203 protein-coding genes, 2 pseudogenes and 1 CRISPR repeat array (1 of these 206 running past the window's edge) are annotated in these 229358 nt (G+C 69.0%); of the genes and pseudogenes, 114 read left to right on the top strand and 91 right to left on the bottom strand.

Annotated features, from left to right (window positions below; translation table 11 throughout):
• Window positions 1-75, bottom strand: the 5' portion of a protein-coding gene (locus WI697_RS10915; protein ID WP_345958560.1) for a M20 aminoacylase family protein. Its footprint begins 1065 nt before the window's first position; 75 of the gene's 1140 nt are visible here — the first part of the coding sequence; the start codon lies at window positions 73-75; the stop codon falls past the left edge of the window.
• 297 nt (window positions 76-372) lie between these two features.
• On the opposite strand from WI697_RS10915, the gene WI697_RS10910 reads away from it, so the two are divergent.
• The 4 genes from WI697_RS10910 to WI697_RS10895 all read left to right on the top strand — a co-directional run bounded on the left by WI697_RS10910 (window position 373) and on the right by WI697_RS10895 (window position 6068).
• The gene (locus WI697_RS10910; protein ID WP_197465132.1) at window positions 373-540 is read left to right on the top strand and encodes a hypothetical protein; all 168 of its coding nucleotides are present in this window, start codon (window positions 373-375) and stop codon (window positions 538-540) included.
• A 91-nt stretch (window positions 541-631) separates the two neighbouring features.
• Window positions 632-2389, top strand: coding sequence for a thiamine pyrophosphate-binding protein (locus WI697_RS10905; RefSeq protein ID WP_345958467.1), 1758 nt, complete (start codon window positions 632-634; stop codon window positions 2387-2389).
• 38 nt (window positions 2390-2427) lie between these two features.
• The gene (locus tag WI697_RS10900) at window positions 2428-4503 is read left to right on the top strand and encodes an iron-containing redox enzyme family protein (RefSeq protein ID WP_345958466.1); all 2076 of its coding nucleotides are present in this window, start codon (window positions 2428-2430) and stop codon (window positions 4501-4503) included.
• Window positions 4500-6068 (top strand): hypothetical protein, encoded by a 1569-nt coding sequence (locus WI697_RS10895; RefSeq protein WP_345958465.1) that lies wholly within the window; start codon window positions 4500-4502, stop codon window positions 6066-6068. The genes WI697_RS10900 and WI697_RS10895 overlap by 4 nt, the downstream gene beginning before the upstream one ends.
• 6 nt (window positions 6069-6074) lie before the next feature.
• On the opposite strand, the gene WI697_RS10890 is transcribed toward WI697_RS10895, so the two are convergent.
• Entirely contained in the window at window positions 6075-6482 is a 408-nt protein-coding gene (locus WI697_RS10890; protein ID WP_298646539.1) for a RidA family protein, read from the bottom strand.
• 69 nt (window positions 6483-6551) lie between these two features.
• Here WI697_RS10890 and WI697_RS10885 point away from each other — a divergent pair, with 69 nt between their 5' ends.
• The gene (locus tag WI697_RS10885) at window positions 6552-7124 is read left to right on the top strand and encodes a TetR/AcrR family transcriptional regulator (protein WP_345958464.1); all 573 of its coding nucleotides are present in this window, start codon (window positions 6552-6554) and stop codon (window positions 7122-7124) included.
• A gap of 225 nt (window positions 7125-7349) precedes the next feature.
• On the opposite strand, the gene WI697_RS10880 is transcribed toward WI697_RS10885, so the two are convergent.
• On the bottom strand, window positions 7350-8624 hold the full coding sequence (locus WI697_RS10880; RefSeq protein ID WP_345958463.1) for a glycerate kinase type-2 family protein: 1275 nt from the start codon (window positions 8622-8624) through the stop codon (window positions 7350-7352).
• 199 nt (window positions 8625-8823) lie between these two features.
• On the opposite strand from WI697_RS10880, the gene WI697_RS10875 reads away from it, so the two are divergent.
• From WI697_RS10875 to WI697_RS10865, 3 genes are read left to right on the top strand one after another with little or no spacing between them, the layout of a single operon-like run.
• On the top strand, window positions 8824-9567 hold the full coding sequence (locus WI697_RS10875; RefSeq protein WP_062763661.1) for a creatininase family protein: 744 nt from the start codon (window positions 8824-8826) through the stop codon (window positions 9565-9567).
• Between the two features lie 12 nt (window positions 9568-9579).
• Entirely contained in the window at window positions 9580-10356 is a 777-nt protein-coding gene (locus WI697_RS10870) for an N-formylglutamate amidohydrolase (protein WP_345958462.1), read from the top strand.
• Between the two features lie 52 nt (window positions 10357-10408).
• Window positions 10409-10711 (top strand): DUF1244 domain-containing protein, encoded by a 303-nt coding sequence (locus WI697_RS10865; protein ID WP_062763663.1) that lies wholly within the window; start codon window positions 10409-10411, stop codon window positions 10709-10711.
• 77 nt (window positions 10712-10788) lie between these two features.
• Here WI697_RS10865 and WI697_RS10860 read toward each other — a convergent pair whose 3' ends face one another.
• Both WI697_RS10860 and WI697_RS10855 read right to left on the bottom strand, forming a co-directional pair.
• Entirely contained in the window at window positions 10789-12693 is a 1905-nt protein-coding gene (locus WI697_RS10860; protein ID WP_345958461.1) for an amidohydrolase, read from the bottom strand.
• A gap of 29 nt (window positions 12694-12722) precedes the next feature.
• On the bottom strand, window positions 12723-13013 hold the full coding sequence (locus tag WI697_RS10855; RefSeq protein ID WP_345958460.1) for a XapX domain-containing protein: 291 nt from the start codon (window positions 13011-13013) through the stop codon (window positions 12723-12725).
• A gap of 150 nt (window positions 13014-13163) precedes the next feature.
• Here WI697_RS10855 and WI697_RS10850 point away from each other — a divergent pair, with 150 nt between their 5' ends.
• From WI697_RS10850 to WI697_RS10840, 3 genes are all read left to right on the top strand, one after another.
• A complete protein-coding gene (locus WI697_RS10850) occupies window positions 13164-14060 on the top strand; it encodes an AraC family transcriptional regulator (RefSeq protein ID WP_345958459.1) in 897 nt (298 codons plus the stop codon).
• Between the two features lie 127 nt (window positions 14061-14187).
• The gene (locus WI697_RS10845) at window positions 14188-14439 is read left to right on the top strand and encodes a DUF2312 domain-containing protein (protein ID WP_014747925.1); all 252 of its coding nucleotides are present in this window, start codon (window positions 14188-14190) and stop codon (window positions 14437-14439) included.
• A 131-nt stretch (window positions 14440-14570) separates the two neighbouring features.
• Window positions 14571-14915 carry a cupin domain-containing protein gene (locus WI697_RS10840; protein ID WP_062763667.1) on the top strand — a complete coding sequence of 115 codons (345 nt, stop codon included), beginning with the start codon at window positions 14571-14573 and terminating at the stop codon, window positions 14913-14915.
• Here WI697_RS10840 and WI697_RS10835 read toward each other — a convergent pair.
• From WI697_RS10835 to WI697_RS10820, 4 genes are read right to left on the bottom strand one after another with little or no spacing between them, the layout of a single operon-like run.
• The gene (locus WI697_RS10835) at window positions 14905-15381 is read right to left on the bottom strand and encodes a DoxX family protein (protein WP_062763668.1); all 477 of its coding nucleotides are present in this window, start codon (window positions 15379-15381) and stop codon (window positions 14905-14907) included. The genes WI697_RS10840 and WI697_RS10835 overlap by 11 nt on opposite strands.
• Window positions 15382-15399: 18 nt before the next feature.
• A complete protein-coding gene (locus tag WI697_RS10830) occupies window positions 15400-16167 on the bottom strand; it encodes a DNA-binding domain-containing protein (RefSeq protein WP_345958458.1) in 768 nt (255 codons plus the stop codon).
• Window positions 16164-17024 carry a DUF692 domain-containing protein gene (locus tag WI697_RS10825; RefSeq protein WP_345958457.1) on the bottom strand — a complete coding sequence of 287 codons (861 nt, stop codon included), beginning with the start codon at window positions 17022-17024 and terminating at the stop codon, window positions 16164-16166. The genes WI697_RS10830 and WI697_RS10825 overlap by 4 nt, the downstream gene beginning before the upstream one ends.
• 46 nt (window positions 17025-17070) lie before the next feature.
• Window positions 17071-17358 carry a BufA1 family periplasmic bufferin-type metallophore gene (locus tag WI697_RS10820; RefSeq protein ID WP_041607600.1) on the bottom strand — a complete coding sequence of 96 codons (288 nt, stop codon included), beginning with the start codon at window positions 17356-17358 and terminating at the stop codon, window positions 17071-17073.
• Window positions 17359-17857: 499 nt separating this feature from the next.
• Between WI697_RS10820 and cqsA the strand changes: the two genes are divergently transcribed.
• Window positions 17858-19138 carry an alpha-hydroxyketone-type quorum-sensing autoinducer synthase gene (cqsA, locus tag WI697_RS10815; RefSeq protein WP_345958456.1) on the top strand — a complete coding sequence of 427 codons (1281 nt, stop codon included), beginning with the start codon at window positions 17858-17860 and terminating at the stop codon, window positions 19136-19138.
• Window positions 19139-19248: 110 nt separating this feature from the next.
• On the opposite strand, the gene WI697_RS10810 is transcribed toward cqsA, so the two are convergent.
• Window positions 19249-20229 (bottom strand): threonine dehydratase, encoded by a 981-nt coding sequence (locus WI697_RS10810; protein WP_345958455.1) that lies wholly within the window; start codon window positions 20227-20229, stop codon window positions 19249-19251.
• Between the two features lie 168 nt (window positions 20230-20397).
• Here WI697_RS10810 and WI697_RS10805 point away from each other — a divergent pair, with 168 nt between their 5' ends.
• From WI697_RS10805 to WI697_RS10770, 8 genes are all read left to right on the top strand, one after another.
• Entirely contained in the window at window positions 20398-21879 is a 1482-nt protein-coding gene (locus WI697_RS10805; RefSeq protein ID WP_345958454.1) for an aminotransferase-like domain-containing protein, read from the top strand.
• Window positions 21880-22060: 181 nt separating this feature from the next.
• Window positions 22061-23740 (top strand): L-lactate permease, encoded by a 1680-nt coding sequence (locus tag WI697_RS10800; RefSeq protein ID WP_345958559.1) that lies wholly within the window; start codon window positions 22061-22063, stop codon window positions 23738-23740.
• Window positions 23741-23813: 73 nt separating this feature from the next.
• Entirely contained in the window at window positions 23814-24152 is a 339-nt protein-coding gene (locus WI697_RS10795; protein WP_345958453.1) for an ArsR/SmtB family transcription factor, read from the top strand.
• Window positions 24153-24160: 8 nt separating this feature from the next.
• On the top strand, window positions 24161-25222 hold the full coding sequence (gene arsB / locus WI697_RS10790; protein ID WP_345958452.1) for an ACR3 family arsenite efflux transporter: 1062 nt from the start codon (window positions 24161-24163) through the stop codon (window positions 25220-25222).
• Window positions 25219-25983: an arsenical resistance protein ArsH gene (gene arsH / locus WI697_RS10785; RefSeq protein WP_345958451.1), complete on the top strand. Its 765-nt coding sequence runs from the start codon at window positions 25219-25221 to the stop codon at window positions 25981-25983. The genes arsB and arsH overlap by 4 nt, the downstream gene beginning before the upstream one ends.
• A gap of 115 nt (window positions 25984-26098) precedes the next feature.
• The gene (gene ggt / locus WI697_RS10780; RefSeq protein ID WP_345958450.1) at window positions 26099-27928 is read left to right on the top strand and encodes a gamma-glutamyltransferase; all 1830 of its coding nucleotides are present in this window, start codon (window positions 26099-26101) and stop codon (window positions 27926-27928) included.
• A 71-nt stretch (window positions 27929-27999) separates the two neighbouring features.
• Window positions 28000-28887, top strand: coding sequence for an alpha/beta fold hydrolase (locus WI697_RS10775; RefSeq protein ID WP_345958558.1), 888 nt, complete (start codon window positions 28000-28002; stop codon window positions 28885-28887).
• Entirely contained in the window at window positions 28887-29954 is a 1068-nt protein-coding gene (locus WI697_RS10770; RefSeq protein WP_345958449.1) for a helix-turn-helix domain-containing protein, read from the top strand. The genes WI697_RS10775 and WI697_RS10770 overlap by 1 nt, the downstream gene beginning before the upstream one ends.
• A 72-nt stretch (window positions 29955-30026) precedes the next feature.
• Here the strand turns inward: WI697_RS10770 and WI697_RS10765 are convergent, their stop codons facing one another.
• Together WI697_RS10765 and WI697_RS10760 are read right to left on the bottom strand one after the other, a co-directional pair.
• The gene (locus WI697_RS10765; protein WP_345958448.1) at window positions 30027-31175 is read right to left on the bottom strand and encodes a thiolase C-terminal domain-containing protein; all 1149 of its coding nucleotides are present in this window, start codon (window positions 31173-31175) and stop codon (window positions 30027-30029) included.
• Window positions 31172-31594, bottom strand: a complete 423-nt coding sequence (locus WI697_RS10760) for a Zn-ribbon domain-containing OB-fold protein (RefSeq protein ID WP_062768061.1) — start codon at window positions 31592-31594, stop codon at window positions 31172-31174. Before WI697_RS10760 ends, WI697_RS10765 begins: the two co-directional genes overlap by 4 nt.
• 344 nt (window positions 31595-31938) lie before the next feature.
• Between WI697_RS10760 and WI697_RS10755 the strand changes: the two genes are divergently transcribed.
• The 9 genes from WI697_RS10755 (at window position 31939) to WI697_RS10715 (ending at window position 44366) form a co-directional block, all read left to right on the top strand.
• Window positions 31939-32916 carry a beta-keto acid cleavage family enzyme gene (locus WI697_RS10755; RefSeq protein ID WP_062768058.1) on the top strand — a complete coding sequence of 326 codons (978 nt, stop codon included), beginning with the start codon at window positions 31939-31941 and terminating at the stop codon, window positions 32914-32916.
• 186 nt (window positions 32917-33102) lie between these two features.
• A complete protein-coding gene (locus tag WI697_RS10750) occupies window positions 33103-34728 on the top strand; it encodes an ABC transporter substrate-binding protein (protein ID WP_062768055.1) in 1626 nt (541 codons plus the stop codon).
• Between the two features lie 76 nt (window positions 34729-34804).
• Window positions 34805-35827, top strand: coding sequence for an ABC transporter permease (locus WI697_RS10745; RefSeq protein WP_062768052.1), 1023 nt, complete (start codon window positions 34805-34807; stop codon window positions 35825-35827).
• Window positions 35824-36672 (top strand): ABC transporter permease, encoded by an 849-nt coding sequence (locus WI697_RS10740; protein ID WP_062768049.1) that lies wholly within the window; start codon window positions 35824-35826, stop codon window positions 36670-36672. Before WI697_RS10745 ends, WI697_RS10740 begins: the two co-directional genes overlap by 4 nt.
• 17 nt (window positions 36673-36689) lie before the next feature.
• Window positions 36690-38390: an ABC transporter ATP-binding protein gene (locus tag WI697_RS10735; RefSeq protein ID WP_345958447.1), complete on the top strand. Its 1701-nt coding sequence runs from the start codon at window positions 36690-36692 to the stop codon at window positions 38388-38390.
• 68 nt (window positions 38391-38458) lie between these two features.
• Window positions 38459-39187 carry a GntR family transcriptional regulator gene (locus tag WI697_RS10730; RefSeq protein ID WP_062768046.1) on the top strand — a complete coding sequence of 243 codons (729 nt, stop codon included), beginning with the start codon at window positions 38459-38461 and terminating at the stop codon, window positions 39185-39187.
• 154 nt (window positions 39188-39341) lie between these two features.
• Complete coding sequence (locus tag WI697_RS10725) at window positions 39342-40697, top strand: aspartate aminotransferase family protein (RefSeq protein WP_345958446.1); 1356 nt, start codon at window positions 39342-39344, stop codon at window positions 40695-40697.
• A gap of 14 nt (window positions 40698-40711) precedes the next feature.
• Window positions 40712-42748 (top strand): hydantoinase/oxoprolinase family protein, encoded by a 2037-nt coding sequence (locus WI697_RS10720; protein WP_345958445.1) that lies wholly within the window; start codon window positions 40712-40714, stop codon window positions 42746-42748.
• Window positions 42749-42752: 4 nt separating this feature from the next.
• Complete coding sequence (locus tag WI697_RS10715; protein ID WP_062768037.1) at window positions 42753-44366, top strand: hydantoinase B/oxoprolinase family protein; 1614 nt, start codon at window positions 42753-42755, stop codon at window positions 44364-44366.
• 178 nt (window positions 44367-44544) lie between these two features.
• Here WI697_RS10715 and WI697_RS10710 read toward each other — a convergent pair whose 3' ends face one another.
• A complete protein-coding gene (locus WI697_RS10710) occupies window positions 44545-45417 on the bottom strand; it encodes a hypothetical protein (protein WP_345958444.1) in 873 nt (290 codons plus the stop codon).
• A 106-nt stretch (window positions 45418-45523) separates the two neighbouring features.
• Between WI697_RS10710 and WI697_RS10705 the strand changes: the two genes are divergently transcribed.
• From WI697_RS10705 to WI697_RS10690, 4 genes are all read left to right on the top strand, one after another.
• Window positions 45524-45742, top strand: a complete 219-nt coding sequence (locus WI697_RS10705; RefSeq protein WP_345958443.1) for a hypothetical protein — start codon at window positions 45524-45526, stop codon at window positions 45740-45742.
• Window positions 45743-45786: 44 nt separating this feature from the next.
• Window positions 45787-46053, top strand: coding sequence for a hypothetical protein (locus WI697_RS10700; RefSeq protein WP_345958442.1), 267 nt, complete (start codon window positions 45787-45789; stop codon window positions 46051-46053).
• Window positions 46054-46152: 99 nt separating this feature from the next.
• Window positions 46153-47445, top strand: coding sequence for an MFS transporter (locus tag WI697_RS10695; protein WP_345958441.1), 1293 nt, complete (start codon window positions 46153-46155; stop codon window positions 47443-47445).
• A 46-nt stretch (window positions 47446-47491) separates the two neighbouring features.
• Entirely contained in the window at window positions 47492-47689 is a 198-nt protein-coding gene (locus WI697_RS10690; protein WP_345958440.1) for a type II toxin-antitoxin system MqsA family antitoxin, read from the top strand.
• Here WI697_RS10690 and WI697_RS10685 read toward each other — a convergent pair.
• Complete coding sequence (locus tag WI697_RS10685; protein WP_345958439.1) at window positions 47670-49379, bottom strand: long-chain-fatty-acid--CoA ligase; 1710 nt, start codon at window positions 49377-49379, stop codon at window positions 47670-47672. The genes WI697_RS10690 and WI697_RS10685 overlap by 20 nt on opposite strands.
• 119 nt (window positions 49380-49498) lie before the next feature.
• Here WI697_RS10685 and WI697_RS10680 point away from each other — a divergent pair, with 119 nt between their 5' ends.
• Window positions 49499-50257: an SDR family oxidoreductase gene (locus WI697_RS10680; RefSeq protein WP_345958438.1), complete on the top strand. Its 759-nt coding sequence runs from the start codon at window positions 49499-49501 to the stop codon at window positions 50255-50257.
• A 21-nt stretch (window positions 50258-50278) separates the two neighbouring features.
• A complete protein-coding gene (locus tag WI697_RS10675) occupies window positions 50279-51004 on the top strand; it encodes a class I SAM-dependent methyltransferase (RefSeq protein WP_345958437.1) in 726 nt (241 codons plus the stop codon).
• Between the two features lie 10 nt (window positions 51005-51014).
• Here WI697_RS10675 and WI697_RS10670 read toward each other — a convergent pair whose 3' ends face one another.
• Complete coding sequence (locus WI697_RS10670; protein WP_345958436.1) at window positions 51015-51956, bottom strand: GlxA family transcriptional regulator; 942 nt, start codon at window positions 51954-51956, stop codon at window positions 51015-51017.
• Window positions 51957-52056: 100 nt separating this feature from the next.
• Between WI697_RS10670 and WI697_RS10665 the strand changes: the two genes are divergently transcribed.
• On the top strand, window positions 52057-52902 hold the full coding sequence (locus tag WI697_RS10665) for a dienelactone hydrolase family protein (protein ID WP_345958435.1): 846 nt from the start codon (window positions 52057-52059) through the stop codon (window positions 52900-52902).
• Between the two features lie 99 nt (window positions 52903-53001).
• A complete protein-coding gene (locus WI697_RS10660; RefSeq protein WP_345958434.1) occupies window positions 53002-54042 on the top strand; it encodes an alpha/beta hydrolase family protein in 1041 nt (346 codons plus the stop codon).
• Window positions 54043-54050: 8 nt separating this feature from the next.
• On the opposite strand, the gene WI697_RS10655 is transcribed toward WI697_RS10660, so the two are convergent.
• The 7 genes from WI697_RS10655 to WI697_RS10625 form a co-directional block, all read right to left on the bottom strand.
• Window positions 54051-56375, bottom strand: a complete 2325-nt coding sequence (locus WI697_RS10655) for a sensor histidine kinase (RefSeq protein ID WP_345958433.1) — start codon at window positions 56373-56375, stop codon at window positions 54051-54053.
• A gap of 170 nt (window positions 56376-56545) precedes the next feature.
• Window positions 56546-58006: a dihydropyrimidinase gene (gene hydA, locus WI697_RS10650; RefSeq protein WP_014747974.1), complete on the bottom strand. Its 1461-nt coding sequence runs from the start codon at window positions 58004-58006 to the stop codon at window positions 56546-56548.
• A 60-nt stretch (window positions 58007-58066) separates the two neighbouring features.
• A complete protein-coding gene (locus WI697_RS10645) occupies window positions 58067-59596 on the bottom strand; it encodes an NCS1 family nucleobase:cation symporter-1 (protein ID WP_062768008.1) in 1530 nt (509 codons plus the stop codon).
• A 183-nt stretch (window positions 59597-59779) separates the two neighbouring features.
• Window positions 59780-61084: an NAD-dependent dihydropyrimidine dehydrogenase subunit PreA gene (gene preA, locus WI697_RS10640; protein WP_062768005.1), complete on the bottom strand. Its 1305-nt coding sequence runs from the start codon at window positions 61082-61084 to the stop codon at window positions 59780-59782.
• A 27-nt stretch (window positions 61085-61111) separates the two neighbouring features.
• Entirely contained in the window at window positions 61112-62485 is a 1374-nt protein-coding gene (locus WI697_RS10635; RefSeq protein WP_345958432.1) for an NAD(P)-dependent oxidoreductase, read from the bottom strand.
• A 166-nt stretch (window positions 62486-62651) separates the two neighbouring features.
• Window positions 62652-63908: a Zn-dependent hydrolase gene (locus WI697_RS10630; RefSeq protein ID WP_345958431.1), complete on the bottom strand. Its 1257-nt coding sequence runs from the start codon at window positions 63906-63908 to the stop codon at window positions 62652-62654.
• Window positions 63909-64007: 99 nt separating this feature from the next.
• Complete coding sequence (locus WI697_RS10625) at window positions 64008-65507, bottom strand: CoA-acylating methylmalonate-semialdehyde dehydrogenase (RefSeq protein ID WP_014747979.1); 1500 nt, start codon at window positions 65505-65507, stop codon at window positions 64008-64010.
• Between the two features lie 726 nt (window positions 65508-66233).
• Between WI697_RS10625 and WI697_RS10620 the strand changes: the two genes are divergently transcribed.
• From WI697_RS10620 to WI697_RS10610, 3 genes are all read left to right on the top strand, one after another.
• Window positions 66234-66941 carry a TetR/AcrR family transcriptional regulator gene (locus WI697_RS10620; RefSeq protein WP_345958430.1) on the top strand — a complete coding sequence of 236 codons (708 nt, stop codon included), beginning with the start codon at window positions 66234-66236 and terminating at the stop codon, window positions 66939-66941.
• Window positions 66942-67101: 160 nt separating this feature from the next.
• The gene (locus tag WI697_RS10615) at window positions 67102-67359 is read left to right on the top strand and encodes a FitA-like ribbon-helix-helix domain-containing protein (protein WP_345958429.1); all 258 of its coding nucleotides are present in this window, start codon (window positions 67102-67104) and stop codon (window positions 67357-67359) included.
• A complete protein-coding gene (locus WI697_RS10610; protein ID WP_345958428.1) occupies window positions 67356-67775 on the top strand; it encodes a type II toxin-antitoxin system VapC family toxin in 420 nt (139 codons plus the stop codon). Before WI697_RS10615 ends, WI697_RS10610 begins: the two co-directional genes overlap by 4 nt.
• Window positions 67776-68219: 444 nt before the next feature.
• Here WI697_RS10610 and cas2 read toward each other — a convergent pair whose 3' ends face one another.
• The 7 genes from cas2 to WI697_RS10575 all read right to left on the bottom strand — a co-directional run bounded on the left by cas2 (window position 68220) and on the right by WI697_RS10575 (window position 76440).
• Window positions 68220-68510 carry a CRISPR-associated endonuclease Cas2 gene (cas2, locus tag WI697_RS10605; protein ID WP_345958427.1) on the bottom strand — a complete coding sequence of 97 codons (291 nt, stop codon included), beginning with the start codon at window positions 68508-68510 and terminating at the stop codon, window positions 68220-68222.
• Window positions 68511-68555: 45 nt separating this feature from the next.
• A complete protein-coding gene (gene cas1c / locus WI697_RS10600; protein ID WP_345958426.1) occupies window positions 68556-69632 on the bottom strand; it encodes a type I-C CRISPR-associated endonuclease Cas1c in 1077 nt (358 codons plus the stop codon).
• Entirely contained in the window at window positions 69629-70291 is a 663-nt protein-coding gene (cas4, locus tag WI697_RS10595; protein ID WP_345958425.1) for a CRISPR-associated protein Cas4, read from the bottom strand. The genes cas1c and cas4 overlap by 4 nt, the downstream gene beginning before the upstream one ends.
• Before the next feature lie 33 nt (window positions 70292-70324).
• A complete protein-coding gene (gene cas7c / locus WI697_RS10590) occupies window positions 70325-71197 on the bottom strand; it encodes a type I-C CRISPR-associated protein Cas7/Csd2 (protein ID WP_345958424.1) in 873 nt (290 codons plus the stop codon).
• A 57-nt stretch (window positions 71198-71254) separates the two neighbouring features.
• On the bottom strand, window positions 71255-73165 hold the full coding sequence (gene cas8c, locus WI697_RS10585) for a type I-C CRISPR-associated protein Cas8c/Csd1 (protein ID WP_345958423.1): 1911 nt from the start codon (window positions 73163-73165) through the stop codon (window positions 71255-71257).
• On the bottom strand, window positions 73162-73827 hold the full coding sequence (cas5c, locus tag WI697_RS10580; RefSeq protein WP_345958422.1) for a type I-C CRISPR-associated protein Cas5c: 666 nt from the start codon (window positions 73825-73827) through the stop codon (window positions 73162-73164). The genes cas8c and cas5c overlap by 4 nt, the downstream gene beginning before the upstream one ends.
• Window positions 73828-74028: 201 nt before the next feature.
• A complete protein-coding gene (locus tag WI697_RS10575; protein ID WP_345958421.1) occupies window positions 74029-76440 on the bottom strand; it encodes a CRISPR-associated endonuclease Cas3'' in 2412 nt (803 codons plus the stop codon).
• A 203-nt stretch (window positions 76441-76643) separates the two neighbouring features.
• Here WI697_RS10575 and WI697_RS10570 point away from each other — a divergent pair, with 203 nt between their 5' ends.
• Together WI697_RS10570 and WI697_RS10565 are read left to right on the top strand one after the other, a co-directional pair.
• Window positions 76644-77930 (top strand): FAD-binding domain-containing protein, encoded by a 1287-nt coding sequence (locus WI697_RS10570; protein ID WP_345958420.1) that lies wholly within the window; start codon window positions 76644-76646, stop codon window positions 77928-77930.
• Window positions 77927-78295: pseudogene (locus WI697_RS10565) on the top strand (thiol-disulfide oxidoreductase DCC family protein); the annotation flags it as partial. The gene WI697_RS10570 and the pseudogene WI697_RS10565, both read left to right, overlap by 4 nt.
• Before the next feature lie 31 nt (window positions 78296-78326).
• On the opposite strand, the gene WI697_RS10560 reads toward WI697_RS10565, so the two are convergent.
• The 3 genes from WI697_RS10560 to WI697_RS10550 all read right to left on the bottom strand — a co-directional run bounded on the left by WI697_RS10560 (window position 78327) and on the right by WI697_RS10550 (window position 80819).
• The gene (locus WI697_RS10560) at window positions 78327-78767 is read right to left on the bottom strand and encodes a DUF4149 domain-containing protein (RefSeq protein ID WP_014747989.1); all 441 of its coding nucleotides are present in this window, start codon (window positions 78765-78767) and stop codon (window positions 78327-78329) included.
• Window positions 78768-78888: 121 nt separating this feature from the next.
• Window positions 78889-79818: a pirin family protein gene (locus tag WI697_RS10555; RefSeq protein ID WP_345958419.1), complete on the bottom strand. Its 930-nt coding sequence runs from the start codon at window positions 79816-79818 to the stop codon at window positions 78889-78891.
• Window positions 79819-79934: 116 nt separating this feature from the next.
• Complete coding sequence (locus WI697_RS10550; protein WP_345958417.1) at window positions 79935-80819, bottom strand: AraC family transcriptional regulator; 885 nt, start codon at window positions 80817-80819, stop codon at window positions 79935-79937.
• A 64-nt stretch (window positions 80820-80883) separates the two neighbouring features.
• Here WI697_RS10550 and WI697_RS10545 point away from each other — a divergent pair, with 64 nt between their 5' ends.
• The gene (locus WI697_RS10545; protein WP_345958416.1) at window positions 80884-82059 is read left to right on the top strand and encodes a trans-sulfuration enzyme family protein; all 1176 of its coding nucleotides are present in this window, start codon (window positions 80884-80886) and stop codon (window positions 82057-82059) included.
• A 9-nt stretch (window positions 82060-82068) separates the two neighbouring features.
• On the opposite strand, the gene pdxR is transcribed toward WI697_RS10545, so the two are convergent.
• Window positions 82069-83481: a MocR-like pyridoxine biosynthesis transcription factor PdxR gene (gene pdxR, locus WI697_RS10540; RefSeq protein WP_345958415.1), complete on the bottom strand. Its 1413-nt coding sequence runs from the start codon at window positions 83479-83481 to the stop codon at window positions 82069-82071.
• A 77-nt stretch (window positions 83482-83558) separates the two neighbouring features.
• Here pdxR and WI697_RS10535 point away from each other — a divergent pair, with 77 nt between their 5' ends.
• Window positions 83559-84194, top strand: a complete 636-nt coding sequence (locus tag WI697_RS10535) for an FMN-binding negative transcriptional regulator (RefSeq protein WP_345958414.1) — start codon at window positions 83559-83561, stop codon at window positions 84192-84194.
• A gap of 176 nt (window positions 84195-84370) precedes the next feature.
• On the opposite strand, the gene WI697_RS10530 is transcribed toward WI697_RS10535, so the two are convergent.
• A complete protein-coding gene (locus WI697_RS10530) occupies window positions 84371-85351 on the bottom strand; it encodes an NAD(P)H-dependent flavin oxidoreductase (protein ID WP_062767950.1) in 981 nt (326 codons plus the stop codon).
• Between the two features lie 201 nt (window positions 85352-85552).
• Between WI697_RS10530 and WI697_RS10525 the strand changes: the two genes are divergently transcribed.
• A complete protein-coding gene (locus WI697_RS10525; protein WP_062767948.1) occupies window positions 85553-86110 on the top strand; it encodes a winged helix-turn-helix transcriptional regulator in 558 nt (185 codons plus the stop codon).
• A 68-nt stretch (window positions 86111-86178) separates the two neighbouring features.
• Here WI697_RS10525 and WI697_RS10520 read toward each other — a convergent pair whose 3' ends face one another.
• Window positions 86179-86712, bottom strand: coding sequence for an Mpo1 family 2-hydroxy fatty acid dioxygenase (locus WI697_RS10520; protein WP_322108084.1), 534 nt, complete (start codon window positions 86710-86712; stop codon window positions 86179-86181).
• A gap of 252 nt (window positions 86713-86964) precedes the next feature.
• Here WI697_RS10520 and WI697_RS10515 point away from each other — a divergent pair, with 252 nt between their 5' ends.
• Window positions 86965-87927, top strand: coding sequence for a D-2-hydroxyacid dehydrogenase (locus WI697_RS10515; RefSeq protein ID WP_345958413.1), 963 nt, complete (start codon window positions 86965-86967; stop codon window positions 87925-87927).
• A gap of 19 nt (window positions 87928-87946) precedes the next feature.
• On the opposite strand, the gene WI697_RS10510 is transcribed toward WI697_RS10515, so the two are convergent.
• Window positions 87947-89479, bottom strand: a complete 1533-nt coding sequence (locus WI697_RS10510) for a hypothetical protein (protein WP_345958412.1) — start codon at window positions 89477-89479, stop codon at window positions 87947-87949.
• A 486-nt stretch (window positions 89480-89965) separates the two neighbouring features.
• On the opposite strand from WI697_RS10510, the gene WI697_RS10505 reads away from it, so the two are divergent.
• The 18 genes from WI697_RS10505 (at window position 89966) to WI697_RS10420 (ending at window position 108812) form a co-directional block, all read left to right on the top strand.
• A complete protein-coding gene (locus WI697_RS10505) occupies window positions 89966-90976 on the top strand; it encodes an isopenicillin N synthase family dioxygenase (protein ID WP_345958411.1) in 1011 nt (336 codons plus the stop codon).
• 46 nt (window positions 90977-91022) lie between these two features.
• Window positions 91023-91412 carry a VOC family protein gene (locus WI697_RS10500; RefSeq protein WP_014748002.1) on the top strand — a complete coding sequence of 130 codons (390 nt, stop codon included), beginning with the start codon at window positions 91023-91025 and terminating at the stop codon, window positions 91410-91412.
• A gap of 74 nt (window positions 91413-91486) precedes the next feature.
• Window positions 91487-92581 (top strand): BMP family ABC transporter substrate-binding protein, encoded by a 1095-nt coding sequence (locus tag WI697_RS10495; protein ID WP_345958410.1) that lies wholly within the window; start codon window positions 91487-91489, stop codon window positions 92579-92581.
• Window positions 92582-92637: 56 nt separating this feature from the next.
• Window positions 92638-94179, top strand: a complete 1542-nt coding sequence (locus WI697_RS10490; protein WP_345958557.1) for an ABC transporter ATP-binding protein — start codon at window positions 92638-92640, stop codon at window positions 94177-94179.
• Window positions 94172-95302 (top strand): ABC transporter permease, encoded by a 1131-nt coding sequence (locus WI697_RS10485; protein WP_345958409.1) that lies wholly within the window; start codon window positions 94172-94174, stop codon window positions 95300-95302. The genes WI697_RS10490 and WI697_RS10485 overlap by 8 nt, the downstream gene beginning before the upstream one ends.
• The gene (locus WI697_RS10480; protein WP_345958408.1) at window positions 95299-96231 is read left to right on the top strand and encodes an ABC transporter permease; all 933 of its coding nucleotides are present in this window, start codon (window positions 95299-95301) and stop codon (window positions 96229-96231) included. Before WI697_RS10485 ends, WI697_RS10480 begins: the two co-directional genes overlap by 4 nt.
• 91 nt (window positions 96232-96322) lie before the next feature.
• Window positions 96323-97831 carry an AMP nucleosidase gene (locus WI697_RS10475; protein WP_345958407.1) on the top strand — a complete coding sequence of 503 codons (1509 nt, stop codon included), beginning with the start codon at window positions 96323-96325 and terminating at the stop codon, window positions 97829-97831.
• Between the two features lie 82 nt (window positions 97832-97913).
• Window positions 97914-98231 carry a hypothetical protein gene (locus WI697_RS10470; RefSeq protein WP_345958406.1) on the top strand — a complete coding sequence of 106 codons (318 nt, stop codon included), beginning with the start codon at window positions 97914-97916 and terminating at the stop codon, window positions 98229-98231.
• A 224-nt stretch (window positions 98232-98455) separates the two neighbouring features.
• Entirely contained in the window at window positions 98456-98710 is a 255-nt protein-coding gene (locus WI697_RS10465; protein ID WP_345958405.1) for a type II toxin-antitoxin system HicA family toxin, read from the top strand.
• The gene (locus WI697_RS10460) at window positions 98707-99057 is read left to right on the top strand and encodes a type II toxin-antitoxin system HicB family antitoxin (RefSeq protein WP_345958404.1); all 351 of its coding nucleotides are present in this window, start codon (window positions 98707-98709) and stop codon (window positions 99055-99057) included. The genes WI697_RS10465 and WI697_RS10460 overlap by 4 nt, the downstream gene beginning before the upstream one ends.
• A gap of 139 nt (window positions 99058-99196) precedes the next feature.
• Window positions 99197-100486 carry a bifunctional alpha/beta hydrolase/OsmC family protein gene (locus WI697_RS10455; RefSeq protein WP_345958403.1) on the top strand — a complete coding sequence of 430 codons (1290 nt, stop codon included), beginning with the start codon at window positions 99197-99199 and terminating at the stop codon, window positions 100484-100486.
• Entirely contained in the window at window positions 100483-101442 is a 960-nt protein-coding gene (locus tag WI697_RS10450) for an alpha/beta fold hydrolase (RefSeq protein WP_345958402.1), read from the top strand. The genes WI697_RS10455 and WI697_RS10450 overlap by 4 nt, the downstream gene beginning before the upstream one ends.
• Window positions 101443-101605: 163 nt before the next feature.
• A complete protein-coding gene (locus WI697_RS10445) occupies window positions 101606-102580 on the top strand; it encodes an aldo/keto reductase (protein WP_322108085.1) in 975 nt (324 codons plus the stop codon).
• Between the two features lie 27 nt (window positions 102581-102607).
• The gene (locus tag WI697_RS10440) at window positions 102608-103204 is read left to right on the top strand and encodes a TetR/AcrR family transcriptional regulator (RefSeq protein WP_345958401.1); all 597 of its coding nucleotides are present in this window, start codon (window positions 102608-102610) and stop codon (window positions 103202-103204) included.
• Between the two features lie 95 nt (window positions 103205-103299).
• Window positions 103300-104292 carry a helix-turn-helix transcriptional regulator gene (locus WI697_RS10435; protein ID WP_345958400.1) on the top strand — a complete coding sequence of 331 codons (993 nt, stop codon included), beginning with the start codon at window positions 103300-103302 and terminating at the stop codon, window positions 104290-104292.
• An 89-nt stretch (window positions 104293-104381) separates the two neighbouring features.
• A complete protein-coding gene (locus WI697_RS10430) occupies window positions 104382-105575 on the top strand; it encodes an MFS transporter (protein ID WP_345958399.1) in 1194 nt (397 codons plus the stop codon).
• A gap of 85 nt (window positions 105576-105660) precedes the next feature.
• A complete protein-coding gene (locus WI697_RS10425; protein WP_345958398.1) occupies window positions 105661-107781 on the top strand; it encodes a TonB-dependent receptor in 2121 nt (706 codons plus the stop codon).
• Window positions 107781-108812, top strand: a complete 1032-nt coding sequence (locus WI697_RS10420; RefSeq protein WP_345958556.1) for a class I SAM-dependent methyltransferase — start codon at window positions 107781-107783, stop codon at window positions 108810-108812. The genes WI697_RS10425 and WI697_RS10420 overlap by 1 nt, the downstream gene beginning before the upstream one ends.
• Here WI697_RS10420 and WI697_RS10415 read toward each other — a convergent pair.
• The 4 genes from WI697_RS10415 to WI697_RS10400 are packed head-to-tail and all read right to left on the bottom strand — an operon-like array spanning window position 108766 to window position 112818.
• The gene (locus WI697_RS10415) at window positions 108766-110694 is read right to left on the bottom strand and encodes an asparagine synthase-related protein (protein WP_345958397.1); all 1929 of its coding nucleotides are present in this window, start codon (window positions 110692-110694) and stop codon (window positions 108766-108768) included. The genes WI697_RS10420 and WI697_RS10415 overlap by 47 nt on opposite strands.
• A gap of 4 nt (window positions 110695-110698) precedes the next feature.
• Window positions 110699-110965, bottom strand: a complete 267-nt coding sequence (locus tag WI697_RS10410; protein ID WP_062767920.1) for a PqqD family peptide modification chaperone — start codon at window positions 110963-110965, stop codon at window positions 110699-110701.
• A 49-nt stretch (window positions 110966-111014) separates the two neighbouring features.
• On the bottom strand, window positions 111015-111866 hold the full coding sequence (locus WI697_RS10405) for a sulfotransferase domain-containing protein (protein ID WP_345958396.1): 852 nt from the start codon (window positions 111864-111866) through the stop codon (window positions 111015-111017).
• A 10-nt stretch (window positions 111867-111876) separates the two neighbouring features.
• Window positions 111877-112818 (bottom strand): hypothetical protein, encoded by a 942-nt coding sequence (locus WI697_RS10400; RefSeq protein ID WP_345958395.1) that lies wholly within the window; start codon window positions 112816-112818, stop codon window positions 111877-111879.
• A gap of 110 nt (window positions 112819-112928) precedes the next feature.
• Here WI697_RS10400 and WI697_RS10395 point away from each other — a divergent pair, with 110 nt between their 5' ends.
• Window positions 112929-113096, top strand: a complete 168-nt coding sequence (locus WI697_RS10395; protein ID WP_345958565.1) for a hypothetical protein — start codon at window positions 112929-112931, stop codon at window positions 113094-113096.
• A complete protein-coding gene (locus WI697_RS10390) occupies window positions 113017-114288 on the top strand; it encodes a sugar-transfer associated ATP-grasp domain-containing protein (protein ID WP_345958394.1) in 1272 nt (423 codons plus the stop codon). The genes WI697_RS10395 and WI697_RS10390 overlap by 80 nt, the downstream gene beginning before the upstream one ends.
• Before the next feature lie 15 nt (window positions 114289-114303).
• Here the strand turns inward: WI697_RS10390 and WI697_RS10385 are convergent, their stop codons facing one another.
• Window positions 114304-115197, bottom strand: coding sequence for a LysR substrate-binding domain-containing protein (locus WI697_RS10385; protein ID WP_345958393.1), 894 nt, complete (start codon window positions 115195-115197; stop codon window positions 114304-114306).
• 133 nt (window positions 115198-115330) lie between these two features.
• On the opposite strand from WI697_RS10385, the gene WI697_RS10380 reads away from it, so the two are divergent.
• Window positions 115331-116842, top strand: a complete 1512-nt coding sequence (locus tag WI697_RS10380) for an MFS transporter (RefSeq protein WP_345958392.1) — start codon at window positions 115331-115333, stop codon at window positions 116840-116842.
• Window positions 116843-116876: 34 nt separating this feature from the next.
• Here WI697_RS10380 and WI697_RS10375 read toward each other — a convergent pair whose 3' ends face one another.
• Window positions 116877-117545, bottom strand: a complete 669-nt coding sequence (locus WI697_RS10375) for an NAD(P)H-dependent oxidoreductase (protein ID WP_345958391.1) — start codon at window positions 117543-117545, stop codon at window positions 116877-116879.
• A gap of 98 nt (window positions 117546-117643) precedes the next feature.
• Between WI697_RS10375 and WI697_RS10370 the strand changes: the two genes are divergently transcribed.
• Entirely contained in the window at window positions 117644-118597 is a 954-nt protein-coding gene (locus WI697_RS10370) for a LysR family transcriptional regulator (RefSeq protein WP_345958390.1), read from the top strand.
• Here WI697_RS10370 and WI697_RS10365 read toward each other — a convergent pair.
• Window positions 118557-119393 (bottom strand): tellurite resistance TerB family protein, encoded by an 837-nt coding sequence (locus WI697_RS10365; protein ID WP_345958389.1) that lies wholly within the window; start codon window positions 119391-119393, stop codon window positions 118557-118559. The genes WI697_RS10370 and WI697_RS10365 overlap by 41 nt on opposite strands.
• Window positions 119394-119600: 207 nt before the next feature.
• Here WI697_RS10365 and msrA point away from each other — a divergent pair, with 207 nt between their 5' ends.
• Complete coding sequence (msrA, locus tag WI697_RS10360; protein ID WP_345958388.1) at window positions 119601-120239, top strand: peptide-methionine (S)-S-oxide reductase MsrA; 639 nt, start codon at window positions 119601-119603, stop codon at window positions 120237-120239.
• A gap of 9 nt (window positions 120240-120248) precedes the next feature.
• Here msrA and WI697_RS10355 read toward each other — a convergent pair whose 3' ends face one another.
• From WI697_RS10355 to WI697_RS10325, 7 genes are all read right to left on the bottom strand, one after another.
• Window positions 120249-121961 (bottom strand): Na/Pi cotransporter family protein, encoded by a 1713-nt coding sequence (locus WI697_RS10355; protein WP_345958387.1) that lies wholly within the window; start codon window positions 121959-121961, stop codon window positions 120249-120251.
• Window positions 121962-122016: 55 nt separating this feature from the next.
• Window positions 122017-122583, bottom strand: a complete 567-nt coding sequence (locus WI697_RS10350) for a hypothetical protein (protein ID WP_345958386.1) — start codon at window positions 122581-122583, stop codon at window positions 122017-122019.
• A gap of 143 nt (window positions 122584-122726) precedes the next feature.
• The gene (locus WI697_RS10345; protein WP_014748028.1) at window positions 122727-123911 is read right to left on the bottom strand and encodes an acetyl-CoA C-acyltransferase; all 1185 of its coding nucleotides are present in this window, start codon (window positions 123909-123911) and stop codon (window positions 122727-122729) included.
• Window positions 123912-124117: 206 nt separating this feature from the next.
• Window positions 124118-124840: an ABC transporter ATP-binding protein gene (locus WI697_RS10340; protein WP_014748029.1), complete on the bottom strand. Its 723-nt coding sequence runs from the start codon at window positions 124838-124840 to the stop codon at window positions 124118-124120.
• On the bottom strand, window positions 124837-125610 hold the full coding sequence (locus tag WI697_RS10335; RefSeq protein ID WP_345958385.1) for an ABC transporter ATP-binding protein: 774 nt from the start codon (window positions 125608-125610) through the stop codon (window positions 124837-124839). The genes WI697_RS10340 and WI697_RS10335 overlap by 4 nt, the downstream gene beginning before the upstream one ends.
• Entirely contained in the window at window positions 125607-127451 is a 1845-nt protein-coding gene (locus WI697_RS10330) for an ABC transporter permease (RefSeq protein ID WP_345958384.1), read from the bottom strand. Before WI697_RS10330 ends, WI697_RS10335 begins: the two co-directional genes overlap by 4 nt.
• Window positions 127452-127561: 110 nt before the next feature.
• Window positions 127562-128779: an ABC transporter substrate-binding protein gene (locus WI697_RS10325; protein ID WP_372096829.1), complete on the bottom strand. Its 1218-nt coding sequence runs from the start codon at window positions 128777-128779 to the stop codon at window positions 127562-127564.
• Between the two features lie 259 nt (window positions 128780-129038).
• Here WI697_RS10325 and WI697_RS10320 point away from each other — a divergent pair, with 259 nt between their 5' ends.
• From WI697_RS10320 to WI697_RS10310, 3 genes are all read left to right on the top strand, one after another.
• On the top strand, window positions 129039-129632 hold the full coding sequence (locus WI697_RS10320; protein WP_345958383.1) for a DedA family protein: 594 nt from the start codon (window positions 129039-129041) through the stop codon (window positions 129630-129632).
• A gap of 108 nt (window positions 129633-129740) precedes the next feature.
• Window positions 129741-130988: an exonuclease SbcCD subunit D gene (locus WI697_RS10315; protein ID WP_345958382.1), complete on the top strand. Its 1248-nt coding sequence runs from the start codon at window positions 129741-129743 to the stop codon at window positions 130986-130988.
• Window positions 130988-134773 carry an AAA family ATPase gene (locus tag WI697_RS10310; RefSeq protein WP_345958381.1) on the top strand — a complete coding sequence of 1262 codons (3786 nt, stop codon included), beginning with the start codon at window positions 130988-130990 and terminating at the stop codon, window positions 134771-134773. Before WI697_RS10315 ends, WI697_RS10310 begins: the two co-directional genes overlap by 1 nt.
• 74 nt (window positions 134774-134847) lie before the next feature.
• Here the strand turns inward: WI697_RS10310 and WI697_RS10305 are convergent, their stop codons facing one another.
• Window positions 134848-136218: an aminotransferase family protein gene (locus tag WI697_RS10305; protein WP_062761645.1), complete on the bottom strand. Its 1371-nt coding sequence runs from the start codon at window positions 136216-136218 to the stop codon at window positions 134848-134850.
• Window positions 136219-136439: 221 nt separating this feature from the next.
• Between WI697_RS10305 and WI697_RS10300 the strand changes: the two genes are divergently transcribed.
• The gene (locus tag WI697_RS10300; RefSeq protein WP_345958380.1) at window positions 136440-137903 is read left to right on the top strand and encodes an aminotransferase-like domain-containing protein; all 1464 of its coding nucleotides are present in this window, start codon (window positions 136440-136442) and stop codon (window positions 137901-137903) included.
• Window positions 137904-137944: 41 nt separating this feature from the next.
• Here the strand turns inward: WI697_RS10300 and WI697_RS10295 are convergent, their stop codons facing one another.
• Window positions 137945-139429 (bottom strand): aminotransferase-like domain-containing protein, encoded by a 1485-nt coding sequence (locus WI697_RS10295; RefSeq protein WP_345958379.1) that lies wholly within the window; start codon window positions 139427-139429, stop codon window positions 137945-137947.
• 126 nt (window positions 139430-139555) lie between these two features.
• Complete coding sequence (locus WI697_RS10290; protein ID WP_345958378.1) at window positions 139556-140935, bottom strand: aminotransferase family protein; 1380 nt, start codon at window positions 140933-140935, stop codon at window positions 139556-139558.
• Between the two features lie 254 nt (window positions 140936-141189).
• Between WI697_RS10290 and WI697_RS10285 the strand changes: the two genes are divergently transcribed.
• From WI697_RS10285 to WI697_RS10220, 14 genes are all read left to right on the top strand, one after another.
• Complete coding sequence (locus WI697_RS10285; RefSeq protein ID WP_345958377.1) at window positions 141190-142815, top strand: ABC transporter substrate-binding protein; 1626 nt, start codon at window positions 141190-141192, stop codon at window positions 142813-142815.
• A gap of 61 nt (window positions 142816-142876) precedes the next feature.
• Window positions 142877-143818 (top strand): ABC transporter permease, encoded by a 942-nt coding sequence (locus WI697_RS10280; protein WP_345958376.1) that lies wholly within the window; start codon window positions 142877-142879, stop codon window positions 143816-143818.
• Window positions 143818-144702, top strand: a complete 885-nt coding sequence (locus WI697_RS10275) for an ABC transporter permease (RefSeq protein WP_345958375.1) — start codon at window positions 143818-143820, stop codon at window positions 144700-144702. Before WI697_RS10280 ends, WI697_RS10275 begins: the two co-directional genes overlap by 1 nt.
• Window position 144703: 1 nt before the next feature.
• On the top strand, window positions 144704-146392 hold the full coding sequence (locus WI697_RS10270; protein WP_345958374.1) for an ABC transporter ATP-binding protein: 1689 nt from the start codon (window positions 144704-144706) through the stop codon (window positions 146390-146392).
• A gap of 36 nt (window positions 146393-146428) precedes the next feature.
• On the top strand, window positions 146429-147829 hold the full coding sequence (locus WI697_RS10265; protein ID WP_345958373.1) for an amidase family protein: 1401 nt from the start codon (window positions 146429-146431) through the stop codon (window positions 147827-147829).
• 229 nt (window positions 147830-148058) lie between these two features.
• Complete coding sequence (locus WI697_RS10260) at window positions 148059-149705, top strand: amidohydrolase (protein ID WP_345958372.1); 1647 nt, start codon at window positions 148059-148061, stop codon at window positions 149703-149705.
• Entirely contained in the window at window positions 149705-150619 is a 915-nt protein-coding gene (locus tag WI697_RS10255; protein WP_345958371.1) for a CobW family GTP-binding protein, read from the top strand. The genes WI697_RS10260 and WI697_RS10255 overlap by 1 nt, the downstream gene beginning before the upstream one ends.
• 43 nt (window positions 150620-150662) lie before the next feature.
• The gene (locus tag WI697_RS10250; RefSeq protein WP_345958370.1) at window positions 150663-152150 is read left to right on the top strand and encodes an aldehyde dehydrogenase family protein; all 1488 of its coding nucleotides are present in this window, start codon (window positions 150663-150665) and stop codon (window positions 152148-152150) included.
• 11 nt (window positions 152151-152161) lie between these two features.
• A complete protein-coding gene (locus WI697_RS10245; RefSeq protein ID WP_062763592.1) occupies window positions 152162-152899 on the top strand; it encodes a sulfite exporter TauE/SafE family protein in 738 nt (245 codons plus the stop codon).
• 121 nt (window positions 152900-153020) lie between these two features.
• Window positions 153021-154616 (top strand): ABC transporter substrate-binding protein, encoded by a 1596-nt coding sequence (locus WI697_RS10240; RefSeq protein WP_345958369.1) that lies wholly within the window; start codon window positions 153021-153023, stop codon window positions 154614-154616.
• Between the two features lie 105 nt (window positions 154617-154721).
• A complete protein-coding gene (locus WI697_RS10235; protein WP_345958368.1) occupies window positions 154722-155741 on the top strand; it encodes an ABC transporter permease in 1020 nt (339 codons plus the stop codon).
• Window positions 155738-156652: an ABC transporter permease gene (locus WI697_RS10230; RefSeq protein ID WP_345958367.1), complete on the top strand. Its 915-nt coding sequence runs from the start codon at window positions 155738-155740 to the stop codon at window positions 156650-156652. The genes WI697_RS10235 and WI697_RS10230 overlap by 4 nt, the downstream gene beginning before the upstream one ends.
• Window positions 156652-157662, top strand: coding sequence for an ABC transporter ATP-binding protein (locus tag WI697_RS10225; RefSeq protein ID WP_062763589.1), 1011 nt, complete (start codon window positions 156652-156654; stop codon window positions 157660-157662). The genes WI697_RS10230 and WI697_RS10225 overlap by 1 nt, the downstream gene beginning before the upstream one ends.
• The gene (locus tag WI697_RS10220; protein ID WP_345958366.1) at window positions 157659-158648 is read left to right on the top strand and encodes an ABC transporter ATP-binding protein; all 990 of its coding nucleotides are present in this window, start codon (window positions 157659-157661) and stop codon (window positions 158646-158648) included. Before WI697_RS10225 ends, WI697_RS10220 begins: the two co-directional genes overlap by 4 nt.
• 54 nt (window positions 158649-158702) lie before the next feature.
• Here the strand turns inward: WI697_RS10220 and WI697_RS10215 are convergent, their stop codons facing one another.
• Entirely contained in the window at window positions 158703-159719 is a 1017-nt protein-coding gene (locus tag WI697_RS10215; protein WP_345958365.1) for a 1-aminocyclopropane-1-carboxylate deaminase, read from the bottom strand.
• 197 nt (window positions 159720-159916) lie between these two features.
• Between WI697_RS10215 and WI697_RS10210 the strand changes: the two genes are divergently transcribed.
• On the top strand, window positions 159917-160387 hold the full coding sequence (locus WI697_RS10210; RefSeq protein ID WP_345958364.1) for an Lrp/AsnC family transcriptional regulator: 471 nt from the start codon (window positions 159917-159919) through the stop codon (window positions 160385-160387).
• 22 nt (window positions 160388-160409) lie between these two features.
• Here the strand turns inward: WI697_RS10210 and WI697_RS10205 are convergent, their stop codons facing one another.
• The 8 genes from WI697_RS10205 to WI697_RS10170 form a co-directional block, all read right to left on the bottom strand.
• The gene (locus tag WI697_RS10205) at window positions 160410-161828 is read right to left on the bottom strand and encodes an NAD(P)/FAD-dependent oxidoreductase (protein ID WP_345958363.1); all 1419 of its coding nucleotides are present in this window, start codon (window positions 161826-161828) and stop codon (window positions 160410-160412) included.
• Window positions 161829-162097: 269 nt separating this feature from the next.
• Complete coding sequence (locus tag WI697_RS10200; protein WP_062763582.1) at window positions 162098-162535, bottom strand: type II toxin-antitoxin system PemK/MazF family toxin; 438 nt, start codon at window positions 162533-162535, stop codon at window positions 162098-162100.
• A gap of 2 nt (window positions 162536-162537) precedes the next feature.
• Window positions 162538-162795: a type II toxin-antitoxin system Phd/YefM family antitoxin gene (locus WI697_RS10195; protein WP_062763581.1), complete on the bottom strand. Its 258-nt coding sequence runs from the start codon at window positions 162793-162795 to the stop codon at window positions 162538-162540.
• A 162-nt stretch (window positions 162796-162957) separates the two neighbouring features.
• Window positions 162958-164421, bottom strand: a complete 1464-nt coding sequence (locus WI697_RS10190) for a methyl-accepting chemotaxis protein (RefSeq protein WP_345958362.1) — start codon at window positions 164419-164421, stop codon at window positions 162958-162960.
• 242 nt (window positions 164422-164663) lie between these two features.
• Window positions 164664-165416 carry an amino acid ABC transporter ATP-binding protein gene (locus tag WI697_RS10185; RefSeq protein WP_062763579.1) on the bottom strand — a complete coding sequence of 251 codons (753 nt, stop codon included), beginning with the start codon at window positions 165414-165416 and terminating at the stop codon, window positions 164664-164666.
• The gene (locus tag WI697_RS10180) at window positions 165403-166053 is read right to left on the bottom strand and encodes an amino acid ABC transporter permease (RefSeq protein ID WP_062763578.1); all 651 of its coding nucleotides are present in this window, start codon (window positions 166051-166053) and stop codon (window positions 165403-165405) included. Before WI697_RS10180 ends, WI697_RS10185 begins: the two co-directional genes overlap by 14 nt.
• Entirely contained in the window at window positions 166046-166771 is a 726-nt protein-coding gene (locus tag WI697_RS10175; protein ID WP_062763577.1) for an amino acid ABC transporter permease, read from the bottom strand. Before WI697_RS10175 ends, WI697_RS10180 begins: the two co-directional genes overlap by 8 nt.
• A gap of 87 nt (window positions 166772-166858) precedes the next feature.
• On the bottom strand, window positions 166859-167677 hold the full coding sequence (locus WI697_RS10170; RefSeq protein WP_385998432.1) for a transporter substrate-binding domain-containing protein: 819 nt from the start codon (window positions 167675-167677) through the stop codon (window positions 166859-166861).
• A gap of 288 nt (window positions 167678-167965) precedes the next feature.
• Here WI697_RS10170 and WI697_RS10165 point away from each other — a divergent pair, with 288 nt between their 5' ends.
• The 3 genes from WI697_RS10165 to WI697_RS10155 all read left to right on the top strand — a co-directional run bounded on the left by WI697_RS10165 (window position 167966) and on the right by WI697_RS10155 (window position 170266).
• Complete coding sequence (locus tag WI697_RS10165) at window positions 167966-168649, top strand: FadR/GntR family transcriptional regulator (protein WP_345958360.1); 684 nt, start codon at window positions 167966-167968, stop codon at window positions 168647-168649.
• Window positions 168650-168716: 67 nt separating this feature from the next.
• The gene (gene alc / locus WI697_RS10160) at window positions 168717-169730 is read left to right on the top strand and encodes an allantoicase (RefSeq protein WP_345958359.1); all 1014 of its coding nucleotides are present in this window, start codon (window positions 168717-168719) and stop codon (window positions 169728-169730) included.
• An 8-nt stretch (window positions 169731-169738) separates the two neighbouring features.
• Window positions 169739-170266, top strand: a complete 528-nt coding sequence (locus WI697_RS10155) for an ureidoglycolate lyase (RefSeq protein WP_345958358.1) — start codon at window positions 169739-169741, stop codon at window positions 170264-170266.
• 4 nt (window positions 170267-170270) lie between these two features.
• Here the strand turns inward: WI697_RS10155 and WI697_RS10150 are convergent, their stop codons facing one another.
• The gene (locus tag WI697_RS10150) at window positions 170271-171671 is read right to left on the bottom strand and encodes an aminotransferase-like domain-containing protein (RefSeq protein ID WP_345958357.1); all 1401 of its coding nucleotides are present in this window, start codon (window positions 171669-171671) and stop codon (window positions 170271-170273) included.
• A gap of 190 nt (window positions 171672-171861) precedes the next feature.
• On the opposite strand from WI697_RS10150, the gene WI697_RS10145 reads away from it, so the two are divergent.
• The 5 genes from WI697_RS10145 (at window position 171862) to WI697_RS10125 (ending at window position 175514) form a co-directional block, all read left to right on the top strand.
• Complete coding sequence (locus WI697_RS10145) at window positions 171862-172008, top strand: hypothetical protein (protein WP_345958356.1); 147 nt, start codon at window positions 171862-171864, stop codon at window positions 172006-172008.
• A 123-nt stretch (window positions 172009-172131) separates the two neighbouring features.
• Window positions 172132-173421, top strand: a complete 1290-nt coding sequence (locus WI697_RS10140) for an MFS transporter (protein WP_345958355.1) — start codon at window positions 172132-172134, stop codon at window positions 173419-173421.
• Window positions 173354-173803, top strand: a complete 450-nt coding sequence (locus WI697_RS10135) for an RrF2 family transcriptional regulator (protein WP_345958354.1) — start codon at window positions 173354-173356, stop codon at window positions 173801-173803. Before WI697_RS10140 ends, WI697_RS10135 begins: the two co-directional genes overlap by 68 nt.
• Window positions 173803-174651: an HPr kinase gene (locus WI697_RS10130; RefSeq protein ID WP_345958353.1), complete on the top strand. Its 849-nt coding sequence runs from the start codon at window positions 173803-173805 to the stop codon at window positions 174649-174651. The genes WI697_RS10135 and WI697_RS10130 overlap by 1 nt, the downstream gene beginning before the upstream one ends.
• Window positions 174648-175514, top strand: coding sequence for a sulfotransferase domain-containing protein (locus tag WI697_RS10125; RefSeq protein ID WP_345958352.1), 867 nt, complete (start codon window positions 174648-174650; stop codon window positions 175512-175514). Before WI697_RS10130 ends, WI697_RS10125 begins: the two co-directional genes overlap by 4 nt.
• A 1425-nt stretch (window positions 175515-176939) precedes the next feature.
• On the opposite strand, the gene glcF is transcribed toward WI697_RS10125, so the two are convergent.
• From glcF to ykgO, 4 genes are all read right to left on the bottom strand, one after another.
• Window positions 176940-178271 carry a glycolate oxidase subunit GlcF gene (glcF, locus tag WI697_RS10120; protein ID WP_345958351.1) on the bottom strand — a complete coding sequence of 444 codons (1332 nt, stop codon included), beginning with the start codon at window positions 178269-178271 and terminating at the stop codon, window positions 176940-176942.
• A complete protein-coding gene (glcE, locus tag WI697_RS10115; RefSeq protein ID WP_345958350.1) occupies window positions 178268-179500 on the bottom strand; it encodes a glycolate oxidase subunit GlcE in 1233 nt (410 codons plus the stop codon). The genes glcF and glcE overlap by 4 nt, the downstream gene beginning before the upstream one ends.
• A gap of 4 nt (window positions 179501-179504) precedes the next feature.
• Window positions 179505-180992, bottom strand: coding sequence for an FAD-linked oxidase C-terminal domain-containing protein (locus tag WI697_RS10110; RefSeq protein WP_345958349.1), 1488 nt, complete (start codon window positions 180990-180992; stop codon window positions 179505-179507).
• Window positions 180993-181199: 207 nt separating this feature from the next.
• On the bottom strand, window positions 181200-181325 hold the full coding sequence (gene ykgO / locus WI697_RS10105) for a type B 50S ribosomal protein L36 (RefSeq protein ID WP_014748080.1): 126 nt from the start codon (window positions 181323-181325) through the stop codon (window positions 181200-181202).
• 229 nt (window positions 181326-181554) lie between these two features.
• On the opposite strand from ykgO, the gene WI697_RS10100 reads away from it, so the two are divergent.
• Window positions 181555-182151, top strand: a complete 597-nt coding sequence (locus WI697_RS10100; RefSeq protein WP_345958348.1) for a hypothetical protein — start codon at window positions 181555-181557, stop codon at window positions 182149-182151.
• Here WI697_RS10100 and WI697_RS10095 read toward each other — a convergent pair.
• Window positions 182148-183119 carry a class I SAM-dependent methyltransferase gene (locus WI697_RS10095; RefSeq protein ID WP_082828472.1) on the bottom strand — a complete coding sequence of 324 codons (972 nt, stop codon included), beginning with the start codon at window positions 183117-183119 and terminating at the stop codon, window positions 182148-182150. The genes WI697_RS10100 and WI697_RS10095 overlap by 4 nt on opposite strands.
• A 351-nt stretch (window positions 183120-183470) precedes the next feature.
• Between WI697_RS10095 and WI697_RS10090 the strand changes: the two genes are divergently transcribed.
• Together WI697_RS10090 and WI697_RS10085 are read left to right on the top strand one after the other, a co-directional pair.
• Window positions 183471-185390 carry a LodA/GoxA family CTQ-dependent oxidase gene (locus WI697_RS10090; protein WP_345958347.1) on the top strand — a complete coding sequence of 640 codons (1920 nt, stop codon included), beginning with the start codon at window positions 183471-183473 and terminating at the stop codon, window positions 185388-185390.
• On the top strand, window positions 185362-186555 hold the full coding sequence (locus tag WI697_RS10085) for an NAD(P)/FAD-dependent oxidoreductase (protein ID WP_345958346.1): 1194 nt from the start codon (window positions 185362-185364) through the stop codon (window positions 186553-186555). Before WI697_RS10090 ends, WI697_RS10085 begins: the two co-directional genes overlap by 29 nt.
• 18 nt (window positions 186556-186573) lie before the next feature.
• On the opposite strand, the gene WI697_RS10080 is transcribed toward WI697_RS10085, so the two are convergent.
• Window positions 186574-187173: a hypothetical protein gene (locus tag WI697_RS10080; RefSeq protein ID WP_345958345.1), complete on the bottom strand. Its 600-nt coding sequence runs from the start codon at window positions 187171-187173 to the stop codon at window positions 186574-186576.
• 143 nt (window positions 187174-187316) lie between these two features.
• On the opposite strand from WI697_RS10080, the gene WI697_RS10075 reads away from it, so the two are divergent.
• On the top strand, window positions 187317-187658 hold the full coding sequence (locus WI697_RS10075; RefSeq protein ID WP_345958344.1) for a helix-turn-helix domain-containing protein: 342 nt from the start codon (window positions 187317-187319) through the stop codon (window positions 187656-187658).
• A 165-nt stretch (window positions 187659-187823) separates the two neighbouring features.
• Here WI697_RS10075 and WI697_RS10070 read toward each other — a convergent pair whose 3' ends face one another.
• The 3 genes from WI697_RS10070 to WI697_RS10060 form a co-directional block, all read right to left on the bottom strand.
• Window positions 187824-187985 (bottom strand): PIN domain-containing protein, encoded by a 162-nt coding sequence (locus WI697_RS10070; RefSeq protein WP_345958343.1) that lies wholly within the window; start codon window positions 187983-187985, stop codon window positions 187824-187826.
• A gap of 336 nt (window positions 187986-188321) precedes the next feature.
• Entirely contained in the window at window positions 188322-189326 is a 1005-nt protein-coding gene (locus WI697_RS10065; RefSeq protein WP_345958342.1) for a fatty acid desaturase, read from the bottom strand.
• A 332-nt stretch (window positions 189327-189658) separates the two neighbouring features.
• A complete protein-coding gene (locus WI697_RS10060; protein ID WP_345958341.1) occupies window positions 189659-191206 on the bottom strand; it encodes an acyl-CoA carboxylase subunit beta in 1548 nt (515 codons plus the stop codon).
• A gap of 200 nt (window positions 191207-191406) precedes the next feature.
• On the opposite strand from WI697_RS10060, the gene WI697_RS10055 reads away from it, so the two are divergent.
• Entirely contained in the window at window positions 191407-193152 is a 1746-nt protein-coding gene (locus WI697_RS10055) for an AMP-binding protein (RefSeq protein WP_345958340.1), read from the top strand.
• A gap of 58 nt (window positions 193153-193210) precedes the next feature.
• Here WI697_RS10055 and WI697_RS10050 read toward each other — a convergent pair whose 3' ends face one another.
• Window positions 193211-194770 carry an aldehyde dehydrogenase family protein gene (locus tag WI697_RS10050; RefSeq protein ID WP_385998412.1) on the bottom strand — a complete coding sequence of 520 codons (1560 nt, stop codon included), beginning with the start codon at window positions 194768-194770 and terminating at the stop codon, window positions 193211-193213.
• A 16-nt stretch (window positions 194771-194786) separates the two neighbouring features.
• The gene (locus WI697_RS10045; protein WP_345958339.1) at window positions 194787-195815 is read right to left on the bottom strand and encodes an NAD(P)-dependent oxidoreductase; all 1029 of its coding nucleotides are present in this window, start codon (window positions 195813-195815) and stop codon (window positions 194787-194789) included.
• Between the two features lie 112 nt (window positions 195816-195927).
• Here WI697_RS10045 and WI697_RS10040 point away from each other — a divergent pair, with 112 nt between their 5' ends.
• Window positions 195928-196845: a LysR family transcriptional regulator gene (locus tag WI697_RS10040; protein WP_231889436.1), complete on the top strand. Its 918-nt coding sequence runs from the start codon at window positions 195928-195930 to the stop codon at window positions 196843-196845.
• A 558-nt stretch (window positions 196846-197403) separates the two neighbouring features.
• Window positions 197404-198393: a CRISPR direct-repeat array (repeat unit 31 nt; unit sequence GTCGCACCCTTGCGGGTGCGTGGATTGAAAC).
• Between the two features lie 40 nt (window positions 198394-198433).
• Here the strand turns inward: WI697_RS10040 and WI697_RS10035 are convergent.
• The 7 genes and pseudogenes from WI697_RS10035 to speB form a co-directional block, all read right to left on the bottom strand.
• Window positions 198434-198575 (bottom strand): annotated as a pseudogene (locus WI697_RS10035) (transposase); the annotation flags it as partial.
• Between the two features lie 83 nt (window positions 198576-198658).
• A complete protein-coding gene (locus WI697_RS10030) occupies window positions 198659-199180 on the bottom strand; it encodes a GNAT family N-acetyltransferase (protein WP_345958338.1) in 522 nt (173 codons plus the stop codon).
• Entirely contained in the window at window positions 199177-199464 is a 288-nt protein-coding gene (locus WI697_RS10025) for a type II toxin-antitoxin system TacA family antitoxin (RefSeq protein ID WP_345958337.1), read from the bottom strand. The genes WI697_RS10030 and WI697_RS10025 overlap by 4 nt, the downstream gene beginning before the upstream one ends.
• Before the next feature lie 129 nt (window positions 199465-199593).
• A complete protein-coding gene (locus tag WI697_RS10020; RefSeq protein ID WP_345958336.1) occupies window positions 199594-200370 on the bottom strand; it encodes an ABC transporter ATP-binding protein in 777 nt (258 codons plus the stop codon).
• A gap of 94 nt (window positions 200371-200464) precedes the next feature.
• Window positions 200465-201259: an ABC transporter permease gene (locus tag WI697_RS10015; RefSeq protein WP_014748097.1), complete on the bottom strand. Its 795-nt coding sequence runs from the start codon at window positions 201257-201259 to the stop codon at window positions 200465-200467.
• A gap of 23 nt (window positions 201260-201282) precedes the next feature.
• Window positions 201283-202260: an ABC transporter substrate-binding protein gene (locus WI697_RS10010; RefSeq protein WP_345958335.1), complete on the bottom strand. Its 978-nt coding sequence runs from the start codon at window positions 202258-202260 to the stop codon at window positions 201283-201285.
• Window positions 202261-202309: 49 nt separating this feature from the next.
• Window positions 202310-203308 carry an agmatinase gene (gene speB, locus WI697_RS10005; RefSeq protein WP_345958334.1) on the bottom strand — a complete coding sequence of 333 codons (999 nt, stop codon included), beginning with the start codon at window positions 203306-203308 and terminating at the stop codon, window positions 202310-202312.
• Between the two features lie 104 nt (window positions 203309-203412).
• Between speB and WI697_RS10000 the strand changes: the two genes are divergently transcribed.
• The 5 genes from WI697_RS10000 to WI697_RS09980 all read left to right on the top strand — a co-directional run bounded on the left by WI697_RS10000 (window position 203413) and on the right by WI697_RS09980 (window position 208594).
• Window positions 203413-204324, top strand: coding sequence for a LysR family transcriptional regulator (locus WI697_RS10000; RefSeq protein ID WP_062763794.1), 912 nt, complete (start codon window positions 203413-203415; stop codon window positions 204322-204324).
• 184 nt (window positions 204325-204508) lie between these two features.
• Window positions 204509-205339, top strand: coding sequence for a DUF3100 domain-containing protein (locus tag WI697_RS09995; RefSeq protein ID WP_062763795.1), 831 nt, complete (start codon window positions 204509-204511; stop codon window positions 205337-205339).
• A 5-nt stretch (window positions 205340-205344) separates the two neighbouring features.
• Window positions 205345-205848 (top strand): hypothetical protein, encoded by a 504-nt coding sequence (locus WI697_RS09990; RefSeq protein WP_296710880.1) that lies wholly within the window; start codon window positions 205345-205347, stop codon window positions 205846-205848.
• Between the two features lie 100 nt (window positions 205849-205948).
• Complete coding sequence (locus tag WI697_RS09985) at window positions 205949-207337, top strand: L-serine ammonia-lyase (RefSeq protein WP_345958333.1); 1389 nt, start codon at window positions 205949-205951, stop codon at window positions 207335-207337.
• Between the two features lie 57 nt (window positions 207338-207394).
• Window positions 207395-208594 carry a M20 aminoacylase family protein gene (locus WI697_RS09980; RefSeq protein ID WP_345958332.1) on the top strand — a complete coding sequence of 400 codons (1200 nt, stop codon included), beginning with the start codon at window positions 207395-207397 and terminating at the stop codon, window positions 208592-208594.
• Between the two features lie 21 nt (window positions 208595-208615).
• On the opposite strand, the gene WI697_RS09975 is transcribed toward WI697_RS09980, so the two are convergent.
• A complete protein-coding gene (locus WI697_RS09975; RefSeq protein WP_062761240.1) occupies window positions 208616-209500 on the bottom strand; it encodes a LysR substrate-binding domain-containing protein in 885 nt (294 codons plus the stop codon).
• A gap of 136 nt (window positions 209501-209636) precedes the next feature.
• Between WI697_RS09975 and WI697_RS09970 the strand changes: the two genes are divergently transcribed.
• Together WI697_RS09970 and WI697_RS09965 are read left to right on the top strand one after the other, a co-directional pair.
• Window positions 209637-210719 (top strand): isocitrate/isopropylmalate family dehydrogenase, encoded by a 1083-nt coding sequence (locus tag WI697_RS09970; protein ID WP_345958331.1) that lies wholly within the window; start codon window positions 209637-209639, stop codon window positions 210717-210719.
• A 69-nt stretch (window positions 210720-210788) separates the two neighbouring features.
• Window positions 210789-211436: a hypothetical protein gene (locus WI697_RS09965; RefSeq protein WP_062761236.1), complete on the top strand. Its 648-nt coding sequence runs from the start codon at window positions 210789-210791 to the stop codon at window positions 211434-211436.
• Window positions 211437-211441: 5 nt separating this feature from the next.
• Here the strand turns inward: WI697_RS09965 and WI697_RS09960 are convergent, their stop codons facing one another.
• The 5 genes from WI697_RS09960 to WI697_RS09940 all read right to left on the bottom strand — a co-directional run bounded on the left by WI697_RS09960 (window position 211442) and on the right by WI697_RS09940 (window position 221111).
• Window positions 211442-213118: a methyl-accepting chemotaxis protein gene (locus WI697_RS09960; RefSeq protein ID WP_345958330.1), complete on the bottom strand. Its 1677-nt coding sequence runs from the start codon at window positions 213116-213118 to the stop codon at window positions 211442-211444.
• Window positions 213119-213591: 473 nt separating this feature from the next.
• Window positions 213592-215268, bottom strand: a complete 1677-nt coding sequence (locus WI697_RS09955; protein WP_345958329.1) for a methyl-accepting chemotaxis protein — start codon at window positions 215266-215268, stop codon at window positions 213592-213594.
• Between the two features lie 245 nt (window positions 215269-215513).
• Complete coding sequence (locus WI697_RS09950) at window positions 215514-217199, bottom strand: methyl-accepting chemotaxis protein (RefSeq protein ID WP_345958328.1); 1686 nt, start codon at window positions 217197-217199, stop codon at window positions 215514-215516.
• Between the two features lie 284 nt (window positions 217200-217483).
• On the bottom strand, window positions 217484-219169 hold the full coding sequence (locus WI697_RS09945; RefSeq protein ID WP_345958327.1) for a methyl-accepting chemotaxis protein: 1686 nt from the start codon (window positions 219167-219169) through the stop codon (window positions 217484-217486).
• Between the two features lie 256 nt (window positions 219170-219425).
• Window positions 219426-221111, bottom strand: coding sequence for a methyl-accepting chemotaxis protein (locus tag WI697_RS09940; protein WP_345958326.1), 1686 nt, complete (start codon window positions 221109-221111; stop codon window positions 219426-219428).
• Window positions 221112-221336: 225 nt separating this feature from the next.
• Here WI697_RS09940 and WI697_RS09935 point away from each other — a divergent pair, with 225 nt between their 5' ends.
• Window positions 221337-222020: a cupin domain-containing protein gene (locus WI697_RS09935; protein WP_345958325.1), complete on the top strand. Its 684-nt coding sequence runs from the start codon at window positions 221337-221339 to the stop codon at window positions 222018-222020.
• A 29-nt stretch (window positions 222021-222049) separates the two neighbouring features.
• Window positions 222050-222586: a GNAT family N-acetyltransferase gene (locus WI697_RS09930; RefSeq protein ID WP_345958324.1), complete on the top strand. Its 537-nt coding sequence runs from the start codon at window positions 222050-222052 to the stop codon at window positions 222584-222586.
• Here the strand turns inward: WI697_RS09930 and WI697_RS09925 are convergent.
• Window positions 222579-223388: an amidohydrolase family protein gene (locus WI697_RS09925; protein ID WP_345958323.1), complete on the bottom strand. Its 810-nt coding sequence runs from the start codon at window positions 223386-223388 to the stop codon at window positions 222579-222581. The two genes, WI697_RS09930 and WI697_RS09925, sit on opposite strands and share 8 nt — an antisense overlap.
• An 84-nt stretch (window positions 223389-223472) precedes the next feature.
• On the opposite strand from WI697_RS09925, the gene WI697_RS09920 reads away from it, so the two are divergent.
• On the top strand, window positions 223473-224048 hold the full coding sequence (locus WI697_RS09920; protein WP_345958322.1) for a TetR/AcrR family transcriptional regulator: 576 nt from the start codon (window positions 223473-223475) through the stop codon (window positions 224046-224048).
• 3 nt (window positions 224049-224051) lie between these two features.
• Here the strand turns inward: WI697_RS09920 and WI697_RS09915 are convergent, their stop codons facing one another.
• Window positions 224052-224489, bottom strand: coding sequence for an Lrp/AsnC family transcriptional regulator (locus tag WI697_RS09915; RefSeq protein ID WP_014748113.1), 438 nt, complete (start codon window positions 224487-224489; stop codon window positions 224052-224054).
• Window positions 224490-224636: 147 nt separating this feature from the next.
• On the opposite strand from WI697_RS09915, the gene WI697_RS09910 reads away from it, so the two are divergent.
• Entirely contained in the window at window positions 224637-225704 is a 1068-nt protein-coding gene (locus WI697_RS09910; protein WP_062761920.1) for a saccharopine dehydrogenase family protein, read from the top strand.
• Here the strand turns inward: WI697_RS09910 and WI697_RS09905 are convergent.
• Complete coding sequence (locus WI697_RS09905; protein WP_345958321.1) at window positions 225695-226519, bottom strand: DMT family transporter; 825 nt, start codon at window positions 226517-226519, stop codon at window positions 225695-225697. The two genes, WI697_RS09910 and WI697_RS09905, sit on opposite strands and share 10 nt — an antisense overlap.
• Window positions 226520-226599: 80 nt before the next feature.
• Window positions 226600-228135, bottom strand: coding sequence for an HD domain-containing protein (locus WI697_RS09900; RefSeq protein ID WP_156503026.1), 1536 nt, complete (start codon window positions 228133-228135; stop codon window positions 226600-226602).
• 579 nt (window positions 228136-228714) lie between these two features.
• On the opposite strand from WI697_RS09900, the gene WI697_RS09895 reads away from it, so the two are divergent.
• Window positions 228715-229293: a hypothetical protein gene (locus WI697_RS09895; RefSeq protein ID WP_345958320.1), complete on the top strand. Its 579-nt coding sequence runs from the start codon at window positions 228715-228717 to the stop codon at window positions 229291-229293.
• Window positions 229294-229358 lie beyond the last annotated feature (65 nt).

Below are 229358 nucleotides of genomic sequence, written 5' to 3'. Positions count from 1 at the left end.
CACCAGCGCGGCGGTCCGCCGTTCTTCGAACGCCAGTTCCGGATGGCGATGCAGATCGTGGCGCAGCGCCACCATTTCATGCAGCCAGGCTGCGATCTGACGGCCTGGTCCATTCGGCTTCGACTGCGGCTGGGGGGCGGACATGAAGCAACCTCCGGTTCACCACGATTTGCCCGGGTCAGCATAGCAGGATGCAATGGTCTGGCTCCATGAAATCGCCTGACGGAACAACCGCCCTTTACCGGCCCCTTCGCAAATTTTACAACCTTATGTATATGATTTTCGGTCATTTAATTCTGATTAGTCGTGACTCTTTGTTAACCTCAGGTAGAATGTTCCTGTTTCTATAATCCCCGTATGGAGGGAGACGCCATGAGCGACAAAGTGGTGGACGTCAGGGATACGGTGGCGAAGCTCGGGCTGGACGCGAAGGAGCCCGACATCGCCCTTCGCACCGGGCTGACCGGCGGCAAGACCTTCCTGGTCCAGATCCGCCCGGCCACCCAGGAGAAGCCGGTGCTGATCGCCGTGCATCTCTGAGCCGGCGACATCTGAACGATCGGGCGCCGGTCCCGGGGGCTCCCGGGCCGGCGCCTTCCCCGCCGACGCCGACGCCGAAGGAAGCCCCCCGATGAGCCACGCCGCCCCCGATCCGGCTGCATCGCGGATCGACGCCGATCCGGCCCCCCTGCTCCATGGCGGCATCGTCGCCGCCGCCCAGCTGCGCGCGCTGGGCATCGGGCATCTCTTCACGCTGACCGGCGGGCATCTGTCGCCCTTGTTCGACGGCTGCGCCCGCACCGGCATCCGGCTGGTCGATTTCCGCCATGAACAGGCCGCCGCCCATGCCGCCGATGCCATGGCCCGGCTGACCCGCCAGGTTCAGGTATCGGCTGCAACCGCAGGCCCGGGCGTGGTCGGGGCCGCGGTCGCGGTCGCCAATGCATGGGCGGCCGGCAGCCCGCTGATGCTGCTGGCCGGCCGCAATCCGGGGGCTACGGAAGGCATGGGGGCGCTGCAGGAAGCCCCCCAGCTCGACATGCTGAAGCCCGTCACCCGCATGACCGCGACGCCGGGCGATCTGTGGCGCCTGCCCGAATTGCTGGCAGAGGCCGCCGCCACCGCCATGGTGCCGCGGCCGGCCCCCGTGGCACTGGATCTGCCCTTCGACCTGCTGATGGGTCGCGTGCCGGCGGATGCGCTCAGTTTCGCGCAGGGGCGCGGCCAGAGCCACGCCCCCGCCGCCGATCCGGACGCCGTGGCCAAGACCGCCGCCCTGCTCCGCGCCGCCCGCACCCCCCTGCTGCTGGCCGGATCGGGCGTCTATTGGGCGGGGGCGGAAGAGGCGCTCGACCGTTTCGTGCGCGAGACCGGCTGCCCGGTCTTCGCCAATGGTGCCGCCCGCGGCATCCTGCCGCCGGACCATCCGCAGATGCACAGCGCCGCCCGCGCCCGCGCCCTGCCCGCGGCCGATCTGATCATCGCGATCGGCATCGATTTCGACTTCCGCCTGAATTACGGCCGCGCACCGCTGATCGATCCCGATTGCGTGATCGTCCATGTCGATGCAGACCCCGCAAGGCTTGGCCGCAATCGCGGCGCGGTCATGGGCGTTACCGCCAGCCCGCGCCATTTCCTGACCGCCCTGGCCCAGACTTTCGAGGCCGATGGCCACCGGGTGCCGGCCGCCTGGCCCGAACAGCTTGCCGCCCGCGACGCCAGGGCGGCCCGCGCACGTCAAGACCGCCTGGACGGCGACGGCCCGATCGACCATGCCCGTTTCGCAGCCGAGGCCGCCCGGTTCGTCACCCCCGACACCGTCACCATCGGCGACGGCGGCGACGTGATCGCCGAAACCGCCGGCGCCATCCCGGTCGGCCGCCCGGGCCACTGGATGGATCCGGGCCCCTTCGGCTGCCTGGGCATCGGCCTGCCCTTCGCCATTGCCGCCCGCCTGGCCCGGCCCGCATGCCCGGTGCTGGCGGTGCAGGGCGACGGCGCCTTCGGCTTCAATGCCATGGAAATCGACAGCGCCGTGCGCGCGAAGACCGGCTTCGTGGTGCTGATCGGCAATGACGGCGCCTGGGGCGAGATGCGCAATTTCCACGACGACATCTTCGGCGACGCCAATCTCGACGGCCAGTTCTTAAGCCGCGCCACCCGCTACGACCGCCTGGCCGAAGCGCTGGGCGGCCATGGCGAGCGGGTGGAGCGCGCCTCGGGCATCGCCCCCGCCCTGGCCCGTGCCGCGCGCGCCGCCGAGGCGGGCGTGCCGGCCGTGGTCGAGGTGATGCTCGATCCGGCCGCCCGCCGCCCGGCCGGCGCCGTCTCGGGCAAGGCGATCGCCGCAGCCTTCGGCGGCGGCGATCCCGACGCCTTCAAGTCCTGAGCCTGGATGGATCCCGATCACGAGAGGCGCCGTTCCCCATGTCCGTCGACACCTTTCCCCCCCACCCCTCTGCACCCCGCCGCCCGCGCCTTGCCGCCCGCATCGTCGAGGCGGCGGACGGCATCGCTCTCGACCGCGGCGGCACGCGCTTCCATCTGGAGGCCGGGGGCGTGGATGCCCCGGCGCTGGGCCGGGTGCTGCGCCTGATCGACGGCGGTCGCGATGCCGAGGCGCTGGAGCGCGAGGCCGGGGGCGCCAACATGCCCCGGCTGATCCGCGACCTCGCCGCCTTCGACCTGGTCGACGAAGCGGCCCCGCCGGCCGCCCGGTCGGGCCGGGCCGCCCTGTTCGCGATCGAGGACCGGACCAACCGCCTGCTCTTCACCCGGCTGTATCGCAACCGGTTCTGGCGGGCGATGCTCGACGATCCCCATGCCGTGCCCGAGCGGGTCTTCCATGGCATGGCGATCGAGAACTACCACTTCCTGTTCCGCGAAAGCTGGTTCGACAGCCCGGTCCTGGCCTGGACCGGCAGCACGCCCGCGCGGGTGGCGATGAACCGCTTCTACGGCGAAGAGGTCGGCCATGACGAGCTGATCCTGAAGGCGCTGGAGGCCGTGGGGCTCGACCGCGAAATCCTGGCCCGCACCGTGCCGCTGCCCGAGACGATGGCGCTTGCCAATGCGCTGTCGCACTGGGCCCGGACCGACCCGATCCTGTTCTTCGCGACGCTCGGCGTGCTGGAAGGCCGGGACATCGACGTCGACAGCTTCGTGCGCGCGGCCGAGCGCCGCGGCATGGACGAGGCCTTCATCGGCCCGATCCGTGCCCATGCCGGCATCAACATGAACGGCGGCCACGGCCTGCTCACCCGCGAGATCTTCGATGCGCTCGACGGCATCGGCGAGGACGAGCTCGGCCGGGTGATCGACGGGCTCGACCTGTTCGTCGAGCTGTATGACGATTTCTACGGCGCGATCCTCGATCACTATGCCGTGCCGGGCGACCGGGTGCGGCGGGTGGAGGGCTTCGCCCCCGATACCGGGCTGCCGGCGATCGCGGGCAACGTCACCACCGATCCCTCGGCGCCCGAGACGGCGGTGCCGCGCCGGCCGAAACTCAGGGACGGTGTCGGCGTGGCGATCGAGCCCGCCTCCATCCGCCTGGATTACGGCGATCAGGGCTGTGCGATCGACATCCTGCCGGAAGGGCTGGACGAGGCGCGCCGGCTGATGGCCGCCCTCGCCGCGGGTGCCCCGCGGGCGCAGCTGGCGGCCGTGGCCCCCGGTTTCGGCGCCGCGGGTGTGGGCGAAATCCTGCAGGCGCTGGACGGGCTGGGCCTGCTGGAAGACGCCGATCCCGGCATCGCCCATGGCGTGTCGGGCGCCCAGGCGATGCGCGAGCTGCGCCGCTTCGTCGCCGCCGCCGAGGCGCGGATCTGCACCGGTGCCCTGGGCCGGGCCTTCGCCGAAGGCAGCGCCACACGCGCGCAGCTGATCGGCTATGCGATCGAGTATCATCAGGTGGTGCGGATGGGCCCGCGGGCGGTCGCCCCGGCACTCGGCCATGCCGGATCGCCGGCCCGGACCCGGCTGCTGGAAGGCTTCCTCGCCGAAGAGGTCGGCCACGACCGCACCCTTGCCGATGCCCTGGCTGCGGTCGGCATCGACGAGGACCTGCTCGACCGCCTGGTGCCGCTGCCCGAGACTTTCGCGCTCACCTCGACGCTGGCGGTGCTCGCCGCCCAGGATCCGGTTTCGTTCGAAGCCCTGCTCTTCCTGTTCGAACGGCCGGCGCAGCGGTTCCACGATCTGCTGGTCGATCGCGCCCGGGCGCTCGACATGCCAGAAGGCTTCTGGTCGCCGCTGGTCTGGCATGCCGGGCTGAACGACGAAGGTGCGCATGGCGACATCTCGTCCCGCCTGATGGGCTTGCGTGATTTCGTCGGCCGGGAGCAGACTCTGGTGACGCTGAAGGCGGCCGTCACCCTGCTCGAAGCCTTCGACCGGCTGGAGCGCCGCATCCTCAGCCATTACGGGCAGGGTGCCGACCCGATCCCGACCCTGCGCCTGCCGCTTTCGATGACCGCCACCCGCGGAGAGCCTGCCCGATGACCGCTTCCGCCTCCCCCGCGAGTATCCCCTTCTCCCCCTGGAGCCTCGGCGCCTATCGACGGCCGCGGCTGGCGGTGCTGCGGATCGATCCCCGCAGCCCCGACACCCTCGCCCTGGTCCATGACGGCGGCGTCACCGAACTCGACGTCACCGGCATCGGTGCGGCCGACCTCGCCGCCCGGCTCGACCGGCTGCGCGATGCGGCGGCGGGGGATTGGGCTGCGATACGCAGCGCCTCGGCGGCCCGCGCACAGCGGCGTGCGGCGGGCGCCGACCCGGACCCCGACGGGCTGGTCGATCTTCTGGACGGGCTCGACCGGCTGGGGCTGATCACCGAAACCGATGACGGCCACGATGTTCTGGTCGCCGATCATGCCCGGCTGGATGCAGCACTCGACCGCGCGGCGGGCTGGATCGCCGCCGGGCGGCGCGAGATCGGCGGGCTCGACCACACCGCCATGCTGGATCTTGCCCGCGGCCTGCTCGACCGCATCCGCGACGTGATCGCCGGCGGCGGCCAGGCGGGCCCCTTCGCCCCGCCGCCGGAGCTGCCGCAGGGCGCCGGATTCCATGCCGCCATCCTGCGGTTGCTGGTCGAGGCCTGGGCGGTGACCGCGCCGTTGAGCCTGGTCGCCACCGGGCGCCTGCTCGCCCGGCTGACCGGCACCGAGGCACGGTTCTCGGCCCCGCCCGGCTGTCTTTATGACATCACGGAAGCCGAACGCCATCTGGGGGTGGCGGCAACCACGCTGATCCTGGCGGGCCTGCCCGGGGCCGAACGCCGGGCGCTGCCGCCCGCCGGAACCCCGATCCCCGAAACCGGCATCGGCCTGATCCTCACCGCCGAGGCGATGACCCCGGCCCTGCTCTCCGCCATCGGCGACGACCGGATCGGGGCGCTGCTGGCCGGCCGGGATGCCGGTATCGCAACCGCGATCGCGCGCGGCGTCTATCTGGCGCAGTACCATGTTTCGGCGCGGATCACCGACATCTTCCTGCCGGCGATGCGCATGGCGCTGCGCCCGGGACTGCGCGGCCGCATGCGGCGTTATCATGTCGAGGAAAGCGGCCATGAAGCCCATGAGCTGGAGGCCTGCCGCCGCCTGGGGCTCGATGCCGACGCGGTGATCGACGGTCTGCCGCTGCCGCCCTTCACGGCCTATGTCGACCTGCTGGGCCTGATCGCCGATCGTGCACCCGCCGCCTTCCCGGCGGTGCTGATCGTGACCGAAGGCCTGCCCGGCCGGCCCAATCCGATGAACGGCCGGCTGGCCGCCGCCGGCATCACCGCCGCAGAGGATGCCGAGGTCCGCGCCCATGAGCAGATCAATATCGGCCTCGATCACACCACCATGCCCCGCCGGCTGGGTGCCGAAATCCCGCATCTGGGCCGCGACGATGCCCGCCGGGCGCTGGATCTTTATGCGCTGATGGTAGAGCTGAACGCCCGCGCGCTGGGCTGGCTCGCCGCCTTCCATGGCGACCCGGCCCGCCGCCCCGTCCCCGACTGGCTGCCGGTACCGGCGCGGGATCTGGCCGGCTGGGCCCGCGACGGCCTGATCTGACGCGGGTCAATCCGGCAGCCGGACGACCAGCTCCAGTTCGATCTGAAGCTCCGGCGCCGCCAGCGCGGCCACACCGATGCCGGTAACGGAAGGCTGCGCCGTGCCGAACAGCGCCCGGAAGCCCGGCATCATCTCGTCCAGCCGCTCAGGGGTCAGATCCACCACATAGACCCGGGCCATCACGACATCGGCCGGGCCGGCGCCAAGATCCGCGAGCGCGGCCCGGACATTTCCGGCCACCACTTCCATCTGCGCGGCAAGCCCCGTGGGCACGGCCGTGCCGTCGGCCCGCCAGGCCACCTGCCCCGACACCCAGGCCATGCGCCCCGGCTCCACCACCGAAATCTGGGAATAGCCGATGCCGCTGGTATCGGGCAGCGTCGACGGGTTCAAGCGGATGATCGGTTGTGTCATGCTTTCCTCCGGCATCATCTGGGATTTCCATGCTATTGCATAAGAAATCTCTACATTTGTAGAGGATCCATGTCAACCGACAAGCTCGCGCGTCGGCGCGCGATACTCGACGCCACCATCGGCCTGCTTGGAACCCGCGGGCTGGAGGGCGTGACTCACCGGGCCGTGGACGAGGCCGCCGGCCTCCCTCAGGGCTCCTGCTCGTATTATTTTCCGAAGAAGACGGCCCTGCTGATCGCGGCCGCAGAACATCTGGCGGCCCTGCTGGAAAAGGATTGCGACGACCTTCAGCTGGGCTTCGCCGACATCGCCGCCCGCGACGGCCTGGATTCGGCGGTCGCCTATGTCGCCCGGGAACTCGTCACCTATGCCGACACGGAACGCACCCTGTTCCTGGCCCGGATGGAACTGACCATGGCCGCCGCCCGCCGCCCGGAACTCGCGGATCTCGGCACGCAGCTGACATCGGCCGCCCGCCGCCCGATCGCCTTTTTTCTGACCCTGATCGCCGATGGCCGCCCCGATGTCCCGGTCGAAACCGCCGCCGGCCTGATCGACGGCATCACGCTGATGTACGCCACCGGCCAGGGCCCCAAACCCACCACCGATCAGGTGGCGGCGGTGTTCCGGTCGATCCTGTAGGCGATCTGTTCGGGTCGGACGTCACCCGGGCACTATTTAGGCAGGCCGTCCTCATCATAAAGCAGACGATCATGGTCTTCATAAGGCCGCCACACCTCCGCAGCCGTACGATCGGCGATGTCGAGCAACTCCTCGACACCCGCTCTCGTCCGTGCGGGCGGCGGGTGGGCGTCGTGGTGCTTCCGGGTCATGCCTCCCTCCACGTCAGGGCCATGAGGCCGCCGCTCAGCTTATCAGAATCGCCCTGAAATCATTCACATTCGTCCGCGTCGCCCCGGTCACGATCCGGGTGTCCAGCCGGGCGAACAGGGTGTGGGCGTCGTTGCGGGCCAGCATCTCCGCCGGGTCGAGGCCGAGCGCATGGCTGCGGGAGAGCGTGTCGGGGCCGATCACGGCGCCCGCCACCGGCTCGGCGCCGTCGATGCCGTCGGTATCGGCGGCCAGGGCGTGGATGCCGGGCGCGCCGCCCAGCGCCAGGGCGAGCGCCAGCAGGAATTCGACATTGCGGCCGCCGCGTCCGTCGCCGCGCACCGTGACGGTGGTCTCACCGCCCGAGAGCAGAACCGCGGGGCCCCTGACCGGCCGGCCGTGGGCGCGGGCCGAGAGCGCCATGCCGGCCATGACGCGGGCGACCTCGCGGGCCTCGCCCTCGATCCGGTCGCCCAGCACCAGGGGGGCGAGGCCAAGGCGGGCCGCCTCTGCCGCCGCGGCCTCGAGCGCCAGCATCGGGGTCGCGATCATGTGATAGCGGGCCCGATCGAAAACCGGATCACCGGGTTTCGGCGTCTCGTTGGCGGGGTCGGCGAGCGCCCGGGCGACGCTGTCAGGGGGCGTGATGCCCCAATCCGCCAGCACCCGCCCGGCATCGGCAAGCGTGGTGGGGTCGGGCACGGTCGGGCCCGAGGCGATGGTCGCCGGATCGTCGCCGGCCACATCGGAAATCGCCAGCGTCACCACCCGTGCCGGCGCCGCCGCGGCCGCCAGCCGGCCACCCTTGATCGCCGAAAGATGCCTGCGGACGGTGTTCATCGCCCCGATCGGTGCGCCCGAGGCCAGCAGCGCCCGGGTCACCGCCCGCTTGTCGTCGAGCGGCACCCCCGCCACCGGTGCCGCGGCAAGTGCCGAGCCGCCGCCCGAGATCAGGGCCAGCAGCAGATCGTCGGGGCCGAGGCCGCGCGCCAGATCGATCAACGCCGCGCTCGCCCGCCGCCCGGCCTCGTCCGGCACCGGATGGGCGGCTTCGACCACGCGGATATGCTGCGTCTCTAGCCCATGGCCATAGGGCACGATCACCAGTCCCTCGGGCCGCATCGGCCAGTCGGCGGTCAGTTCTTCCACCGCCGCCGCCATGGTCGCCCCGGCCTTGCCCGCGCCCAGCACCATCAGCCGCCCCTTGGGCGGCGCCGGCATATGCGGGGCAAGCAGCGCCGCCGAGGGGCGGCTGGCGGCCAGACCGGCGTCGAACAGGCGCCGGAGCAGGGTTTCGGGGGCGAGGGTCATGGGTGGCGGATCCATCAGGTCAGGGGAAGAGGCGGCGCGAAGATCGTGACCGGAGGTCGCATGGCTTGGCAAGTCCTGCAGGACGGGCCATTCTTGTGGCGCGCGCGCAGCCCTCCCCCTCCGGTGACTGGCCGGCCGCCCATCAAGGGTAGGGCCGGCCGTCGTCCAGAGATCCGATTCGTCGAGAGATCCGCATCCGATGATCCCGTCACGACAGCGCCTGCCCCATCTTTCCGCCACCGCGCCGCTGGCTGCGATCCTGCCGGTGGGGTCGTTCGAACAGCACGGCCCCCATCTGCCCATGACCACCGACACGCTGATCGCCGGTGCCGTCGCCGCCGCGATCCACGACGCCCTGCCGGCGGACATGGCCGCCGCCACGCTGGTGCTGCCGCCGCTGCCGGTCAGCTGTTCCCAGGAACATGCGGGCTTCCCCGGCGCCGTCTGGGTTGGTGCCCGCGCGCTTGGCGGTTTCGTGGAAGATCTGGCGGCAAGCCTGCGCCATCAGGGCATCGGCGTGTTCGCCATCGTCAACGCCCATGGCGGCAATTACGTGCTGGCCAATCTGGTCCAGGAACTGAACCTGACCGCCCATCCCCGCACCCTGCTGCTGCCCGGCCGCGACCATTGGGCAGAGGCCCTGCAGGCGGCCGGCATCACCCGCAGCCTGTCGGAAGACATGCATGCGGGCGAGATCGAGACCTCGATCCTGCTGGCCGCCGCCCCCGATGCCGTGGCACTGCCCCTGCCCGCCGCCGATGGCGCGCGAGAGCGGCCGCGGCTGACCGAGCTGGGCATGGCCGCCTATACCCGAAGCGGCGTGATCGGCGATCCCTCTGCCGCCACGGCAGAGAAGGGCCATGCCCTGCTCGCCGCCCTGGGGGCGACCGGCGCGACCGAAATCGTCCGCGCCGCGGTCATGGTCGCAGGCGACGACAGCTGAGGCCGGCCGGATTTGACCGCCCCCCTCACGCCCGCCCCCCTCACGCCCGACCCCTTCACGCCCGAGCTGATCCGCCCCGACGCCCGCGCCCGGGTGATCTTCCTCTGCGATCATGCCAGCAACCACATCCCGCCTGAATATCAGGGGCTTGGTCTGGATCCGGCCGTGCTCGGCCGGCATGTGGCCTGGGATATCGGGGCGGCCGAGGTGACCCGCCGCCTGGCCGGTGCCTTCGCGGCCCCTGCGGTGCTGACCACGGTCTCGCGGCTGGTGCTGGATGTGAACCGTTTCCTCGACGACCCGGCGTCGATGCCCGGCCGGTCCGACGGGATCGAGGTGCCGGGCAACCGGCGGGCCGGGCCGGCAGAGCATCGGGATCGGGCCGCGCGGATCTTCCATCCCTATCACACCGCCGTCGACCGCCGGATCACCGCCCTGGTCGCCGCCGGGCTGCACCCGGCGGTGGTCTCGGTCCATTCCTGCACCGACCGGATGGACGGCCAGCATCGCCCCTGGCATGTGGGTGTGCTCCATGCCCGCAACGACCGTCTGGCGACGCCGCTGCTCCGCCATCTGCGTGCCTCGCCCGGGCTGGTGGTGGGCGACAATCAGCCCTATTCGCTGAAAACCATGCGCGGCTACACCACCGACATCCATGCCGAACGGCGCGGCCTGCCCTATGTGGCGCTGGAGATCCGCCAGGATCTGATCACAACGACCGAGGGCGCTGCGGTCATGGCCGGGCTGATCGCCGCCGCCCTTTCTGCGGCGATCGCCGGGCTGGACTGATCGGCCTCCGCGCCCCACATTCCCCGTCTCCCGTCTGATGAGGACCAGCCAGATGACCGATACCCGCACCGAACTCGAAGCCGCCGTTTTCCGCCGTCTGGTCCAGCATCTGCGCGACCGGCCGGAGGTGCAGAACATCGATCTGATGAACCTGGCCGGCTTCTGCCGCAACTGCCTGTCGAACTGGTATGCCGATGCCGCGGCCGAAAAGGGCGAGCCGATCGACAAGGAAGCGGCGCGCGAACTGGTCTATGGCATGCCCTATGCCGAATGGAAGGCCCGCCACCAGACCGAGGCGACGCCCGAACAGCAGGCGGCCTTTGCGGCGAAACAGGCGGCGGCGCACAAGGGCTGACGCTGACGGGGGCTGACGCTGACGGGGGCTGACGCTGACGGGCTGGCGCTGACGCCGACCGCCGCACGCGGTCCGCGTCAGACCGCCCAGCAGCCGCAGCCGACGGCCCCCCAGAAACCGGCCAGATCGCCGTCCTGCACCGGCAGGGAAGCGGCGCGCGGCCGGGCATGGGCATGGCCGTGGATGCCGCAGGCGCTGGCACAGCAGCTGCCGGCCGCGGCGACCGAGCGGTCGATGCCCTCGGCCGCCATCGCCGCCTTGCGCTGCTTCACCTGATCCAGCGCATAGCGCCTGGTCGGCGCCCAGTCGGGGCTGACCGGCAGCGGCGGCGGCGCCAGCCGGTCGAAGGGGCCGGCGCCATGCACGATCCGGCCGCCGACGATGGTCAGCAGGCTTTCGATCCCGGCGATCGCCTCGTCGGCGACCGTCATCAGATCCTCGGACAGCACCGCCAGGTCGGCGAACTGCCCGGCCTGGATCCGGCCCTTCTTCCCCCCTTCGGTCGAGAACCAGGCCGAGCCTTCGGTCCACATGCCGAGCGCCTCCAGCCGCGAGGGCCGGGTCGAGGGCGGGTAGAGCTGCAGACCGCCCACCGTCCGCCCGCCGATCAGCCAGGCGAGCGCCGTCCAGGGGTTGTAGCTGGCCACCCGGGTCGCATCGGTGCCGCCGCCGACCGGCAGGCCCATATCCAGCATCCGGCGCACCGGCGGCGTGGCCTCAGCAGCGCGGGCGCCATAACGATCGACGAAGGCCTCGCCCTGAAAGGCCATGCGGTGCTGGACCGCGATCCCGCCGCCCAGCGCCGCGATCCGCTCCAGATTGCGCGCGGTCACCGTCTCGGCATGATCGAAGAACCAATGCAGCCCGTCGAAGGGGATCTCGCGGTTCACCCGCTCGAACACGTCGAGCGCGCGGCCGATGCTTTCGTCATAGGTGGCGTGCAGGCGGAAGGGCCAGCGATTGGCGACCAGCACCCGCACCACCTGCTCCAGCTGGCCCTCCATCTCGGGCGGCAGCTCCGGGCGCGGCATGAAGAAATCTTCGAAATCGGCGGCCGAGAACACCAGCATCTCGCCGGCACCGTTGTGGCGGAACCAGTCGCCGCCATCGCCCGGCGTCACCTGGGCGGCCCAGTTCACGAAATCCTCTGTCTCGGCACCCGGACGCTGGGTGAAGAGGTTGTAGGCGATGCGCACCGTCAGCTGGTCGTCCTCGGCCAGCCTGCGGATGATCGCATAATCGTCCGGATAGTTCTGAAAGCCGCCGCCGGCATCGATCACGCTGGTCACGCCCAGCCGGTTCAGCTCGCGCATGAACTGGCGGGTGGAGTTGATCTGATCCTCCGGCTCCAGCTTCGGCCCGCGGGCGAGCGTCGCGTACAGGATCGCCGCATTGGGTTTGGCCAGCAGCAGCCCCGTCGGCTCGCCATGGGCATCGCGCTGGATCTCGCCGCCCGGCGGTTCCGGCGTGTCGCGGGTATAGCCCACCGCACGGAGCGCCGCCCGGTTCAGCAGCGCCCGGTCGTAGAGATGCAGGATGAAGACCGGCGTGTCGGGGGCCGCCGCATTGATCTCGTCCAGCGTCGGCAGCCGCTTCTCGCGGAACTGGTACATGGTGAACGAGCCCACCACCCGCACCCATTGCGGGGGAGGCGTCACCCGCGCCTGCGCCTTCAGCAGGGCCAGCGCGTCGTGAACGCTCTCGATCCCCTCCCAGCGCAGCTCCATGTTGTAGTTCAGCCCGCCGCGGATCAGATGGGTGTGGCTGTCGTTGAGGCCCGGGATCACCCGCCGGCCGCCCAGATCGATCACCTGCGTCTCGGGGCCGGTCGACGCCGCCAGATCCCGGCGGCGCCCGACGGCGAGGATGCGGCCATCGGCGATCGCCACCGCATCCGCCTCGGGATTGGCGGGATCGAGCGTGGTGACCCGGCCGTTGACCAGCAGCAGGTCGGCTGTCGGTGATCCGCTGGATGCAGACATGGATGGCGATCCTTCGATTGGGCGGGGCATCAGGCGGGGCGGGAGGGATCGGATGCAGGATCATCGCGCCCCTCGGTCTTCGACGCCTGCCGGGGCAGATCACCGAAAATGTGCGGGGTGCATTCCTGGCGCATCCACGACAGGGTGATGCCCTCGCCGCCGAGCGCGCGCTTCGCGATCGGCACCACCTGCTCGCCGATCAGAATACCCAGAAGCCCGAGCAAAGCGATGACCGGCGGCGCGGGCGAGCGCACATTCAGCAGACCGTAGATCAGGCCGACCAGCAGGCCGGCACCAAGGGAGAGGACATAGATCTTCATGGCGCTGCGGCCTCCGGCCCGCAAGGTCTGTGGCAGTGCCGTCAAGCGCACCGCGATGAACGCCAGCTTCCCGCCATCGGCCTGATGCGTCTTTCACCGGATTGCTTTAATTCTTAGCCGCAGATTGCTGTCCGGCGAGGGAGGGCGGAGATGGGCGTCCACGCCTTCGATGAGGAACCTGCGCATCTGGCGCTCTATCGCCGGCTGGGCACCACGGTCGCGACCAGCCCTGTGGGGGTGGCCGAGCGCTGGAATGCCCCGGTCAGCCGCCAGGTCGCCCGTCTGGGCGAGGCGACCGACTTCCCCGGCGTCGATCATTATGTGCTGACCATCCAGATCGCCGGCCCCGTCGTCCGCCGGGTCGACCGGCCGGTTGCCGACGAAGCCGGGCGCGACGGCACCGTGTCATTGCAGGTTCCCGGCAGCGGCGGACGGTTTCGCGCCGAGGCGGCGGCCCCGGTCGACTACGCCCATCTCTATTTCCGCCAGTCATTGCTGGACGAGGTCGATGACGGCCATGGCGGCCGCCGGGGTGCCGGACGGCTGGCCGATTTCTTCGGCCGGCCGGATGGCGAGTTGCCGGGCCAGGTGACGGCCTATCTGACCCGCGCCTTCGACACGACCGATCCGCCCGGCCCGATCGAGATGGATTCGCGCGCCTATCTGATCGCCCTCGACCTGCTGCGCCGCCACAGGGCTGCGCCGGTCGCGGATCCGGAGCGGGCCGGTCTGCCGGGTGGGCGGCTCGCCCGGGTACACGGCCTGATCATGGACCGGCTGCACGAGCCGATCCGTCTGTCGGATCTGGCCGGCGCCGCCGGCCTCACCCCCTATCATTTCGCCCGCAGCTTCCGCGGCGAGACCGGAGAGACCCCGCTCGCCTATGTCATGCGGCTGCGGCTCGAACGGGCCCGCGACCTTCTGGCCCGCACCCGGCTGCCGATCGCCGAGATTGCCGCCGCCACCGGCTTCGCCAGCCAGGCCCATCTCACCACCCGCTTCCGCCGCGCCTTCGGCATCACCCCCGCCCGGTTCCGCGAAGGCTGAGCCCGCCGCCGCCGCATCGCCGCGATTGCGCCGGCCCGCGCCAGCCGCTATCTTGCCGCCCTTGCACGGGATCCCCGCGGCCGGGGGTTCCGATGGTCATCTGCCTTGAGAGACGGGGATACGATCCATGACCGAGGTCGGCGGCATCGCGGGCGACGTGCTGCGCTCGTATATCGAGCGGATCGAGCGGCTGGAGGAAGAGAAGGCCGGCATCGCCGCGAACATCCGCGAGATCTTCGCCGAAGCCAAGGGCAACGGCTTCGACACCAAGGTGATGCGCCAGGTGCTCAAGCTCCGCAAGATGGAGCCGCACGACGTGGCGGAGCAGGACGAACTGCTCGAACTCTACAAGCGCGCCCTGGGCATGCCGATCGGCTGAGCCCCCGGCGACGGAATTCGAACGGGCGCCGCCTCTTCATCGAGGCGGCGCCCGTTTTCGTTCCACAGGCGGCAGGCTATGCTCTCACCCCGGGGGGCGATACGGTCCCCGGATCAGAGGGAGACGACGCCATGGCCCTGCTCACCATGCTCGAGATCGACGGCATAGAGCCGGAACGCTCCACCCCCAACCCCGCCAATGTGCTGGAGGGCGCGCCGGTCTTCCGCACCTGGAGCGTGGAAGAGCGGCCCGACGGCCTCGCCGCCGGGCTCTGGGAGGCCACGCCCGGCAAATGGCGCTTCGTCAGCGATTGCTGGGAATACTGCCGCATCCGCTCGGGGCTTTCGATCATCACCGAGGATGGCGGCACCGCCCGCCGGGTCGGCCCCGGCGATGCCGTCATCCTTCACGAGGGCTTCACCGGCACCTGGGAAGTGGTGGAGACCACGCTCAAGGACTATGTGGTCAAGACCTGACCCGCGCCGGCAACAGACGGGTCGCGATCACCCGATCCAGCGCCAGCCGCCCCGGCCCCGCCAGGGCGATGACCAGACCGGCCAGGATCCAGGGGATCTGTTCGGCCGGCTGAGAGATGCCGTTCTCCAGCCCCTGGGGCGTCTGGCCCACCACCAGCAGGATGGTGGCGGCCATGACCGCGAGGCCGAGGCCGGCAAGCCGGCCGGCGAGCCCCACGGCCAGCAAGACCGGCAGGGTGAGTTCGGCCGTGGTGGTCAGCAGCGCCGCGATCCACGGATCGACACCCGGCAGCGGGTGGATGTCGCCGAACAGGAAGGTCTGGGTCGACCAGCGCTCCACCCTGAGCATGCCGGTGTGGAAAAACGGCCAGGCCAGCCAGAGCCGGAGCGCCGCCAGCAGACCGGCCGCGATCCAGCCGTCGCCGGCCCCGGGCAGGCGGTAATAGCCCTGCAGGATACGTCGCATGGGAAGATCCTTCGATGATCAGGCCGCAGGGCCGAGCGCGCCCGCGGATATCAGCCCGCCCAGCGCCGCCGGCAGGTCCAGATCGGGGCGGCGTTCCAGTGCCAGCGCGACCACGGCGGCAAGCGCCGGCACCTCGCCCCGGTCGTTCGGACAGAACAGCCCGGCCAGACCACCGGTCCCGGCGGGCATGAGGTGGTGAACCGGCAGGCCCGACGGGCCACGCACCATCAGCACGCAGTCCGGCCCGCGCTCGATCGCCTCGGCCAGATCCATGGCGGCATCCGGTTGATGGGCCGCCCAGATCGCCTGAACCGGCCAGGGCGCATCGACCACCCGGGCCGAAGGCCTGAGCATCAGGCGGGTCGGCGGGGCCGCACCGGGGTGAAAGACCGGGGTCTCGGGCGCGAACCAGACCGCCACCCGCGCCCATTCCAGCCGCGCCACCCAGGCAACCGCCGGCCAGAGATCGGCCTCTGCCGCCAGTTGGTCGGGGAAGTCCGCGCCCCAGGCCGACAGCTGCGGCACGGCCGGGGGGTGATCACGCAGATATGCGCGGGCGAAGATTGCGAATGCGGCGTCGCCGATCATCATCCGGGTGACCGGAAAGGCCGCGGCCAGCGCCTCGATCGCCGCACCCGCGGCATTGCGGCGATGCACCGCCAGCCGGCGCTGCAGGGCGGCGGCGGACCAGCGGGGATCGGCCCAGCCGGCAATGGCCGCCGGGTCGACCGGCGCCCGGCCGAGTGCCATCGCCGCCATCCGGTCCTGAAAATCGCCGAGGCTCATGGCCGCACCCGATCGATGGCAAGGTCAGCGCGCGCCGCCTCGGCGATCAGCACCGCCCAGGGCGGCAGATCGGTGTCGCGCTCCAGCAGAACCGGCACCGGACCGGTCGCCGCCAAAGCCTGATCGAGCAGATCCCAGACCGGATCGGCCACCGGGTGGCCGTGATCGTCGATCAGCAGCGCCGGGGCGGCAGGGTCGTCGGGATCCGGCTCCGCCGTATGGCCGGCGATGTGGATCTCGCCCACCGCCGCAAGCGGCATCGCCGCCAGCCAGGCACGCGCATCGCCCCCCAGATTATGGGCGCTGACCGCGATGTTGTTGACGTCGAGCAGCAGGCCGCAGCCGGTCTGCCGGACCAGGGCGGTCAGGAAGGCCGGCTCGTCCATCTCGCCGGCCAGCGGCAGGTAGGTGGACGGGTTCTCGATCAGCAGCGGCCGCTTCAGCGCGTCCTGAATGCGGCAGACATTGTCTGCCAGACTGCGCAAGGCCCCGGCCGTCATCGGCAGCGGCAGCAGGTCGTCGATCCAGCCGGCCGGTGTCCGGCACCAGGCGGCGTGTTCCGATACCAGCACCGGGTCCAGCCGGCAGGCCAGATCGACCAGCCGCGCCAGATGATCGGCATCGATACCGCCGGCGCTGCCGGGCGACAGACCGACGCCGTGGATCGAGACCGGCAGATCCGCCCGCAGCCGTTCAAGATCCCGCAGCCGCGGATGCGACCCGGCGCCCGGGCGGGCGGCCATGAAGGTCTCGGCATGGATCTCCACCCAGCCGGGCCGGGCGGCGGTTCCCGACAGAAGGCCGGGGAGGTGCGGCGGGCGCAGGCCGATCCCTGCAATCGCATTGGTGCCTGTCATATCACCGCACCTCCTGCCGGATGGATCATTCCGCCTTGTGGAACGCTCAGCTCTTCTTCGGGTTCATGCCCTTGAAGGGCTCCAGCATGCCGCCCATGCCGACGCAGCTGCCCTTGGCGACGGCCTTCCAGTCGGCGCCGTCGTAATCCGCCTTGGACATGCCGGCACAGGAATGGGTGCCCGCGGCATTGGCGCAGTCGTTCTGGCCGGCCTTCGAAATGCCATAGCACTTCTCGGTCTCGGCGGCCGTGGCCGGAACGGTGGCGAGCGTCACGGCGGCCAGCGACATGGCGGCGGCGATGGCGGCGGTGACGTTGTCGATACGCATGGTCATCGGATCCTGCTCCCTCTCGGTCGGGCGGCAATGCCGGTCCCCCCTGGAACCCGTCCGCATCCCTGCCGTCCTTGAGATGAGCATAGTCAGGATCCGGGGCCGGCCGCCAATCACCCTCCACCCCCTGGTCTTCACGATTTCGTGCGCCCCGCGTGACGCCCGCCGGGTCGACGTTCCGGGAGAATTTTCCGCAAGAAGACACGCCTTTAAGTTGTGTGAATAAATCAAAACACCGTAGAAGGGCACAGGACGATCGCACCCTTCATACGTGTGTCTTCTGCGGCCTGAAGATGAATGACACGTGATGAAATATCGTCGTTAAGTTTCAGTTCATGATTCGATCCCTCCCTCTCCCCATGTAGCTTAGAGCGAGCCCGCGTCCATGGACGCAGCTCCGGATTGCGAACATCGGGCAGAACGCGCCGATGACCGCCCGGTTGCGCGCGACACGCGCCCTCCACTGTCCGGATGCCCGGACCTGTCCCTCAGGAGAAGACACATGCTCACCAACGACATCGCCACCGTCCGCACCGCCGCCGTCGACAGCCTGCACCGCACCCTGTCGGGCCCCCAGCCCTTCGCGGCGGCGCAGCCCCGCAGCCAGGGCGGGCTCGCCCCCGAACTGCCGGGCCTGCAGCGCCGCATGGCGGAATGGAAGGCCGAGTACCCCGAACATCATGTCACGGTTGGCCGCGCGCCGCAGGCCGGATCCATCATGCTGGCCAATAACGATTATCTCTCGCTCGCCGATGACGGCCGGATCATCGGCGCGCTCCGCGCCGCCCTCGACGACGTGAAGACCGAGACCTTCATGTCGGGCGTGTTCGTGCAGTTCCTCGACGCGCAGGGCGCCTATGAGCGCGAGATGGCCCGGTTCCTGGGCTCGGAGGGCGTGGCCCTCTGCCAGTCGGGCTGGGCCGCCAATGACGGGCTGATCCAGGCGATCGCCGATGCCGACACCCCGGTCTATGTCGATCTCTACGGCCATGCCTCGCTCTGGCAGGGCATCCACAGCGCCGGCGCAAAGCCGCGGCCCTTCCGCCACAACAACATGACCCATCTGCGCAGCGTGATCGCCAAGAACGGCCCGGGCGTGATCCTGGTCGATTCGGTCTACAGCACCAGCGGCGATCTCTGCCCGCTCGACCAGCTCTGCGATCTGGCGGAAGAGACCGGCTGCATGCTGGTGGTGGATGAAAGCCACGGCGTCGGCGTGTTCGGGCCCCAGGGCTCGGGCCTGGTGACCGCCATGGGGCTGGAGCACCGGGTGCATTTCCGCACCTTCAGCCTGTCCAAGGCCATGGTCGGCCGCGGCGGCATCGTGGCCGGCACGAAGAAGACGCTGGAATACTTCCGCTACACCTCGCGGCCGGCGATCTTCAGCTCGACCGTGCTGCCGCATGAAATCGCCGGCTTCCGCGCCACGCTCGACGTGATCCGGGCCGACGAGCACCGGCGGTCGCGGCTCTTCGCCAACACCGCCTATCTGCGGGCGGGCCTGGCCGAGGTGGGCATCGATGTGGGCTCCAGCCCGGCGCCGATCATCTCGCTGATCGGCGGGGCCGAGGCGAAGACCGCGCAGCTGCGCGACCGGCTGGAAGATCACGGCATCTTCGGCGCTGTGTTCTGCGCCCCGGCAACGCCCAAGGGCCGGTCGCTGGTGCGGCTGACGGTCAATTCCGGTCTCACCCAGGCCGATCTGGACCGGGTGATCCGGGCGGCGGCGGATTGCCGGGATCTGCTGGTCAGCGACCTGCGCATCGATCGCGATGCCGCCTGATCCGCGGATCCCGACCCGGCGGGCGGCCCTTCGGGGCCGCCCCCGATCCGGCCGCCCCCCAATCCGGCCGCCCTCCATCCGTTGGTCGATCCTCTTCCGGTCAATGCCCGTCAGGCCGCTGCCGGTGCCGCGATCAGCCCGGCATAGAGGGCCGCATCGATATTGCCGCCCGACAGCACCACGCCGATCCGCCTGCAGCCGGCCAGCCGGCCGGCGGCGGCATCGGCCATGGCACCGGCCAGGGCGGCCGCCCCCGCCCCTTCGGCCAGGTTGTGGGTATCGGCGTGACAGGCCCGGACCGCCTCGGCAAGCCCGGCTTCAGACACGGTCACGAAGCGCGACACGCCGCGGCCGATCACCTCCAGCGCCCAGGGGTCGGGCGACCGGCAGGCGATGCCGTCGGCAAAGGTCGTGGCCTGTGCGGTCTCGATCCGCCGGCCGGCGGCGAAGGAGAGCGCATAGGCCGGTGCACCTTCGGCCACCACGCCCACGATTTCGGTTTCAAGCCCCAGCGCATCGCGGGCCCGCACCGCGCCGCAGATGCCCGAGCCCATGCCCACCGCCACATACAGCCGGTCCAGCGCCGGCGCGGCGGTCAGGAATTCCAGCGACTGGGTGGCGGTGCCGTCGGCGATGTCGGCAGAGATCGCCGGCACCATCACCGCCCGTCCGCCCGCGGCCTCGACCATCGCCGCGGCATGGTCGCGCGCCGCCTGATAGTCGGCGCCGCCCTCCACCACCTCGGCGCCCAGCGCGCGCATGGCGGCATTCTTCCCGGCGCTGTTGCCGCGCGGCACCACGATGGTCGCGGCGATGCCGTGGCGCCGGGCGGCGAAGGCGACCGCCTGGCCGTGATTGCCGCGGGTGGCGGCGATCAGATGCCGGACCTCGGGCCGCGCCCGCAGCAGGCGGGTGACGTGGACGATGCCGCCGCGCAGCTTGAAGGCGCCGATCGGGGTGTGGTTGTCGTGCTTCATCCAGGTCTCGACCCCCAGCCGCCGGGACAGCAGCGGCCAGGCGATCTGTGGCGTGGGCGCCATCGCCTCCCCCACGATCCGGCGGGCATCCTCCAATGCGGCATCGATCGTCATCCCGGCGTCTCCCTTGCGTGATCGTCCTAAGGACAATCTTTGAATTCACGTCGTCAGGTCAGATGGTTGTATCGTTCTGACGTCATCTTCAGGACACGCCTTCACCGGCCGCCGGTCAACGGCGCGATTGTCCTGAGGGCAAATTTCACGGCAAGGGGGCGTGCAATCATGGACGCGCTGCACGAGGGCTGGCGGCAGGCGGTGGAGGCCGCGCGCGGCGGCGCGGTCTATCGGGCACTCGCCGATGCGATCGCCGCCGATATCGCCGCCGGCCGCCTTGCCCCCGGGGCAGCCCTGCCGCCGCAGCGCCGCCTGGCCTGGGGGCTCGGCGTCGCCATCGCCACCGTCACCCGTGCCTATGACGAGCTGTCGGCCCGCGGGCTGGTGACGGCAGAGGTCGGCCGCGGCACCCGGGTCGGCCGGCGTCGCCGCGCCGATGACGGGGTGATCGCCCCGCGGGAGGCCACCCGCCCGCGGCGGCGGCGCGAGACATCCGCCGAGGCCGAGGACGAAACCGCGCTGATCGACCTTTCCCTGGCCCAGCCTGCCGATCCGGCAGCAGCGGCCGCCCTCTCCCGCACGCTTGCCGCCCTGGCGGCCGCCCCCCAGGCCGCGGAGCTGCTGGCCTATCAGCCCGCCCGCGGCGCCGCCCGCCACCGTGCGGCCGGGGCAGCCTGGCTCGGCCGGGCCGGCTGGTCACCCGATCCGGCGCGGGTGACGGTCACCGCCGGCGCCCAGCATGCGCTGGTGGTGGCCCTGGCCGCCATCGCCGCACCGGGAGAGGCGGTGGCGGTCGAAGGCCTCGCCAACCCGTCGATCCTGGCCGCGGCCCGCTTCCGCGGCATCCGCCTGAAGCCCCTGCCGATCGATGCCGAGGGCGCCGACCCCGCCGCACTGGACCGGCTGGCCGCCGAGGACGGCCGGCTTCGCGGCGCCATTCTCTCCCCCTCTCTGCACAACCCCACCGGCGCCAGCATGGGCCCCGCCCGCCGGGCCGATCTCGCCCGGGTCCTCGCCCGTCGCAGCCTGTTCCTGATCGAGGACGATGTTCACGCCCCCCTTGCCCCCCCGGCCGCCCTGCCGGCGCCGGTCGCGGCGCTCTGCCCCGATCAGGTGCTGCTGGTCGGCAGCCCGTCCAAGGTGCTGGGGCCGGGGCTCAGGGTCGGCTGGCTGGCGGCACCGGCCGCCCTCGACGACCGCATCGCCGCCGCTCTCTGGGCCTCGGCCTGGATGGCCCCGCCGCTCGGCGCCGAAATCGTCACCCGCTGGATCGACGACGGCACGGCCGAAACCCTCGCCGCCGCGGCGCGCACGGCCAATCTGCGCCGCCGCGCCCTGCTCGACCAGCGCCTGCCCGGGCTGGACCTGACGCTCGCCCCGGCCTGCGCCCATGCCTGGATCGGTCTCGGGCCCGACCGCAGCCATGATCGTGTCTGGGATCCGGACCGCTTCGCCGAAGCCGCCGAAGCGGCCGGTGTGCGCGTCGCTCCGGCCCGGGCCTTCACCGTGCCGCCGGTTCCCGTCCCCGCCGCCGCCCGCCTGTCGCTGGCCGCCGCCCCCGACGACGCCGTGTTCCTGAAGGCGCTGGACCGCCTGGCCCGGCTGCTCGACCCGCGGGCGGCACCGTCGTCGCTCCGCCCGATCGCGTAAAACACACCATAAATTAAAGGTTGCGAATCTCGTCTGTTAATCCTGTTATTGATTAGTCATACTTCTTGCACAGTACCCCGCCGGAAGCAACCACCGCCCGCCGCCACCAGGCCGGGCGCCACCGGGCCGGGCGCCCGTTCCAGGAGGTATGACCCCCGTGCCCACCGAAACCTCCGGGCTGATGGCCCTGCTGGCCTTCCTGCCGATCCTCGTCGCCGGCATCCTGCTGATCGGCCTGCGCTGGCCGGCGGCGCGTGCCATGCCGATCGTGTATCTGCTCACCGTCGCGATCGCCCTGGGCGTCTGGGGGATGAGCGGCAACCGCGTGCTCGCCTCCACCCTTCAGGGGCTGATCCAGACCGCCGGCCTGCTCTGGATCATCTTCGGCGCCATCCTGCTGCTCAACACGCTGAAACATTCGGGCGGCATCGCCGCGATCCGATCGGGCTTCACCGCGATCAGCCCTGACCGCCGGGTGCAGGTGATCCTGATCGCCTGGCTGTTCGGCTCGTTCATCGAAGGCGCCTCGGGCTTCGGCACGCCGGCCGCGGTCGCGGCCCCCCTGATGGTGGCGGTAGGCTTCCCGGCCGCGGCGGCCGTCGTCTTCGGCATGATGATCCAGTCGACCCCGGTCTCGTTCGGCGCCGTCGGCACGCCGCTGATCGTGGGCGTGCAAACCGGGCTCGACCGGGCGGCGCTGTCGGCGACGCTCACCGCCCAGGGGTCGTCCTGGGGCGCGTTTTTCGGCCTGATCACCTCGGAAGTGGCCATCATCCATGCGATCTGCGGCACGCTGATGCCGCTGTTCCTGATCATGGTCATGACCCGCTTCTTCGGCCGCAACCGGTCCTGGACCGAAGGGCTGTCGATCCTGCCCTTCGCCATCTTCGCAGCCTTCGCCTTCACCCTTCCCTATGTCGCGGCGGGGGTGTTCCTCGGCGCCGAATTCCCGTCGCTGCTGGGCGGGTTGATCGGGCTCGCCATCGTCACCGCCGCCGCCCGCGCCGGCTTCCTGGTCCCCCGTGACCGCTGGGATTTCGCCCCGCCGTCGGAATGGCCGTCCGGCTGGATGGGCCGGGTGGAAATCCGGCTCGATCAGCTGACGGCCCGCCGCATTCCGGTGGCGCTGGCCTGGGCGCCCTATGTGCTGCTCGCCGTCATCCTGGTGGTCAGCCGCACGGTGCCCGCGGTCGGCGATGCGCTCAAATCCGTCACCTTCCGGGCCACCAACATCCTGGGCGAGACCGGCATCGGCGGCGATTTCGCCCTGCTCTATCTGCCGGGCGGCATTCTGGTCATCGTCTGCCTGGTCACGCTGCTGCTCCACCGCATGAAGCCGGCCGCCTTCGGCCGGGCGGTCGGGGAAAGCGCCGGCACCCTGCTCGGTGCCGGTTTCGTGCTGATCTTCACCGTGCCGATGGTGCGGGTGATGATCAATTCCGGCATCAATGCCGAAGGGCTGGCCAGCATGCCGGTGATGATGGCCCGCGCCGTGGCAGACGGCGTCGGCCATGTCTACCCCCTCTTCGCCCCCACGGTCGGCGCGCTCGGTGCCTTCCTCGCCGGATCGAACACCGTCTCCAATCTGATGCTCAGCCAGTTCCAGTTCAGCGTGGCGGAACTGCTCGGCCTGTCGGGCGCGCTGATGGTCGCGGGCCAGTCGGTCGGCGCCGCCGCCGGCAACATGATCGCCATCCACAATGTCGTCGCCGCCTCGGCCACCGTGGGCCTGCTCGGCCGCGAGGGGTCGACGCTGCGCATCACCATCCTGCCGACGATCTATTACGTGCTGCTCGCCGGCGCATTGCTGCTGGCAGGCTTCCACCTGCTCGGCCTCGGCGACCCGCTGACCCCGGCCTGATCGCCAGGGCGGGGGGCACGGCGCCCCCCGCCACCGGGCTTGACGGCTTTTATATTTTTAATATTCTAGAAATATGGAAAAAACAGAGGTCATCACCGCCCTGGCGGCCCTTGCCCACGAGGCGCGGCTCGACATCTTCCGCCTGCTGGTCCAGGCGGGGCCCGAGGGGCTGCCTGCGGGGCAGATCGCCCAGGCGATCGGTCTTGCCGCCCCCACCGCCTCGTTTCATCTGGCCCAGCTGAAACAGGCGGGGCTGGTCGCCTGCCGGCGGGAAAGCCGCTCGCTGATCTACACCGCCGCCTTCGACCGGATGGCCGGGCTGGTCGGCTTCCTCACCGAAAACTGCTGCGGCGGCAACCCGGCCGCCTGCGGCCTGCCGCACCCGGGGACGGAGACGCCCCCACATGCCTGAGGCACTGCATGCCTGAAACCGGCCGCCTCTCCTTCCTCGACCGCTGGCTCACCCTCTGGATCTTCGCGGCCATGGCCGCGGGCATCGCCCTTGGCCATCTGCTGCCCGGTCTGCCGGCCATGCTCGACCGGCTGACCATCGGCACCACCAATCTGCCGATCGCGATCGGGCTGATCCTGATGATGTACCCGCCGCTTGCACGGGTGCGCTACGAAGACCTGCCCAAGGTCTTTGCCGACCGGCCGGTCCTGCTGCTGTCGCTGGTCCAGAACTGGCTGATCGGCCCGGGGCTGATGTTCGCGCTGGCCGTGATCTTCCTGCACGACCAGCCGGGCTACATGACCGGGGTGATCCTGATCGGTCTTGCCCGCTGCATCGCCATGGTTCTGGTCTGGAACCGGCTGGCCGGCGGCGACGGCGAGTACGTGGCCGGGCTGGTCGCCTTCAACGCCATCTTCCAGCTGCTGTTCTTCGGCCTCTATGCCTGGCTCTTCCTGACCGTGCTACCGCCGCTCGTCGGGCTCGACGGTGTCGTGATCGAGGTGGGGTTCGCCACGGTCGCCGAAGCGGTCGCGATCTATCTGGGCATTCCGTTCCTGGCCGGCTTCCTCACCCGGCGGATCCTGGTCGCAACCCGCGGCCCCGACTGGTACGAGAGCCGCTTTCTGCCCCGGATCGGCCCGGTGACGCTGGCCGCCCTGCTCTTCACCATCATCGCCATGTTTGCGCTGAAAGGCGGCGACGTGGTCCGGCTGCCGCTGGATGCGCTGCGCATCGCCCTGCCGCTGGTGATCTATTTCGTGGTGATGTTCACGGTCTCGTTCGTCATGGGCCGTCGGATCGGAGCCGGCCATCCGCGCACCACCGCCATCGCCTTCACCGCCGCCGGCAACAATTTCGAGCTGGCGATCGCGGTTGCGATCGCCGCTTTCGGCCTCGCCTCCCCGGCTGCCTTCGCCGCCGTGATCGGGCCGCTGGTCGAAGTGCCGGTGCTGATCCTGCTGGTCCAGGCCGCCCGCCGCGCCGCCCGGTTCCGGACCACCCCAACCCCAGGGCCCGCCCGCCGATGACCACCATCACCCGCCTGCGTCCGCTCCCGGATCCCGATCACCTGCCGGCGCTGGATCCGCGCTATATGATCCCCGATCCCGCCGCCGGGCTGGCGCCGGGCGGGCCCGATCACAAGCCCAGGATCCTGCTGCTCTACGGCTCGCTGCGCGACCATTCCTTCTCGCGTCTCGCGGTCGAAGAGGCGGCCAGGCTGCTGGAGGCCTTCGGGGCCGAGACCCGGATCTTCGATCCGCACGACCTGCCTTTGCCCGACCAGGTGCCGGGCGACGACCATCCGGCGGTGCATGACCTCCGCGCCCTGTCGCTCTGGTCCGAGGGGCAGGTCTGGTGCAGCCCGGAACGCCATGGCCAGATCACCGGCATCATGAAGGCGCAGATCGACCACCTGCCCCTGCAGATGAAGGGCCTGCGCCCCACCCAGGGGCGGACGCTGGCGGTGATGCAGGTCTCGGGCGGCTCGCAGAGCTTCAATGCGGTCAACACGCTGCGTCTGCTCGGCCGCTGGATGCGGATGTTCACCATCCCCAACCAGTCGAGCGTCGCGAAAGCCTGGCAGGAATTCGACGAGACCGGCCGCATGCGTCCGTCGGCGTATTACGACCGGATCGTCGATGTGATGGAGGAACTGGTCCGCTTCACCATCCTGCTTCGCCCCCATGCGGGCCAGCTGGTCGATCGCTATTCCGAACGGCGCGAGGCCGGGCAGCGGGCCGGCGCCACGGCCGAACTGGTCGCGAAGTCGATCGGGACCGGCCGTTGATCGCGGCACACGCGCACCGGGGCTGACGCCTTCGGCCCAAGCTGGCATGATGGCGGGCCTGCACTCTCTCCGCCGACGGCGGTTGCCGCCGACGGCCATGAAAGCCGGACCCGCCATGCTCGCCCGCCTCCGCCGATCCGCCGCCGCCGGGATTGCGGCGGCCCTGCTCGCCTCGGTTCTGACCGGCCCGGTCCCGACGGCACCCGCCTTCGGCCAGACGACGATCCCCCCTGCCGGCCCTTCGATGACCGATGGCCGCGCGGCACCCGAGGCCGCGACCGGCCGGGCCGCAAGCCGTGGCCCGGTCGCCACCCGGCAGATGATGGTGGTCGCCGCCCATCCGCTTGCGGTCGATGCCGGGCGCACGGTGCTGGAAGACGGCGGCAGCGCCGCCGATGCGGCGATCACCGTGCAGCTGATGCTGGGCCTGCTGGAGCCGCAATCGAGCGGGATCGGCGGCGGCGCCTTCGTGCTCTACCACGATGCCGCCGCCGGCCGGCTGACCACGCTGGATGCGCGCGAAACCGCGCCCGCCGCAGCCGGGCCCGACCTCTTCCTCACCACAGACGGCAGCCCGATGGGGTTCCGCGATGCCGTGCCCGGCGGCCGGTCGGTGGGGGTGCCGGGGGTGCCGGCGCTGCTCTTCGCACTGCACGAGCGCTGGGGCCGGCTGCCGCTCACCCGCCTGTTCCAGCCGGCGATTGCGCTGGCAGAGGCCGGCGTGCCGGTCTCGCCGCGCCTGGCCGGGCTGCTCGCCGATCCCCGCGCCTCGGCCTCGCTCCGCAAGGATCCGCGGGCCATGGCGCATTTCATGCCGGGGGGCCAGCCGCCCGCCCCGGGCACGCTGCTGCCCAACCCCGATTATGCCGACACGCTGCGCGCCCTGCTGACGGACGGCGCCGCCGCCTTCTATGCCGGGCCGATCGGGGCCGATCTGGTCGCGGCCGCCGCCGCGCGCGCCGACAATCCCGGCCGGATCGCCGAGGCCGATCTTGCCGCCTATCGGGTGGTGGAGCGGCCGCCGGTCTGCGTGCCCTATCATGCCCATGACGTCTGCGGCATGGGCCCGCCCTCGTCGGGCGGGCTTGCGATCGGCCAGATCATGGGGCTTCTGGACCGCCATCCCCTCGATCCGAAACAGGGCCCGCTGGCGCTGACCAACATCCATCTGCTGGCCGAGGCGTCGAAGCTCGCCTTCGCCGATCGCGACCGCTGGGTGGCCGATCCCGACCATGTGCCGGTGCCCGTGGCCGGGCTGATCAACCCGGTCTATCTCGACACCCGGGCGCGCACCATAGAGCCGGGCAAGGCCCTGCCGGTGCCGGTCCCGGCCGGCCTGCCGCCGGGGGCCCAGACCCTGGCGCTGGCGGCCGATCCCGGCCGGCACGAGAACGGCACCTCGCATCTGTCGATCGTCGATGCCGCGGGCAATGTCGTCTCCATGACCACCAGCGTCGAAGGTGCCTTCGGTTCGGGCGTATTCGTGCGCGGCTTCCTGCTCAACAACCAGCTGACCGATTTCTCCTTCCGGCCCGAGATCGACGGCCGGCCGGTGATCAACCGGGTGGAGCCGGGCAAGCGGCCGCGCAGTTCCATGGCGCCCACCATCGTTTATGGCCCGGACGACCGGCCGGCGATCGTCGCCGGCTCGCCCGGCGGCAGCCGGATCATCGGCTATGTCGCCCAGGCGCTGACCGCGATGATCGATTTCGACCTCGACCCGCAGGCGGCGGCGGAACTGCCCCATGTGCTGAACCGCAACGGCCCGACCGAGATCGAGGCCGGTACCGGGGCCGAAGCCCTGATCACCGGGCTCGGCCTGCTGGGCGATCAGACCGCCACCGCAGAAATGACCAGCGGGCTGAACCTGATCCGGATCCGCCCCGACGGCACGCTGCTGGGCGGCTCCGACCCCAGGCGCGAAGGCATTGCCACGGGCCAGTGAGTCGTAAGCCGGTGAGGCGTAGGCCGGTGAGGCGTGGATCAGTGACAGGAAGAAAGATCGCGGGCATGGACATGAAGCGCATCCGGGCCGGGCAGCTGGAGATCGCGTATCTGGAGGCTGGCGCCGCGGACGGCCCGCCGGTGGTCCTGCTCCACGGCTTTCCCTATGACGTGCACGCGATGACCGAAGCGGGAAGGATTCTCGCCGCATCGGGCCACCGGGTGTTGATCCCCTGGCTGCGCGGCTATTGCCCGACCCGCTTCCTCGACGACGCGACGCCACGATCGGGTGAACAGGCGGCGCTGGGGGCCGATCTGCTGGCCTTCCTGGAGGCGCTCGACCTGCCGCCCGCCGTGCTCGCCGGCTATGACTGGGGCGGGCGCGCCGCCTGCATCGTGGCGGCCCTCTGGCCCGACCGGGTGCGCGGGCTGGTGAGCGGCGGATCGGGCTACAACATCCAGAACATCGCCGCCGCGTCTGCACCGGCAGCCCCCGAGGCCGAGCATCGCTGGTGGTATCAGTATTATTTCCATGGTGAGCGCGGCCGGGCCGGTCTCACCCGGAACCGCCGCGATCTCTGCCGGCTGCTGTGGAACCTCTGGTCGCCGGACTGGGATTTCGACGACGCGACCTTTGCCCGAACCGCCCCTGCCTTCGACAATCCCGATTTCGTGGAGGTCGTCATCCATTCCTATCGCCACCGCTATGGGCTGGTGGCGGGCGACCCGGCCCATGCGGCGATCGAACAGCGGCTTGCGGCCCAGCCGCCGATCACCGTGCCCGCGATCGTGCTCCAGGGCGCCAGCGACGGGGTCGATCCGCCCGAAGGCCGCGACGGCGACCGCCGGCAGTTTCAGGGCCCCTGGTCCTACGAGGTGCTGCCGGGCATCGGCCACAACATTCCCCAGGAAGCGCCCGCGGCCTTTGCCCGCGCGGTGGCAGAGCTTGCCCGCCGCTGATGCCGTCCCTGCCTCTGCCCTTCGTCGGCGCGCTGCTGCTCGCCATTCTCTGCGCGCGGCTGGTGGCAGGCAGCGAGCCCGGCCGGCGGATCACGCCGCCGCTGGTGTTCGTTGCCGCCTGCACGCTGGATCTCATCGTGGTCGGGCTGCGCTGGAGCACCGATCTCGCGGCCATCCGCGCCCTTCAGCCGGTGGTCGCCGCCACCCTGCCGCCGCTCGCCTGGCTGTGCTTCGCCCGCCTCACCCGGCCGCGACGCCGCGCCCTCTGGCCACATCTGCTGCCCGTGGCCCTGGTGGCGGTGCTGTCGGGCATCTGGACGCTGTGGAAGGCGCCGATCGACGGGGTGCTGGCGGCCATCTTCCTTGGTTATGCCGCAGCCCTGCTGCGCCTCGCCGCCCGCGGCCCCGATGCGCTGGCGGCGGCGCGGCTGGACGACGCCCCGAAATCCATCCGGTCGATGCGGCTGGTCGGTCTGCTGCTGGCGGGTTTCGCCCTGGTCGACCTCGCCATCGCCCTCGACGTTGCGCTCTCGGCCGGCCGCCATGCGGTGCTGATCGTGGCCGCGGCCAATCTGATCGCCCTGCCGGCCGGCGCCTGGGCGATCGCCACCACCGGTCTCGCCCCGCCGCAACAGCCGGCGGCGCCGATGGAACCGCCACAAGCGAAGACGGCACAGGATGACGAGCCCACGGCTGACGAGGACGACCTCGCCGAAGATCAGGCGATCATCGACCGCCTCGACGCCCTGATGCGGGACCGCGCGCCCTATCGCGACCCCGACCTCACCCTCGACCGCCTGGCCCGCCGCCTGGGCCTGCCGGCCCGCCGCCTGTCGGCCGCGGTTAACCGCCGCCTGGACCGCAACGTCTCGCAGCTGGTCAACGACCACCGCGTGGCCGAGGCCTGCCGCCTGCTCTCCACCACCGACGAACCGGTCACCCGGATCATGTTCGACGCCGGCTTCCAGACCAAATCCAACTTCAACCGCGAATTCCGCCGGGTCACCGGCACCACCCCCAGCGGCTGGCGGCGGGATCGGCGGGGGGCGGGCGCGCGCACGCCGTAATCGTCACCATGTCTGCCGAAAGAGAGGCCCCGATGTCCATCACCCTCTTCCTCGACCCACCCGCGGCCCCCGTCAGCGGCGGGCCAGGATGACGGTGCCGGCGGTGCCGAACATGCCGCCCACGCCCTGGACGACCGAAATGCGGGCGTCCCTGATCTGTGCCCCTTCGGGCGCCGTGCCGCGCATCTGGCGGACGGCTTCCTGAAGCGCGTACATGCCGTACATGCCGGAATGCATGTAGTTGATGCCGCCGCCATTGGTGTTCATCGGCAGGCGGCCGCCGGGGGCGGTGTGACCGTCGGCGATGAAGCCGGCCGCCTCGCCCGGTTTCACGAAGCCCAGCGCCTCCAGCCCATAGAGCGGCACATGGGCGAAGGCGTCGTAGATCATCAGATGGTCGACATCGGCGCGGTCGATGCCCGCGGCGGCGAAGGCCTGGTCCCCGGCCACGCGGAAGGCGCGGGAGCTGGTGTAGTCCTTCATCTCGGTGATCATCAGATGCTCGACGCTCTCGCCCGTGCCGATCACGTCGACGGGGCGGGTCGGGAAATCGGCCGCGCGGTCGGGGGCGGTCAGGACCAGGGCGCCGCCGCCATCGGTGACCAGGCAGCACATCAGGATGCGGAACGGCCAGGCGATCATGCGCGAGGCCAGCACCTCGTCGACCGTCACCGGATCGCGGCGGAAGGCGCGCGGGTGGAAACCGGCCCATTGCCGCTGCACCACCGTCACCCGGGCGAGATCTTCCTCGGTCACCCCGAAGGTCTTCATGTAGCGCAGCGCCGGCAGGGTGAACAGCGTCGCCGCCATGGTCGGGGTGTAGCCCAGTTCGAACTGGCCCATCAGCGAATGCGCGGGCACCGTCCAGGGCACATGGCCGACCCGCGACCGGCCGCTTTCACCATGGGTGATCAGCACCGTGCGGCAGAGCCCGGCCCGGATCGCCGCCGCGGCATGGGCGACATGGGCCATGAAGGAACAGCCGCCGATATTGGTGGCATCCACCCATGTGGGCGTGATGCCCAGATACTGGGCCAGCATCGCGGGGTTTTCGCCCGCCGTGGCGATGCCGTCGATATCGCCAGGGGCGAGGCCGCAATCGGCCAGCGCATTCAGTGCCGCATCGGCATGCAGATCCAGTTCCGACATGTCGGGCAGCACGCCGAGCCGGGTGGTTTCGGCAGCCCCCACGATCGAGGCCAGGGGGTGGGTCAGGCTCATGCGCCGGCTCCGTCGCTCGTGGCCACCGGCCGGAATTTGGGCAGGGTGATCGTCTCGGAGACCGGCTCGAACACCACCTCCAGCGCCATATCCAGCGGCAGCGCCTCGGGCGTCTGGGGGCAATCCACGATATTGGTCATCATCAACGGCCCCTCGTCCAGCCGCACCACCGCGACCGCATAGGGGCCATCGCCGTCCCTGGGCACCATGTGGTTGATCACATAGCTCCAGAGCGTCGCCCGGCCGCTGCATTTCAGCGCCGTCACCTCCCGGCCGCCACAGGCCGGGCAGAAGGGCCGGGGCGGGAAATGGCGGCCGCCGCAGGCGGTGCATTCCTGAACGTAAAGCTCTCCCCTGCGGGTCGCGTCCCAGAACCAGGCCGTCTGCGGCGTCGGTTCGGGCAGGCTGCCTCTCAGCATCGGTTATCCCCGTCTGTGGTGTGTCATGCCCCAGGGCTCATGCGCCAGGGCCCATGCGCCAGGGCCGTCTTCGACGACGGCCGGGGCAGAAAGGAGTTTGACAAGCAGGGGCCAGATGATCAAATCTTTGATCAAAGATCGAGCATCAATCGCTCACCACCTCCTTCCCCCCCGCATGCCTGCCCGGCAGGCCGCCTTCCCCGGCGGCCTCTCGCCGGGCGTCTTCCCCGCCTGGCGGGCGCGGCCTTCCACTGTCGTCGAATGAATACGATGGCATGTGATCGACCGCGGCCGGACGGGCATGCCCCTGATGTCATTACCCCCGAGGACGAGGACCCTCCCCCATGGCAGACGCGCCCGAGACCGCGGCCGATGCGCCCGCAAAGCCCCGCAGCCGCGGCAAGAAGCTGATCATCAGCTGTGCGGTGACCGGCGCCGTGCACACGCCGACCATGTCGCCGCATCTGCCCTACACGCCCAACGACATCGCCACCCAGGCGGTGGATGCCGCGAAGGCCGGCGCCGCGATCCTGCATCTGCATGCGCGCGATCCCGAAGACGGCCGACCGAGCCCGAAGCTTGCCCATTACGAGGGCTTCGTGCCGCGCATCCGCCAGCAATGCGATGCGGTGATCAACATCACCACCGGCGGCTCCACCGCCATGACCATGGAGCAGCGGCTGGAAGGCCCGCTCGGCCTCTCGCCCGAGATCTGCTCGCTCAACATGGGCTCGATGAACTTCGTCTATTCCGATCTGGGCCAGCGCTATCAGACCTGGCGCTTCCCCTGGGAAAAGCCCTATGTCGAGGCGACGAAGGACGTCATCTTCCGCAATACCTTCGGCGATATCGAAACCATCCTGCGCGAGATGGGTGAACGCCGGGGCGCGCGCTTCGAATACGAATGCTACGACGTCGGCCATCTCTATACGCTGGCGCATTTCCTGGACCGCAAGCTCGCGACCCCGCCGCTCTTCGTGCAGATGGTGTTCGGCATTCTGGGCGGCATCGGCGCCGACCCCGACAATCTGATGCACATGAAGACCATCGCCGACCGGCTGTTCGGCGATGCCTTCGAATGGTCGGTGCTGGCCGCCGGCCGCCATCAGATCAATTTCGCGACCATGGCGGCTGCCATGGGCGGCCATGTCCGCGTCGGGCTTGAGGACAGCCTCTATGCCGGCCCGGGCAAGATGGCCGAAAGCAATGCCGAACAGGTCGCCAAGATCCGCCGGATCGTCGAGGAGCTGGGCCGGCCGATCGCGAGCCCCGAAGAGGCGCGCGCCATGCTGGGCGTTCCGTCCAGGGCCGCCGCCGCCTGATCGCCTGACGCAGACCTTCCGCACCATCCCCCTCCCGTCCCGATGCCCTTGCGGGGAGCGCAAGGCATCGGGACGGCGAGCGGCAGACCACCCGTCTGAAGCCCCCGAGACGACCCAGACCGAGACGGATCAGACAAGAACCGCACGGGCAAAAAACCACACGGGACCCATCGACAGGAGGCAGGAATGCTGCACACACGGCCGAGGGGGCGCCTGCGCGCCCGCCTCATTGCCGCCGCCGCCTCGGCGGCGCTGACCTTGACGGCCATTGCCGGCGCAGCCCAGGCCCAGAGCCGGGAAGAGACGCTGCGCGTGGTGACCGGCGGCCAGGTGAACACCCTGGACGCCGGCATGCAGGGCATCACCCGCGACGGCTTCGGCCTGAACTGGAACATCTACGACCGGCTGGTCAGCTGGGACCGGAAGAAGTTCGGCGACGGCTATATCTACGACTTCGACCATATGAAGGGGGAGCTGGCCGAAAGCTTCACGATCAGCGATGACGGCCTGACCATCACCTTCAAGCTCCGCCCCGACGCCACCTTCCACGACGGATCGCCGGTGACCGCCGAGGACGTGAAGTGGTCGCTGGACCGCGCGGTGTCGCTGAAGGGGCCGGGCGCGCAGATGGCGACCGGTTCGCTGAAATCGCCCGATCAGTTCAAGATCATCGACGCCCACACCATCCAGGTGACGCTGGACAAGCCCGACCGGCTGGCGGTGCCGAACCTGGCCGTGGTCTTCCCGGTCATCCTGAATTCGAAGCTCGCCAGGGAACACGCCACCGCCGAGGATCCCTGGGCGACCGAGTGGCTGAAGGAAAACCAGGCCTCGGGCGGCGCCTACAAGGTCTCGACCTTCAAGGCCGGCCAGCAGGTGGTGCTGGAGCGGTTCGACGACTGGAAGAGCGGCCCGCTGCCCTATTTCAAGCGGATCATCGTCCAGACCGTGCCCGAGGCATCGACCCGCGCCAGCCTGATCGAGCGCGGCGACGCCGATCTCTCGATCGATCTGCAGGCAAGCGACGTGCTGGCGCTGAAGGATCGCGGCGCCGTCAAGGTGGTGTCGATCCCGCAGGTCAACGCCTTCCAGATGATCGCCTTCAACACCCGGATGGCGCCGTTCGACAACGTCAAGGTCCGCCAGGCGATCGCCCATGCGCTGCCCTTCGACGACATGTTCACCGCCGCCCTCTACCGCCGCGGCGCGCCGCTCTGGGGGGCGACCTGGAAGGACCTGCCCGACACCGGCAAATTCCCGCAGCGCCTGCCCTATTCCACCAACCTCGACAAGGCCAAGGGCCTGCTGGCCGAGGCCGGCTTCCCCGACGGCTTCAAGACCACCTTCTCGTTCAATGTCGGCTCGGCCGCGACCAGCGAGCCGATCGCGGCGCTGATCAAGGAATCGCTCGGCAAGATCGGCATCGACGTCACCGTCGAGAAGGTGCCGGATGCGCAGATGGGCACCCTGATCTCGGAAAAGAAGCTGCCCTTCTTCACCGAAAGCGCCATCGCCTGGCTGCCCTCGGCCGACTATTTCTTCCGGGTGTTCTTCCAGGGCGAGACCCGGTGGAATTACGGCTCGTTCGTGAACGAGGAACTGGCCGAACTGACCGCCAAGGCGCGCTACGAGCGCGACCCCGCGGCCTATGAAGCGGCCGCGAAGCGCATGGTCAAGATCGCCGCCGACGAGGTGCCGGTCGTGATGCTCTGGCAGCCCGCGCTCGATGCGGTGATGGCCAGGAACATCGACGGCTTCACCTACTGGTTCCACCGTCAGACCGACTATCGCAGCCTGACCCGGACCAAGTGACGCCGCCCTGCCCCGTGGCCCGGGCCATCGCCCGGGCCACGGGGCAGCCACCCGCCTCAGGGAAAGGACGCCCCCCATGCGCTCGATCGCATACCGGTCCGCCCGACGGTTGGCCGCCGCCCTGCCGGTGCTGCTGGGCGTGCTGGTCTTCACCTTCGTGCTGATGCGGCTTCTGCCCGGCGACCCGGCCGTCTTCTTCGCCTCTGGTCCGAATTCCGGCGAGGCCGAAATCCAGGCGATGCGCGAGAAGCTGGGCCTCGACCGCTCGCTGCCCGAACAGCTGATCCTCTATCTGGGCGATGTCGCGACCGGCGATCTCGGCACCTCGATGACCACCGGCCGGCCGGTGCTGGACGATCTGGCCGAACGCCTGCCCGCCTCGCTCGAACTCACCGTGGTCGCCCTTGTGCTGGCGCTCGCGACCGCTTTGCCGCTCGGCATCCTGGCGGCGCTGATGCCCGGCTCGGTGCTCGACCATGTGGTCCGCGTGGTCTGCACCGCCGGTGTGGCGATGCCGACCTTCGTTTCGGGCCTGCTGCTGATCTTCGTCTTCTACTATCTGCTGGGCTGGGCGCCCGACCCCACCGGCCGGATCGACGTCTTCCTGATCGCGCCGCCGCCGGTGACCGGCTTCCTGCTGATCGACGCGCTGCTCGCCGGCGACCTGGAGGTCTTCCAGGCCGCCCTCGGCCAGCTGATGCTGCCGGCGATCACCATGGCCCTGTTCGTGCTGGCGCCCCTGGCCCGCATGACCCGCGCCTCGATGCTGGCGGCGCTGGGCGGGGATTTCGTCCGCACCGCCCGCTCGCTCGGCCTGCCGGGCTGGAAGGTGGTCAATGTCTATGCGCTCCGCAACGCCATTCTGCCGGTGCTGACAACCACCGGCATCATGTTCTCCACCATGCTCGGCGCCAATGTGCTGGTGGAGAAGGTCTTCTCCTGGCCGGGCGTCGGTTCCTACACGCTGGATGCGCTGCTCGCCTCGGATTATGCCCCGGTGCAGGGCTTCGTCCTGCTGATGGCCGGCATCTTCGTGGTGGTCAATCTGATGGTCGATCTCGCCTATGGGATCGCCGATCCGCGGGTGGTGATCGAATGAGCACGGCAACGCTGAAACATGTGGGCTGGGTGCTGCGCGGCAATGCGGTCACCGCCGGCGCCGCCCTGGTCACCCTGCTGCTGGTGGTGATCGCGATCCTGGGCCCGGCGATCGCGCCGCATGATCCGCTCACCTCCAACGTCGCCAACGCCCTGACGCCGCCTTCGGCGGAGCACTGGTTCGGCACCGACCGGCTCGGCCGCGACATCTTCAGCCGCGTGCTGGTGGCGACCCGGCTCGATCTCGGCATCGCGGTCGCGGCGGTGATCCTGTCCTTCGCCATCGGCACCGCCATCGGCGGGGCGGCCGGCTATCTGGGCGGCCGCTTCGACAAGGTCACCGGCCGGGCGGTCGACGTGGTCATGGCCTTCCCGCTTTTCGTGCTGGCCATGGCGCTGGTCGCGGCCCTGGGCAACCGGGTCGAGAACGTGGTCTATGCGACCGCGATCATCAACCTGCCCTTCTACATCCGCTTCGCCCGCGCCGAGGTGAATGTCCGCCGCGATCTGGGCTGGGTGGAGGCGGCACGCGCCTCGGGCAACGGCAAGGCGGCGGTGCTGTTCCGCTTCCTGCTGCCCAATGTGATGCCGGCGATGATGGTGCAGATCTCGCTCAATCTGGGCTGGTCGATCCTGAACGCCGCCGGCCTCTCCTTCATCGGCCTGGGTGTGCAGCCGCCGACCCCCGAATGGGGGATCATGGTCGCCGAAGGCGCCCGCTTCATCACCACCGGCTATTGGTGGACCGTGGCCTTCCCCGGCCTCGCCCTGGTCGCGACCGTGCTGTGCTTCAACCTGCTCGGCGATGGCCTGCGCGACATGCTCGACCCCAGGATGCGGACATGATGGTGGATCACGCAACGATGACCCGGACCCTTGCCCGCAACACCGGCGCCGATGCCGCAGAGCCCCTGCTCTCGGTTCAGGATCTGAAGGTCGGCTTTTCCACCCGCCGCGGCCGGGTGGAGGCGATCCGCGGCATCTCGTTTGACATCGCCCCCGGCCAGGCGCTGGGCGTGGTGGGGGAAAGCGGATCCGGCAAGTCGGTCACCGCCTATGCGATCACCGGCCTGCTCGACCGGGCGGGCCGGATCGATGGCGGCCGCATCCTCTATCGCGGCCGGGATCTGGTCGGCGCCTCGCGGTCGACCATGAAGCGGCTTCGCGGCGGTGCGATCTCGATGATCTTCCAGAACCCGCGCGCGGCGCTGAACCCGATCCGCAAGGTGGGCGACCAGCTGGCCGATGTGCTGATGGCCCATGAGGGGCTGACCGGCCGGCGGGCGCGGGCCAAGGCGGTGGAACTGCTCGATCAGGTCCGCATCAACGATCCGGCGAAGCGGCTGGAGGCCTATCCGCACGAGCTGTCGGGCGGCATGTGCCAGCGGGTGATGATCGCGCTGGCCCTTGCCTGCCACCCGGATCTGCTGATCGCCGACGAACCGACCACCGGGCTGGATGTCACCACCCAGAAGACCGTGATGGATCTGGTGGCGACGCTGACCCGCGAGCGGGGCATGTCGATGATGCTGATCACCCATGATCTGGGCCTGGCCGCCGCCTATTGCGACCGGATTGCGGTGATGGAACGCGGCCTGCTGGTCGAGGCGGCACCCTCTGCCGAGCTGTTCGCCCGGCCGCAGCACCCCTATACCCGCCGTCTGGTCGCCGCGACGCCACGGCGTGAGTCCACACTCGACGATCTGGTGGCGGCGGCCCCCGAAGCCGCTTCCCTCGCCACCAGGCCGGCCGAAGCGGCACACCGGGCACCGGCGACCGCCAGCCCGGCGACACCGCTTCTGGAACTGCGCGGCCTGATCAAGCGGTTCGGCGACGTGAACGCCGTCGACGACGTCGCCTTCCGCCTGAATGCCGGGCAGGCGCTGGGGCTGGTGGGCGAGAGCGGATCGGGCAAGACCACCATCTCGCGCATGGTCTGCCGGCTGGTCGATGCCACCGCGGGCGAGATCCTGTTCGATGGCGAGGACATCTCCCGGGTGCCGGCCGCGGTGTTCCACCGCCACCGGCTGCGGCGCGACATCCAGATCGTGTTTCAGGACCCGACCGAGAGCCTGAACCCGCGCTTCACCGCCTTCGACAGCATCGTCGACCCGCTGCGCCGGCTGGGCGGCCCGCAGGGCGCCCGCAGCCTGAGAGCGCGGGCGGAGGATCTGGCCGATCGGGTCGGCCTGCCGCGCGAGCTGCTCGACCGCTTCCCCCATCAGCTGTCGGGCGGCCAGAAGGCGCGGGTCGGCATCGCCCGCGCGATCGCGGTGGAGCCGCGGCTGCTGATCCTGGACGAGCCGACCGCCGCACTCGACGTGTCGGTTCAGGCGGTGGTATTGGGTTTGCTGGATCGCCTTCGACGCGAAACCGGCTTGACCTATCTCTTCGTCAGCCACGATCTGAATGTGGTGCGGATGTTGTGCGAGACGGTGGTGGTGCTCCGGCGCGGCCAGGTGGTGGAAGCGGGGGAAAGTGCCGCCGTCTTCGACCGCCCGGCCCACCCCTACACGGCGGAGCTGATCGCGGCGATCCCGCATTTTGAACCCGATGCGGCCTGATGTCGGCAACACCCGACGATCGGGCCGCCGGGCAGAAGACTTGAGGACCAGGGGCCAAGGAGACGCACGTGACGCAAAATCTGCTGGATCTGGCAGGCATCGACCGGCCCATGAAGACGACCCTGCGCGACCAGATCTACACGCGGCTGCGCGAGGCGATCATGGCCGGGCGGTTTCTGCCGGGCCAGCATCTGGGCATCATCGCACTGGCCGAGGCGCTGAATGTCAGCGCCATGCCGGTGCGCGAGGCGCTGCGCCAGCTGGTCGCGGAAGGCGCGCTGGAAATGCTGCCCAACCGCATGGTCAAGGTGCCGGTCATGACCCACGAGCGCTTCCGGCAGATCCTGGGCATCCGCCTGCTGCTGGAAGGCCATGCGACCGAACTGGCCACCCCTCATTTCACCGATGCCCAGTGCGACCGCCTGCAGGAGCTGTCCGACGGCATGGCGGCGGCGCTGGCGGAGAACGACGCCGAGACCTATTTCGCGCTCAACCAGGATTTCCACTTCACCATCTACAAGGCCTCGAACTCGGACGTGCTGATGCAGCACATCCGCATGCTGTGGCTGAAGATGGGGCCGTTCATCCGGCTGAGCTACAACCAGAGCGGCGTGAAAGCGACCGAGGTCAATCATGGCGAGGCGATCGCGGCGTTGCGCGCCCACGATCCGGTCGCGGCGGCCAACGCCATCCGCATGGACCTGATGGAGGCCGCCGAGGTCATCCAGGAGGTCAATCCCGCAGCCTTCACCGATGTCGAGCCTGAACCGGCGCTTGATCCTGTCGACGACGAATAGCCGGTTCGTCTGCCCCTCGCCGGGCGGGCGCTGCTGCGCCGTCCGGCCCCGGTGCCTCTGACGGGGTGCCGGCTCCCCCTCCGGCCGGCGCCGCTTGACAGGCGTCGGCATGCGCGTAAAGTTTGATCAAAGATCGAAGATACGAGGTGGCCTGATGTCCGGACGCCCCCATCGCTGGGTCAACCAGCATGCCCCGACCCAGATCCTGCCCAAGGCGCTGAAAGGCGAGGGCGTGTATCTCTACGATGCCGCCGGCCGTCGGTATATCGACGGCTCGGGCGGGCCGGCGCTGTTCTGCCTGGGCCATTCGCATCCCGAGGTTCTGGCAGCGATGCGCGGCCAGCTGGAGGCGCTGGAATTCGGCTACACCACCACCTTCACCACCGATGCGATCGACGCGCTGTCGGAGCTGCTGGTGGAACAGGCGGGCGGCAACCTGACCCGCGTCTCCTATGTCTCGGGCGGGTCGGAAGCCAACGAGACCGCGATGAAGCTGGCGTTGCAGGTTCAGCGCGCCCGCGGCTTCGCCGACCGCACCCGTTTCGTGGCCCGCAACCAGTCCTGGCACGGCTACACCATCGGCACGCTGTCGCTGTCGGGCCATCCCGCCCGCCGCGCGCCTTACGAAAAGGCGCTGCTCGACGTGATCCACGTCTCGGCCGCCAACGATTACCGGCCGATCGCCACCACGGGGCGCGGCCCGGAAGCGCTGGCCGAGGCGCTGGCCGCCGAATTCGAACAGGCGCTGCTCGCCGCGGGGCCCGAGACCGTCGCCGCCTTCTTCTTCGAGCCGGTGGTGGGGGCCGCCGGCGGCGCCGTGCCCGCGCCTGCCGGCTATGCACGGCGGATGCGCGAGATCTGCGACCGCTATGGCGTGCTGATGGTCTCGGACGAGGTGATGTGCGGCGTCGGCCGCTGCGAGGCCTGGCGCGCGCTGGCGGTGGACGGGGTCGAGCCCGACATCATGACCATCGCCAAGGGGCTGGGCGGCGGCTACATGCCGATCGGTGCCGCGATCTATTCCGAGCAGGTCTATCAGGACATCATCGCCGCTGACGGCCGTGTCGCCAGCGTCCACACCTATTCCGGCCACACGCTCGCCTGCGCCGCCTCGCTCGCCGTGCAGACCGTGATCCGCCGCGACGATCTGGTCGAGAAATGCCGGATCGACGGCCTGGCGCTGCACGACATGCTGACGGCGAGCTTCGGCCAGAACCCCTTCGTCGGCGACATCCGCGGCCGGGGCTTCTTCCGCGCCATCGAACTGGTCGCCGATCGCGAGAGCAAAACCCCCTTCGCCCCCGAACTGGGCCTCGCCGCCCGGGTGGCCGAGACGGCCTTCGAGAACGGCCTGATCTGCTACCCCTCGCCCGGCACCGCCGACGGCATCCGTGGCGATCACGTGCTGCTGGCACCGCCCTTCACCGCCAGCCGCGAGGAACTGGCCGAGATCGTGGACAAGCTCGCCCGCACCCTCGACACCGTCCTTGCCCAGGCCCGCGCCGCATGACTTCGGGAACGATCATGACCAACTCCGCGAACCCGCGCCGCTGGCGGGTCGGCATCGATATCGGCGGGACCTTCACCGATGTCGTCGCCATCGACACCGCCGGCGGCGAGCGCCGCCTGGCCAAGGTCCCGACCGTCCCCTCCGCCCCGTTGAGCGGCCTGGTCGCGGCACTGGACGCCGTGGGCCTCGGCTGGGCGGACGTGTCGGAACTCGTCCACGGCACGACCATGGTCACCAACGCCCTGGTCGAGGGCAAGACCGCACCCGTGGCACTCGTCACCACCCGCGGCTTCGAGGACGTGCTGGCGATCGCCCGGCAGAGCCGCCAGACCCTCTACGACCTGGCCACCCCACCACGGCTGGCGCCCGACGTGCCCCAGGATTGCTGTTTCGGCTTCGACGAGCGCGTCGATGCCCAGGGCCGGGTGGTGGTCGAGCCCACCGATGCCGAGATCGAGCGCCTGGTCGCCAAAGTCCGGGCCAGCGGCGCCGGCGCCGTGGCGGTCGCCCTGCTCCATGCCTATGCCGAACCCGCCCACGAGGCGAGGCTGGGCGCGAAGCTGCGCGAGGCCATGCCCCATGTCTCGCTGTCGCACGAGGTCAGCCCCGAGGCGCGCGAATATGAACGCACGCTGACCACGGTGCTGAATGCGGGCGTCATGCCGCTCGCCTCCACCTATGTCGAGCGGCTGGCCGGCCATGTGCCGGCGGGCACCCATGTCCATCTCTTCCACTCCGCGGGCGGCATGACCTCTCTGGCCGCCGCGCGGGCACGGCCGCTCTCGCTCGCGATGTCGGGTCCCGCAGCGGGGGCGGCCGCTGCCGCGGGGGCCGCGGCCGAAGCCGGCATCTCCCATGCCCTCGCCTTCGACATGGGCGGCACCACCACCGATGTCTCGCTGATCGTCGACGGCGTGGTCGAGATCGCGAGCAACCGCCGGCTCGCCGGCCGGCCGGTGCGCCAGCCGATGGTCGCGATCGAATCGATCGGTGCCGGCGGCGGCTCGATCGTGCGCGCCGCCCATGGCGGGCTGACCATCGGCCCCGACAGCGCCGGTGCCGATCCGGGCCCCGCGGTCTATGCCCGCGGCGGTGCCCGGCCCACCATCACCGATGCCAATGCCATCCTGGGCTATCTGGATCCCGACCGGGTTCTGGGCGGCTCCATCCGGCTCGATCTCGACGCGGCGGCGAAGGTGCTGGCGCCGATCGGCGAGGCGCTGGGCCGCGACACCCACGGCACGGCCCTCGGCGTGGTCCAGGTCGCCAATGCGGTCATGGCCCGGGCGCTCCGCCGGGTGACGGTGGAACGCGGTGTCGACATCCGCGGCTGCACGCTGATCGCCTTCGGCGGCGCCGGCCCGATGCATGCCTGCGGCCTCGCCCGCGAGGTCGGCATCGACAGCATCCTGGTGCCGGGCGTCTCGGGCGGCTTCTCGGCCTATGGCTGCATTTCGGCCGAGCCCTCCTTCACGCTTCAGCGCACCGTGCGCCTGAAACGCAGCGACTGGTCGGAAGACCGTTTCGATGCGGCGCTCGCCGAACTCCGCGCCCAGGCGGCCGAGCCGCTGGTCGAGGCCGGGATCGACGCCGGGCTGATCACCGCCGCCGAAACCGCCCTGCTGCGCTATGTCGGCCAGTCCGACGCGGTCGAGGTGCCGGTCGCCGGCATGCGGGCGGCGGACGACATCACCCGCGCCTTCCATCAGGCCCATCTCCGGCTCTACGGCTATGCCACCGACGAGCCCTGGGAGGTGGAATCCATCCGCGTGCGCGCCTCGGTGCCGGCGACCCGGATCGCCGCCGCCCCGGTGACCGCCGCCGGGTCCGGGGCAGACCTGCCGGTCAATTCCCGCAACACCTGCTGGTTCGACGGCACCGGCCCGGTCGACACGCCGCGCATCGACCGCGACCGCCTGCCCGTCGATCTGAAGGTCCAAGGCCCGGCGATCATCGAGGATGCGGTCTCGACCGTGGTGGTCGAACCCGGCGCCACCGCCTGGACCGACCGGTTCGGCCATCTGCACATCCGCCTTGCGACCGGGAGCTGAGCCCATGAGCACCGATCTCCCCACCACCGTCGATCCCTTCGTCGTCGAGATCATCCGCAACGCCCTCACCTCGGCCGCCGAGGAGATGTCGCTGGTGGTGATGCGCTCGGCCCGGTCGCCGCTGCTGCGCGAGGCGGGGGACCTGTCCTCGGCCCTGACCGACCACGAAGGCGGGCTGATCGCCCAGGGCCATGACGTGCCGGTGCATCTGGGCGTGATGGCCTTCACCATCCGCGCCTTCCTGGACAGGGTGCCGGCCGAACGTCTGGCGCCCGGCGATGTCTGGATCCTCAACCTGCCCGATGTCGGCGGCAACCATCTGCCCGACGTCAAGGTGATCCGCCCGGTCTTCGCCGGCGATCGTCTGCTCGCCTTCTCGGTTCAGCTTGCCCATTGGGCCGATATCGGCGGGGCGGCGCCCGGCAGCTATTACGCCGCCGCCACCGATGCCTGGATGGAAGGCATGCGGATCCCGCCGACCCGGATCTTCGCCGGCGACCAGCCCGACCACGAGAAGATCGGCCTGATCCTGGCCAATGTCCGCGGCGCCGCCGAACGCGAGGGCGACCTGCTGGCCCAGGTGGCGGCAACCCGGGTCGCCGAGCGCCGGATCCTGGAAATCGTCGAACGCCACGGCGCCGACACGGTCGCCGCCGCCATGGCCGCCCTTCAGGACATCTCGGAAGCCCAGATGCGCGCCGCGATCCGGGCCCTGCCCGACGGGGTCTATGAAGGCGTCGACTATCTGGACGATGGCGGGCCGGGCGACCGGCCGGTGGCGATCCGGGTGCGGGTCGAGATTTCGGGCGATCGGGCCCGCTTCGACTGGTCGGGCACCGATGATGCGATCGCAGGCCCGCTCAACACCACGCCCTCGATCGCGGGCGCCGCGGTCTTCTATGTGGTGAAATCGCTGGCGGGTGCGGCCATCCAGCCCAATGGCGGCTGCTACCGGCCGCTTGAAATCGTCACCCGCCCGGGCTCGGTGCTCGACCCCGGCCCCGACAAGCCGGTGGTCGGCGGCAATCACGAAACCTCGCAGCGTGCCGTCGACGCCCTGTTCATGGCCTTCGAACCGGTGCTGGGCGATCGGATGACCGCCGGCGGCAACACCTCGGCCGGGCTGCTGATCTTCAGCGGCCCCGGCCCCCATGGCCGCTGGGCGACCTTTTACGAACCCCATGGCGGCGGCGAGGGTGCGCGCATCGACCGCGACGGCATGAGCGTGGTCCGCGTCCACCTGACCAATGTCATGAACACGCCCGTCGAGGTGATCGAGGCGGAATACCTGCTCCGCCTGGAACGCCAGACCCTCCGCCGCGGCTCGGGCGGCGGCGGCGCGCACAAGGGTGGCGAAGGCCAGATCCGGATCTACGAGGTGCTGACCGACGGCATGTCGCTGACCACCATGTTCGAACGCCGGATCGTGCCGCCCTATGGCCTGAAAGGCGGCCAGCCCGGCGCCCCGGCCCGTGCCACCCTGCTGCGCCCCGACGGCAGCCGGACCGACCTGCCCGGCAAGGCCAATATCGCGCTGAAGCGCGGCGACAAGGTCATCTTCGAAACCCCCGGCGGTGGCGGCTATGGCACCGCCGCCGGGATTGCGGCGGCGGAATGAGGACGGCTCCTCCCCGGTAGCTCCCGATCCGATCTCCACCGCCCCTGCATCCGCGGGAGACAGCATCTCCTCCCCTCCCGTCTCCCGCGGATGCGACCCTTCGCCTAAGGCCACGGCCTGATGGGGGGATATTGCCTGCCGAGTGATGAAATTGACGTCGGCACGATAAAGACGTATTTTATAAATCTATCGTATTCGACCATAGGTTTTGAAAAACCTGCTCCTTGCGGTAGTGCTGCGGAAAGATCTTCCGAAATAACCCCGTCATGGTGTGAAGTACCACGACCTGGCCAGATGTCATCCCGCCGTTGGAAAAGCCGCCATGGTGCAGCCAGTCAGGTTCAGGATCAGAGGAAGCAAAGATGGTGAGGCGCCCGCGGTCGATGACTTTGCGGGCCAACTTCGCGATCTGATCGGCATCATCAAAGGCGTAGAACGCGCGTCGGGTGATGGGGAGAACATCATTGAATGGCGGGTGACCCGGGCGACAACCAACAGTCCCATCGCTATTGAAGCAACTCCCTTCCCCCGAAAGGCAGGCGTCAATATCGAGGCGCGGGCCCTGAACGTGAAGGCGATGGCTGCAGCCGGCCTTGCCTCTCTTCAAACCGGCGCTGAACGACCCGTCTGTTTCGATCAGGATGTTCTTGCCTGTGCCAGGCGCCTGGCTGACCGGGTGTCCGGTGGACTGGCCGAGACCGTGATCGACTGGGGAGATGAAGCCGGAGAGTTCAAGCTCACCGCCGAGGGGGCGGGGCAGCTGGCGGATCACGTGGCAACGCTGCTCCGGCCACGCGTTGAAGCATATACCGAGCGCGGGACGGTAGAGGGTTACCATGACGGGCTTCATCCGCACACGCGAGGCCGGCATGAACTCTTCATCCGCAGCCGCCGGACCGGCCAGCGCATCAAATGCATCCTGACGGCAGAGGCTGCCCGGGACATTGCCCGGCGTGAAATCGCGGAGGTCTTCTCCGGACGGCGCCTGCAGGTGCGTGGGACCCTGCATTACAGGCGCCCTCATGACCTCGACCATATCCAGGCGGAACATGTTCGTATCATGCCGGACAGGCAGGACCTGCCGGATCTTAAGCAGATCATCGACCCCGACTTCACCGGCGGGCTCGGCACCGAGGACTATCTGAGGGCGCTACGGAATGGCCGTCTCCGCTAGGCAGGTCGTATGGGATGCTGCGTCATGGATCGCACTGATCAGCGATGAAAAAATCCGGGATACGGCAGGAAACGTTATCGAAGATCGGGGAACCATGGCCGGTGATGTGCAAAAGGCCGCCATGCGTGGTGTGGTTGAAATCGTCACCCCCGCTCTGGCCCTGGTCGAGGTTTGCGGTCGCTCTGATGTGCGGACAAAGTAACGTCGGACACAATCGGCGCCTATTTTGACCACGATTACATACAAGTGGCAGCTCTGGACACGGTTCTGGCGCACCAGGCCCGTGCCATTATCCAAAAGCGACCCGCAAAGGGGAAGCCCTACTGCCGCCCGAAAGATGCCGTCTACGTGGCAACGGCCGTCGACTGGAACATCACCGAACTCCATACCTTCGATAACGGTCTGCTCAAGCTGACGAAACAGTTCCTCACCAGAAGCGGGCAGCCGATCACGATCTGCAAACCCGGCATACATCCGGCCCGCACCGACCTCTTTTGCCGGCCTTCCGCCTGACCAACATGCACTGCCAGGCCTCAGGTCAACGGGCTTGCGCCCTTTCGCCCGACATATAATCATAGGTTGATAACGGGCACCAGCGGAGAGGGCGCGCCCATGTCCACGATACCACTACCGGTCGCCGCCACGCGGCGGCGGCGCCTCAGGCCGATCATCGCGGCGACGGTGGGCTGCCTGCTGGAATGGTATGATTTCGCGGTCTACGGCTATTTCGCCGTGGTGATCGCGAAACTGTTCTTCCCGACCGGCTCGGACTGGACCTCGCTGCTGCTGGCGGTCGCGACCTTCGGGGTGGGCTTCGCCATGCGGCCGGTGGGTGCGCTGGTGCTGGGCACGCTGGCCGACCGGCGCGGCCGCAAGGCGGCGCTCAGCCTGACGATCACCACCATGGTCTTCGGCACCGCCCTCATCGCCTTCGCCCCCACCCATGCCCAGATCGGCCTCTGGGCGCCGGTGCTGATCGTGATCGGCCGCCTGATCCAGGGCTTCTCGGCGGGGGGTGAAATGGGGGTCGCCACCGCCTGGCTGGTGGAATATGCCGGGCCCGGCCGCCGCATGGTCCAGGCCAGTTTCCAGCAGATGACCCAGCTGACGGCGCTGCTCGCCGGCTCGCTGACCGGCGCGCTGGTCACCGGCCTGCTCTCCCCCGCCGAGGTCGAGGCCTGGGGCTGGCGGGTGCCGTTCATGGTCGGCCTGGTCATCGGGCCGATCGGCTGGTACATCCGCCGCCACACCGAAGAGCCGCCGGAATTCGCCGCCCGCCAGGCGGCGCGCCATCCTCAGGCCCCCCGGATATCTCCGGGCCATGTCATCCGCGCCCATCCACGCGCGGCGCTCGCCGGGTTCTGCATCACCATCCTCTGGACGATCTGCACCTATTTCTTTCTGGTCTACATGCCGACCTATGCCATCCGCGAACTGGGCATCGCCGCCGACGGGGCGCTGATCTCCAATGCCGTGGCGCTGGCGGTTGCCGTCCTCTTCGTGCCGGGCTTCGCCATCCTGGCCGACCGCCGGGGCCCGAAGCCGGTGATGACCGCGGCGGCGCTGGTGCTGCTCGCCGCCAGCTGGCCCGCGCTCGCCACCCTCACCAGCTTCCCCCATCTGCCGACGCTGATCCTGGTCCAGGCGGCGCTGGCCATCCCGATCGCGGCGTTCACCGGCCCGGCCGGCGGCGCCATGGCCGGCCTGTTCCCCCCTGAGACCCGCGCCACCGGCATGTCCATCGCCTATAATTTCGCCGTCACCCTGTTCGGCGGCTTCGCCCCCTTCATCGCCACCTGGGCGATCGGCGTCACCGGCGACCCGCATGCCCCGGCCTGGTATCTCTGCTTCGGCGCCGCCGCCGCCGTGATCGGAGTGCGGTTGATGGGCGGGCGGCGGGGGTGAAGAATTGCCGCTCTTGCCCCCACCCCTGGTTCAAGGAGGTCCCCGGATGAAATGCCCGGTTTGTGGTGCAGCGGAGCTTGTACCCGACACGCGCGATCAGACGTTCACCTGCAACGGCACCACGACGGTCATACGGCAGGTACGTGCAGATTACTGCCCGGCCTGCGGCGAATCCCTGACCGCCTCAGAGGAAACCGACCGGGTGATGCACGAGATGCGGCAGGTCATGGCCCGGTCTGCCTGAGCCGCCCCCGCTCCGCCTCCTGCAGGCTGCGCCAGTCGACCTTGTTGGTGGCGGTGCGCGGCAGGTCGTCGGCGAAGCTGATGAAGCGGGGCACCTTGTAGGCGGCAAGCTCGCCGCGGGCCCAGGTGATGATGTCCTCTGCCGTCACCCGGCCCTTCGCCTCGGGTTTCAGCACGATCACTGCCTTCACCGCCTCGCCCCGGCGGTCGTCGGGCACCGAGATGATGCAGGCGTCGCGGATGGCGGGATGGCGGAACAATGTGGTCTCGATCTCCGCCGGCCAGGCCTTGAAGCCGCCGACATTGATCATCCGCTTCAGCCGGTCGACGGCGTAGAAATAGCCAGCCGCATCGCGCCGGCCCAGATCGCCGGTGCGCAGGAAACGCTTGCCGTCTCGCTCGAAAAAGGCCTCGGCATCGGCCTCGGGGCGTCGCCAGTAGCCTTTCAGGATCTGCGGCCCGGCCACCACGATTTCGCCCGTCTCCCCCACCGGCAGCTCGGCCAGGGTGTCGGGGTCGACGATGCGGGCATCGGTGTCGTGGATCGGGATGCCCAGGCATTGCGGCCGGGGCGCGTGCATCGGGTTCATATGGGTGGGCGACATGGTCTCGGTCATGCCATAGCCTTCGATGAAGGTCAGGCCGTAGCGCTGTTTCAGCTCCGCCGCCACCGCCTCGGGCATGGCGGCGCCGCCGCCGGTCAGCACCCGCACCCGATCCAGACAGGCCGGGTCGAAATTGTCCGATCCCAGCACGTCGACCACCATCGCAGGCGCCGCGTTCCAGAAGCTCACCCGCCGCCCGGCCAGCAGCACCGGCACCAGATCGCGGTCCCAGCGGGTCATCAGCACGATTTCGCAGCCCGCAACCAGGGCCGCGTTCATCGAGGCCTGCATGCCCGCGACATGGAACAGGGTCAGGAAGGCGGTGACGACGTCTTCGGCAGTCATCCGATAAAGCCGCTGCTGCGCCTCCGCCGTGAACAGCACCGACAAATGGGTGTGCATGCAGGCCTTGGGCCGCCCGGTCGAGCCCGAGGTATAGGGCATCAGGCAGAGATCGTCCGGCCCGCCCGCGGCCGGCGGCAGCGGCGTCGTCTCCTGCGCCATCACCTGCCGCCAGTCGTACCAGCCATCGGGCAGCGCCGCCCGGCCGGCGGTCATGACCGCCGGTTTCGGAAAGCGCGGATCCCAGCCCGCCATGTCGTCGTAATGCGCGGCGATCACCGTCTCCAGCGGGCCATCCGCACCCGATAGCGGCGCAAAACTCTCCACCAGCTCGTCGCCCAGGATCGCGACCCGGGCGCCGCTGTCGGCGAGGATGTGAGAGAGTTCCGCACTTCGATACATCGGGTTCACCGGCACGCCGACCGCATCGGCCCTGAGCACGGCATGATAGGCGATCACATACTGCGGCGAGTTCTGCAGCGCGATCAGCACCCGGTCGCCCCGCCGCACCCCGAAACGGCCGACCAGCACCGCCGCCAGCCGCTCCACCGCCGCCGCGAGCCCGGCATAGTCGAGCGTCGCGCCGTAATAGAACAACGCCGTCCGGTCGGGCAGGCGCGCCGCGGTCGCCCCCAGCGCCTCGACCATCGTCCGGTTGGCGAGGGTGAGCGAGCGCGGCTCGTCCACCGGCCAGGGGTCGGTCACGGGAGCAGGATCGGTGGCAGGAATGCTCTCGGTGGACATCGCTCGCTCGGCCCGCATTGTTTGATCAAAGATCATCAAGTATCCTCGCCTCCGGGCCTTGCGGTCAATGCGCGGATGTGCGGTCGTGAGGCGATATCCATGGGCAAGGGAGAGACGGGATGACCCGGGATGCGGAGAAGATCCTGCTGGTGACCGGCGGCGGGCGCGGCATCGGCGCCGCGACCTGCCGGCTGGCGGCGGCCGCCGGCTATTGCGTGGCGGTCAACTATGCCCGCGACGAGGCCGCGGCAACCGCGCTGGTGGCCGAACTGGAAGCCACGGGTGCCCGGGCAGCGGCCTTCCGCGGCGACATGGGAGAGCCGGGTGCCGCCGATGCGCTGGTGGCGGCGGTGGTCGAACGCTTCGGCGGCCTGACCCATCTGGTCAACAATGCCGGCATCACCGGCACCGGTGCGCGGCTTGCCGATGCCGATCCGGCCGTGATCACCCGGGTGATCGATCTGAACGTCACCGGCGCGATCATGGTCGCCCGGGCGGCGGCGCAGGCCATGGCGACCAGCCGCGGCGGCCGGGGCGGCGTGATGGTCAATGTCTCTTCCGCAGCCGCCACGCTCGGCAGCCCGGGGGAATTCGTCTGGTATGCCGCCTCCAAGGGCGCGATCGACAGCCTGACCATCGGCCTGTCGCGCGAACTCGCCGCCGACGGCATCCGGGTGAATGCGGTGGCGCCGGGGCTGATCGAGACCGGCATTCATGCCGATGCCGGCATGCCCGACCGGGTGGAACGCATGGCGCCCAACATCCCCCTCGCCCGCGCCGGCAGCCCGGAAGAGGTTGCCGAGACGATCCTGTTCCTGCTATCCGACGCCTCCTCTTACGTGTCGGGCACCATCGTCAGGGTGGCCGGCGGACGCTGACCGCCTGCGGGAGACGGGATCATGACCGGCAAGGACGACGACGGCTGGCGGGCTTCCGCCGACGCCTGGGTGCGCGAGCAGGGTGAGCACGGCGATTACGGCCGCGCCCATGTGCTCGATCCGGTCCTGATCCCCTGGCTTCGCGGCCGGGGTTTCCGCTCGGCCCTCGATGTCGGCTGCGGCGAGGGCCGCTTCTGCCGGATCCTCGCCCGGGAAGGCATCCGGGCGACCGGCATCGACCCCACCCCGGAACTGCTCGCCGTCGCCCGCGCGCGCGATCCCGACGGCGATTACCGCCCGGGCCGCGCCGAAGCGCTCGACTTCCCCGAGGCCAGCTTCGATCTGGTGGTCAGCTGTCTGACCCTGATCGACATCCCCGACATCGAGGCCGCGATCCCCGAAATGGCGCGGGTGCTGAAGCCGGGCGGCAGCCTGCTGGTCGCCAACCTGACCGGGTTCACCAGCGCCTCGGCAGATCGTGGCTGGCAGTATGATGCCGATGGCCGGCCCGATCACTTCGCCCTCGACCGCTATCTGGAAAGCCGGCCGATGCAGGTCGGCTGGCGCGGCATCCGGATCGTGAACTGGCACCGGCCGCTGTCGACCTATATGCAGCTGTTCCTGAAGGCCGGCCTCCGCCTTACCTGGTTCGACGAACCGGCCCCCACCGGCGGGCCCGCGGATCAGGCGGCGCGATATGCCCGCGTGCCCTATTTCGTGGTCATGGCATGGCAGAAGCCGGGCTGATCCGGCGTGGTCACACCCGCCGGCCGACAGCGCCCACCCGCCGCATCAGCCGGCGGAGCGTCGAGGCATCGGCATAGCCGACCCGGGCTGCGATCTCTTCCATCGACAGCCTGGTCGTCTCGCGCAGCTCCGTCGCCCGCTCCAGCCTGAGGCGCTGGATGAAGCCCACCGGCGACAGGCCGGTGGCGCGGGCCATCCGGCGGGCGAAGGTTCGGGGCGCGAGCCCCGCCGCCGCCGCCATCTCCGCGGCCGTGAAGGGCTGGCCCAGCCGTGCCCGCGCCCAGGCCTCGGCGCGGGCGATGCGGTCATCGGCCGCGGCCATGAAACCCGGCGCCATATAGCGTGCCTGGGATGACCGCTGGTCCAGCAGCAGCAGCCGCGCGCAATCCTGCGCCAGGCCCGGCCCGCCATGGCGCGCCACCACCTGCAGCATCAGATCCATCTGCGCCATCGCGGCACCGGCGGTTGTGACCGGCCCGTCGCGCACCACCAGCGCATCCGGATCGAGCCGGACCTGCGGATGCATCCGGGCGAAAACCGGGGCCAGCCACCAGCTGGTCGTCGCCCGCCGCCCGTCGAGCAGCCCCGCCGCCGCCAGCAGAAAGACCGAGGAACAGGCCGCCGCCACCTCGGCCCCGCCGGCCACCGCCGCCGCCAGCCGCACCCCCGCCGCCTGCACATCGGGACGGGCCAGCCCCGCCGCCAGCGCGTCCGGCGTCGCGAAGCCCAGCCCCGGCACCACCAGCAGATCGGCCGGCGGCGCATCTGCCTCGGCGACCGTCAGGTTCAGAAAGGCACCGGCCACCCCGGCGCCGGCACCGGACAGGCGCAGGCTGAAAAGCCGCGTCCGCCCCGCCTGCCCGCGCAGCCGGTTGGCGGTTTCGACCAGATCGGCGGTGATGGCGAGCCCCGAAGCCATCATGCCGTCGAGGGCGATCAGCTCGATGATCATCCTGGCGAAAAATCCCCGAAACATGTCAATCCGGCCACTGGCGACCAGCATGCCCGCCCGCCATCCTGGGGGCAAGACCAGCCCACCAGGAGACGCCCCCATGCACGCACTGGATCAGGACGACGATCTGGCGGATTTCGAGCCGCGCGAGATCACCATCGACGACGTCACCCGCCGGGTCTGGGTGGGCGGCCAGGGAGCAGGAGCCGGAGCGGGAGCCGGAGCAGGGGGCCCCGCCGTGATCGTGATGACCGAAATGCCGGGCATCAGCCCCGAGGTCGCCCGCTTCGCCCGCTGGGTGCGCGATGCCGGCTTCACCGTCTGGATGCCGTCGCTCTTCGGCCGCGACGGCGCGGTGCCGGGGGCGGATGAGGGGGCCGCGATCTTCCGCCGCACCTGCATCGCCGCCACCTTTCGCGCCGTGGCGACCGGCGGCCCCGGTGCCGTCACCGACTGGCTGCGCGGCCTGGCCCGGATCGCGCACCAGGCCTGCGGCGGGCCGGGCGTGGGGGCCATCGGCATGTGCTTCACCGGCAATTATGCGCTGTCGATGATGCTGGAGCCGGCCGTGCTCGCCCCGGTGCTCTGCCAGCCCTCTCTGCCGCTGGATGCACCCGCGGCGATAGAGAGCCCGCCCGAGGAACTGGCCGCGGTCCGCGCCCGGCTGGAGCGCGAGGATCTGACGGTGCTGGCCTATCGCTTCGCCGGCGATGCCGTCTGCCGGGCCGAGCGCTTCGCCGCCTATGAACGCGCGCTGGGCGACCGCTTCCGGCCGCGCACCCTGCCCGACACGGCCGCCCGGCGCGAGGGGCTTTCCCCCTTCTTCGCCCGCCATGTCCCCACCCCCCACAGCGTGGTCACCGCCCATCTGATCGACGAGGCCGGCCAGCCGACCCTGGCCGCGCGGGACGAGATTCTGGCCTTTTTCGCGGAGCGGCTGACCTGAATCGCGATCCCGGACGTCCTCGATCGTGATCGAGGACGCCGCGCGGCGGCAGATCGGGCATGACGGCCGGGTGGTTCCCATCACCTGAAGGCTCTCTGCATGCCCCGTTTGCGCTCCCGCCTCCTGCTCGCCCTCGCCTGGTTGCTGCTGGGCATCACCGGCGCGTCGGCCACGCCCGGTTTCCGGACCGCCACGATCGAGACGCCGGAGCGGCCGCACCCTCTCACCCTCGCGATCTGGTACCCGGCGGCCGATGACGGCACGCCCCGGCTGGTGGGCGACAACCCGGTCTTCCAGGGCGTCGCGGTCCGCGAGGCCGCCACCCCCCTCTCCGGCCGCCACCCGCTGGTCGTGCTCTCCCACGGCTTCGGCGGCAACCGCTTCAACCAGGCCTGGCTTGCCGTACAACTTGCAGACGCAGGCTATGTGGTTGCCGCGACCGATCATCCCGGCACCTCCACCTTCGACCACGATCCCGATCAGGCGGCCGCGCTGTGGCGGCGCCCGGCCGATCTCAGCCGGGTGATCGATCACCTGACCGGCGCAGCCGATCTCTCCGCCATGGTCGATCCGGCCCGCATCGCCGTCATCGGCCATTCGCTCGGCGGCTGGACGGCGGTCGAAATCGCCGGCGGCCGGTTCGATGCCGACGCCTTCACCCGAAACTGCGCCGAGACCACCAGCATCGCCTGCACCATCCTGGCCCGGATCGGCCGGCTGTCCGATCCCGACTGGCGGTCGCACATGGCGGCGGATCTGGCGGATCCGCGCGTGAGCGCGGTCATCGCCCTGGATCCGGGCGGCATCGGCGGCTTCACGCAAGCCAGCCTCAAGGGCATCACGATCCCGGTGCTGGTGATCGCCGCCGGTATCGACCGGATTCATCTGCCGGCCGAAACCGAAGCCCGGCGCCTGGCCGGGCTGCTGCCGGACCGGTCGACCGACGTCCACGAACTCCCCGATGCCGCCCATTTCAGCTTCATCGGCCTCTGCAAGCCCGGGGCCGCGGCGATCCTTGACCGGGAGCAGCCGGGCGACGGCATCCTCTGCCGGGATGGCGACGGCCGCGACCGGCCGGCCCTGCATGCGGAGACGACGACCCTGGTTCTGGAGGCGCTGACGACGGTCTGGCCGCGATGATCGGGCGGTCAGGCCTCGGGATGCCGCGGCAGGGTGATCCGGACCCGCAGCCCGCTTGACGCCTCCCCCGCCGCACACCGGTCGGTCAGTTCCAGCCGCCCGCCATGCAGCTCGGCATAATGGCGGGCAAGCGGCAGGCCCAGCCCCACCCCGGCGCGTTCGGGCCGCACCGACCCCGACGGCATCGAGAACGGCTCGGTCACGGTCTGCAGCCGCTCGGCCGGAACCCCCGGCCCGTCGTCGGTGATGTCGATCGACACGCGATCATCGGCGCTGCCGTCGATGCGGATCTGGACATGGCCGCCGCGATGGCCATAGCGGATGGCATTGTCGATCAGGAAGCCGATCATGCGCCGGGTCAGGCGGGCATCGACATCGGCGGTGGTGTTGCCGCGGGCCCCGATATCGAGCGTCGCGCCATAGCGGCGCAGCACGGCGGCGCAGGATGTCGCCGCCTCGCGCACCAGCGCATCCAGCCCGGCCGCCCGCCGTTCCGGCGACAGCTGGCCGCTTTCGATATTGGCCAGGTCCAGAAGCCCGTCGATGATCTGCAGCAGATGCCGCCCGGCCACCGCGATATGGCCGGCATAGTCGCGATAGGTGCCGACCCCCACAGGGCCCAGCATCTGGCCCTCGATCACGTCGGCAAAGCCGATCACTGCATTCAGCGGCGTGCGCAGCTCGTGGCTCATATGGGCCAGGAACAGCGATTTGGCAGCGCTGGCGGCGATCGCCCGGTTCTGCGCCGCCATGATTTCGAACTGGGCCCGCTTCATGTCGGTGATCTCTACCGACATCACCACCGCACCGTTCGGCAGCCCGGCCTCGTCGGTAACGCCCACCGCCGTCATCCGGAACCAGCGGGTCTGGTCGCGCACCTTCAGCCGGTATTCATGGCTGATCTCGGGCAGCCGGCCGGTCACCACCGACAGGATCGCCGCCACCGCATCGGCCTGGATCGGCGGCGCCATGCGGGCCGGGCCGGCGGGTTCGGCGCCGCCATAGCCGCCGGCCGCGCCCCGGAAGTCGCGGCCGACCTGAACATCCGGTGCCGTCTCGCCCATCTCTTCGGCGAAGCGGCTCCAGGCGCGGTTCACCGCCATCACATTGCCGGCCACATCCAGCAGCCAGACCTGGGCGGGGATGGTGTCGATAATCGCGGCCTGCATGCGCAGCAGCCGGTCGGTCTCACCCTGGCGGCTGCGCAGCACGCGGTTGGCGAGTTCGCGGTCGGTGATGTCGATCGCAGCCGTCAGGATCGCCGGCCGCCCCTCCCAATCCAGCCGATGGGTGGCGATCTCGACATAGAAGGTCCGGCCATCGGCGGCCCGGTGCCGCCAGGGGCCGCTCACCTCGTGGCCGCTGGCCCGGGTGGTCAGCCGGGTCATCAGCGCCGGGACATCCTCGGCCGGGCGCAGGTCCAGCAGGGTCATGCCCAGCAGGGTCTCGCGGTCATAGCCGTATTTTCCGACCATCGCCTCGTTGACCGACAGCAGGCGGAAATCCTGCTCGTCATAGATCCACATCGGCAGCGGGTTGGCGTCGTAGAGCGCCTGGATCATCTTCCGCTGGCTGGCAATGACCTCGGCCTCGCCCGGCGGTGCTGCCGGATCGCGCAGCACGCCCAGCCAGCCGCCCTCGAACAGCCGCGCCGGCGGCAGGGCCTGGATGCTCATCTTCAGAACCCGGGGCGTGCCGTCGCCGGGATGCAGCATCTCCAGCGCCTGCGCCTCCCCCTGGGCGGCGGCCCGTGCCGCCGCCTCGCGCAGCGGCCGCGCCATGCCGGGCCGGTCCAGCGGCGGCGGCAGCACGGCCGGTGCCGCGGCCGGGTCGAAATGGCGGCTGACATGGACCAGACGGCCCGGCGGGCCGTCCACCGGCCGCGCCTCCACCACCACCACGCCGTCGCGGCCGGCATCCAGCGCCGCCGCCAGCGTGGCGGCGCGTTCCTCGGCGGCCAGGCCCTGCAGCAGGATCTTCAGCTGGGCGCCCAGATCGCGGACCAGATCGGCCGGCACCACCTCGCCCGCACCGCCGGGCATCATGGCGGCCGGCAGGACCAGGGTCGCCAGCACCTGGCGCGGATGGATCAGCAGGCGGATCACCTGCTCGCAGCGCGGACCGTCGGCCCCGGCATCGATACCCGGCGCTTTCCAGTCGACAAGGATCCGGATGGCCGCCGCATTCCGGCCGGCCTGCCAGAGCGTCACCCTCACCGCCCCGGTGGCATCCCCCAGGGCGGCTGTCCATGCCACCAAGGCCGCCGCCGGCCCTCCGGCATCGGCAGCCGCATGCAACAGTCTTCGGTTGAGCGCGACCGGATCGATCGCCATCCCAGACTCCCGCCCCGCAGCCCCTGGCCGCGCTTCGCCCTCGTCCTCTTGTGCCAACGATACACCGGCCGGTCACCCGCGTCATGCAGGACCGTCAGATGAAAAGGCCCCGGCAGGGCGTGCATCCCTGCCGGGGCCGAAGAGGAGCCGGAGTCGTTACGGCGCGCTGATTATTCTGCCGCATCAGGCAGCTTGCGCTCCACCGGCACCGGTGCCTTTGCGGTCGCAATCTTGCCCAGCGCGTCGAACATCGGCGCGAAGTTCGGCCGCTTCACATAGCGGCCGCGGCCGGTCTTCACGTCCAGCGCACCGTTGCGATACACCACCTCGCCGGCCGAGACGGTCACCGCGGCCACACCCTCGACGGTCATGCCCTCGAAGATGTTGAAGTCGATGCGCTGATGATGGGTCCTGGCCGAAATGGTCTTCGTGGCCTTGGGGTCCCAGACCACCAGATCGGCATCGGCGCCGGGCGTGATCGCGCCCTTGCGCGGATAGATGTTGAAGATCTTGGCGGCATTGGCCGAAGTTGCGGCGACGAATTCATTGGGCGTCATCCGGCCGGCATTGACGCCGTGATGCCACAGCACCGCCATGCGGTCTTCGACACCGGCGGTGCCGTTCGGGATCTTCGTGAAATCGCCCACGCCCATCCGCTTCTGATCGGCGCAGAAGCAGCAGTGATCGGTGGCGGTGGTCTGCAGATTGCCCGACTGCAGGCCGCGCCACAGCGCCTCCTGATGCTCCTTCGACCGGAAAGGCGGGCTCATGACATAGGCGGCCGCCGTATCCCAGTCGGGATGGCGATAGACGCTGTCGTCGACCACCAGATGGCCGGCCAGCACCTCGCCGAACACCCGCTGGCCTTCCAGCCGGGCGCGGGTGATGGCTTCCAGCGCCTCCTTGCAGCTGACATGCACCACATAGATCGGCACGCCCAGCACCTGGGCGATGCGGATCGCGCGGTTGGCGGCCTCGCCTTCCACCTCGGGCGGCCGCGACAGCGGGTGACCCTCGGGGCCGGTGATGCCCATCTCCTTGATCTTCTGCTGCAGCGTCCAGACCAGTTCGCCGTTCTCGGCATGGACGGTCGGCATGGCGCCCAGTTCCAGCGAGCGCTGGAAGCTGCGGACCAGAACCTCGTCGGGCGCCATGATCGCGCCCTTATAGGCCATGAAGTGCTTGAAGCTGTTGACGCCTTCCTCGCGAACCAGCGTGCCCATATCGGCATGGACGCTGTCGTCCCACCAGGTGACGGCGACATGGAAGCCGTAATCGGCCACCGCCTTCTCCGCCCAGCCGCGCCAGGTGCGATAGGCCTCCATCAGCGGCTGCTGCGGATCGGGGATCACGAAATCGATGATCGAGGTGGTGCCCCCGGCCAGCCCCGCCGCGGTGCCGGTCTCGAAATCCTCGCTCGCGACCGTGCCCATGAAGGGCAGCTGCATATGGGTGTGCGGGTCGATGCCGCCCGGCATCACCAGCGCACCGCCGGCATCGACCACCTCGGCGCCCGCGGGCACGTCCAGGTTTTCGCCCACCGCGACGATGCGGCCATCGGCACAGTAGACGTCGGCCCGCGTCGTCGCGTCGGCGGTGACGACCGTGCCTCCCTTGATCAGCAACGACATGTATCTGCTCCTTGGTGACGGTTCGGACGGGGTTCCAGGCGGGGGGCCGGAAGGGACGGGTCAGTCTGCGGTGCGGCCGCGCATCAGCACCAGATAGACCGCGGCCGAGACGGCAAGCCCGACGAACCAGGCATAGCCGTAAAGATCGGTCCAGAACGGGGCCACCGCGCCGATGATGCCGGCCTTGGACAGAAAGCCCGGCAGGTTGGGCAGGATGCCCAGCACCAGCGCGATGATGGCGGCCGGGTTCCAGCCACCCTTGTAGGTATAGGGGCCGTCGGACGAGAACAGCCCGTCGATGTCCAGCCGCGTGCGGCGCAGGAAGAAGTAGTCGGCGATCAGCAGCCCGGCGATGGGGCCCAGCAGCGCCGAATAGCCCACCAGCCAGACGAACAGATAATCGCCCGCGCTCTCCATCAGCTTCCAGGGAAACATCGCGATGCCGATGGCGGCGGTGATGTAGCCACCCATCCTGAACGAAATCTTCGCCGGCGCCAGATTGGAAAAGCCGTTGGCGGGCGCCACCATATTGGCGGCGATGTTGGTGGTCAGCGTCGCCACCAGCAGGGCGAACAGCGCCAGCACCACGCCCATGCCGCCCATGCGGCCGGCCAGCGCCACGGGGTCCCAGACCGCCTCGCCATAGATCACCACGGTGGCCGAGGTGACGGCGACGCCGATGAAGGCGAACAGCGCCATCGGCAGCGGCAGGCCGATCGCCTGGCCCAGGAACTGGTCACGCTGGCTGCGGGCGAAGCGGGTGAAATCGGGGATGTTCAGCGCCATCGTCGCCCAGAAGCCGACCATGGCGGTGAGGCCGGGCCAGAAGACCGACCAGAACTGGCCCTCTTTGGCACCGCCGGGGCCGAAGGCCGAGGGCTGCGAGAACATGGCGCCGAAGCCGCCGGCATTCACATAGGCCCAGCCCAGCAGCGCCAGCCCCATGGCCAGCAGCACCGGGGCCGCGGCCTTTTCCAGCCAGCGGATGGATTCGGTGCCCTTGGCCACGAACCAGAGATGCAGGCCCCAGAAGGCCAGGAAGCACAGCAGCTGGGCGATATCGATGCCCAGCCCCGGCAGGGGGGCGCCGGTGACGCCGCCGCCGGTGACGGCATTCAGGATCACATAGATCGCCTGGCCGCCGACCCAGGTGTTGATGCCGAACCAGCCGCAGGCGACCAGGCCGCGCATCAGCGCCGGCAGCCGGGCACCGCGGGTGCCGAAGGATGCCCTGAGCAGCACCGGGAAGGGGATGCCGTGCTTCGCGCCGGCATGGCCCACCGCCATCATCGGCGCCAGCACGATCAGATTGCCGACCAGCACGGTGGTGACCGCCTGCCACCAGCTCATGCCTTCCGACACCAGGCCGGCGGCGATCATATAGGTCGGCACGCAGACCACCATGCCGACCCAGAGGGCTGCGATCGACGGCCAGTCCCAGCTGCGCTGCTCGGCCGTGGTCGGCGCCAGATCCTCGTTCCAGAGGGCGGGGTCGTGCGCGACGGCACGCCGTGATGCGGCAGACTGCGCCGCGCTCGGTTTCGGGGCCGCACCGCGCGCGGCAGCACCGTACTCCATGCGATCCGACATGGGATCTCTCATCCTCCCGGGCATGGGATCGCCGGCAGCCCGCCCCCCTGCCATCCTCCGTCGCGCGCGGACGCGGGGGTGTGACGGGGATGCGGGGGCATGGCTGCCGGTGGTCCCGTGTTCGTCCTGCCTGTTCTTATAATCTGCACCGGTTTCGGGGAAGCCGGCCCCGTCTGTCGGCCGTCATTCGGCGGCGTCTACCGTCTCGGGCGTGCCGGCGGCGGCGGGCTTCGCCATCGGGTTGTTGGGGTGCTGGGTCCAGTTCAGGTATTCGGTGCCGGCATCCACCCGTTCCATGGTGATGCAGTTGTCCACCGGGCAGGCCAGCATGCACAGATTGCAGCCGACGCATTCGCTGTCGACCACGTCGAAATAGCGCGCGCCGTCCTTCTCCGCCGTGATCGCCTGGTGCGAGGTATCCTCGCAGGCGATGTGGCAGAGGCCGCATTTGATGCACTTGTCCTGGTCGATCCGCGCCTTGATGTCGTATTTCAGGTTCAGGAACTGCCAGTCGGTGACGTTCGGCACCGCCATGCCGCGGAAGTCGTCGATCCGGGCATAGCCCTTCTCGTCCATCCAGTTGTTCAGCCCGTCGATCATGTCGCGGACGATGCGGAAGCCGTAATGCATCGCGGCGGTGCAGACCTGCACCCCGCCGCAGCCGAGTGCGATGAATTCCGCCGCATCCCGCCAGGACTGCACGCCGCCGATGCCCGAGATCGGCAGGCCGCGGGTCGCGGCATCGCGGGCGATTTCGGCCACCATGTTGAGCGCGATCGGCTTCACCGCCGGGCCGCAATAGCCGCCATGGGTGCCCTTGCCGTCCACCGTCGGCGTCGGCGCCATCACGTCCAGATCGACCGAGACGATCGAATTGATGGTGTTGATCAGCGACACCGCATCGGCGCCGCCATTCTTCGCCGCCCGCGCCGACTGGCGGACATCGGTGATGTTGGGGGTCAGCTTCACGATGGTCGGCAGGCGCGAATGCTTCTTCACCCAGCGCGTGACCATCTCGACATATTCCGGCACCTGGCCGACCGCCGCACCCATGCCGCGTTCCGACATGCCGTGGGGGCAGCCGAAATTCAGCTCCAGCCCGTCGCAGCCGGTCTCTTCGACCATCGGCAGGATATACGCCCAGTCGGCCTCGTTGCAGGGCACCATCAGCGAGACCACGACCGCCCGGTCGGGCCAGTTGCGCTTCACCCGCGCAATCTCTTCCAGGTTCACCGCCAGCGGCCGGTCGGTGATCAGCTCGATATTGTTCAGGCCGGCGATGCGCTGGCCGTTATACGACACCGCGCCATAGCGCGAGGACACGTTCACCACCGGCGGGTCGATGCCCAGCGTCTTCCAGACCACGCCGCCCCAGCCGGCCTCGAAGGCGCGGACGACGTTGTATTCCTTGTCGGTCGGCGGGGCCGAGGCCAGCCAGAACGGATTGGGAGAGCGGATGCCGGCGATGTCGCAGGAAAGGTCGGCCATGACGGGATATCCTTCCGAAATTCGGGGTCAGGCCGCGCGGCCCTGGGCGGCAGCGAAGGCGGCATCGATCGACAGTGCCGCCTGCTTGCCGTGCTCCACCGCCTGAACGGTCAGGTCGATGCCGCCGGCGACGCAGTCGCCACCGGCCCAGACGCCGGCAAGCGAGGTGGCGAAGCCGGCATCGACGGCGATGCGGTCGCCGGTCATCTCCAGCACCGCCGCGCCGCCGAAGCCGTCGGGCAGCAGCACCTGGCCGATCGCCAGCAGCACCTGATCGGCGGCGATCAGCCGGGTCTCGCCGGTATCCACCGCCCGGCCGTCATCGCCGGCGCGGGTATAGGCGAATTCCACCCCCGTCACCCGGCCATCGGTCCCATGAACCTTCACCGGCCGCATCCAGGTGCGCAGCACCACGCCGTTCGACCGGGCAAAATCCTGCTCCACCGGCGTGGCGCTCATCTGTTCGGTGCCGCGGCGATAGACCATGGTCACGTCTTCGGCGCCCAGCTTCTTCGACTGCACCGCCGCATCGACCGCGGTGTTGCCGCCACCGATCACCACCACCTGACGGCCGACCGGCAGGGCGGACAGATCGTCGGCCTGGCGCAGCCGGGCGATGAAATCGACCGCGGGTTCCACCCCCGCCAGCGTCTCGCCCTCGGCGCCCAGCGCGCGCACCGCCCCAAGCCCCAGGCCCAGGAACACCGCGTCATACTCGGCGCGCAGCTGATCCAGGGTGATGTCGCGGCCCAGCATCTGGCCGGTCTTCACCTCGATGCCGCCGATCGACAGGATCCAGGCCACCTCGCGGGCGGCGAAATCATCGACCGTCTTATAGGCGGCGATGCCGTATTCGTTCAGCCCGCCCGCCTTCTCGCGCGCCTCGAACACCGTGACGTCATGGCCCAGCATGGCCAGGCGATGGGCGCAGGACAGCCCCGCCGGGCCGCCGCCCACGACAGCCACCCGCCGGCCGCTGGGGGCGGCCCGCCGGAACAGCCGGGTTGCGGGCGTGGTGTCGCTGCCATAGACCCATTCGGTGGCGTGGCGCTGCAGCAGGCCGATCTCGACCGGCTTGTCGTCCTGGTCGTGGCGCACGCAGGCCTGTTCGCACAGGATTTCGGTCGGGCAGACCCGGGCGCACATGCCGCCCATGATGTTGGCCGACAGGATATCGGTCGCGGCCCCCTTCATGTTGTCGGTCGCGATCTTGCGGATGAAGCTCGGAATGTCGATGGAGGTGGGGCACGCCTTCACGCAGGGCGCGTCCCAGCAGAAATGGCAGCGGCTCGCCTCGACCAGTGCCGCCCGCCCATGCAGCGGCGGATGGGCATCGAGGAAGTTCCGGCCGAGGTCTTCCGCCGGCAGACGGCCGGCCCGGATGTCACCCGTCTCGTCCATGATGAAGCTCGTCCTTCGTCTGTCATTGGTTGTCGGCCGGGGCTCTCTCAACCAAGGATGGAGATGGTGGAACCACCCCCGCCCTTCGCGGGTCCGCCGGTCCGTTGCCCCTGCGGCACATGCGGGCGCCGCAGGGGGTCGTCACGTCCTGGGAAGAAGCGCCGTATCAGGCCGCGTCGGCGGTGGCCCCCGATCCGGCATTGGCCCGTTCCAGCATTGCGCCCAGCAGCACTTCGGCGCCGGCCGCGACCCATTCGGGCTTGGCGTCCTCGATCTCGTTGTGGCTGATGCCGTCGATGCAGGGGATGAAGATCATGCCCGTGGGGGCGACCTTCGCCAGATAGCAGGCGTCGTGGCCGGCGCCCGAGACGATGTCGCGGTTGCTGAAGCCCGCCGCCGCGGTGGCGGCGCGCACGGCATTGACGCAGCCCTCTTCAAACGGCACCGGCGCGTAGTAGAAGATCTGCTCGACCTTCGCCTCCAGCCTGCCGTCGGCCACCACCTCGTCGATGGCGGCGCGCAGTTCGCGATCCATCTTCGAGAGCACCTCGTCATCGGGGTGGCGCAGGTCGATGGTGAAGAACACCCGGCCCGGGATGACGTTGCGGCTGTTGGGATGAACCTGCATCAGCCCCACCGTCGCGCAGGCGACCGGTGCATTGTCGAGACCGATCTTATTGACCGCCTGAACGATCTTCGCCGCCCCCAGCAGGGCGTCGCGGCGGATCGGCATCGGGGTCGGGCCGGCATGGGCCTCCTGGCCGGTCAGCACCACCTCGTACCAGCGCTGGCCCTGGGCGTGGGTGACGATGCCGATGGTCTTGCCCTCGGCCTCCAGGATCGGGCCCTGTTCGATATGGGCCTCGAAATAGGCGCCGACCGGCTTGCCCACCGGCTGATCGCCGGCATAGCCGATCCGCTCCAGCTCCTGGCCCATGGTCTTGCCGTCCAGATCGGCGCGGCTGAGGCCGTAATCCAGGTCGAACACGCCCGCGAACACGCCCGACGCCACCATGGCCGGGGCGAAGCGCGAGCCTTCCTCATTGGTCCAGACCGCCACCTCGACCGGCGCCTCGGTCTCGTAATTGAGGTCGTTGAGCGTGCGCAGCACCTCCAGCCCCGCCAGCACGCCATAGACGCCGTCGAAACGGCCGCCGGTCGGCTGGCTGTCCAGATGGCTGCCGGTCATCACCGGCGGCAGCGACGGGTTGCGGCCTTCGCGGCGGGCGAAGATGTTGCCCATCTTGTCCACCGTGATGGTGCAGCCCGCCTCCTTCGCCCATTTCACGAACAGATCGCGGCCCTGGCGGTCCAGATCGGTCAGCGCCAGGCGGCAGACGCCGCCCTTTTCGGTGGCACCGATTTTGGCCATCTCCATCAGGCTGTCCCAGAGCCGTTCGCCGTTGATCCGGATGTTCGACATGGTGTGATCGTCCCCTGATCCTGTGTCTCGAATACGATGCGATGAGATGAGTCTACACCCGTGCCGCATGGGCGGCGGCATCGGATCTGCCGTGCCCGCTCATCCCATCGTCGGAAAGTTGAACTGCGCACCGGCGCGGATGCCGGTCGGCCAGCGCTGGGTGACGGTCTTGAGGCGGGTGTAGAACTTCACCCCTTCCGGCCCGTAGATGTGATGGGCGCCGAAGAGCGAGCGCTTCCAGCCGCCGAAGCTGTGATAGGCGACCGGCACCGGCAGCGGCACGTTGACGCCGACCATGCCGATCCGGACCCGGCTCACGAAATCGCGGGCCGCATCGCCGTCGCGGGTGAAGAGCGCGGTGCCGTTGCCGTATTCATGGGCGTTGATCATGCCCACCGCGTCTTCGTAAGACCCGCTGCGCACCACCGACAGCACCGGGCCGAAGATCTCTTCGCGGTAGATGGTCATGTCGGTCGTCACCCGGTCGAACAGGGTGCCGCCGACGAAATAGCCGTTCTCATAGCCCTGCAGGCGGAAATTGCGGCCGTCGACCAGCAGCTTCGCGCCCTCTTCCACGCCCTTGTCGATATAGCCGCGCACCTTGCGGGCGTGGATGTCGGAAATCAGCGGCCCCATCTCGGCGGCGCTGTCGGTGGCGGGGCCGACCTTCAGCGCTTCCACCCGCGGGATCAGCTTTTCGACCAGCCGGTCGGCGGTCTCTTCGCCCACCGGCACGGCCACCGAAATCGCCATGCAGCGCTCACCCGCCGAGCCGTAGCCGGCCCCCATCAGCGCATCCACCGCCTGGTCCAAATCGGCATCGGGCAGAATGACCATGTGGTTCTTGGCGCCGCCCAGCGCCTGGACCCGCTTGCCGGCCGCGGTGCCGGTCGCATAGACATATTCGGCGATCGGGGTGGAGCCCACGAAGCTCACCGCCTCGATCCGCGGATCGGTCAGCAGCACGTCGACGGCTTCCTTGTCGCCATGGACGACGTTCAGCACACCCGCCGGCAGGCCGGCCTCATGCGCGATTTCGGCCACCAGCAGCGCCGCGCTCGGGTCTTTTTCCGACGGCTTCAGGATGAAGGTGTTGCCGGCGGCGATCGCCAGCGGGAACATCCACAGCGGCACCATGGCCGGGAAGTTGAACGGCGTGATGCCGGCGACCACGCCCAGCGGCTCGCGGACGTCGAAACTGTCGATCGCCGGGCCGACATTGCGGCTGTATTCGCCCTTCAGCAGCTGCGGGATGCCGCAGGCGAATTCCACCACCTCGATCCCGCGGGCCACCTCGCCCAGCGCATCGGCATGGGTCTTGCCGTGTTCGGCGCTGATCGCGCGGGCGATCTCGTCGGCTCGGGCATCGAGCAGTTCCTTGAAGCGGAACATGATCCGGCCGCGCTTGGCCGGCGGGGTCGCCGCCCAGGCCGGGAAGGCCTCTGCCGCCACGCCGATCGCGCGTTCCACCTCGGCCCGGGTCGCAAGGCCAAGCTCGGCCGTCTGCTCGCCGGTCGCGGGGTTGAAGACCGGGCTGCGGCGGGGGCCTTCAGGGGCGACGCGCGCGCCGCCGATCAGATGCTCGATGGTCCGGGACATGGGGTGGTCTTTCGTCCTCTGCGGGCCGCCCGGGCGGCTGAACGCTGCCGGGCGGGATGTTTGCGGGGGGGCTGTCGTAAGACGGGCCGGCCGGCACGGGCCGCTCTCGGGGCTCAGGGCACGACTCTCCCGTCGCGTCGCGGGCAGGCCGCAGACGGAAATCGGGCGTCGGGGCATAGGGGCCATGCGGCGGATGGCAACTGCCGGAAACGACGACACGGCCCGGCCCGAACGGGTCAGGGGTGACGATCATCCCGCAGGCGGATCACCCGGCATGGGGCATCCGAAGATGGGTCAGTCGAAGCTGGTCATTCTCAAAGGGCCTCCCGGCATATCGGTCGAAACGGGTGGAGGGTGTCCACACGCCCGCTCGGCTCGGCCATACTGCTCCACTGTCAGACGGCGCCGGGTCTCTCCCACCGGTGCTCGCCCTCACCGGGCCGCTTGACGCGGCCTCTGTCTTCCTGATCCTGGAACGATGTGCGCGGGGGGCGCTTCACCGGTCCCGGGAGCAATGTGATCGTTCTCGATCTTCATCGCCTGAAGAACAGGTTAGACGTATCCTGACCAAGCGGTCAAGATGTCCTGAACGGGTTTCGACAGATCGGTCCGCATCGCGCGACCGGTGTGCCATTACCTCTCATGCCAACCCGGCCTCCCGTGCCCGCCTCCATGCCTCTGCGCCCCGCCCCACCTCCATCTTCTGCCCAAGGACGCCCCCGATCGATGCCCGACCCCGCCGGACCTGCCCCTGAATCCCCCCGGCAGCCCCTGCCGCGCAAGGCCCAGATCCGCGAGGAGAACACCGTCGCCATCCTGGCGGCGGCGGAAGAGGTTTTTGCCGAGATGGGCTTCCGCGGCGCCAGCACGGCGGCGATCGCCGAACGCGCCGGCGTGCCCAAGGCCAATCTGCACTACTATTTCCGCACCAAGAACCAGCTCTACGCCCGCGTGCTGGAGAGCATCGTCACCGAGTGGTTCGAGGCCGCCGACCGCTTCGGCATCAGCGATGACCCGGTCGAGGCGATCGACCATTACGTCCGCGCCAAGATGGAGCTGTCGCGCACCCGGCCTGCCGCCTCGAAAGTGTTCGCGAACGAGATCATCCACGGCGCGCCGCAGCTGATGGTCTATTTGCGCACGACGCTGCGCAACTGGGCCGCCACGCGTGCGGCCGATATCGACCGCTGGGTCGCCCAGGGCCGCATCGATCCGGTCGACCCCTACCACCTGCTGTTCATGATCTGGGCGGTCACCCAGCATTACGCCGATTTCTCGTGCCAGATCCAGGCGGTGCTCGACCGCGACCGCCTGCCCCGCGCCGAATTCGACCGCGCGGCCGAACAGATCACCCGGATCATCGTCAAGGGCATCGGCGCGCTGGACCGTCGGGATGCGGCGGATGCCGGCGCCTCGAAGGGCACGGCGGCATAAGCGGCATGATCCGCACACCGGACGAGACGCCGTGGCTGGCGCTCAGCCAGGCGCTGATCGGGAGGGGTCGGGCTGACGGGGCACGTGCCACACAGGCTTGCCTTGCGCGCCCCCGTCCCCCACATTGGGTCTACAGCGCCCGCAGCCCGAGGAGACCGGCATGCCGTCGATTACGGTCAGGGATGTTTCTCACGAAACCGATCATGCGCTGCGCGTCAGGGCCGCCATGAACGGACGGAGCGCTGAAGCCGAATTGCGGGTGATTCTGGAAGAAGCCGTGCGGCCCGAACGCCAGGCTGCCGAAGATCAGCCGGTGCGGCTCGGCTCCCTGCTTGCCGCGATCGGTCGCGAAGCCGGCGGTGTGGATATTGATGTCGAGCGGGATCGCACACCTGCAGAGCCGATTGATCTCGGATGATATTGCTCGACACCAACGTGATATCAGAACCACTTCGGCCTGCGGGCGATCCGGTCGTACTTGTCTGGCTGGACAAACAGGATATCAAAGCCCTGCACATCTCGACAATCACTCTTGCCGAGTTGCGCTTCGGCATCGCTGTCCTTCCAGAAGGACGACGCAGAACCAGTCTCCATAGCAATCTTGAACAGAGAATTCTGCCACTCTTCGCTGGGCGTATTCTGCCCTTCGACACGGCCGCCGCCGGAGCCTATGCTGATCTGCGCGCCGAAGCCCGTCGCCAGGGAAAGGCAATCGCACCCACAGACGGCTACATCGCAGCAATTGCCCGGGCCCGCGGTCTGAGCGTCGCAACCCGCGACACCGCTCCATTCAATGCCGCCGGCCTGACTGTGATCGATCCCTGGCAGAGCTGATCCTGTCCTTACTGGCCGTTACGGTAAAGATGCACCGCAATGGTGCGGAACCGGGCACGATGAACCACCTTGGTGCTATGAATCGCCCCCTTCTGATCGAATACTCGCCTGATCGAATTCTGGCTGAACACGGTCGGAGCAAGAAACAGCACGCCGGCCCCCGATCAGGTGAGCCCGGCCCCATGATCACCCCAGCTGACAGCCAGACGCCCGACGCCACCTCGTCGGACGTGCGCCCGCATTCTGCTTCGATATCTGAACACGCTGCGGATGCTTCAGTTCATGCAGCCAGGAAGGGGGCGATTCCATCCCCTTTCAATCCCCCTGGTCCCCGTCGGAAAAACCGGCCCGCGCGACGCCCGGGTATGGCAACTTTGTCTCTCCGAAATTTAACGATTTAATACATAATAGAAACTTGAGCCACGCATCGGACCCACGGGCCGTTCAGATGATCAGCGGCGCGTCGAAATCGGTGGCGGGTTTGGCGCCGACATGTTCGACCTTGGGGCGCCAGTTGGCGCCCAGGCGATAGAAGCGCAGGCTGTCGTGGTCGGGGTCGATTTCCGCGATCAGGCGGGCGCGGAGCAGGGTCCACTGGGCCGGGTCGACATCGCATTCGAACACCGAATACTGGACGCGCTGGCCGAAATCCTTCACCGCCCGGGCCACGCGGCGCAGGCGGCGGCGGCCGGCGGCCGTGTCGGTGCGGACGTCGTAGCTGACCAGGACCATCATCGGCGGGGTCTCCCTGATACGGGCGGCGTGGAGCGGCGGAGACGGTCAGCGCGGCAGCCAGGGCGGATAGGCATCCAGGTCGCCGCGCAGGGTGCGGGCCAGCAGCAGGGCCTGAAGATGCGGCATCAGCCCCAGGGCGGCGCTTTCGCCCAGATAGGGATGGGTGGCGGTTTCGCGCTTGCGGTCGGTCCAGGCGACCAGCACGCGCTTGCGGGCCTCGTCGCGGATGGTGACACCGCCGGCCGCGTCGCGGACGAAATCCTTCGCCCCGAGTTCCCGCCGGTTGATCAGGGTGAGCGCCAGCCGATCGGCGAGGCGCGGGCGGAATTCCTCCATCAGGTCCAGCGCCAGCCCCGGCCGGCCGGGCCGGTCGCGGTGCAGGAAGCCCACCGCCGGATCCAGCCCCACGCTTTCCAGTGCCGAGCGGCAATCATGGGTCAGCAGCACATAAAGGAAAGAGAGCAGCGCATTCACCGGGTCGCGCGGCGGCCGGCGATTGCGCCCATCGAACTGCATGGCGGGCTCGTCGCTCCGGATCAGCGCGCCGAAAGCCTCGAAATAGCGCGCCGCCGCCTCGCCTTCGATGCCGCGCAGCCGGTCGAGCCGGATCATGGCGGCGGGGTTGGGATCGGAGGTGGGGGCAGCCAGCGCCCGCACCCGGCGCAGCGCATCGCCGATCGCCGCCTCGCCCGCCGTCAGCCGGTCGCGGGCGGCCGCGTCCATGGTCTCGCCATGGTCGCGCAGGCCGCGCTTCAGCACCGCCCGCTGACCGTCGAGCTTGGCGGTGAGCAGAGAGGCGGCCAGATCCGCCGCGCGGTCGGGGTCGTCGGCCGCGCGATACTGGGCGCGGCGCAGCAGCACATTGCCCGAAACCGGCCCTTCCACCCGCGCCTGAAACCGGCCGTTGCGGTCGAGCATGCTGACCGTGATCCCGGCCTCGGCGCAGGCGGCGAGCAGCGGCGCGGTGAAGCTGACCAGGCCGATCCCGACCACGGCCCCCAGCAGATGCATCGGCACCCGGCCGATTTCCGCCTGATCGAGCCGGACCACGAGATTGGCGCCGTCCTTCACCACCCAGGCGTCCTGGGTGGTGACATAGAGCGTGTTGAGATAACGCTTCACGGCTCCCCCTCCCCATCCGCATGGCTGCCCAGCCGGGCATCGATCCAGCCGGCGACCGCCCGACCGCGGGCGAGTGCCTTCGGCCGGCAGGTGTCGATCAGCGAGCAGGCATCGCAGCGCTTCCGGTCATAGACCGCGGGCGGTGTCTGCCCCGCGGCCAGGCAGGCGGCGGCCTCGGCGGCGATGCGGCGGGTCAGCGCGCGCAAGTCGTCGTCGAACATCACCGCCATCCGCCGCCGGGTGCGGCCATAGAACAGCGCGCCCTCGGGCACCTGAAGGCCGAACATATCCTCCAGCGCCAGCGCCTGGGCGCAGAGCTGAACCTCGTCGGCCCGATGGGCCTTGGGCCGGCCGAGCTTGTGTTCCACCGGCAGGGCCGCCACCACCCTGCGCCGCTCGATGGTCAACTCGACCACATCGGCCACACCGTGCAGCGGCGGATCGCGACAGACCAGCGCCAGCGACGTCACCCGCTTCACGCCCTTGCGCGCCTCGGCGGTGCCGCGGTCCACCGCCTCATGCGCCACCCGGCCCTCGGCGGTGAGCGCGTTCTCCGCCCAGATCCGCTCGACATGGATCAGGGCGAACTGGCGCGGGCAGACCATCCAGTGCTGAAGCCCCGAGATGGGCAGGGAGGGCGCGTCGGCCTCGTCCGTCATCGCTGTGCCCTCCCCCCGGATCATGTCGGCGGATCAGATCATCCGCTCCACCGTAATCCCCTCGGGCAGCCCGTCGGTGTCCACCTCCACGCGGTAGTCGTCGAAGCTGCGCGGCGGGCGGGCCTCGTCGGGGGTGGCGCGGGTGACGGTCACGCGCTTGAACAGCTTGTGCGCCGGGGCGTTGCCGATGGCGCTGTCATGCCGGAACACCACCAGTTCGCGCGCGGTCATCTCCCCGCGGGCGGCCGAGCGGTCGTGGTCGAACATGTTCTGCAGCGCCGCCCAGAACAAGGCGAGGTCGTCGTCCGAAAAGCCGGTCCGCCCCGCCAGATGGGCACTGATGAAGCCATGGGCACGATAGAGACCGTAGGGCACGATATGCTTGCGGCCCATGGTGCGGATGTCGTTCTTGCCCGGCTCTTCCTTGGTCGCGGCCATGCGGGTGATCGAGATTTCGAGCGGCATGATCGGGTCGATCGAGGTCGCGAAGGTCAGCTGCACCGGGCCGCGGACCTGGCCGGTGTTCGTCTCGGTGGTCATCACCGCGCCGAAGGTGCGGATGTCGAAGAAATTGGCGCACATCCAGGCGGTCACCGCGCGCGCCTCTTCCTCCTTCTTGGGCAGCTTCTTCGGCTCAGGCTTGATGTCGAGCGCCTTGTAGGCCCTCTCGTGCTGCTCGTTCAGGTACGAGCGCTCCCGCATGTAAATCTCGTGGCCGGGCGTGCTGCCGGCGACCATGTCGACGAAATTGCGCACCTTGCGCTTCAGGCTGACATCGGTCACCAGCCCCTGATTGGTCTCGGGGTCGAGCCGCGGCAGGTTGCCGGCATCCGGGTCGCCGTTCGGGTTGCCGTTGGTGACGTCGAAGAGATAGACGAAATCATAGCGGTTGCTGATCGCGGTCATGGGAAACGGGCGCTTTCGAAGAAGGGGCTCACATCATGAAACAGGGTGATGCGGCGATCAGGCGTCGTCGTCGCCGACCACGGCCGGCTCGCCGGCCTCCGCAGCCTTCACCTCGGCCGGGGCGCGGGTCATCATCGCCTGGCGCTGATGGAAATAGCCGATCGCGAACCGGCCCTGATCCTCCACCCCCAGATGGCGTGGCAGGTTCGAGGGCAGGCCGTCCACGACCTCGGCGATGGTGGTGTCGTACCAGTGGGCGAGACCACCGCGATCCTTGCGCAGCTTCGCCGCATGATGGGTGCTGCCGCGCATCAGCACCGGGAAGATCGACCCGGGCGTTGCCGAGGCCGCGCCATAGAACCGGTCGCGGATGGTGGCGTTCAGCCCCGGCAGCGCCGCCCGCTGAAGGTTCTCCAGCACGGCAAACAGCCGCCCCAGCCGGTAGCCGGCATTGGTTTCGGCAGGATCCAGACTCACGAGATCGCCCTCCCTCTCCAGGGGTTCCTTTCCCGACCGCCGGAGCAGCCAGGCCTTGAGCATGGCGACCCTGAGGGCGGAAATCTCTCCGTCGGCACGGATGCGCATCAGCGCCAGTGCCGCCATATTGGCGGGGTACGGGCGGCCGCTCAGCACCGCCCGCATGATGTCGCCGCCAAGCTTCGGCGGCAGATTGTCGAGCTTGCCCTGCGGCGCCAGGGCCTTCAGCAGCGCGTAAACCGACACCGGTCGCCCGGCATCGATGCCGGGGTCGAGGCGGAGGTCGTGCCAGTGCTGGCGGACATGATCGACCGCATCGCCCAGCCGGTCTTCGTACCAGAAGCGCAGCGCCAGCCGGGCGGCGTTGGGCGCCAGCCCCAGCACCCAGAGCCGGGTGTCGGGGTCAAGATCCGCCGAGATCGCCTCGCCCATCGTCCGCCCGCGGGCGAGCGCCGAGAGCGCGGTGCGAACCCGCTTCGCCTCCTCGTCGCTCATCTTCAGGTCGATTTTGGGCTTTTTTGCGGTGCCGTCCTCGCCCGCCTCGTCGGCCTCTGCACCCTCGTCCTGGTCCATCAGCCCATAAGCGGGGGAAACGGCATTGGCGAGCACGCGGCTTGCGGTGTCGTCGGCGGGGTTGGGGGCGTCGGTCCAGAACACCGTGGTCGCATCGCCGATCTGCACCCGGTGTGCGCCATCGGGCGCCAGCAGCTTGTTCAGCACCGCGCCATAGGCGAAGGCGACCCGTTCCGAGATCGGCGCATTCGCCCCCTGTTCCTTGCCGAAGGAGGTGAAGGCACTCAGATTGAACGAGACCAGCGACGCGCCGGAACTCTGCGCACCCCGCACGCCCTTGATCGAGGGATGCAGCTTAGCGATCGGGGCCACAATGCCGCTGACCAGGCAACGCCCGGCCGCCCCCGCCACCGCTTCGCGTCGCGCGGCCCAGGCGGCCCGGGCCGCCCGGAAGCGGTGCAGATCGCGCACGGTGCCGCGGCCGAAGCGGAAAATGAGATTGCCGTCCACGGCTTCGATCGGAATTTCGCCGGCCTCGACCGCCGCCACCGCCCGTTCCGGTGTCCAGTCCTCCAGGAATTCCAGCAGCTTGAGCAGGGCGCGGTCCTCGGTTCCCGCCAGCGCCTCGGTATGCAGCTGCCGGAAGGCCTCGAACTCCTTCTCGGCCGCCACCACACCGGCATCCGGCGTCTTGCCGGCGCGCTTCACGCCCAGCACATAGGCGGATTTGTCCCAGAGGAAATTGGCCGCCACGCCCGAGGTACGCTTGATCGCCGCCGGCACGGTCATGCGCAGCGGTTTCGGTTTCTTGCCGCTGCGGTCGCCCAGCAGCAGCACCGGCGGCACACCACCCGGCTGAAACCGCTCCAGATCGACCGCGGCGTCGATCGCCTGTTCCGACATCCCCTCTTCGGGAAGATCGGTATCCCCGCCCTCGATCCGACGATCGTAATACTCGGCCAGCTGCTGCAGGATCACGACACCACCTCATCCGACTGCGGCGGCGGCACCGTGATCACGCCATCAACCATCCGCGCCCGGAAGAAACGCGGCTGCATGCCATGGGCATAGTCGATGTCATAAAGCATCCAGCCCAGATCCCGCGTGCCGGCCAGATCCGCATGCGGCACCGGATCGCCCTCCACCGGCCCGAAATCGGCGGCGAATTCGCGCGTGCCCAGGCAAGGCTGCTGATAGCACTGCCCGCGCGCCAGCCGCCGGTTGAAGATGTCGAGATGCTTGCCCTCGTTATCCGACGGCCCCGCCGCCGCCGTCAGCTCGAAATGGGCCTCGATGATATAGGCGACATCGCGCAGCACCACCGAGGCGCGCTGCTGGCGGTCTTCCTCGACGATGGTATAGACGCCCGCGGTACTCCCGGCCGCCCGCGCCCGCTTGACCACCCCGGCCGCGATCTTCGAGCCGACCTCGTTGCGCCTTATGGTCTCGAAGCGGATCGGGTTGAGCACAATGATCCGGTCGATCTGCCAGCGGACTGCCGGCTTCCAGTGGATCGCTTCGACGATTCCGCGGGCGGCAGAAGGTGTCAGGACATCATATGACACACGCTCCACCTTCATTTCCGGGCGTGTGTAGAGCGCCCGCGGCCCGGTGACGTGGAGCCGAACGCCAAAAGCCATCGTCCTCACCTTTCAGAGGGAGAAGACATGAAGGGTCGTTGGGGGCCGACGCGGCCGGCCCCCGGGTGACCGTCTTCCAAGATTGCCAGTTTCAATCCGCGACCGGCATAGCCGCACCGGTCGACACAATCATTTCGTGTTCACAATTTTTCTTATCCGCCTGATGATCGTCAAGCGCTATTTCTGGCAATCTTGAAACTGTTAGAAAACCAATCTCTCCACCGCGACGAACGCCGGCTCCTCCCAAACCAACCCCACATCCTCGCGGTACAGGCTGGTATTGGTCAGAACCATGAACTGCTCCCCATACCGCTCCCCACCCACCACATGCGCCGCACTTGCCTCCACCAGCATCTTCCGGATCCGCGGCGGCAGGGTCACGACATGGCGTTGCAGCAGCCTTGCGGCCCCGCCAGCACCACCGAAGCGGTCGAGGGCGGACGGGTCGGCGGCATCCAGCGCCGCCACGCAGGCTTCGGCCTCGGGCGTGGTCGGGATGATCAGCGGCAGCATGCCGTCCTCGATGATCCGGTAGAGGGCGGCGATGGTGGCGAAGGGGATGGCGAGGCGCCGCGGGCTGTCGTGCAGCGCCATGATGTTTGCGCTATCCAGCCTGTCGAGCATCTGCCAGAACAGGGCATCGAAATAGAGCCGCATCGCCTCGGGCGAGAGCGGGTCGGCGATGCCCTGCTCGGCCATCGATGTCCGCGCCGTCGCCGCTGCCGCCAGCGCCTGGGCCAGGCGTTTCGGCTGGTCCGCCGGGTCGGCGGGCGTGAAGACCTCGACGATCCCGCCCCGGCCCAGCCGGCCCTCGCGGTTGCAGCGCCCCGCGGCCTGGGCGATCGAATCGAAACCCGCCGCCGCGCGCAGCACCATCGGCAGGTCGATATCCACGCCGCATTCGATGACGGTGGTGGAAATGATCCGGCAGGCCCCGCCCGCCGCCAGCCGGGCGCGAATCTCGTCCAGCCGCCGGCTGCGATGGGCGGCGGTCATCAGCGCCGACAGGTGGAACGCGCCCTCGGGCGCCGATGCGGCCAGTGCCTCGTAAAGCCGCCGGGCATGAAGGCGGGTGTCGACCACCGCCAGCGCCTGGGGTGCGGTCATAAGTCGCGCGATCACGCCGGCATCGTCCAGACTGCCCGCATCCTGCACGCGCACCCGCGCCAGCCGCTGATGCAGGGCAGAGGCGTCGGAGACGATCTCGCGCACCGCCCGGAACCCGCCCTCCAGCCCGAACACCTGGGCGTATTCGTCCACGACCTCCGCAGTGTCGTCGGGCGCCACCAGCACCGGCTGCGTCGCCGTCGCCAGCACCACCGTCACCCGGTAATTCGCCGCCAGCTCGTCGAGCATCGCGACCGTCGGGCGCAGCAGGCCGCGGGGCATCATATGGGCCTCGTCCAGGATCACCACGGATCGCGGGATCGCCTGCAATTTGCGGCAGCGCGCCGGGCGGTCCGAAAACAGGCTTTCCAGGAACTGCACGGCGGTGGTGACGATGATCGGCCGGTTCCAGCGCTCCATCGCCCGGCGCAGCTTGTCGCGGCCCTGCCAGCGCTCCCGGCCCTCCGGCGGGATGTTGCGGCGGTCCAGATCGGCTTCGGTGTCGAAGGCGCTGTGATGTTCCAGCACCTGATCGGCCAGATCGGCCCCCAGCGCCTGGCGGATCACCCCGGCGGTCTGCTCGATGATCGAGGTATAGGGGATGACGATGATCACCCGGTCGAGCCCATACGCCTCGGCATGGGCCAGCGCGAAGGCGAGCGAGGCCAGCGTCTTGCCGCCGCCGGTTGGCACCGAAAGCGAGAACACGCCCTGCCCCGCCGATGCCGCCGCCCGGCAATCGGCCAGCACCCCGGCGCGGGCGGCCACCACCCGCTCCGCCCCCGCCTGCCCGGCGGCCATGGCCGCGGCCCGGGCGGCAAGACCGTCGATGAACCCGTCCACCCGCCCCCGCAGCACCGCCATGGGCGCGGCCTCGAACCCCGCCTCCGGATCTTCCCGGCCCTCGGCGGCGGCATGAAAGGCGGCGGTGTCGGCGTAATCGGCATCCACCAGGCACGAGAACACCATCCGGGTCATCACCGCGAAGCGGAACCCGGCGCGGTCGTCCGGCGCCTCCCCCGGCCGCGGCGGCGGCAGACGGAGCCAGCTCTCATCGGGCTCGGGCGGCGTGATCTCGTCTTTCCAGGCCGAGGCATCGTCGAGCGGCTTCTTCTCCACCCGCTCCCGCAGGCTGCCGCGGCCGCCATCGCCCTGATCCTCGAAATCCGCCAGCCCGGCATGATGCCCGGCCACGGCATAGAGCACCGCCTGCGCCCCGGGCAGACGCCCGGCCAGCCCGCCGGCGCGGTCGCGGATCATGTCGGACATCACCCGTGCGCCCCAGGTCGCATGATCGACCTTGGAGACATCCCCGCGCAGCCGCGCCTGAAATTCCGGAGAGTACTTGCCGCTGTCATGCAGCAGCCCGGCCGCCCGGGCGATGCTCTCCTGCCCGAACCGCGCGGCACTCCCCCCCGCCCCAGCCCCCACCGCCCGCAGATGATCGGCCAGCAGATGCCACGCGGTCTCGGGCCGGTCCTTCAGCGAATGGGCATAAAACGGCATGTGGCGACCGCATGCGGGGAATGGGACGGCATCAGGTTACGATGCGATCACCACACGTGCAAGGCGGAGATGTGGGGCGGATGGTCGCGCCTCTATTCCCGTGGAGAATGAGGGCTCGCACAGGCCCCGGCCGCCGGCGGCGGGGGATCCGACCGGCCGCCGGCCACGTAGAACCGCCGGGACCACATGTCGAGGCCGGATGGATGGATCTTCCCCTGTTGCCGCTTTTCCCCGAGGCCAGCCGGGCTGCCGGGTTGCAGCGGCTGGACGGGTTTCTGCCGCGCGCCGGCACCGCCTATGCCCGCGATCGCAATCACGATCGGGGCGCGGCGGTGGTGCGGGGCAATGTGTCGATGCTCTCGCCCTTTCTGCGCCACCGCCTGGTCAGCGAGGCCGAGGTGATCGCCGCCGCGGTCGGGCGGCACGGGGTGGCGGCGGGGAAGTTCGTCGAGGAGGTGGGCTGGCGCAGCTACTGGAAGGGCTGGCTGGCGCGCCGGCCGGGGGTCTGGGCGGCCTGGCGGCAGGGGGTGGCGCAGGATCTGGCCGGGCTGGTGCGCAATCCGGCGCTTGCGGCGGCGGTGGAGGCGGCAGAGGCCGGGCGGACCGGCATCGACGGCTTCGACCATTGGGCGCAGGAACTGGCCCGGACCGGCTATCTGCACAATCACGCCCGGATGTGGTTCGCCAGCATCTGGATCTTCACGCTGAACCTGCCCTGGCGGCTGGGGGCGGATCTGTTCATGCGCCGGCTGATCGATGCCGATCCGGCCTCCAACACCCTGTCCTGGCGTCAGGTTGCGGGGCTGCACAGCCGGGGCAAGGCCTATGCCGCCCGCGCCGCCAACATTCACGGCTTCACGGACGGGCGGTTCAACCCCGCCGGCCAACTGAACGAAACCCCCGAGCCGCTGGACGAGGCGCCCCCGCCGCCGGCCGGTCCGGTGCCGCGGCCGCGCCCGGCCGATCCGCGCCTGCCCGCCCTGCTGGTGCTGACCGAGGATGACGGCCGGCCCGAAACCCTGTTCGACGGGCTGGAGATGCGCGGCGCGGTGGCGCTGGATCTCACCCCCTTCCGCGCCGTCGCCGGCCCGGTCGCAGAGCCGGCCGCGGCTTTCGCCCGGGATGCGCTGGCCGATGCCGCCGCCCGGCTGGTGGCGGCCGGCGGGCCCGCGGCGCTGCCGGTCGGCGCGCCCACGGCCGAGGCGCTGGCCGCGACGCTGATCGACGATGCCCGCGCCGCCGGCGCCCGCCAGATCGTGCTGCCGCACCCGGCCGCCGGCCATGCCGCCATGGTGGTGGATCAGCTGATCCCGCGGCTGCAGGCGGCGGGTCTGCACCTCGCCACCCGCCTGCGCCGCTGGGATGCCGCGACCGCGGCCGGCGCATCCCATGGCTATTTCCGCTTCCGCAAGGGCCTGCCGCCGCTGGTGGAGCTGGCCCTCTCAGGCGGGGCGGAAGAGCTCTGCCTCACCGACGAGAGCCGCCGATGACCGAGTACCCTGTCCCCGTCCCTTCCCCTTCCCCTTCCCCCGCCTGCACCCTGCTGCATGACGGCAGCTGCCCGCTTTGCGCGCGCGAGGTGGCGCTCTACCGGCGCCTCGCATCAGACGGCCAGGTCGGCTTTCTGGACGTCTCGGCGGAAGACGGCCGCCCTTTGCCCGCCGGCATCGACCGGCGCCGGGCGATGGCGCGGCTGCATCTGGTCACCGCCGATGGCCGGGTGGAAACGGGCGCCCGGGCCATGCTCACCCTCTGGCAGCAGCTGCCGGGGTTTCGCAGGCTGGCCCGGCTGCTGCGGATCCCGCCGCGGCCCTGGCTGCTGGAGATCGGTTATCGCGGCTTCCTGGTGGTCCGGCCACAGCTGCAATGGCTGGCCCGGGGCGGCATCAGGCCAGTTGCCCGAACCCCACCGCCGCGATCACCAGTTGGACGACGTTCAGGATCACGCTTGCCCGGTGCAGCCGCGCGAAGCGGCGGCCGGCGGCAAGGTCGCCGGCAAGCTCCGCATCGCGGGCGCGGTTCACCGCGGGCAGAATGCCGTGGCGGGCGATCAGCCCAAGCGCCGCCACCAGGGTGAAGAGCAGCGCCGGCAGCCAGCGTGCGGCGAAGGCGGCGGCAAGGGCGGTGACGAAACCGGTCAGGATGATCAGCAGGTAATAGCGCGGAAAGATCCGCCGGATCAGCCGCGCCGCCGGCTGCGGCTCCAGCGTGGTGAACACGGTCGGCGCCACGATCCCGGAGAAGAACACCATCGCCCCCAGCATGACGGCCGAGAGATAGAGCGCCACAAGTCCTGGTGCATCGATCAGTCCGGGGGCATCGATCATGGCGGCCTCTCATCCGTTGTTCTGCTGGATCGGTCTCTCCTGGTCTGATATGGGCCGGGCCGCCCGGATCCTCTGCGAGCATCCGGGAGCAAGCCGGTGTCACCATGGGTCGGATGATGGGTCAGGACTGCGGCAGAGGCAGGCGGCTATCCTCTTCGGCCACGGCCGGGAAGCGCGGATCGCCCGAGGCCCAGTCGCGTTTGGCCTCCTCGATCAGCGCCGGGTCGCTGGCGACGAAGTTCCACCACATCGACCGCGGCCCATCCAGCGGCGGGCCGCCGATCAGCATCACCCGCGCCAGACCGCCACTCGCCTGAAGCCGCGGCCGGCTGCCCGCGCGCAGCACCGCCAGCATGCCCGCCTCATGGGGTTCGCCGTCGATCAGAACCGCGCCGTCGATCACCACCAGCCCGCGTTCCGGTGCGGCATCCGGTACCTCAAATGCCGTGCCGTCGTCCAGCGCCAGATCCAGGCAGAGCGCGCCGCCCGGCGCCGCGACCGGCGAGCGCGCGCCATAGGCCTCCCCCGCCACCACACGCAGGGTGATGCCGGTGCCGATGCGCAGCTCGGGCAGGTCTTCCGCGGCATGATGGGCGAAACCGGGCGCGCCCTGCTCTTCGGGCTTCGGCTGGGCCAGCCAGATCTGCACCCCGTCGAGCACCGATCCCCCGGGGCGGTCTTCGGGCGCGGTGCGTTCCGAATGGGCGACGCCGTGGCCGGCGGTCATCAGGTTCACCGCCCCCGGCCGGATGGTCGCGACCGTGCCCAGGCTGTCGCGATGGACGATGGCACCCTGAAACAGATAGGTGAGCGTGGCGAGGCCGATATGGGGATGCGGCGGCACGTCGAGCCCGGTGCCGGGCGCAAAGCCGACCGGCCCCATCCGGTCGAAGAACACGAAGGGCCCGATCGCGCGCCGCTTCGCATAGGGCAGCAGCCGGGCGACGTTCAGCCCGCCGATATCGCGCACCCGCCCGCGGATCACCATCTCCACCGCCGGGCACCCGCCGGGGGCGGCCTCGCCGGCCATCTCGTCCTCGAACCTGCTCATGGGATCCGTCCTCGCTCAAAGCCCGTTATTGCCTTGAGGCTAGCCCGCAGCTCCCGGCCGCGATAGTCCCGGCGGCGGTGACGCAGTGTCAACGCGCGGGCACCAAACGCCAACGCTCAGGCACCGGTGGCCCCCCGCCGGTCGCGCGCCCAGGCGGCCGGCGACACGCCGACCAGATCCTTGAAACGGCGGCTGAAATGGGCCTGGTCGGCGAAGCCGGTCTCCAGCGCCGCCTGAACCGTGGGGCAGCCCGCCGCCAGCAGCCGCTTCGCCGCCTCGACCCTGAGCTGGATCTGATAGGCGTGGATCGGCAGGCCCACCAGCCGGCGGAACTGGCGCATCAGATGCCAGGGGCTGAGGCCGGCCGCGGCGGCGATCTCGGCCACCGGCAGGTCTTCGGCGAAGCGGGCCTCGATCAGCGCCCGTGCGCGGGCGATTTCGGGCGTGGCGGCCGTGGCCACCCGCCTTGCCGCACGGCCGCTGCCATGGCGGGCGACCAGCATCACCGCCGCCTCGCGCAGCAGCACGTCGCGGGCGAGCCGGGTTTCGGGCCGGCACAGCGCCTGATGGGTGGCGATCAGCCGGGCATGCAGCCCGGCATCCTCGATCACCGCAGAGCGGAACCCCACCTCGGGCGCATCGCCGCCGGCAACGCCGCCGCCGGGGCCGAAGCCGGCCGCGGCCGCCGCCTCGGTCAGCAGCGCCATGGGCAGATAGAGCGCGCGATAGCGCAGCTCGTCGCCCACCACCCGGCTGCCGGTGTGCAGATCGCCCGGATCGACCACCGAGATCCGCCCGGGGGCGGCGGCATGGGTGGTCCGTTCGCGGCGGAATTCCTTCACCCCGGCCTCGATCAGCCCCAGCATCAGCGTGTCATGGGTATGGGGGCGAAAGCGGTGCCGGCGCAGGCGGGCGAAGGTGGCCTCCACCCCGGTCGTCCCGGCGGCGACCAGCCGCACGCCGTCGGTCAGCCCGGCATAACCCTGCGCAGGATCGGACAAGACCCGGCCCGCCGGATCGCTAGGCTCGGCAGAGGTCTTCCGCTGTCGATCGAGGTTCTGGCCCATGTTCCCGCATTCCGATCCCTGGACCCTGCTGTCGCAGGCCGCCGTCACCCTGCCCGAGGGCTCGGTGCCGATCGCCCCGCCACTCTATCAGACGGCGGCCTTCTCTGCCGAGGATGCCGGGGGCTTCGCGCGTATGGCGACGACGCCGATGCATGAGGGCTTCTACACCCGCTACGGCAACCCCACCACCCGCGCCCTGGAACAGGCGGTGGCCGCCCTCGAAGGCGGCACGGCGGCGGTCGCCACCGCCTCGGGCATGGGGGCGATCACGGCCGTGCTGCTCGCCTTCGCAGGCGCGGGCGATCACATCGTGGCGCAGCGTCTGCTCTATGGCGGCACCACCGGCCTGCTCACCCGGCTGGCGCCACGGCTCGGCATCACCGTCGATCTGGTCGATCAGGACGACACCGCCGCCTTCGCCCGGGCGGCCCGTCCGAACACGAAGCTGATCCTGCTGGAAAGCCCCTCCAACCCCCTGCTCCGGCTGACCGATCTGGCCGGTGTGGCGACCTTCGCGCGCGACCGCGGCATCCTGACCATGATCGACAACACCATCGCCACCCCGCTCAACCAGCGGCCGCTCGGCTTCGGCATCGATCTGGTGATGCACAGCGCCACCAAATATCTGTCGGGCCATGGCGACGTCTCGGCCGGCATCGTCACCGGCCGCGCCGAGCTGGTCGAACGGGTCTGGCACGAGGCGCATCTGCTGGGGGCGACGCCCGATCCCTTCGCCGCCTGGCTGGTGCTCCGGGGCCTGCGCACCCTGCCGATGCGGGTCGCCCGCCAGACCGCCACGGCGCTTGCGGTCGCCCGCCATCTGGCGGCGCATCCCCGGATCACCGCCGTTCATTACCCGGGCCTCGACGGCCACCCGCAGCGCGATCTGGCCCGACGGCAGATGCCCGACGGTGCCGGCGGCCTGCTCTCCTTCGAGGTGGCCGGCGGGCTGGATGCCGCAGAGGCCATGATGTCCCGGCTGCGGCTGATCCGCCGCTCGGCCAGTTTCGGCACGCCGATGACGGTCGCGGTCCATCCGGCGGCGATGTGGTCGGCGATGATGACGCCGGACCAACTGACCCTGACGGGCCTGCCCCACGGGTTGATCCGCCTGGGCCTGGGTTTCGAGGATCCGGCGGCGATCATCGCCGATCTGGATGCCGCCCTCGGCTGAGGGCCGCCTTCAGCACCCCAGCACCCGGGCCAGCACCGCCACCCCGCGCCGGATCGCCGCCGGGTCGAGCCCGGCATAGCCGAGGATCAGCCCGACCGTCTCCGGCCGGGGGGCTGCCGGATCATACAGGGCCGAGACCGGGTAGAGCCCCACCCCGGCCGCCGCCGCGGCCGCAATCACGGCGGCTTCGCGGCCGGCCGGCACGCCGTCCAGCCAGGCCACCAGATGCAGGCCGGTGGCGGCGCCCACCACCCGCACCGGCAGCCCCGCCAGCGCATCCAGCAGCACGGCGCGCCGGGCGGCATTGCGGCGGCGGATCGCCCGGACATGGGCCTCGTAGGCGCCGCTTTCCATCAGCTGGGCCAGGGCCTCCTGCTCGATCAGGGCGGTGTGCCGGTCGGTCACCCGCTTGGCCTCGGCAAAGGCCGGGGCAAGATCGGCCGGCACGACCAGATAGCCCAGGCGCAGGGTGGGCGAGAGCGTTTTCGACAGGGTGCCGACATAGATCACCCGCGCCGGATCGGCCGTCTGCAGGGCGGGCACGGGCGCGACGTCGTGGCGGTATTCGCCGTCATAGTCGTCCTCGATGATCAGCGCCGTCTGCGCGCGGGCCCAGGCGAGCAGCGCCCGCCGCCGTGCCACCGACAGCACGCCCCCCAAAGGGAACTGATGCGAGGGCGTGACATAGGCGAGACGCGCGGGCGGCAGATGGTCGGTGTTCAGCCCCTCGGCATCCACCGGCACCGGCACGGCCGATCCGCCCGCCGCCGCAAAGGCGCGGCGGGCGAGCAGATAGCCCGGGTTTTCGATCACCACGCGGTCGCCCGGGTCCAGCAGCAGCCGCGCCGCAAGATCCAGCGCCTGTTGCGAACCGTTGACCACGATGATCCGGTCGGGGCCGCAGCGGATGCCGCGGGCCCGCCACAGATACCCGGCCAGCACCCGGCGCAGCGCCGGCGACCCTTGCGGGTCGCCATAGGCCAGCCGGTCGGGGCGGCGCAGCAGCACCGCGGTCATCGCCCGCCGCCAGGCCAGCACCGGAAAATCTCGCCCCGCCAGATCGCCATAGCGGAAATCCGCAATCCGGAACGCCGGTGCCGGTGCCGGGGGCGGCATGTCGGCAAGCCGGCGGGCAAAGGCCGACAGCCGCCGCGGCGGGGTCGGTTCGGGCGCCGCCGGCACCACGTCCCGGCCCAGACCCGCGGCCACTTCGGCCCGCGCCCCCGGCCGGGTGGTGATGTAGCCCTCGGCCACCAGCTGGCCGTAGGCGGCGGTCACGGTGGTGCGCGACGCCCCCCATTCGGCCGCAAAACTGCGGGTCGACGGCAGGCGCTCACCCGGCTGCCAGACCCCCTCGTCGATCCGCGCCCGGATCGCCGCCACGATCCGGCGGGCGATGCCGTCCTCGTCAAACTGGCCCACCTGTTTTCTCCGGAACCGGACATTCCTGCCGGTCCAGACTCGCGGCATTCTGGGGGGGCACGCAAGGGAGTTTCGCCATGTACACCCCACCCGCCTTCCGCATCGACGACCGGCAGAGGCTTGTCGCCACCATCCGTGACGCCGGTCTTGCGACCCTGGTCACCGCCACGGCCGAAGGGTTGATGGCGACCCCGCTGCCGCTGTTGCTGGACGAGACCGAGGGGCCCCATGGCACGCTCTACGGCCATCTGGCCCGCGCAAATCCACAAGGGCGGCTGCCCGCCATCGGCGGCGAGGCGCTGGCGATGTTCACCGGCCCCGACGCCTATGTCACACCCGCCTTCTATGCCACCAAGCAGGAGACCGGCCGGGTGGTGCCCACCTGGAATTATGTCGCCGTCCACGCTTATGGACCGCTGGAGGTGTTCGACGATCCCGGCCGGCTTCTGGAGGTGGTCCGCCGCCTGACCGAACGCCACGAGGCCGGCCGCGAGGTGCCCTGGTCGGTGGCGGATGCGCCGGAGGATTTCATCCGCGCCCAGCTGCGCGGCATCGTGGGGCTGCGGCTTCAGATCAGCCGGATCGAGGGCAAGTGCAAGGCGAGCCAGAACCGGCCCGCCGCCGATCGTGACGGCGTTGCGGCCGGGCTGGCCGCAAGCGACCGCCCGGCGGATCACGAGATGGCGGCGCTGGTGGCGGCCGCCCGCTCTTGAAAGATGCCCTCCCTCCATAAAAAAAGCCCCCGGTCTTGCGACCGGGGGCGGTGTGCGGAACGGGCGGCCGGAGGGGATGGAAGGCGGCCGGCCCGCGCCCGCAACCAGGCGTCTGCACCGGGAGGGTGCGGGATCCGGGGCCGGGGCGGAACGCCCGGGCCCACAGGTTTCAGAAATCAGACATAGGGCGCCGACCGGGCGGCAAGGCTGTCGCGGGCCGCGGCATATTCGCGCTTGAAGCGGTCGACCAGGTCGCCCGCCGACAGCACGGCATCGATCGCGCCGATGCCCTGGCCGCAGCCCCAGATGTCGCGCCAGGCCTTGGACTTGCTGTTGCCGCCCGAGCCGAAATTCATCTTGGACGGGTCGCTGACCGGCAGATTGTCGGGGTCGAGACCGGCATTGACGATGCTGGGCTTCAGATAGTTGCCGTGCACGCCGGTGAAAAGGTTGGTGTAGACGATATCGCCCGCACCATGATCGACGATCGCCTGCTTATAGGCCTCGGTCGCATTGGCTTCCTTCGTGGCGATGAAGGCCGAGCCGATATAGGCGAGGTCGGCGCCCATCGCCTGCGCCGCCAGGATCGAGGCGCCGTTCGCGATCGAGCCCGACAGCGCCAGCGGCCCGTCGAACCATTTGCGGATTTCCTGGATCAGCGCAAAGGGCGACCAGGTACCGGCATGGCCGCCGGCGCCGGCCGACACCGCGATCAGCCCGTCGGCGCCCTTCTCGATCGCCTTGCGGGCGAAGGTGTCGTTGATGATGTCGTGCAGCACCACGCCGCCATAGGAATGGATCGCCTGGTTCAGCTCTTCCCGCGCGCCCAGCGACGAGATCACCACCGGCACCTCGTATTTCACGCACATGTCGATGTCGTGATTGAGGCGGTCATTGGAGCGATGAACGATCTGGTTCACCGCATAGGGGGCCGAGGGACGGTCGGGGTTTTCCTCGTCCCACTGGCCGAGTTCGTCGCGGATCCGCTTCAGCCAGTCTTCCAGCACCGGGCCGGGCCGGGCGTTGAGCGCCGGGAACGAGCCGACGATGCCCGCCTTGCACTGGGCGATCACCAGATCGGGGTTCGACACGATGAACAGCGGCGAGCCGATCACCGGCAATTGCAGGCGGCGTGCGAGGCTGTCGGGCAGGCTCATCTCGAAGCGTCTCCCAGGCGTTGTCCCCCAAGGGCGACCGTCGTTCGATGCGGGCGCCCGTCCTGTCGGTTCAGGTAGTCCGTTCCTTATCGGAACCCTGTATTGACAGAGTGCGTTCCAAATCGGAACCTGTCAAGCGCATCAAGGTCGGGATCGCCTGGCCCCGATGCACCCCCCGAAGACCCTGGGAGAGCCCGCCCGATGCGGTGGAACGAGTTGGACGAGGAGCATTGCTCGATCGCGCGCACCCTCTCGATCATCGGCGATCGCTGGACGCTGCTGATCCTGAGGGAATGCTTCATGCGCGTGCGCCGGTTCGAGTATTTCCAGAACCGGCTGGGCATCACCCGCCATGTCCTCGCCGACCGGCTGCGCAAGCTGGTCGAGGCGGGGTTGCTGGTGCGCGTGCCCTATCAGGAACGGCCGCTGCGCGAGGAATACCGGCTGACGGAAAAGGGGCTCGACATCTATCCGGTGCTGATGTCGATCCTGAGCTGGGGCGATCGCTGGCGCACCGACAGCGAGGGCGTGCCGGTGCTGCACCGCCATCTGGACTGCGGCCACCACTTCCGCCCGGTGGTCTCGTGCTCGGAATGCGGCGAGCCGCTGGATCCGCGCCGCGTCTCTCCCGAACCCGGCCCCGGCATCACCGACGAGGCGGCGCTGCGCTATTTCACCTTCGGCCGCCACGGCTCGTCGGGCGCCCTGCCGGCACATCCGCGCCCCACCCCCACCAACGACGACGGGGCGGTGGACTGACCACCGCCCCGTCGGGCAGACATGCCGGATGCTATGACGTCAGTGCGGCCTCACCGGATGCTGTAATGTCAGTGCGGCCTCACCGGCCGACGGCGTTCGCGCACCCGCAGCGGGCCGACCCGCGCCTCGATCGCGGCTGCGACCTCGCGGCGCAGGCCGATCATGAAAGCGGTTTCCGAGACCACGAAGAGCGGGCCGATCAGCAGCCCGGCCACATCGTCCAGAAAGGCGGGCTTGCGGCCTTCGAAAACATGGCCCACCGCCTGGAAGATCCAGCCCACGACGAACAGGCCCAACCCCCAGCCCAGCCAGACGCCGGTGCTGCGATCGGCCAGCGCATCGCCGGTGACCACGGCCGCCGTCAGCAGCACGGTCATCACCGCGCCGAAGCGCAGATCCAGGCCCAGATACCAGGCGGCAGCCAGCCCCGCCACCACCATGGCCGGATTGAGATGGACCGCCCCCAGATCCAGCGTCGGCCGCGACAGCAGGATCGCGACCGCGACCACGATCATCGGAATGCCGATGAGATGGGTGATCAGATTGCGGGCATCACGGTGATAGGCGCCATAGCCGGCCAGCCGGTCGACCAGCCGTTCCAGACCCCGCGGCGCTGCGGGCTCAATGTTGTACATTGCAACTGCCTCCTCCACTGCCGCCCGCGGTTGCCCCGCCGGTCGCCATTCTTTGAGTGTCAAGGATATGCCGTCCGGGGCGCCGCGTCGCCAGAGGAAATCTCCATGCAGCATCACCCGAAACGTGACCCTCTGAAGGGGGTACCGGGAAACCGCGGGCACGGGTAGTCTGCGAGCAGTCACTCTACCCTGTCGATGAAGCCCGAGGAGACGGCCCGCATGCGCATCGCCATCTGGACCCCGAATGCCCGCGACCTGATCGCCGACCGCGTCGCCGCGGCCGGACACGAGCCGGCGGTGGCCCAGAACGGCGAGGATTTCGCCCGCATCCTGGCCGAGGGCGTCGACATGGTGGCGATGATCTCGCAATTCTGGTCGCCCAAGGTGCGCGATCTGGCCGCGGCGGCGATGCCGCGGCTGAAACTGGTTCAGCTGCTGACGGCCGGTTTCGACCCGCTGGATGCCCATGGCGTGCCCGCCGGGCTGATGGTCGCCAATGCCGGCGGCTCGTATTCGCCGACCGTCGCCGAACATGCCGTCGCCATGATGCTCGCCCTGCTCCGCCGCCTGCCGCAGGCCGGCATCGCCCAGGCGCATCAGAACTGGGATCGGGGCATCCTGCGCGAGATGGGGTCGCTGGAAGGCCGCACCGTCACCATGCTCGGCTTCGGCTCGATCGGCGAAGAGACGGCGAAGCGGCTGAAGCCGTTCGGCGCCCGCATCATCGCGGTCACCCGCAGCGCCCGGCCGCATGATCTGGCCGACGAGGCCGTGCGGATCGACGATCTGGCAACGGTTCTGCCCCGCAGCGACGTGCTCTATGCCTGCCTGCCGCTGGGCGATGCCACCCGCGGGCTGATCGGGCGCCAGGTGCTGGCCGCGCTGCCCCGTCATGCCCTGGTGATCAATGTCGCCCGCGGCCCCGTCATCGACCAGACCGCCCTGCTCGAAGCCCTGCTCTCGGGCTCGATCGCCGGCGCCGGCATCGATGTCGCCGACCCCGAACCGCTGCCCGCCGATGCCCCCCTCTGGCGCGCGCCCAACCTGATCATCACCCCCCATGTCGCGGGCGGCGGATCGGGCGCCATCGACGAGCGCCTGGCCGCCGTCACCATGACCAACCTCGCCCGCCTTCAGGCGGGCGAGGCGATCCTGCATCCGGTGCAGCCGCGGGTGGGGTGATGCAGGCCGGAACGGCGGTTCAGGTGCCGATGCTGGTGACCGACCAGGTCGATGCCTGAACGCCCGACCCCGGCACGATCTGCACGGAACTGCCGCCGGTCACCCGCACTTCCAGCGTCGCCGTGACACCGGCGGCGAGCGTGGTGGCGACGATGCCGCCGATGGCGAGGTCACCGGCCGCGCCGGCCGTGCGGGTGTCGATCATCAGCCGGGTGCCGTCGTCGAGCACCGCCTCCAGCTCCACCGTCTGGCCGGCCGACACGCCCGACAGCAGCAGGGCGGCCGCGATCTGGTAGCGCGCCGTCACCACGGTGACGAAGCGGCCGCCATTCATCTGCTCGCCCGAGGTCCAGGGGCTCGGCCGGTCGTAGATCCGCGTCCAGCTTGCCGTGTCGAGCGCGATCCAGCTGCCGGTCGACAGGGTGAAGGCCGCGCTGAGCCGCTCGGCGCCGCCCGTGGCTGTCTCGAACACCCGGATGTCTTCCCCCGCCTGCAGCAGGATCTTGTTGTTGGCGATGGTCGCCCCGGCATCGATGTCGAAGCTGCCGTTGACATAGGTGATCTGGCCGGTGTTCTCGCGGAACCAGGCCGTGGGGCCAAGCCGCAGCGTGGTATGTGCGGTCGATCCGCCCGCCGCCTCGCCGGTCACGAACAGCGCCGAAGAGGTCACCCGCCCGCCGATGTCCACGATGCGCGAGCCGGCGGCGACATTGCCGTAGACGTTCAGGCGCACGAAAGCCCCGGACAGCACGCTGAAGCGGGTGGTGCCACCATCGGTGACGCTTTCCACCGCAAGACCGGTGCCGCCTTCGGGCATCCGGCTCACGGTGCCGATGATGGTGTTGTAGTAGAAGCTGTCGGCGGTCGAGCCGGCCGCGCGGCGGAAGCGCAGACCCCAGCCGCAATCGGTCGCGCGGATGCCGATCAGGATGTTGCTCTCGTTGAAACCGCCGTCGACATTGACGAAGTCGAAGCCGGTGCCGGCGGGCAGCGCGCGGGTCTCGACATTCTCGACCCGGCTGTGGCGGGCATTGCGGAAGACCAGACCCGAGGCGCCGGTGGTATCGGTCAGCTGGCCGCCGTCGATCGTCAGCCCCGAGATACCGGTGCCGTCGACCTGGCCCGACAGCGTCACGCCGGCAGCCGTATTCGCAAGCGTCAGGACCGAAAGCCCCATGCCGTCGCCGATCAGGCGCTTGCCTTCCAGAACATGCATGTCGGCCAGGCTCCAGCTGCCCACGGGGATGCGGACCACATCGGCCACCTCCAGCGCCGCGGCAAGGCCGGGGCTGGCGCTGCCGTCCGCCGAACGGATGAACCACGGCAGGTCGGCGATCGCCGACCAGATCCGGATCCAGCGCCCGGTCCCGCCCGCCGTCGGCTGAAAGACGGTGCCACGGTCGGGCGTCGCCGTGCTGGCGGCATCCCACTGAAACACACCGCCGCCCCCGTCATTCACCACATTGCGCCCCAGAATCTGCGCGGGCCCCCGCCAACCTGCAGGAATCGCCAGAAGATCCGCCAGCGTATCGACCACGATCATGTCAGCCATGTCTTCGCTCCATCTTTCCGGATGCCGATCCATCCGAAATCACGCAGCGAGAATGCCCCGCGGGTTCTGTCGTCGGCACGCGATCATCTGTTGCAACATGTTGCAGCGCGGCCGCGGAAGCCTCATGACCAGGATCTGAACGAAAAACAGGCAAAATGACGAGGAATCGGGCAAGCGCATAATTTTTATGCAGTCATCCCCGGTTCCGGCCGCATTTTCTGACCAGTTGGTCAGGGTTTCCGCCACCATGCCATGGCAGGGTCGCGCCCGTGCCATGGCATGGCTTTTGCTAGCCTTGCCAGGTGCCAGTGCCCCCGGGGAGACGGGGGTGGTGATGCAATGCCCCCGCATGCGCACACGGCGATGACGATCCGGACCCGGGGCCCAGCCGGGGCCGGTGAGACGTCGCCGCAAACGCCAAGCAAAGACAGCGCCGGCGCGCGACGAACGATGCCGGACGGTGGTCCCCGCGTTGTGGAGGCAGTCATGCCACTCGAGAACGTTCCCATCATCGATCTTGCGGGCTATTACGACGGCACGCCCGACGGCAAGGCGAAGGTCGCCGCCGAGGTCGGCCGCGCCTGCCGCGATATCGGCTTCATGGTCGTCACCGGCCATCAGGTGCCGGCGGATCTGGTCGCCTCGACCTACGACATCTCGCGGCAGTTCTTCGACCTGCCCGAACCGGTGAAGCGCAAGGTCGCCCAGCCCTCGCCCGATCAGGTCCGCGGCTATAGCGGGCTCTGCGAAGAGGGGCTGTCCTACAGCCTGGACGATCCCACCCCGCCCGACCTGAAAGAGAGTTTCTCGGTCGGCCCGATCGACGTGCCCCGGGATGATCCCTATTTCACCGAGGGATCGGCGGCGGTGCATTTCGCGCCCAATCTCTGGCCCGATCAGGATCTGCCGGCGCTGCGCCCGATCTGGGAGGCCTATTTCAAGAGCCAGGAGACGCTGGCCGCCGATCTGATGCGGCTGTTCGCGCTGGCGCTCGACCTGCCCGAGAGCTTCTTCGACGACAAGATCGACCGTCATATCAGCATGTTCCGGGTGCTGAACTATCCCGATCAGAAAGACGAGCCGCTGCCCGGCCAGATGCGCGCCGGTGCCCATTCCGACTATGGCAGCCTGACGATCGTGCGTCAGGAAGACCGGCCGGGCGGGCTGCAGGTGCGCAACAAGCTGGGCGAATGGGTCGACGTGCCCTTCATCCCCGGCTCCTTCGTCGTCAATATCGGCGATCTGATGATGCAGTGGACCAACGACACCTGGATTTCGACCATGCACCGGGTGATCAATCCGCCGCGCGACCGGGCGCTCGACAGCCGGCGCATCTCGCTGGTCTTCTTCCACCAGCCGAATTACGACGCGATGGTGTCGTGCCTGGAAAGCTGCGAAGGCCCCGGCAATCCGGCGAAATACGCGCCGGTCTCGTCCGGCGATCATCTCTACATGAAGTTCACCAAGCAGACCGCCCAGGGCCGCGACGCCGCCTGAGCGGCGCCGCCCCTCCCGCATTCGTCCCGAGTTGGAGCGACGCCCGATGGCGCATCTGAGCTATGTGAACGTCTTCGCCCGCGACGTGGTCGCGTTGTCGGGCTTCTATTCCGAGGTCTTCGGCTTCCCCGAAATCGAGGCGATCCGCTCGCCGATCTTCCGGGGGATTGATGCCGGCGGCACCGCGATCGGCTTCAATGCGCTCGACGCCTACGAGCTGCTGAAACTGCAGGATTTCGCCGAGACCAAGGGCGTCAAATTCCTGCTCAACATCGATGTCGACACGGTCGACGAGGTCGATGCCATGGTCCCGAAGGCCGTCGAAAAGGGTGCCACGCTGATCAAGGCGCCCTATCGCACCTATTACGACTGGTATCAGGCGGTGCTGCTCGATCCCGAAGGCAATGTCTTCCGGATCAACAAGATGCTCGACTGACCGGCAGCCCTCTCTCCCATCCCCCTCCTCCACGACCTTTTCCTCTTCCACGATCTTTCCGAGGATCCGGACACATGCGGATACGCGCAGCCCTGACGGCGGCGATGATGGCGCTCGGCCTGATGTCGGCGGTGCCGGCGCCGGCCGATGCGGCGATGGGCATCAAGGGCGACCCCAAGGTTGCCTTCATCTATATCGCCCCGGTCGGGGATCTGGGCTGGACCTGGGCCCACGACCAGTCGCGCAAGGCGGTCGAAAAGGAACTCGGCGTCCAGACCGCCTATACCGAGAGCATCCCCGAGGTCACCGAGCGGGTGTCGCAGGTGATCGACCGCTATGTCGGGCGCGGTTTCAACATCATCGTCGGCACCGCCTTCGGCTATTCCGACGCCTTCAAGGAAGCCGCCGCTCGCCATCCCGAGGTGGTGTTCATGAACGCCGCCGGCTACACCTCGGCGCCCAACCTCGCCTCCTATTACGGCAAGTCCTACGAGTCGCTCTATCTGGCCGGCATGGCGGCGGGCTATGCCACGAAATCCAACAAGCTGGGCTTCGTCGCCGCCTATCCGCTGGGCCTGGTGCTGTGGAACGCCAATGCCTTCGCACTGGGCGCGCGATCGGTCAACCCCGCCGCCGAGGTCGCCGTCTCCTTCACCAACACCTGGTATGATCCGGTGCGGGAAGAGGCCGCCGCCAAGGCGCTGATCGAACAGGGCGCCGACGTCATCGGCCAGCACCAGGACACCCCCGGACCGCAGATCGCGGCCGAACGCGCCGGCGTGAAGTCGATCGGCTACAACGCCGACATGTCCTCCTCCGCCCCCAACGCCCATATCATGGCCGCCACCTGGAACTGGGGCGCCTTCGTGGTGCCGCAGATCAAAAAGGCGATCGCCGGCACCTTCGAGGGCGGCACTTATTTCGAGGGGCTGGAAACCGGCCTGGTCGACATCTCCGCCTTCACCGGCACGGCGCTGACCGACGACCAGAAGGCGAAGATCCTGGAGACCAAAACCGCCATCGCAGAGGGCAGGCTCGACATCTGGAAGGGCCCGATCAAGGACCAGACCGGCAAGGTCGTGGTCGCAGACGGTGCCACCCTCGATACCGCCCAGCTCTTCGGCATGGATTTCCTGGTCGAGGGCACCTCGGGCACGCTGCCGAAATGACCGCCGCCCTCCCCCGCGCGCCATCATCCCGCGCGCCATCCCCCCGCGCGCACCCGATGGTCGCCGCCTCCCCCACCGCAGCTGCGGCGGGGGCAGAGGCACTGTCGCTCAGCGGCATCGACAAGGCCTTCGACGGCAAGCCGGCGCTGAAAGCCGCCGGCTTCACCGCCCGGTTCGGCCAGATCCACGCCCTGTTGGGCGAGAACGGCGCCGGCAAGTCGACCCTGATGACCGTGGCGACGGGGCTCTATGCGCCCGACCGGGGCCGCGTGGCGGTGGCGGGCGTGCCGGTGCCGGGCTTCGATCCCGACATCGCCGCCGGCCTGGGCATCGCCATGGTCCACCAGCATTTCAAGCTGGTGAAGCCGTTCACGGTGGCCGAAAACCTGCGCCTCGCCTGCGCGAAAGCGCTCACCGGTCTCACCCGCACCGAAATCGCCCGCCGGATCGCGGAAGCGGGGGCGGAGGCCGGGCTCGACCTCGATCCCGAGGCGCGGGTCGCCGACCTCTCGGTCGCCGAGATGCAGCGGGTGGAGATCGTGAAGGCGCTGATCACCCGCGCCCGGATCCTGATCCTGGACGAGCCGACCGCGGTTCTGGCCGATGTCGAGGCGGCGGCCCTGCTCGCCACGCTCCGCCGCCTGGCCGACGAGGGCCGGGCGATCGTGCTGATCAGCCACAAGCTGCACGAAATCGCCGCCGTCGCCGACCGGGTGACGGTGATGCGCGCGGGCGAAACCGTCGCCGCCGACCTGCCCGCCGACGGGCTGGGCCCGGCCGAGCTTGCCCGGCTGATGGTGGGGGAGCCGGGCCCCGCCGTCACGCCCGCCCCGGCCCGGCCGGGCCAGATCCGGCTCTATGTCAACGACCTCGCCGGCCGGCGCGACGACGGCGCGCCCATGCTGCATGGCGTGCAGCTGGCCGTGCATGGCGGCGAGATCTACGGCCTTGCCGGCGTCGGCGGCAACGGCCAGACCGAGTTGGCCGAAACGATCGCCGGGCTGCGCCGCGCCGATGCCGGCCAGGTGGTGATCGACGGCCACGCCTTCGACCGCCAGCCCCCTGCCGCGCGCCGGCAGGGGGGGCTGCGCATCGTGCCGGCCGACCGTTTCGCCGCGGCCCTTGCCGCCGATCTGCCGGTGGCGCTCAACCTGGCCCTCACCGGGCTCCGCCGCGGCCGTTTCCTGCTCGACCGCAAGGCGCTGGCCGATCGCGCCCGCAAGCTGATCGCGGTCCACGGCATTGCCGGCGCCACCCCCTGGACCACGGCGCGGCTGCTGTCGGGCGGCAATGCCCAGAAACTGGTCCTGGCCCGCGAACTGGGCGATCCGGCAACCGCGGTGGTGCTGGCCCATTCGCCCACCCGCGGGCTCGACGTCCGCGCCGCCCAGGCGGTGCGCGCCAGCCTGGTCCGCGCCCGCGATGCCGGTGCCGCCGTGCTGCTGATCAGCGACGACCTGGACGAGATCCTGGCGCTGGCCGACCGGATCGGGGTGATCAACCGTGGCCGGATCGTCGGCGAGCTGCCGGGCGGGGCCGATCGCACCGCCATCGGCGCGCTGATGGTCGGCGATCAGAAGGGGCACGCCCATGGCTGACCTGACCGTTCCCGCCGGCCGCCGGCCGCGCCTGCCCGTCCGGCTGATCGCCACGCCCCGCCGCGATGTCCGGCCCCGCCACACCCTGCTCGCCCTCGCCGTCGGGCTGGGGGTGGGGCTGGGAGCGACCGTCGCCATGCTCGCCGCCGCCGGCGTGCCGCCGCGTGACGTGTTGAACGAATTCGTGATCTACACCTTCTTCAGCAGCGAAGGTCTGGCGCTGACCATGGTGGCCGCCACGCCGCTGATCGTGGTCGGGCTCGCCGCCGCAGCGGCGCTGCGCATCGGCTTCTGGAACATCGGCATCGAAGGCCAGGCCTGGATGGGTGCGATCTGCGCAACCTGGGTCGCCGTCGCCGATATCGGCACCCCGGGCGCACGCCTGCTGCTGATGGCCCTGGCCGCCATGGCCGGCGGGGCGCTGATGGCCCTGCCGCCGCTGATCCTGAAGCGCCGGCTGGGCGTCAACGAGATCATCACCACCCTGCTGCTGAATTATGTGGCGGCCCTGTTCGTGCAGCATCTGGTCTTCGGCGTCTGGAAGGATCCCGCCTCCAGCTTTCCCTATTCCGAAAGCTTCGAGCCGGGCGTGGAGCGTCTGGCCGGGCTGGGCTGGGGCAAGGTTCATGTCGGGCTGATCGTGGCGCTGGCGCTTGCCGCCCTGCTCTGGCTGGTGGCGGAACGCTCGCGCATCGGCGCCTGGGTGGCCGCGGTCGGGGCCGATGCCCGGGTCGCCTTCGCCTGCGGCCTGCCGGTCGCGGGCGTGATCGCGGGCGCCGTGCTGCTCTCGGGCGCGCTTGCCGGCCTCGGCGGCTTCATGATCGCCGCCGGCCAGGAATACCGCCTGACCCAGGCGCTGGCCACCGGCACCGGCTTCTCGGCGATCGTGATCGCCTTCCTCGCCCGCTTCGGCGTCATCCCGGTGGTGATCGTGGCGATCCTGACCGCCGGTCTCTATGTCGCGGGCGATACCGCCCAGGTCTTCTATCAGCTGCCGCGGGCGGTGGTGCTGCTGATCCAGGGCGTGATCCTGGTCTCGGTGGTCTCGGCCGACATGCTCGCCCGCTATGGCATCCGGCTGCACCGCGCAGGCCCCCATCCCGCAAGGGGGGACCGGCCATGACCGACGCCATCTTCCTGACCAACTGGGCGGCGGCGGCGCTGCCGATGACCATGCCGCTGCTGCTGGCCGCCCTCGGCACCATCCTCGCCGGGCGGGCGGGCGTGCTCAATCTCGGCACCGAAGGCATGATGATGTGCGGCGCGCTTGCCGGCGCCGTCGCGTCGCTCGCCACGGGCAGCCCGGTCGCCGGTGTCGCGGCCGCGATCCTGGCCGGGGCCGGCCTCGCCCTGGTCTTCGGCATCGCCTGCCTGATCTTCAAGGCCGATCAGGTGGTGACCGGCCTCACCCTCGCAGCGCTGGGTGCCGGCATCACCGGGCTTCTGGGCCGCGACTATGCCCAGAAGGGCGTGCCCGGCTTCCCGCGGCTGGAAGACGACGCCCTCGCCCATCTGCCCGGCATCGGCCCTGTTTTCTTCGCCCAGGACGCCCTGCTCTATGCCTGCCTGCCGCTGGCGGCGCTGGTCTGGTGGTATCTCGCCCGCACCGATGGCGGGCTGAAGCTGCGGGCGGTGGGCGAGGCGCCGGATGCCGCCGATGCGGCGGGTGTGCCGGTCACCGCCACCCGCATGGGTGCGGTTCTGGCCGGCGGCGCGCTGTCGGGCCTGGCCGGCGGCTATCTGGCACTGGCCGGCAGCCGGATGTGGATCGAGGGCATGACCAACGGCCGTGGCTGGATCGCGATCGCCGTGGTCATCCTGGCGCGCTGGAACCCGGTCGCGGCGATCGGCGGCGCGCTGCTGTTCGGCGCGGTCGATGCGCTGGTGCCCCGGCTGCAGGCCGCCGGCGTGGCGGTGCCCACCTTCATCCTGTTCATGACGCCCTATCTCGCCGCCCTGGCGGTGCTGGTGGCCACCGCCATCCTGCGCCGCGACGGCGCCATGGGCCCGGCCGCCCTGGGCCGCCCCTATTCGCGCGAGGACCGGCACTGACACAAGGGGGGCGTCACAGGCTCTTCCCTTGATACCGGCGCCATCGCACCCGATCTTGCCTGATCATATGGCGAGAACGGAGACGACCGCAGTGCCCTACCCTGAGACCACCGGCCGGGCAACCGGCAGCCGCCCGCTGGAGCTGGCACCGGCAGCGCCGCTCCAGCCCTTCCGCGATCCGGTGGCGGCGGTGGACCGGCTGGTGGAGCTGTTCGAGCGCAACACCCGCTGGCTGCGCGACGCCTTTGCCCGTCTGCTGGACGACAGCCTGCCCGATATCCGGGTGCGCGCCTTCTACCCACAGATCCGCCTGGTCACCGACAGCCACACCCGCGTGGACAGCCGGCTGTCCTATGGCTTCGTCTCGGGGCCTGGCATCCATGCCACCACCGTCACCCGCCCCGACCTGTTCCGCCGCTATCTCACCGAGCAGATCTCGCTGCTGATCCGCAATCACGACGTGCCGGTGCTGATCGGCGATTCCGACGTGCCCGTCCCGCTGCACTTCGCCTTCTGGGACGGCACCCATGTCGAAGGCGCGGCGGCGCTGCGCATCGACCGGCCGCTGGCCGACATCTTCGACCTGCCCGATCTGAAGCTGATGGACGACGCCATCGCCAACGGCACCTATGAAGCGCCCGACGGCGTGCTGCCGCTGGCCCCGTTCACGGCACCCCGGGTCGACTATTCCCTGCACCGCCTGCAGCACTATTCCGCCACCGCCGCCGAGCATTTCCAGAATTTCATCGTCTTCACCAACTACCAGTTCTATGTCGAGGAATTCTGCCGCATGGCCTCGGAGCTGCTGGCCGACGGCAGCAGCGGCTATGAAAGCTTCGTGGCCCCCGGCAACCTGGTCACCCGCGCGGGCGAAACCGGCCGCGGCCTTGCCCTGCCCGACGGCAAGCTGCCGCAGATGCCGGCCTATCACCTCACCCGTGCCGACCAGTCGGGCATCACCCTGGTCAATATCGGCGTCGGCCCCTCCAACGCCAAAACCATCACCGACCATGTGGCGGTGCTGCGCCCCCATGCCTGGCTGATGCTGGGCCATTGCGCCGGCCTCAGGAACAGCCAGCGGCTGGGCGATTACGTGCTCGCCCATGGCTATGTCCGCGACGATCACGTTCTGGATCACGACCTGCCGGTCTGGGTGCCGATCCCGCCGCTGGCCGAGGTTCAGGTGGCCCTGGAGCACGCCGTGGCCGACGTCACCGGCCTCGACGGCTATGATCTGAAGCAGGTGATGCGCACCGGCACCGTCGCCTCGATCGACAACCGCAACTGGGAACTCTGGAACCAGAGCGCGCTGGTCCAGCGCTTCTCGCAGTCGCGCGCCATCGCCCTCGACATGGAATCGGCCACCATCGCCGCCAACGGCTTCCGCTTCCGCGTGCCCTACGGCACCCTGCTCTGCGTTTCGGACAAACCCTTGCATGGCGAGCTGAAGCTGCCGGGCATGGCCACCGATTTCTACAAGCGCCAGGTGGCCCAGCATCTGGAAATCGGCATCCGGGCCATGGAGGCGCTCCGCGCCATGCCACGCGAACGTCTGCATTCCCGCAAGCTGCGCAGCTTCACCGAAACCGCATTTCAATAGGGCACCAGATCGGGGTTTCGCGGGTTGTACCTCCGGGCATGCATCGACATATGAGAGGTGCGCCCCCGAACAGGAGGACCCTATGACCAACCGGAAATCCCCCGCCGACGAGGCTGACGAGACAGCCGCCCGGGCCCATACCGACGAGCGCCTGGACGAGGCGCTTGAGGAGAGCTTCCCCGCCAGCGACCCGCCGTCCCAGACCGAGCCCGGCAACGCCCGCATCGACGACGACCCCGCCGAAGATGCGGAGACCGAAGCCGAAGAGCACGAGGAGGAACGGGTCGACGAAGCCCTGGAAGAGACCTTCCCGGCCAGCGACCCGCCCTCGCATTCGGACCCCAATTCCGGTGTGACCCGCAACCGCAAACCGGCCCCGCCGCCCGACCCGGCCCGCTGACCCCACCCGCCCCACCCCGGCGGGGACCACCACGCCGCCCCCGCGGCGGCGGGTCCCCGTCCTTTTGGGCGATAAGACGGGGCAGGGAGCGGAACGCCAGACCTCCGTTCACCATACGCGGCCGCCTCGGACCGGCCCCCATCACTAAGTGTGGAGAGATTTCACCTTTGCACCCTGCCCCCGTTTCGGCTTGAATTGGTATTAAATTATAGTACTATTCTCACATGAAAAAGCGCCATAGAGCCACGCTGGAACTGATCTTCGCCCGCCCGGTCAGCGGCTCCATCCGCTGGACCGACATCGAATTGCTGTTCACGGCTCTTGGGGCAGAAATCAGTGAGCGGGAAGGTTCGCGGGTGGGTGTGTTCCTGTTTGACGAGGTGCGCGTCTTTCATCGGCCACATCCTTCTCCTGACACTGACAAAGGCGCTGTTGCCAGCATCCGTAAGTGGCTGGAAGAGCACGGAGTAAAGCCATGAACAATGTCCTCGAAATCAATGGCGAAAAGGCAATTATCGCCTTCGACCCCGAGATCCGGATGCTGCGCGGTGAATTTATCGGCCTGAGCGGTGGAGCCGATTTCTATGCGGAAAGCGTCAACGAGCTGATTGAGGAAGGTCGAAAGTCGCTCGCCATCTATCTCGACATGTGTCGGGAAAAAGGCATCGAGCCGCGCCGCAAATTCTCGGGCAAGTTCAATGTTCGCCTTGACCCAAAGGATCATGCGGCGGCAGTCATTGCTGCGGCTGCTGCGGGCAAAAGCCTGAATGAATGGGTCGTCGGTGCGCTTCGGGAAGCGGCGGAAGAGCCGCAATATGGCGCATAAACGCATGAGCGCCGATCCTTTGGCCGTGCCTGTCGGAGCTATAGCAGGCCCGCGCCCCAAAGTCGCATGACTGGCGGTCCCCCATACCGGGCGGTAGCATGGCAGGCATCCCGTCCACCTGGCCCAAGGATGCGCGCCCATGGCCTCCCCGCCGCTCCGCCCTGAGATTGCCGGCCGTGACGGCCGGCCGCTGCCGGTTCTGGTCGACCTGCCCGAGGGCGGGGCGGTCACGGCCGGCTGGGCGATTTTCGCCCATTGCTTCACCTGCTCTGCCGCCAGCACCGCGGCCACCCGCATCGCGCGGGGGCTGGCGGCGGAAGGCTTCGGCGTGCTTCGGGTGGATTTCACCGGCAGCGGTGAAGGTTGCGAGCCGCCGGCACCCGATTTTGCCGCCGATGTCGAAGACATCATCCTGGCCGCCGGCTGGCTGGAGCGGAGCCATGCAGCGCCGGTCCTGCTGATCGGCCACAGCCTGGGCGGCACCGCCGTACTGGCGGCGGCCCCCAGGCTCGCCGCCGTGCGCGCCGTCGCCACCATCGGCGCGCCCTCCGCCCCCGAACACATTCTGCACCATCTGGGCCGCGCCGCCGATGACGCGCTCGAAGACGGCCGCGCCGTGCTGCCGCTGGGGTCGGGCACCATCACCGTCACCCGCGATTTCGTTCAGGGCGTGCGCGAGACCGATGTGCTGCGCGGCCTTGGCCGGCTGCACAAGGCGCTGCTGGTGATGCATGCGCCCCTCGACCAGACCGTCGGCATCGACGAGGCGACACGGATCTTCGTCGCCGCCCGCCATCCCAAGAGCTTCGTGTCGCTCGACACCGCCGACCATCTGCTGAACGGCGCCGCCGACGCGTCCTATGCCGCCGGCGTCATCGCCGCCTGGGCCGCGCGCTACACCCGCGACGACCAGGCCGGCCGGCGTCACGGCGCCGGCGCCGGTGCACCCGATGAAGCGGCGGTCGATGCCGCCACCGCGGCCGGCGCGCCGCCGCCCGAAGGCCGGGTGGTGGTGGCGGAAAACGGCCGGGGCAGGCTCGGCAACACCGTCCGGGTCGGCCGGCATATCCAGCTCGCCGACGAGCCGGTGGCGGTCGGCGGCCAGGATGGCGGCCCGGCACCTTACGACTATCTGCTGGCCGGACTTGGCGCCTGCACCTCGATGACCATCCGCATGTATGCCGATCGCAAGGGCTGGCCGCTTGCCCGTGTGACCGTCACCCTTGCGCATGCCAAGGTCCATGCCCGAGACTGCGCCGAGTGCGAAACCCGCGAGGGCAAGATCGACGTGATCGACCGGGAGATCCTTCTCGACGGTCCGCTCGACGACGACCAGCGCGCAAAGCTGATGGAGATTGCCGACAAATGCCCGGTTCATCGGACGCTGCATTCAGAGATTCTGGTTCGGACACGCGCGGTGACGGCGTGATCCCCGACGCCTTCGCCGATGCCGGCTTCACGGTCGAGCGTCTGGTGATGGATGACGGCGTCGCCCTCACCCTCGCCCGGATCGGCCCGCGTTACGCCGAAAGCGGCCGCCGGCCGGTGATCCTGGGCCATGGCGTCGGCTTCGCCACCCTGGCCTATCGCGGCCTCTGGCAGACGCTGTCGCGGGATCGCGAGGTGGTGGCGGTGGATCTGCGCGGCCACGGCCTGAACGCCGCCGGCATCGACGCGACCCCGCCCCAGGCCCGGCTTGCCGCCGACCAGGCCGCCATCGCCCGCCATCTTGCGGCCGAGGCCGGCACGCCGCCCGATGCCCTGTTCCATTCCTATTCCGGCGTGCTGTCGCTGCATGCCGAACAGGCCGAAGGCCGGCTCTATCATCGCCGGGTCTTCATGGAACCGCCGCTGATCCCGGCCGGCGAGATGGAGGGGGCGACAGAGGCCGCCGCCGGGCGCGATTTCATGGCCGAGCGGATGAAGCGCCGCCGCGACCGTTTCGACAGCCGCGAAGATTTCGCCCGCATCTTCCGCGAGCGGCCGGAATTCGCCTGGATGGAGCCGGGCGCCCCCGACGATCTGGCCGCCGCCGTGTTGGTGCCGGCCGAAGAGGGCGGCTTCCGCCTCGCCTGCGCCCCCGCCGTCGAAAGCGGCTTCTACAGCGGCAACACCCCCGAAGGGCTCTGGGATCTGCTCGCCCGGGCGAAGCGCGCGCCTGGGCTGGTCGCCCCCAGCCTGATGATCGCCGGCCGCCGCCCCGCCGGCATCACCGCCGATCCCTTCACCGCCGCCATCACCCCGGTGGCCGCCCGCGCCGGCGGTTTCGACCTGCTTCAGCTGGCCGACATCACCCATATGCTGCCGATGGAACGCTCCGCCTTCATCGCCGCGGCAGCCACCGCCTTTTTCGACGAACCGGCGCGGGAGGAAAGCGCCACCTGACAGCCGTGAGATGACCGCTTAAAGAATCTCACTGACAGATATTGAAATCTGTCATCACAAGGCGCATCCTCTCTTCACACCCCGATGAAGAGAGGATGGTGTCATGCCCGTATCTGTTCCCGCCCAGACCTTCACCGGCACCGCCGGCCGGCTCGACGACCCGATGACCCTGCCGGCGCTCGGCCTCGGCTGCATGGGCATGTCCGATGCCTATGGCCCGGCCGATCGCGACGAAAGCATCGCGACCGTTCATGCCGCCCTCGATGCCGGCATCTTCCTGCTGGATACCGGCGATTTCTATGGCCAGGGCCACAATGAACTGCTGATCCGCGAGGCGCTGTGGAGCCGGCGGCGCGAGGATGTGTTCATCGCGGTCAAGTTCGGCGCGCTGCGCGACCCCGAGGGCCGTTTCCTGGGCTTCGACAGCCGCCCGGCCGCGGTCAAGAATGCGCTCGCCTATACCCTGAAGCGGCTCGGCACCGATTATGTCGACCTCTATCAGCCGGCCCGGCTGGATCCCGCCGTGCCGATCGAGGACACGGTCGGCGCCGTCGCCGAGATGATCCAGGCCGGCTATGTCCGCCATCTGGGCCTCTCGGAAGTCAGCGCCCAGACGCTGGAGCGCGCCGCAGCGGTCCATCCAGTGCGCTGGCTGCAGATCGAATATTCGGTGCTCGACCGGGGCATCGAAGCCTCGATCCTGCCCGCCGCCCGCCGGCTCGGCACCGTGATCAGCGCCTATGGCGTGCTCGGCCGGGGCCTGCTTTCCACCGACTGGGCGGCGCGCAAGGCGCTGGCGGTGGGCGACTATCGCGCCCATCTGCCGCGCTTCTCGGGCGACAATCTGGAACGCAATCTGGCGCTCACCGGCGTGCTGCACGACATTGCGGCCGAATACGAGGTGACCGCCACCCAGATCGCCATCGCCTGGGTGCTGGCCCAGGGCCCGGATATCGTGCCGCTGATCGGTGCCCGCCGGCGTCACCAGCTGGCCGAAGCGATCGGGGCGCTCGACATCCGGCTCTCATCCGGCGATCTTGCCCGGATCCGCAATGCCATTCCGGCCGATGCCCCGGCCGGGACGCGCTACGCGCCCGAGCAGATGCGGATGCTGGACAGCGAGACCGGGGCCGTCTGACGCCCCGGCCCCCCGGGGAGAGATGGATTGGCCGACGGCGCGCTCACGCCCGAACAGATTCTGGACACGGCGGAGGATGTCCTCCGCCGGTTCGGGCTTCAGAAAACCACGGTCGTCGACGTGGCCCGTGCGCTTGGCGTCAGCCATGGCAGCATCTACCGCCATTTCCCCAGCAAGACCGCCCTGCGCGAGGCGGTGGCCAGCCGCTGGCTCGCCCGGGTCTCGGAACCGCTGGGCGAGATTGCCGCCGAAACCGGCCCGGCCCTGCCGCGCCTGCGCCGCTGGCTGGAACGGCTGATCCGGATCAAGCGCGGCAAGGTGCTCGACGATCCCGAGCTGTTCGCGGTCTATCACGCGCTGGCGGACGAGGCTGATGCCGTGGTTCAGGAGCATGTCGGCAAGCTGGTCGACCAGATCTCGCGCATGTTGAGCGACGGCATGGTCACGGGCGAGGTGCGGTTCAGCGACCCGCGCGCCATGGCCTGGGCGGTGCTGCGCACCACCATGGTGTTCCATCACCCCGCCCATGTCGGCCACTGGTCGCTGCCCGAAGCCGATGTCGACCGCGCCTTCGACGACATCTTCGACCTGATCACCCGCGGCCTGACCCAGCCTGAGGCCTGAGTCCACACAGGTCCCGACGTTCTGCGAATAACTATCATTATCAAATCATGATCTGCTAGTCTGGGGTCATCGCGCCACCGCCGGACCCGCCGCCCATGACCGACCATTCCGCCCTGCTTCGCCCCGCCGGTCCCGACCGCCATGAATTCCGCGTGGGGCCGCGCCTGCTCGACCGGCTGTCGACCGGCCGTCCCGGCTGGCAGGATCATGCGCTGGCGGTGGGCTCGGGCCCCGGGACAAGCGTCGGCGCCGTGCGCTTCCGGACCGCACGCCCCGGCCCCGGTCTGACCCTCACCACCAGCAGCTGCCGGCTGGCGGCGGATTACCGGTCCCGCATCGATCATGGCGGCGCGGTCGGCGTGCTCGCCTTCGGGCTGTCGGGCAGCAGCCTGTTCGGCTGCGGCCACCCCGATCCTGCCCACAAGGTCCAGGAAGGCGATGTCTGGCTGTTCCGGCTGGACGATGCGCCGATCACCCGTCTCACCCCGGCCCAGGACCGGGCCTCGATGCTCGCGGTCAAGTTCGACCTCGACCGCATCGCCACGGCGCTGGCCGAGGCGGGGATCGCGCGCCAGGGCACCGGGGCGCGGCGCCTGGGACGGATCGGCGACCGCGCCGCCCTCTCCGCCCTCACCGGCAACCCGCTCGTCTCGGCGCTCGACCGGCTCAGGGCGGAAAGCGCCGCCCTCGGCCTGCTGGCCGACTGGCTGGCGTCCGACCGGCCCGGCTCTGGCGCCGCGCCGGAGCCGGCCGCCGGCCTGCTCGCGCGCGAAGATCGCCGCGCCGTCGCCCGGGTCGCCGACCGCCTGCTGGCCGACATGGCCGAACCGCCCTCGCTCGACGAGCTGGCGGCGCTCGCCGGCATGAGCCATGTCCGCCTCAACCGCTGTTTCCGCAAGGCCTATGGCGCCACGGTCTTCGCCTGGCTGCGCGACCGCCGGCTGGATCAGGCCCGCCGCGCGCTGGAACGGGGCGAGGCCAGCGTCACCGAGATCGCCTTTCTCTGCGGCTTCAGCAGTTCCAGCCATTTCGCCGCCGCCTTCCGCGCCCGCCACGGCACCAGCCCGGCGGCGTTCCGGCGCGGATAGCGCCCCCGCCCTTTCGCCAGATGACGGCGCGCCGCCGCCGGACCGGGCATGGTCATCCGCAGACCGCCCATCCGGAGCCCGCTGCCCCCATGTCGACCCGTCCCGCGATCGCCGCCCTGCTTGCCGCCCTCACCGCCAACGGCGCCGGCCATGCCTTTCTGCTGATCACCCTGCCGCCGCTCGGCCGCGCCCGCGGTTTCGGCGATGTCGAAACCGGGCTGCTGCTCGGCCTCTCCGCCCTGCTGATGGTGGTGGCAGGCCCCGTCTGGGGGCATGTCGCCGACCGGATCGGGCGCCGGCCGGTGCTGGTGGCGGGGCTCGCCGCCGCGGCGCTCTTCCCCGCCCTGCTCGCCGCGGTTCTCGACGCCCTTGATGCCGGCCGGCTCGATGCCGGCCGCGCCTATGTCCTGCTGCTCGCGGCCCGGCTGGTTCAGGCCGCCCTGTCGGCCGGGATCATGCCCGCAGCCCAGGGGTTCCTGGCCGATGTCACCGCCCGCGACCGGCGCGCCGGGGGCATGGGGATGATGGGCGCCGCCTTCGGGTTGGGCTCGATCCTGGGCGGTATGACGGCCTGGCGTCTGGGCGGCGCCTCGCCGGTCGCGGCACTGCTGATCCTCTGCCTCGCCATCGCCGCCGGCACGCTTCTGGTCGCGCTGCTGCTGCGGGCGGCGCCGCGGCCGGCACCTGCCCTTGCAACCGCACCCGCCGCGCAGCGCCCGCCGCTCGGGCGGCTTCTGCCCTTTCTTGTCGTCACCTTCGCCGGGCTTGCCGCCTATGCCCAGCTTCAGCAGGTGACGGCGCTTCGCCTCCAGGACCAGTTCGGCCTGGGTGCCGCCGCCTCGATCGAGCGCGGCGGCGCGCTTCTCGCCCTCACCACCCTCGCCATGGTCGCAACCCAGGGCCTGGTGATCGGCCGTCTGGCCTGGGCACCCGCCCGCCTGGTGCAGACGGGCGCGCTGCTCGGCCTGATGGCCATGACGGCCGCCGCCGCTGCCCCCACCATCCTCTGGCTGCAGCTCGCCATGGTGCTGCTCGGCGCCGGTTTCGGCCTGCTGCTGCCCGGCAACCTCGCCGGGCTCAGCCTCGCCACCCCTGCGGGCGGCCAGGCCCGCGCCGCCGGCATCAACGGTATGGCCCAGGGCCTCGCCATGGCGGCGGGTCCGATGCTCGGCGCCACGCTGCACCAGCTCTCCCCCACCGCCCCCTGGTGGGCGGGCGCGGCCCTGCTCGCGGCCATCGCCGGCCTCGCCTTCCGCCGCCGCACCGAAGCTTTCGCCGGATGACGGCGGGCGTTCGCCATAAGGGCGCCCGCGGCGCTCTCGGGCGCTAGCCTCGCCCCATCTCATCCAGCGCCTTCCGGAGACGCCCATGACCACGCATCGCAGGGTCCGCACCCGCCTGCTCGCCTCCGCCGTCCCCATGCTGCTGGCCGGCGGCACGACGCTCGTCACGGGGGCGGCCCGGGCCGACGAGGACGAGACCGTCACCCGCCTCGCCCCCGTGATGGTCGAGGCGCGCCAGTGGACCGAAGATGTCCGCCGCACCCCCGGCACGGTCGATCTGCTGACGCCCGAAGATCAGGCCGGCCCGCTCGCGAACGGCCTGGCGGGCATCGCCCGGCACACGCCCAATGTGCTGATCGAACAGTCCTCGGTACAGACCCGGGTGGTGATGCGCGGCATGACCGTCGCCAACACCGCCCTGCAGGATCCGCTCGGCTTCACGGTCAACGACGTGGCCCTGCCCCATGGCGCGGTGCAGGCGCCGCGCCTGCCCGATCCCGGCAGCATGGAGATCCTGAAAGGCCCCCAGGGCAGCCTGTACGGCCGCAACACCGAGGCCGGGCTGATCCGCACCGGCACCGCCGATCCCGACTGGCAGAGCGGGGCCGAAGCCCGCGCCATCCTGGGGTTCGAAGACGGCGCCGACGGCTGGAGCCCGGCCTGGACGATCAGCGGCCGGGTCTCGGGCGCCATCGCGCCCGACAAGGCGGCGGCGTCGCTGGCGCTTCGGGCAGAACAGGCCCGCGGTCCCGGCCTCAACCTCGCCGATGGCGCCGATGACGGCGCTTCCACCGACCGGCTGACCTTTTCGGGCGGGCTGACCCTGCTGCCCGACGACGACACCGACATCTCGCTCAAAAGCGTCGTGGAGCGGGCCGATCTCGGCAAGCAGCGGCTGCGCTTCCTGACCGGCCCCTATGCCACGCCGCGCTACGTCACCAGTTACGACGCCGCCTCGTGGGACGATACGGTGACCGCCATCCAGTCGCTGCGCATCGACCATCGCGCCGGGCCGGTCGACATCACCGCCATCACCGGCTGGACGCATTATACCCGCGATTTCCGGATGGATCTGGACGGCACGCCGCTCCCCACCCTGCCGACGCTCTCTTCCCACAAGGACGACACCGTCTCGCAGGAACTGCGCATCGCCTCGCCCGATGATGGCGCGCGGCTGCGCTGGCTCGCCGGGCTTTACGGCTATGTCAGCCGCACCGATCTCGATTTCCGCATCGGCACGCCGCGGGTGGCGCGCGAGACCTCGATCGACCAGACCGGCATCGCCGGCTTCGGCCAGGCGGAATACGGCCTGACACAGGATCTGCGCGTCACCCTGGGTGCGCGGGTGGAGCGGATCGACCAGAGCGGCCGGATGCGGCTGAGCAGGGCTGCCGGCCAAAGCAGCTTCGATGCCGACATCACCGACACCACGCTTCTGCCCAAAATCTCGCTCGCCTGGGATGTGGCGCCGGACACGATGCTCCACGCCTCTTACGCCCGCGGCTATCTGCCCGGCGGCTACAATTACGGCAATGCCACAGGTCCCGGCAACCTGACCTATGGCGCCGAACACAGCTGGACAGCCGAGGCGGGTGTGAAGACCGCGCTGTTCGGCGGGCGGATGGTGGCGGATTTTGCCCTCTTCCACACCACATCGACCGACCGCCAGATCCTGGACCTCGAACCCGGCGGCGTCACCACCATCAGCAATGCCGCAGAGGCCCGCATCTACGGCGCCGAACTCGCCCTCGACGGCCGGATCGACGAGGTCTGGGGCTGGTTCGCCACCGGCGGCCTCCAGAAGGCCGAGGCCACTTCTTATCGCACCACCGTCAACCGCGGCGGCACGCTGGTCCCGGTCGACTATTCCGGCAACCGCCTGCCGATGGCGGCAGAGGCCACCTGGTCGGCCGGGCTCCGCTACGACCAGGGCGGCCCCGCCGGCGGCGACGGCTGGTTCGGCCTGATCGCCGCCAACGGCTCCGGCCCCTATTACTTCGACGGCGCCAACAGCCTGTCGCAGGACGCCTTCGCCCTGGCCGATGCCGCCCTCGGCTACCGTTTCGGCACCATCGAGGTCTCGCTTCAGGCCAGCAACATCTTCGACCGCAATGTCTATGCCCGCGCCGTCGGCGTGCCGCTCGGCCAGCTGGTCGAAGACGGCACCGGCCGCGAGGTCAGCCTTCAGGTAAAGGCCAGCTGGTGATGCGCAATCGCACGCTTCCCGTCATCGAGACCCCCGGCCGTGACGGCCTCGCCGGCCGGCTGTTCGATCTGATCCAGGCGCCGCTGCGCTGGCAGCTGCTCGCCTGTGCGCTCGATCTCGGCCTTTTCGACCGGCTCGACCCGCCGGCAACCGCCGCCGATCTCGCAGATCCCCTCGGCCTTGATGCCACCCGGCTCGGCCGTGTGCTCGACGGCCTCGCCGCCATGGGCCTGCTCGACAAGACCCATGGCCGCTATGGCCTCACCGCCGAAGCCGCACCGCTGCTCAGGGCCGATGGCGCAGGCTCCATGCGCGATCTGCTGCTCACCCTGCCCCGGCTCCGCCATGGCGACGTCGCCGGCCTGCTCAAGGATCCGGGCCCCGTGCCCGCCCCCGACATGGCATCGCCCGGCTTCTGGGACGGCTCGGCCAACAGCCTCAGGGCCTTCCACCGGGCAATGGGCGCCGATACCGCGCTCGACCTCCTCGCCCGCCTGCCCGAATGGCCCTCGGCGCGCCGCCTGCTCGATCTGGGGGCCGGGTCCGAGGTGCTGGCCTGCCGCCTGGCCGACCGGCACCCGCAGCTCGACATCACCGTCTTCGACCTGCCGCCGATGGCGGACCGCATCCGCGCCCGGCTGAACGGCCGCCCGGTCACCGTCATCGCCGGCGACATGAACGACACCGGTTTCGGCGCCGGCTACGACATCGTCTGGACATCGATGACGCTCTATTACGCCCGCGATCTGGCGGGCGTGCTGGCCCGCATCCGCCGGGCCCTCGCCCCCGGCGGGGTCTTCGTCACCCTGCACGAGGCGCTGACGGCCGAACGCACCGCCCCCGAAACCCATGTCACCGGCCGCCTGGTCCCGGCGCTCCGCGGCCAGGACCGCTCTTTCGACGACGGCGCCATCGCCGCCGCCATGGCCAGGGCCGGCTTCACCCGCATCGACAGCCGTCTGGTCGAAACCGCCTTCGGTCCGTTCAGGATGGATTGCGGGCGGGGGCGATGCCGTCCCCCCCACCTTTGACTGCCGCATGATCGTCCAGATGCCGCGCAACTATCAGGCAGTGCACCGCGATCAGCGGCAGCCAGGGCGGCACGCCGCCGTGAAGGTCGCCGGGTCGCGCCCGCACGAAATCAAGCGCGTTGGCCGCATCGGGTAACAGGGTCAGCGCGGCGCGGATCTCAGTCAGGTCGAAGAGCCGGCAGACGATCTCCGACCTCCGTGCCGCCAGCCGGTCCACCTCTGCCAGCAGGGCGGCGCGGTGGTCGGCATAGCGAATGAAGCGATCGTCATAGAGCCCGACCTTGTCCGCTTTCAGCCGCACCACATCGGGCAGGATGCCGTCCATCGCCGCCCGGAAGGGCTGACGGGCGAAGCCGTCGTCAAGGAAGAGGCCTGCCGGCAGCGACAGGACGAAGTCGACCACCCGGCGATCGAGCAGCGGGAACGAGGCTGCCAGCCCGCGCCGTGCCGCAGTGATCGCATAGAAGCTGCAGCGCGAGGGGATGTGGTGGTCGGCAAAGGCAGCCACCCGCTCTTCGGGGTCGTTGCTGACCAGGACTTTCCGCATCCGTCGGGCCTCGACCGCGTCGCGGAGTCCCGGAGCGAGAAAGCGGGCCACCCCCTTCGACGAACCATAAAGCTGGCCCCGACCGACCGATACCCCCAGCCTGCGGGCAAGACCGTCCGGCAGCAGGGGCCCGATCAACCGGCCGCGCACCGCCTGCTTCAGGCTGACTCCATCCCGTCTTGCCCGCGCCGGCAATTCGCGCGCCAGCGTCCTCAGCCAGCCGTCGCGCAGCAGCCGGGCATAAAGATTGGCACCGTGATAGCTGGCGCCTTCATCGCCCCCCACACCGCTCAGGATGCGATCGGCGCCAAAGGCGGCCGCAGCGGCAGCCATGTCATCCTCCGGCCCGTCCAGCGGCAGCCCTGGCCAGTCGGGATGCTGGGGCTGGGATGGCAGGGGCAGCAGATCCGGCGCCCCGGCATGAACGATATCCGGCTCCTGCGCCAGCACGGCAGCGATCAGCGGCCGCTCATCCAGTTCAGCCGGCCCCATGGCAGTCGGCATCAGCTTGCTGAGTGCCAGTATCCGGCCGCCGCGTTCCCGCATGCCGCGCGCCGCCAGCACGGTCACAGCCGAACTGTCGAGCCCACCGGTCAGATGGCTGGCGACGACGCCCTGCGGGGGCAAGCGGTCGTTCACGGCCTCAGTCACCAGATCACGCAATCTGGCCGCCGCCTCGTGCCGGTCGCCACGCCAGCGCCCGACCAGACGCGGATCGGGCCGATAGGCGCGGTGCAGGCGGGGGGGCCGGCCCTCTCCTGGCCGCACGGTAAGGCTGTGCCCCGCCTGAAGCATGGCGATGCCCGCATGGCCGGTATCGGCGCCGACGAAATAGCCGTGAACCAGCAGCAGGCCCAGTGCGACCGGATCGGGCGCGGCCCGTTCGGGTGACGCTGCGATCAGCCCGGCCGGCAGGCTGGCAAAGGCAAGACAACGGCCGGGCTGCAGGGTCCAGGCCAGTGGCCGGACGCCGATATAGTCCCGGCCCAGGATCAGCTCTCCGCGCGCCTCATCCCAGGCCGCCACGGCAAAATCACCATGCAGATGATCGGGAAAATCGGCCCCGTGCTGGCGGATCGCGCCGATGACGGCGGCGCCCTCGTCCGTGATGCCCCGATCGAGCCTTGTATCCAGGGCCAGAACCAACCCCTCCCGCCGGACCAGACCGGTGGTGCCGCCGGTGAAATCCAGCACCGCCAACCCCAGCGGGCCGTCGATATGGCGCGACAGGCCGGGGTTTGTGCCCGGCGCGGTCAGCCCCGCGGCCATGGCATCCAGATGCCGGTCTGAAGCCGCCTGCCCATCCAGCCGGAGCATGCCGCAGATCAGCCGCATCGGGTCAGCCTCCGGCCAGCAGGCCGCGCGCCCGCATCCGGTCGAGCAGCGGAATGATCTCCGCCCGGCAGGTCTCGGGCGTCACCTCGTATTCGGCCACCAGGCGGGCGACAAGGCCGTCTGCATCCATCGGCTCGGCGAGCATCTCCCAGATCCGTGCTGCGATCGGGTCCAGACCGTGCCAGAGGCCTGTGGAGAGGTTCAGCAGCAGCGTCTCGCCGTCGCCTGTTACGGCGGAAACGTCGTCTGCGCGGCGCAGGATCTCGGTCATCGGATCATCCCGGAGAAAGGGAACAGGCCACATGGATCACCCGCCGGGATCAACCCGCCAGGGCGTATCCCCAGCGTATCATGGTCGCGGCGCATTGATCCTCGATCGCCCGGATCTGCGCCGTGCTCAGCACGTCGCGCCATCCCTCCACGCGTCCCGACCGGAAAAACCGGCCCTGGCCCGGCAGCCGCTCGCGGAAGCCGGCCAGACTTTCCTGACCTTGCAGCGCCTTCAGGCTGGAATGAGCAACGGCCCGATCGATCTCCGCCGCTGTCGCCACGACGCCCAGCCGGTTCAGCATCGCGGCAAAACAACCATGTGTGTCCCGGCGAAGGTCTTCGTAACGGATCACCGCCACCGGCACCAGATCCTGACGGGCCCAGCTTTCGACATGGCCAGCCCAGTCACCCAGGTGATGGGAAAGCTGCGCGGCACTGCCCATGACGGCCGATCCATCACCCATCCGCCGGATGGCCTCATCGATATCGGCACCCATGTGATGCGCAAAGGAAATCGCCACATCCCGAGGATCCCGGATCAGATAGACCGCCGCCCGTGCCGCCGTTCCCAATACCGGCACACGCGCCCTGCCGGCTCCGCCCCTGCCGAAAAACGGGTCATGGGTCTTGCAGAAGGCCGGCCCTTCGAGAGGCTGGAACACCGCCACATTGAACGCGGGACGGAGCCGCTCCAGCTCATCCGGGGTCAGGAGGTCGGCATCGATCAGCATATGCTCGGCGAACTGCCGTCGCGACGTCACGGCGTAGTCGTCGGGCAGGGCATTGATATCAACGGGGGCCGCATCGCCCGCCATGAGATTGGCAAGCAACACCCGCATCCAGGTATTGCCTGATTTGGGATAAGACGCGAGCCAGACGGCGCCGGCGGGGAAGGATGCCATCTCTTGCACCTCACGCCATGTCGGCCGACATGGCCAGAATCAGATCGACGGTCTCGCCCAGGCGGCGTAGATCGCGCGGGCGGTCCAGGCGGTAGACCGGCACGTGATTGAGCACTGCCGCGATCCTGCCCGCCGGCTGCACCCGGGCCGGCCAGGCCAGGGCAAGGCGCCGGGCATGGATCTGGTTCAGCAGCAGCTGTGCGGCCGGCAGGGCCGGCAGGCGCGTCATCATGGCCATCCCATCGCCGGGAATGTCAGCCATGACCTGGATGGACGCCACGGGCACAGGCGCGGCAGGCCGGGGTACTGTCGACGGCGTGTGCTCCGGCGGGCCAAGTACCACCTTCGCCCCCCTTCCACGTACCGGTGTGCAGGACCGGTCTTCCAGACCCAGCCACGACAAGGCATCCGACCGCAACTGAAGGCCCAGCCCCTCGGGATGGACCAGAACCGGCTCCGCCGGCTCTATCACGCAGCGGTCGTCGGCGACAAGCCCCCCGCCGACCTGGCACAACGCCGCCGCCAGCGTCGACTTCCCCGACCCGGGCGGGCCGCAGAACAGATGGGCCCGGCCATCCAGGAGCACGGCCGACGCCTGCAGCACCAGCCCCGTGCCGCGCTGATGAAGAATGGCCGACAGACCGATCCCGGCCGCGAACGCCGCCATGTCGTCAACCGGGACACCCGGTGCCGGATCGAGGGTCACCCGCTCGCCATCGGCCGCCAGCAGCCGGCCGACCCCCGGCAGGTCGAGCAGCAGGTGCCGTTGGTCCACAGCCCAGCAGGGGCCGCGATGACGAGGCGCGTCCAGGCTGGCGGGACAATCCCCCCGCATGACGATCACATCGGGCCGATTGCGCCCGGCATCCTTCTGCGGGACGGCTCCGGCGAAAGAGACTCCAGACCGGGTCAACAACCCTGACGTTCTATAGATAAATGCCGTGTCACGCATATGGAGAATCTTTCCCCTCGTGCCCCCCTCTGAATATTCTCCATAGGACACATCGTCCTATAACACTATACTTAGTTCCATCTTCTCGCTCTTCAGGAAGCGCACATAGCATGGATCAGCCTCTTGTGCCTATATACTCCACTGATGCAACGGACAGCCATGGGGCACGCAAGCCCTGGCAAAAGCCGGTGCTGAACGATGCCGACGTATCCGCCTTCACCACCGGTACCGGAACCTCCGGCGTCGAAGGCATCCCCTTCCTCAAGCCCGGCTCCTGAGGCCCTCAGTGCCCGGACACCCGGCGACTGGTGGCGGGGTCTGCCCTGGGACGGAGAAGGCTGGCGGGCCTCTTCCGATCCTGATCTTGCAGATCTGAGGGAGTGGTCTGCCGCCTCGTGGCGGCAGAAGCGGCCGGCGCTTCTGCGTCTCCTTCTCCGACTTGGCGACCGTACAGCTCACCCGCTGGCCGCGAGCGCAGTCTGTTGCCGGTATGCGCGACGCAGAGGCCTCGGCGCCGGGGCTGCATGGCGCCTCTACCGCGATTGCATCGCGACTGGCGGCACGCCGCTGGATGTCGATCTATGGCGGGGACTGCATGGCGGTCGCAACCCGCTGCCGCAGAGGGCCGCCTCTCTGCTGCTCGCCCGGCTGGGCGATCCGGCCGCTCATGCCCTGCTTGCCGACAAGATGGCCGCAGCGGCACGATTGACCGCAGCGGGTGCCGTTTTTCCGGCGACGCCGGTCGTGCTCCCGCAGGGACAGGGTGTCGATCCCGACCGGCTCGTTCCGGTGGCACCGGCCAGCGCGGGGCTGTTCCTCAAACCGCGCCATGGCCATGGCGGTGCCGGTGCCTTCAGGCTCCGTCATGACTGCGGTGGCTGGCAGATCGACGCTCGGCCGGTCGATGCCACTGCCCTGGCTGCCCGGCTGAACCGACTGCTGGAGGCCGATGACCTGCTGGTCCAGGAACATCTTGCGCCCTGTACCGCCCTCGCCGATCTGGCCACGGCGGGCCGTGCGCCCGTCCTCCGGCTGGCCACCGCCCGGCGCCCCGACGAGGCTCCCTTCCTGCAGTCAGCCCTGCTGACGGTCCCGGTTCCGGACCGCCACCCGCGCGACTTCCTGCACGGCGGGATCCAGGTGCCGGTCGATCCCGCAAGTGGCCGCCTTGCCGCCGGCATCCTGCTGGGCGCCCCGCGCCGTCCGATACCCCGCCTGCCCTGGAACAACGCCCGTCTCGCGGGGCGCATTCTTCCGGGCTTCGAAGATGCCGTTGCCATGGCTCTCGGCGCCATGACCGCCCTGCCGGGACTGGCCCTGGTGCACTGGGATCTGATCCCCTCCACCCGCGGCATGGTGATGCTGGAGGGCAATACCGGCGGCAACTGGATCCTTGCCACGCTGCCGGGCGCGTTCGGCCTGGAGACAGCCTCCCTGCCACCGCTGCTCAGGGCATGGCTTCCGACTTGAGGGGACGCGCCCCCCTCAGCCCGCCGCAAACAGCCGCGTGCCCACGAAATCCACGAACACCCGCACTTTGGGCGACAGATGCCGGCTTGACGGCCAGAGCAGGCGGAACTGGCCGGGCAGGTCCAGATGCCCGGTCAGCACCGGCACCAGCCGGCCTTCGACGATCGGGGCGGCGGCCAGGAAATCGGGCATGCAGCCGATACCCAGGCCGCCGGTCACCGCCCCTTTCAGCGCCTCCATATTGTTGCAGACCATCACCGTCCGCGGCCGCGGCTCCGCCGCACCCGCGGGCAGTCTCAGCGGCCAGGGCTGCAACCGGCCGCTGTTCGGAAAACGGAAGCGCACCGCCCGGTGGCCGTCCAGGTCGCGCGGGCATTCGGGCTGCCCTGCCGCCGCCAGATAGGCGGGTGCCGCGCACAGCAGCAGCTGAAAGGGGCGCAGCGCCCGGGTCATCAGCCGGGAATCCGGCAGGTCGCCGCTGCGGATCGCCACATCGACGCCCTCGTCGATCAGGTCGACCAGCCGGTCGTTGAAATCCATCTCCAGCTCGATCTCCGGATGGGCGGCCACGAAATCGGGCAGCACCGGCATCAGCAGATGATAGGTCACGATCGGCAGGCTGACCTTCAGCCGGCCGCGCGGCACCTCCCGCGACCGCGACAGAACCGCCCGTGCGTCGTCCAGATCGTCCAGGATCCGCCGGCAGCGCTCGTGGAAGACCCGCCCCTCATCGGTCAGGCTCAGCGCGCGGGTCGACCGGGCCAGCAGCCGCACACCCATCTCCTGCTCCAGCCGCGTCACCGCCTTGCCGACGGCAGAGGCCGACAGGCCCAGCACCCGGCCGGCGGCGGCGAAACTGCCCAGATCGGCGGTGCGCACGAAAGCGGTCAGGCTGCCCAAGCGGTCCATGGCATCAACCCCCTGATTCCGGAATTTCCGTCCAGTCTGGACGGAAACCGGGCCCGGTTCCAGCCATGGCAGATCCTGATCATCCTGGTCCCGCCCTCTCTTGCTCCTCTTCCACGCATGGGACCCATCGGACATGACCTCCGTGATCAACCGCCCGCGCATCCGTCCCGGGGCGGCGCTTGCTGCCGTCTGTCTCGCGGCGGCGGCCATGCCGCTCACCTTCACCGGCACGGCAGTGGCGCTCCCGGCGATCGCCCGCGATCTCGGCGGCTCGCCGGTCGCCCTCGCCTGGGTGACCAATGCCTTCATGCTCACCTTCGGCGCCTGTCTGATGGCCGCCGGTGCGCTCGCCGATGCCCATGGCCGCCGGCGCGTATTTCTTGCCGGCACCGGCGGTTTCGCCCTCGCCTCGCTGGCGGCCGGGCTCGCCCCCGATATCCTCACCCTCGATCTCGCCCGCGCGGCCCAGGGGCTGGCGGCGGCCGCCGCCTTCTCGGGCGGCATGGCGGCCCTCGCCCAGACGGTCGAGGGGCCCGCGCGGCTCAGGGCCTTCAGCCTGGTCGGCACCGCCTTCGGCGTCGGTCTCGCCTTCGGCCCCATCGCCTCGGGCGCGATCATCGATGCCGCGGGCTGGCGGATGATCTTTGCGCTGGTGGCGGCACTCGGCCTCGCCGCCTGTCTTGCCGGCGCCCGGGCGCTCACCGAAAGCCGTGATCCCGCCGCCACCGGGCTCGATCGGGCGGGGGCGGTCGTCTTCACCCTCACCCTTACGCTTCTGACCTTCGCAACCCTCCGGGCGCCGGAAACCGGCTGGGGCGATCCGCTGGTGATCCTGCTGCTGGCCGGCACGCTGGCGGGCATCCGGGGCTTCATCCGCATCGAAGCCCGGCAGGCGCGGCCGATGCTCGATCTGTCGCTGTTCCGCAACCCGCGCTTTGCCGGCGTGCAGCTGCTCGCCGCCGCCCCGGCCTATGGTTTCGTGGTGCTGCTGGTGCTGCTGCCGGTGCGCTTCGTCGGCCTCGACGGCATGACCGCGACCGGGGCCGGCCGGATGATGATCGCACTGTCGGCGCCGCTGCTGGTGGTGCCGCTGCTCGCCGGCCGGGCGGCGCGGTGGATCTCTCCCGCCCGGCTCTGCGGCGGCGGGCTGGTGATCAACGCCGCCGGCCTCGCCTGGGCCGCCCTGCTGCCGGCCGATGCCGCGCCGCAGGCCCTGATCGGCCCGCTGGTCACCATCGGCATCGGCATCGGCCTGCCCTGGGGGCTGATGGACGGGCTGGCGGTCAGCGTGGTCGCCAGCGACCGGGCCGGCATGGCGACCGGCATCTTCTCCACCATCCGCGTGGCGGGCGAAGGCATCGCGCTGGCGGTGGTCGGCGCCCTGCTCTCGGGCCTCACCCTTGCGCAGCTGGCCGGCGCCGGGCCGATGGACGCCACCCGCCTCGCCGCCCGCCGGCTGGTGGCGGGCGATGCCGCGGCCGCCCTCGCAGCCCTGCCCGGGCAGAGCCAGGCGGCCCTGCTCGCGCATTTCGATGCCGCCTTCGACCTGCTGCTGCTGATCCTGGCCGCGGTTACGCTCGCAACCGCCCTCGTGGTCTTCGTGATGCTGGGCCGCAGCCGCGACCGCGCCGCCGCCTGCGCCTGACCCGGACTTATGCCTGACCAGAGCCCGGACCGGATCAGTACCGCCCGGCGCCCTCGGGCGTCTCGGTCCCGATCCCCGCCAGCCGCGCCGCCCAGCGGTCCAGCGCCGCCGCGCGCTCCGCCTCTGTCAGCCGTGCCGGCTGCCAGACCACTTCCGAGGCGAGCACGTCGAAGCCCACGAATTCCAGAATGCCGCGGCGGATGGGGCGGAGCACGCCGTCGATATCGCCATGCAGCCCCTCGGGCGTATAGCCGGCCGGTGCCCCGCCCGTGGTCAGCGACAGCAGCGCCCGCCGGCCGCGGAACCGGCCGGTGTCGTACATCCGCCCGTCGCCATAGATCCGGCCCATGGCGAAGCTGCGATCCACCCAGCCCTTCAGCATCGCCGGCAGGCCGAACCACCAGAGCGGAAACTGCAGGATCAGCAGGTCCGCCGCCTCCAGCCTGGCGATCTGGCGCTCCAGATCGGGGGCGAAGCCGCCTGCGCCGGTGGCTTGCATCTCTTCCGCCTGAAGCTTCAGATAGGTGGGATCGGCGGTGGTGGTGAAATTCCGCCGGTCCGAGACCGGATCGAAGCCTTCGGCATGCAGATCGGCCAGATCGACCGTATGGCCGGCCCGGGTCAGCGCGGCGGCGGCCTGCCGCGCCATAGCCGCGTTGAAGCTCTGCGGTTCGGGATGGGAGAGGACGATGAGGGCATGCATGGGGCGGGTCTCCGGTTGCGGCAGTTTGCCGGCGGCTGGCCCGCCGGTCCCTTCAAGGTGTAGAACCGGAGAAAGATGAACCCAACCGAAATGGCTTCATGACCGATTTCGATCCTGTTCAATTTCGCAGGCTGGATCCGACCCTGCTGCTGGTGCTCGACGAGGCGCTGAAGCACCGCCGGCTGACCCTTGTGGCCGAGCGGCTGGGCCTCACCCCCTCGGCCATCAGCCATGCGCTGGGGCGGCTGCGCGACATCTATGGCGACCCGCTCTTCCTGCGCCGCGCGGGCGGGATCGAGCCCACCCCCGTGGCCCTGGCCCTGGCCGGCCCGGTGCGCGCCGCACTCGAAGCGCTCGCCGCCACCATCGGCACGGCACGCGGCTTCGACCCGCGGACCGCACAGCGGGTGTTCCGGGTGGCCGCCTTCGACAACATGGTGTCGGTGATCGGCCCGCGGCTGGTCGCGGGGCTCGCGGCCGAGGCGCCGGGCCTCGGCCTCGCCTTCCTCAGCTTCGGCCGCGCCCGGGCGGTCCGCGCCCTGCTGGAGGGCGAGGTGGATCTGATGATCGGGCTTGCCAGCCACGATCCCGCCCGGCTGATCTGCCGGGTATTGTTCCACGAAGGCTATGTGCTGGCCGCGCGCCACGGCCATCCGGCCTTCGCCGACGGCCCGCCCGACCTCGCCACCTATACCGCCCTCGCCCATATCCTGGTGTCGGCCGCAGGCGACCTCGCCGGCACCATCGACGACGAGCTGGCGAAACGCGGCCTGTCGCGCCGGGTGGTGGCGGCCGTGCCACATTTCATGGGGGCGCTTGCCGTCGTCGCCGACAGCGATCTGGTCGCCACCCTGCCCGAGCGTGTGGCCCGCCGCCATGCCGCGCGCTTCGGCGTAGCACTCTGCCCGCCGCCGCTGCCGCTGGCGGGCTATGACCTCGGCATCATGCGCCGGGCCGCGTCTGCGCCCGATCCGGGCCTCGACTGGCTCGAAGCCCGGATCGATGCCGCGATCAGTTCCGCGCCGGATCCATCTCCTGGCCCGGATCGTTGAGCCCGATCACCGCCTGACGGTCCAGATGCTCCACCAGTGGCGCCGGCAGTTTCAGCCCATGGGCCAGCGCGTCCAGCCAGACCCGTTCGGCCGGATGGTCGACATCCACCGCCAGCCGCGCCGCCAGCCAGATCTCGGCCGCCCGGGCCTCGTCGGTACCGGCGGCGGCGATGTCGGGGATCGAGACCGGCGCATCCAGCACCTGGAAGATCGCCGCCTTGGTCTCTGGGTCGAAATCGCGGCGCTCCACCTCGGCGAAGATCCGGCCGCGCTCGTCGGCATCGATATGGCCGTCGGCCTTGGCCGCGCCGATCATCGCCTTCAGCACCGCCATCGCGAAGCCTTCGGCCTCGGCCGGGTCGGTGATGGTGTCGAGCGGCCGGAAAGCGGGCTCTGCGGCCGCCGCATCATCGGGCCGGGCCGGCACCGCGGCCTCGGGCGCCTTGCCCGACCGCCAGTCGGCCCAGGCCCGATAGGCCAGCGCGCCCAGCACCGCGGCGCCGCCATAGCCGAGCGCACCGCCGCCGAACTTCTTCATGGTCTTGCGGGCCTTCTTGTTGCCGAACAGGAGCCCCACCAGCCCGCCGGTCACGGCGCCGCCGCCGAACCCACCCATCATCGACCCGAGTCCACCGGCACCGCCGCCACCCCTGGCACCGCCGGTCACCTTGCCCAGCATGTCGCCCAGCCCCGAGGGGAGCCCCCCGGAGGAATGGCCCGAGGGCAGCCTGCCGCCCTGCGCGCTGCGGGACGACGCCGCCCCCATCACCTGGTCGAGCAGCTTTCTGGCATCCATGGTCGTGTCTCCCTGCGAACAGATCCGGCACCGGCCGTGTGGTCTTCGGCACATGGCCCGCCTGAAGACACGGTTCAAGGCGTGGATCTCCTATGGCATGGCAAGGACACGGGGGGGGCGCGGCGGCGGCGGGAAGCGGCGCCCCCTGGATCCGGGCACCCGCCGCTCCCATCTGGTCAGGACACCGTCCCCGAAGGAGAGTTCGAGATGAGCCTGCTCGACGGCATCCTCGGCCGCAATCGCGGTCCCTCCGCCGGCCCCTTCCCGGAGCCGCCGCCCGCCTCCCCGCTCGAAGCCGGCACCACCGAACAGGAAATCATCCTGGCCGGCGGCTGCTTCTGGTGTGTGGAAGCGGTCTATCGCGAGCTGGCCGGGGTGGTCGAGGTCACCTCGGGCTATAGCGGCGGCACGGCCGACACCGCCAATTACCCCGCGGTCTGCGGCGGCGACACCGATCATGCCGAGGCGGTGCGGATCCGCTACGACCCGCGGGTGATCGATCTGGGGCAGATCCTGAAGATCTTCTTCTCGGTCGCCCACGACCCCACCCAGGTGAACCGCCAGGGCAATGATGTCGGCCGCCAGTACCGCTCGGCGATCTTCTACGCCGATGACGGCCAGAAGGCGGTGGCCGAGGCCTATATCCGTGCGATCGACGAGGCCGGGGTCTTCGATCGCCCCGTCGCCACCGAACTCGTCCCCCTCGATCTCTTCCACGAGGCCGAGGCCTATCACCAGGACTATGCGGCGCGGAACCCCAACCAGCCCTATATCGCCCATGTCTCGGCGCCCAAGGTGGCCAGGCTCAAAGCGGCCTATCCCGACAGGCTGAAGCCGCGCGGCTGACGGCGGCCGTCACCGCCGCGGCGGTGACGGTTCTGCCCTTACGGTCTCGCCTTCATTCTCGTCTTCATCCGTCTCTTCGCCCGCAACCCGGCTCGCCAGCAGCTCGCCCGCACGGTTCAGCACCGGATAGGCGGCGGCGGCGACGATCTGGGAATTGATCAGCTTGATGTCGCGCAGCAGGTCCAGATGCTGCGCGCTGGTCAGCGCCGTCTCGGGCCGGCCGCTGCGCAGGCGGCGGAAATGGGCCAGCGTCGCCTCGGTCTCCAGCCGCCGGAACACCGCCTTTTCCGCCGCCAGCAGCCGGGCGGCGCGCAGGTCGCGGGTCATCAGCAGGGCCGCCGCCTGGGCCAGGTTGTCGCGCAGCCGGTCCAGCAGGCGCAGCAGCTCCCCCTGTCCCTCTTTCGACAGCCGCACCCCGCGCTTGTGGCATTTGCCGAGCGTCGGCAGCAGCCCCCGATCGACGGCATCCCCCGCCTGTTCCAGCCTTGTGGCGAAGGTCAGAAGATCGGTCAGCCGGCGCTCGTCGGCCGGGCTCAGCCGCGCGGGCTCGATGCCGGCGAGATAGGTCTTGAGCGCGCGGTTGACGTGGTCGAGCACATCGTCCAGCCCTTTCAGCGCCGCGATCGGCCCCGGCTCGCCGCTGCGCAGCGCCGCGCGCGCACCGGCCAGCATGTCGTCCAGCACATCGGCCATGCGCAGCACCTCACGCGTGGCGAGCCCCAGCGCGACTTCCGGCGTCTCCCGCGCCTCTTCGTCCAGATACAGCGTGCGGGCCGGATCGGCCGGCACCGCCCGCACCGGCAGCAGCCGGGCGAGCAGCCCGGCATAATGGCGCAGCACCGGCAGGAACACCGCCGCGACCGTCAGGTTGAACAGGGTGTGGAAGACCGCGACCATCCGCACCGGGTCGTCGACCAGCCGCCCCATGGCCCCCGCCACCGGCTCGATCAGGATCAGTGCCGCCACCACGCCGATGACCCGGTTGATCAGATTGCCGAGCGGCAGCCGCCGCGCCTGCGGGTCGTCGCCGCCCGCCCCCTCCAGCACCGGATTGATCGCGGTGCCCAGATTGGCGCCCAGCACCAGGGCGATCGCCATCGGCCCCGCCACCAGGCCCTGGCCCGCCATCGACATCACCAGCAGCACCACCGCCACGCTGGAATGCGCCATCCAGGTCAGTGCGGCGGCCAGCATCACCGCCGCCACCGGTGCCGCCTGCAGCAGGCCGATCAGGGTCCGCACCGCCTGGCTGTCGGCCAGCGGCGCCAGGCTGCCGCTCAGATGGTCCAGCGCCAGCAGCATCAGCCCCAGCCCGATCGCCACCCGCCCCAGATCGTGCAGCCGGCCGCGTTCCAGCCGCCGGAACACCACCACACCGATCAGCACCAGCAGCGGTGCCGCCAGCTGCACATCGAAGGCCAGAAGCTGCACGATCAGCGTGGTGCCGACATTCGCGCCCAGCATCACCGCCAGCGCCGGCACCAGGGCCAGCAGGCCGGTCGCCGCGAAACCGGTCACCATCAGCCCGGTGGCGGTGCTGCTCTGCAGCAGGGCGGTCACGCCGATCCCGGCGGCGAAGGCGCTCAACCGGCCGCGGAGCGCATGGCCCAGCCACAGCTTCAGCCGGGCGCCCGCCGCCCGCTGCACCCCCGTCTGCACCATATGCGTCCCCCACAGCAGCAGGGCGACGAAACCGGCGAAATCGATGAGGGTGGCGGTCATGACAGGACGGGCTTCCGGGGGCTGATCTGAAGGCCGCGGTATGCGGCCCGAGGGATCAACCGGCGGGGTCGTCTCCTGGTTCCCCCATGCCGTCCGCATCGGCTGGCGCCTGATCCGGGGCATCCTCGGCATCCGGCGCATGCGCGGCCTGCCAGGCCTCCAGGAAAACCGCCCAATGCTGGTCGAACTGCTCCAGCCAGGCCGCCAGGGCCGTGGCATCGGCCTCGCGCCCGTCCGCCCGCCAGCGGCGCAGGCAGAGTTCGTTGAAGGCGCGGATATAGTCGCGCACCGGTGCCAGATCCTCGCGGCCGATCCCCGCCACCTGCATGGCATAGATCACCGCGCGCAGCCCCAGAAAACCGCCGGCGGTCGGCACCATGCCCGACATGCCCGATGCCAGCCAGTCCAGCTGCAGGCTTTCCACCTCGTCGATGCTCATATCGGCGAAGACGGTCAGCAGGCCCAGCGCCACCTCTTCCGCCTCCTGCTCGTCGGGGGCGATCAGCTGGCGCACTTCGTACTGATCGAAAGGATTGTCCGGCAGATCGTCACGCAGCTCCCACACCTCGACCGCCAGCGGGGTCAGGGGGCAGGGCAGCAGCATACGTGGACTGCCTTCCATGGGCTTCGGCAACTCCGTTGCGATGGGTGCCCGTGCAGAGTTCCACGAAGCCCGGCCATGCACAATGCTTCAGATCAAAACGACGACCGCCCGGCGGAAAATCCGCTGGGCGGTCGCATCAGACAAAGACGGGGTCTGCCGGATCAGACGATCTCGAACAGGCCGGCACCGCCCATGCCGCCGCCGATGCACATGGTCACGACCACATACTTCACGCCGCGGCGCTTGCCTTCGATCATCGCATGGCCGGCCAGGCGCGCGCCCGACATGCCATAGGGGTGGCCGACCGAGATCGCGCCGCCGTCGACATTCAGCTTCGCGGGGTCGATGCCCAGCTTGTCGCGGCAATACAGCACCTGCACCGCGAAGGCCTCGTTCAGCTCCCACAGGCCGATATCGTCGATCTTCAGCCCGTTGCGCTCCAGCAGGCGCGGGATCGCGAAGACCGGGCCGATGCCCATCTCGTCGGGCTCGCAGCCGGCGACCTGGAAACCGCGGAAGATGCCCAGCGGCTGCAGGCCCTTCTGCTCGGCCAGCTTCGCATTCATCAGCACATGGGCCGAGGCGCCGTCCGACAGCTGGCTGGCATTGCCGGCGGTGACGGTCTTGCCTTCGCCGCGCACGGGCTTCAGCGACGACAGGCCTTCCAGCGTGGTCTCGCCGCGCATGCCCTCGTCGCGGTCCAGCGTCACTTCGCGCTTCGAAATCTCGCCGGTCTGCTTGTCGGCCACCAGCATCGTGGTGGTCATCGGCACGATCTCGTCCTTGAAGCGGCCGGCCTCGAAGGCGGCGAAGGTGCGGCGCTGGCTTTCCAGCCCGTACTCGTCCTGCGCCTCGCGGCTGATGCCGTAGCGGGCGGCCACCACCTCGGCGGTGTCGATCATCGGCAGATAGAGTTCCGGCTTCATGCGCAGGATCTCTTCATCCGCCGCGCGGTAGGTGTTCATCTTGTCGTTCTGCACCAGGCTGATCGACTCGACGCCACCGGCCACCGCGACCGGCACCTTGTCGTACATGATCGCGCGGGCGGCCAGCGCCATCGACTGCAGGCCCGAGCTGCACTGGCGGTCGATGGTGGTGCCCGAGGTGGTCACCGGCAGGCCGGCCAGGATCGCCGCCTGACGCGCCACATTGCCGCCGGTCGAGCCCTGCTGCAGCGCCGAGCCCAGCACCACGTCCTCGACCTCGGCCGGGTCGATGCCGGCACGGGCGACCGCATGGCGGATGGCATGGGCGGCAAGCTGCTGGCCGCTGGTGTCGTTGAAGGCACCACGATAGGCTTTGCCGATCGGCGTGCGGGCGGTGGAGACGATGACGGCTTCGGTCATAGGAGCGCTTCCTCGGACGGGCATCCCGGTTCACGGGCATGCGGGGCTGATCTGCACGCAGGCGGGCGCCGGCGGCCCCCTCCCGGCCGCGGCACCTTCTCTCGGAAACAAGGCTCTTTCATACGAACGTTTGTGTCAACAGGCCCGGGCGAACATTCCGCAGGGCGGTATCGGCCTCAACCGTGGGGATGATCACCCGCCGCGGCCTAGACCGCGAGATAGGCATCCCTCACATCCGGCCGTGCGTCCAGCTCGGCCATCGTGCCGGTAAAGCGCACGCGGCCCTTCTCCATCACATAGACCCGGTCGGCCAGCGCGCGGGCGACCGCCAGGTTCTGTTCCGACAGCAGCAGCGCCAGCCCCTCGCGCTTCAGCGTCGCCAGCATCCGGGTCATCTCTTCCACGATCCGGGGCGCCAGCCCCTCGGACGGCTCGTCCAGCAGCACCAGCGACGGGTTGCCCATCAGCGTGCGGGCGATGGTCAGCATCTGCTGTTCGCCGCCGCTCATCCGGCCCGCCGGCCGGTCGGCCAGTTCGGCCAGGTTGGGGAACAGCCGGATCAGCGCCTCCACCGTCCAGTGCGGGGCGCCGGGGCGGGCGTCGCGCCGGCCGACCTCCAGATTCTCCAGCGTGGTCAGTTCGGTGAAGATCCGCCGGTCCTCGGGCACCCAGCCGATGCCGCGGCGGACGATTTCATGGGTCGGCAGCCGCGAGATGTCGGCGCCTTCAAAGGTCACCCGGCCCAGCCGGCGGGGCACCAGCCCCAGCACCGCCTTCAGCACGGTCGACTTGCCGGCGCCGTTGCGGCCCAGCAGCGCCACCACCTCTCCCGGTGCGACCGAAAGCGACAGCCCGTCCAGAATCAGCGCCGAACCATAGAAGGCGCTCAGCTCCTCCACAGCCAGAAGAGCGGCGGGCCCGTCGGTCATCTCGTCTTATCCCTCCCGTCCGGCAGCGTGGCGCCACCAAGATAGACCTCGCGCACCCGCGGATCGGTCCTCACCTCGTCGGGCCGGCCCTCGGCCAGCACCCGGCCGCGATGCAGCACCATCAACCGGTCGGCATGGCCGAAAACGGCATCCATGTCGTGCTCGGTGAACAGCACGCCCATGCCGGTCTCGCGCACCAGTGCCGACACCAGCTGCATCAGCCCGGCCCGTTCCGCAGGCGCCATGCCGGCGGTGGGCTCGTCCATCAGCAGCAGTTTCGGCCGGTTGGCGATGGCGATCGCCAGTTCCAGCCGCTTGACGTCGCCATAGGCCAGCTCGCCCGCCGCCCGCCCGGCGTGCTCCCCCAGGCCGATCCGTTCCAGCAAGGCATTTGCATCGTCCATATGCCGCCGGTCGGCGCGGCCGAACAAGCGGAAACTCTCTCGCCGGGCCGCAATCAGCGCCGCCTGCACGTTCTCGCGCACGGTCATGGAGCCGAAAACCTCGGTGATCTGGAAGGTGCGCCCAACCCCCAGCCGCCGGATCCGCCGCGGCGGCCAGCCGGTCACCTCGGTGCCCAGCATCACCACCCGTCCGGCATCGGGGGCAATCTCGCCGTTCAGCAGGTTGAAGCAGGTCGATTTGCCGGCGCCGTTGGGGCCGATCAGCGCCAGCATCCGCCCGGGCTCGACCCGGATCGACACCTGGTCGACGGCGCGCACCCCGCCCCAGGCCTTGACCAGCCCCTCCGCCTCCAGCACGGGCGTCACCGGCGGTGCCTCCGCGGCAGCAGGGCGGGCAGACCGCCCAGCCCGCGCGGCACCAGGGCGGCCACCACCACGATCAGCAGGCCCAGCACCAGTTTGGAAAGATCGGTGCTGGCGGTCAGCCAGATCGACAGGCCGCGGAACACGCCCGCCCCCAGCACGGCGCCCGATACCGTCTCCACACCGCCCAGCAGCACCATCGCCAGCGCATCGACCGACAGCGGAATGGCCAGCACGTCCGGAAACACGCTGCCCTTCAGATAGGCGTGGAGCACGCCGGCAAGCCCCGCCATCACGCCCGCGACCACGAAGGCCGCCCATTGCATCCGCCGCCGGTCCAGCCCGATCGCCTCGGCCCGGCGCGGCGCATCGGCCAGGGCGCGCAGCGCCTGGCCGAAGGGCGCGAAGGTGATCATGCGCAGCAGCGCCACGCCCGCGATCGCCACCACCGCCGCCAGCCGGAAGAATGCGGCCGGGTCGGAAACGGCCCGGGGCGGCCAGACCCCCAGAATGCCGTTGTCGCCGCCGGTGACCGACACCCATTGAAAGGCGATCGACCAGGCGATCTGGGCGAAGGCGAGCGTCAGCATGGCCAGATAGACGCCCGAAAGCCTGACGCAGAACCAGCCGAACACCACCGCCCCGGCGCCGGCCAGCGCCACGCCCGCCGCCGCGGCCGGCCCCATCGCCAGGCCGAACCCGGTCGCGGCCAGCGCCGTGCCATAGGCGCCCAGGCCGAAATAGGCGGCATGGCCGAACGACACCACGCCCGCCGTACTCATCAGGAACTGCAGGCTCTGGGCGAAGAGCGCGAAAATCGCGATCTCGGCCGCCACCCCCAGCACATAGCCGCCGGTCACGACGGGCAGGCCCGCCACCAGCACCGCCAGCCCCGCGATCACCGCGGCCTTCAGCGGCACCGGCCAGGGGGCCCAGGGCTTGCGCACGAAACCGGCCGCGGCCCCGCGCGCCGGCGCCTCGGCCCGCCCCAGCAGGCCCTGCGGCCGCACCACCAGCACCACCGCCATCACCAGGAAGGCGATCACCAGAGAGATTTCGGGCAGGACCAGAATGCCGAAGGCGTTCAGCTCCGACACGATCACCGCGGCCAGGAAAGCGCCGGTGATGCTGCCCAGCCCGCCGATCACCACCACCACGAAGATCTCGACGATGATCCCAAGATCCATGGTGTGAGAAACGGCCGCCCGCGGCAGTTGCAGCGCGCCGCCGAGCCCGGCCAGGAACACGCCCAGCGCGAACACGCCGGTGAACAGCAGCCGCTGGTCCACGCCCAGCGCCGCCACCATGTCGCGGTCCTGGGTCGCCGCGCGGACCAGAATGCCGAACCGGGTGCGACGGAAAATCAGGAACAGCCCCGCCAGCACGATCGGCCCGGCGGCGATCAGCACCAGATCATAGGTCGGCAGCGCCTGGCCCAGGATCATGACCGCCCCGTCTAGCCCGGGGGCGCGCGGGCCCACCAGATCCTCGGGGCCCCAGATCAGCACCACGACGTCCTGCACCGCCAGCGTCAGCCCGAAGGTCGCCAGCAGCTGGAACAGTTCCGGCACGCGATAGAGCCGGCGCAGCAGAACGATCTCGGTGATGGCGCCCAGCACCGCGGTCACCGCGGCCGCGGCCAGGATCGCCGCCCACCAGCCCGGCCCGCCCGCCCAGAGCCCGGCGAAGGTCCAGGCCAGATAGGCGCCCAGCATGTAGAAGGCGCCATGGGCGAAGTTCACGATCCGGGTCACGCCGAAGATGATCGACAGCCCCGACGCCGCCAGAAACAGCGAAGACGCACTGGCAAGGCCGGTGAGGAACTGGGCGAGGATCAGGTCCAAGCAGAAGATCCGATGAAGCTGGGGCCGGGCAGCAGACAGGGTATGCGGGCGATCAGGTGCACCAGTCTACACCGGATGCCCGCGCATGTGCGAGCATGGCGACGGGCCGGTTATCCGCCTGGCCGGAGCTTCGCCGCCTCGGCCTCGGCCGGCAGATAATCGGCGCCGTTGCGATAGACCGCATCGACCATCCGCCCCTTGCCGTCGACCACCGCCGTGCGGCCGACGAAGGCGCCCAGCGTCGACTGATGATCGGCGGCGCGATAGGTGATGGGGCCGAAGGGCGTGTCCACCGTCACCCCCTTCGCCGCCTCGACCAGCGCCGCGGTGTCGGTCGACTTCGCCCTGGCGATGATCGCCGCGATCGATTTCACCGTCACATAGCCCACGATCGATCCCAGCCGCGGATGATCGTTCCAGCGCGCCTGATAGGCCTCCAGGAACGCCTTGTGCTCGGGCGTGTCGATCGCATACCAGGGATAGCCGGTCACGATCCAGCCTTCCGGCGCCTCGGCGCCCAGCGGGTCCAGATATTCCGGCTCGCCGGTCAGGAAGCTGACCACCGACCGGTCCTTGAACAGGCCGCGGGTCGTGCCCTCGCGGACCAGCTTTACCAGATCGGGGCCGAAGGTGACGTTCAGGATCGCCTCGGGCTCGGCCGCCGCGATCGCCTGCACCACCGGGCCCGCATCGATCTTGCCCTGCGGCGGCCACTGCTCCGCCACCCATTCGATATCGGGCCGCTTTTCCGACAGAAGCTTTCGAAACTCGGCCACGGCCGACTGGCCGTATTCGTAATTGGGCGCGATGGTCGCCCAGCGCTTCGCCGGCAGCTTCGCCGCCTCTTCGGCCAGCATCGCCGCCTGCATGTGGTTGCTGGGCCGCAGGCGGAAGGTGACGTCATTGCCCTTCGACCAGACCAGCGCATCGGTCAGCGGCTCGGCGGCCAGGAAGAACACCTCGCGCCGCGCGGCATAATCGGCGACCGCCAGACCCACATGAGAGAAGAAGGTACCGGCGACCAGCGCCACCTCTTCGCGGGTCACCAGCTCGTTCACCGCGTTCAGCGCATCGGCCGGCTTGCCGGCATCATCGCGCGAGACGAATTCCAGCGGCCGCCCCAGCACCCCGCCGGCCGCATTCACCTCGTCCAGCGCCAGCTGCCAGCCCTTGCGATAGGGCTCGGTAAAGGCCGGCAGCGCCGAATAGCTGTTGACCTCGCCCACCCGGATCGACTCGGCGGCCCGCACGGGCGCCCCCGCCGCCGCCATCCCGGCCACGATACCAAGCGCCGCCAGCACGGCGCGGGAAAGCTGGATCCTGGTCATGAGCAAACTCTCTCCGCAACGGGCTCTCCGCAACGGCCCGCAGACCCCGCCACGGGCGCCGGACCATCCTGTCCCGCACAGGTAATGCTTATCCGGAGCAAAAGTCCACCCTGCTCTCACGGTCCCGCCGGCATGCCGCCGTCCGCGGCCAATCCCCGCATTCCAGAACCGCCGCGATCTGGTCACTGCCCTCCGACCGCAGGGCATGATATGAACGGGCAGTGAACCACCGTCCGGAGGGGCCGCGCGCCCTCGATCCATGCCGCAATCCATCGTCGATCTGCTGATGTCCGCCGGGCTCGCGGGGGTGGCCTTTCTGGCCTTCGCCGAGAAATACGTGCCGATCATCCCCTCCTATGTGATGCTCGCCGCCTTCGGGGCGCTGGGCGATCGGATGGAAGGCGGCATCGTCGCGACCGTCGTGGCGGCCACGATCGGATCGGTGGTGGGGGCCGTCGGCTGGTACTGGGTCGGCCGGGTGCTGTCGGAACGCACCGAGCGTTTCGTCGCCCGCCGCGGCCGCTATATCCTGCTCACCCCCCAGCTTTATGGCCGGATGCGCGAAGCCTATGGCAGCCGGCCCTTTCTGGTGACGCTGATCGCCCAGACCATTCCCACGGTCCGGATCTTCATCGGCCTGCCGGCGGGGGTGATGCGCCTGCCCTTCCGGCCCTATCTGGCCGCCACCATCGTCGGCACCGCGCTCTGGAACACGCCGCTGGTGGTGCTGGGCGACGTGCTGGCCGAAAGCCGGATGGACACCACCCAGGTGATGATGTGGTTCGCCGCCGCCGTGCTGGCGGTGGAGATCACCGCCTTCCTGGTCTGGCGGCTGATGCGGCGCCCCGGCTGATCCTTATCCAGACCGCCGCCTCTTCCGCTTCCCCGTCCGCCGCGTGTATCGTCCGCTCTTCCACTTCCCGCCGCGGGCGAAACCGCCCCGGCGCAGACCGGAACGGACATGCGCATCCTTCACACCGCCGACTGGCATCTGGGCCAGGAGCTGCACGGTTTCGACCGCGGCGCCGAGCACGACCGCTTTCTCGCCTGGCTGCTCGACACGCTGGATGACGAGGCGGTCGATGCGCTGGTCGTGGCGGGGGATGTCTACGACACGGTCAACCCGCCTGTCGCCGCCCAGCAGCGGCTCTACCGCTTCCTGAACACGGCGCTGGCCCGCCGGCCCGGGCTCGACATCGTGATCGTCGGCGGCAATCACGACGGGCCCAGCCGGCTGGAGCTGCCGGCCCCGCTGCTCGACCGGTCGCGGATCTCGATCTTCGGCGCCCTGCCCCGCAGCGACGGCCGGCCCGATCCCGCCCGCACGCTGGTGCCGCTTACCGATGACGCCGGCCGCACCGCCGCGGTGGTCGCCGCCATCGCCTATCCCCGCCCGGGGGATCTGCCGGTCGATGGCGGCGGTGCCGCGGCGCTTGCCGACATCTACGCCCAGGCCCTCGCCGCCGCCCGCGACCGCTTCCCCGGTCTGCCGGTGATCGCGACCGGCCATCTCCACGTCACCGGCGGCGACGTCTCGGCCGACAGCGAGCGCCCGGTGATGATCGGCGGCGAGGAGGCGCTGTCGCCCGGCATCTTCCCCGAGGGCTATGCCTATGTCGCCCTCGGCCATCTGCACCGCGCCCAGGGGTTGAAGTCCGCCATGCCGCTGCGCTATGCCGGCGCGCCCTTTCCGATGTCGATGGCGGAGCGCAGCTATCGCCATTCGGTGGTGCTGGTCGAGACCGACGGCCAGGGTCCCGCAGCCCATCGCTTGATCCCGGTGCCGCGCCCGGTCGCCTTCCTGCGCGTGCCCGAAACCGGTGCGCTCGACCCCGAGGCCGCCCTGGCCGCGGTCGCCGGCCTTGAGGTCGCCCCGCCCGAGAGCCCCGATCTCCGCCCCTATCTGGAGGTCGTGGTCGCGATCGACGCCCCCGTTCCAGATCTCCGCCGCCGGGTGGCCGAGGCGCTGGGCGATGCGCCGCTGCGCCTTGCCCGGGTGCGGGCGCTCAGCCGCGGCAGCGGCGGCAGCCTCGCCGACGGCGCCAGCCTGCCGCCCGCCCTGGACGAGATCGGCCCGGCCGACGTCTTCGCCCGGCTGCACCGCCAGCGTTTCGATACCGACCCGCCCGATGCGCTGGCCCGCGCCTTCGCCGAACTCCTGGCCGACGCCCATGCCGGCCCCGACACCGATGCGGAGGAGACCGCCTGATGCGCCTGCTCCGGATCCGCGGCCGCAACCTCGCCAGCCTTCAGGACGATTTCACCATCGATTTCGAGGCCCCGCCGCTCGCCCATGCCGGCATCCTCGCGATCACCGGCCCGACCGGGGCCGGCAAGTCCACCCTGCTCGATGCCGTCTGTCTGGCGCTCTACGATGCCCTGCCGAGGAGCCCTGCCGCGAGCAAGGATCAACCGATGGAAGTGGGCCTCCATGACGGCCGGCGAGTGTTGAGCCACGGCGCTGGCGAGGCCGAGGCCGAGATTGACTTCATCGGCCGCGACGGTCGTCGCTACCGGGCCAACTGGAGCGTGCGCCGCGCCCGGGGCAAGGCCACCGGCACGCTGCAGGCGGCAAAGCGGGTGCTGATCGATCTGGATGCAGATCAGATCGTGGCGAATAGCAAGCGCGAGGTCGGCATCGAGATCGCAGCCCGGATCGGGCTCGACTTCGACCAGTTTCGCCGGTCCGTACTGCTCGCCCAGGGTGACTTCGATGCCTTCCTGCGCGCCACGGGGAAAGAGCGCGCGGACGTTCTGGAAAAGATAACCGGCACAAATATTTACAGCCGCATCTCCATCGCCGCCTTCGAGCGCAACAAAGCCGCCCAGGCCGAGATCGACCGCATCCGCCTTCAGCTGGGCGAGCATCAGCCGCTCGACGAGACCGCCCGGGCCGAGGCCGAGGCCACCGCAGAGGCGGCGCGCCGGGCCCTCGCCACCGCCCGCGCGCGGCAGGAGGTCGCCGCCGAGACCCTGCGTCGGGTCGATCGCCGCCTGGCGCTGGAGGCCGCCCGGACCGCCGCGGCCGAGGCGCTTAAGGCCGCCTGCCTTGCCAATGACGCGGCATCCCCCGACCGCGACCGGCTGGCCCGCAACCGGGCCGCCCTGGCCGCCCGCGCCGAACTGGCGGCGGCGGATGCCGCCACCCTGGGCCTGGCCCGGGCCCGCGAGCGGCTTGGCGCGGCCACCGCCGCCCTCGCCCGGGCCGTGGCCGATCACGAAACCGCCCGCACCGCCCGGACCGGGGCCGAGGCGGCCGTCGGCCGCTGCCGGGACGCAGACGCCGCCCGCGCCCCGCATCTGGCCGAGGCACGGCGGCTGGACGAGCAGCTCGGCGCCGCCGCCGAGGCCCTCGCCCGGGCCCGGCGCGACGCCGAAGCCGCAGCCGAGACCGCCGCCGGCCATCAGTCGGCTTCCGACCGGTTGGCCGCCGCCATCGCCGAGGCCCAGGCCCGCGAAACCGCAGCCCGCACCCGGCTGGCCGCGCTGGAGGCCACAGCCCCACCGGTCTCCGATCCCGAAGCCGCGGCCGAAACCCTCCTGGAGCGTGCGCCCCTCGATGACGAGCTGCGCCGGCTGACCGCCGGCCTCGACGATCTTCAGGCCCGCGACCACGCCGATGCCGCAGAGACCGGCCGCCTCGCCGCCCTCCGCGACGCCGCCGCCGCCCGCATGGCCGAACTCACCCGCGCGATCACCGCCGCCGAGGCCGAGGCCGACCAGGCCGCGGCACGGGCGCTGCGCCGCCGCCGCGACCGGCTGGTTCAGATCGATCATGACCTCGACGACCTCTCCGAGGTGATGGTCGCGGCGTCCGAGGCCGCCCGCGCCCGCGACGCCCATGCCGCCACGGCCGAAGACGCAACCCAGGCCGCCGCGGCCGCAACCGCCGATGCCAGCCGCCACCGCACCGCCCTGCCTGTGGTCGAAGCCCGGCTCGACGAGGCCGGCCGGGCCGCCGATCTGTCGGCAGCGGCGGCGGAAGAACATGCCGGCCGGCTGCGCGCCCTGCTGATCCCGGGCGCGCCCTGCCCGGTCTGCGGGTCGACCGATCATCCGACCCGGGCGGTCGACGATCTGCTCGCCCGAAGGCTTGAGGCCGACCGCACCCGGCTGGCCGATCTCAAGGCCGGGCTTGGCGCCCTCACCACCGCCCTCGCCCGGGCGGAAGAGCGTGCGCGCGCCGAAACCCGCCGCGCCGCCGATGCCGCCACCGCCCGGGACAGCTCGGCGGAAACCCTCGCCGCCGCGACCGCCGACCACGAGGCCCTGCTCACCCGGCTGGCCGATGCGGCGGCCGAGGCCGGGCTCGACGCCGTGCCGCCCCTGCCCGCCGCCGAAACCGGCCATGAAACCACCGACCATCGGCCGCCGGCCGCCCGTCTCGCCGGCTGGCGCGAGGCGGTCGTCGACGCGATCGAGGCGGCAGAGGCCCGGATCGCCGCGATCGACGCCGCCGCCACCCGGGCGGCCAGCCTCCGCCGCGACCACGGCGGCGCCACCCGCGATCGCGATGCGGCCGCCGAAACGCTTGCCGATCTGGCCGCGCGCCGGGCCGAAACCGGGGCTGCGATCGCCCGCGGCGAGCAGCGCCGCACCGATCTGGAGGCCCGCATTGCCCGGCTGGACGAACGGCTGGCCGCGCTGCTCGATGCCGCCTGTCCCGACTGGCGGGACAGCCTCGCCGCCGATGCCGCGGGCTTCGCCGCCCTGATCCGCCGCCGCGCCGCCGAGCTGGCCGAGGCCCGCAGCACCGCCGAGGCCGCCCGGGCCGAGCACACCCGCCTTGCCCCCGACCATGCCGCGGCCCGGGTCCGCGCCGAAACCGCCGCCGAAGCCGCCGGCCGCGCCGCGACACATGCCGAAGACTGCGCCCGCAGCCACGCCGCCCTGCGCGACAGCCGCGCCGCCCTGCTCGACGGCCGGTCGGTCGCGGCGGTCGAGGCCGAGGCCGAGGCCGCCCGCAACGCCGCACGTCTGGCCCTCGATGCCGCCCTCGCCCGCCTCACCGAGGCCGCTACCGCCCATGCCCGGGCGATGGAAGCCCGCGCCCAGGCAGAGGCGGCGGTAACCGCCGCGGCAGAGACATCCGCCGCGGCCGATGCCGCGCTCGAGGCCGCCCGTGCGGCGCTCGACATGGATGCGGACAGCCTGCGCGCGGTGATCGCGGCCGGCGCCCCGGCGCTCGATGCCGAGGCCCGGCGGCTCGACGCGCTCGCCCGCAGCCTGGCCGAGGCCGAGGCCACGCTCCGTGCCCGGCAGGAGGATCTGGACCGCCATCTCGCCGATCCCGACACCATCGCCTCGGGGGCCGACACCGCCCTGCGCGCGGTGGCCGAGGCCGCACATGTCGAGGCGGCGGAGGCCTGCGCCGCGGCCGAGACGGGCTGCCGCCAGGCCGAACAGCGCCTCGCCGAAGATGACAGCCGCCGCGTGGCGGCAGGCCGGCTTGCCGCGGCGCTCGCCGACGCCCGGGCCGCGGCGGACGTCTGGGCGCAGCTGAACGAGCTGATCGGCGCCGCCGACGGCACGAAATTCCGCCGCTTCGCCCAGTCGCTCACCCTCGACCGGCTGGTCGCCGGTGCCAACCGCCATCTGGGCGAGTTGCACCCGCGCTATGCGCTGCGCCGCATGGAGGGCGCCGAGATGGCGCTGGAGGTGGTCGACCACGACATGGCCGACGAGGCGCGCGCGGTGCACAACCTCTCGGGCGGCGAACGCTTCCTGGTCAGCCTGGCGCTGGCCCTGGGCCTCGCCGACATTTCCGCCGGCCGCGGGCTCGCCATCGAAAGCCTGTTCATCGACGAAGGCTTCGGCGCGCTCGACCCCGATGCCCTGGCCATGGCGATCTCGATGCTCGAACGCCTGCAGGCCACCGGCCGTCGGGTCGCGGTGATCAGCCATGTGGAGGCATTGAAGGACCGCATCCCGGTCCAGATCCGCGTCACCCCCCGGGGCGCCGGGCGCTCGGGGGTAGAGGTGGTCGCGGGGTAGGTAACGCCTTCTCGACGCATGAAAAAGGGGCCGCCCGCAGGCGACCCCTCATCAGTCTGCGGACCAGCCGCCGATCAGGCGGCCGCAACCTTGGTCAGCGCACCGTCGACCGTCGCCAGGATATGGTCGATATCGTCGGCGGTCGCGATCAGCGCCGGGCTGAAGCACAGGGTGTTGTTGAAGCCCGGCAGCGAACGGTTGGTCATGCCGACCAGCACGCCTTCGGCATCGCAGGCCGCAATCACCGCCTGGACGCGGGCTTCCGCCAGCGGCTCGCGGGTTTCGCGATCGGCGACCAGCTCGGCACCGGCGAACAGGCCGGCACCGCGGACATCGCCCACCATGGCGTGCTTGTCCTTCAGCGCCTGCAAGCCCTCCATCAGCCGCGCGCCCATGACCCGGGTGTTCTCCAGCAGGCCCTCGTCCTCGATGATCCGCATGTTCTCCAGCGCCGCCGCGGGGCCCGCGGTGCAGCCGCCGAAGGTGGAGATGTCGCGGAAATAGGACAGCGGATCGGCGGCATCCTCGCGGAACATGTCGAACACCGCCTCGGTGGTCACCAGGCAGGCGATCGCGGCATAGCCCGAAGCCACGCCCTTGGCCATGGTCACCATGTCGGGCTCGATGCCGTAATTCTGATAGCCGAACCACTTGCCGGTCCGGCCGACGCCGCAGACCACCTCGTCGATATGCAGCAGCACGTCGTATTTCCGGCAGATCTCCTGCACCCGCTGCCAATAGCCCTCGGGCGGGGTGATCACGCCGCCGCCGGCGGTGATCGGCTCCAGGCAGATGGCGCCGACGGTGTCGGGGCCCTCGCGCAGGATCACCTCTTCGATCGCATCGGCGGCGCGCTCGCCGTAATTCTCCACATCCCACTGCTTGCGATATTCCAGGCAGTGCGGCACCTCGACGAAGCCGGGGGTGAACGGCCCGTACTGCTCGGCGCGCTGGGGCTGGCCGCAGGCGGACAGCGCCGTGATGGTGGTGCCGTGATAGTCGCGCTCGCGGAACAGGATCTTGTGCTTCTTGCCGCCATAGCGCCGGGCCGCGATCTGGCGGACCATCTTGAACGCCTTCTCGTTCGCCTCGCTGCCCGAATTGCAGTAATAGACCCGGCTCATGCCCGGCATCTTGGAAATCAGCCGTTCGGCGAAGCGCGCGCCGGGGATGGAGCCCGCGGAGCCGGCGAAATAGTTGATCTTCATCAGCTGGTCGCGCACCGCATTGGCGATGCTCTCGCGGCCATAGCCGACATTCACCGTCCACACGCCGCCCGACAGCGCATCCAGGAACTGGCGGCCGTTCTGGTCCCAGACCGACATGCCCTTGCCCTCGACGATGATCCGCGGGTCGCGGGCATCGAAGACCCGATGTTGCACAAGATGGTGCCAGACATGGGCGCGGTCGGCTTCGACGATATGGGACAGGTCGTTTTCAGACATCGTGACGGCTCCGGTTCGGTCGGGCCTGTGGCAACAGGTCCGTGATCATCCATCGAGCTACGCCGTTTCGCGCGGCCGCGACAGGTCCACGGCCCGTCATTCTATGGAACCACGATCACCATCCTCTGCCGCTCCCGCCGGCACGGTGTCCGGACTGCTGGCTTTCCTGCCCGGCTTTCGTGCAATACTGGCCGGGTACGACCTCCCAGGAAGGCCCCCGCATGTCGATATCCGTCCTCGAACGGCAGAGCGACGAATCGATCCAGTCGCAGTTGCGCCGCTCGATCATCGCGGCCATTCACGCCGGGCAGATGACCCCGGGGCAGAAGCTGCTGCCCTCGCGCCGGCTGGCCGAACAGCTCGGCATCGCCCGCAATACGGTCACCGCCGTCTACGAGGAACTGGTCGCCCGCGGCTATCTCGATGCCCTGCCCCGCCAGGGCTATTTCGTCGGCCGCGGCCTGCCGGCGGATGCCGGCCAGATCCGGAAAGAGGCGCAGGCGCCGCTGCGCGGCGGGGCGATCAATTGGCAGGGCCGGCTGAAACAGGCCCCGTCGACGCTCCGCCACATCGTCAAGCCGTCGAACTGGCAGGATTTCGACTATCCCTTCATCTACGGCCAGGTCGACCCCAACCTCTTCCCGATCAACACCTGGCGCACCTGTTCCCGCGATGCGCTGGGCCGGGCCGCCATCGACTGGTGGACCGCCGATCGCGCGGTCGAAGACGACCCGCTGCTGATCGAGCAGATCCGCACCCAGATCCTGCCCCAGCGCGGCATCTTCGTGCGCGAAGACCAGATCCTGGTGACGCTGGGCACCCAGCAGGGCATCTATCTGCTCGCCCGCCTGCTGGCCCGCCATGGCACCCGGGTGGGCATAGAGGTGCCGGGCTATCCCGACGGCCGCAACATCTTCGCGGCCGAACAGGCCGAGATCGTCGACCTGCCGGTCGATGCCGAAGGCGCCGATCTCTCAGGCGCCGGCCCGCTCGACCTCGCCGTGCTTACCCCCGCCCATCAATGCCCGACGATGGTTTCGATGAGCGAGCGCCGCCGCGACCGGGTCTACGCCACCGCCCGCGCCCATGGCACGATCCTGATCGAGGATGATTTCGAAGGCGAACTCTCAGGATCGGGAGAGGCGGGCACGCTCAAATCCCGCGACACCGACGGCCGGGTGGTCTATCTGGGCACCATGTCCAAGGTGCTGGCGCCGGGGGTGCGGATCGGCTTCATGGTCGCCGATGCCGCCCTGATCCGCGAGGCGCTGTGGCTGCGCCGGCTGATGCACCGCTCCACGCCGCTCAACAACCAGCGCACCGCCGGCATCTTCCTGGCGGAGGGCCATTACACCGCCCTGCTCCGCTCGCTGCGCACCGCCCATGAACTCCGCTGGCGCCGGATGGCCGACGGCTGCGACCGACACCTCCCCGGCTTCCGCCGATCCCCCGCCACCGGCGGCTCATGCCTCTGGCTCGAATGCCCGCCCGAAATCGACGGCCGCGCCCTCGCCGAGCGCGCCGCCGGCCTCGGCGTGCTGATCGAATCCGGCGACCCCTTCATGCCCGAAGCCCAGGCCGGCCGCTTCATCCGCCTCGGCATCTCCTACATCTCGGAACGCCGCATCGATCCGGGGCTGGAAAGGCTGGGGCGGGCGGCGCGGGAGGTCGGGCACATGACCTGACGTGATGCCACGGCCGCCCGCGACCGGCAAAAGGCCTCAGATCACCTTTGCAGGCCGCGCAGTTCGGCAACCGCTTCCGACAGGCGTTGGATGCCTTCAGGGATCAGCGCCTTGTCGATGCAGGAATACCCGATGCGCATCCACGAGCGACCGTCTTCGGGGTTTTCAAAATTCTTGCTCAATTCTTCAAAATACACGGATCGGCGCGCCGCCGCTTCCTGCAAGGCCAGCGTGTCCAGCATGTCGGCAAAACTGAGAGAGCAACTGCTCCCGCCAAAGCGCACGCGATCGTCCAGTTCCGGCAGATAGGTGTGCAGCGCCTTGCGCATAATGTCCGAGCGGGCAATGTATTCCTGTCGCAGCCGTGCGATGAACCTGTCGAAATGCCCGCGCTCCAGAAAAAGCCCCACGGAATTCTGGTTGTTGATCGGCGGATGCCGCAGAATATGGTGACGGAAAGAGCGCGCCTCGGTCACGAAATCGCGGTCGGCGACCAGGAACCCGATCCGCAGGCCCGGCATCAAAGACTTTGTCAGACTGCCGACATAGATGACGTTGCCATAGCGATCGAGCGCCTTCAGCGCCGGCACGGCTTTCTCGTCGAAGGTCGTCTCTGCCTCATAATCATCTTCAATGATGAAGATGCCCTTCTCGCGCGTTTTTTCCAGAAACGCATGGCGGCGCGGTTCCGACATGGTGATCGTCGTCGGATGCTGATGGGTGGTCGTCACGTAAAGACAGCCACACTCCAATGCTTCGGGCGAGAGTATCAGGCCCTCGTCATCCATGGGAAGGTGGCGTACCCGATGCCCGTCCATCCGGGCAATATTCGCGGCCTCGGGATAACCGGGGTTTTCCACCCCCAGAACGCCGCGTCTGCTCAGCAAAAGCTTCAGGGCGATGTAAAGCGCGTTCTGGCCGCCCACGGTGATCAGAACCTCATCCGGATTGGCATAAATCCCGCGCGGCTGAAGAACCCGCAAGATCAGCTGCTGAACCAGAAGCGGGTCGTCCACGGTGGAAAAATCCATCGCCCAGTTGCGGATCTGGAGGGAGTTCACCGAATCGCGCACGCATTCCCGCCAGGCACCGACGGGGAATATGTTCGGATCCACATGCCCGCAAATGAAAGGGAAACGGAAACGGACAAGCGCATCATGCGGCTTGGTCGTGCGCGGCTGGTCATAGGTCGCGCCACGAAAATGCGCCTTGAAATCAAAGCGATCGGCATCTTCGCGGGCGGCATCCCGCATAACCGAGGCGTCGCGGATCGCGTGGGCATCCGGTGAAATGTAATAGCCGGACCGGCTCTTGCTGGCGATGAACCCATCCTGCCGCAGCGCATCATAGGCCAGAGAGACCGTGTTGTTGCTCACATTGAGCCGCTGCGCAAACCCTCTGACCGACGGCAATGCATAATTCGGCGGAAATCGGCCGGAAACCACGGCGATGGCGATCTGGCGGCGAATCTGCATCTGCAGACTCTCCGCCGAATGACGGTCGAGCCGGATGAAGTTTTCGATCATTTGGCTCATCCCAGACTTCCACAGCTCTGCCTGCAGGGGAGCAGCCGAAAAGAAGGAATGAGTTTAACGTCGACCCGCGTGGATCACCAGTGTTTTGGGCCCACGCGGGTGTGTCAGAAGCGGGTGTCAGCCGGGAAAGACACGCGAAAGGGCGGTGTCGATTGCCGCAAGGATCCTGTCGATATGAGCTTCGGTTGCAATCAACGCCGGCGCAAGGCAGATGGTCGTGTTCATGCCCTTCATGGACCGGTTCATTGCACCGATGATGACCCCTTGAGCCTTTGCCTCGGCAAGTACGCGGGCCATCTCAGCTTCGCTGATCGGTTCCTTCGTCTGGCGGTCGCGAACCAGTTCGGCCCCCTGGAGGAGGCCGATACCGCGCACGTCTCCGATCACGACATGCCGGTCCATAAGCGCCAGCAAACCGTCATGCAGACGCAATCCCATGCGGCGCGAATTCTCCAGCAGGCCTTCGCGCTCGATGATGTCGATGGTTTCGAGCGCTGCGGCGGGGCCGACCGTGCACCCTCCGAAGGTCGAGATGTCGCGGAAATGAGCCATCGGATCCGCATCGTTCTTGAACAGGTCGAAAACGGCATTGGTCGTCGCCACGGCGGAGATTGCTGCATAACCCGAGGCCAGTCCCTTGGCCATGGTCACGAAATCCGGTTTGATCCCGTAATTCTGATATCCAAACCACGTGCCCGTGCGTCCCAGGCCGCAGACCACCTCGTCAATGTGGAGAAGAATGCCGTACTTGCGACAGATTTCCTGCACGCGAGTCCAGTATCCCTCGGGCGGCGTTATAATACCGCCACCGGCAGTGATCGGCTCAAGGCAAAGGAGTCCGATCGTATCTGGCCCTTCACGTAGGATGACCTCCTCGATTGCGTCAGCAGCACGGACACCATAATCCTCGCCATCCCACTGTTTCCGGTATTCAAGGCAGTGTGGCACTTTCACGAAACCATCCGGCAGGGGGCCGTATTCCTCTGCCCGCTCCGGCTGACCGGCGGCGGCAAGAGTGGCAATGCTTGAGCCGTGATAATCCCGATCACGAAAGAGAATTTTCGACTTCTGACCGCCGTGATGACGGGCCGATATCTGCCGGACCATCTTGAAGACCTTTTCATTGGCCTCCGAGCCGGAATTGGCCAGATAGATCCTGTCGAGGCCAGGCATCAGACCAAGGAGCCGCCGGGCAAGATACGATCCGGGAATCGTACCGGCGCTTCCCGCAAAATAATTCAGCCGCACGGCCTGTTCGCGCATCGCATCGGCGATGCTCTCGCGGCCATAGCCGACATTGACCGTCCAGACCCCGCCTGACACCGCGTCGAGATATTCCCGGCCTCCGGCATCCCAGACATTCATGCCCCGGCCTTCAACGACGATGAACGGGTCTGCCGTCTCCAGCGGCTTGTGCTGCAGCATGTGGTGCCAGACATGCGCCCTGTCGAACTCAACCACCTCGGACATGCCATTGGCTTTGTATCCAGCGTCCATCTTCTGAAGCCCTCCGTGTTTCAAGGCGCGCTGTCGCGACCTCTGATTTCCTGGGCCATAGGCCAGACGAGAGGGGGAGCGGTAGGTACAGTTGGCGACGGATTATGGGTGCAATTTCGGAAATGAGCCGCAGCCGGCACCTGTCGGGCCGACTGTAGCTATGGATAGATGCCATCTGCACCTATGCAAGCGTTTCCCACTCCAGTAGCGATTCATATGACGCCTTCCACAAGTTTCTGGGATCCCGTTTTCCAATGATGAAAACGGATCTGAACCGGCCATCCAATGATGGGGGAGACAGCATCAAGATGTTTCGACTCAAAGGTCTAATTCTATCATTGGTCATGGCATCCGCCACGGCGACGCCGCTCTGCGCAGAAACCTTGCGGGCCGTGATGCATTCCGATCTGCGGCTCACCGACCCGGTCATGGCCAGTGCCTACATTACGCGTGACCATGGCTACATGATCTACGACACGCTTGTCGCCATGGACGAGCATTCCGTCATCAGGCCACAGATGGCGAGCTGGACCGTCTCAGAAGACGGCCTGGTTTACACTTTTACCCTGCGTGACGGGCTGAAATGGCACGACGGCAAGCCGGTGCGGCCTGAAGACTGCATCGCATCGCTCAAGCGCTGGGGCAGCCGTGACACCATGGGCCGGCAGATGATGCAGGCTGTCGCCTCGATGGAGCCGGTGGACGACAAGAGTTTCAGGATCACCCTGTCGACCTCTTTCGGGCCGCTGCTCGACACCATCGGCAAGCCATCCTCTCTCGTCCCGTTCATGATGCCGGAACGTGTCGCATCCACGCCGGCAACCGAATCGATCACGGACTTCACCGGTTCCGGCCCGTTCAAATTCGTCACGGACGAGTTTCAGCCCGGTGTCCGTGCCGTCTACGTCAAAAATGACGAATACGTCCCTCGCGACGAACCCGCCAGCTGGGCGGCCGGCGGCAAGGTGGTGAATTTCGACCGGGTCGAGTGGATCAACATGCCCGACAGCCAGACGGCGATCAATGCGCTGTCATCTGGGGAAGTCGACTTCCTTGAAGCGCCGATGATGGACCTTCTGCCGGTCCTCGAAAGCGACCCGAACATCACCATCAGGAAACTGAACCCGCTTGGGGGCCAGGCCTTGGCGCGGATGAATTTTCTTCAGCCGCCCTTCAACGACCCCAGGCTGCGTCGCGCCGCCGCCCTGTCCTTCAAACAGAACGACTTCATGATGGCCCTGGTCGGCAATCCCGACCTGTTCCAGACCTGTGCCGCCATGATGGGATGCGGCACCAGGATGGCGTTCTCTATCGGCGGGGAGAAGATTGCCGCCGGAACGGGGCAGGATGAGGCGCGCGCATTGCTCAAGGAGGCCGGCTATGACGGTACTCCGGTGGTTATCCTGCAAACAACCGACGTGCCTGTTCTCAAGACACAGCCGGTCGTTGCTGCCGATGCATTGCGTGCCGTCGGCTTCAAGGTCGTTTCATTGCCAATGGACTGGCAGTCCGTCGCGACCCGCGCGCGCAACAAGGGCCCGGCCAGCGAAGGCGGATGGAACATCATGTTCTCCTATCTGGGCGTTGCCGATGTGATGAATCCGCTTGGTCACATTTTTCTGGACGGCAATGGCGAGCAGGGTACCTTCGGCTGGGCCGATCTGCCGCACATGAATGATCTGCGGGACAAGTTCGCCTCGGCAACGACGGAAGAAGATCGCCTGGCGCTTGCCAAAGAAATACAGGCCTATGCCTACGAACAGACCACTTATGTTCCCCTGGGTCAGTTCACCTCACCGAGCGCCTTCCGGTCGGATCTCGACGGCTTTGTTTCCGGCCCTGCAGTTCCCTATTTCTGGAACGTCAAGCGGGTCAGGTAACGCAGCCGAAACACACGGGCGGCGCGTCTGACGGGCCGCCCTTCCGGCCGAGGGAGCGCCCATGTTTTTCTACAGTCTCAAGCGGGTGCTGGCGACAGTGCCGGTGATGGCCTTCGTCGCGATCTTTGTGTTCCTGCTCCTGCGGCTGACGCCCGGAGATCCGGCCGTGGCTCTCGCCGGAGATCAGGCGACAGAGGAGCAGTTGCAGCAGATTCGCAAGGCTCTGTCGCTCGACCAGCCGCTCCTTGTCCAGTTCTGGACATGGATCGGGCAGATCGCCCACTTCGATTTCGGTAAATCGCTGATATCCGGCCTGCCTGTGTCCGAACTCATTGCGCAGAGGCTCGAACCGACACTCTCCATCGCACTTTTCACGATCACCATGTCGGTCATCGTGGCCGTGCCGTTGGGTGTGCTGACGGCCTGGAAACACGGCAGCTGGATCGACCGCGGCATGGTCGCCTTTTCCGTGTTGGGGTTTTCGGTGCCGGTCTTCGTCATCGCCTATATGCTTATCCGGCTGTTTGCCATCGACCTTCGCTGGCTGCCGGTTCAGGGGTTCGCCTCGCTGTCGAGCGGGCCGGGCCCTTTTCTGTCGCACGCCATCCTGCCAGGCGTCGCGCTGTCGATCGTTTATGTCGCGTTGATTGCCCGGATGACGCGTGCGGCCATGCTCGACGTCATCCACGAGGATTTCGTGCGCACGGCCCGTGCCAAAGGCTGCTCCGAGCCTCGGGTTCTGTTTCGTCATGCACTGCGCAATGCCGCCATTCCGATCCTGACCATCATCGGTACCGGCCTTGCGCTTTTGATATCAGGCGTGGTCGTGACTGAAAGCGTGTTCAATCTGCCTGGCCTCGGCCGGCTGACGATTGATGCCGTGCTGGCCCGTGACTACCCGGTTATCCAGGCGATGATCCTCCTGACAAGCGCGGTCTATGTGCTCATCAACCTGCTGATCGACGTGGCCTACAGCCTTTTCGACCCAAGGATAAAGTATTGATGCCGGATCTCATCCGACCCGCGTTGTCGCGCCCGGCGCTGTTCAGCGTTCTGTCTCGCCTCACGAGTGGTCTCAATGGGCTGGTGACTGCGTTCAGCGTCACAGTTCTCTGCATCATTGTCGTTATCTCGATCCTCGCGCCGGTACTGGCCACCCATGATCCGCTGGCGCTCGACATGGCATCAAGGCTTAAGCCTGCATCTGTAGACCATCTGATGGGAACCGATGCTTATGGCCGCGACATCTTCTCCCGCGTGATATTCGGCGGACGCATCTCGCTGGTCATCGGCGTGGGCGCCACGCTGCTGGCAGTCGGGTCCGGCCTTGTCATCGGGCTTGTTTCAGGGCTATTCCGCTTGGCGGATGCCGTGATCATGCGCGCCATGGACGGGCTGATGGCCATGCCCGCCGTGCTGCTCGCGGTCGCGATCGTTGCCCTGGCAGGCGCTTCCGTGGGCACAGTTCTCATAGCGATCACGATCCCCGAAATACCACGTGTTGCCCGGATCGTGCGCGCCGTCATCCTGTCGACCCGTTCCGCTCCCTTCGTAGAGGCGGCCCGGATATCGGGCACCCGGACCGGCAAGCTCATGTGGCGGCATCTGATTCCCTCGACCGTCGCACCGCTCCTGGTACAGGGCAGCTATGTTTTTGCGTCCGCCATTCTGACGGAGGCCGTGCTGTCCTTCCTCGGCGTCGGTATCAGCCCCGATATCCCCTCATGGGGCAATATCATGTCCGAAGGGCGGATGTTCTTCTCGCTACGGCCGGGCATGATCTTCTGGCCAGCTCTTGTCCTGTCTCTGGTCATCCTTGCCGCCAACATGCTGGGTGACGTGCTGCGGGACCATTTCGACCCACGCAGCAGGAAGGGAAGGGCGTGAGATGACCGGAACATCCTCCGATACGCCCGTTCTGGATATCAGCGATCTGACGATCCGTATCCGGGGGGGCACCGGCGTCCCCCTCCTTCAGAACATAAACCTGTCGCTCAGGGCGGGGGAAACACTCTGCCTTGTGGGGGAAAGCGGTTCCGGAAAATCGCTGACCTCTCTGGCGACGATGGGTCTCCTGCCGGAAGCCGAACTTGAAGTCAGTGGTGGCAGCATCCGTCTTTGCGGAGAAGAACTGATCGGCGCGCCGCGCAAGCGCTTGCAGGCCTTGCGGACAACACGCATGTCGATGATCTTCCAGGAACCGATGACCGCGCTCAATCCGGTCATGCGGATCGGCGCTCAGATCGATGAAGTCCTGCGCATCCACACTCAGTTCAGCGCAGCGGACAGACGCGCCAGGATTCTTCAAGTCCTGGAAAGCGTCAATCTGCCGGATCCACCGACGATCATGCGCGCCTATCCGGGTGAATTGTCGGGCGGCCAGCGCCAGCGCGTCATGATCGCCATGGCGCTGGTACTTGAGCCGGCCTTGCTGATTGCCGACGAGCCGACGACCGCACTCGATGTGACGACGCAAAAGCAGGTCCTGCATCTGCTCCGGACACTGCAGCGCGATCACGGGACGGCAATTCTCTTCATCACCCACGATATGGGCGTGGTGGCGGAAATAGCCGATCGCGTGGCAGTGGTGAATGCCGGCCTTTTGGTCGAAGCCGGTCCCTTGCGCGACATATTGAGCAACCCGTCGCAAAGCTACACGCGAGGGCTTTTGCAGGCGGTGCCGGGGCTTGAGCCTCGGCCGGCACGGCCGGATACCGGCAACGGTGCTGCGCTCGAACTGGAGACGGTTGAGAAGACCTTTGGCCGCAGAGGTTTGCTTAGCCGTGGTCGCAAGGTGCAGGCGCTCGACGACATTTCACTCCGTCTCAAGCCGGGCCGGACCCTGGGGATCGTCGGAGAAAGCGGATCGGGGAAATCCACGCTTGCACGTTGCGTGATGCGGCTTGAAACACCGGATAAAGGTGCGATCCGGATTTGCGGTCATCACATGGACAGCCTGCAAGGGATGTCGTTGCGCGCCATGCGGCGGCGTATCCAGATGGTGTTTCAGGACCCGTACCAATCGCTCAATCCCCGTGTCAGAATTGGCGAAACCATCGCCGAAGCGCCGATCAACTACGGCATGCCCCATGCCGAGGCGCTGGCGCTTGCCCGTGAGCTTCTGGTCAAAGTCGGCCTGCCCGAAGATGCGGCAGACCGTTTGCCTCACCAGTTCTCAGGCGGCCAGCGCCAGCGTATCGCCATCGCACGAGCCATTGCGGTCAAACCCGACGTGCTCGTCGCAGATGAAGCCGTCTCGGCCCTGGACGTATCGGTTCAGGCGCAGGTTCTTGATCTTTTGGAACAGATACAGGCCGAGATGGGCGTCGCCATTCTCTTCATCACGCACGATCTGCGGGTCGCGGCCAGGATCTGCGACGAGATTGCCGTGATGCAGCGCGGACACCTCGTGGAATGGGGGCCGTCGGCAGCCGTACTGACCGCGCCGCAACATGACTACACCAGAAACCTGCTGGCCGCTGCCCCCGGCCGGGACTGGGATTTCGCCCGTTTCCGTCCTGTTGCCGCAGGAGGAACAAATCCGGGGGGTGGCAGCGCACCCGCTTCGCTTCGTTGAAACAAAGAAACCTTGAATAACAGAGGAACAGGAAGCATGACGTCGGACATCTGGAAACTTTCCGCGGTCGACATCGCCGCCGGCGTCCGCGCCGGGACCTTCACGGCGGTCGAGGCGACGCAATCGGCACTTCAGCGGCTGGAAGCGGTCAACCCGCTGATCAATGCCATCGTCGACTACAACCCCGAGCGATCGCTGGCACGCGCCGCCGAGGTCGACGCCATGATCCTGGCGGGCCGCGATCCCGGACCGCTGGCAGGCGTGCCGGTGACGATCAAAGTCACCAATGACGAGGCCGGCTTTGCCACGACCTTTGGCGTGGTCGCCTACAAAAACAACATCGCGGCCGAAAACGGCCCGGTTGTCGACAATCTCGAACGCGCCGGCGCGGTGTCGATCGGACGCTCGAACATGCCCTCCTTCGGGGTCCGATGGTTCACCACCTCCCGGCTTTATCCCGACAATTACAACCCGTTCGACAAGGGCATCACCCCCGGCGGTTCCTCCGGCGGAGCGGCATCGGCCGTGGCGAGTGGCATCGGCGCCATCGCGCATGGGACGGATATCGGCGGATCGGTGCGCTACCCGGCCTATGCCTGCGGGGTGCATGGGCTGCGGCCGACGCTGGGCAGGGTGCCGAACTATAATCCCAGCCTTCCCGAACGCGGGATTTCGGGCCAGCTCATGTCGGTGTCCGGCCCGCTGGCGCGCACCATCGACGACCTGCGCCTGGCTTTCGAGGCGATGGCGCAGCCCGACCCGCGCGACCCCTGGTATGCGCCCGTCCCGCTGAAAGGGCCGGATGTCCCCCGCCGGGTGGCTCTGTCGCTGCGGCCGGACGGGCTGGATACGCAGGATGCCATCGTCGAAGCCCTGCTTGACGCGGCGGAACGGCTGCGCGACGCAGGCTGGCAGGTCGACGAGATCGACACCATCCCGCCCCTGAAAGAGGCCGGCGAGGCCCAGGTCAAACTCTGGCTCTCCGAGGATTTCGACGGCACGCTCGCCGCGGCCGAGGCCGATGGCGATCCGGGCGTGATCGCCATGCTGCGCGGTCAGGAGAAACTGGCCCGCTCCATAGGCTTGCCCGAACTCCACGGCCTGCTGAAAACCCGCGCCACGCTTGCGCGCAAATGGCAGATGTTCTTCCAGGATTATCCGATCCTGCTGATGCCGAATTCGGCCGAATTGCCCTTCCCCTTCAATGAAGACCTGAAGGACGCAGAGGCCTATCTTCGCGTCTGGGATGCCCAGCTTCCCCAGCTCGGCATTCCCTTCCTGGCTCTGCCGGGCCTTTCGGTGGCAACCGGCATGAAAGGCCGGTCGCCGGTCGGCGTCCAGCTCATCGCCGCCCGCTTCCGCGAGGATCTGCTTCTGGATGCCGGAGCCGACATCGCCGCGCGCGGCGGCCCTGCGGTTCCGGTTGATCCGCGTTGACGGATCCGTCGCCTGAAACACCGGTCTGACGGCAGCAGCCACACCAGCTCCCGCGAGGCGCTGGTGTGGCCATGCCACCTGTACCAGGGGCTGACCGGCATCCTTCGACGCCCGGGCCAGGACATACCAGCCGGACGATCCTGGCCCATCCCAACCTCCCCCCCTGGCCCTGTCCCCCTTTGCCCCACCCTCATAGCGTCGTGAAGACCGCTGCTGATGAGGGAACCCGATGTCCGAACCGATCAAGGTCTTCCGCGCCCGGAAAATCCTGACCATGGCGCGCAACCGCCCCGTCGCCACCCATGTGGCGCTGCGCGAGGGGCGGATCCTGGCGGTCGGGGATGCCGAGGATGCGGCCGGCTGGGGGGCCCCGATCGATGATCGTTTTGCCGATAAGGTGCTGATGCCCGGCCTGATCGAGGCGCATTGCCATGCGATGGAAGGCGCCGTCTGGGCCGATACCTTCCTCGGCTTCTTCCCGCGCCATTCCCCCGAAGGCAGCCTGGAAGGCGGGATCAGATCCATCGAAGACGCGGTCCAGCGCCTGCAGCGGGCGGAAGCGGCCCTCACCGATCCCGATCAGCCGCTGCTCGCCTGGGGCTTCGATCCGATCTATTACGGCGGCGCGCGGATGACCCGCCATGATCTGGACCGGGTGTCGACCACCCGGCCGGTGCTGGTCATGCATGCCAGCTTCCACATCATGAACGTCAACACCGTGGTGCTGGACCGGGGCGGCCTCTTCCAGGTGACCGGCGTCGAGGGCATCCTGCGCGACGGCCAGGGCGACATCACCGGCGAGTTGCAGGAAATGGCGGCGATGCAGTATGCCCGCCAGGCCGTGGGCGCGAAATTCGCCCTCACCGAAACCAGCATCGCCTCGCTCCGCCGTTTCGGCCGCTCCGCCACCAATGCCGGGGTCACCACCTGCACCGATCTTTATGCGCCGCTCGACGATGCCGCGCTCGATGCCTATGTCGCCGCCACCACGGCCGAGGATTTCCCGGTGCGCATCGCCCCGGCCATGGCCGCCGCCGCCTGGGCGCCCGAGGCCGGCATCGCCCGCATGGCGGTTCTGAAAGAGCGCGCCAACGACAAATTCCACCCGGGCCTCGTCAAGGTGATGACCGACGGCTCCATCCAGGGCTTCACCGCCCGGCTGAAATGGCCCGGCTATCACAACGGCGCCCCCAACGGCATCTGGAACCAGCCGCCGGCCGTGCTGAAGGCGCAGATGAAGGCCTATAACGCCGCCGGCATCCAGATGCACATCCATGTCAATGGCGACCAGGCCTCGGAATTCGCCATCGACTGCCTGGCCGAAGCCCTGGCGGAGGCCCCCTTCCCCGATCATCGCCATGTGCTTCAGCACTGCCAGATGGCCGATGCCGCGCAGTTCCGGCGCATGGCGGCGCTCGGCATCGCCGCCAATCTGTTCGCCAACCACATCTATTACTGGGGCGATCAGCACGCCGCCCTGACCATGGGCCCCGATCGCGCCCGGCGCATGGATGCCTGCGGCACGGCCATGGCCGAAGGGGTGCGCTTCGCCATGCATTCCGATGCGCCGATCACCCCGCTCGCCCCCCTCTTCACCGCCTGGTGTGCGGTCAACCGGCAGACGGCCACCGGTCGCGAGCTTGGCCCGGAAGAGAAGATCAGCGTCGCCGACGCGCTCCACGCCATCACGCTGGGCGCCGCCTGGCAGCTGCGTCTCGACCATGTGGTCGGCTCGATCGAGGTCGGGAAATATGCCGATTTCGCGGTGCTGGAGGACGATCCCACCGGGATCGCGCCCCAGGCGCTGAAGGATGTCCGGATCTGGGGCACCATCCTGGGCGGCACGCCGCACCAGAGCGCGATCGGAGCCGCGTGATGTCGCCCCCGCCTGCGACCATACCGGTCTCGGTGATCGGCGGCTTTCTCGGCAGCGGCAAGACCACGCTGATGAACCGGCTGCTGGCCGAAAGCCCGGCCCGCACTGCGGTTCTGGTCAATGATTTCGGCGAAATCAACGTCGATGCCGCCGTCCTCAACTCCGGCGACGGCCTCACCTTCGAACTCGCCAATGGCTGCATCTGCTGTTCCATGGCCGACGGGCTGGCTTCGGCCATCGCACGGGCGGTCGCGGCAGGCCCGGCGCGGATCCTGATCGAGACCAGCGGTGTGGGAGAGCCGCGGCGGGTGGCCGAATACGCCCTGCTCGACCCGGCCCTGCATCTGGATCTGGTGGTGACGCTCGCCGATGCCGCCAACCTGCCCGACCAGCTGGAAGATCCGCTGGTCGGCGACACCGTCGCCCGCCAGTTCGACGGCGCCGATCTGATCCTGCTCAACCGCGTCGACATGGCCGGCCCGCAGGCGCGCGATGCCGCGCGGGCGGCGCTGCGCCGCCTGGCCCCCGGCCGGCCGGTGATCGAAACCGTGCGGGCCGAAATCCCGGCCGCGCTGCTGATGCGCGACGAGGTCACCATCTTCGCGGCCGCCCCGCACGGCCATCACCACGCCGGCCACGACCGCATCTTCCATCCGCTGACGCTGACCGACCCGCAGCCCTTCGACCGTGCCGCCCTGAACCGGGCGCTCGGCCGCCTGCCGCGCAGCCTGCTGCGCCTGAAGGGCTGGGTGCAGTTCACCGATGCCCCCCACCCCCAGCTGCTGCAATGGGTGCAGGGTCAGTGGGAGTTCGGCGCCGAGGCCCCGGATCAGGCGTCCGCCACCCGGCTGATGGCCATCGCCAGCACCCCCGGCCTCGACCTCGCCGCCCTGCTGCGCGGCGACGCAGACTGATGGCCGCCCCTCTCATCTTCCTCGTCCCCCGGAGCCCCGCATCATGACCGTGCAGACGTCCACAGCCCCGGCCGCCGACGCCATCATCGCCGCCTGGCAGGGCCTGAACCTGATCGGCGGCGAGCGCCTTGCCGCCGCGGCGACCCTGCCGGTGATCGCGCCTGCCACCGGCGCAGACATCGGCGTCACCGCCGCATCGGGCCCGGCCGAAGTGGATGCCGCCGTCGCGGCGGCCCGGGCGGCCTGGCCCGGCTGGGCGGCGATGCCGGCCCGCGATCGCGGCCGCCGGGTCGCCGCCGCCGGCCGTGCCATCCTCGACGAGCTGGAGGATCTGGCCCGGGTGCTGGCGCTGGAAACCGGCAAGGCGATCCGCACCGAATGCCGGGGCGAGCTGCGCACCGCCGCCGACATCCTGGAATTCTATGGCGGGCTCGGATCGGAACTGAAGGGTGAGACCATCCCCTTCAACCCACGCATGCTGACCATGACCACCCGCGAGCCGCTGGGCGTCGTCGCCGCGATCCTGCCCTGGAACGTGCCGCTGGTGCTGATGATGCTGAAGATCGCGCCCGCGCTGGTTGCCGGCAATACGGTGGTGGTCAAGGCCTCGGAAGAGGCGCCCTATGCCACCTTCGCCGCCGCCGCCATCCTGGCCCGCCACCTGCCCGCCGGCGTGATCAATGTCGTCTCGGGAACCGGCGCCCTCTGCGGTGCCGCCCTGACGAGCCATCCCGATGTCGCCAAGATCACCTTCACCGGGTCGGAAGCGGTCGGCCAGGCGGTCTACGAGGCCGGCGCCCGGCGGATCGTGCCGGTCAGCCTGGAGCTGGGCGGCAAGAGCCCGATGATCGTCTGCGCCGATGCCGATCTGGCCAAGGCGGTCGAGGGCGCGGTTTCGGGCATGCGCTTCACCCGCCAGGGCCAGAGCTGCACCGCCTCCAGCCGGATCTATGTCCATCAGGCGCTGTACGACGCCTTTCTGGCGGCGCTCACCGCCCGGCTCGACCAGCTGGTCATCGGCGATCCGCTCGACGAGGCGACCGATGTCGGCACGATCATCTCGGCGAAGCAGATGGCGACCATCCGCCGCTATCTGGATCTGGCCGAGGGCGACGGCGCCCGCATCACCCGCTGCGGCCGTCTGCCGGAAGATCCCGCCCTCGATCCTGCGCTGTTCATGCAGCCCACCCTGCTCACCGACATCGCCGATGATCACCCCTGCGTGCAGGAAGAGATCTTCGGCCCCGTGGCGGTCATCCAGCCCTGGACGGATTACGACGCGGTGATCGCCCGCGCCAACGCCACCCATTACGGGCTTGCGGCCACGGTCTGGACCGCCTCTCTCTCCACCGCGCTCGATGCCACCCAGCGCATCGATGCCGGCTATGTGCAGGTGAACCAGAACCTGACCATCCAGCCCAATGTCTCCTATGGTGGTTTCGGCCGCTCGGGGCTCGGCAAGGAAGCCTCGCTGGAAGCGATGCTGGAGCACTTCACCCGCAAGAAGACCATCGTCATCAATTTCGACTGAGCCGGAGCCGGATGTCGGGCACCCTTCTTATCGTCGTTCCGGCCGTCTTCGCGGCGGCCATCCTTCGCGGGATCACCGGCTTCGGCTTCGCGCTGGCCGCCGTGCCGCTGATGAGCCTGGCCGTTCCCCCCGCCCAGGCCGTCGCGGTGGCGCTGCTGCTGCAAAGCTTCGTCGGCCTGCGTGACGTGGTGGCACTCAGGGCCGACACCGACCATCGCACCCTCGCCTTCCTGTCGCTGGGTGCGGTTCTGGGCACCATGCCCGGCATCTGGCTGCTCGACCGGTTGAGCCCGGATGTGATGCGCATCGTGATCGCCGGCGTGGTGATGCTGGGCCTGGCCGTGCTGATCGGCCGCCCCCAGGGGCTGCTGCGCCCGGGCCGCGGCAGCGCGGTCGGCGCCGGCCTGGTGGCCGGCCTGTTCTCGGGGCTCGCCGCCATGCCGGGGCCGCCGGCCATCGCCTATTTCCTCGGCACCGCCACCCCGGCGAAACGGGTGCGCGCCTCGCTGATGGTCTTCTTCTTCTTCACCTCGCTCATGGCCCTGCCGGGCCTCGCCCTGGCCGGCCAGCTGCATCGCGACCAGGTCGTCGCCGCCCTGGTGGCGCTGCCGGCGCTGATCGTCGGCACCTGGGCCGGCGGCCGGGTCTTCGCCCGGTTGAGCGAGGGCAACTACCGCCGCGCCGCGATCGGCCTGCTTGCGATCACGGCCGGCATCTCCGCCTTGCGGGGGCTGAACGGTCTGCCCTGACCGCGGCCCTCCCGACCACAGGACAGCCGACCACAAGACAGACGACCCAAAAACAAGACCAGAGCTGACAGAGAGGCCGAAACGGCCAGATCGACCTGACAAGAACGGGGGACGGCATCACATGCTGAACAGACTGAAGCAGTTCACGCTCGCGGCCGCGGTCGCACTCGCCCTTGGGGCCACGGCGCTCGGCGGGGCGGGTGCGCAGGCGGCGCCCGAAGACGGCGGCACGCTGGTGGTCGGCACCACCCAGGTGCCGCGCCATTTCAACGGCGCCATTCAGTCCGGCCAGGCGACGGCGCTTGCCTCGACCCAGATCTTCGCCAGTCCGCTGCGCTATGACGCCAACTGGAACCCGCAGCCCTATCTGGCCAAAAGCTGGGAGGTGGCGGCCGACGGCCTGTCGGTGACGCTGCATCTGGTGGAGGGGGCGACCTTCCATGACGGCCAGCCGATCACGTCGGAAGACGTGAAATTCTCGATCATGACGATCAAGAAGAACCACCCCTTCACCACCATGCTGGCGCCGGTCACCGACGTCGAAACGCCGGACCCTCAGACCGCGGTCATCAAACTCGCCCATCCGCATCCGGCGCTGCTGCTGGCGATGTCGCCGGCGCTGATGCCGATCCTGCCCGAACACGTCTATGGCCAGGGCGACATCCAGTCCAACCCCGCCAACCTGAAGCCGGTCGGCTCGGGTCCCTTCGTCTTCGAGGAATACAAGCAGGGCGAATACTACAAGCTGAAGAAGAATCCGAACTTCTTCATCAAGGGCCGCCCCTATCTGGACGAGGTGATCGTCCAGATCATCGGCGACCCGACCAGCATGGTGCTGTCGATGCGCCGGGGCGACATCGATCTGGTGCCCTATGTCTCGGCCGTCCGCGACGTCCAGATGCTGCAGAAGACCGAGGGGCTGACCGTCTCGGACAAGGGCTCCGACGGCTTCGGCGCGCTCAACTGGCTGGCCTTCAACACGAAGAAGCCGCCCTTCGACAACCCCGATGTGCGCCGCGCGATCGGCTATGCGATCGACAAGAAGTTCATCCTGGACCGTCTGCTCGGCGGTATCGCCCAGCGGGCCTATGGTCCGATCGTGCCGTCCTCGCCACTCGCCACCGATCAGGTCGAACATTACGATCTGGATCTGGCCAAGGCGAAAGAGCTGCTCGACAAGGCCGGGCTCAAGCCCGGTGCCGATGGCGTGCGCCTGACGATGACCGCCGACTACATCCCCGGCTTCACCGATCAGGGCCGCAACATCGTCGAATATCTGCGCACCCAGCTCCGCCAGGTCGGCATCGTGGTCGAGGTCCGCAATTCGCCCGACTTCCCGACCTGGGCGCAGCGCATCTCCAACTATGATTTCGACGTCACCGAAGACAATGTCTACAACTGGGGCGACCCGGTCATCGGCGTGAACCGCACCTATCTGTCGTCGAACATCCGCAAGGGTGTGATCTGGTCCAACACCCAGCAGTACAGCAACCCGGACGTCGACCGCATTCTGGAACAGGCCGGCCAGGAGATGGATCCGGCGAAGCGCGCGGCGCTCTATGCCGAGTTCCAGAAGATCGTCGTCGACGACGCGCCGATCCTGTACCTGAACGTCTCGCCGTTCAACACGGTCTACAAATCCAACCTGAAGAACCCGCCGCTCACCATCTGGGGTGCCGCCTCGCCCTTCGACGAGGTCTACTGGGACAAGAAGTAACCGTCTCTGCCGGCGCGTGGGTGGTGCGGCCTGTCCGGGTCGCATCACCCCCATCCATTCCCCCGCGCCCGCCCGTCCCACCCGATCCACGAGCCGGGGCACGACATGAAACGCCTGCTTCCCCTTTTCAGCCGCCTGGCATCGACCCTCGGCCTGCTGCTGGCGGTGGTGGTGCTGAACTTCCTGCTGATCCAGATGGCGCCGGGTGATCCGGTTTCGGTCATCGTCGGCGAGATGGGCGGCGCCTCGGAAGAGCTGATCGCCCGCATGCGGGCGGAATACGGGCTCGACCAGCCGCTGCACGTCCAGCTCGGGGTCTATGTCTGGAAGATCCTCCACGGCGATTTCGGCTTCTCCTATTATTTCAAGGAACCGGTGCTGTCGCTGATCCTCCAGCGGCTGCCGGCGACGATCCTGCTGGTGGTGACGGCGCTTGCGGTCGCGGTGCTGGTCGGCACGCTGCTCGGCATCTTCTCCGCCCGCCGGCCGCGCGGCCCGCTCAACTATCTGGTGACGCTGGTCTCGCTCGCCGGGTATTCGGCGCCGGTGTTCTGGACCGGGCTGATGCTGGTCATCCTGTTCTCGTCGATCCTGCCGCTGTTCCCGGTCTCGGGCATGGCCGATGTCCGCGGCGCCGAAACCTTCCTCGGCGGCGTGGCCGATGTCGCCCACCATCTGGTGCTGCCGGCGGTGACGCTCGCCTCGATCTACATCGCGATCTATTCCCGGCTGTCGCGCGCCACCATGCTCGACGTGCTGGGGGCCGATTACATCCGCACCGCCCGCGCCAAGGGGTTGAGCGAGCGCCGCGTGGTCTATGGCCATGCGCTGCGCAATGCGCTGATCCCGGTGGTGACCATGGTCGGGCTGCAATTCGGCCAGCTTTTCGCCGGCGCCGTGCTGGTCGAGACGGTGTTCAACTGGCCGGGCCTCGGCCGGCTCGCCTTCGAAAGCATCCTGCGCCGCGACTATCCCACCCTGCTCGGGATCCTGTTCTTCTCGGCGATCCTGGTGGTGGTGGCCAACATCCTCACCGACATCGCCTATGGCCTCGTCGATCCGCGCATCCGCACCCGCAAGCCCGCTGCCGCGCGCAAGCCCAAAGCCACCGGAGCCCCGCGATGACCGACCAGACCGCAACCGCCGCAGGCGTCACCGCGCCCGCCGCCGACCCGGCCCCGGACGCACCGCGCCCGGTGCATCCGGCCGTCGAGTTCTTCCGCGCCTTCGCCCGCAACCAGTCGGCCATTCTGGGCATTCTGCTGCTGGCCCTGGTGCTGCTTGCAACCTTCCTCGGGCCGGTTCTCTACCCGGTCGATCCCTATTCGATGGTCGACGTACCCTTCACCCCGCCCCTGGGCGACTACGCGCCCTTCGGCACCGATTATCTGGGCCGCGACATCCTGGCCGGCATCATCGCCGGCGGCCGGGCGACGCTTGCGGTCGGCGGCACCGCCGCCGCCATCTCGGTGGGGATCGGCATTCTGATCGGCTCGCTCGCCGGCTATTTCGGCGGCGTCATGGATGCGGCGCTGATGAAGGTGACGGAATTCTTCCAGATCCTGCCGCCGCTGCTGCTGGCCATGGTGCTGGTCACCATCTTCGGCGCCTCGCTGCCGATCATCACCGTCGCGATCGGCGCGGTCGCCTGGCCGCAGGTGGCCCGCCTTGCCCGGGCGGAATTCCTGCGCATCCGCAAGCTCGACTATGTCGCCGCCGCCCGCACCTCGGGCGCCCGCGACGCCTATCTGATCTTCCGGGTGATCCTGCCGGGCGCCCTGCCGCCGCTGGTGGTGGCGGCGGGCCTTGCCGTCGGCACCGCCATCCTGTTCGAAGCGGGGTTGAGCTTCCTGGGGCTCGGCGATCCCAACACCATGTCCTGGGGGCTGATCATCGGCCAGAACCGCAATTACCTGCTCGATGCCTGGTGGACCGTCACCCTGCCGGGTGTGGCGATCTTCATCACCGTCCTGGCGATCAGCCTGGTCGGCGACGGCATCAATGATGCGCTGAACCCCAAGCTGAGGAAGCGGTGATGGCCGATCCGATCCTCTCCATCCGCGATCTGAAGGTCGAGGTCGACATCGGCGGCCGGTCGCTCTCGGTCCTCGACGGGGTCTCGCTCGACCTCCATGCCGGGCGCACGCTGGGCGTGGTCGGCGAAAGCGGCTGCGGCAAGTCGATGACCGCACTCGCCACCATGGGTCTGCTGCCTGAACGCTTCGCCGTCACCGGCGGCGAGATCCTGTTTGACGGCGAAGACCTGACCCGCCTCGCCGCCCCGCGGCTGCGCCAGCTGCGCGGCAACGCCATCTCGATGATCTTTCAGGAGCCGATGACCTCGCTCAACCCGGTGATGACCGTGGGGCGGCAGATCGCCGAGGTGGTGGAACTGCACCAGGGCCGCAGCCGGGCGGAAGCGCGCGAGATCGCGCTGGAAATGCTGCGCGCGGTCCACATCCCCGGCCCCGAACAGCGGCTCGACGCCTATCCGCACGAGCTGTCGGGCGGCATGCGCCAGCGGGTGATGATCGCCATCGCGCTGGCCTGCCGGCCGCGGGTGATCATCGCCGACGAGCCGACCACCGCCCTCGACGTCACCGTCCAGGCGCAGATCTTCAGGCTGTTGCGCGAACTCCAGATGGACACCGGCACCGCCATCCTGCTGATCACCCATGATCTGGGGGCGGTCGCCGACATGGCCGACGAGGTCGCCGTGCTCTATGCCGGCAAATGCGTCGAGCGCGGCCCGGTCGATGCCATTCTGGGCGCCCCCTCGCATCCCTATACGCGCGGTCTCATGTCCTGCACGCCCCGGCTCCGGCTCGGCGCCGCCGCCCTTGAACCCGATCCGCGCGGCCTGGGCGAGATCCCGGGCATGGTGCCGCCGCTCGGCCGCTTCCCGCGGGCCTGCCGTTTCGGCCCGCGCTGCGGCCTGGCCGATGCCCGCTGCCATGCCGAGGCGCCGCCGCTGGTGCCGACCGGCCCCGCCCAGGCGGCGCTCTGCTGGCACGTCACCCCCCATGGCACGGAGGCGCGGCCATGAGCCTGTTTTCGGTCGAAGACCTCAAGGTCCATTTCCCCCTGCCTTCGGGCAAGACCGTGCATGCGGTCGACGGGGTCAGCTTTCAGGTCGCAGAGGGTGAATGCTTCGGCATCGTCGGCGAAAGCGGCTCGGGCAAGTCCACCACCGCCCGGGCGCTGATGCGTCTGGTCGATCCGGTGGAGGGGCATATCCGCCTCGACGGCCATGATCTCGGCACCGCATCGGGCGAGGCGCTGCGCCGGCTCCGCCCGATGATCCAGATGGTGTTTCAGGACCCGTTCTCGTCGCTGAACCCGCGGCTGCGCGCCGGTGCGGCAGTGCGTGAGCCGCTGGACCTGATGAATCTGGGCGCGAAATCCGACCGAGACGGCCAGGTCGACGCCATGTTCCGGCAGGTGGGGCTGCACCCCGATGCCCGCCGGCTGTTCCCGCACCAGTTCTCGGGCGGCCAGCGCCAGCGGCTGTGCATCGCGCGGGCCATGGTCACCAGCCCGAAACTGGTGGTCTGCGACGAGCCGGTCTCGGCGCTGGACGTCGCCATCCAGGCCCAGATCCTGAACCTGCTCAAGGGCCTGCAGCGCGATCGCGGCCTCACCTACGTCTTCATCTCGCACGATCTGGCGGTGGTACAGCACATCTGCACCCGGGTGGCGGTGATGTATCTGGGCGAATTCGTCGAACAGGCCCCGACCGGCCGGCTCTTCGCCAGCGCCCGCCATCCCTATACCTGGTCGCTGATGGCCTCGGCGCTGTCGCCGGAACGCCATGCCGGCACGGCGCCCGCGGAGCGCTTCACCATCACCGGCGAACCGCCGAGCCCGATCGACCCACCCCCGGGCTGCCGCTTCGCCGGCCGCTGCCCCTTCGCCACCGACCGCTGCCGCACCGAAAAACCGGCCCTGCGCCGCTTCCCCGACGACCACCAGGTCGCCTGCCACTATGCCGGAGAACTGGAACCGCCGATCCCGGAACTCAGGGCGGCGTGAGATGCGGGAGCAGCCGACCGTCAGATGATCGACGGTGCCGCCCCCGGCTGATCCTCAACCGTTGCGATACTGGAAGCTGTAGGCATTGATCGCCGGCACCCCGCCCAGATGGGCATAGAGCACATTGGCGCCCGCGGGGATCCGGCCGGTGCGGATCAGGTCGATCATCCCCTGCATGGATTTGCCCTCATAGACCGGGTCGGTGATCATGCCCTCGGTCCGGGCGGCCAGCCGGATCGCGTCGTTGGTCTCGGGCGACGGCACGCCATAGGACGGATAGGCATAGCCGCGTTCCAGCACCACGTCTTCGGCGGTCACCGGCCGGCCCAGCCCGACCAGATCGGCGGTGCGCTCTGCGATCCGCAGGATCTGGGCATGGGTCTCGTCGGGCGTGGCCGATGCATCGATGCCGATCACCTGCCGCGCCCGGCCATCGGCGGCGAAGCCCACCACCATGCCGGCCTGGGTGCTGCCGGTCACCGAACAGACGATGACATGGTCGAAGCGCACACCCAGCTCGCGTTCCTGTGCCCGCACCTCCTCGGCGAAGCCCACGAAGCCCAGCCCGCCCAGGCGATGATCCGACGCCCCGGCCGGAATGGCATAGGGCCGGCCGCCCCTCTGGCGGACATCCTCCAGCGCCTGTTCCCAGCTTTCCTTGAACGAGATGCCGAAGCCGGCATCGACCAGTTCGACCTCGGCGCCCATAATCCGGCTCATCAGAATATTGCCGACCCGGTCATAGACCGCATCGTGATAATCGACCCAGTTTTCCTGCACCAGCCGGCAGCGCATGCCCAACTTCGCCGCCACCGCCGCCACCTGGCGGGTGTGGTTGGACTGGATGCCGCCGATGGTGACCAGCGTGTCGGCCCCCTGGGCCAGGGCCTCGGGCACCAGATATTCCAGCTTGCGCAGCTTGTTGCCGCCGAAGGCCAGGCCCGAATTGCAGTCCTCCCGCTTGGCCCAGATGGTGACGTGCCCGCCCAGCGCCGCCGACAGCCGGTCCAGCCGCTCGATCGGGGTCGGGCCGAAGGTCAGGCGATGGCGCGCGAAACGATCCAGATGCATGATCAGAACCTCCCGTTAAAGTTGCGGGCTTCTCCCTCCGCCCACCCTGAAATCGTCCCCTGGACCCGGTTTTCGGGCAAATGCGTTATCGGGCCCGATCTTCGCGCAATCGGTCGCCATCTCGACAATCAGCCGCTCTGAATTGCATGATTTCCGGCCAAGGCGCAGTTTTCCTGCGCCATCCGAAAGGGCCCGCCATGGAGGATGATCACAGCCTGGACCGCATCGACCGCAACATCCTGCGCCAGTTGCAGCGCGATGCGGATCTGCCCAACACGGAACTGGCCCGGCGGGTCAATCTCAGCGCCACCGCCTGTCTGCGGCGGGTGGAGAAGCTGAAGGCGCGCGGCATCATCCGCCGCACCGTCGCCATGGTCGATGCGCAGGCGGTGGACCTCACCACCCTGGTCTTCGTGGGCGTGGTGCTCGACCGCTCAACGCCCGAAAGCTTCGAGGCCTTCGAAACCGCGGCCCGCAGCCTCAGCGGCTGTCTGGAATGCCATCTGGTGGCGGGCGAGGTGGATTATTTCCTCCTGCTCCGCACCCGCGATCTCGCCCGCTTCAACAAGTTGCATGCGGGTGAGATCATCAAACTTCCCGGCGTGCGCCAGATCCGCACCTTCTTCGTGCTCAAAGAAATCCTGTCGACCACCGAACTGCCCGTGTGAGGGGGGCGGTCTGACGGGGGGCTCAGCCTCGCCCCGCCTCTTCAGCCGCCGGCACCACCGCCTGGCCCACCGGCCCGTCTTCCTCGGTGCCGGTGATCAGCCGGGCGCCGCGCTGCAGGGTCAGATAATCCCACAGCCATTTGAACGCCACGGCGATGCGATAGCGCAGCCCGACCAGGAAATAGACATGGGCGATGCCCCAGAACGCCCAGCCGGTGAAGCCGGTCAGCTTCAGCCCGCCGCGTTTCACCACGGCCGAGCGCCGGCCGACAGTCGCCAGATCGCCTTCATGACGATAGGCGAAGGGGCCGGGGTCCGCCGATCCGGTCACCCGGGCGCGGATCACCCGGGCGACGTAATCGCCCATCTGTTTGGCGGCCGGCGCAATACCCGGCACCGGCCGGCCCTCGGGGTCGGTGATGGTGGCGGTATCGCCGATCGCGAAGATTTCGGGATGCCCCGGCACGCTCAGATCGGGGCCGACCTGGATCCGCCCGGCGCGATCGCGCGGCGCCTCGACCCAGCCGCCGGCGGGAGAGGCAACCACGCCCGCGCCCCAGATGATGGTCGAAGCCGGGATCCGCCCGCCCTCGATCGCGCTGCCCGCGGCCGGCGTCACGCCCTCGGCCAGGGCCACCGACACGCCGTCCGCGTCGCAGGCCGTCACCCGCGCGCCGGTCGCCACCTCCACGCCCATCCCCTCCAGCGAGCGGCGGGCATAATCCGACAGATCCTCGGGAAAGGCGGGCAGGATGCGCGGCCCGGCCTCGACCAGCACGATGCGGGCGGCGCGCGGATCGACCAGCCGGAAATCCGGCGGCAGCACCTTGCGGGCGATCTCGACGATGGCGCCCGCCATCTCCACCCCGGTCGGGCCGCCGCCCACCACCACGAAGGTCAGCAGCCGGCGCCGCTCGTCATCCGACCGCGCCATCTCGGCCCGCTCGAAGGCGAGCAGGATCCGCCGCCGGATGGTGGTCGCATCCTCGATCCGCTTCAGCCCGGGTGCCGCCCCCGCCCATTCATCGTGGCCGAAATAGGAATGGGTGGCGCCCGTGGCCAGGATCAGCTGGTCATAGGGAATGCGCGCCGCCCCCGCCCGCACGTCGCGCCGCGCGGTGTCGACGCCGTCCACCTCGGCCATCAGCACCGTGGCATTGGCCTGCCGGCGCAGGATGGCGCGGATCGGCCAGGCGATATCGGCCGGCGACAGGGTCGCGGTCGCCACCTGATACAGCAGCGGCTGAAACAGGTGATGGTTCTGCCGGTCGACGACGATCACCTCCACCGGCGCCCCATCCAGCGCCTTCGCCGCCTGCAACCCGCCGAAGCCGGCGCCAACAATCACCACCCGCGGCCGCCGTCCATTGGCCCGAACCTCGCCGGGCGCCGGAACACGATCCGAAGCGGTGGTCACCTCGGGCGGATGAAGATCGGGCATGATCCGGCTCCTGCTGCTGTGGCGCATTATCATATGGGCAGACATCCGCCCACCCGCCACCCGAACCACGCCCGACCCCACCGGTTCCCCCTGCCCCGCGCGCGCCCCGCAGATATCCCCCTTGCAACCACCCCACCCCCGGGTGATCATGGCCCCATCGGCCCCGATTTCCGCGAACCCCAGGCACACGTCGCACCCCTTGCGGGTGCGTGGATCAAGCGCATCTACAGTGAGGCACAGGCGGGCAGCGGCAGAGGCACGGGCCCGCTTCACTCCGTGCGCTGAACGATCCGGCTGTGGCTTGCCTTCAACAGGGCGATGAAACGGGTACGGATCTCGTCCATGAGACCATAGGGGAGCTGTCCGTAGACGATGCTGGCCGCATCGCCCGTACGAAGGGGCCGCAGATCCGGCCCCGGCCAGATGAACCGATTGGCTTCGGTCAGCACCACCCATGAGCGCTCGTCGTCAAGCCGCAGACGAGTTTTCGTACGCGCCGGGATTTCGACGGCTGAATGTGGATCGGCGGGCGGTGTATGTGTGATCGGAAGCACCGTTACCATCTGTTCCCCGTCTTGGGTAACGGTCGCAAGAATGACGGCACAGGGACGATCCTTCACGCCCTCTTCCTGCCCGCGCGCCTGTTCCCGACGCCAGAGATAACTGTAGCGGATGACGAGCCCCTGAACCGGCGCGGGGAAGGCCATGGTCAGTCGGACAGCTCGTCATCGTAAAGTCGCGACGATAGCGGCGGGCGAGAGGCTTCCAGCGCGGCGATGTCCGCATCGGTAAAATCTGCCGGCCCCATCACCTGACGGTCGCGGCGTTTCAGCCGATGATATTCTTCTGCCGAGATCAGAACGGTATTCTCCCGGCCATGACTGGTGATCACCACCGGCTGCGTATGCGCCGCGTCCTGATAGCGGGCAAGGTCCCGCTGAAACTCCAGCGCACTGACTTTCAGCATGTCACGACCCAGGCCTGAAATTACTGACACTCAAAGAGTTATGGGGATCAGTACTTTCCGTCAAGGGGCAGCCTCCCCCACGTCATCCACCCCAAAGAAAAACCGCCGGAGAGTCCCCTCCCCGGCGGCATTCCGTCCGTTCCTGGGCCTCCGCCCCTCCGCTTACCCGGCCCGAAGCTGCCGGGTCACCGCGCCGACATTTTCCGACACGTCGCCCACATCACGGGCGACCTGGGTGATGCTGGCGGAAATCTCGCGCGCGGCCGCGTCCTGCTGGGCCACCGCCGAGGCGATCGAGGCCGAGATGGTCTGGACCTCGCCGATCGCGGCCGAGATGGCGTGGATCGCGTCCACCGTGCGGGCGGCCTCGCGCTGGACCGAGGCGATCTGTTCGACGATTTCGTCGGTGGCCGAGGCGGTCTGCTGGGCCAGGTTCTTCACCTCGCCCGCGACGACCGCGAAGCCCTTGCCGGCCTCGCCGGCGCGGGCGGCCTCGATGGTGGCGTTCAGCGCCAGAAGATTGGTCTGGCTGGCGATGTTGTTGATCAGCTTGATGACCACGCCGATCCGCTCGCCGGCCGAAACCAGCGCCTGAACCGTGTCGTTGGTGCGCGCCGCCTCGTTCGCCGCGGTGGCCGACGCATTGGCGGCCGCGCTGGAGCGGGCGGCAATCTCGCCCACCGACGCCGAAAGTTCCTCGGTCGCGGTCGCCACCACCTGGGTATTGGCGGTCGCCCGATCGGCCGAACTGCCGACCCGGGCCGAGAGCGTGTCGGCGATGTCGTGGATGCCCTTGCGGCGATTGGCCTCGGCGCGCTCGTTCTCAAGCTCGGCCATCTTCTGGGCGTGGATGTCGATCAGCGAACCGCAGGCGCGCAGCGGGTTGCCCTGGGGGTCGCGGGCCACGCCGCCGATCGCCTTGAACCAGCGATAGCTGCCGTCCTTCATCTTCAGCCGATAGGCGACGTCATAGCCGGTGCGGCCGCTGCGGTCGTTCAGGCAGGCGCCGAAAGCATCGAAGGTATGGCCGGAATCCTCGGGGTGCAGGCGGTCCGACCAGGCATTCACCTTGTCGGGGAAGCCGGTCAGATCCTCGCGGTCGAAGCCCACCAGCCGGCGGAATTCGCCCGAGAAACGCCACTGCGCCTTCGGGTGCATGGCGTCACCCTCGTAAAGCTGGGCGTCCCAGAGGCCGATACCGGCATGGCGCGCCAGCAGGGCCATGCGCTCGACATCCACCTTCTGGTCATGCACGTCGATCAGCGAACCGCAGGCGCGCAGCGGGTTGCCCTGGGCATCGCGGGCCACGCCGCCCACCGCGCGGAACCAGCGCCAGGCGCCGTCCTTCATCTTCAGCCGATAGGTGACGTCGTAACCGGTGCGCCCGCTCTTGTCGTTCAGGCAGGCGGCGAAGGCCTCGAACGTATAGCCTGAATCGTCGGGATGCAGCCGGTCGGACCATGACTGCACCTTGTCGGGAAAACCCTGCCGGTCGCCATGGGCGAAGCCGACCAGCCGGCGGAACTCGTCCGAGAAGTGCCACGAGGCCTTGGCGTGCATCGCGTCGCCCTGATAGAGCACCGCGTCCCACAATCCCACGCCGGCATACCGGCCGAGAAGCTCCATCTGACGAGCCGCTTCTCCGTCGGCTCCTTCGATACCGTCATTCTTCCGCCAGAACATCATGCGCGCCTGTTGATGGTGTGAACCTGCGCAGCATCTTGGTGTGCGGGCGATGAAGAATGCGTTAAGGGCCTGAACTTGCGACGAAGCGCCGCAATGCCTGCAGAATATTCAGGAAAGCTGCCCTATCTTGTCCAGATCAGCGATTTCTCTCAATGGTTTCTTATGATAAACAGTCTTCGCGTTCAGTGTCCGCCGATGAAGGCCGCCAGCTCCGGCGTCCGCTGCGCAGCGAACAGTTCGGCAGGCGCACCGCGCTCGTGAATCCGGCCCTGATGCATGAACACCAGCTCGTCGCAGACCTCGCGGGCGAAACGCATCTCGTGGGTGACCATCACCAGGGTCATGCCCTCTTCGGCCAGCCTGCGGACCACCGCCAGCACCTCGGCGACGAGTTCGGGGTCGAGCGCCGAGGTGATCTCGTCGCAGAGCAGCACTTTGGGCCGCATCGCCAGCGCCCGGGCGATCGCCACGCGCTGCTGCTGGCCGCCCGACAGCTGATCGGGCGTGTGATCGAAGCGATCGGCGAGGCCGACCTTGGCCAGCATCTCGCGCGCCACCGCCTCGGCCTCGGCCGTGCCCATCTTCTTTACCACCTTCAGCGACAGCATGACGTTGCCGCCGGCCGAGAGATGCGGGAACAGGTTGAACTGCTGAAAGACCATGCCGACCTTCAGCCGCAGCGCCTTCAGCTCCCGCTCGCTCTCGCGGCCGTCGGCGCGTTCGCCATCCACCGTGACCACGCCGTCGGTCGGCCGTTCCAGGCCGTTGATGATCCGCAGCAAGGTGCTCTTGCCCGATCCGCTGCGGCCGATCAGCGCCACCACCCGGCCCTCTTCGACCGAAAGATCGACCCCCTTCAGCACCTCGACCAGGCCGAAACTCTTGCGGATGCCGGCCAGTTCGACCAGCGGCCGCGTCTGATCAGCGGGCGACATGAAGCCTCCTTTCCAGCCGGCGGGCGGCGAATGACAGCGGGTAGCAGAGCGCGAAATAGATCAGCGCCACGAAGCCGTAAACGGTGAAGGGCTCGAAGGTGGCATTGGCGATCATGGTCCCGGCCTTGGCCAGTTCCACGAAACCGATGATCGAGGTCAGCGCCGTGCCCTTGACCACCTGGACCGAGAAGCCGACCGTGGGCGGCACCGCGATCCGCATCGCCTGGGGCAGGATCACCCAGCGCATGCGCTCCACATAAGACATGGCCAGCGCCTGGGCGGCCTCGGACTGGCCCTTGGGCACCGCCTCCACGCAGCCGCGCCAGATCTCGGCCAGGAAGGCGCCGGTGAACAGCACCAGCGACACGATCGCCGCCGTCCAGGCCGACACCTCGATCCCCGCCAGCGGCAGGCCGAAGAAGATCAGGAACAGCTGCATCAGCAGCGGCGTGCCCTGGAAGGCCTCGACATAGCCGCGCGCCAGCATGGCCGGCAGGCGCCGGCCCGAGACCAGGGCGAACAGCGCCACCAGCCCGACCAGGGCGCCGCCGGCAAAGGCGATCACCGACAGCACCACGGTCCAGAGCGCGGCATCGATCAGGTTGCGCAGGATGTCGAGCGTGCCGAACTCAACCATGGACCGCACCTCCGGTGGCGGCCGCCGCCCGGCCGGCGCTCAGGGCCGCATGGCGCGCGGCGCGGTAGAGCAGCCGGTCGCCCAGCCGGCGCAGGATCATCCGGGTCAGGATGGCGAGGCCCAGATAGATCGCGGTCGCAGCCAGATAGGCCTCGAAGGCGCGGAAGCTGCGCGACTGGATGAAATTGGCGGCGAAGCTCAACTCTTCGGCCGCGATCTGCGAGCAGACCGACGAGCCCAGCATCACGATGACGATCTGGCTGGACAGCGCCGGCCAGATCTTGCGCAGCGCCGGCACCAGCACGACATGGCGGAAGCATTCCGCCCGGGTCATGCCCAGGCTCGCCGCCGCCTCCCACTGCCCCCTGGGCACGGCCTGAATGCCGGCGCGGATGATCTCGGCCGAATAGGCGCCCAGATTGACCACCATGGCGATCATCGCCGCCTCCACCTCGCCCAGCCGCACACCCGCCGCGGGCAGGCCGAAGAAGATGAAGAACAGCTGCACGATGAACGGCGTGTTGCGGATCAGCTCGACATAGGCGGCCACGATCCCCGCCGCCACCGGTATGCGCTCCGATCGCGCCCAGGCACACAGAATGCCCAGCAGCACGCCGAAAATGCCGCCGACCAGGATCAGCTCCACCGTCAGCACCACCCCGCGGAGCAGCACGTCGGAATAGGTCAGGATCGGCGTGAAATCAAACTGATAGGCCATGGACTACCCCTTGCGGGAAGGGTGGGCCGATGGGGAAGACCGCATGGCTTGGGGGCAAGGGGGCGGCCCCTTGCCCCGCCGGCCGCCTCAGAGATCCGCCGGCAGCGGCGCCCCCAGCCAGGTTTCCGAAATCTTCGACAGCCGGCCGTCGGCCCTGGCGGCGGCGATGATCTCGTTCACCTTCGCGACCAGCGCCGTCTCCCCCTTCGCGACGCCGATATAGCAGGGCGAGTTCTTGATCAGGAATTTGGGCTCGGGCCGGGTGCGGGGATTGCGCTCAAGGATGGCGGCCGCAACCACATTGCCGGTCGCCACCAGTTCCACCTGTCCCGACAGGAAGGCCTGGATGGTGCCGTTATTGTCCTCGTAGCGGCGGATGGTGGCCTCGGCGGGGGCGATCTTGGACAGCTCCAGATCCTCGATCGCACCGCGGGTGACGCCCACCGTATGGCCGGCCAGATCGGCGGCGCCCGCGATCTTCAGATCGGCCGGGCCGAAAACGCCGTTGTAGAACGGCGCATAGGCATTGGTGAAGTCGATCACCGCCTCGCGCTCCGGGTTCTTGCCCAGGCTGGAGATCACCAGATCGACCTTGTCGGTGGTCAGATACGGGATGCGGTTGGCACTGGTCACCGGCACCAGTTCGGTCTTCACCCCCAGCGCATCGCCGATCAGCCGGGCCATGTCGACGTCATAGCCGCGCGGCGCCATGTCGGGGCCGACGGAGCCGAAGGGCGGGAAATCCTGCGGGACCGCCACGCGCAGCACCCCCGCCTTCTGAACGGCATCCAGCCCCGCCGCCTCGGCCGTGATGCCGAAGCCGCCGGTGGCCGCCACCAGCACGGCAGCCGCCATCGCCCCCAGCACGCTGCGCCGCCGCAGCCCGGTTCCGATCCGCCTGATCATCGCCATTCCCCGCACTCCCCGCTTGTTGACGCCTGCCCCGAAGATCCGGGTCCGTCCCTGGGCGGCATTCACATCGCCCTGCCCGGATCTCGAGCATCCCGCGGCCCCCTGTTGCCGCTGCTCATGTTTTAAGCGTGCCCATTGTTTAAGCATGAGTCAACGCCGTTTTTTGCCTTACCCCAGCATGCCACCCCTGGCATCCGCTTGCAAACCCATAGAAATCCGGCCATGCTTCCGGAAAGCCAACCGGTCCAACTGGTCAGACCGGTCTAGCCGAAGGAGCCGGATTTGGCCCGAGACAGCGTTCCCGAATACGTTGCCGAGCGCCTGCAGCGCATGATCCTGGCGGGAGAGCTTGCCCCCGGCGAGGCGCTGCCGGCCCAGCGCACGCTTGCCGAACGTCTGGGCGTCAGTCGCACATCGCTCAGGGAAGCGCTGACCGTGCTCGAAACCCTGGGTCTGGTGCGGGTGCGGGCCGGCAAGGGTGTCTTCGTCTCCGACCCGTCTGCCGACGACACCGCCCCGGGGCCGCGCGGCGACCGCTACACCCATGCCGCCCGGGTCTATCAGCTGCGGCTGGCGATCGAGCCCTTCGTCTCGGGGCTGGTTGCGATCACCGCCGCCGATGCCGAAATCGACCGGCTGGCCGAGACGGTGGCCGAGATGCGGGCCGCCCTCGCCGAGGGCGATCTGGTGCGCGCCGCCCAGGCCGATGGCGATTTCCACCAGCGGCTTCTGGTTGCGGCCGGCAACCCGCTCTTTCCGGCGGCGATGCGCCCGGCCGGGCCGATGCTGGCCGAAACCCGGCGCATCCCCTTCGCCAATCGCGAAAGCGTGCGCGCGCCGCTGGATGAACATGAACGCATTCTGGCGCAGATCCGCGCCCGCAGCCCGCAGGGTGCGCGCGATGCCATGCACCGCCACATCCTGTCCGCCGCCAGCCGCGCCGGCGTCGGCGTGCTGCGGCCCTGACCACGGTTTTCAGGCTCCCACCGCGTGCCCCGCCGCGGGCCCCCATCACGGAACGGACATCAGATCCATGCCGAGCTTCGCCCCCACCGCCGCCGTCAACCTCGCCTCCCGCGCGCTGGGTGCGCGCACGCTCAGCTGTTCCGACCAGTTCTTCGGCGCGCTGGAGCGGCTGATCGACGATGCCGCACCGGTGTTCATCCCCGGCAAATACGACGAGGCCGGCAAGTGGATGGATGGCTGGGAAACCCGCCGCCGGCGCGATGACGGGCATGACTGGTGCGTGCTGGCGCTGGCCGCCCCCGGCTGGATCGACGCAATCGAGATCGACACCCGCCATTTCACCGGCAACTACCCGGCCGCCGCCGGTCTGTGGGCGATTGCCGCGACCGACCCGGCCGACACCCCCGCCGCCGATGATCCGCGCTGGCAGCCGATCCTGGCCCCCGCGCCCCTTCAGGGCGATGCCCCCAACGCCTTCCTGCCCGATCCGGCAGTGCGCGCGGCCGATGGCCGGCCCTGGACGCATCTGAAGCTCGACATCTTCCCCGATGGCGGCGTTGCGCGGCTGCGCATTCTGGGCCGCCCGGCCGGCCTGCCGGCACCGCGCGCCGACGGGCTGGTGGAGCTGTCCTCGGCCCTGGGCGGCGCCCGGGTGATCGCCTGGAACGATGCCCATTACGGCGACCCGCGCAACCTGCTGCTGCCCGGCCTTGCGCCGCGCATGGAGGATGGCTGGGAAACCCGGCGGCGGCGCGAACCCGGCCACGACTGGTGCATCATTCGTCTGGCGACGCCGGGCAGGGTTGCATTTATCGAAATCGACACGCGTGAGTTCAAGGGTAATTATCCCGACACCTGCTCGGTTCAGGGCGTGATGGCGCCCGATGCCGCAGATGCGGCCACCGTGCCGCAGAGCCTGTTCTGGGCAGAAATCCTGACCTCCCGCAAGCTTGGACCAGATGCGCCGCACGGCTTTACGCCCGATGCGGATCGCGTGGTGTCCCACATCCGCTTCAACATCTTCCCCGACGGCGGCGTCAACCGGTTGCGCATCTTCGGTGTGCCCGGCGCCGTGGAGTGAGCGTCCAGATGCAGGCTTATCCCCGCACCATCTTAAGGCCGCGGCGCCTGACCCGCGCGGCCTTCGCCCCCTTCGGCGAGGTTCTCGACGCCGCCGATCCCGGCCGCGCGCCGATCGCGATCAATGGCGGCACGACGCTGCGCTATGATCAGCTCGCGCGGGTGGAGACGGATGACGAGGGCTATGGTGCGATCAGCCTGTTCCAGGCCCATGAAGCGGTCTCGCTGCCGCTGGTGATCGAGGTGATGGAACGTCACCCCCTCGGCAGCCAGGCCTTCATGCCGCTCACCCGCTGCCGCTTCGTGATCGTGGTGGCGCCGGCCGCCAGCCGCCAGCCCGATCCGGCAAACATGCAGGCCTTCGTCACCGACGGCCGCCAGGGCGTCAGCTATCGCCGCGGCACCTGGCATCTGCCGCTCACGGTGCTGGACATGGCCCATCTTCTGGTCGTCGACCGCAAGGGCCCCGGCTGCAACCTCAACGAACACGTCTTCGCCCCCGGCACCGGCCCGCTGCTGCTGCCGCACGAAGTCTGACCGTTCAGCCCAGCGGATCCTTCAGAAACGCCCGCGCCCGCGGATCCGCCGCGGCGGCGATGTTGATCCTGAGCCACGGCCCCTCGTCCAGTCCCGGCCGGAAGACCGCGCCGGAGACCAGGCCGATGCCGCGGGCTGCCGCCGCGTCGACCAGCAGGCGGGCATCGGCTGCGTCGTCATGGGCCGCCCAGACGAACATGCCGCCGCGGGGGTCGGCGAAAAGCCGCCAGCCGGCCCGGCGCAGCGCCGGCAGCAGGGCGGCGCGCTGGCGGGCCAGGCGCCGGGTCAGCGCCTCGGCCGTGCGCCGCAGGCCGCCGGTCTCGATCAGCACCGCCATCACCTGTTCGGCGAAGCGCGACGAGGCGACCGAGGACAGCATCTTTACATCCACCAGCCCGCGCATCCGCGATGGCGCCGCCGCCACATAGCCCACCCTGAGCGCGGATGAGAGCGGTTTCGAGAAACTGCCCACCATCACCACCCGGTCGAGCCCGTCCAGCGCCGCCAGCCTGACGGCCGGGCTGCCTTCTTCGAAATCGGCATAGATGTCGTCCTCGATGATGGTCAGGTCGTGGCGCGCCGCAACCGTCAGCAGGCCATGGGCGATCTGCGGCGTGGTGGTCGATCCGGTCGGGTTGTGGAGCACACCGTTGGTCACGAACAGCCGGGCACCGCTTGCGGCCGCCGCCGCGTCCAGCGCCTGAAGATCCGGCCCGTCCGCCCGGCGCGGCACCGCCACCATGCGCACGCCCTGCAGGCGCAGCAGGCCGAAAAGGTTGTGATAGCCCGGATCTTCCACCAGCACCGCATCCCCCGGCCGGGTCAATGCGCGGATCACCACATCCAGCGCCTGGCTGGCGCCGGTGGTCAGCATCACCCGGTCTTCCGCCACCGGCACCGACAGCCGGGCCAGGCGCTGCGCCACCAGCCGGCGCAGCCGCGGCTCGCCCAAAGGCGTGCCGTAATCGATCAGCGCCCGCCCGCCCTCACGCGTGACCCGGCGGATGGCGCGCGCCAGATCGGTGGTGTCGTGCCAGTCGTCGGGCAGCCGCCCGCCGCCCAGCCTGAGCAGCGCCGGCCGGTCGTCATAAAGCCGCCACACCCGGTCCGCCACCGCCGCCACCCCGCCCGGATCGGGGGCGGCCGGCGGCAGCGGCGCCGCAGGCGGCGCCACCCGGAACCCCACCCCCGGCCGCGACAGGATGCGCCCCTCGGCCACCAGCCGGTCATAGGCCTCGACCACCGTGTTGCGGCTGACCCCCGTCTCTGCCGCCAGCCGGCGGATCGACGGCAGGGCCGCGCCCGCGGCCGTCTCGGGCCCGTGCGCATCGATCCAGGCGATCATGGCGGCGGCCAGCTGATCGGCCAGCGGTTCAGGGCGGCTGCGGTCGAGCGGCGGGATCATCGGGTCGGCTCACCAGGCTGGATCGGATCCGCCAACCGTACCGCCCGACCAGGGGGACGGTCGAGCCCCGCGCGTGATCCTCCGTTGCCGGACACAATCATCGTTTACCGCCGCCACGCACCGCCCTGGCGACAGGATCGCGCAGCCGTCATGCTGTTGATCGAGCCCCAGCTGCAACGGAGCCGGACGGATGACCGACAAGCCGGAAACCACGCCCCCGACATCTCCGAAGGCGGAGCCGCCCAAGGCCGGCCCACCGGCGGCGGCAGACGAACTCGGCGACGACCAGCTCGACCAGGTCTCGGGCGGCATCGCCCCCAGGCCCAGGTTCAGCTGAACCGTACCTGTCAACGGCAGGTACAGTCCGGTCGCCTCAGGCGCGGCCCGTCCCTGGCGGGGCGCGGGATCCGGCGGCAGCCTGACCGGTGCGGCATCTTCGCCGCGCCTGAAAGGCTGCCCGATGACGCTCGATCTCAACGCCGCCCACACGCGCCCCCGCCGCAGCGGATCGCCGGCCCGGCTGGCGCTGGCCCTGCTGACCGTCACGACGGCGGCCAATCTGCACACGCCGCTGGCGGCCCGGCTGGCGGCGGCCGATGGTCACGGCACCGCCATGGCCGGCCTCGCCTTCGCGGCCTATGTCGGCGGCGCCCTGCCGGTGCTGCTGGCCGGCAGCGGCCTGCCCGACCGGCTGGGGGCGGCGCGCACGGCCAGGCTCGCCCTCGGCCTCGCCATCCTGGCCGATCTGGTCATGATCCTCTGGCCGGGCATCGTCACCCTCGGCCTGTCGCGGGCCCTGCTCGGCATCGCGGTCGCCACCACCTCGACCCTGGCACCGGCGCTGATGACCGCGCAGTTTCCGCCCGGCACCGATCCGCGGCGGATCGCGGCACAGGTTTCGGTCGCCACCACTTTCGGCTTCGGGTTCGGTGCCGCCGCAACCGCGCTCTGCCTGCTGATCGATCCGCTGGCCTGGATGCGCCCGTTGAGCGGCCCGGCCTGGATCGGCCTCGCCTGTCTGGCCCAGGCCGCGCTGCACGGCCTGCCCGATGCGCCGCGTCTGGCGACAAACGGCACCGTCTTCCGGCGCCCGGCCTTCCCCCCCGGCACGCTGGTCTTCGGCGGCGCGATCTGCATCGCCTGGGCCGTGGTCGGGCTGGTGATCGCGGTGCTGCCCGCCACCCTCGCCCGCGCCGGGCTTGGCGCCCATGCCGGTTTCGCCACCTTCCTGGTGATCGTGCCCGGCATCCTGGCTGTGCCGGCGGCCCGGCGCATGGCCCCGGAACGGGCGATCCGCCGCGGCCTGCTGGTGCTGGTAGCCAGCTATCCGCTCATCGCCTGGGGCGCCCTGTCGGGCAGCATCGCGGCGGTCTTCGCCGGCACGGCGATGGCTGCCACCGCCTGCTACGGGTTGATCCATGCGGGCGGCCTCGCCGGCGTGCTGATGCGGGCCGGCGAGGCCGCCACCCGGGCGACTGCCGGCTTCTTCCTGCTCGCCTATACAGGCTTCAGCCTGCCGGTGATCCTGACCGGCGTCGTCGCCGACCAATGGGGGCAGAAGACGGCCCTGACGGGTTTCGGCGCCGTGCTCGGCCTTGCAGCGTTGATCCTGTGGCGTCATTCCACTATCTCTACCGGCCACAAAGACTTTCTGACGCGGCCTGCGGAGACCCCCGACCAAAATGCTGACCAACAAGGGCAAGTACGGGCTCAAGGCCCTGGTGCATCTGGCGGGCAAAGAGCCGGGTGAGCTGTCCCTGGTCTCCGATATCGCTGCTGAAAACGAGATCCCCAAGAAGTTCCTCGACGCGATCCTGGGCGAGCTGCGCAATGCCGGCTTCGTGCACAGCAAGAAGGGCAAGGGCGGCGGCTATACCCTCGCCCGCCCGGCCTCCGACATCCGGATCGGTCATGTAATCCGGGTGCTCGACGGCCCGCTCGCCCCGATCGCCTGTGCCAGCCGCCGTTCCTATCGCCGCTGCGAGGACTGCATCAACGAGGAACAATGTGCGGTGCGGCTGATGATGATGGATGTCCGCAATGCCATCGCCGGCATCCTCGACAACCGCACGCTTGCCGAAATGCGCAACCTGTCGGATGCCGACCGCCAGACCCTGATGTACCACATCTGATGGCAAGCGCACCCGCTGCCGTCCCCGAGATCACCGTCACCGAAGGGCCGCTGCCGCCCTTGCCCGACGCGCCGCCGCTGGATGCCGGCCCGCTGATCCGGATCGAGGCCGACCGCAGCATCCGCCTTACCGGTCCCATCGGCGGCGCCTGCCATCTGGATGCCGCCGCCCGGCATGCGGTGATCGACACCACCGGCGCCGCCGATCCCGCGGCCGCCCGGCTGCTGCTTGCCGAAGACATGCTCCCCGGCCTTGCCTGCCATATCCACGGCCTGCTGCCGGTTTCGGGCACGGCGGTGGTGGTCGGCGGGCGGGCCGTGCTGATCACCGGTGTCTCCGGCAGCGGCAAATCCCTGCTTGCGGCCGAACTCCTCGCCCGCGGTCATCATCTGCTGGCCGACGGCATCGTCGTGCTCTCGGGCCTGCCGGGGCCGGCGCTCATCCTGCCCGGCCCGGCCGGGCTCACCCTGCATGCCGATGCCAGTGCCCGTTCCGCCGATCGCCTCGATGGCCCGCCGCCACAGCGGCGCCGGGCGGGGGTGCCGCGGCTGCGTCATCTGCCGACGGCGCAGCACACGACCCCCCTGCCCGTGACGGCGGTCTTCCACCTCTGGCAGACCATCGGCGGCAGCGATCTGGAGGTCTTGCCGGCCCGCGGCCTCGAAGGCTTCCAGACCATGGAGGGCAACGTCCGCCAGCTTCATGAAGGCCGCATCCTGCGCGGGCCCCGTCCGATCTTCGCCGGGGTCGCGGCCCTGCTCGGCCATGTGCCGCTCATTCGTCTGCGTCATCGCCGCGACTGGCAGGCCCCGGCCCGGCTCGCCGATCATATCGAGGCCATGTCATGACCGCGCCCCGCATCACGCCGGGGGACGGCTTCGTCTGGGTGACCGCCTATCCCAAATCCGGCAGCACCTGGCTCCGGCTGGCGCTCTGGAGCCTGAAGCACGGCGGCGCGGCGCCGGATTTCGACGTGCTCGATCAGGGCTGGCTCACCATGGCCAGCAACCGGGCGCTTTTCGATCGCTGCCTCGGCCTCGACAGTGCCTGGCTCACCGATGACGAGGCGTCGAACCTCCGCCCGGCGGCCTTCGCGCGGCGGCTGACGGCGGAACCCGGCCTGCATCTCCACCGCACGCACGAGGCCTTCACCGCCACACCCGACGGTCGGCCGGTCTTCCCCCCGGCGCTCACCCGCGGCGGCCTTTATCTGATCCGGGATCCGCGCGATCTTGCGGTCTCCAATGCCCATCACTGGGGGCTGTCGATCGATGCCGCGATCGATTTCCTGGCCAGGCCCGATGCCGCGCTCGATACCGGCGGCGAGGGGCTTTACGGCCAGCTTCGCCAGCCGCTCGGCAGCTGGTCGGCCCATGTCGACAGCTGGACCGCCGCCGCTTTGGGGTTTCCACGGCTGATCATCCGCTACGAGGACATGGTCGCCGATCCGCACCAGGCCTTCGCGCGCATCGCCGGTTTCCTCGGCTGGCCCGATGATCCGGCAACCGTCGCCGGTGCGGTCGCCGGCACCACATTCAGCCGCCTGCAACGCCGCGAAGCCGAAACCGGCTTCACCAACGCCGCCGCCCCCGGCCGGCGCTTCTTCCGCCAGGGCCGCGCCGCCGGCTGGCCGGGCGCGCTCACCCCCGCCCAGGCAGCCCGGATCGAAGCCGCCCATGGCACGGTGATGGCCCGGTTCGGCTATCGCTGACCGATCCGCGCCCCTTTGACGATGAAGATCGGCTGTCAATCAGGCATCGCAGAGACCTCCCGACTTGAATACAATCATTTTGAAGCGCCAAGCCGAGAGAATATGTCCTCTCCTCAAAATGAAAGCTGACGCGATATGATGAAAAAGATCTGCAACCAGAAGATCTCCACCTCGCGCAAAGCCTGGCAAAAGCCCCAGCTGAGCCAAACCCCGACGTCAACGACGGCGTTTGGTGGCGGCGGCAGGGCTGACGGCAAATTCACAAACTCCTGATCCGGTTCTTGCCGCGCCGGCAACCGCACCCGGCGGCGTCATCCCCGCCGACGCCGCGCCGCCCCCTTGCAGATCTGGTAATCACCAACGGTTCATGCCGTGTCTGAAACAGGCCTCTGGCAGATGCGCGCGGCCCCGGCCCGCTTCGCCCGGCTCGCGGCCGCCCATGGCACGGTGATGGCCCGGTTCGGCTATCGCTGACCGATCCGCGCTCCTTTGACGATGAAGACCGGCCGTCGATCAGGCATCGCATAGACCTCCCGACTTGAATACAATCATTTGAAGCTGCAAGCCGCAGGGAATATGTCCTCTGCTCAAAATGAAAGCTGACGCAATATGACGAAAAAGATCTGCAACCAGAAGACCTCCACCTTGCGTAAAGCCTGGCACAAGCCCCAGCTGAGCCAGACCCCGATGTCAACGACGGCGTTTGCCGGCGGCGGTAGGGCTGACGGCAAAGCCAGCATGTCTTGATCCGGTTCTCGCTGCGCCTGCTACCGCACCCGCCGGCGTCCAGGATACCTGCGTGATGATCCGGGCCAAACAGCCCGGGGCGCCGCGCCGCCCCCTTGCCGATCTGGTGATCACCAACGGTTCATGCTGTGTCTGAAACAGGCCTCTGGCAGATGCGCGCTGCCCCCGGCCCGCTTCGCCCGACTCGCGGCCGCCCATGGCACGAGGACGGCCCTGTCCGGCGGCTATCGACCGATCCGCGCCCCATTCAGAAATGACGATCGACCGTCGATTCGGCAGATATACATCTCTGGTGTGAATATTATATCATATTGCAGGCTTTAAGCCGACAGGGTGATCCCTCTATCCAGAAATGAAAGCTGCCACCACATGGCTAAAAAGGTCGACAACCGGAAGGCCCTCCCCTCACGCCAAGCCTGGCGTAAGCCCCAGCTGAGCCTGAGCCCGGCATCAGAAACGGCGTTGGCCACCGGACCAAACTGGGACGGCAATGCGGGCACATCCTGATCCCTTTCAGTTTTCCCCCAATCACCCGTCCAGCGTCATAGCCGCCGGGGCCTCGGATACCGGCGTGGTGATCCGGGCCAGACAGCCCGGCTCGCCGAATTGCCGATGTCGGAAACCGCTATCGGTGGCATGACCAACCTCGACAGCGACGACAACGTCTCCTGACCAGGCTCACACCACCCCGTCGACCGCCCCGGCCAGCGCCTCGGGCACCGGGCCGCCGGTCAGCCAGTCGGCCAGTTCGACGGTATGAATGAAGCAGGCCTCGGGCAGATGTGCGGCAATCTGGGTCAGACAGCCCAGATTGCCCGCCGCCACCACCGCTGCCCCGGTGCGGCGCAGGTTCTGCGCCTTGCGGGCACCCAGCCGCCCGGCCAGTTCGGGCTGCAGCATGTTGTAGGTGCCGGCAGAGCCGCAGCAGATATGGGGCTCCGCCGGTTCCAGCGGCTTGATGCCCAGCCGTTTCAGCACCTCTTTCGGCACATCGCGGATCTTCTGGCCGTGCTGCAGCGAACAGGCGGCGTGATAGGCGACCGGCAGCCCGGCCGGCAGGCTGCGCACCGGTGTCAGATCCAGATCCGCCAGCACCTCGGTCACGTCGCGGGCCAGCCCCGCCACCAGCCGGGCCCGATCGGCATAATAGGCATCGCCGGCCAGAAGATGGCCGTAATCCTTGATCGGCGTGCCGCAGCCCGACGTCGTGACCACGATCGCATCCAGCCCGCCCGGCTGGTCCGCCAGCGCCGCCCAGGCGGCGACATTGCGCCGGGCCTGATCCCGCGCCTGCTCCATCAACCCCATATGCTGGACCAGCGCACCGCAGCACCCGGCCTCGCGCGCCACCACCACATCGAAGCCGTGGCGGGTCAGCACCCGGATGGTCGCGGCGTTGATCCCCGGCGCCAGCACCTGCTGGGCGCAGCCGGCCAGCAGCGCCACCCGCCCCCGGCGGGTACCTTCGGCCGGCCAGAGCTGCGGCCGGTCGGTCGCCGCCGGTGCCGGCAGCTCGTCGGGCATCAGCGCCATCATGGCCTTGAGTTCGGGCCGGAGGGCGCCCAGCCAGCGGCCGATGCCCAGCCGTTTCGCGATCCGCCCGCCGATCAGCGCCGCCCGGAACCGGCCCGGATAGGGCAGCAGCCGGGCCAGCAGCCCGCGCAGCAGCCGTTCGGGCAGCGGCCGGGTATAGGTCTCCGCCACCCGCGCCCGCGCCATGTCGGACAGATGCATGTAATCCACGCCCGACGGGCAGGTGGTCATGCAGGCGAAACAGCCCAGGCAGCGGTCGATATGGCGCACGACATCGGCCGTCGCCGGCTCGTCGCGTTCCAGCATGCCCTTCATCATATAGATCCGCCCGCGCGGGCTGTCGCGCTCGTCGCCCAGTTCCAGAAAGGTCGGGCAGGTGGCGGTGCAGAAGCCGCAATGCACGCAGCGCCGCAGGATCTGCTCGGCCTCGGCGATCGCGGGGTCGGCCAGGCGCTCGGGGGCGAAACTGGTCTTCATGGTTCCATCTCCACAGCGCGCATGCGGCCCGGATTCAGCAGACGAAGCGGATCGAAGCCCTGGCGCACCCGTTCCGACAGGGCGGCCAGCCCCGGCGGCTCGGGCTCGAACACCGGCACCCGGCGGCGCAGGGCCGGGGCTGCGCGCATCAGCGTGGCATGGCCGCCGCCATGGCGGGCAATCAGGGCCCGCAGCGCCGCGGCGCCGCCGTCATCCCCGGTCCCCGCCGGCACCGCCAGCCAGACCAGGCCGCCGCCCCAGTCGATGAAGCCGCGGGCCCCCACCCCTGCCACCGCATCATACAGCAGCGCCGCGCCCGCAGCCGGCGGCACCGACAGCCGCCAGACCACCTCTTCCGCCTCGGGCGCCAGGATCGGCACAACCTCGGCAAGCCCGGACCACAAGTTTTGGCTGCGGGCCAGATCCAGCACCGCCGCGCAGCCGCCAAGCCCGCTGTCTTCCGCCCGGCCCACCCGGTCGCCCAGCGCACCGTCGGGGCCTTCGAAACGCACCAGCAGCGCACCGTCCCGCGCATCCGGCAGATCGGCGGCCCGCGCCAGCGCCGCCGGCAGCCAGGCCAGCGCCGTCGGCTCCAGCGGCCCGGCCTGCAGCCGGGCCATGGCGGCCACCGCCGGTGCCGCCGCCATCGGCAGCACCAGGGTGACGGCATCTTCGGGCGCCGGCAGCACCTTCAGCGTCATCTCGGTCATCAGCGCCAGCGTGCCGAAACTGCCGGCGATCAGCTTGGGCAGGTCATAGCCGGTGACGTTCTTCACCACCTTCGCCCCGGCCTTGAAGCGCTCGCCGCGGCCGCTCACCGCCTCCAGCCCCAGAAGATGGTCGCGGGCGCTGCCGGCGCGGATCCGTCGCGGCCCCGCCAGCCCCGCCGCAACCGTGCCGCCCAGGGTGGGCACCGCATCGGGCGCGCCGCAAAGGGCGGCAAGGCCCGGCGGCTCGAAGGCCAGCATCTGGCCGCGCCCGGCCAGCAGGGCCGCCACCTCGGCCAGCGGCGTCGCCGGCCGCGCGGTCAGCATCAGCTCTTCCGGCTGATAGTCCACGATGCCGGTCAGCGCCCCCAGATCCAGCCGCGCCGCCGCCTCGACCGGCCGGCCCAGCCCCGCCTTGCTGCCGCCGGCCGCCACCGCCAGGCTTCGGCCGGCCGCGGCCGATGCGGCCACGATCTCCACCAGCTCCGCCGCATCGGCGGGCCTGAAGCTTTCCGTGGTCATCGGCTCAGAACCTCGGCAGATGGGCGTGGGGCAGCTGCCCGTGATGGACATGCATCCGGCCCAGCTCGGCACAGCGATGCAGGGTGGGGAACACCTTGCCCGGGTTCAGCAGCCCGTCGGGGTCGAAGGCGCATTTCAGCCGCTGCTGATGGGCCAGATCGGTTTCGGTGAACATCTCGCCCATCAGATCGCGCTTTTCGATGCCGACGCCGTGTTCGCCGGTCAGCACGCCGCCCAGCCGCACGCAGGCCTTCAGGATCTCGGCACCGAAGGCCTCGGCCCGCTCCAGCTCTCCCGGGGCATTGGCATCATACAGGATCAGCGGATGCAGATTGCCGTCGCCGGCATGGAAGACATTGGCGCAGCGCAGCCCGTATTCGCGCGTCAGCCCGGAAATGATCCCCAGCATCTCGGGCAGCCGGCCGCGCGGGATGGTGCCGTCCATGCAGTAATAGTCGGGCGAGATCCGCCCCACGGCAGGGAAGGCCGCCTTGCGTCCGGCCCAGAAGCGCTGGCGTTCGGCCTCGTCGCGGCTTTCGCGCAGGCTGGTGGCCCCGGCCGCGCGCGCGATGGCGGCGACCCGGGCGATCAGCGCCTCCACCTCGGGCCCCGGCCCGTCCAGTTCGGCGATCAGCAGGGCCTCCACATCCAGCGGATAGCCGGCATCGCAAAAGGCCTCCGCCGCATGGATCGCATCGCGGTCCATCATCTCCAGCCCCGCGGGCACGATCCCGGCCCCGATGATTTCGGCCACGCAGGCGCCGGCATCGGCCACCTGCGGAAAGCCCATCAGCAGGGCGCGCACGGTTTCGGGCCGCGGCAGCAGCCGCACCGTCACCTCGGTCACCACGCCCAGCAGGCCTTCCGATCCGGTCAGCACGCCCATCAGATCATAGCCGCCGGCATCCATATGCCGGCCGCCCAGCCGGACCACCGTGCCGTCGATCAGCACGATTTCCAGCCCCAGGATGTTGTTGGTGGTGACGCCGTATTTCAGGCAATGCACCCCGCCGGCATTCTCGGCGACATTGCCGCCGATCGAACAGGCGATCTGGCTGGACGGGTCGGGCGCGTAATACAGCCCATGTGCCGCGACCGCGGTGGTGATCGCCAGGTTCGGCACCCCCGGTTGCACAACCGCACAGCGATTGGCAACGTCCACATCCAGAATACGGTTGAACCGCCCCAGGCCGAGCAGCACCCCGTCGGCCAGCGGCAGCGCACCGCCCGACAAAGAGGTCCCGGCCCCGCGCGGCACCACCCTTATGCCGCGCCGGGCGCAGATCTTCAGCACCCCCGCCACCTCGTCGGTCGTGGCCGGCAGCACCGCGACCAACGGCTTCTGGGCATAGGCGGTCAGCCCGTCATTCTCGTAGACCTCCAGCCCGGTCTGGTCGGCGATCACCGCATCGCGCCCCAGCAGGGCGCGGAATTCGGCGATCAGCTCGTCTCTCTGGGCAAGGGCTGCGGCTTCGGGGGCGGGCATGCGCATCGGGTCGTCTCCTCGGGTCGCGCGGCGCGAGGTTGAACGCAGAGCAGACATCATATACCGCCCGACCGATCCGGAAACGCGAAACGCTTCAGACGCGAAACGGCCGCCGTCCCGAAGGACGGCGGCCGTTTCGAAAGCGTCCCCCGGGCACGACGTCCCGGGATCATCGCAAGTCCGGCGCCGAAGGCTGCCGGCCGATCCGATGGATCAGCCCTGGCGGCACTTCATGCGCGGGTTGGACTTGTTGATGATGTAAACGCGGCCCTTGCGGCGCACGACGCGGCAGTTCTTGTCGCGCTTCTTGGCGCTCTTCAGGGAGTTGATCACCTTCATCGGTCTGGTCCTCGCGGGTTCACGCGCCCTCGGGCACTGCCCCGGGCTCCTCCTCAGGCGAAAAGTGCGCGGAGGATATCGATGCCCCCTGCGGCTGTCAACGCGGAAGCGCGGGGTTTTGATCATGCCCCGCGGCCGCATGCGGCCGCATCGTCGGGGCTGATCGCCGCGGCCGGTTTCGCCCACTCTGACAGGGACCGGCCCACCGCAATCAGGCTCTGCCCGACCAATGACGATCACCGCCTTCGATCTTGCATCGCTTGCGTATACGGCCGCCCGCCTGGCGATCGAAAGAACCGGCAGGTCGCGCGGCACCGTGGCGGCACGGCACCGCCTGATCCGCAAGGCGCGGCGTGCCATGGTGGCCGCCGACAGCCTGGTCCGGCAGCTGGACGACGGGTCCGGGCCCGCCGCCGACATGCCCCCGCGCGACCCGGAAACCGGACTGCCGGTCTGGTACGTGCAGCTGTGGGTGCCGGCCGGCCCGGTCGATGCGGACATGCCGCCGCCGCTGGACTGGGCGACCAACCCGACCGAGGCGGTGGTGTTCCGGCGCATGACGCTGTTCGACGGCTATATCTGCCCGCGCTGGCGGTACCGCATCTTCAGCCCGCTGGACCATCCGGGCATGATCGCCATCGATTACGACACCCCCTGGTGGGTGCAGAACGCCGGCGCCTGGGTCGACTGGTGGCGGGCCTCCCCCTTTGTCGACACGCCGCCGGACCCGCCCGAATTTCCCTTCCCGGATCCCTGGGCCCCCCGTCCCGATCCCCGCCGCCGCCCGGGGCGGCCGCGTCGGCGAAAACCCGGCACGGAGACCTAGCGCCCCACCCGTCGGGCATACACCCGGTACACCTTCAGATGGCCGCGTTCGATCAGCGTGGCGCGCGCCGCCCACATCTCGATCTCTTTCAGCAGCGCCCGGCGGAAGCCGCGGGTCATGTTGCCGCCCTCCAGCCGTTTGGCGAAATCCGCCCAGCCGCGGCGGATCATCCGGTGGACCAGTTCGCTGATGTCGTCGCGGATGCGCACATCCAGGCGCAGGGCCTCCATGGTCGCCAGCGCCTCGTCCAGGCTCCAGGGGTCGGGCATCACCGGTTCCACCGCCGCCCAGGTCCGAAGATCGGGGATCACATAGCCCCGGGACGGCAGCATATAGTCGGTGAACAGCATCTGGCCGGTCTGCGGCTTCAGCGCACCGGCCAGGTTGCGGATCAGCTGCGGCTTGTCGGGCATGGTGAACAGCGCTTCCCGGCTGATCACCGCGTCATAGATGTTCGGTTTGAGCTTGCTTTCCCCGGCATCGAAGCGCTGCACCGGCGCCTTGCGGCCAAGCCCGGCCTTGGTCGAATACTCGTTGCCGCGTTCGGCCAGCAGCGGGTCGGGCTCGAAGGCGGTCACCCAGGCATCGGTCTGCTTCGTGATCGCGCGGGCCACCCCGCCCAGCCCGGCGCCGATATCCAGCACCTGCATGGAATTGTCCAGGCTCAGCGGCCGGATCAGCTCGTCGACCAGTTCCGGGCCGCCGGGCTGGATGAAGCCTTCCCCCCACAGATGTTCGGCGACCGTGATCCGGTCCACCGTCCACAGCGGCCCCTTGCCCTTTTTGCCGATCACCTGGTCGTCCGACGGCGGATCGGGGTCCACCCGGTTGATCAGATCCAGGATCGGCAGGGCCGGCGTCGGCGCCGGCAGGGCGAGCACCGGCCGATTGCGCCCGCGCCACCACGCCAGGAACCGCTGCCGCAATCCCGGCCGCGTGGGCTTCCGCCGCGCTGATTGTCGCGCCATGCGTCGCGTGATCTCCGTGCCTGTCGTTCGCCCCGTCCCGGCCGCACCCGCGCGGCCCCGACAGCATAGACGGCGAAGGCGGGTCCGCTCAATCGCGGACCGCCGCGGAATGCATGGGATGCAAGCGGATGCCGCCGGCCGTCCGGCTGCGCTCGTTCAGGACTTATCGCCTGAAAGATGCGCGCCTTGCAAACAAAGCGCGCCCCTAGAAAAGATCCGATGCATTCCGGGATGTCTGCTGGCATCATGTGCCCAACAAGTCTCGATAACCGGCGCCGGCGCGGCGCCGGCAGCAGGATGACCGAAGGCCATCCCGGGATCGGGGCCGATGGACAAGGGGAGGCAGGACGAATGGCAGAGATCGTGCGGGCGGCGATCCACCCGGCAATCGGGGTGGCACGCATCGGCGATGCCGCCACGGCGTATTACATCGGCCCTGAAGTGACCACACCGCAGCCTGAAGAGCCCGGTTTCTATCGCGACGAGGCCGGCGCGCTGAAGCGGCAGGCGGCGCGGTTCCGCATTTATGGCCTCGACGCCGAGGGCCGGGTGGTGCGCGAGCTGACGGCGGCGGATGCCGACATCACCTGGACGGTGCATCCGGTGAACCGCAAGGCGGCCTGGTACCAGTTCCAGGCAGCGCTGGACATTCCCGAGGCGGCGACCATGGCGGTGCCGCGCCGCAACCCCGACATCCCCTTTGCCGAGCGGGGCATTCTGGTGATCGATCCCGGCCCGCGCAGCATCTCGGGACCCGATGTCTCGGGCGGCGCCGAACATGCCTTCGACACCGGAAAGTTCAAGGACACGGTGGTGCCGCTGGGCGAGATCCGGACCGACGATGCCGGGCGGCTGCTGTTCCTGGGCGGGCGCGGGGCCTCGGCCTCGCCCTCGGGGGCGCCGGTCTACCGGCCCGAGGATCCGAACAGCTTCAACAATGCCGACGACTGGTACGACGACACCTCCGACGGGCCGGTGACGGCGGCGGTGGTGCTGGATGGCCGGCCGCTGCCGGTGGAACCGGCCTGGGTGGTGGTGGCGCCGCCGAATTATGCGCCGGACGTGATTTCCTGGCGCACGCTCCACGACCTGTTGACCGACACCTATATTGAAAGCGGCCGGCTGCCGATGCCGGATATCGCCTCCTTCGCCCGCGACATCCAGCCGGTGCTGCAACGGCTGACCGGTCTGCAATGGGTGAACAAGGGCTTTGCCGGGCTGTTCGGCGCCGGCGGGCCGATGGATTTCACCGATCCCGCCCTGATCGACAAGCTGGCGACCCCGCCCGCGGGCGGCGACGACCCGTGGATGGAGCTGCGGCGGAACATCTGCAACGCCTTCCGCGCGCCCCACACCATCGCCTGCGAGCCCAGCGTCTGGCCCTGGCTCTATGGCGACGCCTATGGCTCGTTCCAGTCCGATGATCCGAACAACTACCTGCCGATGTCGCCGACCCGGGCGGCGCTGATGGAAATGTGGGTCGAGGGGCGTTTCATCGACGACCGGCCCTCGGGGCCGGCCCCGCACAGCATCGATCAGGTGCCGCTGGAAGATCAGCCGGCGATGCTCGACAAGGCGGCCCTGCATTTCTGCATCGCCGATGCCTTCCATCCGGGCTGCGAGGTCACCTGGCCGATGCGCCATGGCAGCATGTATCAGGCGCCCTATCGCCTGCGCCATCGCCCGGCCGGCCAGCCGGAGCAGGATTACGGCAAGGAACTGACCCAGGCGGTGGCGCTCAGCCCCGGCGGGCCGGTCTATGCCCAGGCGCCGGGGGATGTGACGCGCTGGATGGCGCTGCCCTGGCAGGGCGACACCGCCTTCTGCCGGTCGGGTTATGACGCGGCTTACGACCCCTATCTGCCGTCCTTCTGGCCGGCGCGGGTGCCGAACCAGGTGCTGACGGCGGAAGACTATCAGACCGTGATGAACGAAGACCTGCCGCATGGCCAGCGGGTGGCGGCCTTCCAGCGCCGGGCCAGCTGGATGCGCGGTTTCACCGGCAGCGTTGCCGATGTGATGGATCAGATGATCGCCCGCTTCGGCGCCCAGGGCATTGTCGAGGCGCGCCCGGGCGTGCAGGATGATCCCGATCTGCCACCGGTGATCTTCGTGGAAAGCCGCGGGGCCGCCCTGATGAAGGCCGCGTTCGCCGCGGCCGCCCCGGCCATGGGGCCCGACAGCGACGCCCGCCGCGCCGGCTGGGAAAGCGAAGCCCAGATGGAGGAGTTCCGGTCGATCCGTGTCCGCCACACCGACAGACGCCGCTGACGGCCATCCCGCACGGCCGGCCGCACCCGCCGGCCGTGTGGTCGATGTCCTGATCGCCGGCGGCGGCCCGGCGGGTGCGGTGGCGGCCCATGCGCTGGCCATGGCCGGGCGCCGGGCGATGATCGCCGATCCGGGGCGGCTGCATCCGGATGGGCGGGACATGAAGATCGGCGAGGCCCTGCCCGGGGCCGCCGCCGGCTTCTTCCGGGCGGCCGGCCTGCCGCCGCCCGATCCTGCCCGTCATGGCCGCGTCCGCGGCACCCTCTCCGCCTGGGCCTCCGACGAGCTGGAAGCGACCGATTTCCTGCGCAGCCCCGACGGCCCCGGCTGGCGGCTGGACCGCCCGGCTTTCGATGCCGCGCTGCGCCGGGCGGCGATCGATGCCGGCGCCGGCCGGCGCCGGGCGCGGGTCGTGGCGGTCCGGCGGGAGAGCGGCGATACGGCGCCGGATACGGCCCCCCTCTGGCGGGTCGATGTCTCCGATGGCGGGCCGCCGGTGTGGGCGCGCTGGCTCATCGACGCCACCGGGCGGCGGGCGGCGCTTGCCCGCCAGCTGGGCGCTGGCCGGCTGCGCGACGACCGGCTGATCGCCATCTTCGCGCGGATTTCGGTCACCGACGGGCCGATGGCCGATCCGGGGTTCGACCGCACGGTGATCGAGGCGGTGCCCGAAGGCTGGTGGTATGCGGCACGGCTGCCGTCGGGCGCCGTGATGGCGGCGCTGCACACCAGCCCGGCCACGGCGGCGCGGATCCTGGCCGACCGGCCACGCTGGCATGCGGCCCGGCTCGCCACCCGTCATCTGGCCCGGCTGACCGGCCATGCCGATGCCGGGGCGGCGCTGGATCCGGTTGCCGCCTGCGATGCCGGCGGCACGGCGCTCGATCTTCTGGCGGGGGCCGGCTGGATTGCGGCCGGCGATGCCGCCCAGGCTTATGACCCGCTCTCGGCGCAGGGCCTGCTCTCGGCCATGCATGCCGGCCGCCAGGCGGCCCGCGCGGTGGATGCGGCACTCGGCGGCGACAGCAGCGCCATCCCTCAGGTGGTGGCGGCGCAGGCGCGCCTGCGCGCCATCTATCGCGGCCGCCTGGCCGCCTATTACGCCCAGGCCGCGGGGCGGTTTCCGGGGGCGGAATTCTGGACGGGCCGGGCGGGCCAGGGCTGACCCCGGCCACGCCCCTTCTCAGTTGGATGGGGAGGCGGCCGGGGAAGCGGACGGGGGCGGAGCGGCGCCACCGGACAGACAGGCCGTCACCACATCGGTGACCACGGTTGCGGTGCCGGTCACGTCGAAGCGCTGCAGGGGCAGCCGGGCGCCGTGCATCTCGAACCGCGTTTCGCCGGCCAGCCGCTCCAGCAGCGCCAGATCGCCTTCCGGCCGCAGCATGTCGGGCGTGGGCCCGGCCCACCAGACACCGGCCTCTGCCGGCCCGTCCCCCACCCGCCACACCACCTCCAGCGCCGCCACCCCCGGCGGCACCCGCCCGCCGGCGCGGGCCGCCCCGGCCAGTGCCACCCAGTACAGCACCGGCCCGCCACCGGCGCGGCAGCTGGCGACCAGCACACTCTCCCGCCCCTCGGCCGCCAGATACCAGACCGGCCGCGCGCCCCCATCCGGCGGGGACGGGTCGAAAGGGACAAGTTCAGGCGGCAGGCGTTGCCAGGCGGCATGGGCGGGGGGTGGGAGGGTGACGGAGAGCGCGACCGCCACCATGGCCGCCACCCGCCGGCCCGATCTACCCCCGCCCGATCTGCGCCCACCCCGCCGGTTTCCCGTCGCCATGCCCCTGCACCTGCCCCATCCGCGGTTGATCCGCACGCCCCCCATGCGCCGAACGCCACCCATACCCTAAAATTACGTGGGGTAAAAGACCCCGTGAATTACGCAGATGGTCAGCCGATGGCTTTGTCCGCAGGATCGGGCCCATGGACATCGGCATTCACATCGGCACACGCATCAGAGCGTTCCGCGAAGCCCGCGGTCTGACGCAGGCGCAGCTTGCCCAATTGATGCGCAAGAACGTCGAAACCATCTCCAATTTCGAACGCGGCCGGGTGATCACCAGCATCCGCACGCTCGACCAGCTCGCCCGCATCCTGAACGTGCGGATCGCCGACTTCTTCCTCGACACCCTGCCCGCCCCCGGCGAACTGCAGACCATGTCCGACAGCGCCCTGAAAGTCCTCAACGGGGTGAAGCTGTTGCCGGAAGAAGATGTGGAACTGCTGGCGGGGATTGTGGGGGTGATGGAGCGGCGGCGGCGCTGAAAAGCGTGTCCGAAGACGGGAGATACCCGCCTTTCTTTCTGGCTGAAATCACAAAACCCGCCGTATCAGGCGGGTTTTGGATCGTAAACCGTTGACGATGAGGGGAGGCGTTCGCCCGCATTCTCAAAGCCGATGTCGGGACTGTCGATCAGCGGCGGCCGGAAGTCAATCAACCGGAGAGGCAGCAGCCCCCCGTCGCAATTCGGCCTTGCTGATGGCGCTGAGGAAAAGCTCCGTCGGCTCGTGCCGCGCGAACCAGTCCAGGACCACAGCCGCGGGGACGGCGCGCATCACGTCCGAGATGACATTGGTGTCGACCAGAATCATGCGTGCGATCCGCAGCCCTCAGGAAAATGACGGCGGTTCGCGCATTGTCCCCCGCCCCGGAACCTCCAGATCCACCCCACCAATGGCGGCAAAGCGAGCATGGATGGTCCGGCCCAGGTTTTCCGGCGCGGCGACCGAGGCGGCGTGTCAGCGCGTCGTCCAGATCGTGGATGGTGATGCTGGTCATGACCCTGTCTCCGGCCGTGTCCGTTCAGGTCGCCAGGCCGGCGAATGCGCAGAGCAGCGGGTCTGTGGCCCGGCTCCACATGCGGGTCACCAGACAGGTTCTGACAACCGCCTGAAATCCCAGACGATCCCTCGATCAGTCATCGCCTTTCACGACCGGGGGGCTGCCTCGCGGAACGTGACCATGCGTCCGCGCTGCTCGTCCCACAGGGCATAGCGCACCGCGCCGAGCCCCGCCTTGAGGGACAGGGTCGGAACATCATGCAGCTCGCGGATCGACTCATGACATTCCTGGAGCCGATAGTTGGGGATGCGTGCATTCAGATGATGCACATGATGAAAGCCGATATTCCCGGTAAACCATTGCAGAACGGCCGGCAGGCGCAGACAGGTCGATCCTTGCAGGGATGCTGAGACCGGATCCCAGTCGCGCTCGCGCGCCCACCGCGTCGTCTCGGCCCGATGCTGGACGGAAAACAGCCACACGCCGATGATCGACGCCAATATCATGATCGGAAGTTGTATGCTCGCCACCTCACCGAAGCCGAGCAGCAGACCCAGGCCACCGAATATCGCGACCAGCGCCGCATCGGTCACATAGACCGCCCGACGCTCGCGTCGCCAGGTCGGCGGTGCATCGAACGGCACCCGGTACAGCCCCAGAAAGACCAAAGGCGGCAGGAGAAGATTGGCGACCAGCGGATGCCGGGTGATCCGGTACCACCAGCGCCGCTGCCGGCTGAGGTCGTTGTATTCGGCCACGGTGAGGCAGGACGAATAGATGTCGGCGCCGCTCTGCCGGCGGTCGAGGTTGTTCCACACGCCGTGATGGCCCGCATGCTGACGGCGCCAGGATGCGTAAGGTGCCAGCGTGAAGAGGCTGCAGGCAAAGCCCAGAAGATCGTTTGCACGGCGCCCGCGAAAAAACGACCAGTGCCCGCAATCATGCTGAATGATGAAGATGCGTACCAGAAACCCGGCGGCCAGCGGAGCAAGTGCCAGCGAAAGCCAGTAGGATATATCGCTTAAGAGATACATGGCGGCACAGCTGGCCCAGAAGCCACCGAACGACGTCGCCACCTGGAGGAGGCTTTTGTATAAGATCGGCGCCTGGAATTGCCGCACATCCCGCCGCAGATCCGCTGATGTATTCATGCTGTGTACTCTTGCCGGGCTGAAATCACCAGAGGGCCTGGAAGGAAACGGTTCGGGATGACTTTGGTTCCGCGTGTGCGGCTGTCTTCGGCGTGCCCGTCTTTCTGACGACCGCCTTCTGCAAAGTGATGGCACCCCATACACCTGATATCGCCCGGACCTGCGACAATTATCCAGGCGTCGATACGTTCTGTCCCGTCTTCAACATATGGTGTCCCGACCTGCCACAAACAACAGGCCGCAATACTTTCAGAATATTCGATGGCCGGACATCCGGGAGCGAAGCCCCGCCTGATGGCAGGGCTTCGCGGAAGCAGGTGGCATGGATGCCCTCAGGGCCTGAACCCCGCCGCCCTGAAGCCCGGCTTGCGCAGCGGGGCGGCCAGGTTGGCGAATTCGCAGAGCAGCGGGCGGGTGTCGCGGGGGTCGATGATTTCCTCGATCGAGAAGGCCTCGGCGCTGCGGAAGGGGGAGCGGACCTTTTCCAGGCGGTCGGTGATTTCGGCCATCGCCGCCTCGCGGTCGGGGGCCTTGTCCAGTTCGGCGCGATAGGCCACCTCGATGCCGCCTTCCATCGGCAGAGAGCCCCAGTCGCCCGAGGGCCAGGCAAAGCGATAGCGCGCGCGGGTATGGTTCATCATTGCCGCGCCGGCCACGCCGAAGGCGCGGCGGATGACCACCGTGCACCAGGGCACCCGCGCCTGATACACCGCCGACAGCGCCCGGGCGCCGTGGCGGATGGTGGCGGTCTTCTCGGCATCCAGCCCGATCAGGAAGCCCGGGATGTCGACCAGATGCACCACCGGCAGGTGGAAGGTGTCGGCAAGGTCCACGAAGCGCACCACCTTCTGCGCCGTGTCGGCCGTCCAGCCGCCGCCGTAAAAATGCGGGTCGCTGGCCAGCACCGCCACCGGCCAGCCGTCGATCCGGGCGAGGCCGGTGATGGCCGAGCGGCCGAACCACTTGCCCATCTCGAAGAAACTGCCCTGGTCGACCACCGATTTCACGATCCGGCGCATGTCATAGACCCGGCGGCGTTCCCGGGGCACCGCCTTGATCAGCCAGTCGTCGCGGCGCTCCGGATCGTCGGTCGGCGCAATCCGGGGCGGCAGTTCGTCCACCGAGGACGGCAGGTAAGAGAGGAAACGGCGGGCGCGCTCGAACGCCTCGGCCTCGCTTTCGACCACATCGTCGACCGCGCCGGCTTTGGCGTGGATCATCGCGCCGCCCAGCTCTTCCTTGGTCAGGCTTTCGCCGGCACGCGCCACCACCGCGGGGCCGGCGATGAACATCTGCGAGATGTCCTTCACCATCAGCGAATAATGGCTCGCCACCGTCTTGGCGGCGCCCAGCCCCGCGACGGATCCCAGCGCCAGCGCCACGACCGGGATGGTTTCCAGGTTCTGCACCACCACCTCCCAGCCGGGATTGGCGGGGACATAGGTATGGCCGATGGTCTCGTAGGATTTGACCGAGCCGCCGCCGCCGGTGCCGTCGACCAGGCGGATCAGCGGCTGGCGGTATTCCCCGGCCAGCTTTTCGCACTGCACCTGCTTTTCGTGGATCGAGGCATCGGCCGCACCGCCGCGGACGGTGAAATCGTCGCCGCCCACCACCACCGGCCGGCCGTCGATCCGGCCGCGGCCGAAGACGAAATTGGCCGGCGACAGATCGACCAGCTGGCCGTCGGCATCATAGCTGCCGCGGCCGGCCACCGAGCCGATCTCGCGAAAGCTGCCCTGGTCCAGCAGGGCGTCGATGCGCTCCCGCACCGTCAGCTTGCCGTTGGCATGCTGGCGCGCGACCTTTTCCTCACCACCCATCCGCGCGGTCATCGCCTGACGACGGCGCAGTTCCTCGATATCGGCTTCCCAGCTCATGTGGAACGTTTCCTCGTTCTTGTTGTCGGCAAAGTATGGGCGATGCGTCAATGGTGATCAAATAAACGTTTGAATTACCCTGAGGCCGGTGCTTCACTTGGGCCCATGCGCGGGATCAGGGATCCGCTGCCGAAGACCGGGGCATGCCGGCCCCGCAGGAGACGGCGGACCGCCCGCGCGGGAGAGGAGATGCCTGGATCATGACCACCGCCGCCGCTGCACCCGCCACCGCGTCGGGCTTCGCCGATGAAGCCGCCTATCTCGCCCATGTCGCGAAGCTCCGCGAGGATCGCTGGCCGGCCGGGCTGCCGCGCCAGGCGCATTACCCGCTGGGCGAGATCGCGATCACCGACTATCTGAGCCGGCGCGCGGCCGCCAACCCCGACAAGACCGCGATCATCTTCTATGGCCGCGAGATCAGCTTCGGAGATCTGGACCGGCTGTCGGACCGCTTCGCCGCCCATCTGGCCGCGCTCGGCCTGGTGCCGGGCGACCGGGTCGCCGTGTTCCTGCCCAACTGCCCGCAATTCCTGATCGCCTTTTACGGCATCCTCAAGGCCGGCTGCATCCATGTGCCGGTCAACCCGATGTTCAAGGAACTGGAACTCGCCTACGAACTGAACGACACCGAAGCCAGGGTGATCGTGGTGCTGGACCAGCTTTATCCGCTGGTCCAGGCGGTGCGGGCCAAAACGGCGCTGAAGACGGTCTACACCACCGCCTTCGCCGACATGGCGCCCGAGGGTGAGCCCACCCTGCCGGTGCCGGCGGGGCTGTTCGCCGCCCCGCGCGACTGCGCCGGCGCCGATGGCCGCTTCATGGAGGTGCTGGCGGCGGAAACCAGCCCGCGCCCCGACCACGCCGCCGATCTGGATGCCTGGGCCGCCATCAACTACACCGGCGGCACCACCGGCATGCCCAAGGGCTGCATCCACACCCAGCGCGACATGGTCTATACCTCGGCCGCCTCGGCCAGCTTCGTGTCGCCGGGCGACGAGACCGACGTGCTGCTGAACTTCCTGCCGGTGTTCTGGATCGCGGGCGAGAATCTGGGCGTGCTGCTGCCGGTCTTCAGCGGCTCGACCATGGTGCTGCTGGCGCGCTGGGACGGCGATGCGGTGCTGGCCGCGATCGAGCGCTACAGGGTCAGCCGCGGTTCGATGATCATGGACAACATTGTCGAGCTGATGGACCGGCCCGACATCACCGCCCGCGATCTCTCGTCGCTGCGGTCCATGACCACGATCTCGTTCGTGAAGAAGCTGAACCCCGAATTCCGCCGCCGCTGGCACGAGTTGACCGGCCTCACGCTCCGCGAAACCTCATACGGCATGACCGAGACCCACACCTCGGACACCTTCACCACCGGCATGCAGACGGATGATTACGACCTGAAATCCGCCCCGGTCTTCGTGGGCTTCCCGGTCCCCGGCACCGAGGTCAAGATCTGCGATTTCGCCACCGGAGAGCTGAAGCCGCTCGGCGCCGAGGGCGAGGTGCTGATCCGCACGCCCTCTCTGCTCAAGGGCTATCTCAACAAGCCCGAGGCCACCGAACAGGCGCTGGTCGACGGCTGGCTGCGCACCGGCGATATCGGCGTGATAGAAGAGGACGGATCGTTCCGCTATCTGGGCCGGCGCAAGGAGATGCTGAAGGTCAAGGGGATGAGCGTCTTCCCCTCGGAAATCGAAACGCTGCTGGGCCAGCACCCGGCCATCGCCGGCAGCGCCGTGATCGGCCGCCCCGATGCCGACAAGGGCGAAGTGCCGGTCGCCTTCATCCGGCTGGACCCCGACCGCGCCGAAGGCATCACCGCCGACGTGCTCGACGCCTGGTGCCGCAAGGCCATGGCGGTCTACAAGGTGCCCGAAATCCGCATCGTCGACGCCCTGCCGATGACGGCCACCGGCAAGGTGAAGAAGGAAGAACTGGCGAAGAGCCTGTAAGAACGGCCTGTTAACCGGGAAACCGCCCGCCCCTTCCGGGGCGGGCGGTCGCCTGTGGTCAGGCCGGCGGGGCGTAGCCGAAGGCGGGCACGGCGCTGGCCGCGGTCTCGACCCACACGCTCTTCACCCGCACATATTCCAGCAGGCCTTCATAGCCGCTGGAGCGGCCATAGCCGCTCTCGCCGAAGCCGCCGAAGGGCGACATCACGCCGATGGTCTTGTAGCCGTTGATCCAGAAGGTGCCGGCCTTCACCGCCGCCGCCACCCGGTGCGCCCGGCCGACATCCTGCGTCCAGACCGCGCCGGCCAGGCCGAAACGGCTGTCATTGGCGATCGCCACCGCCTCGGCCTCGTCGTCGAAGGGGATCACCGAGACCACCGGCCCGAAGATCTCTTCGCGCGCCACCTCCATGCTGTTGGCAACCCCGGCCAGCACGGTCGGGGCATAGAAGAAACCGTCTTCCAGCCCGCCGCCGGCCAGCCCTGCCGGCCGCCCGGCGCCTGCGGCCGCGCGGGCACCCTGCGCCAGTCCGCGGCCGACCAGCTCGCCGATCCGGGCATGCTGGGCGCCGCTCACGATCGGGCCGATCTGGGTGGCGGGGTCCAGCGGGTCGCCGATCGGGATCCGGCCGGCCGCCTCGGCCAGCCGCGCCACCACCCGGTCATGCACCCGCCGGTCGACCAGCAGCCGCGATCCGGCCACGCAGGACTGGCCGGCGCCCGAGAAGATCGCCGCCTGGGCGCCCAGAACCGCCCGGTCCAGATCGGCATCGGCGAAGACGATATTGGCCGATTTGCCGCCCAGCTCCAGAACGCAGGGCACCACCCGTGCCGCCGCCTGCGCCGCGATGCGGGCACCGGTCTGGGGCGAGCCCACGAACACCACCTTCGCACAGGCCGGATGCGCGATCGCCGCCGCCCCGACGGTGTGGCCGGCACCGATCAGCACGTTCACGGCCCCCGCCGGCACGCCGGCTTCCGTGATCACCGCGCCCAGCGCCACCGAGGTCAGCGGCGTCAGCTCCGACGGCTTCAGCAGCACGGCATTGCCGGTCGCCAGCGCCGGGGCCAGCTGCCAGCCGGCGGTGAAGATCGGCGCATTCCAGGGCGTGATCTGCACCACCACGCCATACGGCTCGTAGCGGGTATAGTTCAGATGGCTGGTCGGCACGGGGATCACCGCGCCGTGCAGCTTGTCGGCCCAGCCGGCATAATATTCGAACATCTCGGCGACCTTGGTCGCCTCGGCGCGGGTGTCGCGCAGCGGCTTGCCGGCGGTCAGGCTTTCCAGCCGGGCGAAATCCTCGATCCGCGCCCGCACCGCCTGGGCCGCCGCCCACAGCACCCGGCCGCGCGCGGCATGGGTCAGCCCCGCCCAGGCGGTCTGGCCGGCCAGGGCCGCGGCCGCCGCCTCGTCCACCAGCGCCGCGCCGCCATCGGCCAGGCTCAGCACCAGGCGGCCGGTGGCGGGGTCGATCAGGGGCAGCGCCTCGCCTTCGCCATCGACCACCCGGCCGTCGACGAAGCTGCCGATCCGGTCGGAACCGGTCAGGCGGGCAAAGATGGCGCGGATCTCGGCCGTGCTGTCGGCCGGGCGATGGGCTGTCATCTCGGTCATCTCTCGGGCTCCCGGGTCAGTCGAGCGCGGCAATGCGGTTGAAATCCTCGCCATCGGCCAGGCCGGCGGCACTCTCGCGCCAGAGCCGCCCCGCCACCTCCAGCAGCGGCATGGCCTGGCCGGTCTCTGCCGCCAGCGCCTCGGCCAGGCGCACATCCTTGCGCATCAGCCCCATGGTGAAGCCGCTGTCGAAACTGCCCGACAGGATCCAGCGCGGGAAGTTCACCTCCGACACGCCGGCCCGGCCTGATCCGGCGTTCAGCGCCCCGATCAAAGTGTCGGCCTCGACCCCGGCGGCGACGCCCATCCGCACCGCTTCCGACACGGTCAGCAGATGCGCGGCACAGAGCAGGTTGTTGACCAGCTTGACCACATGGCCGGCCCCCACCGCGCCGCACAGCGAGATCTTCGCCGACAGCGCCTCCAGCACCGGCCGGGCGCGGTCGATATCGGCCGCCGCACCGCCGACCATCATGGTCAGCGTGCCGGCCGCCGCCCCCGCCGGCCCGCCCGAGACCGGGGCATCGACCAGGGCATGGCCGGCCGCCGCCAGCGCCGCCGCCAGCCGCCGGGTCACCGCGGGCTCCGACGTCGTGGTGTCGATCACCAGCCGTCCGGTAAGGCTGGCGGCCAGAAGACCGCCCTCCCCCGCCAGCACCGCCTCGACATGCGCGGCCATCGGCAGCGACAGAACGGCGATCTCTGCGGCGGCAAAGGCCGCGGCGGGGCTTGCCGCCAGCGCGATGCCGGCCGCCCCGGCGCGGGCTTCGGCATCGGGCGCCGGATCATAGCCGGTGACCGCGAAGCCGGCCTTCGCCAGCGTGGCCGCCATGGCGGCGCCCATATTGCCGAGGCCGATGACGGCGACCCGTCGGTCGGTCATGTCGTCACTCCTGAAATCTCGATGGCGGGGGGAGAGGTAGCATCGGCCGGGCCGGCCATCACTTGGGCCGCCTGCCTCATGATCTTGCGCGGACCTCCGGGCGGGGGATGTTTTCCGGCTGTCCGCCCCCCGAAAATGAGCGCGCGCCCGCCCCCCGCTCAAGCGCTATTGCCGGAACGGCGCGTTGCCGTTATGGCAACGGACGGCGACGGGTTTCGTCACCCGGCCGGCAACCATGCATGCCGGTCGCGACAGGATCAGGAGAACGGGGATCATGCTGCGGATCGACGACAAGCCGCTGCGCTATTTCCTGGCGGTGTTCGAAGCGGGCTCGATCCGGGCGGCCGCCGACGGGCTGCACATCGCGCCCTCGGCGATCAGCCGTCAGGTGGCCGGGCTCGAAGCCGATCTGGGCGTGCTGCTGATGGAGCGCACCAAACAGGGCATCCGCTTCACCGAAGCCGGCCGCCTGGTCGCCGGCCATGCCCGCCGCCGGCTGGAACTCGACGACGGTTTCGCCGCCGAACTCGCCGCCGCCAAGGGCGGCATCGCCGGCCGGGTGCATGTCATCACCGGCGAGGGCTTCGTGGTCGACCTTATGCATCACGCGGTCTCGGCGCTGGCCCGCACCTATCCCGAGGTGCAGCTCTCGATCGATGTCGGCGGCACCGACCGGATGATGCAGGGCATCCTGAAGGATGCCTATGATATCGGCCTGGTCTTCAACCCGCCGCGCCTGCCCGAACTCGACGTGCTGGCAGAGGCGGACAAGCCGCTCTGCGTTCTGGTGCCGCCCGGCCACGCGCTTGCCGGCCGCGACAGCTGCCAGCTGGCCGAAACCCTCGACCAGCCGGCGGCACTGCTCGCCGAAACCTTCGGCGTCCGCAAGCTGATCGCAGGGGCAGAGGCCGCCTCGGGCCTGCGCATCCGGCCCAAACTCGTGACCGACTCGATCAACGTCGCCATGCATTTCGTGCTCGGCGGCGCCGGCATCACCTATCTGCCGGCCTTCGCCGTCTCCCGCCAGCTCCGCCGCGGCGAGGTCCACGCCATCCCGCTGACCGACACCCCGCTGGCCCACGTCCCCTCCCGCATCGTCGTCCGCTCCGGCCGCCCCCGCACCGGCGCCGTCCGCGCCGTCGCCGACCTCATGGCCCGCCATATGGAAGCCTTCGGCGCGGAAGCGGGGTGACGCCGCGGGCCTTTCCCGCCCTCCCCCCGGACAGCGCCGCCACAGGCCGCCCTTGACAAAAGGTTGGAAGAGGGGGAGTTTGAAGGCACGACCATTTGCGCCGGTCATGGAAACTTTATTATATCTCTCGCATACAAATATGCACGAGGCCCGGCCACTCAGCATGATCCCCGTGTGCCCGTCAGATACTTACTTTCCCCTCATTATTCTGACAGCCCTGTCGGGCTCAACGCCTGCCAGTTCTCTCCCAATATTTATACCGTCATCCCGGCGAAGGCCGGGATCCAGGTTCGTCTCCGCACGAAGACCGTCGAACCACCTGCCGCCTGCCCCGACAGCCGCCCCAAGCCGCCGCCCCCCCCCGGACCCACCCCGCCTCGCCCGCGAACCCCAAGCTCCCGTAAAAACCCCGGGAGGTTCGCGGAAAAAATTCTCACCAATTTTCAATCACTTAAATTTCACAAAATCATCATGTTCATACCAAGGAATGACATCCTGAGAAGGTTCGCGCTGATCGCCTTTTTCCGGCCCCGGATTCAGGGTATTAAGAAGGGGTGAGTCGCACCCTTGCGGGTGCGTGGATTGAAACAGCGGCGGGCGTGGCGGTGTCGGTCATGATGTCGTCGCACCCTTGCGGGTGCGTGGATTGAAACGCTGACGAGGCGAATTGAGCGTACTGCCCGGAGTCGCACCCTTGCGGGTGCGTGGATTGAAACAGGGGATTGATTGCAGCCAGTTGAATAAATGACGTCGCACCCTTGCGGGTGCGTGGATTGAAACACGGCAAGGTCCAGGATCTTGGCACTGATCGGTAGTCGCACCCTTGCGGGTGCGTGGATTGAAACGCCCAGCCCTGAGACCAGCACCTGCGGCGTGCCGTCGCACCCTTGCGGGTGCGTGGATTGAAACGGCCGCCTCCGTGGCCACCGGGACCACGGCCGGCGGTCGCACCCTTGCGGGTGCGTGGATTGAAACTGGATGTCCTGCCACCCGATCCAGACCCGTCGAGTCGCACCCTTGCGGGTGCGTGGATTGAAACCTAGGGCTGGCCACGCAGCCGGGTATCCCGGCTCGTCGCACCCTTGCGGGTGCGTGGATTGAAACTCGGGCGCGCCCCCCACGATTACTGTCGCACCCTTGCGGGTGCGTGGATTGAAACCACCCGCGGCCGCACCTCGCCCGATGCGGTCCGCGTCGCACCCTTGCGGGTGCGTGGATTGAAACCGCTCCGGATCATCGCTTTGCCGCGGCAAGGACCGTCGCACCCTTGCGGGTGCGTGGATTGAAACACCTGTCATTTGGGTGGCAACCTGCGACCGCAGGTCGCACCCTTGCGGGTGCGTGGATTGAAACCCGAGGTCTCCCCGGCGTAAGCGGGGAGCGCTACGTCGCACCCTTGCGGGTGCGTGGATTGAAACAAGTCCCCGGCGTCTACCAAATTCCGCCACACGGGTCGCACCCTTGCGGGTGCGTGGATCGAAACAGGTTGACGGCCGCCCAGGTCGCGGCCGCACTCGGTCGCACCCTCGCCGGTGCGCCGATTAAAACGTCGCGTGCCAGCAGGCAGACGCGCTCGTAAACACGTAAAGACGTCGCGGACATCCACCATGCGCTGTCGGCCCCCGCTTCGCAGGCGGGATCAGCGGCGCGACAAGCGACCAGTCTTCATCCGTCAGCTCGCCTGGATATCTCAGACCAGACCGCCCCTGAACCCGGCGGGTTTCATCCACATTCTGCCCGCTCACCTTTTCCTCTGGCGCGGCGCAGACTCACAACGAATCCGACAACTTTCCGGACGGGCCCCCAAAGCCTCTTATGCGTCAATCAACGTCCGTATCGTCGCCATCGGCAGGAACAGCCGCCGGCTCTCGCCCATGAACGAGATAAACCCATACTTACGATAAAACGCGGCGGCAGCGTCGTCTTTCGCATCGACGACCACCGCGTGGACTGCGAGGGTCTGCGTCGCGAGCAGGATACGGTTCAGGGCGTCCATGAGCAGGAAGGCGCCCAGCCCCCTGCCCTTCATGCCGTCATCGACGGCCAGTCGGCCGAGCAGGGCAGCCGGTACGGGGTAACCTGGCAGGCGCTTCGCCTGCCCGGCCGGGAGGTTATCCCGTCGAAAGCTGGTGGCGCTCAGGCTGTAGTAGCCGCAGACCGTCAGCGTCTCGGCAGGCATGGCCACAAAAACGCGGGCGACATCCCGCTTCACGTCCTGCGAAGCATGTTCGCGAATGTAACGGTCGAGTTCAGGAGCACCACACGAGAAGGCCGACCGATCGTGGACCCTGCTATCGAGCGGCGCAATCTGCCATGGCGCATGAGCCTGCCTCATCCGGTCGCCTTCTTGTACCTGGCGAAGGCCTCGCGCAAGGCCGCATTGGGCGCCGGCGGGTTGGTCAGCGCGTCGTAGAACACTGTCCAATCCGGGCCGGACAGGGTGACGATCTCGTTCTCCCGGATGACTTTCCCGGCTTCCTCCAGCGCCGTCGCAAGGACAAACTGGCTGACCGTCTTGTGCCGGTAGCGGGCCGCGCGCTGGAGCAGGCTCTTCGACTCCGCGTCGAGGCGTACCTGCAGCCGGTCATCCTTGGTGTCCGCCGCCTGGGGCATGGCCATTCTCCTTATCCGAACGCTCCCTGTATTGTGATTACAAATGGAGTACACTTCAAGGGATATGTCCGGCGCAGCCGGCTATAGCTCGTCGTCCGCGCCGGATCGCTGTCGAAACGGTCTGGCCCCCAACCCTCACCCCGCCACCCGCACCGCCTCGGCATGCATCAGCCCCAGGATCCGCTTCTTCCAGCCCATGAAATCCCCCGTGGTCAGGGCGTCGATGCCGCGCGGGCGGGGCAGGTCGATCACCATGGACGACCGGATGCGCCCGGGGCGCGCGCTCATCACATGGACATCGTCGCCCAGCAGGATCGCTTCGTCGATGTCGTGGGTGATGAACAGCACGGTCTTGCGGCGCTGCTGCCAGATCTCCAGCAGCAGTTCCTGCATCACCTGGCGGGTCTGGCTGTCCAGCGCGCCGAAGGGTTCGTCCATCAGCAGAATGCGCGGGTCGTTGGCCAGCGCCCGGGCCAGGGCCACGCGCTGGCGCATGCCGCCCGACAGTTCCGTCGGATAGGCGTCGCCGAAGCCGGTCAGGTGCACCGCTTCGATCAGCTCGTCGGCGATGGCGGCGCGCGCGGCCCTGGCCATGCCGTCCAGCTTCGGCCCGAACATCACGTTCTCGCGCACCGTCAGCCAGGGGAACAGGGTGTAGCTCTGGAACACCATCCCCCGCTCCCGCGAGGGGCCGTCGATCGGGCGTCCGTCCAGGGTGATCCGGCCGTCATCCGGGCGTTCCAGCCCGGCCACCAGTCTCAGCAGGGTGGATTTGCCGCAGCCCGAGGGGCCGACGATCACCGAGAAGGTGTCCGGGCGCACGGTCAGCGACACATCGTCCAGCGCCACCACCGGGGGCTTGCCGCGGGTCTGGAAGCGGACGGACACATCCGCGATGTCAAGCAGGCTCATGGGGGTCACCACCCGATCGGAAGCGCAGGAAGGGCCAGGTCGGCGGAAGGGGGCCGTCTCGGAGAAAGGGGCCGTCTCGGAGGAAAGGGCCGGCTCAGAGCCCGGCGGCCCAGGGCAGCAGGCGCCGGCGCAGCCATTTGAACAGGGCGTCGGTGATCAGCCCCAACAGCCCGATGGTCAGCACGCCCAGCAGGATCACATCGGTGAACAGGCCGCGCATGGCGTTCAGGATCATGTAGCCCAGCCCGCTATCGGCCGCGACCAGCTCGGCCACCACCAGATAGGTCCAGGCCCAGCCCATGGTGACGCGCAGATTGTCCATCACCCCGGGCAGGCAGGCGGGCACCAGCACCTGGCGCACCACCTGGCCGCGGCTGGCGCCCAGCGTATAGGCGCAGTCGACCAGATCCCGGCTCACCCGCGCCGAGACGTCCGAGATCAGGATCAGCTGCTGAAAGAAGGTGCCGAGGAAGATCACCATGATCTTCTGCTCCACCCCGATGCCGATCCACAGGATCAGCAGCGGGATCAGGGCCGAGATCGGGATGTAGCGCATGAAGCCGGTCACCGGCTCCACCAGCGCCTGCACCGCCGGGAAACTGCCCATCAGAATGCCGATCGGCACCGCCAGCACCGAGGCCAGAAGGAAGCCCGCCAGGATCACCTGCAGGCTGGCGGCGATATGGCCGAACAGCGACAGGTTCAGGATCCGCTCCAGCCCCGCCCCCAGCACCTGGCCGGGGGTGGCCAGAAAGTCGGGCGGGGTCAACCCGCCATAGGTGAGCCCGCACCACAGCCCGGCGATGGCCAGCACCGATGCGGTGCCGAGGCCCAGAGAGGTGCTGCGCGGCAGCGAAATCTTGGGCGAAAACAGCGTTCTGGTCCACATGGGTACCGGCCCTCCGCTCACGCTCAGTCAACCACGCCGGTCGCGATCATCCGGGCCGGTTCGGCCGCCGCCTTGAACAGCCCCGCCGCCTCGCCCAGGCTCTTCGCCATGGTGATGGTGGCAAGAATGCCGTCCGGATTGGCCGGGTCCATGAAGCGGCGGTTCATCCCGGCATCGTAGAAGGCGATGCCGGCGCGGGTTTCGGCAAAGACCGCCGGGTCTTCCAGCCAGCCGCCCACCCCCCTGGCCATGATCCGGTCGGCCTCGGCCTCGTGGGTCTTCTGCCAGTCGACCGCGGCACTCCACGCCCGATAGAGCGCCTGCAACGCCGGCCGGCGCGCCTCCAGCGTCGGCACCGTGGTGACCATGACATCGGTGATCAGCCCCGGCCGGCTGGCGCTGTCCACCAGCACCGCACCATGGGGTGTCGCCTTGCCGCGGCTCAGCCACGGTTCCCAGGTCACCGCCGCATCCACCCGCCCGGCCACGAAGGCCGCCCCGGCATCGCCGGCGGTCATGTTGCGGCTGTCGATATCGGCCAGCGTCAGCCCGGCATCCTTCAGCAGCACGCTCAGGAAGAACTGCGACACCGAGCCTTCGGTATAGGCGACCGTGCGCCCCTTCAGCCCGGCGACCGAGATGATCTCGCGCCGGGCGACGATGCCGTCGCCGCCGCGGCTGTCGTCGATCGCGAACAGATAGGTCAGCGGCCGTTCGGCCGTCGAAAAACCCAGCACCGTATCGATGGTGGTGACCGCGGCATCGACCCGGCCGGCGGCCAGCGCCGGCATGCGGGTCTTCACGTCCTCCATCATCACCAGATCGACCTCCAGCCCTTCCTTCGCGAAGAAGCCCTGGTCGCGGGCGATGAACAGCGGGCCATAGCCGACCCAGGTGGACAGCGCGAGTTTGAGCTTTTCAGCCGCGCCGGCCGGCGCGCCGGCACCGAAGACGAGCGCGAGGCCAAGGGCGGCGGCGCCGAGGCGGGAACGGATCCGCATGGGCATGGGCGATCCTCCGGATCAGGGTGATGTGACGGGGCGCAGACGATCAGCCGGCGCGGCCGCGGAGCGCGGGCGACACGGCGAGCAGGCAGAGCAGTTCGAACATCAGCGAGGCGCCGACCCAGGCGGTGCCGCCGGCCGGGTCGAAGGGCGGCGAGACCTCCACCAGATCCGCGCCGATCAGGTTGAGCCCGGCCAGCGCGCGCAGCATGCGCTGCGCCTCTCGCGTGGTCAGGCCGCCGATCTCGGGCGTGCCGGTGCCGGGCGCGAAGGCGGGGTCCAGGCAGTCGATGTCGAAGGTCAGGTAAGTGGGCGCCGTGCCGGCGATCGCCCGGGCCTCGGCCATCACATCCTCGACGCCGCGGGCCTCGCATTCCTCGATGCGGATGATCCGCACGCCCTGCGCCAGCCCCCAGGCGACGTCGGATCCGTCGTACATCGTGCCGCGGATGCCGATCTGCACCACCCGTTTCGGATCCACCAGCCCCTCTTCGATCGCGCGGCGGAAGGGCGTGCCGTGGGTGTAGCGGAAGCCGCCGAAATAGTCGTGGAACAGGTCGGTATGGGCATCGAAATGGATCAGCCCCACCGGGCCGTCGGCGGCCAGCGCCTTCAGGATCGGATAGGACATCAGATGGTCGCCGCCGGCCGACAGCGGCAGGATGCCCCGCCGCTTCACCCCCTGGTAATAGCCGGTGATGCGCTGCAGCGTGTCCATCAGATCGGCCGGGTTGACCGGCACATCGCCCAGATCGGCCACCGCCGCCCGGGCATAGGGGTCGTCGCCGGTGGCCGGATGCAGGGGGCGCAGCATGCACGACAGGTCGCGCAGCTGGCGGGGGCCGTGGCGGGCGCCCGGCCGGTTGGTGGTGCCGCCGTCCCAGGGCACCCCCAGAATGCCGATCTCCACCGCCGCCGCCGCGGCCGCGTCGATATCGACCAGCGGCAGGCGCATGAAGCTGGCGGGGCCGGCATAGCGCGGCACGTCGAAGGCGGAGACGGGCCGGAAGACGGGAGCGGGGGCGGCGGGACTGGTATCGGGCATGGAACGGGGCTCCGGAGAGGGGCTGCTCCGGTCAGGTTGTCATGGGGAGACACGTCCAATAAGATCGAAGTACAAAACTTCACGTCCGGATTTTGCGACGCATCATGTCCCTGCACGTACCGCCGCTCAGCGATGTCGATCTGCGCCAGCTGCGCATCTTCCGGTCGGTGGTCGAAAATGGCGGCTTCACGCCGGCGCAGGCCGAACTCGGCATTTCCCGCTCCACGATCAGCGCTCAGATGGCGGCGCTGGAAACCCGGCTCGGTCTCACCCTCTGCCGGCGCGGCCGGTCGGGCTTCGCGCTCACCGACCACGGCCAGAAGGTCTATGCCGAAACGATCAAATGCTTTGCAGCCCTCGACAATTTCCGCAGCGAGGTGGGGGTGATGCGCGGCCGGCTGGTGGGCGAACTCCGCATCGGCACGGTCGATGCGGTGGTCGAAAACCCGCGCTGCGCGCTCGATGCCGCCATCGCCGCCTTCAACCAGGCGGTGCCCGACGTCCATGTCACCCTGACCGTGGTTTCGCCCAACCAGATCGAAAGCGCGCTGCTCAACCGGCAGATGGAAATCGCCATCGTGCCGAACCAGCCGATGAATGCTGCGGTGCAACTGCAGCAGCTTTTCCACGAGGAACAGAACCTCTATTGCGGCGCCCGCCATCCCCTTTTCGGGGCCGAGGCGAAGCAGCTCACCCTCGACCGGCTGGGCGCCCAGGCCCATGCCCGGCGCGGCTATGCCATCGCCACCGGCTATGGCACGCTCTTCGCCGACCCGCCGGCCGCCACCGCCTATTCCATGGAAGGGCTGGCGCATCTGGTGTTGAGCGGCCGGTTCGTCAGCTTCCTGCCCCGCCATTATGCCGCGCAATGGGTGGACACCGGCCGCATGCGGGCGCTGCGCCCCGATCTGGTCAGTTTCGGCGTCGCACTCTGCGCCGCCCATTTTCCGGTGCCGGCGCTGTCCGAAATCGCCCGGGTCTTCCGCCAGCACCTGATCGAGGCCCATCGCGTGTGACACCCGCTGTTGCCGCCCCGGCAACGGCTGCGTCTCTTTAAAGCGCTTGCCGCCACCGGCCACAGTTTTGATTCTGGCGGGATGAACGGGGGTCTGTGTCCGGGGAGTGGCGCCCCTCCGTCAAATAACGTGTCGACCTTGGGAAGGTTCACGTCTCACCTCCAGCCAATCGGGGGGACGCTTCATGTCCGTCATCAAAGAAACGATGCAGCTCTGGCGGCTGCATCTTGCCGTGCTCGTGCTGGCGATCATCGCCGAGCTGATCGGCATCCAGCGCATCCCGATCGGGATCGGCGCGATCCTGCTGCTGCCGCTGCTCTACGCCTTCCTCATGGCGGCGCTCATGAACCCGAACATCGTGAAGCCGGCGGGCAAGCTGATCCGCTCGCGCGAGGTCAAGGCCGCCTCGCCGCTGATCGTGATCGCGATCATGCCGTTCATCGCCAAGTTCGGCACCACCATCGGCCCGGCGATCGACAAGATCATCGCGGCGGGCCCCGCCCTGCTGCTGCAGGAACTGGGCAATCTGGGCACCGTGCTGATCGCCTTCCCGATCGCGGTCTGGGTGCTGGGTCTCGGCCGCGAGGCGATCGGCGCCACCTTCTCGATCGCGCGTGAGCCCAACATCGCGATCATCGCCGACCGCTACACGCTGAAATCCCCCGAAGGCACCGGCGTGATGGGCGTCTATGTCATCGGCACGCTGTTCGGCACCTTCGTCTTCGCGGTGCTGGCCTCGATCTTCGCCACCGCCGACATTTTTGATCCGCGTTCGCTCGCCATGGCCTGCGGCGTCGGTTCGGGCTCGATGATGGCCGCCTGCTCGGGCGCGCTTGCAACCGCCCTGCCCGAGATGAAGGACGAGCTGCTGGCCTTGGCCGGCGCCTCCAACCTGCTCACCTATGCGACCGGCCTTTATGCCGGCCTGTTCATCGCCCTGCCGCTGGTCGAAAAGCTCTACAACGCGACCCGCGGCCGGCACGAAACCGCGGCCCGCGCCGCTGCCGGGGAGTGAGGTCCATGTCGAACACCGTCTACACCGACGGCACCCTCAACGTCCCGGCCGAGCCGGACGAGCGCAAGCTCAACCTCCTGGACCATGCCCTGGTCCTGATCGTGGTCTGCGCCATCGACCTGGTGGTCAACGCGGTCAATCACGAGGTGGGCTTCCTGCACAACCTCACCGGCATCGCGGTGCTTTATGCGATCTGCCTGGCGGGTCTGGTGCTGACCAAGATCATGCCCTTCTACCTGCCCAGCGTCGCCTGGATCTCGCTGGTCGGCATGGCCGTCACCCTGCCCTTCACCCCGGGCTCCGCCTGGGTTCTGGAACAGGTGAAGGCGATCGACTTCCTGGCGCTGACCACCCCCACCCTCGCCTATGCCGGCTTCGCCATCGCGCGCGAAGAGATCCTGACCGCGAAGAAATCCGGCTGGAAACTGGCCCTGGTCGCGGTGCTGGTCTTCTTCGGCACCTATCTGGGCTCGGTGCTGGTTGCCGAACTGATGCTCGCCTGGACCTGACCGGCCTCCCATATCCACCTGAACGACACGCCAAACCCGTGCGCGGCGCCTGGGGCATCCTCTCCCCGGCGCCGCGCCGTCCGGATGGACCAGCGCCCCCATGTCGCTCAGCCTTTTCGACCTGTTCAAGATCGGTATCGGCCCCTCCAGCTCGCACACCGTCGGGCCGATGGTCGCCGCCCGCCGCTTCCTTTCCGGGCTCGATGCCGCCGGCCGCTTCGATGCGCTGGCCGCGGTGACGGTCGAGATCTACGGCTCGCTCGCCCTCACCGGCCGCGGCCATGCCACCGACACCGCGATCATCCTGGGGCTTGCCGGCGAAACGCCCGATGGTGTGGAGCCCGATGCCATCACCGGCATCGTCGACGGCGTGCGCCTGTCGAAGCGGCTCGCGGCACTCGGCCGCCGGCTGATCGCCTTCGATCCCGAGACCGATCTGGTCTGGCGCATGGGCGATACCCTGCCCCACCACACCAACGGCCTGCACTTCACCGCCCGCGACGGCGCGGGTGCCGTGCTTGCGGCCGAAAGCTTCTATTCGATCGGCGGCGGTTTCGTGGTCTCGGGCGCCGAGACCGAGGCCCGGGCCGGCGATGCGCCCGTCCATGGCGACCGCGGCCCCCTGCCCCATCCCTTCACGACCGGCGCCGATCTGATCGCGCTCACCGAAGCGACCGGCCTCTCCATCGCCGAGATCGTCCGGCAGAACGAGCACGCCCTCTGGGGACAGGCCGAGACCACCCGCCGGCTTGAGGCGATCAAGGCCGCGATGCTGGGGGCGGTCGACCGCGGCCTTGCCACCGACGGTGCGCTGCCCGGCCGGCTGACCCGCCGCCGCGCCGCCGATCTCGCCCGCAGGCTCGCCGAGCGCGCCGGCGCCAACACACTCCCCGCCCTCGACGGGTTCGAGCGGCTGTCGGCCTATGCGATCGCGGTCAATGAAGAGAACGCCGCCGGCGGCCGCATCGTCACCGCGCCCACCAATGGTGCCGCCGGCATCGTGCCGGCGGTGCTGGCCTGGCTGCTCCGCCATTCCGGCACCGGCAGCGAGGCCGCGGCCGATACCCTGCTCTTCACCGCCGCGGCGATCGGCATGCTCTACAAGCTCAACGCCTCCATCTCGGGCGCCGAGGTCGGCTGCCAGGGAGAGGTCGGCGTCGCCAGTTCCATGGCCGCGGGCGGCCTTGCCGCAGCCCTCGGCGGCACGCCCGCACAGGTCGAGAATGCCGCCGAGATCGCCATGGAACACCATCTGGGCATGACCTGCGATCCGGTCGCCGGCCTGGTCCAGATCCCCTGCATCGAACGCAACGCCATGGGGGCCGTCAAGGCGGTCAACGCCGCCCTTCTGGCACTCGCCGGCGACGGCCGCCATGTGGTCTCGCTCGACACGGTCATCCGGACCATGAAAGAGACCGGCCACGACATGCAGAGCAAATACAAGGAAACCAGCCTGGGCGGCCTGGCCGTCAACGTGCCGGTCTGCTGACCAGCGGGCGGATGCCTCCCCGACGCGGGCCACAAAAACCAGAGGACGCCGATCCAGATGCCGGACAACAATGTTCCCCGCAACGACGTCGCCATCGATCCCGCCGTTGCGGCCATTGCCGACGAAATGCGCGGCTGGCGCCACCATCTCCACGCCCATCCCGAAACCGCCTTCGAAGAGCACGAGACCGCGGCCTTCGTGGCGGGCAGGCTTGCCGAGTTCGGCATCGAGGTCACGACCGGCATCGGCCGTACCGGGGTGGTCGGCACGATCCGCGGCCGGCGCGGTGCGGGCAAGGCGATCGCGCTGCGGGCCGATATGGATGCGCTGCACGTGACCGAGGTCAACGACTTCGCCCACCGCTCGCGCAATCCCGGCCGCATGCATGCCTGCGGCCATGACGGCCACACCGCCATGCTGCTGGGGGCTGCCAAAGTGCTGGCGGCGGATCCGGATTTCACCGGCACGGTCCATCTGGTCTTCCAGCCGGCCGAAGAGAACGAGGGCGGCGGCCGGGCGATGGTCGAAGACGGGCTCTTCACCCGCTTCCCGGCCGAGATGGTCTTCGGCATGCACAACTGGCCGGGCCTGGCGCTCGGCCGGATGGCGATGGCGCCGGGGCCGATGATGGCCGGGTTCGACATTTTCGAAATCACCATCCGCGGCCGCGGCTGCCATGCGGCCATGCCCGATCTGGGCCGCGATGCGGTGACGGCGGCGGCCCATCTGGTCACCCAGCTGCAGACCATTCCGGGCCGGTCGATCAACCCGCTCGACGGCGCGGTGGTCTCGGTCACCCAGATCCATGGCGGCGACACCTGGAACGTGATCCCCGAGACGATCGTGATCCGCGGCACCGCGCGCAGCTTCCGGCCCGAGGTGCAGGCGGTGATCGAACGCCGCCTCGCCACCCTGGTGGAACATTCCGCCGCCGCCCATGACTGCACGGGCGATCTGCGCTACGAACGCCGCTATCCCGCCACCATCAACACCCCGTCCGAAACGGCCCTGGCCGCGACGGCCGCGGCGAAGGTGGTGGGCGAGGCCGCCATCGACCACGCCCCCACGCCCTCGATGGCGTCGGAAGATTTCGCCTTCATGCTGGGCGAAAAGCCCGGCTGCTATGTCTGGCTCGGCAACGGCCCGACCGAGGGGGGCTGCCTGCTCCACAACCCGGCCTACGACTTCAACGACGATGCCGCCCCCATCGGCGCCAGCTGGTGGGTGCAGCTGGTCCGCACCGTGCTCGCCGGCTGATCGGGCGCACGGCCGCCGGGATCACCCCGTCGTCCCTTCCCCCCGGCCCCGCTCCAGCTCGCGGATCACGTATTCGCGCAGCCGCTGGGCCGGGGGGCCGATATCGGCGGCCACCAGCAGCGCCATCTCGGTATCGGCCAGGCCCGGCAGCCCGGTCTCTTCATCCAGCATCACCAGATCCGCCGGCACCATGTCCTTGGGCAGCACCGTCACCCCCAGCCCGGCGCGCACCGCGGCATGGGTGCCGGTCAGCGCCCCGCAGGTATAGGCGATCCGCCAGGGCCGGCCCGCCGCATCCAGCGCATCGGTGGCACGCTTGCGATAGACGCAGGGCGCCGGCGATACCGCCAGCGGCAGGGGCCCCTGGCGCATCGCCACCCCGCGTTCGGCCGCCACCCAGACCAGCGGCTCGCGCCAGACCCGGGTGCCGAGCAGCGGCGCGCTCGGCTCGCGCTTCACCAGCGCCAGGTCCAGATCGCCGGCCGCGAAGCGGTCGAACAGGTTCAGCGTCAGATCGCAGGTCACCTCCAGCCCCACCGCCGGATGTTCCTGGGCAAACCGTGCCAGCACCCCGGGCAGATGGCTGGTGGCGAAATCCTCGGGCGCCCCCAGCCGCACCAGGCCCGCAATCTCGGGCTGGCGCACCCGGTCCATCAGTTCGTCGTTCAGCGCCAGAATCCGGCGGGCATAGTCGACGATCACCTGGCCTTCGCCGGTCAGCCGCACATGGCGGGGGCCGCGTTCCAGCAGCACCGCCCCCACCCGATCCTCCAGCCGCTTGATCTGCAGCGAAATGGTGGACTGGTTGCGCAGCAGCCGGTCGGCGGCGCGGGAAAACCCGCCCGCATCGGCCACGGTCACCAGCGTGCGCAGCAGGTCGACATCCAGGTTCACGGGTGCAGCCATTGCCATCCTCAATATTTACCATCTCAATGGAGAGGTATCTCACTATCAATTTCTCAAAAGACATGGTGCGGGGCAGCATGGGGTCAAGCCGGCATCATCCGGGCCGGTGACGCCTGAGCGGAGCGGAGGCGCGCCCATGACCGACCAGACCCCCCATCGGCCCCGGCCCGGCCCCCGGCATGGCCGGGCCAACCAGCCGATCAGCATCGTTTTCGGCGACGGCATCGGCCCCGAGGTGATGCAGGCGAGCCTCAGGATCCTGCTTGCGGCCGGCGCACGCATCGCGGTGGAACCGGTGGATCTGAGCAGCCGCCCCGGGGATGCGGAGGAAGATCATGCCCGGCTGCTCTCGGCCGCCCGACAGAGTCTGCGCCGCACCGGCGTGCTCTACCGCGCTCCGGTCACCACGCCGCCGGCCGGGGTGGCCAGCCCGGTGCAGGTGCTCAGCCGCGATGCCGATCTCTTCGCCACCACCCGCCCCTGCCGGGCCATGGCGCCGGCCATCGCCACCCGCCACCCGGCGATGGATCTGATCATCGTTCACGACCTGCCCGGGGCGGCACAGGGCGATGCCCGGCTGATGCGGGCCGAACGGCTTCTGCACCATGCCTTTGCGGTGGCGCGCCGGCAGGGGCTTCGCCGGCTCGATGCCTTCGTCGACCATCCGGATGCCCTGACGGCAGAACTGTTCGATGCCGTCGCCGGCCATTATCCCGACATCGCCGCCGGCCGCCGGCGCCTTGAAACCGGTCTGGCCCGGCTGGCCGATCGTCCGAACGGCTTCGGCGTCGTGGTCGTGCCGGGCCGCCATGGCGATCTGGTGGCGACGCTCGCCGCCCGCCTTGCCGGCGGCGTCGGGCTTGCCCCCTCGGCCGCGCTCGGCACCGATTGCGCCATGTTCTCAACCGTCCACGGCACGGCGCCGCAGCTGGCCGGGCGCGACCGGGCCAACCCGTCGGCCATGCTGCTCGCGGGCGTGATGATGCTGCACCATATCGGCCAGCATCGGGTGGCCGATCGCGTCCACGATGCCTGGCTCGCCACCATCGAAGACGGCATCCACACCGCCGACATGGTCACCCCGGGCACCACCCGCCTCAGCCCGGGCACCCGCGGCTTCGCCGATGCGGTGATCACCCGCCTGGGTCAGGCCCCGCGAATGCTCCGCCCGGCGGCGGTCAGCCCGAACCACAACCAAAACATTATGATGCAGGCCTGATCATCACCCATTGATGGCATTTTGGGACAGTGCCATTCTGGTCACCATCGACCAGACGGGGGAAGGCCCATGCTCGATCCGATGAAGGTGCCGCAAGGCGGCTACAACCAGGAATATCGTCAGCATCCCAAATTCCCCGGCGGCTACATATACAGCCATGCCGGCGGCGATTACGATGCCTGGATGAATGCGGTCTATCCGCTGCTGCCCGATCGGGTCGCCTTCGGCGATCCCGATGCGCCCGCAGCCCTGGTGAAGGATGAACCCGGCACCAATGGCGTGCCGCAGACGGCGGTGCTCTACCCCTATCCGGGCACCCCGTCGGCCGGCACGCCCTGGGCCTTCACCCTGATGGCGGGGCGGGCTGCGATCGATTTTCTGCTCATCGCCCGCATCCTGTTCGTGCAGCCGGTTTTGAACCCCGACGGCACGGCCAGCGCCTGGTCGTCGGGGCTGATCGAGCGGCACACCGAAACCACGCTGCTGGCCGGCAACCCGCTCACCGAACTGGTCGGCGAACAGGGCGATCGCTACGCCCTGGTCGCCTCTTTCCCCGGCGCCGACAGCAGCAATCCGCCGCCGCCCCCGCCGGGCTATGTCTACGAAACCCGGCCGCTGGACCAGGATTTCACCCTGGTCTGCCGGCGCTTCGCCCATATCCTGATCACCGACGGCTACAACTTCCAGCGCTGGGACCAGGGCAACGCGCCGGATTGACCGGCTCAGACGCGGGCGATCGCCGCGACATACTCGTCCACCACCTGCTTCAGCGCCCGGGTCTGGCCGGCCAGCTCGCCGGCGGCGGTGTTCATTTCCGCCGCCGCATGGCCGGTCTGGCCGGCGGCATCGGCGATGCCGGCGATGGCGCGCAGCACCTCCGACGTGCCGGCCGAGGCCTGCTGGGTGTTGCGGGCGATTTCCGCGGTCGCCGATACCTGTTCCTCCACAGCTGATGCCACGGCGGTGGTCAGCGCCCCCACCTTGCCGATCGTGCCGGAAATCGACCGGATGGCATCCACCGTCCGCCCGGTAGCATTTGTGGCGGCGTCGATCTGGACCTGGATCTCTTCCGTCGCCCGCGCGGTCTGATTGGCCAGGTTCTTCACCTCGGCCGCCACCACGGCGAAGCCCTTGCCGGCTTCACCCGCACGTGCGGCTTCGATGGTGGCGTTCAGTGCCAGAAGATTGGTCTGGGCGGCGATCTGCTGGATCAGCTCGATCACATCGCCGATCTTCTGGGCGTTGGTCGCCAGGTCCTGGACCGTATTGTCGGTGGTGCCGGCCTCGTCCACCGCAGCGCGGCTCACATCCGCGGTTTCGGCCGTGCGCGCACCCACCTCGCGCACCGATGCCGACAGCTCTTCCGCCGCCGTCGCCACCGTCTGGACATTGGCGGTCGCCTGCTCGGCCGCGGCCGCAACCGCCGTGCTGCGGCCGCTCTGCTCCTCTGCCGTGCGCGACAGGGCATCGGCGCTGCCGCGCACCTGTTCGGCCGCCCCAGACAGCGTCGAGACGATGCCCGCCACCCGGGTCACGAAACCCTGGGTCAGCTCCTCGCGCCGGGCACGCTCGGCCTCCTGCGCAGCCTGCGCCTGTGCCTGTTCGGTCGCCAGCCTGTCGGCCTCGATCAGCCCTGCGCGGAAGGTCTCGACCGATTTGGCCATGGCCCCGATCTCGTCGCCACGATCGGCGCCCGGGATGGTGATGCCGGTCTCACGCGCCGCCAGCCGGTTCATCGCCTCGGTCATCCGCCGGATGGGCCGGGACACGCTGCGCATCATCAGCAGGGTCGCCGCGATCGCCAGCACAAGGCCGATCCCCAGCGCCGCGATCAGCACGGTCATGCCGGCATCATGCGCCGCCACGGTCCGGGCGCCCGATGTCGCAGCGGCCGAGACGTTGTACTCGACCAGCTCTTCAATCTTTTTCGACAGAGCCCGACGGCTTGAGGCCGCAAACCTCGACCGCACCTCGTCTTGCCGCCCGTCGGCAATCGCCGCCAACAGCGGTTCGGTTTTGGCGATGTAGTCGGCCCAGGCTGCACGGGCCACCTGGAAATGACCACGGTCTTCGGGATCCGCGATCAGCGGCTCATATGCCGCCAGAAGCCCGTCGACACGTGATCTCATCTCGGCCACCTCGGCCAACCTGCCGGCCCGCGTCGCGTCGTCGGAGAGAATGACCGCGTCGGCTGCCTTGAGGCGATGCTCCAGCACGGCACTCTCAATCTGGGCCAGCAGCTTCAGGCTCGGCACGCGATTGTCCCGCAGATCGCCCGCCGCCTGGTCCAGAACCGACAACTGCACAATGCCCGATACGCTCGTCGTGGCGATGACCAGAGTCAATGCCACGAATGCAACGACCAGCTTGGCGCCGATCGTCCATTTCGATGTCTTCATGATTACTCTCATGCGTGGGGAAATGTTCTACAACGCGCGTGCGGGCAGGCACTCATCAAGCTAGAAGCATCCGACATCAAAATTCAAGATACAAAATACAACTTGTATTTTTAAATATTCCTCACGATAAAATCACACATGATCAAAATTCGACCATTCTTCGATACAAAATCGTATCGCCATGTGCGATCGTAATTAACAAACAATCTCAACTGAAATCAAATTCATCCATTATTTTTGGATCTACACTTGAATTTACATCAGAATATCGGCACGCCACTGCTCTTCATATCCGCATAGCGGGATCGTAGACGTCGAATCGGATGTGATTTTTTATGGATGTTCCGAAAGCCGCCGGGCCTCAGAACGCACAAAAGAACAGACCGCGGAAATACAGCTTTGCACAGGAACTCATCCAGCGAAGTCCAGAGGTACCCCCCATCTGGCGGACACCTCTGGAGAGAGAAAATCGCTCAGACGTTTTCTATGTCCCTCACATACTCGTCCACCACCTGCTTCAACGCCCGGGTCTGGCCGGCCAGCTCGCCGGCGGCGGTGTTCATTTCCGCCGCCGCATGGCCGGTCTGGCCGGCGGCATCGGCGATGCCGGCGATGGCGCGCAGCACCTCCGACGTACCGGCCGAGGCCTGCTGGGTGTTGCGGGCGATTTCCGCGGTCGCCGATACCTGTTCCTCCACGGCCGAGGCCACGGCGGTGGTCAGCGCCCCCACCTTGCCGATCGTGCCGGAAATCGACCGGATGGCATCCACCGTCCGCCCGGTGGCATTTGTGGCGGCGTCGATCTGAACCTGGATCTCTTCCGTCGCCCGCGCGGTCTGATTGGCCAGATTCTTCACCTCGGCCGCCACCACGGCGAAGCCCTTGCCGGCTTCGCCCGCACGCGCGGCTTCGATGGTGGCGTTCAGCGCCAGAAGATTGGTCTGGGCCGCGATCTGCTGGATCAGCTCGATCACGTCGCCGATCTTCTGGGCGTTGGTCGCCAGGTCCTGCACCGTGTTGTCGGTGGTGCCGGCCTCGTCCACCGCAGCACGGCTCACATCCGCGGTTTCGGCCGTGCGCGCACCCACCTCGCGCACCGATGCCGACAGCTCTTCCGCCGCCGTCGCCACCGTCTGGACATTGGCGGTCGCCTGCTCGGCCGCGGCCGCAACCGCCGTGCTGCGGCCGCTCTGCTCCTCTGCCGTGCGCGACAGGGCATCGGCGCTGCCGCGCACCTGTTCGGCCGCCCCCGACAGCGTCGAGACGATGCCCGCCACCCGGGTCACGAAGCCCTGGGTCAGTTCCTCGCGCCGCGCACGCTCGGCCTCCTGCGCAGCCTGGGCCTGTGCCTGTTCGCTCGCCAGCCGGTCGGCCTCGATCAGCCCTGCGCGGAAGGTCTCGACCGATTTGGCCATGGCCCCGATCTCGTCGCCACGATCGGCACCCGGGATGGTGATGCCGGTCTCACGCGCCGCAAGCCGGTTCATCGCCTCGGTCATCCGCCGGATCGGCCGGGACACGCTGCGCATCATCAGCAGGGTCGCCGCGATCGCCACCACAAGGCCGATCCCCAGCGCCGCGATCAGCACGGTCATGCCGTTTTCGGCCGCACGCCTGGTCTGTTCGCCCGATCCAGCCGCGGCGGCCGAGTTGAACTCGATCAGATCGTCGAGTTCACGGATCAGCAGCGTGCGGTTGGCCGCCGCGAACAATCCCCGCGCGCCATCCTGATCACCGGTGCGAAGCTCCGCCAGCAGCGGCTCGGTGCGGGCAAGATAATCCGCCCAGGCGACCTTGACGCCCTCGAAATGACCACGCTCCTCCTCGTCGGTAACCAGAGGCTCGTAGGCGGTCAGAAGCCCGCCGACCTGCTCGGCGGCTTTGGCAGCAGCCGCAAGCCGATCCTTCACTTCCGTGCCTTCGGTGGCGATGATCGCCCCGGAGATATTGATGCGATGTTCCGAGACCGCGTTCTGCAGCCGTGCGATCAGCTTCAGGCTCGGCACGCGATTGTCCCGCAGATCGCCCGCCGCCCGGTCCAGAACCGACAACTGGGCAATACCCGACACACTCGTCGCAGCGATGACCAGGGTCAACGCCACGAACGCGACGATCAGCCTGGCGCCGATCGTCCATTTCGATGACTTCATAAAGACTCGCTTGTCTGGAGGGGAAGGTCTGCGATGCATGTGTGCGGGCAGGCACTCTTAAAAATAGACTCATTCAACAGCGTGGTTCAACATTTAAATCCGCGGAAATCTTCGGGCGAAATATTACCAGGATGTCTGATCTGGCCCAAAAAGAAGCCGGCGGGCCTTGCCGGAAGGCCCGCCGGATCCACAATCGAAGGTATTTATCTATACGACCGACGCAAACTTGCGTCGATTATGCAGCCTCAGACCTTGGCCACCTCGTCGACATAGCGGTCAACCACATCTTTCAACTCGCGGGTCTTGCCGGCCAGGGCGCGCGATGCCCCGCTCATTTCCTCCGCCGACCGCCCGGTCAACCCGGCGGCCGATGCGATGCCGGCAATCGATTCCAGCACTTCCGACGTGCCGGACGATGCCTGCTGCGTGTTGCGGGCGATCTCGGCGGTGGCCGCCACCTGCTGCTCCACGGCCGATGCCACGGCGGTGGTCAGCGCCCCCACCCGGGTGATGGTGCCCGAAATTTCGCGGATCGCATCCACCGTGCGGCCGGTCGCACCGGTCATGGCGTTGATCTGGGCCTGGATCTCTTCGGTCGCCCGGGCGGTCTGGGTCGCCAGGTTCTTCACCTCAGATGCCACCACGGCGAAGCCCTTGCCGGCCTCGCCGGCGCGCGCCGCCTCGATGGTGGCGTTCAATGCCAGAAGATTGGTCTGCTCGGCGATCTGCTGGATCAGCTCGATCACGTCGCCGATCTTGCGGGCACTGGCGGACAGCTCCTGCACCGTGCCGTCGGTCGCCTCGGCCTGGCGCACCGCGGCGCGGGTGACGTCGGCGGTCTCGGCCGTGCGCGCGCCCACCTCGCGGATCGATGCCGCCAGTTCCTCGGATGCCGTGGCCACCGTCTGGACATTGGCGCTGGCCTCTTCCGCCGCCGCGGCGACGGTGGTGCTGCGCGCCGACTGGTCATCCGCCGTGCGCGCAAGCCCTTCGGCACTGCCGCGCACCTGTTCCGATGCGCCCGACAGCGTGGTCACGATCGCGGTCATCCGCGACACGAAGCCTTCGGCCAGTTCCTCGCGCCGCCGGCGCCTGCCCTCTTCGGCAGCCCGGTTCCGCTCCTGCTCGGCCGCCAGCCGGTCGGCGCGGACCATGCCGTCGCGGAAGGTCTCCACCGCCTTGGCCATGGCGCCGATTTCGTCGCCGCGATCGGCGCCCGGGATCTCGACGCCGGTATCCTTGTCGGCCAGCCGCCGCATCGCCTCTGTCATCTTGCGCACCGGCGCCGACACGCTGCGGGTCATCACCAGGGTTGCCGCAACCGCGATCACCAGCCCCACCGCCATGGCGATCGCCAGCACGGTCAGCGCGCTTTCATAGGCGGCGCGGGATCGGGCGCCGGCCTCGGCCGACTTTTCGACGTTCATCTGACGCAGCCTGTCCAGCTCCGTCACAACGGCTTCCCGCGCGGCCGCGCTCTCGCCCAGATACAGCGCCGTCACCTGGGATACGTTACCCGCCTGTACGGCGCGGATCAGCCTTGTGGTTGCCTCCAGATAGCGCTCCCGGGCTGCCCCGATCTGCTTCACCATCCGGGCCTCGATGTCGTCGGCGATCAACGGTTGATAGGCTTTGGCCGCGGCCGCGAAAGCATCGACCTGGCGCTGTATCTGCTCCAGATGACCGGAACGGTTCGCCGGATTGTCGTCAATGACCAGGCGGCTCACTGCGATCCGGTGGTTCTGTATCACATTGCTCGCCTCGGCAATGACCTTGAGGCTGGGGATACGGTTGTCGCGCAGTTCGAAGGACGCATGCTCCAGCGTCGCCAGCTGCGAAAAGCCGAACACGCCGGTCAGCACGATCACGGCGGTCAGGGTAGCAAAGGCAAGGATCAGCTTCTTGCCGATCGAGAGGGCGGATTTGGACATCGCGGACGATCTCAAAAAAAACCAGGGACGACCCGCGGATACGGCTGACGGGCCGATAAATACTTAAGATGTGAAGATACGCAAAGATCAATTGCCAAATATAATAGCGATCATTCCAGAATTTTTGTTTATCTATGCCATGGAATTGGCTCATTTTATTTAAAACATTGTTTTTTGCATCAATAATAATGAACAACCCAGGATGAACCGACGCGAAAAAGCCGCCACGGCACAAGGCGCACCGTGGCGGCAGATCCTGCAGTACCCCGATCACATCCGGGCAATCACACCCGCGCGATCTCCGCCACATAGCCGTCCACCACCCGCCGCAGCTCGCGGGTCCGCTCCGCCAGCGCACCCGAGGCGGCATTCATCTCCTCGGCCGCCTGGCCGGTATGGCCGGCGGCCTCGGCGATGCCGGTGATCGATTGCAGCACGTCCGAGGTGCCGGACGATGCCTGCTGGGTGTTGCGCGCGATCTCGGCGGTTGCCGCCACCTGTTCTTCCACGGCCGATGCCACCGCCGTGGTCAGCGCGCCCACCTTGCCGATCGTGCCCGAAATCGACCGGATCGCCTCGACCGTGCGGCCGGTGGCGCCGGTCATGGCGTTGATCTGAACCTGGATTTCTTCGGTCGCCCGCGCGGTCTGGGTCGCCAGGTTCTTCACCTCCGATGCCACCACGGCGAAGCCCTTGCCCGCCTCGCCGGCGCGTGCCGCCTCGATCGTGGCATTCAGCGCCAGAAGATTGGTCTGCGCCGCAATCTGCTGGATCAGCAGCACCACATCGCCGATCTTCTGGGCGTTGGTCGACAGCTCCTGCACGGTCATGTCGGTCGCCTCCGCCTGGGTCACCGCGCTGCGGGTGACATCGGCGGTCTCGGCCGTCCGTGCACCCACCTCGCGGATCGATGCCGCCAGCTCTTCCGATGCGGTCGCCACCGTCTGGACATTGGCGGTCGCCTGTTCGGCCGCCGCCGCCACCGTGGTGCTGCGGCCGGTCTGGGCCTCGGCCGTGCGCGACAGCTCACCGGCGCTGCCGCGCACCTGTTCGGTCGCGCTCGACAGCGTGGTCACGATGCCGGCCACCTGGTCGACGAAGTCTTTCGTCAATTCCTCGCGCCGCTGCCGCTGCACTTCGGCCGCCGCGCGGGCCTCTTCCTGTTCCGCCGCCAGCCGGTCGGCACGGATCATGCCGTCGCGGAAGGTTTCCACCGCCTTCGCCATCTCGCCGATCTCGTCGCCGCGTTCGGCCCCGGGAACCACGACGCCGGTATCGCGCTCCGCCAGCCGGCGCATCGCCGCGGTCATCCTGCGCACCGGCGTCGACACGCTGCGGATCATCAGCAGCGTGGCCGCGATCGCGATCACCGCGCCGATCACGATCGCCGCAATCACCATCCCCCGCGCCGCGGCATAGGTGGCGATGCTGGCCTCGCCCGCCGCCTCGGCATCGTCGACCGTCGCCTGGCGCAGCTCGGCCATGCGCTGGGTCAGCACCTCGCGTGCCTGGCGGGCATCCTCTTCGAACAGGGTGCGGGCGCCCCGGCGGTCGCCCGCCGTCGCCGCATCGACCAGCCGGGTGGAGACCCCCTGATAGGCGCTCCAGGCTGTTTTCAGCCCCTCAAAGGCTTTCCTGTCCGCCTCTCCCGACACCAGCGGCGCATAGGCGCCGATCGCCTTGCCGGCGGCCTCGGCCAACCGGTCCAGCTCCCCCCGATACCGGGCGATTTTTGTCGGCTCGTCTTCCAGAATCAGATTGGCCGCCATGATCCGGTGTCGCAGCAGCCCGTCATTGATCTCGCCGAGCACCACCAGGCTCGGCACATGTTCCTGGCGGAGTTCGGCCGTCCGGTCGTTCATGGCCGAAAGCTGCAGCAGACCGAACACGCCGCTCGCCACCACCACCGCCGTCAGCAGGGTGAAGGCGACGACAAGTCGGGTTCCGATCGATAACCGCGAAAGGGACATAATGTGTCTCCGAGGTGCATTTGTTGTTCCGTCTTGAATCTCCAGATATGTCCGGACAAGTTAAAAATTTGCTAAAATCTGTTGTAAAATGGCGTAAACAGTGTGTTTACCATCGTACACATCTTAAATTATTCAAGAAAATTGATGTTAAAAATGCAACAGACCAAACAGGAGACAGGCAGGCAGTCCTCCGACAAAAACAACGCCGCCGCGGATCGCCCCGCGGCGGCGTTCTTCTTCAGAGACGGGCGCCGGGTCAGACCCGTTCGATCTCCGCGACATAGGCATCGACCACCCGCTTCAGCTCGCGGGTCCGCTCCGCCAGCGCGCCCGAGGCGGCGTTCATCTCCTCGGCCGCCTGGCCGGTATGGCCGGCGGCATCGGCGATGCCGGTGATCGACTGCAGCACTTCCGAGGTGCCGGACGATGCCTGCTGGGTGTTGCGCGCGATCTCGGCGGTTGCCGCCACCTGTTCTTCCACGGCCGATGCCACCGCCGTGGTCAGCGCGCCCACCTGTCCGATCGTGCCCGAAATCGACCGGATCGCATCGACCGTGCGGCCGGTCGCCCCGGTCATGGCGTTGATCTGAACCTGGATCTCTTCCGTCGCCCGTGCGGTCTGGGTCGCCAGGTTCTTCACCTCCGATGCCACCACGGCGAAGCCCTTGCCGGCCTCGCCGGCGCGGGCCGCCTCGATCGTGGCATTCAGCGCCAGAAGATTGGTCTGGGCCGCGATCTGCTGGATCAGTTCGATCACGTCGCCGATCTTCTGGGCGCTGCCCGACAGCTCCTGCACCGTCGCATCGGTCTCTTCCGCCTCGGTCACCGCGCGGCGGGTGACGTCGGCGGTCTCGGCCGTGCGTGCGCCCACCTCGCGGATCGACGCCGCCAGTTCCTCGGCCGCGGTCGCGACCGTCTGGACATTGGCCGTCGCCTGTTCGGCCGCCGCCGCCACGGTGGTGCTGCGGCCGCTCTGGTCCTCGGCCGTGCGCGACAGCTCGTCGGCGCTGCCGCGCACCTGTTCGGTCGCGCTCGACAGCGTGGTCACGATGCCGGCCACCTGGTCGACGAAGCCCTGGGTCAGCGCCTCGCGCCGCTGCCGCTGCGTCTCCTGCGCCGCGCGGGCCTCTTCCTGTTCCGCCGCCAGCCGGTCGGCGCGGATCATGCCGTCGCGGAAGGTTTCCACCGCCTGGGCCATCTCGCCGATCTCGTCCCGGCGATCGGCGCCGGGGATCACGACACCGGTGTCGCGATCGGCCAGCCGGCGCATGGCTGCGGTCATCCGCTTCACCGGCACCGACACGTTGCGGATCATCAGCAGGGTTGCCGCCACTGCGATCAGCGCACCGATGATCATCGCCGCGATCAGCACCGTATGGGCGGTGTCATAGGCCTGATCGGCACGCGTGGCCGAGGCATCCGCCCCCTCGGTGTTGTGCGCCGTCAACGCCGTCAATGCATTGCCGAGGGACAGCCGGGCATCGCGGGTCTCACCGCGATAGATCTGCTGGGCGGCCAACAGGTCGTTCTCCGCCAGCAGGGCCAGCAGCTGGTTGCTCGCCCGCTCATACGGGCCCCAGGCGGTGGTCGCCCGGCCGAACAGGCGGCGGTCCTCCTCGTCGGAAATCAGCCGTTCATAGGCGGCGAAAGATTCGGTGACCGCTTCGCCGGCCTGGCGGGCGCGCGCCAGCAGCGGCTTGCGGTTTTCGGGGCTGCCTTCCAGCACGGCCCCGGCCACTGCCAGCCGGTGTTCCAGCAGGTTGTTCGACAGGCGGGAGATGATCCGCAGGCTGGGCACCCGGTTGTCGCTCAGATCCATCGAGGCCTGGTTGAGCGTACCGAGTTGCAGAAGACCGACGATGCCGGTGACGATCACCACGGCGGTCAGGGTTGCGAAGGCGATGATCAGCCTGGCGCCGATCGATTGGGTAAGTCTGGACATGACAGCGGCCGTATCCCGGGGGGAGGAAAACAGGAAATGACGGGCGGCCGAGGGCGGGGGAGCGCCCGTGGCCGCATCGTCGCGCATGGAACAATCAGGTTGATTAACGAATCGATAATCCCGCATCGGAATTCGGCCGCAGCCGTTTGATTCATGAAGTCTTCATCCCCATTTCACCAAGACATGTCTCTACCGGACCAACGACATTGGGAGGAAATCCGAACGATGCTGATCCGCGCCGACTTTGCGGCCCCCGCCCTGGTCCGTCCGGACCCACAGGACTGGATCGCCTCGCCCGCGGCCGGCGTGCACCGCCTGATGCTCGACAGGGTCGGCAACGAGGTCGCCCGCGCGACCAGCCTGGTGCGCTATGATCCGGGCGCCGGCTTTTCGCCCCATGTTCACGGGGGCGGCGAAGAAATCCTGGTGTTGAGCGGCGTGTTCGGCGACGAGCACGGCGACTATCCCGCCGGGACCTATCTGCGCAACCCGCCCGGCACGTCCCATGCGCCGCGGGCGCCCGAAGGGTGCATCCTGTTCGTGAAGCTCCGCCAGTTTTTGCCGGGCGACCGTCTGCAGCTGGCCCTGCCGGTCGACACGGTGGCCGGCACCGCCCTCGCCGGCACCGTCGGGGTGACGGAACGCCTGCTGCACGGCTTCGGCCCCGAGCGGGTCACCATGCTCGACCTCGCGCCCGGCGCCGAACTGCCCGGCGGCAGGCGGCCGGGGGGTGAGGAGATCCTGGTGGTTTCCGGCACGCTGATCGATGGTGCCCACGGGGTTCTGCCCACCGGCAGCTGGCTGCGCCGGCCGCCGGGGCGGGTGGCCACCCGCCGCACCGACGGCGGCTGCCGGCTTTACGTCAAGACCGGCCATCTGCCGCCCGATCTTCAGGCCTTTGCCGCATGACCGCCGGTGGGCTGCCGGAGGGTTTCCGGATGCGCCGCACGGAACCGGCCGATGCCGATGCCCTGGCTCAGTTGATCACCACCGCCTTCGGCCGCCCCGACGAGGCCGATCTGGTTCGCAAACTCACCGCCGCAGGCGACGTTTCCCTGTCGCTGGTCGCCGAGGATGGGGCGGGGAAGTTGCTCGGCCAGATCCTGTTCGGCCCGCTCGACATCCGCCTCGACGGCCGCGACGATCGGGACGACCCGATCCGCGGCCGCTTTCTGGCGCCGGTCTCGGTCCTGCCCGATCACCGCCGGCTCGGCATCGCCGCCATGCTGATCCGCTTCGGCCTGTCGCGGCTGCGCGCGGGCGGCGCCGAAGCGGTCTTCGTTCTGGGCGACCCCGCCTTCTACACCCGCTTCGGCTTCTCTGCCGACCGCGCCGCCCTGTTCCGCTGCCCCTGGCCCTCCCCCAGCATGTCCGGGCCCCATCTGATGGCGCTGGAACTCACCCCTGAGATCCTGGGCGACGGCCGGGGCACCCTTACCTATCCGCCGGCCTTCGGGGACGGGAACGTCAGCTGATCCCGAAGACGCGGGCAGCATTGCCGCCCAGGAATGCCGCCCGCGTCTTCGGATCGAGATTCAACCCGTCCAGGCCGTCCAGCGCCTTTGCCGGCATGATCATCGGATAGTTGGTACCGAACAGCACCTTGTGGCGGCCATGGCCGCGCATATACTCCACCAGGGCCTGGGGATAGCGGGCGATCGTATAGGCTGAGGTGTCGATGTAGACGTTCTCATGCTTGGTCGCGACCGCGATCGCCTCCTCGGTCCAGGGCCAGCCGATATGGCCCCCCACGATGACCAGCTCGGGGAAGTCCAGCGCCACCTGGTCCAGATGGATCGGCCGGCCCGGCTCCGACGGCATCAGCGGGCCGGTATGGCCGATCTGGGTGCAGAACGGTACGCCCAGATCACAGCACGCGGCGTAAATCGGGTAGAAGCGCCGATCCGTGGGCGGCACCTCCCACAGCCAGGGCAGCACCCGCACCGCCCGGAAGCCCAGCCCGGTGACCGCCCGGCGGATTTCGCGCACGGCGTCCATCGGCCGGGCGATATCGGCACCCGCCACGCCGATCAGCCGCCCGCCCGATGCCGCGACGAACCCCGCAACCTCGTCGTTGGAGATCATCACATTGCGCGGCGCGTACCAGGCACTGATCAGCATGCGATCGACGCCGCCGGCATCCATGGCGGCCAGGGTGTCCGCAACCGGCGCCTCGGCGGTCGGGACCGTCCGGCGCGTCCAGCGCCTCAGCGAATCGAAGATCGGATCGGTCGCATGGCGCAGGGTCTGGTGCTGCCCCCAGGCATCGATGATCATATATGGTCTCCTCCGGATCCGGTCCGGCTTTTGCCGGACCTGGAGCATAACTCTAGAGCAATACTCCAGGACCTGCCATCCATCATGAGCCTGTCCACCCGCGATGCCATCCTCGGCGCTGCCCTAGACCTCTTCGCCCGCGACGGTGTCGATGCGACGACCACCGCGGCAATCTGCCGGGCGGCAGGGGTCTCGAACGGCAGCTTCTTTCACGCCTTTCCCAACAAGGCGGCGCTGGCTGCCGAAATCTGGATCGAAGCACTTTCGTCCTATCACGCCGCCATGCTGGCTGTGGTGGCGGCTGCGCCTCCGGCCGCAACGGGGGTGCGCGCCCTGGTTGCGGCGCATCTGGACTGGGTGGCCGGGAACCGGGCGGCTGCGCATTTTCTGTTCGAGCAGGCCCGCCCGGATTGGGCCGGCCAGATCACCGGCCGCCGTGCGGCCTCGAATGACGATTTTCTGGCTGGTCTCGACGCCTGGCGCCAACCGCTGGTCCGGGCGGGCAGTCTTCATGACCTGCCCGCGGAGGTTTTCGCCGCCACCATCCTCGGCCCAGCCCAGATCTTCTGCCGGGCCTGGCTCTCCGGCCGTTTCCAACAGGATCCGCGCGACCATCTGGACGCCCTTGCCGATTGCGCGGTCAGGGCCCTGGTCGCCTGAACCTCAGCGTTCGAAACAGTCTTCCAACACGATCGCCGATCGCGTGCGTTCCACCCCGTGGAACGCCGCGATCCGGTCGATCAGGGCGTTCAAGCGGTCCAGATCCTCGCAACCCACTTCGGCCAGCAGGTCGAAGGGGCCCGAGACCGCGTGCAGTGAATTCACCTCCGGGCAGGCCTTCAGCTGCTGGATGACCTGCCGCCCCAGCTTGGGGCGCAGCTCGATCATCACATGGGCCCGGACCTTCGGCACCAGCCGCTCGCCCAGCTCCACCCGATAGCCGCGGATCACCCCCGTCGTCTCCAGCACCGCCAGCCGGTGACGCAGCGCCGTGCGCGACAGGCCGACGATCCGGGCCAGCGCCGCGATCGGCATACGTGCGTCCACTTTCAGCGCCGCGATCAGCGCCCGGTTCACCGCATCCAGTTCGGGCTCTGCCATCCCAGCCGTACCTTTCTGACCCGTATTAGCCGATTCGGCTATTAACGGCCCGAAAATAGCCGTTTCGTCAAGTGGTGCCCGCCTCTTCCCAGCCGCAATGATCACCCCAGGGACCCAGCCAACAGACCCCCAAGGGAGACCAGATCCATGCGCATCCTGATCCTCGGCGCCGGCCGCATCGGCACCGCCGTCGCCCATATGATGGCCGCCGGCGGCGCCCACGAGATCACCCTCGCCGACCGCAGCTTCGGCGTGGAGGCCGGTCAGCTGTCGTCGCGCATCCGGCGGGTGGAGGCCGATGCCGCCGATCCCGCCGCCCTGGATGCCGTGATGCAGGGCCATGACGCGGTGCTGGCCGCCGGCCCCTATCATCTCTGCCCGCAGATCGCCGAGGCGGCGGTGCGCAACCGCCTGCACTATTTCGACCTGACCGAGGATGTCCGCTCCACCCGCGCCGTGGCGGCGCTGGCCGCCGATGCCGAAACCGCGCTGGTCCCCCAGTGCGGCCTGGCCCCGGGCGTGGTCTGCGTGATGGCCCATGGTCTGGCCCATGGCTTCGAGACGGTCGATGCTGCACGCATCCGCGTGGGCGCGCTGCCCGCCCATCCGACCGGCCCGCTGGGTTATGCCATGACCTGGTCGACCGCCGGCGTCGTCAATGAATACTGCAATCCCTGCGAAGCGATCTGGAACGGCGAGCGCCGCGAAGTCCTGCCGCTGGAAGGCGAAGAAACCGTCATCCTTCACGGCACCACTTACGAGGCCTTCAACACCTCGGGCGGGCTCGGCATGCTGGCCGACGCTTTCGAAGGCAAGGTCCGCACGCTCGATTACAAGACCCTGCGCTATCCCGGCCATCGCGCGATCATGAAGCTTCTGCTCGAAGACCTGAAGCTGCGCGACCGTCGCGAGCTGCTGGAACAGGTTCTGGAAGCCGCCGTGCCGACCACGGACCAGGATGTGGTGGTGCTCTCGGTCTCGGTCGACGGCATCGCCGACGGCCGCCTGACCCGCCGTTCGTGGAGCCGCGAAGTCGGCGCCCGCGAGGTCGACGGCATGCACATGTCCGCCATCCGCCTGACCACCGCCGCCGGCGTCGCCGCGGTCATCGACCTCCTGGCCGAAGGCCGCCTGCCCCGCAAGGGCCTGGTCCGCCACGACCACATCGACGCCGACGCCCTGCTCGCCAACCGCTATGGGCGGCATTACGCCTGACGCAGCCTGACACCGCGGGCCGTCATCAGGCCCGCGGCCACGATCACAAGGGCGCCCATCGTGGAGATCGGGTCGGGGCGGTCGGCAAAGATCAGCCAGCCGAAGGCCAGACCCCAGAGCAGCTGGCTGTAATGCGCCGGCGCCACGACTGCGGCAGGCGCCGATCTGAGCGCAAAGACAAGGCACAACCGGCCGCCAGCAAGGAAGAGGCCTGCGGCCGCATAACCTGCCCATTCCAACGCCCGCGGCATGATCCAGCCATGCCCGTATGGCATGCCGTTCTCCAGAAGGAACGGTAGCGCCACAAGCACCGTCACCATGACCGGCAGCGCCGCATCGACCAGTGGCGTCGATGCGGCATGCCAACGCCTGAGCATCAACACCGAAGCCGCCTGAAGCGCCGCAGCTCCCAGAGCTGCGGCTGCACCGTCCCAGGGGATAGCGCCATCCGCCACCACCGCTCCGGAAACCAGCCATCCCGGCTTGAGTACGGCCCAGACCCCTGCAAGGCCGACCAGAACCGCGGCCAGATCCCGTGTACGCGGCGGCTCGGCGATCAACAGGCCGCCGGGCATGACGATCAACAGGGGCGCCAGAAAGCGCAGCGCATAGACGTCTGCAATCGCCATCCGTGACAAAGCATACAGGCTGAGCGCGATCATGCCTGCGGACAGCAGCCCCCTCAGCACGACCAGCGCCAGAATGCCGCGCGCCACGCCCTGCATCCCGCCCAGCCATCGCGCGGCGGCCATCATGACCACAAGCATCACCAGCCCCGACAGAACCAGAACCTGCGCGAGCCCATGCGCGCCCATCAACAGCTTCGTGACAAGGTCCGCCGCCGAAAAGCACCCGAAGCCGATAAACGCCAGGACAGGTCCTGCAGGGCGGCGGATCATGCGCAGGCCACTCCACGGAGGATCTCGATCAGGCGCCCCGCCGTGATGGGCGCGACGGTCGCCCCCTCCCGGACATAAAGGGACAGATCCCGCAGCCCGGCATAGCGCATCGGCAATGAGGCGGCACTCAGGGGCAACCCCTGCTCGCGACACAGCCGGTCAAAGGGGATTGCCTGTCCGTTCCGCCAGCCGATGGGCGTGTCAGGCGCCTTCGCCTGCATGCGACGCGGCGCCAGACGCAAAGCGACATGCTCAGCCGGAATGCCCAGCTCCCCGGCCAGTCGTCGCTCGGCCGATGAACGCCCGGCCGGCGCCGTCAGACTGTCGCAGACCTGGTCTTCCAATGCCGCCAGTCCGCGGCCGTCGAGATGCACCATCTCCGGCCAGATGCGGCCCGCCTGCAGATCCCGTGCCGCACGGACGCCCTCCCCGATCGCTGCCTCCCGTTGAGCCACGAGATCCAGAAAGGCATCATCGCCCATCTCCAGCAGGTCGAGATCCGTGAAGGGGGGACGACCGGCGGACAGATCTCCGCCGCCATGGTCGTCGACACTGCGCAGAGCCTTGTCGAGCATGGTATCCGCCGCACATTTCCGCGGATGGAAAAAGGCCTTTTCCGCAACCTCGTAGCGCAGGTCCAGGGTCGCAGACAGGTCGGTCAGGCGATCCATGAGAACCCTGTCGCCGTCCATCGCCTGAATGCCGTAACGGAAGATCGACGCAGGCATGGTCCGCCCCGGGGCCGGCCAGGCCGGATCGCCTGGACGGCAGACAATGATCTGCCCGGCCACCGGCAGCGAAGCCGGCAGGTCCCACACGCGCCCGCCCGCAAACAGATCCCGCCAGCAGACATCGATGATATCGGCGCCATAAACCCCGTGAACGAGGTCGTAGACGAAGGTCAGAACCGGCATCAGCCTGTCCGTCACCTCCGTGTCCAGCCGGGGCCCGCCGATGGCCGGCGTATGGCCGGCAAGCAAGCGTGGCGCATGAGCCACCGCAACGGCGAGCTCCAGATGCCACAGGAGGGCTTCGGCCGAAGGCCTGTCGGCCATATTCGGGCGGATCTCGTCGCCGATATTGTCGACGGCCCGCCTGAAACAGCGCGTAAAGCTGTCTGCGCCGTGGATCAGGCCAAGCTGAAAACGCAGCGTATGGCCGAAAGGGAGCAGCGCGATGTCGTGGATGAGAGCGAAAAGCCGCACGACCAGATCCAGAGAGGCCCCTTCATCCGCCAGAATCTGCCGCATGGCAGCGAGATGCCGTGGTCCGTCGGAGTCGGCTGCCGGATCATCGAGCGACCGCATCAGCTCTGCCGTCCACCAGACGGTGCCGATGGTGTGCGCATAGCGGGTGTGATCCGCCAGCGGGGCGGCATGGCCATACAGGCCGATCTGACGCAGTCGTCGGAGACGCTGGAACGGCCGCGTGGCGATGACCTCCGCCTCCGCCTCAGTCAGCACCAGCCTTCGCCCCGGCCAGACCATCACAGACCATGACGGCCCTGACAGCCGCTCCAATACCATCGTCATCACCGACCTCCCGACCCGGCCCCGATGCCACCGCCACCGGGGGCGGTCACCGGCGCTGCCGCTAACCTGTAATAAATATGTCCATAGGCAAAATTAACTTATGAGATCACATTCTCTGCCAAAAATCGCGCAACACACTAAAACAAGCTGCCATACCCCGAACATGTCCACTCGGATTTCGGGGGCGCCTGGGGATGATGCCTCCGGGCCCTCCGCGCCCTGCGCCATCATCCCCAGGCAAACGCTGTTACACCACTCGGCGGGACGTCACCCACCCGGCTGGTTCTTGGGCAGGTGCAGCTCAAGCTGAGCCCACTGTTCGTCCGACAACCAGAAAAGCTGAGACATCGTGTTCCTCCTGGTTACAGACCACTGGAATCACAGGGCGATCTCATTATCAAGAGGTTGGTTTGGTTTTGACCCTAGGCGAGGGTACTATACGTCTCCAGATGCGTGGGTCGGCCGTCCATCTGGGGAATCTTGGCTAAGAACTACGACGATCGAATTGGCGACTTGAGGGGGAGAAGCGCAATGGGGAATTTACCGTTCACACGTTCGATTCGAGAGGTAATTCGTAGTGTGAATGCGCTCACTGAACCGTCATGGGTTAAGGCGGGTGAGATAGTGGATTACCTCGAAGAGAACGAGGGCGATGCGGACAACATTGATGATGTCATTTCCTCGCTAAATCTAGTGACTATCGGTAATCGTTTTTGGGAATTTTACTCCGAGCTAGCGTTCTGTGCGCTAGACAGAGACAATGTCTCCGATCTACATTTGGTCGGAATGTATATGATGTTTAACAACGTTTCCGAGCAGTTAGTTGAGGCTTTTCGCATCCAAGGCCGAAATGTTGCGATCTTCGTGTCCTCCCTTCGAGAGGATCAGAGTATTCCAAACGACCTCGCCACCCTGGTAAAATTAGCTGGTGATGCTGCCTATTATATGGGAGGCGTGCCCGTGCCCGGACGAGCGGTTCCATCGGGGCTTTCAAGCAAAATCGGCAAATTCCTGCACGATCAATTTTTCTACAAGACGCAAGACTTATATACGCTTGATCTTAAAGAATCGAACGTGTTTCTTCAAAAGGTGGCTCTCCCTTTAGAGCAAATTACCCAGCATAGGAATCAGGGGATTCCCCTCAGCCGTCAGTTGTGATTCAAGATAGAGGCTGGAGAAGGAGGCCAGCCTGTATGGCGAAAGCTCTTTCCGTCGACCTGCGC

The sequence above is a fragment of the Tistrella mobilis genome (assembly GCF_039634785.1).
GTDB lineage: Bacteria > Pseudomonadota > Alphaproteobacteria > Tistrellales > Tistrellaceae > Tistrella > Tistrella mobilis.
This window is presented reverse-complemented; position numbering and strand designations above follow the sequence as displayed.

Bases quoted from the DNA above. Each gene is read 5' to 3' on its own strand.
- WI697_RS10910 (WP_197465132.1), top strand. From the start codon at position 373: ATGAGCGACAAAGTGGTGGACGTCAGGGATACGGTGGCGAAGCTCGGG.
- WI697_RS10905 (WP_345958467.1), top strand. From the start codon at position 632: ATGAGCCACGCCGCCCCCGATCCGGCTGCATCGCGGATCGACGCCGAT.
- WI697_RS10900 (WP_345958466.1), top strand. From the start codon at position 2,428: ATGTCCGTCGACACCTTTCCCCCCCACCCCTCTGCACCCCGCCGCCCG.
- WI697_RS10895 (WP_345958465.1), top strand. From the start codon at position 4,500: ATGACCGCTTCCGCCTCCCCCGCGAGTATCCCCTTCTCCCCCTGGAGC.
- WI697_RS10890 (WP_298646539.1), bottom strand. From the start codon at position 6,482: ATGACACAACCGATCATCCGCTTGAACCCGTCGACGCTGCCCGATACC.
- WI697_RS10885 (WP_345958464.1), top strand. From the start codon at position 6,552: ATGTCAACCGACAAGCTCGCGCGTCGGCGCGCGATACTCGACGCCACC.
- WI697_RS10880 (WP_345958463.1), bottom strand. From the start codon at position 8,624: ATGACCCTCGCCCCCGAAACCCTGCTCCGGCGCCTGTTCGACGCCGGT.
- WI697_RS10875 (WP_062763661.1), top strand. From the start codon at position 8,824: ATGATCCCGTCACGACAGCGCCTGCCCCATCTTTCCGCCACCGCGCCG.
- WI697_RS10865 (WP_062763663.1), top strand. From the start codon at position 10,409: ATGACCGATACCCGCACCGAACTCGAAGCCGCCGTTTTCCGCCGTCTG.
- WI697_RS10860 (WP_345958461.1), bottom strand. From the start codon at position 12,693: ATGTCTGCATCCAGCGGATCACCGACAGCCGACCTGCTGCTGGTCAAC.
- WI697_RS10855 (WP_345958460.1), bottom strand. From the start codon at position 13,013: ATGAAGATCTATGTCCTCTCCCTTGGTGCCGGCCTGCTGGTCGGCCTG.
- WI697_RS10850 (WP_345958459.1), top strand. From the start codon at position 13,164: ATGGGCGTCCACGCCTTCGATGAGGAACCTGCGCATCTGGCGCTCTAT.
- WI697_RS10845 (WP_014747925.1), top strand. From the start codon at position 14,188: ATGACCGAGGTCGGCGGCATCGCGGGCGACGTGCTGCGCTCGTATATC.
- WI697_RS10840 (WP_062763667.1), top strand. From the start codon at position 14,571: ATGGCCCTGCTCACCATGCTCGAGATCGACGGCATAGAGCCGGAACGC.
- WI697_RS10835 (WP_062763668.1), bottom strand. From the start codon at position 15,381: ATGCGACGTATCCTGCAGGGCTATTACCGCCTGCCCGGGGCCGGCGAC.
- WI697_RS10830 (WP_345958458.1), bottom strand. From the start codon at position 16,167: ATGAGCCTCGGCGATTTTCAGGACCGGATGGCGGCGATGGCACTCGGC.
- WI697_RS10825 (WP_345958457.1), bottom strand. From the start codon at position 17,024: ATGACAGGCACCAATGCGATTGCAGGGATCGGCCTGCGCCCGCCGCAC.
- WI697_RS10820 (WP_041607600.1), bottom strand. From the start codon at position 17,358: ATGACCATGCGTATCGACAACGTCACCGCCGCCATCGCCGCCGCCATG.
- cqsA (WP_345958456.1), top strand. From the start codon at position 17,858: ATGCTCACCAACGACATCGCCACCGTCCGCACCGCCGCCGTCGACAGC.
- WI697_RS10810 (WP_345958455.1), bottom strand. From the start codon at position 20,229: ATGACGATCGATGCCGCATTGGAGGATGCCCGCCGGATCGTGGGGGAG.
- WI697_RS10805 (WP_345958454.1), top strand. From the start codon at position 20,398: ATGGACGCGCTGCACGAGGGCTGGCGGCAGGCGGTGGAGGCCGCGCGC.
- WI697_RS10800 (WP_345958559.1), top strand. From the start codon at position 22,061: ATGGCCCTGCTGGCCTTCCTGCCGATCCTCGTCGCCGGCATCCTGCTG.
- WI697_RS10795 (WP_345958453.1), top strand. From the start codon at position 23,814: ATGGAAAAAACAGAGGTCATCACCGCCCTGGCGGCCCTTGCCCACGAG.
- arsB (WP_345958452.1), top strand. From the start codon at position 24,161: ATGCCTGAAACCGGCCGCCTCTCCTTCCTCGACCGCTGGCTCACCCTC.
- arsH (WP_345958451.1), top strand. From the start codon at position 25,219: ATGACCACCATCACCCGCCTGCGTCCGCTCCCGGATCCCGATCACCTG.
- ggt (WP_345958450.1), top strand. From the start codon at position 26,099: ATGCTCGCCCGCCTCCGCCGATCCGCCGCCGCCGGGATTGCGGCGGCC.
- WI697_RS10775 (WP_345958558.1), top strand. From the start codon at position 28,000: ATGAAGCGCATCCGGGCCGGGCAGCTGGAGATCGCGTATCTGGAGGCT.
- WI697_RS10770 (WP_345958449.1), top strand. From the start codon at position 28,887: ATGCCGTCCCTGCCTCTGCCCTTCGTCGGCGCGCTGCTGCTCGCCATT.
- WI697_RS10765 (WP_345958448.1), bottom strand. From the start codon at position 31,175: ATGAGCCTGACCCACCCCCTGGCCTCGATCGTGGGGGCTGCCGAAACC.
- WI697_RS10760 (WP_062768061.1), bottom strand. From the start codon at position 31,594: ATGCTGAGAGGCAGCCTGCCCGAACCGACGCCGCAGACGGCCTGGTTC.
- WI697_RS10755 (WP_062768058.1), top strand. From the start codon at position 31,939: ATGGCAGACGCGCCCGAGACCGCGGCCGATGCGCCCGCAAAGCCCCGC.
- WI697_RS10750 (WP_062768055.1), top strand. From the start codon at position 33,103: ATGCTGCACACACGGCCGAGGGGGCGCCTGCGCGCCCGCCTCATTGCC.
- WI697_RS10745 (WP_062768052.1), top strand. From the start codon at position 34,805: ATGCGCTCGATCGCATACCGGTCCGCCCGACGGTTGGCCGCCGCCCTG.
- WI697_RS10740 (WP_062768049.1), top strand. From the start codon at position 35,824: ATGAGCACGGCAACGCTGAAACATGTGGGCTGGGTGCTGCGCGGCAAT.
- WI697_RS10735 (WP_345958447.1), top strand. From the start codon at position 36,690: ATGACCCGGACCCTTGCCCGCAACACCGGCGCCGATGCCGCAGAGCCC.
- WI697_RS10725 (WP_345958446.1), top strand. From the start codon at position 39,342: ATGTCCGGACGCCCCCATCGCTGGGTCAACCAGCATGCCCCGACCCAG.
- WI697_RS10720 (WP_345958445.1), top strand. From the start codon at position 40,712: ATGACCAACTCCGCGAACCCGCGCCGCTGGCGGGTCGGCATCGATATC.
- WI697_RS10715 (WP_062768037.1), top strand. From the start codon at position 42,753: ATGAGCACCGATCTCCCCACCACCGTCGATCCCTTCGTCGTCGAGATC.
- WI697_RS10710 (WP_345958444.1), bottom strand. From the start codon at position 45,417: ATGTTCCGCCTGGATATGGTCGAGGTCATGAGGGCGCCTGTAATGCAG.
- WI697_RS10705 (WP_345958443.1), top strand. From the start codon at position 45,524: ATGGCCGTCTCCGCTAGGCAGGTCGTATGGGATGCTGCGTCATGGATC.
- WI697_RS10695 (WP_345958441.1), top strand. From the start codon at position 46,153: ATGTCCACGATACCACTACCGGTCGCCGCCACGCGGCGGCGGCGCCTC.
- WI697_RS10690 (WP_345958440.1), top strand. From the start codon at position 47,492: ATGAAATGCCCGGTTTGTGGTGCAGCGGAGCTTGTACCCGACACGCGC.
- WI697_RS10685 (WP_345958439.1), bottom strand. From the start codon at position 49,379: ATGTCCACCGAGAGCATTCCTGCCACCGATCCTGCTCCCGTGACCGAC.
- WI697_RS10680 (WP_345958438.1), top strand. From the start codon at position 49,499: ATGACCCGGGATGCGGAGAAGATCCTGCTGGTGACCGGCGGCGGGCGC.
- WI697_RS10675 (WP_345958437.1), top strand. From the start codon at position 50,279: ATGACCGGCAAGGACGACGACGGCTGGCGGGCTTCCGCCGACGCCTGG.
- WI697_RS10670 (WP_345958436.1), bottom strand. From the start codon at position 51,956: ATGATCATCGAGCTGATCGCCCTCGACGGCATGATGGCTTCGGGGCTC.
- WI697_RS10665 (WP_345958435.1), top strand. From the start codon at position 52,057: ATGCACGCACTGGATCAGGACGACGATCTGGCGGATTTCGAGCCGCGC.
- WI697_RS10660 (WP_345958434.1), top strand. From the start codon at position 53,002: ATGCCCCGTTTGCGCTCCCGCCTCCTGCTCGCCCTCGCCTGGTTGCTG.
- WI697_RS10655 (WP_345958433.1), bottom strand. From the start codon at position 56,375: ATGGCGATCGATCCGGTCGCGCTCAACCGAAGACTGTTGCATGCGGCT.
- hydA (WP_014747974.1), bottom strand. From the start codon at position 58,006: ATGTCGTTGCTGATCAAGGGAGGCACGGTCGTCACCGCCGACGCGACG.
- WI697_RS10645 (WP_062768008.1), bottom strand. From the start codon at position 59,596: ATGTCGGATCGCATGGAGTACGGTGCTGCCGCGCGCGGTGCGGCCCCG.
- preA (WP_062768005.1), bottom strand. From the start codon at position 61,084: ATGGCCGACCTTTCCTGCGACATCGCCGGCATCCGCTCTCCCAATCCG.
- WI697_RS10635 (WP_345958432.1), bottom strand. From the start codon at position 62,485: ATGGACGAGACGGGTGACATCCGGGCCGGCCGTCTGCCGGCGGAAGAC.
- WI697_RS10630 (WP_345958431.1), bottom strand. From the start codon at position 63,908: ATGTCGAACATCCGGATCAACGGCGAACGGCTCTGGGACAGCCTGATG.
- WI697_RS10625 (WP_014747979.1), bottom strand. From the start codon at position 65,507: ATGTCCCGGACCATCGAGCATCTGATCGGCGGCGCGCGCGTCGCCCCT.
- WI697_RS10620 (WP_345958430.1), top strand. From the start codon at position 66,234: ATGCCCGACCCCGCCGGACCTGCCCCTGAATCCCCCCGGCAGCCCCTG.
- WI697_RS10615 (WP_345958429.1), top strand. From the start codon at position 67,102: ATGCCGTCGATTACGGTCAGGGATGTTTCTCACGAAACCGATCATGCG.
- WI697_RS10610 (WP_345958428.1), top strand. From the start codon at position 67,356: ATGATATTGCTCGACACCAACGTGATATCAGAACCACTTCGGCCTGCG.
- cas2 (WP_345958427.1), bottom strand. From the start codon at position 68,510: ATGATGGTCCTGGTCAGCTACGACGTCCGCACCGACACGGCCGCCGGC.
- cas4 (WP_345958425.1), bottom strand. From the start codon at position 70,291: ATGACGGACGAGGCCGACGCGCCCTCCCTGCCCATCTCGGGGCTTCAG.
- cas7c (WP_345958424.1), bottom strand. From the start codon at position 71,197: ATGACCGCGATCAGCAACCGCTATGATTTCGTCTATCTCTTCGACGTC.
- cas5c (WP_345958422.1), bottom strand. From the start codon at position 73,827: ATGGCTTTTGGCGTTCGGCTCCACGTCACCGGGCCGCGGGCGCTCTAC.
- WI697_RS10575 (WP_345958421.1), bottom strand. From the start codon at position 76,440: ATGCCGTTTTATGCCCATTCGCTGAAGGACCGGCCCGAGACCGCGTGG.
- WI697_RS10570 (WP_345958420.1), top strand. From the start codon at position 76,644: ATGGATCTTCCCCTGTTGCCGCTTTTCCCCGAGGCCAGCCGGGCTGCC.
- WI697_RS10560 (WP_014747989.1), bottom strand. From the start codon at position 78,767: ATGATCGATGCCCCCGGACTGATCGATGCACCAGGACTTGTGGCGCTC.
- WI697_RS10555 (WP_345958419.1), bottom strand. From the start codon at position 79,818: ATGAGCAGGTTCGAGGACGAGATGGCCGGCGAGGCCGCCCCCGGCGGG.
- WI697_RS10545 (WP_345958416.1), top strand. From the start codon at position 80,884: ATGTTCCCGCATTCCGATCCCTGGACCCTGCTGTCGCAGGCCGCCGTC.
- WI697_RS10535 (WP_345958414.1), top strand. From the start codon at position 83,559: ATGTACACCCCACCCGCCTTCCGCATCGACGACCGGCAGAGGCTTGTC.
- WI697_RS10530 (WP_062767950.1), bottom strand. From the start codon at position 85,351: ATGAGCCTGCCCGACAGCCTCGCACGCCGCCTGCAATTGCCGGTGATC.
- WI697_RS10525 (WP_062767948.1), top strand. From the start codon at position 85,553: ATGCGGTGGAACGAGTTGGACGAGGAGCATTGCTCGATCGCGCGCACC.
- WI697_RS10515 (WP_345958413.1), top strand. From the start codon at position 86,965: ATGCGCATCGCCATCTGGACCCCGAATGCCCGCGACCTGATCGCCGAC.
- WI697_RS10510 (WP_345958412.1), bottom strand. From the start codon at position 89,479: ATGGCTGACATGATCGTGGTCGATACGCTGGCGGATCTTCTGGCGATT.
- WI697_RS10505 (WP_345958411.1), top strand. From the start codon at position 89,966: ATGCCACTCGAGAACGTTCCCATCATCGATCTTGCGGGCTATTACGAC.
- WI697_RS10500 (WP_014748002.1), top strand. From the start codon at position 91,023: ATGGCGCATCTGAGCTATGTGAACGTCTTCGCCCGCGACGTGGTCGCG.
- WI697_RS10495 (WP_345958410.1), top strand. From the start codon at position 91,487: ATGCGGATACGCGCAGCCCTGACGGCGGCGATGATGGCGCTCGGCCTG.
- WI697_RS10490 (WP_345958557.1), top strand. From the start codon at position 92,638: ATGGTCGCCGCCTCCCCCACCGCAGCTGCGGCGGGGGCAGAGGCACTG.
- WI697_RS10485 (WP_345958409.1), top strand. From the start codon at position 94,172: ATGGCTGACCTGACCGTTCCCGCCGGCCGCCGGCCGCGCCTGCCCGTC.
- WI697_RS10480 (WP_345958408.1), top strand. From the start codon at position 95,299: ATGACCGACGCCATCTTCCTGACCAACTGGGCGGCGGCGGCGCTGCCG.
- WI697_RS10470 (WP_345958406.1), top strand. From the start codon at position 97,914: ATGACCAACCGGAAATCCCCCGCCGACGAGGCTGACGAGACAGCCGCC.
- WI697_RS10465 (WP_345958405.1), top strand. From the start codon at position 98,456: ATGAAAAAGCGCCATAGAGCCACGCTGGAACTGATCTTCGCCCGCCCG.
- WI697_RS10460 (WP_345958404.1), top strand. From the start codon at position 98,707: ATGAACAATGTCCTCGAAATCAATGGCGAAAAGGCAATTATCGCCTTC.
- WI697_RS10455 (WP_345958403.1), top strand. From the start codon at position 99,197: ATGGCCTCCCCGCCGCTCCGCCCTGAGATTGCCGGCCGTGACGGCCGG.
- WI697_RS10445 (WP_322108085.1), top strand. From the start codon at position 101,606: ATGACCCTGCCGGCGCTCGGCCTCGGCTGCATGGGCATGTCCGATGCC.
- WI697_RS10435 (WP_345958400.1), top strand. From the start codon at position 103,300: ATGACCGACCATTCCGCCCTGCTTCGCCCCGCCGGTCCCGACCGCCAT.
- WI697_RS10430 (WP_345958399.1), top strand. From the start codon at position 104,382: ATGTCGACCCGTCCCGCGATCGCCGCCCTGCTTGCCGCCCTCACCGCC.
- WI697_RS10425 (WP_345958398.1), top strand. From the start codon at position 105,661: ATGACCACGCATCGCAGGGTCCGCACCCGCCTGCTCGCCTCCGCCGTC.
- WI697_RS10420 (WP_345958556.1), top strand. From the start codon at position 107,781: ATGCGCAATCGCACGCTTCCCGTCATCGAGACCCCCGGCCGTGACGGC.
- WI697_RS10415 (WP_345958397.1), bottom strand. From the start codon at position 110,694: ATGCGGCTGATCTGCGGCATGCTCCGGCTGGATGGGCAGGCGGCTTCA.
- WI697_RS10410 (WP_062767920.1), bottom strand. From the start codon at position 110,965: ATGACCGAGATCCTGCGCCGCGCAGACGACGTTTCCGCCGTAACAGGC.
- WI697_RS10405 (WP_345958396.1), bottom strand. From the start codon at position 111,866: ATGGCATCCTTCCCCGCCGGCGCCGTCTGGCTCGCGTCTTATCCCAAA.
- WI697_RS10400 (WP_345958395.1), bottom strand. From the start codon at position 112,818: ATGCGTGACACGGCATTTATCTATAGAACGTCAGGGTTGTTGACCCGG.
- WI697_RS10395 (WP_345958565.1), top strand. From the start codon at position 112,929: ATGGATCAGCCTCTTGTGCCTATATACTCCACTGATGCAACGGACAGC.
- WI697_RS10390 (WP_345958394.1), top strand. From the start codon at position 113,017: ATGCCGACGTATCCGCCTTCACCACCGGTACCGGAACCTCCGGCGTCG.
- WI697_RS10385 (WP_345958393.1), bottom strand. From the start codon at position 115,197: ATGGACCGCTTGGGCAGCCTGACCGCTTTCGTGCGCACCGCCGATCTG.
- WI697_RS10380 (WP_345958392.1), top strand. From the start codon at position 115,331: ATGACCTCCGTGATCAACCGCCCGCGCATCCGTCCCGGGGCGGCGCTT.
- WI697_RS10375 (WP_345958391.1), bottom strand. From the start codon at position 117,545: ATGCATGCCCTCATCGTCCTCTCCCATCCCGAACCGCAGAGCTTCAAC.
- WI697_RS10370 (WP_345958390.1), top strand. From the start codon at position 117,644: ATGACCGATTTCGATCCTGTTCAATTTCGCAGGCTGGATCCGACCCTG.
- WI697_RS10365 (WP_345958389.1), bottom strand. From the start codon at position 119,393: ATGGATGCCAGAAAGCTGCTCGACCAGGTGATGGGGGCGGCGTCGTCC.
- msrA (WP_345958388.1), top strand. From the start codon at position 119,601: ATGAGCCTGCTCGACGGCATCCTCGGCCGCAATCGCGGTCCCTCCGCC.
- WI697_RS10355 (WP_345958387.1), bottom strand. From the start codon at position 121,961: ATGACCGCCACCCTCATCGATTTCGCCGGTTTCGTCGCCCTGCTGCTG.
- WI697_RS10350 (WP_345958386.1), bottom strand. From the start codon at position 122,583: ATGGAAGGCAGTCCACGTATGCTGCTGCCCTGCCCCCTGACCCCGCTG.
- WI697_RS10345 (WP_014748028.1), bottom strand. From the start codon at position 123,911: ATGACCGAAGCCGTCATCGTCTCCACCGCCCGCACGCCGATCGGCAAA.
- WI697_RS10340 (WP_014748029.1), bottom strand. From the start codon at position 124,840: ATGACCGACGGGCCCGCCGCTCTTCTGGCTGTGGAGGAGCTGAGCGCC.
- WI697_RS10325 (WP_372096829.1), bottom strand. From the start codon at position 128,779: ATGACCAGGATCCAGCTTTCCCGCGCCGTGCTGGCGGCGCTTGGTATC.
- WI697_RS10320 (WP_345958383.1), top strand. From the start codon at position 129,039: ATGCCGCAATCCATCGTCGATCTGCTGATGTCCGCCGGGCTCGCGGGG.
- WI697_RS10315 (WP_345958382.1), top strand. From the start codon at position 129,741: ATGCGCATCCTTCACACCGCCGACTGGCATCTGGGCCAGGAGCTGCAC.
- WI697_RS10310 (WP_345958381.1), top strand. From the start codon at position 130,988: ATGCGCCTGCTCCGGATCCGCGGCCGCAACCTCGCCAGCCTTCAGGAC.
- WI697_RS10305 (WP_062761645.1), bottom strand. From the start codon at position 136,218: ATGTCTGAAAACGACCTGTCCCATATCGTCGAAGCCGACCGCGCCCAT.
- WI697_RS10300 (WP_345958380.1), top strand. From the start codon at position 136,440: ATGTCGATATCCGTCCTCGAACGGCAGAGCGACGAATCGATCCAGTCG.
- WI697_RS10295 (WP_345958379.1), bottom strand. From the start codon at position 139,429: ATGATCGAAAACTTCATCCGGCTCGACCGTCATTCGGCGGAGAGTCTG.
- WI697_RS10290 (WP_345958378.1), bottom strand. From the start codon at position 140,935: ATGGACGCTGGATACAAAGCCAATGGCATGTCCGAGGTGGTTGAGTTC.
- WI697_RS10285 (WP_345958377.1), top strand. From the start codon at position 141,190: ATGATGAAAACGGATCTGAACCGGCCATCCAATGATGGGGGAGACAGC.
- WI697_RS10280 (WP_345958376.1), top strand. From the start codon at position 142,877: ATGTTTTTCTACAGTCTCAAGCGGGTGCTGGCGACAGTGCCGGTGATG.
- WI697_RS10275 (WP_345958375.1), top strand. From the start codon at position 143,818: ATGCCGGATCTCATCCGACCCGCGTTGTCGCGCCCGGCGCTGTTCAGC.
- WI697_RS10270 (WP_345958374.1), top strand. From the start codon at position 144,704: ATGACCGGAACATCCTCCGATACGCCCGTTCTGGATATCAGCGATCTG.
- WI697_RS10265 (WP_345958373.1), top strand. From the start codon at position 146,429: ATGACGTCGGACATCTGGAAACTTTCCGCGGTCGACATCGCCGCCGGC.
- WI697_RS10260 (WP_345958372.1), top strand. From the start codon at position 148,059: ATGTCCGAACCGATCAAGGTCTTCCGCGCCCGGAAAATCCTGACCATG.
- WI697_RS10255 (WP_345958371.1), top strand. From the start codon at position 149,705: ATGTCGCCCCCGCCTGCGACCATACCGGTCTCGGTGATCGGCGGCTTT.
- WI697_RS10250 (WP_345958370.1), top strand. From the start codon at position 150,663: ATGACCGTGCAGACGTCCACAGCCCCGGCCGCCGACGCCATCATCGCC.
- WI697_RS10245 (WP_062763592.1), top strand. From the start codon at position 152,162: ATGTCGGGCACCCTTCTTATCGTCGTTCCGGCCGTCTTCGCGGCGGCC.
- WI697_RS10240 (WP_345958369.1), top strand. From the start codon at position 153,021: ATGCTGAACAGACTGAAGCAGTTCACGCTCGCGGCCGCGGTCGCACTC.
- WI697_RS10235 (WP_345958368.1), top strand. From the start codon at position 154,722: ATGAAACGCCTGCTTCCCCTTTTCAGCCGCCTGGCATCGACCCTCGGC.
- WI697_RS10230 (WP_345958367.1), top strand. From the start codon at position 155,738: ATGACCGACCAGACCGCAACCGCCGCAGGCGTCACCGCGCCCGCCGCC.
- WI697_RS10225 (WP_062763589.1), top strand. From the start codon at position 156,652: ATGGCCGATCCGATCCTCTCCATCCGCGATCTGAAGGTCGAGGTCGAC.
- WI697_RS10220 (WP_345958366.1), top strand. From the start codon at position 157,659: ATGAGCCTGTTTTCGGTCGAAGACCTCAAGGTCCATTTCCCCCTGCCT.
- WI697_RS10215 (WP_345958365.1), bottom strand. From the start codon at position 159,719: ATGCATCTGGATCGTTTCGCGCGCCATCGCCTGACCTTCGGCCCGACC.
- WI697_RS10210 (WP_345958364.1), top strand. From the start codon at position 159,917: ATGGAGGATGATCACAGCCTGGACCGCATCGACCGCAACATCCTGCGC.
- WI697_RS10205 (WP_345958363.1), bottom strand. From the start codon at position 161,828: ATGCCCGATCTTCATCCGCCCGAGGTGACCACCGCTTCGGATCGTGTT.
- WI697_RS10200 (WP_062763582.1), bottom strand. From the start codon at position 162,535: ATGGCCTTCCCCGCGCCGGTTCAGGGGCTCGTCATCCGCTACAGTTAT.
- WI697_RS10195 (WP_062763581.1), bottom strand. From the start codon at position 162,795: ATGCTGAAAGTCAGTGCGCTGGAGTTTCAGCGGGACCTTGCCCGCTAT.
- WI697_RS10190 (WP_345958362.1), bottom strand. From the start codon at position 164,421: ATGGAGCTTCTCGGCCGGTATGCCGGCGTGGGATTGTGGGACGCGGTG.
- WI697_RS10185 (WP_062763579.1), bottom strand. From the start codon at position 165,416: ATGTCGCCCGCTGATCAGACGCGGCCGCTGGTCGAACTGGCCGGCATC.
- WI697_RS10180 (WP_062763578.1), bottom strand. From the start codon at position 166,053: ATGGTTGAGTTCGGCACGCTCGACATCCTGCGCAACCTGATCGATGCC.
- WI697_RS10175 (WP_062763577.1), bottom strand. From the start codon at position 166,771: ATGGCCTATCAGTTTGATTTCACGCCGATCCTGACCTATTCCGACGTG.
- WI697_RS10170 (WP_385998432.1), bottom strand. From the start codon at position 167,677: ATGATCAGGCGGATCGGAACCGGGCTGCGGCGGCGCAGCGTGCTGGGG.
- alc (WP_345958359.1), top strand. From the start codon at position 168,717: ATGCCGAGCTTCGCCCCCACCGCCGCCGTCAACCTCGCCTCCCGCGCG.
- WI697_RS10155 (WP_345958358.1), top strand. From the start codon at position 169,739: ATGCAGGCTTATCCCCGCACCATCTTAAGGCCGCGGCGCCTGACCCGC.
- WI697_RS10150 (WP_345958357.1), bottom strand. From the start codon at position 171,671: ATGATCCCGCCGCTCGACCGCAGCCGCCCTGAACCGCTGGCCGATCAG.
- WI697_RS10145 (WP_345958356.1), top strand. From the start codon at position 171,862: ATGACCGACAAGCCGGAAACCACGCCCCCGACATCTCCGAAGGCGGAG.
- WI697_RS10140 (WP_345958355.1), top strand. From the start codon at position 172,132: ATGACGCTCGATCTCAACGCCGCCCACACGCGCCCCCGCCGCAGCGGA.
- WI697_RS10135 (WP_345958354.1), top strand. From the start codon at position 173,354: ATGCTGACCAACAAGGGCAAGTACGGGCTCAAGGCCCTGGTGCATCTG.
- WI697_RS10130 (WP_345958353.1), top strand. From the start codon at position 173,803: ATGGCAAGCGCACCCGCTGCCGTCCCCGAGATCACCGTCACCGAAGGG.
- WI697_RS10125 (WP_345958352.1), top strand. From the start codon at position 174,648: ATGACCGCGCCCCGCATCACGCCGGGGGACGGCTTCGTCTGGGTGACC.
- glcF (WP_345958351.1), bottom strand. From the start codon at position 178,271: ATGAAGACCAGTTTCGCCCCCGAGCGCCTGGCCGACCCCGCGATCGCC.
- glcE (WP_345958350.1), bottom strand. From the start codon at position 179,500: ATGACCACGGAAAGCTTCAGGCCCGCCGATGCGGCGGAGCTGGTGGAG.
- WI697_RS10110 (WP_345958349.1), bottom strand. From the start codon at position 180,992: ATGCGCATGCCCGCCCCCGAAGCCGCAGCCCTTGCCCAGAGAGACGAG.
- ykgO (WP_014748080.1), bottom strand. From the start codon at position 181,325: ATGAAGGTGATCAACTCCCTGAAGAGCGCCAAGAAGCGCGACAAGAAC.
- WI697_RS10100 (WP_345958348.1), top strand. From the start codon at position 181,555: ATGACGATCACCGCCTTCGATCTTGCATCGCTTGCGTATACGGCCGCC.
- WI697_RS10095 (WP_082828472.1), bottom strand. From the start codon at position 183,119: ATGGCGCGACAATCAGCGCGGCGGAAGCCCACGCGGCCGGGATTGCGG.
- WI697_RS10090 (WP_345958347.1), top strand. From the start codon at position 183,471: ATGGCAGAGATCGTGCGGGCGGCGATCCACCCGGCAATCGGGGTGGCA.
- WI697_RS10080 (WP_345958345.1), bottom strand. From the start codon at position 187,173: ATGGCGACGGGAAACCGGCGGGGTGGGCGCAGATCGGGCGGGGGTAGA.
- WI697_RS10075 (WP_345958344.1), top strand. From the start codon at position 187,317: ATGGACATCGGCATTCACATCGGCACACGCATCAGAGCGTTCCGCGAA.
- WI697_RS10070 (WP_345958343.1), bottom strand. From the start codon at position 187,985: ATGATTCTGGTCGACACCAATGTCATCTCGGACGTGATGCGCGCCGTC.
- WI697_RS10065 (WP_345958342.1), bottom strand. From the start codon at position 189,326: ATGAATACATCAGCGGATCTGCGGCGGGATGTGCGGCAATTCCAGGCG.
- WI697_RS10060 (WP_345958341.1), bottom strand. From the start codon at position 191,206: ATGAGCTGGGAAGCCGATATCGAGGAACTGCGCCGTCGTCAGGCGATG.
- WI697_RS10055 (WP_345958340.1), top strand. From the start codon at position 191,407: ATGACCACCGCCGCCGCTGCACCCGCCACCGCGTCGGGCTTCGCCGAT.
- WI697_RS10050 (WP_385998412.1), bottom strand. From the start codon at position 194,770: ATGACCGAGATGACAGCCCATCGCCCGGCCGACAGCACGGCCGAGATC.
- WI697_RS10040 (WP_231889436.1), top strand. From the start codon at position 195,928: ATGCTGCGGATCGACGACAAGCCGCTGCGCTATTTCCTGGCGGTGTTC.
- WI697_RS10030 (WP_345958338.1), bottom strand. From the start codon at position 199,180: ATGAGGCAGGCTCATGCGCCATGGCAGATTGCGCCGCTCGATAGCAGG.
- WI697_RS10025 (WP_345958337.1), bottom strand. From the start codon at position 199,464: ATGGCCATGCCCCAGGCGGCGGACACCAAGGATGACCGGCTGCAGGTA.
- WI697_RS10020 (WP_345958336.1), bottom strand. From the start codon at position 200,370: ATGAGCCTGCTTGACATCGCGGATGTGTCCGTCCGCTTCCAGACCCGC.
- WI697_RS10015 (WP_014748097.1), bottom strand. From the start codon at position 201,259: ATGTGGACCAGAACGCTGTTTTCGCCCAAGATTTCGCTGCCGCGCAGC.
- WI697_RS10010 (WP_345958335.1), bottom strand. From the start codon at position 202,260: ATGCGGATCCGTTCCCGCCTCGGCGCCGCCGCCCTTGGCCTCGCGCTC.
- speB (WP_345958334.1), bottom strand. From the start codon at position 203,308: ATGCCCGATACCAGTCCCGCCGCCCCCGCTCCCGTCTTCCGGCCCGTC.
- WI697_RS10000 (WP_062763794.1), top strand. From the start codon at position 203,413: ATGTCCCTGCACGTACCGCCGCTCAGCGATGTCGATCTGCGCCAGCTG.
- WI697_RS09995 (WP_062763795.1), top strand. From the start codon at position 204,509: ATGTCCGTCATCAAAGAAACGATGCAGCTCTGGCGGCTGCATCTTGCC.
- WI697_RS09990 (WP_296710880.1), top strand. From the start codon at position 205,345: ATGTCGAACACCGTCTACACCGACGGCACCCTCAACGTCCCGGCCGAG.
- WI697_RS09985 (WP_345958333.1), top strand. From the start codon at position 205,949: ATGTCGCTCAGCCTTTTCGACCTGTTCAAGATCGGTATCGGCCCCTCC.
- WI697_RS09980 (WP_345958332.1), top strand. From the start codon at position 207,395: ATGCCGGACAACAATGTTCCCCGCAACGACGTCGCCATCGATCCCGCC.
- WI697_RS09975 (WP_062761240.1), bottom strand. From the start codon at position 209,500: ATGGCTGCACCCGTGAACCTGGATGTCGACCTGCTGCGCACGCTGGTG.
- WI697_RS09970 (WP_345958331.1), top strand. From the start codon at position 209,637: ATGACCGACCAGACCCCCCATCGGCCCCGGCCCGGCCCCCGGCATGGC.
- WI697_RS09965 (WP_062761236.1), top strand. From the start codon at position 210,789: ATGCTCGATCCGATGAAGGTGCCGCAAGGCGGCTACAACCAGGAATAT.
- WI697_RS09960 (WP_345958330.1), bottom strand. From the start codon at position 213,118: ATGAAGACATCGAAATGGACGATCGGCGCCAAGCTGGTCGTTGCATTC.
- WI697_RS09955 (WP_345958329.1), bottom strand. From the start codon at position 215,268: ATGAAGTCATCGAAATGGACGATCGGCGCCAGGCTGATCGTCGCGTTC.
- WI697_RS09950 (WP_345958328.1), bottom strand. From the start codon at position 217,199: ATGTCCAAATCCGCCCTCTCGATCGGCAAGAAGCTGATCCTTGCCTTT.
- WI697_RS09945 (WP_345958327.1), bottom strand. From the start codon at position 219,169: ATGTCCCTTTCGCGGTTATCGATCGGAACCCGACTTGTCGTCGCCTTC.
- WI697_RS09940 (WP_345958326.1), bottom strand. From the start codon at position 221,111: ATGTCCAGACTTACCCAATCGATCGGCGCCAGGCTGATCATCGCCTTC.
- WI697_RS09935 (WP_345958325.1), top strand. From the start codon at position 221,337: ATGCTGATCCGCGCCGACTTTGCGGCCCCCGCCCTGGTCCGTCCGGAC.
- WI697_RS09930 (WP_345958324.1), top strand. From the start codon at position 222,050: ATGCGCCGCACGGAACCGGCCGATGCCGATGCCCTGGCTCAGTTGATC.
- WI697_RS09925 (WP_345958323.1), bottom strand. From the start codon at position 223,388: ATGATCATCGATGCCTGGGGGCAGCACCAGACCCTGCGCCATGCGACC.
- WI697_RS09920 (WP_345958322.1), top strand. From the start codon at position 223,473: ATGAGCCTGTCCACCCGCGATGCCATCCTCGGCGCTGCCCTAGACCTC.
- WI697_RS09915 (WP_014748113.1), bottom strand. From the start codon at position 224,489: ATGGCAGAGCCCGAACTGGATGCGGTGAACCGGGCGCTGATCGCGGCG.
- WI697_RS09910 (WP_062761920.1), top strand. From the start codon at position 224,637: ATGCGCATCCTGATCCTCGGCGCCGGCCGCATCGGCACCGCCGTCGCC.
- WI697_RS09905 (WP_345958321.1), bottom strand. From the start codon at position 226,519: ATGGGCGCGCATGGGCTCGCGCAGGTTCTGGTTCTGTCGGGGCTGGTG.
- WI697_RS09900 (WP_156503026.1), bottom strand. From the start codon at position 228,135: ATGACGATGGTATTGGAGCGGCTGTCAGGGCCGTCATGGTCTGTGATG.